Source organism: Streptomyces sp. NBC_01549 (genome assembly GCF_026339955.1).
Classification (GTDB): Bacteria; Actinomycetota; Actinomycetes; order Streptomycetales; family Streptomycetaceae; genus Streptomyces.
In genome coordinates this window covers 1,152,374-1,383,059 of sequence record NZ_JAPEPW010000001.1, presented here as the reverse complement: position 1 = coordinate 1,383,059, position 230,686 = coordinate 1,152,374, and the positions used below count along the sequence as shown (strand labels likewise).

At 69.2% G+C, this 230,686-nt stretch carries 185 protein-coding genes, 2 tRNA genes, 7 pseudogenes and 1 riboswitch (2 of these 195 cut by a window edge); of the genes and pseudogenes, 112 read left to right on the top strand and 82 right to left on the bottom strand.

Translation table 11 applies throughout. The annotated features are described in order from the left end of the window. The 3 genes from OG819_RS05815 to OG819_RS05805 all read right to left on the bottom strand — a co-directional run. Positions 1–385, bottom strand: the start of a protein-coding gene (locus OG819_RS05815; protein ID WP_266648339.1) for an ATP-binding protein. The gene continues 950 nt to the left of window position 1, outside the view; 385 of the gene's 1,335 nt are visible here — the first part of the coding sequence; the start codon lies at positions 383–385; the stop codon falls past the left edge of the window. Further along, on the bottom strand, positions 382–1,194 hold the full coding sequence (locus OG819_RS05810; RefSeq protein ID WP_266648337.1) for a hypothetical protein: 813 nt from the start codon (positions 1,192–1,194) through the stop codon (positions 382–384). Before OG819_RS05810 ends, OG819_RS05815 begins: the two co-directional genes overlap by 4 nt. 257 nt (positions 1,195–1,451) lie before the next feature. Next, positions 1,452–1,958: a dual specificity protein phosphatase family protein gene (locus OG819_RS05805; protein WP_266431509.1), complete on the bottom strand. Its 507-nt coding sequence runs from the start codon at positions 1,956–1,958 to the stop codon at positions 1,452–1,454. Positions 1,959–2,055: 97 nt separating this feature from the next. Here OG819_RS05805 and OG819_RS05800 point away from each other — a divergent pair, with 97 nt between their 5' ends. Next, positions 2,056–2,859: a nuclease-related domain-containing protein gene (locus OG819_RS05800; protein ID WP_266648336.1), complete on the top strand. Its 804-nt coding sequence runs from the start codon at positions 2,056–2,058 to the stop codon at positions 2,857–2,859. A 476-nt stretch (positions 2,860–3,335) separates the two neighbouring features. Here OG819_RS05800 and ligD read toward each other — a convergent pair whose 3' ends face one another. After that, entirely contained in the window at positions 3,336–4,217 is an 882-nt protein-coding gene (gene ligD / locus OG819_RS05795; RefSeq protein ID WP_266648334.1) for a non-homologous end-joining DNA ligase, read from the bottom strand. A gap of 165 nt (positions 4,218–4,382) precedes the next feature. Here ligD and OG819_RS05790 point away from each other — a divergent pair, with 165 nt between their 5' ends. After that, entirely contained in the window at positions 4,383–5,513 is a 1,131-nt protein-coding gene (locus OG819_RS05790; protein WP_266648332.1) for a Ku protein, read from the top strand. A 206-nt stretch (positions 5,514–5,719) separates the two neighbouring features. Here the strand turns inward: OG819_RS05790 and sbnA are convergent, their stop codons facing one another. From sbnA to OG819_RS05755, 7 genes are all read right to left on the bottom strand, one after another. Continuing rightward, positions 5,720–6,802 carry a 2,3-diaminopropionate biosynthesis protein SbnA gene (gene sbnA / locus OG819_RS05785; RefSeq protein ID WP_266648330.1) on the bottom strand — a complete coding sequence of 361 codons (1,083 nt, stop codon included), beginning with the start codon at positions 6,800–6,802 and terminating at the stop codon, positions 5,720–5,722. A 157-nt stretch (positions 6,803–6,959) separates the two neighbouring features. Beyond that, on the bottom strand, positions 6,960–8,030 hold the full coding sequence (sbnB, locus tag OG819_RS05780; RefSeq protein ID WP_266628566.1) for a 2,3-diaminopropionate biosynthesis protein SbnB: 1,071 nt from the start codon (positions 8,028–8,030) through the stop codon (positions 6,960–6,962). Further along, positions 8,027–9,031 carry a TauD/TfdA family dioxygenase gene (locus OG819_RS05775; protein ID WP_266628568.1) on the bottom strand — a complete coding sequence of 335 codons (1,005 nt, stop codon included), beginning with the start codon at positions 9,029–9,031 and terminating at the stop codon, positions 8,027–8,029. Before OG819_RS05775 ends, sbnB begins: the two co-directional genes overlap by 4 nt. A 104-nt stretch (positions 9,032–9,135) precedes the next feature. Beyond that, positions 9,136–12,384, bottom strand: a complete 3,249-nt coding sequence (locus OG819_RS05770; RefSeq protein WP_266648328.1) for an amino acid adenylation domain-containing protein — start codon at positions 12,382–12,384, stop codon at positions 9,136–9,138. Between the two features lie 17 nt (positions 12,385–12,401). Further along, entirely contained in the window at positions 12,402–15,062 is a 2,661-nt protein-coding gene (locus OG819_RS05765; protein WP_266648327.1) for a Pls/PosA family non-ribosomal peptide synthetase, read from the bottom strand. A 705-nt stretch (positions 15,063–15,767) separates the two neighbouring features. Beyond that, entirely contained in the window at positions 15,768–17,732 is a 1,965-nt protein-coding gene (locus OG819_RS05760; RefSeq protein ID WP_266648326.1) for a peptidoglycan recognition family protein, read from the bottom strand. Positions 17,733–18,118: 386 nt separating this feature from the next. Further along, entirely contained in the window at positions 18,119–19,744 is a 1,626-nt protein-coding gene (locus tag OG819_RS05755; RefSeq protein WP_266648325.1) for a M1 family metallopeptidase, read from the bottom strand. Between the two features lie 192 nt (positions 19,745–19,936). On the opposite strand from OG819_RS05755, the gene OG819_RS05750 reads away from it, so the two are divergent. From OG819_RS05750 to OG819_RS05740, 3 genes are all read left to right on the top strand, one after another. Beyond that, a complete protein-coding gene (locus OG819_RS05750; RefSeq protein WP_266628579.1) occupies positions 19,937–20,776 on the top strand; it encodes a patatin-like phospholipase family protein in 840 nt (279 codons plus the stop codon). A gap of 707 nt (positions 20,777–21,483) precedes the next feature. Further along, a complete protein-coding gene (locus OG819_RS05745) occupies positions 21,484–21,825 on the top strand; it encodes a hypothetical protein (protein ID WP_266628581.1) in 342 nt (113 codons plus the stop codon). A gap of 934 nt (positions 21,826–22,759) precedes the next feature. Further along, positions 22,760–23,557 carry a hypothetical protein gene (locus OG819_RS05740; protein ID WP_266628583.1) on the top strand — a complete coding sequence of 266 codons (798 nt, stop codon included), beginning with the start codon at positions 22,760–22,762 and terminating at the stop codon, positions 23,555–23,557. Positions 23,558–23,641: 84 nt separating this feature from the next. On the opposite strand, the gene OG819_RS05735 is transcribed toward OG819_RS05740, so the two are convergent. Beyond that, positions 23,642–24,475: a hypothetical protein gene (locus OG819_RS05735; RefSeq protein WP_266648324.1), complete on the bottom strand. Its 834-nt coding sequence runs from the start codon at positions 24,473–24,475 to the stop codon at positions 23,642–23,644. A 262-nt stretch (positions 24,476–24,737) separates the two neighbouring features. On the opposite strand from OG819_RS05735, the gene OG819_RS05730 reads away from it, so the two are divergent. Next, positions 24,738–24,995 (top strand): hypothetical protein, encoded by a 258-nt coding sequence (locus tag OG819_RS05730; protein ID WP_266628587.1) that lies wholly within the window; start codon positions 24,738–24,740, stop codon positions 24,993–24,995. Between the two features lie 27 nt (positions 24,996–25,022). Here the strand turns inward: OG819_RS05730 and OG819_RS05725 are convergent, their stop codons facing one another. Then, a complete protein-coding gene (locus OG819_RS05725; RefSeq protein ID WP_266648323.1) occupies positions 25,023–25,619 on the bottom strand; it encodes a CGNR zinc finger domain-containing protein in 597 nt (198 codons plus the stop codon). Between the two features lie 38 nt (positions 25,620–25,657). Between OG819_RS05725 and OG819_RS05720 the strand changes: the two genes are divergently transcribed. Further along, positions 25,658–26,860, top strand: a complete 1,203-nt coding sequence (locus OG819_RS05720) for an MFS transporter (protein ID WP_266648316.1) — start codon at positions 25,658–25,660, stop codon at positions 26,858–26,860. Between the two features lie 115 nt (positions 26,861–26,975). Here OG819_RS05720 and OG819_RS05715 read toward each other — a convergent pair whose 3' ends face one another. The 3 genes from OG819_RS05715 to OG819_RS05705 form a co-directional block, all read right to left on the bottom strand. Beyond that, positions 26,976–27,509, bottom strand: coding sequence for a hypothetical protein (locus OG819_RS05715; protein ID WP_266648315.1), 534 nt, complete (start codon positions 27,507–27,509; stop codon positions 26,976–26,978). An 88-nt stretch (positions 27,510–27,597) separates the two neighbouring features. Then, on the bottom strand, positions 27,598–28,602 hold the full coding sequence (locus OG819_RS05710; protein ID WP_266648314.1) for a DUF6215 domain-containing protein: 1,005 nt from the start codon (positions 28,600–28,602) through the stop codon (positions 27,598–27,600). A gap of 256 nt (positions 28,603–28,858) precedes the next feature. Continuing rightward, positions 28,859–28,942, bottom strand: a tRNA-OTHER gene (locus OG819_RS05705). A 137-nt stretch (positions 28,943–29,079) separates the two neighbouring features. On the opposite strand from OG819_RS05705, the gene OG819_RS05700 reads away from it, so the two are divergent. From OG819_RS05700 to OG819_RS05675, 6 genes and pseudogenes are all read left to right on the top strand, one after another. Beyond that, on the top strand, positions 29,080–29,745 hold the full coding sequence (locus tag OG819_RS05700) for a transposase (protein WP_266648313.1): 666 nt from the start codon (positions 29,080–29,082) through the stop codon (positions 29,743–29,745). A 568-nt stretch (positions 29,746–30,313) separates the two neighbouring features. Beyond that, on the top strand, positions 30,314–30,754 hold the full coding sequence (locus OG819_RS05695) for a reverse transcriptase N-terminal domain-containing protein (protein ID WP_323139325.1): 441 nt from the start codon (positions 30,314–30,316) through the stop codon (positions 30,752–30,754). 37 nt (positions 30,755–30,791) lie between these two features. Then, complete coding sequence (locus OG819_RS05690; RefSeq protein WP_266648312.1) at positions 30,792–31,040, top strand: DUF5372 family protein; 249 nt, start codon at positions 30,792–30,794, stop codon at positions 31,038–31,040. Between the two features lie 133 nt (positions 31,041–31,173). Then, positions 31,174–33,906, top strand: coding sequence for a recombinase family protein (locus OG819_RS05685; protein WP_266648310.1), 2,733 nt, complete (start codon positions 31,174–31,176; stop codon positions 33,904–33,906). A 7-nt stretch (positions 33,907–33,913) separates the two neighbouring features. Next, positions 33,914–35,302, top strand: coding sequence for a reverse transcriptase domain-containing protein (locus tag OG819_RS05680; RefSeq protein WP_266648309.1), 1,389 nt, complete (start codon positions 33,914–33,916; stop codon positions 35,300–35,302). A gap of 74 nt (positions 35,303–35,376) precedes the next feature. Further along, positions 35,377–36,156, top strand: a pseudogene (locus tag OG819_RS05675) (transposase); the annotation flags it as partial. A 228-nt stretch (positions 36,157–36,384) separates the two neighbouring features. On the opposite strand, the gene OG819_RS05670 reads toward OG819_RS05675, so the two are convergent. From OG819_RS05670 to OG819_RS05655, 4 genes are all read right to left on the bottom strand, one after another. Beyond that, on the bottom strand, positions 36,385–37,044 hold the full coding sequence (locus OG819_RS05670) for a hypothetical protein (protein ID WP_266648308.1): 660 nt from the start codon (positions 37,042–37,044) through the stop codon (positions 36,385–36,387). A gap of 14 nt (positions 37,045–37,058) precedes the next feature. Next, complete coding sequence (locus OG819_RS05665) at positions 37,059–37,478, bottom strand: hypothetical protein (RefSeq protein ID WP_266648307.1); 420 nt, start codon at positions 37,476–37,478, stop codon at positions 37,059–37,061. Between the two features lie 67 nt (positions 37,479–37,545). After that, positions 37,546–38,199 (bottom strand): hypothetical protein, encoded by a 654-nt coding sequence (locus tag OG819_RS05660; RefSeq protein WP_266648305.1) that lies wholly within the window; start codon positions 38,197–38,199, stop codon positions 37,546–37,548. 279 nt (positions 38,200–38,478) lie between these two features. Next, a tRNA-Arg gene (locus tag OG819_RS05655) sits at positions 38,479–38,550 on the bottom strand. 212 nt (positions 38,551–38,762) lie between these two features. Between OG819_RS05655 and OG819_RS05650 the strand changes: the two genes are divergently transcribed. From OG819_RS05650 to OG819_RS05525, 26 genes are all read left to right on the top strand, one after another. Continuing rightward, positions 38,763–39,284 carry a response regulator gene (locus OG819_RS05650; protein ID WP_266628630.1) on the top strand — a complete coding sequence of 174 codons (522 nt, stop codon included), beginning with the start codon at positions 38,763–38,765 and terminating at the stop codon, positions 39,282–39,284. A gap of 427 nt (positions 39,285–39,711) precedes the next feature. Further along, positions 39,712–40,827, top strand: a complete 1,116-nt coding sequence (nrtL, locus tag OG819_RS05645) for an ArgS-related anticodon-binding protein NrtL (RefSeq protein ID WP_266648304.1) — start codon at positions 39,712–39,714, stop codon at positions 40,825–40,827. A gap of 17 nt (positions 40,828–40,844) precedes the next feature. Further along, entirely contained in the window at positions 40,845–42,236 is a 1,392-nt protein-coding gene (lysA, locus tag OG819_RS05640; protein ID WP_266628634.1) for a diaminopimelate decarboxylase, read from the top strand. A gap of 293 nt (positions 42,237–42,529) precedes the next feature. After that, positions 42,530–43,828, top strand: a complete 1,299-nt coding sequence (locus OG819_RS05635; protein WP_266634671.1) for a homoserine dehydrogenase — start codon at positions 42,530–42,532, stop codon at positions 43,826–43,828. A 6-nt stretch (positions 43,829–43,834) separates the two neighbouring features. Then, positions 43,835–44,893: a threonine synthase gene (gene thrC, locus OG819_RS05630; RefSeq protein ID WP_217567841.1), complete on the top strand. Its 1,059-nt coding sequence runs from the start codon at positions 43,835–43,837 to the stop codon at positions 44,891–44,893. Positions 44,894–45,346: 453 nt separating this feature from the next. Then, on the top strand, positions 45,347–46,276 hold the full coding sequence (thrB, locus tag OG819_RS05625) for a homoserine kinase (protein ID WP_266628636.1): 930 nt from the start codon (positions 45,347–45,349) through the stop codon (positions 46,274–46,276). 388 nt (positions 46,277–46,664) lie between these two features. Next, positions 46,665–48,719 (top strand): transcription termination factor Rho, encoded by a 2,055-nt coding sequence (gene rho / locus OG819_RS05620; RefSeq protein ID WP_266648302.1) that lies wholly within the window; start codon positions 46,665–46,667, stop codon positions 48,717–48,719. Positions 48,720–48,862: 143 nt separating this feature from the next. Further along, positions 48,863–49,096 (top strand): hypothetical protein, encoded by a 234-nt coding sequence (locus OG819_RS05615; RefSeq protein WP_266648301.1) that lies wholly within the window; start codon positions 48,863–48,865, stop codon positions 49,094–49,096. Positions 49,097–49,307: 211 nt separating this feature from the next. Continuing rightward, positions 49,308–50,447, top strand: coding sequence for an LCP family protein (locus OG819_RS05610; protein ID WP_266648299.1), 1,140 nt, complete (start codon positions 49,308–49,310; stop codon positions 50,445–50,447). Between the two features lie 215 nt (positions 50,448–50,662). Further along, the gene (rpmE, locus tag OG819_RS05605) at positions 50,663–50,884 is read left to right on the top strand and encodes a 50S ribosomal protein L31 (RefSeq protein WP_033323852.1); all 222 of its coding nucleotides are present in this window, start codon (positions 50,663–50,665) and stop codon (positions 50,882–50,884) included. Positions 50,885–51,019: 135 nt separating this feature from the next. Then, positions 51,020–52,096, top strand: a complete 1,077-nt coding sequence (prfA, locus tag OG819_RS05600; RefSeq protein WP_266628644.1) for a peptide chain release factor 1 — start codon at positions 51,020–51,022, stop codon at positions 52,094–52,096. Positions 52,097–52,230: 134 nt separating this feature from the next. Continuing rightward, on the top strand, positions 52,231–53,076 hold the full coding sequence (prmC, locus tag OG819_RS05595; protein ID WP_266431418.1) for a peptide chain release factor N(5)-glutamine methyltransferase: 846 nt from the start codon (positions 52,231–52,233) through the stop codon (positions 53,074–53,076). Between the two features lie 53 nt (positions 53,077–53,129). After that, complete coding sequence (locus tag OG819_RS05590; RefSeq protein ID WP_266628647.1) at positions 53,130–53,777, top strand: L-threonylcarbamoyladenylate synthase; 648 nt, start codon at positions 53,130–53,132, stop codon at positions 53,775–53,777. Next, positions 53,774–54,439, top strand: a complete 666-nt coding sequence (locus OG819_RS05585) for a protein-tyrosine-phosphatase (RefSeq protein ID WP_266431415.1) — start codon at positions 53,774–53,776, stop codon at positions 54,437–54,439. Before OG819_RS05590 ends, OG819_RS05585 begins: the two co-directional genes overlap by 4 nt. 111 nt (positions 54,440–54,550) lie before the next feature. Beyond that, the gene (gene glyA / locus OG819_RS05580) at positions 54,551–55,792 is read left to right on the top strand and encodes a serine hydroxymethyltransferase (RefSeq protein WP_266628655.1); all 1,242 of its coding nucleotides are present in this window, start codon (positions 54,551–54,553) and stop codon (positions 55,790–55,792) included. A 126-nt stretch (positions 55,793–55,918) separates the two neighbouring features. Then, complete coding sequence (locus tag OG819_RS05575) at positions 55,919–57,301, top strand: MraY family glycosyltransferase (protein WP_266628657.1); 1,383 nt, start codon at positions 55,919–55,921, stop codon at positions 57,299–57,301. A gap of 284 nt (positions 57,302–57,585) precedes the next feature. Next, entirely contained in the window at positions 57,586–58,023 is a 438-nt protein-coding gene (locus OG819_RS05570; protein WP_266431409.1) for a hypothetical protein, read from the top strand. Between the two features lie 273 nt (positions 58,024–58,296). Further along, entirely contained in the window at positions 58,297–59,067 is a 771-nt protein-coding gene (gene atpB / locus OG819_RS05565) for a F0F1 ATP synthase subunit A (protein WP_266652581.1), read from the top strand. Positions 59,068–59,145: 78 nt separating this feature from the next. After that, positions 59,146–59,382: a F0F1 ATP synthase subunit C gene (locus OG819_RS05560; RefSeq protein WP_143628119.1), complete on the top strand. Its 237-nt coding sequence runs from the start codon at positions 59,146–59,148 to the stop codon at positions 59,380–59,382. Positions 59,383–59,421: 39 nt separating this feature from the next. Further along, on the top strand, positions 59,422–59,970 hold the full coding sequence (locus OG819_RS05555; protein WP_266431405.1) for a F0F1 ATP synthase subunit B: 549 nt from the start codon (positions 59,422–59,424) through the stop codon (positions 59,968–59,970). After that, positions 59,967–60,791, top strand: a complete 825-nt coding sequence (locus OG819_RS05550) for a F0F1 ATP synthase subunit delta (protein WP_266648297.1) — start codon at positions 59,967–59,969, stop codon at positions 60,789–60,791. The genes OG819_RS05555 and OG819_RS05550 overlap by 4 nt, the downstream gene beginning before the upstream one ends. Positions 60,792–60,915: 124 nt before the next feature. Further along, positions 60,916–62,505 (top strand): F0F1 ATP synthase subunit alpha, encoded by a 1,590-nt coding sequence (gene atpA / locus OG819_RS05545; protein WP_266628664.1) that lies wholly within the window; start codon positions 60,916–60,918, stop codon positions 62,503–62,505. Between the two features lie 21 nt (positions 62,506–62,526). Next, positions 62,527–63,441, top strand: a complete 915-nt coding sequence (locus OG819_RS05540; protein ID WP_266648295.1) for a F0F1 ATP synthase subunit gamma — start codon at positions 62,527–62,529, stop codon at positions 63,439–63,441. Then, complete coding sequence (atpD, locus tag OG819_RS05535) at positions 63,441–64,877, top strand: F0F1 ATP synthase subunit beta (protein ID WP_266431397.1); 1,437 nt, start codon at positions 63,441–63,443, stop codon at positions 64,875–64,877. The genes OG819_RS05540 and atpD overlap by 1 nt, the downstream gene beginning before the upstream one ends. A gap of 163 nt (positions 64,878–65,040) precedes the next feature. Beyond that, entirely contained in the window at positions 65,041–65,415 is a 375-nt protein-coding gene (locus OG819_RS05530) for a F0F1 ATP synthase subunit epsilon (RefSeq protein ID WP_266431395.1), read from the top strand. Between the two features lie 129 nt (positions 65,416–65,544). Next, positions 65,545–65,991 (top strand): DUF2550 domain-containing protein, encoded by a 447-nt coding sequence (locus OG819_RS05525; protein WP_054233219.1) that lies wholly within the window; start codon positions 65,545–65,547, stop codon positions 65,989–65,991. A 72-nt stretch (positions 65,992–66,063) separates the two neighbouring features. Here OG819_RS05525 and OG819_RS05520 read toward each other — a convergent pair whose 3' ends face one another. From OG819_RS05520 to OG819_RS05510, 3 genes and pseudogenes are all read right to left on the bottom strand, one after another. Further along, a complete protein-coding gene (locus tag OG819_RS05520; protein WP_266648293.1) occupies positions 66,064–67,902 on the bottom strand; it encodes a glycoside hydrolase family 18 chitinase in 1,839 nt (612 codons plus the stop codon). Between the two features lie 112 nt (positions 67,903–68,014). Then, positions 68,015–68,131, bottom strand: a pseudogene (locus OG819_RS05515) (LuxR C-terminal-related transcriptional regulator); the annotation flags it as partial. Positions 68,132–68,211: 80 nt separating this feature from the next. After that, positions 68,212–68,784, bottom strand: a complete 573-nt coding sequence (locus OG819_RS05510; RefSeq protein WP_266628671.1) for a cob(I)yrinic acid a,c-diamide adenosyltransferase — start codon at positions 68,782–68,784, stop codon at positions 68,212–68,214. A 190-nt stretch (positions 68,785–68,974) separates the two neighbouring features. Here OG819_RS05510 and OG819_RS05505 point away from each other — a divergent pair, with 190 nt between their 5' ends. The 4 genes from OG819_RS05505 to OG819_RS05490 all read left to right on the top strand — a co-directional run bounded on the left by OG819_RS05505 (position 68,975) and on the right by OG819_RS05490 (position 74,589). Further along, on the top strand, positions 68,975–70,249 hold the full coding sequence (locus tag OG819_RS05505) for a transposase (RefSeq protein ID WP_266648292.1): 1,275 nt from the start codon (positions 68,975–68,977) through the stop codon (positions 70,247–70,249). Positions 70,250–70,366: 117 nt separating this feature from the next. Next, positions 70,367–71,215 (top strand): 3-hydroxyacyl-CoA dehydrogenase family protein, encoded by an 849-nt coding sequence (locus OG819_RS05500; protein WP_054233213.1) that lies wholly within the window; start codon positions 70,367–70,369, stop codon positions 71,213–71,215. Positions 71,216–71,408: 193 nt separating this feature from the next. After that, positions 71,409–71,732, top strand: coding sequence for an STAS domain-containing protein (locus OG819_RS05495; protein ID WP_261707178.1), 324 nt, complete (start codon positions 71,409–71,411; stop codon positions 71,730–71,732). A gap of 268 nt (positions 71,733–72,000) precedes the next feature. Continuing rightward, positions 72,001–74,589, top strand: coding sequence for an ATP-binding protein (locus tag OG819_RS05490; RefSeq protein WP_266648290.1), 2,589 nt, complete (start codon positions 72,001–72,003; stop codon positions 74,587–74,589). Between the two features lie 96 nt (positions 74,590–74,685). Here OG819_RS05490 and nucS read toward each other — a convergent pair whose 3' ends face one another. Beyond that, entirely contained in the window at positions 74,686–75,357 is a 672-nt protein-coding gene (gene nucS, locus OG819_RS05485; RefSeq protein WP_266431380.1) for an endonuclease NucS, read from the bottom strand. Between the two features lie 244 nt (positions 75,358–75,601). On the opposite strand from nucS, the gene OG819_RS05480 reads away from it, so the two are divergent. Next, entirely contained in the window at positions 75,602–75,994 is a 393-nt protein-coding gene (locus tag OG819_RS05480) for an SCO5389 family protein (protein ID WP_101400700.1), read from the top strand. A 261-nt stretch (positions 75,995–76,255) separates the two neighbouring features. On the opposite strand, the gene OG819_RS05475 is transcribed toward OG819_RS05480, so the two are convergent. Continuing rightward, a complete protein-coding gene (locus OG819_RS05475) occupies positions 76,256–77,284 on the bottom strand; it encodes an LLM class flavin-dependent oxidoreductase (protein WP_266648288.1) in 1,029 nt (342 codons plus the stop codon). A gap of 220 nt (positions 77,285–77,504) precedes the next feature. On the opposite strand from OG819_RS05475, the gene OG819_RS05470 reads away from it, so the two are divergent. After that, positions 77,505–77,837: an ATP/GTP-binding protein gene (locus OG819_RS05470; protein ID WP_266431374.1), complete on the top strand. Its 333-nt coding sequence runs from the start codon at positions 77,505–77,507 to the stop codon at positions 77,835–77,837. A 22-nt stretch (positions 77,838–77,859) separates the two neighbouring features. Here OG819_RS05470 and OG819_RS05465 read toward each other — a convergent pair whose 3' ends face one another. The 3 genes from OG819_RS05465 to OG819_RS05455 all read right to left on the bottom strand — a co-directional run bounded on the left by OG819_RS05465 (position 77,860) and on the right by OG819_RS05455 (position 81,051). Beyond that, on the bottom strand, positions 77,860–78,705 hold the full coding sequence (locus OG819_RS05465; RefSeq protein WP_266628686.1) for an ABC transporter permease subunit: 846 nt from the start codon (positions 78,703–78,705) through the stop codon (positions 77,860–77,862). After that, entirely contained in the window at positions 78,702–79,937 is a 1,236-nt protein-coding gene (locus tag OG819_RS05460) for an ABC transporter ATP-binding protein (RefSeq protein ID WP_266628688.1), read from the bottom strand. The genes OG819_RS05465 and OG819_RS05460 overlap by 4 nt, the downstream gene beginning before the upstream one ends. A 214-nt stretch (positions 79,938–80,151) precedes the next feature. Continuing rightward, positions 80,152–81,051, bottom strand: coding sequence for a hypothetical protein (locus OG819_RS05455; RefSeq protein ID WP_266648287.1), 900 nt, complete (start codon positions 81,049–81,051; stop codon positions 80,152–80,154). Between the two features lie 783 nt (positions 81,052–81,834). Here OG819_RS05455 and OG819_RS05450 point away from each other — a divergent pair. Continuing rightward, positions 81,835–82,104, top strand: coding sequence for a hypothetical protein (locus OG819_RS05450; RefSeq protein ID WP_266648286.1), 270 nt, complete (start codon positions 81,835–81,837; stop codon positions 82,102–82,104). Between the two features lie 4 nt (positions 82,105–82,108). On the opposite strand, the gene OG819_RS05445 is transcribed toward OG819_RS05450, so the two are convergent. The 5 genes from OG819_RS05445 to mce form a co-directional block, all read right to left on the bottom strand. Further along, positions 82,109–82,879, bottom strand: a complete 771-nt coding sequence (locus OG819_RS05445; protein WP_266648285.1) for an ABC transporter permease — start codon at positions 82,877–82,879, stop codon at positions 82,109–82,111. Positions 82,880–82,881: 2 nt separating this feature from the next. After that, complete coding sequence (locus tag OG819_RS05440; RefSeq protein ID WP_266648283.1) at positions 82,882–83,832, bottom strand: ABC transporter ATP-binding protein; 951 nt, start codon at positions 83,830–83,832, stop codon at positions 82,882–82,884. 218 nt (positions 83,833–84,050) lie between these two features. After that, positions 84,051–84,986: a cellulose-binding protein gene (locus tag OG819_RS05435; RefSeq protein ID WP_266628696.1), complete on the bottom strand. Its 936-nt coding sequence runs from the start codon at positions 84,984–84,986 to the stop codon at positions 84,051–84,053. 183 nt (positions 84,987–85,169) lie between these two features. Then, positions 85,170–89,021, bottom strand: coding sequence for a polarized growth protein Scy (gene scy / locus OG819_RS05430; RefSeq protein ID WP_266648281.1), 3,852 nt, complete (start codon positions 89,019–89,021; stop codon positions 85,170–85,172). Between the two features lie 265 nt (positions 89,022–89,286). Next, a complete protein-coding gene (gene mce, locus OG819_RS05425; protein WP_266628700.1) occupies positions 89,287–89,727 on the bottom strand; it encodes a methylmalonyl-CoA epimerase in 441 nt (146 codons plus the stop codon). Between the two features lie 146 nt (positions 89,728–89,873). Between mce and OG819_RS05420 the strand changes: the two genes are divergently transcribed. From OG819_RS05420 to OG819_RS05410, 3 genes are all read left to right on the top strand, one after another. Then, the gene (locus OG819_RS05420) at positions 89,874–91,076 is read left to right on the top strand and encodes an acetyl-CoA C-acetyltransferase (protein ID WP_266431354.1); all 1,203 of its coding nucleotides are present in this window, start codon (positions 89,874–89,876) and stop codon (positions 91,074–91,076) included. Positions 91,077–91,141: 65 nt separating this feature from the next. Next, a complete protein-coding gene (gene meaB / locus OG819_RS05415; RefSeq protein WP_266431352.1) occupies positions 91,142–92,098 on the top strand; it encodes a methylmalonyl Co-A mutase-associated GTPase MeaB in 957 nt (318 codons plus the stop codon). Between the two features lie 713 nt (positions 92,099–92,811). After that, positions 92,812–93,696, top strand: coding sequence for an MFS transporter (locus OG819_RS05410; RefSeq protein ID WP_323138171.1), 885 nt, complete (start codon positions 92,812–92,814; stop codon positions 93,694–93,696). Here the strand turns inward: OG819_RS05410 and OG819_RS05405 are convergent. The 4 genes from OG819_RS05405 to OG819_RS05390 all read right to left on the bottom strand — a co-directional run bounded on the left by OG819_RS05405 (position 93,602) and on the right by OG819_RS05390 (position 96,261). After that, positions 93,602–94,078, bottom strand: a complete 477-nt coding sequence (locus OG819_RS05405; protein WP_266648280.1) for a MarR family transcriptional regulator — start codon at positions 94,076–94,078, stop codon at positions 93,602–93,604. The two genes, OG819_RS05410 and OG819_RS05405, sit on opposite strands and share 95 nt — an antisense overlap. A 92-nt stretch (positions 94,079–94,170) precedes the next feature. Beyond that, the gene (locus tag OG819_RS05400; RefSeq protein WP_266648279.1) at positions 94,171–94,980 is read right to left on the bottom strand and encodes an AIM24 family protein; all 810 of its coding nucleotides are present in this window, start codon (positions 94,978–94,980) and stop codon (positions 94,171–94,173) included. Further along, on the bottom strand, positions 94,977–95,627 hold the full coding sequence (locus OG819_RS05395) for an AIM24 family protein (RefSeq protein ID WP_266431341.1): 651 nt from the start codon (positions 95,625–95,627) through the stop codon (positions 94,977–94,979). The genes OG819_RS05400 and OG819_RS05395 overlap by 4 nt, the downstream gene beginning before the upstream one ends. 1 nt (position 95,628) lies before the next feature. After that, positions 95,629–96,261 carry an AIM24 family protein gene (locus OG819_RS05390; RefSeq protein WP_266652579.1) on the bottom strand — a complete coding sequence of 211 codons (633 nt, stop codon included), beginning with the start codon at positions 96,259–96,261 and terminating at the stop codon, positions 95,629–95,631. A 213-nt stretch (positions 96,262–96,474) separates the two neighbouring features. Here OG819_RS05390 and OG819_RS05385 point away from each other — a divergent pair, with 213 nt between their 5' ends. The 5 genes from OG819_RS05385 to OG819_RS05365 all read left to right on the top strand — a co-directional run bounded on the left by OG819_RS05385 (position 96,475) and on the right by OG819_RS05365 (position 99,321). Further along, positions 96,475–96,822, top strand: a complete 348-nt coding sequence (locus tag OG819_RS05385; RefSeq protein WP_266628706.1) for a DUF3817 domain-containing protein — start codon at positions 96,475–96,477, stop codon at positions 96,820–96,822. Next, the gene (locus tag OG819_RS05380; protein ID WP_014176340.1) at positions 96,819–97,112 is read left to right on the top strand and encodes an MTH1187 family thiamine-binding protein; all 294 of its coding nucleotides are present in this window, start codon (positions 96,819–96,821) and stop codon (positions 97,110–97,112) included. The genes OG819_RS05385 and OG819_RS05380 overlap by 4 nt, the downstream gene beginning before the upstream one ends. Positions 97,113–97,262: 150 nt before the next feature. Further along, on the top strand, positions 97,263–98,012 hold the full coding sequence (locus OG819_RS05375) for a hypothetical protein (RefSeq protein ID WP_266628708.1): 750 nt from the start codon (positions 97,263–97,265) through the stop codon (positions 98,010–98,012). 23 nt (positions 98,013–98,035) lie between these two features. Continuing rightward, a complete protein-coding gene (locus OG819_RS05370; protein WP_266634677.1) occupies positions 98,036–98,692 on the top strand; it encodes a DUF4166 domain-containing protein in 657 nt (218 codons plus the stop codon). Then, positions 98,689–99,321, top strand: coding sequence for a TetR/AcrR family transcriptional regulator (locus tag OG819_RS05365; protein WP_266648278.1), 633 nt, complete (start codon positions 98,689–98,691; stop codon positions 99,319–99,321). Before OG819_RS05370 ends, OG819_RS05365 begins: the two co-directional genes overlap by 4 nt. A gap of 20 nt (positions 99,322–99,341) precedes the next feature. On the opposite strand, the gene OG819_RS05360 is transcribed toward OG819_RS05365, so the two are convergent. Further along, a complete protein-coding gene (locus OG819_RS05360; RefSeq protein ID WP_266652577.1) occupies positions 99,342–100,328 on the bottom strand; it encodes a DUF5937 family protein in 987 nt (328 codons plus the stop codon). An 83-nt stretch (positions 100,329–100,411) separates the two neighbouring features. Here OG819_RS05360 and OG819_RS05355 point away from each other — a divergent pair, with 83 nt between their 5' ends. The 4 genes from OG819_RS05355 to OG819_RS05340 all read left to right on the top strand — a co-directional run bounded on the left by OG819_RS05355 (position 100,412) and on the right by OG819_RS05340 (position 104,468). Next, entirely contained in the window at positions 100,412–101,755 is a 1,344-nt protein-coding gene (locus tag OG819_RS05355; RefSeq protein WP_266648277.1) for an MFS transporter, read from the top strand. An 11-nt stretch (positions 101,756–101,766) separates the two neighbouring features. Then, complete coding sequence (locus OG819_RS05350; protein WP_095852549.1) at positions 101,767–102,276, top strand: MarR family winged helix-turn-helix transcriptional regulator; 510 nt, start codon at positions 101,767–101,769, stop codon at positions 102,274–102,276. Between the two features lie 78 nt (positions 102,277–102,354). Continuing rightward, positions 102,355–102,693, top strand: coding sequence for a DUF3817 domain-containing protein (locus tag OG819_RS05345; RefSeq protein WP_266431323.1), 339 nt, complete (start codon positions 102,355–102,357; stop codon positions 102,691–102,693). 74 nt (positions 102,694–102,767) lie between these two features. Next, positions 102,768–104,468, top strand: a complete 1,701-nt coding sequence (locus tag OG819_RS05340) for a methylmalonyl-CoA mutase (RefSeq protein ID WP_266628715.1) — start codon at positions 102,768–102,770, stop codon at positions 104,466–104,468. Between the two features lie 165 nt (positions 104,469–104,633). Here the strand turns inward: OG819_RS05340 and OG819_RS05335 are convergent, their stop codons facing one another. Continuing rightward, a complete protein-coding gene (locus OG819_RS05335) occupies positions 104,634–105,260 on the bottom strand; it encodes a TetR/AcrR family transcriptional regulator (RefSeq protein ID WP_266431319.1) in 627 nt (208 codons plus the stop codon). Positions 105,261–105,538: 278 nt separating this feature from the next. On the opposite strand from OG819_RS05335, the gene OG819_RS05330 reads away from it, so the two are divergent. The 5 genes from OG819_RS05330 to OG819_RS05310 all read left to right on the top strand — a co-directional run bounded on the left by OG819_RS05330 (position 105,539) and on the right by OG819_RS05310 (position 110,485). Further along, positions 105,539–106,516 carry a tetratricopeptide repeat protein gene (locus OG819_RS05330; protein WP_266628719.1) on the top strand — a complete coding sequence of 326 codons (978 nt, stop codon included), beginning with the start codon at positions 105,539–105,541 and terminating at the stop codon, positions 106,514–106,516. 659 nt (positions 106,517–107,175) lie between these two features. Then, complete coding sequence (locus OG819_RS05325) at positions 107,176–107,829, top strand: DUF6230 family protein (protein ID WP_266628726.1); 654 nt, start codon at positions 107,176–107,178, stop codon at positions 107,827–107,829. Positions 107,830–107,934: 105 nt separating this feature from the next. Beyond that, positions 107,935–108,480: a DUF6114 domain-containing protein gene (locus tag OG819_RS05320; protein WP_266652575.1), complete on the top strand. Its 546-nt coding sequence runs from the start codon at positions 107,935–107,937 to the stop codon at positions 108,478–108,480. After that, entirely contained in the window at positions 108,470–109,744 is a 1,275-nt protein-coding gene (locus tag OG819_RS05315; protein ID WP_266648274.1) for a hypothetical protein, read from the top strand. Before OG819_RS05320 ends, OG819_RS05315 begins: the two co-directional genes overlap by 11 nt. Positions 109,745–110,077: 333 nt before the next feature. Continuing rightward, the gene (locus OG819_RS05310) at positions 110,078–110,485 is read left to right on the top strand and encodes a hypothetical protein (RefSeq protein WP_266648272.1); all 408 of its coding nucleotides are present in this window, start codon (positions 110,078–110,080) and stop codon (positions 110,483–110,485) included. 72 nt (positions 110,486–110,557) lie between these two features. Here OG819_RS05310 and pyk read toward each other — a convergent pair whose 3' ends face one another. The 3 genes from pyk to pta form a co-directional block, all read right to left on the bottom strand. Continuing rightward, the gene (gene pyk, locus OG819_RS05305; protein ID WP_266628732.1) at positions 110,558–111,991 is read right to left on the bottom strand and encodes a pyruvate kinase; all 1,434 of its coding nucleotides are present in this window, start codon (positions 111,989–111,991) and stop codon (positions 110,558–110,560) included. Positions 111,992–112,113: 122 nt separating this feature from the next. Beyond that, a complete protein-coding gene (locus OG819_RS05300) occupies positions 112,114–113,331 on the bottom strand; it encodes an acetate kinase (RefSeq protein WP_323139383.1) in 1,218 nt (405 codons plus the stop codon). 35 nt (positions 113,332–113,366) lie between these two features. Further along, positions 113,367–115,445, bottom strand: a complete 2,079-nt coding sequence (pta, locus tag OG819_RS05295; protein WP_266648268.1) for a phosphate acetyltransferase — start codon at positions 115,443–115,445, stop codon at positions 113,367–113,369. A gap of 218 nt (positions 115,446–115,663) precedes the next feature. On the opposite strand from pta, the gene OG819_RS05290 reads away from it, so the two are divergent. Continuing rightward, entirely contained in the window at positions 115,664–116,689 is a 1,026-nt protein-coding gene (locus tag OG819_RS05290; RefSeq protein ID WP_266628738.1) for an ATP-dependent 6-phosphofructokinase, read from the top strand. Between the two features lie 26 nt (positions 116,690–116,715). Here OG819_RS05290 and OG819_RS05285 read toward each other — a convergent pair whose 3' ends face one another. Next, a complete protein-coding gene (locus OG819_RS05285) occupies positions 116,716–117,345 on the bottom strand; it encodes an XRE family transcriptional regulator (protein WP_323138248.1) in 630 nt (209 codons plus the stop codon). A 253-nt stretch (positions 117,346–117,598) separates the two neighbouring features. On the opposite strand from OG819_RS05285, the gene OG819_RS05280 reads away from it, so the two are divergent. Next, positions 117,599–118,069, top strand: a complete 471-nt coding sequence (locus OG819_RS05280) for an N-acetyltransferase (protein WP_266628740.1) — start codon at positions 117,599–117,601, stop codon at positions 118,067–118,069. Between the two features lie 159 nt (positions 118,070–118,228). On the opposite strand, the pseudogene OG819_RS05275 reads toward OG819_RS05280, so the two are convergent. From OG819_RS05275 to OG819_RS05255, 5 genes and pseudogenes are all read right to left on the bottom strand, one after another. Then, positions 118,229–119,067, bottom strand: a pseudogene (locus OG819_RS05275) (carbohydrate ABC transporter permease). A 1-nt stretch (position 119,068) separates the two neighbouring features. Then, positions 119,069–119,932, bottom strand: coding sequence for a carbohydrate ABC transporter permease (locus OG819_RS05270; RefSeq protein ID WP_266648266.1), 864 nt, complete (start codon positions 119,930–119,932; stop codon positions 119,069–119,071). Beyond that, positions 119,929–121,299: an extracellular solute-binding protein gene (locus OG819_RS05265; protein WP_266648264.1), complete on the bottom strand. Its 1,371-nt coding sequence runs from the start codon at positions 121,297–121,299 to the stop codon at positions 119,929–119,931. Before OG819_RS05265 ends, OG819_RS05270 begins: the two co-directional genes overlap by 4 nt. Before the next feature lie 200 nt (positions 121,300–121,499). Continuing rightward, entirely contained in the window at positions 121,500–122,180 is a 681-nt protein-coding gene (locus OG819_RS05260; RefSeq protein WP_075028964.1) for a response regulator, read from the bottom strand. Beyond that, positions 122,177–123,910, bottom strand: a complete 1,734-nt coding sequence (locus tag OG819_RS05255; protein WP_266648259.1) for a sensor histidine kinase — start codon at positions 123,908–123,910, stop codon at positions 122,177–122,179. The genes OG819_RS05260 and OG819_RS05255 overlap by 4 nt, the downstream gene beginning before the upstream one ends. Positions 123,911–124,110: 200 nt before the next feature. On the opposite strand from OG819_RS05255, the gene OG819_RS05250 reads away from it, so the two are divergent. Beyond that, positions 124,111–125,523, top strand: a complete 1,413-nt coding sequence (locus OG819_RS05250; RefSeq protein WP_266648257.1) for a cation:dicarboxylase symporter family transporter — start codon at positions 124,111–124,113, stop codon at positions 125,521–125,523. Positions 125,524–125,700: 177 nt separating this feature from the next. Here OG819_RS05250 and OG819_RS05245 read toward each other — a convergent pair whose 3' ends face one another. Then, a complete protein-coding gene (locus tag OG819_RS05245) occupies positions 125,701–126,318 on the bottom strand; it encodes a TetR/AcrR family transcriptional regulator (protein WP_266431280.1) in 618 nt (205 codons plus the stop codon). Positions 126,319–126,503: 185 nt separating this feature from the next. Between OG819_RS05245 and OG819_RS05240 the strand changes: the two genes are divergently transcribed. From OG819_RS05240 to OG819_RS05210, 7 genes are all read left to right on the top strand, one after another. Beyond that, on the top strand, positions 126,504–128,198 hold the full coding sequence (locus OG819_RS05240; protein WP_266648255.1) for an MFS transporter: 1,695 nt from the start codon (positions 126,504–126,506) through the stop codon (positions 128,196–128,198). Positions 128,199–128,316: 118 nt separating this feature from the next. Next, positions 128,317–129,087, top strand: coding sequence for a DUF2127 domain-containing protein (locus OG819_RS05235; protein WP_266648253.1), 771 nt, complete (start codon positions 128,317–128,319; stop codon positions 129,085–129,087). A gap of 119 nt (positions 129,088–129,206) precedes the next feature. Continuing rightward, entirely contained in the window at positions 129,207–130,445 is a 1,239-nt protein-coding gene (locus tag OG819_RS05230; protein WP_266648251.1) for a transposase, read from the top strand. 190 nt (positions 130,446–130,635) lie between these two features. After that, positions 130,636–131,985, top strand: coding sequence for an ISL3 family transposase (locus OG819_RS05225; RefSeq protein ID WP_266647383.1), 1,350 nt, complete (start codon positions 130,636–130,638; stop codon positions 131,983–131,985). Positions 131,986–132,286: 301 nt separating this feature from the next. Beyond that, positions 132,287–132,715, top strand: coding sequence for a MerR family transcriptional regulator (locus OG819_RS05220; RefSeq protein ID WP_266431267.1), 429 nt, complete (start codon positions 132,287–132,289; stop codon positions 132,713–132,715). 14 nt (positions 132,716–132,729) lie between these two features. Then, on the top strand, positions 132,730–133,044 hold the full coding sequence (locus tag OG819_RS05215) for a thioredoxin domain-containing protein (RefSeq protein WP_266648249.1): 315 nt from the start codon (positions 132,730–132,732) through the stop codon (positions 133,042–133,044). Between the two features lie 221 nt (positions 133,045–133,265). Next, positions 133,266–135,491, top strand: a complete 2,226-nt coding sequence (locus tag OG819_RS05210) for an AAA family ATPase (protein WP_266648247.1) — start codon at positions 133,266–133,268, stop codon at positions 135,489–135,491. A gap of 91 nt (positions 135,492–135,582) precedes the next feature. Here the strand turns inward: OG819_RS05210 and glgB are convergent, their stop codons facing one another. The 5 genes from glgB to OG819_RS05185 form a co-directional block, all read right to left on the bottom strand. Then, positions 135,583–138,045: a 1,4-alpha-glucan branching enzyme gene (gene glgB / locus OG819_RS05205; RefSeq protein ID WP_266648245.1), complete on the bottom strand. Its 2,463-nt coding sequence runs from the start codon at positions 138,043–138,045 to the stop codon at positions 135,583–135,585. 36 nt (positions 138,046–138,081) lie between these two features. Continuing rightward, a complete protein-coding gene (locus OG819_RS05200; protein ID WP_266648243.1) occupies positions 138,082–139,533 on the bottom strand; it encodes a maltokinase in 1,452 nt (483 codons plus the stop codon). A gap of 279 nt (positions 139,534–139,812) precedes the next feature. Beyond that, a complete protein-coding gene (gene treS / locus OG819_RS05195; protein ID WP_266648241.1) occupies positions 139,813–141,534 on the bottom strand; it encodes a maltose alpha-D-glucosyltransferase in 1,722 nt (573 codons plus the stop codon). Next, complete coding sequence (locus OG819_RS05190; protein ID WP_266648239.1) at positions 141,531–143,657, bottom strand: alpha-1,4-glucan--maltose-1-phosphate maltosyltransferase; 2,127 nt, start codon at positions 143,655–143,657, stop codon at positions 141,531–141,533. The genes treS and OG819_RS05190 overlap by 4 nt, the downstream gene beginning before the upstream one ends. Before the next feature lie 194 nt (positions 143,658–143,851). Further along, entirely contained in the window at positions 143,852–145,054 is a 1,203-nt protein-coding gene (locus tag OG819_RS05185; RefSeq protein ID WP_266648238.1) for a S8 family peptidase, read from the bottom strand. A 697-nt stretch (positions 145,055–145,751) separates the two neighbouring features. On the opposite strand from OG819_RS05185, the gene glgP reads away from it, so the two are divergent. Further along, a complete protein-coding gene (gene glgP, locus OG819_RS05180; protein WP_266628774.1) occupies positions 145,752–148,382 on the top strand; it encodes an alpha-glucan family phosphorylase in 2,631 nt (876 codons plus the stop codon). 28 nt (positions 148,383–148,410) lie between these two features. Here the strand turns inward: glgP and OG819_RS05175 are convergent, their stop codons facing one another. The 12 genes from OG819_RS05175 to OG819_RS05120 form a co-directional block, all read right to left on the bottom strand. Continuing rightward, positions 148,411–148,926 carry a DUF1990 family protein gene (locus OG819_RS05175; protein ID WP_266628776.1) on the bottom strand — a complete coding sequence of 172 codons (516 nt, stop codon included), beginning with the start codon at positions 148,924–148,926 and terminating at the stop codon, positions 148,411–148,413. Positions 148,927–149,013: 87 nt separating this feature from the next. Further along, on the bottom strand, positions 149,014–150,672 hold the full coding sequence (locus OG819_RS05170; RefSeq protein ID WP_266628778.1) for a M4 family metallopeptidase: 1,659 nt from the start codon (positions 150,670–150,672) through the stop codon (positions 149,014–149,016). A gap of 296 nt (positions 150,673–150,968) precedes the next feature. Next, on the bottom strand, positions 150,969–153,005 hold the full coding sequence (locus tag OG819_RS05165) for a M4 family metallopeptidase (RefSeq protein WP_266648237.1): 2,037 nt from the start codon (positions 153,003–153,005) through the stop codon (positions 150,969–150,971). A 331-nt stretch (positions 153,006–153,336) separates the two neighbouring features. Further along, complete coding sequence (locus OG819_RS05160; protein ID WP_266431240.1) at positions 153,337–154,206, bottom strand: carbohydrate ABC transporter permease; 870 nt, start codon at positions 154,204–154,206, stop codon at positions 153,337–153,339. After that, a complete protein-coding gene (locus OG819_RS05155) occupies positions 154,203–155,168 on the bottom strand; it encodes a carbohydrate ABC transporter permease (RefSeq protein ID WP_266648235.1) in 966 nt (321 codons plus the stop codon). The genes OG819_RS05160 and OG819_RS05155 overlap by 4 nt, the downstream gene beginning before the upstream one ends. Beyond that, entirely contained in the window at positions 155,162–156,502 is a 1,341-nt protein-coding gene (locus tag OG819_RS05150; RefSeq protein WP_266648234.1) for an ABC transporter substrate-binding protein, read from the bottom strand. Before OG819_RS05150 ends, OG819_RS05155 begins: the two co-directional genes overlap by 7 nt. After that, a complete protein-coding gene (locus OG819_RS05145) occupies positions 156,499–157,479 on the bottom strand; it encodes a GNAT family N-acetyltransferase (RefSeq protein ID WP_266648233.1) in 981 nt (326 codons plus the stop codon). The genes OG819_RS05150 and OG819_RS05145 overlap by 4 nt, the downstream gene beginning before the upstream one ends. Positions 157,480–157,566: 87 nt before the next feature. Further along, positions 157,567–158,739 (bottom strand): DUF1343 domain-containing protein, encoded by a 1,173-nt coding sequence (locus tag OG819_RS05140; RefSeq protein ID WP_266648231.1) that lies wholly within the window; start codon positions 158,737–158,739, stop codon positions 157,567–157,569. 264 nt (positions 158,740–159,003) lie between these two features. Next, positions 159,004–160,752 (bottom strand): ABC transporter ATP-binding protein, encoded by a 1,749-nt coding sequence (locus tag OG819_RS05135; protein WP_266628791.1) that lies wholly within the window; start codon positions 160,750–160,752, stop codon positions 159,004–159,006. Further along, the gene (locus tag OG819_RS05130; RefSeq protein ID WP_266648230.1) at positions 160,749–162,536 is read right to left on the bottom strand and encodes an ABC transporter ATP-binding protein; all 1,788 of its coding nucleotides are present in this window, start codon (positions 162,534–162,536) and stop codon (positions 160,749–160,751) included. The genes OG819_RS05135 and OG819_RS05130 overlap by 4 nt, the downstream gene beginning before the upstream one ends. Positions 162,537–162,589: 53 nt before the next feature. Continuing rightward, positions 162,590–164,509: an ABC transporter ATP-binding protein gene (locus OG819_RS05125; protein WP_266648228.1), complete on the bottom strand. Its 1,920-nt coding sequence runs from the start codon at positions 164,507–164,509 to the stop codon at positions 162,590–162,592. Next, positions 164,506–166,293 (bottom strand): ABC transporter ATP-binding protein, encoded by a 1,788-nt coding sequence (locus OG819_RS05120; RefSeq protein WP_323139324.1) that lies wholly within the window; start codon positions 166,291–166,293, stop codon positions 164,506–164,508. The genes OG819_RS05125 and OG819_RS05120 overlap by 4 nt, the downstream gene beginning before the upstream one ends. Before the next feature lie 180 nt (positions 166,294–166,473). Between OG819_RS05120 and OG819_RS05115 the strand changes: the two genes are divergently transcribed. The 5 genes from OG819_RS05115 to OG819_RS05095 all read left to right on the top strand — a co-directional run bounded on the left by OG819_RS05115 (position 166,474) and on the right by OG819_RS05095 (position 170,592). Further along, the gene (locus tag OG819_RS05115; RefSeq protein ID WP_266648224.1) at positions 166,474–167,385 is read left to right on the top strand and encodes an ABC transporter ATP-binding protein; all 912 of its coding nucleotides are present in this window, start codon (positions 166,474–166,476) and stop codon (positions 167,383–167,385) included. A gap of 23 nt (positions 167,386–167,408) precedes the next feature. Then, positions 167,409–168,143 carry an ABC transporter permease gene (locus OG819_RS05110; protein ID WP_266634687.1) on the top strand — a complete coding sequence of 245 codons (735 nt, stop codon included), beginning with the start codon at positions 167,409–167,411 and terminating at the stop codon, positions 168,141–168,143. 25 nt (positions 168,144–168,168) lie between these two features. Then, complete coding sequence (locus OG819_RS05105; protein WP_266628801.1) at positions 168,169–169,434, top strand: sensor histidine kinase; 1,266 nt, start codon at positions 168,169–168,171, stop codon at positions 169,432–169,434. Beyond that, complete coding sequence (locus tag OG819_RS05100) at positions 169,424–170,086, top strand: response regulator transcription factor (RefSeq protein ID WP_266648222.1); 663 nt, start codon at positions 169,424–169,426, stop codon at positions 170,084–170,086. The genes OG819_RS05105 and OG819_RS05100 overlap by 11 nt, the downstream gene beginning before the upstream one ends. A 308-nt stretch (positions 170,087–170,394) precedes the next feature. Beyond that, positions 170,395–170,592: a DUF397 domain-containing protein gene (locus OG819_RS05095; RefSeq protein ID WP_266648220.1), complete on the top strand. Its 198-nt coding sequence runs from the start codon at positions 170,395–170,397 to the stop codon at positions 170,590–170,592. Positions 170,593–171,134: 542 nt separating this feature from the next. Here OG819_RS05095 and OG819_RS05090 read toward each other — a convergent pair. From OG819_RS05090 to glgX, 3 genes and pseudogenes are all read right to left on the bottom strand, one after another. Continuing rightward, on the bottom strand, positions 171,135–171,683 hold the full coding sequence (locus OG819_RS05090) for a Uma2 family endonuclease (protein ID WP_266628809.1): 549 nt from the start codon (positions 171,681–171,683) through the stop codon (positions 171,135–171,137). A 76-nt stretch (positions 171,684–171,759) separates the two neighbouring features. Beyond that, positions 171,760–171,912: pseudogene (locus OG819_RS05085) on the bottom strand (transposase); the annotation flags it as partial. An 18-nt stretch (positions 171,913–171,930) separates the two neighbouring features. Then, positions 171,931–174,198 carry a glycogen debranching protein GlgX gene (gene glgX, locus OG819_RS05080; protein ID WP_266628811.1) on the bottom strand — a complete coding sequence of 756 codons (2,268 nt, stop codon included), beginning with the start codon at positions 174,196–174,198 and terminating at the stop codon, positions 171,931–171,933. Positions 174,199–174,349: 151 nt separating this feature from the next. On the opposite strand from glgX, the gene OG819_RS05075 reads away from it, so the two are divergent. The 7 genes from OG819_RS05075 to OG819_RS05045 all read left to right on the top strand — a co-directional run bounded on the left by OG819_RS05075 (position 174,350) and on the right by OG819_RS05045 (position 181,591). Beyond that, the gene (locus tag OG819_RS05075; protein WP_266628813.1) at positions 174,350–175,567 is read left to right on the top strand and encodes an Ig-like domain-containing protein; all 1,218 of its coding nucleotides are present in this window, start codon (positions 174,350–174,352) and stop codon (positions 175,565–175,567) included. 188 nt (positions 175,568–175,755) lie between these two features. Next, positions 175,756–177,009: an Ig-like domain-containing protein gene (locus tag OG819_RS05070; protein ID WP_266628815.1), complete on the top strand. Its 1,254-nt coding sequence runs from the start codon at positions 175,756–175,758 to the stop codon at positions 177,007–177,009. 91 nt (positions 177,010–177,100) lie between these two features. Next, positions 177,101–177,868 carry an enoyl-CoA hydratase/isomerase family protein gene (locus OG819_RS05065; protein WP_266628817.1) on the top strand — a complete coding sequence of 256 codons (768 nt, stop codon included), beginning with the start codon at positions 177,101–177,103 and terminating at the stop codon, positions 177,866–177,868. Between the two features lie 344 nt (positions 177,869–178,212). Further along, the gene (locus tag OG819_RS05060; RefSeq protein WP_266431206.1) at positions 178,213–178,716 is read left to right on the top strand and encodes an ATP-binding protein; all 504 of its coding nucleotides are present in this window, start codon (positions 178,213–178,215) and stop codon (positions 178,714–178,716) included. A 193-nt stretch (positions 178,717–178,909) separates the two neighbouring features. Beyond that, positions 178,910–179,701, top strand: coding sequence for a polysaccharide deacetylase family protein (locus tag OG819_RS05055; RefSeq protein ID WP_266648218.1), 792 nt, complete (start codon positions 178,910–178,912; stop codon positions 179,699–179,701). Next, the gene (locus OG819_RS05050; protein WP_266628821.1) at positions 179,701–180,891 is read left to right on the top strand and encodes a YncE family protein; all 1,191 of its coding nucleotides are present in this window, start codon (positions 179,701–179,703) and stop codon (positions 180,889–180,891) included. The genes OG819_RS05055 and OG819_RS05050 overlap by 1 nt, the downstream gene beginning before the upstream one ends. Before the next feature lie 91 nt (positions 180,892–180,982). Continuing rightward, a complete protein-coding gene (locus tag OG819_RS05045) occupies positions 180,983–181,591 on the top strand; it encodes an ADP-ribosyltransferase (protein WP_266648216.1) in 609 nt (202 codons plus the stop codon). A 3-nt stretch (positions 181,592–181,594) separates the two neighbouring features. On the opposite strand, the gene OG819_RS05040 is transcribed toward OG819_RS05045, so the two are convergent. Beyond that, the gene (locus OG819_RS05040) at positions 181,595–182,227 is read right to left on the bottom strand and encodes a GNAT family N-acetyltransferase (protein ID WP_266652573.1); all 633 of its coding nucleotides are present in this window, start codon (positions 182,225–182,227) and stop codon (positions 181,595–181,597) included. A gap of 49 nt (positions 182,228–182,276) precedes the next feature. On the opposite strand from OG819_RS05040, the gene OG819_RS05035 reads away from it, so the two are divergent. From OG819_RS05035 to OG819_RS05005, 7 genes and pseudogenes are all read left to right on the top strand, one after another. Further along, entirely contained in the window at positions 182,277–183,191 is a 915-nt protein-coding gene (locus tag OG819_RS05035) for a MerR family transcriptional regulator (RefSeq protein WP_266628827.1), read from the top strand. A 48-nt stretch (positions 183,192–183,239) separates the two neighbouring features. Further along, positions 183,240–183,452 (top strand): EF-hand domain-containing protein, encoded by a 213-nt coding sequence (locus OG819_RS05030; RefSeq protein WP_095852504.1) that lies wholly within the window; start codon positions 183,240–183,242, stop codon positions 183,450–183,452. A 221-nt stretch (positions 183,453–183,673) separates the two neighbouring features. Further along, positions 183,674–184,247, top strand: a pseudogene (locus OG819_RS05025) (transposase); the annotation flags it as partial. Positions 184,248–185,334: 1,087 nt separating this feature from the next. Further along, positions 185,335–188,958, top strand: coding sequence for an SGNH/GDSL hydrolase family protein (locus OG819_RS05020; protein ID WP_266648214.1), 3,624 nt, complete (start codon positions 185,335–185,337; stop codon positions 188,956–188,958). A 62-nt stretch (positions 188,959–189,020) separates the two neighbouring features. Next, entirely contained in the window at positions 189,021–189,542 is a 522-nt protein-coding gene (locus OG819_RS05015; RefSeq protein ID WP_266628832.1) for a hypothetical protein, read from the top strand. Positions 189,543–189,614: 72 nt separating this feature from the next. Further along, positions 189,615–190,082 (top strand): DUF6234 family protein, encoded by a 468-nt coding sequence (locus OG819_RS05010; RefSeq protein WP_266628834.1) that lies wholly within the window; start codon positions 189,615–189,617, stop codon positions 190,080–190,082. Between the two features lie 344 nt (positions 190,083–190,426). Continuing rightward, positions 190,427–190,641, top strand: a pseudogene (locus tag OG819_RS05005) (NAD(P)-binding domain-containing protein); the annotation flags it as partial. A 56-nt stretch (positions 190,642–190,697) separates the two neighbouring features. On the opposite strand, the gene OG819_RS05000 reads toward OG819_RS05005, so the two are convergent. Continuing rightward, positions 190,698–191,255 carry a glycoside hydrolase family 25 protein gene (locus OG819_RS05000; RefSeq protein WP_266628836.1) on the bottom strand — a complete coding sequence of 186 codons (558 nt, stop codon included), beginning with the start codon at positions 191,253–191,255 and terminating at the stop codon, positions 190,698–190,700. 140 nt (positions 191,256–191,395) lie between these two features. Between OG819_RS05000 and OG819_RS04995 the strand changes: the two genes are divergently transcribed. After that, positions 191,396–192,043: a hypothetical protein gene (locus OG819_RS04995; protein WP_266648212.1), complete on the top strand. Its 648-nt coding sequence runs from the start codon at positions 191,396–191,398 to the stop codon at positions 192,041–192,043. A 302-nt stretch (positions 192,044–192,345) separates the two neighbouring features. Here OG819_RS04995 and OG819_RS04990 read toward each other — a convergent pair whose 3' ends face one another. Further along, positions 192,346–192,825: a hypothetical protein gene (locus OG819_RS04990; RefSeq protein WP_266648210.1), complete on the bottom strand. Its 480-nt coding sequence runs from the start codon at positions 192,823–192,825 to the stop codon at positions 192,346–192,348. 70 nt (positions 192,826–192,895) lie between these two features. On the opposite strand from OG819_RS04990, the pseudogene OG819_RS04985 reads away from it, so the two are divergent. Then, positions 192,896–193,297: pseudogene (locus OG819_RS04985) on the top strand (nucleic acid/nucleotide deaminase domain-containing protein); the annotation flags it as partial. A gap of 102 nt (positions 193,298–193,399) precedes the next feature. Here the strand turns inward: OG819_RS04985 and OG819_RS04980 are convergent. The 3 genes from OG819_RS04980 to OG819_RS04970 all read right to left on the bottom strand — a co-directional run bounded on the left by OG819_RS04980 (position 193,400) and on the right by OG819_RS04970 (position 196,146). Continuing rightward, a complete protein-coding gene (locus tag OG819_RS04980; RefSeq protein ID WP_266648208.1) occupies positions 193,400–194,569 on the bottom strand; it encodes an IS630 family transposase in 1,170 nt (389 codons plus the stop codon). 114 nt (positions 194,570–194,683) lie between these two features. Then, positions 194,684–195,517 carry an SDR family NAD(P)-dependent oxidoreductase gene (locus OG819_RS04975; protein WP_266648207.1) on the bottom strand — a complete coding sequence of 278 codons (834 nt, stop codon included), beginning with the start codon at positions 195,515–195,517 and terminating at the stop codon, positions 194,684–194,686. Beyond that, positions 195,514–196,146 (bottom strand): TetR/AcrR family transcriptional regulator, encoded by a 633-nt coding sequence (locus OG819_RS04970; protein ID WP_266648206.1) that lies wholly within the window; start codon positions 196,144–196,146, stop codon positions 195,514–195,516. The genes OG819_RS04975 and OG819_RS04970 overlap by 4 nt, the downstream gene beginning before the upstream one ends. A gap of 54 nt (positions 196,147–196,200) precedes the next feature. Here OG819_RS04970 and OG819_RS04965 point away from each other — a divergent pair, with 54 nt between their 5' ends. The 5 genes from OG819_RS04965 to OG819_RS59070 all read left to right on the top strand — a co-directional run bounded on the left by OG819_RS04965 (position 196,201) and on the right by OG819_RS59070 (position 203,816). After that, the gene (locus OG819_RS04965; RefSeq protein WP_266648204.1) at positions 196,201–196,920 is read left to right on the top strand and encodes an SDR family oxidoreductase; all 720 of its coding nucleotides are present in this window, start codon (positions 196,201–196,203) and stop codon (positions 196,918–196,920) included. Positions 196,921–197,117: 197 nt separating this feature from the next. Next, a complete protein-coding gene (locus OG819_RS04960; RefSeq protein ID WP_266648203.1) occupies positions 197,118–200,999 on the top strand; it encodes a ricin-type beta-trefoil lectin domain protein in 3,882 nt (1,293 codons plus the stop codon). A 115-nt stretch (positions 201,000–201,114) separates the two neighbouring features. Further along, complete coding sequence (locus OG819_RS04955) at positions 201,115–202,377, top strand: IS4 family transposase (protein ID WP_266648201.1); 1,263 nt, start codon at positions 201,115–201,117, stop codon at positions 202,375–202,377. Positions 202,378–202,834: 457 nt separating this feature from the next. Further along, positions 202,835–203,308, top strand: a complete 474-nt coding sequence (locus tag OG819_RS04950; protein WP_266648200.1) for a hypothetical protein — start codon at positions 202,835–202,837, stop codon at positions 203,306–203,308. A gap of 193 nt (positions 203,309–203,501) precedes the next feature. Then, entirely contained in the window at positions 203,502–203,816 is a 315-nt protein-coding gene (locus OG819_RS59070; RefSeq protein WP_353963252.1) for an Imm1 family immunity protein, read from the top strand. 884 nt (positions 203,817–204,700) lie between these two features. Here the strand turns inward: OG819_RS59070 and OG819_RS04945 are convergent. Beyond that, the gene (locus OG819_RS04945; protein WP_266648199.1) at positions 204,701–205,531 is read right to left on the bottom strand and encodes a hypothetical protein; all 831 of its coding nucleotides are present in this window, start codon (positions 205,529–205,531) and stop codon (positions 204,701–204,703) included. Between the two features lie 322 nt (positions 205,532–205,853). On the opposite strand from OG819_RS04945, the gene OG819_RS04940 reads away from it, so the two are divergent. Further along, positions 205,854–205,979: a hypothetical protein gene (locus OG819_RS04940; RefSeq protein WP_266648197.1), complete on the top strand. Its 126-nt coding sequence runs from the start codon at positions 205,854–205,856 to the stop codon at positions 205,977–205,979. An 89-nt stretch (positions 205,980–206,068) separates the two neighbouring features. Continuing rightward, positions 206,069–211,882 (top strand): AAA domain-containing protein, encoded by a 5,814-nt coding sequence (locus OG819_RS04935; RefSeq protein ID WP_266648196.1) that lies wholly within the window; start codon positions 206,069–206,071, stop codon positions 211,880–211,882. 473 nt (positions 211,883–212,355) lie between these two features. Here the strand turns inward: OG819_RS04935 and OG819_RS04930 are convergent, their stop codons facing one another. Continuing rightward, positions 212,356–212,775: a PIN domain nuclease gene (locus OG819_RS04930; protein ID WP_266648194.1), complete on the bottom strand. Its 420-nt coding sequence runs from the start codon at positions 212,773–212,775 to the stop codon at positions 212,356–212,358. Next, positions 212,775–213,029, bottom strand: a complete 255-nt coding sequence (locus OG819_RS04925) for a type II toxin-antitoxin system VapB family antitoxin (RefSeq protein ID WP_266648192.1) — start codon at positions 213,027–213,029, stop codon at positions 212,775–212,777. The genes OG819_RS04930 and OG819_RS04925 overlap by 1 nt, the downstream gene beginning before the upstream one ends. A gap of 675 nt (positions 213,030–213,704) precedes the next feature. Here OG819_RS04925 and OG819_RS04920 point away from each other — a divergent pair. Next, a complete protein-coding gene (locus OG819_RS04920) occupies positions 213,705–215,003 on the top strand; it encodes an ISAs1 family transposase (RefSeq protein ID WP_266648190.1) in 1,299 nt (432 codons plus the stop codon). A gap of 141 nt (positions 215,004–215,144) precedes the next feature. Here the strand turns inward: OG819_RS04920 and OG819_RS04915 are convergent, their stop codons facing one another. The 4 genes from OG819_RS04915 to gcvT all read right to left on the bottom strand — a co-directional run bounded on the left by OG819_RS04915 (position 215,145) and on the right by gcvT (position 219,555). Continuing rightward, positions 215,145–216,512 (bottom strand): L-serine ammonia-lyase, encoded by a 1,368-nt coding sequence (locus OG819_RS04915; RefSeq protein ID WP_266648188.1) that lies wholly within the window; start codon positions 216,510–216,512, stop codon positions 215,145–215,147. 142 nt (positions 216,513–216,654) lie between these two features. Further along, a complete protein-coding gene (gene glyA / locus OG819_RS04910; RefSeq protein ID WP_266648187.1) occupies positions 216,655–217,917 on the bottom strand; it encodes a serine hydroxymethyltransferase in 1,263 nt (420 codons plus the stop codon). A 13-nt stretch (positions 217,918–217,930) separates the two neighbouring features. Next, on the bottom strand, positions 217,931–218,308 hold the full coding sequence (gcvH, locus tag OG819_RS04905; RefSeq protein WP_266431167.1) for a glycine cleavage system protein GcvH: 378 nt from the start codon (positions 218,306–218,308) through the stop codon (positions 217,931–217,933). A gap of 128 nt (positions 218,309–218,436) precedes the next feature. Further along, positions 218,437–219,555: a glycine cleavage system aminomethyltransferase GcvT gene (gene gcvT / locus OG819_RS04900; RefSeq protein ID WP_266628855.1), complete on the bottom strand. Its 1,119-nt coding sequence runs from the start codon at positions 219,553–219,555 to the stop codon at positions 218,437–218,439. Positions 219,556–219,701: 146 nt separating this feature from the next. Further along, a riboswitch (glycine riboswitch) is annotated at positions 219,702–219,802 on the bottom strand. 169 nt (positions 219,803–219,971) lie between these two features. Between gcvT and OG819_RS04895 the strand changes: the two genes are divergently transcribed. From OG819_RS04895 to OG819_RS04855, 9 genes are all read left to right on the top strand, one after another. Next, on the top strand, positions 219,972–220,649 hold the full coding sequence (locus tag OG819_RS04895; RefSeq protein ID WP_266634691.1) for an AAA family ATPase: 678 nt from the start codon (positions 219,972–219,974) through the stop codon (positions 220,647–220,649). A 153-nt stretch (positions 220,650–220,802) separates the two neighbouring features. Next, positions 220,803–221,588, top strand: coding sequence for an enhanced serine sensitivity protein SseB C-terminal domain-containing protein (locus OG819_RS04890; RefSeq protein WP_266648185.1), 786 nt, complete (start codon positions 220,803–220,805; stop codon positions 221,586–221,588). A gap of 224 nt (positions 221,589–221,812) precedes the next feature. Further along, positions 221,813–222,613 carry an enhanced serine sensitivity protein SseB C-terminal domain-containing protein gene (locus tag OG819_RS04885; protein ID WP_266628859.1) on the top strand — a complete coding sequence of 267 codons (801 nt, stop codon included), beginning with the start codon at positions 221,813–221,815 and terminating at the stop codon, positions 222,611–222,613. A 344-nt stretch (positions 222,614–222,957) separates the two neighbouring features. After that, positions 222,958–223,965, top strand: a complete 1,008-nt coding sequence (locus tag OG819_RS04880; protein WP_266628860.1) for an ABC transporter permease — start codon at positions 222,958–222,960, stop codon at positions 223,963–223,965. Between the two features lie 69 nt (positions 223,966–224,034). Beyond that, positions 224,035–225,831, top strand: coding sequence for an ABC transporter substrate-binding protein (locus tag OG819_RS04875; RefSeq protein ID WP_266648183.1), 1,797 nt, complete (start codon positions 224,035–224,037; stop codon positions 225,829–225,831). A gap of 111 nt (positions 225,832–225,942) precedes the next feature. Continuing rightward, the gene (locus tag OG819_RS04870) at positions 225,943–226,941 is read left to right on the top strand and encodes an ABC transporter permease (RefSeq protein ID WP_266628863.1); all 999 of its coding nucleotides are present in this window, start codon (positions 225,943–225,945) and stop codon (positions 226,939–226,941) included. After that, positions 226,938–228,032 carry an ABC transporter ATP-binding protein gene (locus OG819_RS04865; protein ID WP_266431152.1) on the top strand — a complete coding sequence of 365 codons (1,095 nt, stop codon included), beginning with the start codon at positions 226,938–226,940 and terminating at the stop codon, positions 228,030–228,032. Before OG819_RS04870 ends, OG819_RS04865 begins: the two co-directional genes overlap by 4 nt. A gap of 23 nt (positions 228,033–228,055) precedes the next feature. Then, complete coding sequence (locus OG819_RS04860; RefSeq protein WP_266648182.1) at positions 228,056–229,627, top strand: dipeptide ABC transporter ATP-binding protein; 1,572 nt, start codon at positions 228,056–228,058, stop codon at positions 229,625–229,627. A 226-nt stretch (positions 229,628–229,853) separates the two neighbouring features. Next, a protein-coding gene (locus OG819_RS04855; protein ID WP_266648181.1) for a M1 family metallopeptidase crosses the window boundary here: on the top strand, positions 229,854–230,686 show its 5' portion. 559 nt of this gene lie beyond the right edge of the window; the window shows 833 of its 1,392 coding nt (coding positions 1–833); its start codon is at positions 229,854–229,856; its stop codon lies beyond the right edge, outside the window.

Below are 230,686 nucleotides of genomic sequence, written 5' to 3'. Positions count from 1 at the left end.
GCACGGCGAGCGCCCGCCCGCCGCTCGCGGGTCCGGCCGCCCACATGGTGGGGTGCGGGTCGTTGTGCCCGACCATCGTGCCGCGGCGCCCGTCCGTCGCCAGCTCGCGCAGCGGCGCGGGCAGCCCCGGGAGATCCACCCCCGCGCCCGGCGGCAGCCGGTCGCCCGCCTGGTAGTCCGCGGTCACCTCCGCCAGCCGGTCGAGCGCCCGGCCGCGGGCCTCGCCGACGGTCTGGTTGGTCACCGAGACATGCACGAGGACGCCGAGCAGGGCGGCGAGGCCGCAGCACATCACCGTGATGAAGGCGGCGGCCTTCCAGGTGAGGGTGGCGGCCCAGCGGGGGAGGCGGCGGGGCAGCCGGAGGCGGCGCGGGCCCTGTCTCACGAGGCGCTCGCGGCGGGCGACAGCGAGGGGGATGCCGATGGAGACGTCGAGGCCGACGGAGAGGCCGAGGGCGAGACCGGCGGGGCGGGGGGTGCTGAGGGGACGGGCGAGGCGGTGCCGCGCCTGGTGGGGCCGGGTGTGCCCACGCGGAGGATCTCGTCGCGGGTCGCCAGCATCGCGTGCTGGTGCGGGTCCCAGGTCCACACCGTGCGGTACTCGTAGCCCGGCAGGGTCGAGGGCGAGCGGATGATCACGTCACGGCCCGCGACCTCGACGCTGATCGTGCTGTCCGTGGTGCCCATGATCTGGACCAGCTTGTGGTGCTCGAAGGTGTACACGCGCACCGCCAGCTGATTCTGCGGAAAGCGGATGCCGAGCACCAGGTCGTCCTTCCGGTCGCCGGTGAGATCGCCGTAGTACGCCTGGAGGATCGGGCACTTCCCGCCGAGCGTGTCCTTGCCGGTGCAGTACCTGAGCTGCTGGGCCGTCTCACGGTACGGGGCGTGGACGGCCGTGTACTCGTCCGGGTGGCGGCCCACCTCGGCGCGGAACACGGCGATCGGGTCCACCTTGTGGATGTCGTCGCCCGGCGCCGTGATGCCCGTGACCGTCTCGGTGTCCGCCTCGCCGTAGTCGAGGGCGGCCATCGACGCGGGCGGCAGCCCGGGCCAGAGCCGGGACGGGCCGACGGCGGTGGGCGTCGCTCCCGCGCCCCGCAGGGCACCGGAGTCGCCACAGCCCGCCACGGCCGCCGCCAGCACGGCGACGAGGGCGGCGAGCACGAGACTGCGGGGCCGGGTGGGGGTCACTGCTCTCCTGCGTCCGGGCCGGCCTCGAGCCGGGGCCAGGGGGACGGCTCGGTGCGCGAGGTCGGCGTGAAATCGACGAAACCGACGGCATACACCATATTCGTAGGGAAGTCCTTTTTGTTTGCTGGTGCGGCTGGTGCGGCTGGTGCGGCCGGTGAGGATGCGAGGGCGTGAGGCCGTGGGATGCCCGACGGTGGCGGAGGAGCTGGACATGCCGGAGGTGCGGAGGTGCCGGACGCGCGGGCGGAGGAGAAGGGCTACTCCGCCAGCTCCTCCAGGAGGCGGGCCGTGGGCAGACCGGCACGCAGGTACTCCACGAACAGCTCGTTGTGCAGGGCCCACGGCGAGCGGCGACTCCGTATCAGCCGGATCGCCTCGTCGGAGGTGTGCCCCGCGAGGACCAGCGCGTGCGCGACCACGAGCCCCGAACGGTTGTAACCGTGATAACAGCGCACCAGGACCCGCCGCCCGTCCTCCAGCGCGTCGTCAGCGGCCCGCGCGAGCCGGATCACCCCCGCGAGCTGCGTTCCGTCCAGGGGACCGTCCGGAATCGGCCACACATGGTGCTCGACACCCGGGTCGGGGCCGTGCCCCGGCAGCCGCAGCAGCGTCAGGACCAGGTCGAACTCATCCCTCACGACCGCGAATTCCGGCTCGCCGGTACGCCCCGCGAACGCGTGCCCGCCCATCCACAGGCCAGGCACGATCTCGCTCCACGGGCTGTCCGGAGCGGGTACCTCGGGTTGCTTTCTGCGAGTCCGCAACAGCGCCTCCCACAACTCCCCCAACTGCTCACAAAGGTAACCGGGTTCTTGCCCCTGGAGCACCCCGCCTGTTCCCATGGACGTGGGGTGATGGTGCATGAACGGACTGCGCGTCATACCGACATGGCGCCACGGGCAGGAGCGCCTGTACGTGTGCCTGACCGACGGGAGGAACGTCGCGTGGTACGACCGTGAGGCAGCCCGGGTCAATCTGCTCAGCGAGGAGCGGCGCAAGGACGTGCTCAACGCGCTCGGCCCCTTCCTGACCGGCCCGGTGACGGTGGGACCCCCACCGGTCCCGACCCCCGCGGAGCTGGCCCGCCTGACCCTTCACCCGGACGACGACCTCGCGCCGAACCGGCCCGGCGAGGCGTTGGTCATCGACCTCGACCGCGACCCGGGACCGGCGCGCCGCCTGCGGCCCGACCCGCGACGCCGTGCGCTCGCCGCCGAGCAGGCCGTCGGCGATGCCCTGGACCACCTCGAGGGCGCGGGCTGGCACACCCTCCACTCCATCCCGCTCCCCGGCGGCGACCGCATCGACCACCTCCTGATCGGTCCCGGCGGCATCTTCGCCCTGCGCGCCCTGAACGCCCGCAAGCAGCGGGTTCTCGTCGCCGACCCCATGGTCACCGTCGGTCGCCGTGAGCCGAGTCCGCTGCTGCGCCGTGTCCGTGCCGACGCCGACCGGGCCTCGTACGCGCTGACTGCCGAGGTCCACGCCGTCCTGGCCGTGGCCGGTCCCGCCGACGTCGACGTCCTCGCGCCCCTTCGCGAGGTCCGCGTCCTCAAGGACACCGACCTGTCCTCGTTGGCCCGACTGGGGGGTGTTCTGAAGCCGGCGGACGTGGAGGCGCTGCACGCGATGGCCCGCGACCGCCACACATGGCTCCACACGTGACGCCCCGGACCTCCGGCGGTGGGCCGCTTTTCCTTCGCCCCCGCCGCCCCTACCCGTCCCATCCCGAACCTGGGGGCTCCGCCCCCAGACCCCCTGGTGGCTTCGTCGGCCGCGGGCGGGCGGGGGCTGGTCGCGCAGTTCCCCGCGCCCCCTGCACCGGGGCTCCGCCCCGGATTCCCCACCCACTCGCTTCGTTTCGGCTGCGGGCCGGTGGGGGCTGGTCGCGCAGTTCCCCGCGCCCCTAAAAGCCTCCGCCTGGCCCGGGTTTTCAGTCCGTCCGGCGTGTGAGGACGAGGCTGGTGGCCGATGCCCCACCCACCCCGGCCGGCCCGCACCTCCAGCCCGTCCGGCGTTTGAGGACGAGGCCGTTCAGGCCGATGCGGGGGTCTGGGGGCGGCAGCCCCCAGTGGGGTCGAAGGGGCGGAGCCCCTGGGGATGGGACGGGTAGGGGCGGCGGGGGCGAGGCAGCGCCGGGGCTACGGGAGAGCGTGGGCGTGGGACGGGGAGAGGAGGGGCGAGAGCAGGTCGCCATGCCGGTGCAGCCGCGCAGCGATGTCGTCCGCGTGGAAGACGAGCCGGCACGGATCGGCACAGGCCGCGATCTCGGCCCAGGTGACGGGGGCGGACACGGTGGGCGCGAGCCGCGCACGCAGCGTGTACGGCGTGGCCGTCGTCTTCCGCGCGGCATTCTGACTGTGGTCCACGAACACCTTCCCGGGCCGCAGACTCTTGGTCATCCGGTGCGTGACGAGCGCCGGCAACGCCCGCTCCGCCTCGACGGCCAGCTCCTTCGCATACGCACTGACGTCCGAGGACGCCGTCCGCACCAGCGCCGCCAGCAGATGCAGCCCCTTGGACCCGGACGTCTTCGCGTACGCCTCGATCCCGTCCACCGCGAGCCGCTCCCGCAGCCACAACGCGACCTCGCAGCACTCGACGACCGTCGCCGGCGCCCCCGGGTCGAGGTCGAACACGAGCCGGTCGGCCAGACCGGGCGTGTCCACCTGCCACTGGGGCGTGTGGAACTCGGTGACAAGGTTCGCCGCCCACATCAGCGAGGGGAGGTCCTGGACCAGGACCATCCGTGCGGGGCCCTCCGTCCGGGGGACCTCGGCGGTCCGGACCCAGTCGGGGGTGCCGGGCGGCACGTTCTTGGTGAAGAAGACCTGTCCGTCCGGCCCGTCGGGGTAGCGGAGGAAGGAGACCGGCCGGTCATGGAGGTGCGCCAGCACGGGTTCCGCGACGGTCGCGTAGTAGTGCAGCACCTCACCCTTGGTGAAGCCGGTCGCCGGGTACAGCACCTTGTCCAGATGAGTGAGCGCGAGCCGCCGTCCCTCCACTTCCGTGATCGGCGTCATACGACGAGAGTCGCATGAAACCGTGATCAAAGGGCCGATATCGCACCACCGCTCGACCGCTCTCTTGCGGATGTGAGGTCGCGGACACCCGTCTAGCCTGGCTTTCAACGGCATCCCGCGAACCCGTGCCGACAAGAACCCGTGTCAGCAGGAACCACCAGGAAGGTGCCGCACGTGCGATCCATCTGGAACGGCGCCATCTCCTTCGGCCTGGTCAGCATCCCGATCAAGCTCGTGAACGCGACGGAGAGCCACTCGGTCTCCTTCCGCCAGATCCACCTCGACGACGGCGGCCGCATCCGGTACCGCAAGTTCTGCGAGGTGGAGGACCGCGAGGTCACCACCGGTGAGATCGGCAAGGCGTACGAGGACGCGGACGGCACGCTGATCCCCATCACGGACGAGGACCTGGCCTCGCTGCCGATCCCCACCGCGAGGACGATCGAGATCGTGGCGTTCGTGCCGGCCGAGCGGATCGACCCGCTCCAGATGGACACGGCGTACTACCTGGCCGCGAGCGGCGTTCCCGCCACCAAGCCGTACGTCCTGCTGCGTGAGGCCCTCAAGCGCAGCCAGAAGGTCGCCGTCGCGAAGTTCGCACTGCGCGGACGGGAGCGGCTCGGCATGCTGCGGGTGGTCGACGACGTGATCGCCATGCACGGCCTGCTGTGGCCGGACGAGATCCGGTCCACCCAGGAGGTCGCCCCGGACGCGAGCGTGACCGTCCGCGACAAGGAACTCGACCTGGCCGACGCCCTCATGGACACCCTCGGCGAGGTCGACCTCACCGAACTCCACGACGACTACCGCGAGGCCCTCGAGGAACTCATCGCCGCCAAGGCCTCCGGCGAAATCCCTGCCGCGCCCCCCGCCGCGGAGCGGCCCGGCGGCAAGGTGCTCGACCTGATGGCGGCCCTGGAGAAGAGCGTACGCGCGGCCAAGGAGTCCCGGGGCGAGGAGATCGGCGAGGCGACCGGCACGGAGCCCGGTGAGCCCGCCGAGGTCACCCCGTTGCCCTCCCGCAGGTCGGCCCGTACGGCGCCCAAGGAGGTCGGCGGGAAGAAGTCCACGTCGACCGCGAAGAAGACGGCGGCGAAGAAGACGGCCGCGAAGTCCACGGCGAAGTCCACGGCGAAGCCGACGGCGAAGTCGACGGACCACGCGGTCGGCAAGGCGGGGGCGGCCACCAAGTCCACGGCCAAGAAGACGGCGGCCAAGAAGACGTCCGCCAAGAAGGCCACGGCGAAGAAGACGGCCGCGAAGAAGGCCACCGCGCGGGGGCGCGCCTCGGCCTGACCGATCCCCTGGGACACCCGCGGCATCCGGGACCCGTCACCTCGTACGGAGTGCGAGAGCGCGGCTGAGGAGCCGCGCGATGGTGCCCGCCGAACCCGAACGAGTTGCCCAGCACAGGGCGAGCGGGGTCCGGCACACGCCGGACCCCGCTCGCCGACGCCGATCGGGCGCCGCACCGTGAGGCGAGCTGATCGGTAGGACGGACCCTACGTCTTACGGTCCTCGAGCTGGGCGTGCTGCTTGTTCTCGCGCTCCCCGTTCTGGAACTCGAGCTCCCTGTCCCACCGTGGCGGTGGCGCGGGGGAGGGCGCCCAGGAATCGGCCGCGATCCCCTCGGAACTGAGTACGTCGTCCCCGTATAGATCCCGCAGCCAGCTGGCCCGGTAGATGGTGTCGAGGTAGCGCTCGCCGAGGTCCGGACCGATGGCCACCGCGGTGAGGTCGCGTGCGTCGTGCCGGTCCAGCCAGTCCGTCGCGCCGCTGACCACCGTGCCGGTGGAGCCGCCGAACACGAATCCGCGCCGGGCCAGTCGGTGGCAGGTACGGACGGTGTCAGCCTCCTCGACTCGTATCACTTCGTCCACGTAGGACTCGTCGAGCAGCGGCGGGCGCATGCTCATCCCCAGGCCCGGAATCATCCGGCGGCCGGGCGGACCGCCGAAGGACACCGAGCCCACACTGTCCACCGCTACCACGCGTACCGGCCGGTGCCATTCCCGGAAGTAGCGCGCGCAGCCCATCAGGGTCCCGGTGGTGCCGGCCCCGACGAACAGCACGTCCAGCTGCGGGAACTGACGGGCGATCTCCGGCGCCGTCCTGCGGTAGTGCGCCTTCCAGTTGCTCGGATTGGTGTACTGGCTGAGCCACACGTACCGGCTGTCGGAGGCGCACAGCGCACGCACGTACTCGATCCGCGCGCCGAGATAGCCGCCGTTGGCCTCCTGCCCGGCGATCATGTGCACCTGGCTGCCCAGGGCCTCCATCATCATCCTGGTCGACAGGTTGCCGCGGGAGTCCGTCACGCACAGGAACCGGTAGCCCTTGCTCGCCGCGATCATGCTCAGGGCCACGCCGAGGTTTCCGGACGAGGACTCGACCAGGATCGACTCCGGGGTCAGGGCTCCGTCCCGCTCGGCGGCCTCCACCATCTCGACGGCGGCCTTCAACTTGATCGAGCCGGCGAAGTTGAAGCCTTCGCACTTCAGGAAGAGCGAGTGCCCGATGATCGACCGGAGGTCGACATAGAGATCGTCTTCGTTGAAGGCGTGGGGAACGGAAATGACGGGCACGACGGTCTCCTCTATCTGGAGCAGAGCACTTTCGGAATGTCCGTCCGACCGTGGGCGGGCCTTCTCGCTTCCGTGGGCGGGAGCCCGTGTCCATCCGGGTCGGACAGGGCTCTGCGTCAGGGGCCGCTGTCTTGCGCGGCCCGTGTTCGCGGCCGGCTCATCCGTACCGGCTCAGTTCGTGGAAGAAGTCGTCGACGACGTGCAGTTCTCCGCGGCGGGCCACTTCGTCGTAGACGTACTTGCCGACCGCGAGGTCGAGCACCCCGAGGCCGAAGGGCGAGAACACCACCGGCCGGTCCGCCGGCACGGTCACCCGCCCAGCCATCACGTCGTCCAACGTGCCGTGCACGAACTCCCGGTTGCCTGTGAGCTGCTCGGCCAGATGCGGCGAGGTGTCGGCCTTCAGGCAGTGCTCGATGTCGTCGACGATGTTGGTCGAGGCGAGCAGGATCTCCGGGGCGAGGTCGCGCAGCGACACATGCAGCACCACCGGGTTGTGGTCGAACCACGACACATCGCTGACATGGGGCTGCCCGGCGACGGTGGCGAAGACCAGCAGGTCGCTGTTACGGATCAGCTGCTCGGCGCTGTCGTGCACGGTGATCCGGCCGGTGGCGCCCGACTGTTCCAGGTAGCACCGGAAGCCCGCCGCGCTGTCGGCGGACAGGTCGTGCACGCCGATCTCGTCGAACGACCAGCCGCTGCCGACCAGGAACGTGTGGATGTACCGGGCGATCAGGCCCACCCCGAAGAAGCCGACCCGTGTCGGTCGCGACCGGTCGCGGCTGAGCCGGTTGGCGGCCGCGGCGGCCGACGCGGCCGTCCTGGTGGCGCTGATGATCGAGCTCTCCAGGCAGGCGAACGGGTAGCCGGTGTCGTGGTCGTTGAGGATCAGTACGGCCGAGGCCCTCGGGATACCGGCCTTCACGTTCTCCGGGAAGCTGGAGATCCACTTCAGACCGTCCACCCGCACCTCCCCGCCGATCGAGGCGGGCAGCGCGATGATCCGGGAGGAGGGGCGGTCGGGGAACCGCAGGAAGTACGACGGCGGGTTCACCGAGTCACCGGCACCGTGCACCCGGTAGGTCGCCTCGACCAACTCCACGATCTGCTTCTCGCGTCCGCGCAGCGCGCGCTGGACCTGGGCGCCGGGGATCACCGCGAACGGCGGCACGGTGACCGGCGCGGCGGGCGCGGACTCCGTTGCGGTGGAATGGATGGTGGTCATGGCGCGGTCACCTCGACGGTCGGAGAGCAGTCGGTCAGACGCACCGGGTCGGCCAGGGCGACGAGCACTTCGCGTGGTCCCTCGAAGGGCTCCCTGCTGTGCGCGGTGCGGATGTTGTCGACGAGCATCAGGTCCCCGGCCTGCCACGGCTCGCGCGCGGTGTGGGCCTCGTAGACGCTGTTGAGCGCCTCCACGACGTCCTCGCCGATCGGGTCGCCGTTGCCGAAACGGGTGTTGAACGGCAGTCCGTCGGCCCCGTAGACGTCCATCAGGTACTCACGCACCTCGGGGGCCATCGTCCACTCGTTGAGGAAGGCGACCTGGTTGAACCAGCAGCGCCGGCCGGTGACGGGGTGACGCACCACGGCGCTGCGGCGCTGCCGGGTGCGCAGCCCACCGTCGGGCTGCCACTCGAAGGTGATCGCGTTGGCGCGGCAGTAGCTCTCGACGGCACCACGGTCCTCGGTGCCGAACGCCTCGGCCACGGACGCCCCGATCTCGTCGTTGTAGCTGCGGGTGAGCAGCCAGCCCTCGCGCTCGAACCGCTCGGTCAACTCGGCGGGCAGCGCGTCGAGCACGGTCGGTGCGTCGGCGACCGCGGTCGCCCCGCCCTCGGTGGGCGCGCTGAGACAGGCGAACATCATCAGGCCGGGGAACTCGAGCGTGTAGCTCAGTTCGTGGTGCATGCACATGGGCTGGTTCGGCGGCCACTTCGTCGAGGAGTACACGCCGTCGGAGTAGGTCCGTCGGGGCGCGAAGACCTCCTTCTCGGTCATCAGACCGGTGGCGAGCTTCGAGAAGACGGCACCGGTCTCGGCCGCGTCGCGCAGCCCGAGGCCGCGGACCATGACGCAGCCGTGCTCGGCGACGACGGCGCGCAGCGCGTCGCGGTGCCCGGCTGCCCAGCTCGCCGCGCCACCGGTGGCCTCGGCCCGCAGGAGCGGAGGTCTGCCGGGCTGCAGTTCCACGTCGAGCAGCGACGCCGTGGAAGTGGACGACATCTCGGTTTCCTTTCCTTAGCCACTCAGTCGGTTGTCACTCAGTCACTTGTCGGTGAGCCACTTGTCCGTGGGTCACTCGTCGGTTGTCACTGGTCAGTTGTCACTCAGGAAGGAGCGAACAGTTCGGCGACGCGCAGAACGGCCTGTGCCGCTTCGGCCGGACGGGTGCGCGGGAAGTAGTGGCCGCCGTCGGCGAGCTCGTGCAGATCGACCTGTTCGGCCAGGAGCTGCCAGTCGTGGTGGCGGTGGTGGTGGTCCGCCGTGCTCGGGTCGTCGGCGGCGACGACCACGGTGACCGGCGCGGACAGCTTCGGTGTCGGCGGGCTGTCCAGGAGGTCGGCGAAGTAGCGGTGTGCCGAGACGCAGTCGTGCCGGTAGGCGGCACCCACGTGCTCGGCGTGCCGCGCGTCCAGCTCGCCGAGTTCGGTGTACCCGCCGTCCGCGCTCAGCTTCGCGGCGATCGCGGCGTCGCTCAGTTCGGTCAGCTCGGCGATGGTGGCGCGCCGCTCGGCGGCGTTGCCGAGCAGTTGCGCGCCGAGGAACACCCGCTGGACGTCCACCCCGCGCTCCTGCAGCCTTCTGGCCGTCTCCACGGCCGGCGCGGCGCCCGAGGAGTGGCCCCACAACAGGATCCTGGTCAGGCCACGCCGGACGATCTCGTCGACGACCTGTTCGACCACCCGTGTCATCGGAGCGAACGGCTCGTTCTCGGCGGCCATGTCGTGACCGGGCAGTTCGACGGCGTAGACGGCGGGCTCACCGTCCGGCAGGGCCCTGGCCAGCGGCTGGAAGTTCACCGCGTTGCCGCCGGCGTACGGGAAGCACACCAGGGCCCCGGCCTGCGCCCCGTCCGATCCCGACAGCCGGTGCAGCAGCCCCGGGCGTCGCTCGGACCCGCCGTCGACCAGCCCGGCGAGGTCGGCGAGGACCGGGTGACGCGTGACGTCCTTGAGGGACACCGCACGGTCCAGGGTGATCGCCAGCTTCACCGCCGACAGCGAGGTGCCGCCCCGGTCGAAGAAGTGGTCCAGCCGTCCGATCTGGTCCTGCGGGATGCCGAGCACCTTCGACCACGCGGCCGCCAGCCGGTGCTCGGTCGGTGTGTTCGGCGCCTGGTAGTCGTCCTGGACGACGCCGAGTTCTCCGGCGAGCGCCTGCAGCATCTTCCGGTCGATCTTGCTGTTGGCGGTCAGCGGCAGGCTTTCGCGCCAGTGGAAGGCCGACGGGACCATGTACTCGGGCAGCGACTCGCCGAGCCGGGCGGGCAGCACGTCGCCGTCGAGGGCCTGCGGGCCGGAGTAGAACGCCACCAGGTGCTTGCTCTGATCGGCCCGCTCGGCGACCACCACCGCGCCGTCGCGCACCCCCGGCACCCGCAACAGGGTGTTCTCGATCTCGCCGATCTCGATCCGGAAGCCACGGATCTTCACCTGGGTGTCCCGGCGGCCGAGGAACTCCAGCTTGCCTCCGGGCTGCCAGCGGCCGTAGTCGCCGCCCCGGTAGAGCCGGGCGCCGTAACGGTGCGGATCGGCCAGATAGGCCTGCCGGGTGCGCTCGGGGTCGTTGATGTATCCGCGGCCGACGCAGACGCCGGAGAAGACGATCAGACCGGGGGCGCCGAGCGGCACCGGTGTGAGGTGCTCGTCGACGACGTAGACGTGCACGTTGTTGACCGCGCGGCCGAGCAGGATGCGTTCCGGCGCCCGGTCCATGACCTCGTGGTTGGTGTCGTCCGAGGTCTCGGTCAGCCCGTAGGCGTTGACCAGCTTGATCCCGGGCTGGACGGCGAACCAGCGCTCCGTGAGCTCCTTCTTCAACGCCTCGCCGGTGACCGACACGCACCGCAGGTCCGGCAGTTCGCGGGGGTGCTGCCGCAGACAGGACACGACGACGTCCAGATAGGAAGGTACGAGCTGGAGGACGGCGACCCGGCCGTCGACGATCTTGTCGACGAACCGCTGTACGTCGAGGATCACCTCCTGCTCCACCAGCAGCGTCCGCCCGCCGACCAGAAGCCCGGACACCAGTTGCCACAGCGAGATGTCGAAGCACTGGGGCGCGGTCTGCGCGACCACCTGTCCCTCGCCGATCTCCAGGTCGTCGATCTTGGCGTACAGGTGGTTGAGCATGCCCGCGTGCTCGCACATCGCGCCCTTGGGCTCGCCCGTGGAGCCGGAAGTGAAGTAGATGTAGGCGAGTTGGTCCGGTGCGACGGGCAGGCCCAGATCGTCGTCGGCATGGTCCTCGGCGTAGGCCGCGTCGATGAAGATCTTCCGGATCCCGGGCAGGGAGTCGAGGGCCTGGTCGAGGGTGGTGGTGCTGCCGTGTTCGGTCAGCACGAGGGCGCACTCGGCGCGCGAGAGCGTGGTCGCGATGCGGCCGGCAGGGAAGTGCGGCTCGATGGGCAGATACACGCCCCCGGCCTTGAAGACCGCCAGGACCGCGGCCGGCCAGTCCAGGTCGCGCTCGGTCACCACCGCGACCACGCCCTCCTGGCGCAGCCCCCGTGCCAGCAGCGCGCGTGCCAGCCGGTTGGCCCGGGCGTTGAGCTCGCGGTAGGTCCACTGCCGCTCGCCGTGTACGGCCGCGACGGCGTCCGGGTGTTCCCGGACTCGCTGTTCGAACAGCTCGTGCATCCGGCGGTCCGGCAGTTCCCGGCGCGGTCCGGCGAGCCCTTCGAGCTGGAAGTGGAGTTCCTCGGGGGAGAGCAGACTCTGCCGCCCGTGCTCGGCATCCGGACCGGCGGCGATCAGCGCGAGTGCGGTGACGTGGTAACCGGCGATTCTGGCGGCGCAGTCCGCGTCGAGTACGTCGGTGCGGTACCGCAGCCGCAGCACGAGTCGGCTGCCCTGCCCGGAGAACCCGACCCACAACACGGTGTCCTCGGTCAGGTCGCCACCGACGCCGCCCGGATCGAACACGGCCTCGAACGGCGGGTCCGTCAGGCCGAGTTCACGCCTGAGGTCGTCAACCGGAAAGTCCCGGTGGGCCAGCAGCTCTGACTCGGCGCGACGGGCGTTCAGCAGCAACGTCCGCCACGTCGCGGTCTCGGTCGTCAGTCGGCAGGGCAACGGCCGGCCGCCGTCGGCGGGGACATAGCCGGACACGACCTCACGCTCACCGGACAGCGCGGCGAGCACCTTGGCGTGCGCGGCCAGCAGCACCGAGTCGAGCGGCACCCCCAGGTCCTGCGCCAGCCCGCGCAACGGTCCTACGACGTCCTCCGGGACCGTCGCCTCATGGTCGGCGACGCCCGTCACCGGATGGAGCGTCCATCGCGGCAGCGCGGTGCATCCACCGGCTACGAGCTGACCGCGCCAGAACTCCCGATCGGCTTCCACGTGCACTCCCATCGAATCTTCCCGTCCGCTCACGGTCGCTCCGGTTCCGTCGGCTGCTGGTCGGGGCGGCGCCGCAGTCGTCGTTGTTTGCTCGGCAGTTCGGCGGGCCGGCCGTCCTGTTCGGCAGGCTGGGCGTGCCGGCCGAGGCGGCCACGCTGTGCCTCGTATGCCAGTGCGGCAGGCTGATAGGGGGCATCGCGGGTCTCCACGGCGGGATTTCCGCCCCATCGAGCGCGCTCCGGGACTTCCTCGCCCTTCATGAGGAAGGAGTCGGAGGCGAGTTCGGCGCCGTCGCCCATCGTCACGCCGTAGTGGACGTGCGCGCCGACACCGAGGGTGCAGCCGTCGCCGAGCGTGCTGCGGTCGGACTTGAAGGTGCCGTCCTCCTGCGAGTGGCACTGGATCTTGCTGCCCGCGTTGAGCGTGCAGTGGTTCCCGATGGTGGTGAGCGTCCGCTCCGTCAAATAGCAGCCGTCATCGAAGACCCTGCTACCGATCCGGACACCCAGCATCCGCCAGATCACGTTCTTGAAAGGGGTGCCGTTGAAAACGTTGAGGTAGGTGTCAGGCACCTTCCAGAGGCGCTCGTGCCACCAGAAGTACGGCTCGTAGATGGAACACAACTGCGGTCGCAGCTCGCGGAATGCCGCGATACCGCGCTCCACCAGCGCGAAGTAGACGGGTGTGAAAGCAAGGCTGAATACCAGGAACGCGGCGATCAGCACATGCCCGTAGGAATCGTACACATCGACGTCCGCGAGAGCGACCACGGTGAGAACGAAGAAGTAGATCCACCGGAGAATCAGGAACAGACCCATCGAGCAGATGTTGTAGCGGTTCTTCGCGGCGAGACTGCGACGAAACTCTTCGCCGTTGCGGAGATGGTCGAACCGGGAGTCGCGCTCGACCGACCGGGGAATCTCGAAACACGGTGAGCCCAGCAGGCCCACTCCCTCGCGTACCTCGCCGTCGAGCGGAATCATCACCTTCGTCGCGAGGAGGCAGTTCTCGCCCGTCCTGGCCCCCGAGGGATAGGCGATGTTGTTCCCGATGAAGTTGCGTTTCCCGATCGAGGCCCGGGACACCCGAAAGGAGGTGCTCGAGTAGTCCGCGTTGACGATGGAGAGTCCGTCGGCGACCATCGTTCCGCTGCCGACGGAAACCAGATACGGGGTTTCGTGCTGCACTTCCGTGCCGAAGTTCGACCCGGTCTGCTCGACCTTGGACAAGTCGTATCCCAGGCCGCGCAGATAAGGGACGACGTAGGAGCTGTCACCGAACAGCCATTTGAAGAACTTCAGGTTGGTCATGCGCGCGATCGCCCGGTGCGTCGAGTAGTGAAAGCCGTACAGCGGATAGACCTTGTCCGGCTGGATGAACAGGTTCAGCAGGCGCGGAACGGTGCACAGCACGGCCAGGCCGAAGACGACGAATCCGAAGAACAGCACGAAGGACAGGACCAGCGCGTCGATGTAGAGACTCGACGAGGTGAATCCCCCTGAGCCCGGGCCCAGTCGGCTGTGCAACGCCGGAATCAGGTCGAGTAGCAGGTACGAGCCCCCGACGGTCAGTGGCACGTAGACGAAGAACACCTGAAGCACGGTGAGGAGGCCGAAGCCGGCCCGGCGCAGTGTGCCGCACTTGACCGGCTCGATCCTCAGGTAGTCGTGCTCCGTGGGCTGTGCCGGGGATCCGTGCCAGCGCAGGCCGGCCGGGATCGCCTGGCCGCTGTACAGCGTGGACGTGTGGCCGAGTTGAGCCCCGTCGCCCATCGACGAGTCGATGTCGAGCACGGTCTTCTCGCCGATGAGCACGTCCCGCCCAAGGGTGACCCGGCCGGTCTGGATACGGCCGGCGTGCGCCCGGTAGCAGGGGAAGAACGAGTCCTTGCGGACCACGGCGCCGGCGCCGATCGTGAGCAGGTCGGGGCAGGCCGGAACGTTGTGGGAGAGGATCGTGACCCCCTTGCCGATCCGGGCGCCCAGGGCGCGCAGGTACAGCACGTAGAGGGGGTTGCCGACGAAGAAGATCATCGGGTTGGCGTGGATCATCACCTTGACGATCCAGAAGCGCAGATACGTCAGTCCCCAGATCGGGAACTCGCGCGGTTTCCACCGCCCGATCAGGAGCCATTTGGCCAGGATCGGGAAGGTGCACAGGGCGACGAAGCCGATGGCGCCGAAGATGAGCGATCGCAGGTAGATGTGGATCGCGTCCGTCCCGGCGGAGACCCATGAATAGCCTCGGTCCGTGACGAGTCCAGCGAGGAAGGAATATCCCACGAAGAACAAGAACTGCAGTGTTCCGCAGAGGACGTACCGCGCCGTGCCTGCCTTGGTCACCACGGTGGCCGGCACCGGGACCGACGACTCGCCGGGAACGGGCTCGGCGTCCGCGAGCCCCGTCGCCAGACTTCGGATCGTCGGGTACCGGTAGATGTCCTTCATCGACGCGGAGGGAAGGTCTGCCCGCTTCCTGACCCGTGCGCAGAATTGAGCCATCACCAATGAGTTGGCGCCGAGGTCGTCGAAGAAGTGGCTCTCGACGGAGACTCGTTCGACGTTGATGACGTCGGCCAACACCTCGGCGAGGTCTCTCTCGATGCCGCTCTTCGGTCCGGTGTTCCCGTGCTTGTCGAGTTCGGATTCACCCGGACCAGGCATCAGGACTTCGACGGACTTCTCCTCCATACGAGCTCCTTGAGGACCTTTCGAATGCCGCCTGCCATGACGGTCGGCGCTCTGCACTCGCGCTTTTCGATGGCCGGAGCGAGTAATCCGGAAGTCATGAGATCGGATCTGTTGTCCGGTCACAAAACCGTTGACTCAGTCTTAGCCGCCCACCCGTGGGGCTGCCACTCGAACCGGATTGTGTCGGCATGGCACTGTCCTTCGACGGCGTCAGGGGGCTCCCGCTGCTGACGCCCCGACGTCGGCGGCACAGAGCGTTCGCCACCCCTTTTCGCACCTCGTCCACGACTCCGTCCGACGGCAGGACGATGCGTCGCGCACGGGATTCGCCTTACTGCGTACGGGTGGTGTGTACCTGGTCCGGAAGAGCGGGCCGCGACCACCGACGGGGTCGCGGACGCGGAGGACTGCGGGGCGGTGGAGGACTGCGGGGCGGTGGAGGACCGCGGGGGGGGGGGGGGGGGGTGGAGAGCCTTGGGGATGCGGAGAGCCACGGGGATGCGGAGCGCTGTGGGGACGCGTGGAGCGCGCTGTGGGGCGCGGAGGCGTTGCCGGAGGCTCGGGATCGTCCGTTCCGTGTCGACCGGGCCCCTCCCGATGGCGCGGGGGCGTCCACGCAGGAGATCGCCGCCGCATCCCCCACCGCCGCGAGCCGGAGGCGCCCACGCGGTCGCGTGGGCGCCTCCGGCTCGGACTGGGACCCCGTTACCGCTGGGCAGGGGGCGCCGCGTGTCCCGAGGGCGCCTTCTCCGTGCCGGGTACGCGGACCAGGTCCACGTCGCGCGCCCGGACGTAGGCGATCCGGTGGCCGAACTGGATCTCGTAGTACTCCTCCCGGCCCGTCACCACCAGGCTCGGTGTGTCGCTGAAGGTCGACCGGTCGATGTAGGAGCCGACGGGCCGGGACTGCGCCACGTACCTCTGGCCCGCGAGGAGGTTGTACGGGAGCGGGGAATCGGACTGCTGCTCCACTCCCTCCGGGTAGGCCTCCTCCTCCGGGAGGGCACGTCCGAACACCGGGATCTCGCTCAAGCCCTCCTTCGGAGTCACGAACCGGCCGCTCGCGCCGACGGCCGTCGGATGGTTCTTCGGGTTCTTGAACCACGCCTTGCGGCCCAGGTACCAGATCGCCGTCCAGTCGCGACTGCGTCCGGCGACCGCGTAGGTCTGGCCCGCGGAGACCCGTGACCCCAGGTCGTTGACGTCGTCCGTGGAGTCCTCGCCGTCGGGGCGCCGGCCCGGGTCCTGGATCAGTGCCGCGTGCTCGTTCGGCTCGGTGTACAGGCGGACGGCGCTGGAGCCGTGCGGCGCGCACTTCACACCGCTCTTGACGCACCCCTTGAACGTCGGCTTGTGGGTGGCGAAGTCCGGCAGCACGGTCACCAGGTCGCTGTCGGGCCCGGCCGTGGCACGCAGGGGCGCGCCGAGGAGGTCGAAGTAGTGCCGCCAGTCCCAGAAGGGGCCGGGGTCGTCGTGCATGTCGGGGATGCTCGAGGCGGTCGGCGACGCCACGTTGTCATGGCCGAAGATGTGCTGCCGGTCGAGCGGGATGTCGTACTTCTTCGCCAGGTAACGCACCAGTTTGGCCGAGGTCTGGTACATCTGCTCCGTGTACCAGGCGTCGGGCTGCCTGAGGAATCCCTCGTGCTCGATGCCGATCGAGCGGGCGTTCACGAACTGGTTCCCGGAGTGCCAGGCCACGTCCTTGGTCCTGATGTGCTGGGTGACATGGCCGTCCTTGGAGCGGATCGAGTAGTGCCAGGACGCCTCCGTCGGGTCCTGCACGGTCTGACGCATGGACGGCAGGTCCGCCTCCGTGTCGTGGATGACGATGTACTCGATCTTCTGGTCCCTGGGCCGGTCGGCCAGATCGTGGTTGCCGTAGTCGCCGTTGGCGTCGTACTCGACGTACGGCGCGGCGAGCCAGTCACAGGTCAACTCCGCGGGGCACTCGACCTCCTTGGGCCGCCGTGCGGTCTGGGGGTGGGGGGTGCGGGGGTGCACGCCCGGGCTGGCGGCGAGGGTGACCTGTTGTCCGGAATCGGTGGTGCGTTGCGCGCCCTTGCGGATCAGCGCGAACACGTTGTTCGCGTACTCCGCCGCCGACGCGGTGTCTCCCGTCCCCGGGAAGCGCGCCACCGCCTCCCACCAGTCCGCCGGGTTGGTGCTGAGCGGCTTGCCGAGCTGACGTTGTGTCTCCGCGAGGAGCGCCGCACCTCCGCGTACATTGGCCTTGGCGTCGGTCCGCAGTCGCGCCACCGGGGCTCCGATCAGGCCGGCGGCCCGGCGCAGGTCCGCGGGCTGCGCGGAGCGTCCGACCGAGGAGCTCGCCCCGGGCGAGGCCGAGGGCCCCGCCGCGGCCGCGGGCGGCTGGGTACCTCCGCGGTGCGCATCCGACGGAGCCGGTGTCTGGGACTTGTCCTTGGCCTTGGCCTGGCGGGTGTCCACCAGGTGCATCGGCCCGTAGCCGCCGAGGACGCTCGGGGTGCCCGGCCGGGCGTCCCATCTCGACTGCAGGTAGGACACGCCCAGGAGCACACTGCGCGGTACGTGGTACTCGTCCGCGGCGTCCGTGAAGACGTTCTGCAGCTGGCGGTCGGCCGCCGTCCCGCCGGTGCACGCCGCCGGGCCGGCCAGCAGCGGCATCAGGAGCGCCGCGGAGGCGGTCATGCGGACTGTACGGCGGTGCTCGCGTGGGGAGTTGGGGACACGGGGGGCGACACGTCTTCTCATCGCAAGGGTCTCCAATCATGCTCGTCGCAATCAGGACAAAGGAGTTGCCCTCTGCATCACCCCCCGTACGTTTCCGTGCTCGACACGCCCCGTCGCGCCAAGCGTCACTGGTGTGGCCCAGCCACCCGGCAGAGGCCACCCGGTCGGCGGCAGAACGTCGGCCACGGCGGCGAGTCGGCGCGAGCCCTTCGCACCGCAGTCCGTGCCGCACTCCGTACCGCAGTCCGTCTCGTCGTAGCGCAGCGCGAGCCCCCGTACCTCGCGGGGCGGTACGGGGGCTCGGTGTGAGGGTTCGGCGTCGGGGTTCGGTGTGCGGGTCCGGCTCAGTCCTGGACCGGGTCCACCTGCCAGTCGGGGTGCCCCGGCATGGGCGGGGTGCGGTCCCCGTACAACCACGGGGTCAGGAACGGCTTCAGGTCCTCGCCGGCGACCTCGGACGCGAGCGCGACGAAGTCTCCGGTGCCGGCCACCCGTCCCTGGAACTTCGTCACCCAGGACCGCTCGATCTTCTCGAAGGTCCCCTCGCCGACCTTCTCCCGAAGGGCGTAGAGCACCAGCGCCGAACCGTCGTAGCGCACCTTCTTGAACAGGACCGCCTCGGTGCCGGGTTCGGCGGGCGCTCCGTCGTCGTGACGCCACTGGTCGTGGTGCTCGTACGCCGCCCGCATCACGGACTCGAGGCTTTCGCCGCCGTGCGCGTCGGAGTAGAGACGATCGTAGAAACGGGCGTGCCCCTCGCTCAGCCACAGGTCGGACCACCGCCGGATGGCCACGCTGTCGCCGGTCCACTGATGGGTCAGCTCGTGCACGAGGTCGCGCTCGGCCTCGACCCGGTCACCCTGTAGGTCGCCCTTCGGCACGAGGGACAGTGACTGCGTCTCCAGCGCCACCGGCAGGTCGGTGTCTCCCACCAGTACGCCATAACGGGGAAAGGGGTACGGGCCGAGCCGCTGTTCCAGCCAGGTCAGGTGCTCGGGCGTGAGCGAGCGGTAGGCCGCGGTCTTGGTGACCAGGTCACTGGGGACCACGTCCCGGACGGGCAGCCCGTGCGGGCCGGTGCTCTCGACGAACGTGAACTTCCCGATCGCCATCTGCACCAGCTGCGCGGCGACCGGCTGCTCGGAGTCGTACGTCCACTGGACCCGTCCGTCGGGCTGCGGGACGCGCTCGACGAGCCGCCCGTTGGCCACCGCGCTGACGCCCGGTGGAGTGGTGATGAGGAAGGTGACCGGCGCCCGCAGACTCGGATGGTCGTTCGTCGGGAAGATCATCTTGGCCCCGTTGGGCTGTGGATAGAGCACGGTTCCGTCGGGCGTGGGCACCCAGCCGTAGTCTCCGATCGCGTCGCCGCGGTGCCGTCGCTGCGTCGGGTCGGCGGTGTAGGCGACCCGCACGGTGAAGGTGCCGCCCTGGGGAATCGGCTTCGCGGGAGTCACGACGAGCTCGTCACCGTCGCGTACGGCCCTCGCCGGCAGCTCGTCGACGGTGACCGGGCCCAGCGTGTTGCCCGCGAAGTCGAGGTCGAAACGGGACAGGGCCTGCGTGGCGCTCGCGCTGATGGTGGTGCTGGCGTCGAAGCGCGTCCTGGGCGCCCGCCAGTCGAAGGCGAGCGTGTAGCGGCGGACCGTGTACCCCCCGTTGCCGTCGAGCGGCAGGAGCGGGTCGCCGATGCCTGGGGCGCCGGGTGAGCCGGTGGAGGGGGTGGTCTTGGAGGGGGTGGTGGTGGCGAGGGTGCCTGGGTGGGCGGGGGAGGGGTGGTCTGCGTGGGGGAGGACGCCGACGAGGACGACGGCACCGCCGATCCCGATGACGCCGGTGAGAGCGAGGAGGAGGGGTGTGCGGCGGATGCGGAGACCACGGAGACCTGGGCCGCCACGGAGACCACGGAGACCGTGGCGGTCGCGCGGGCCACGGAACTGATTCGGCTGCCGGGGGTCGTGGATCTCCATGGCCGCACTATGTCAGCAGGATCAGCACATAACGGCCTATTTCAGCGCGCATGCCTGTCGATCGTCTCGCGGTCGGTCACCTCGCGCGGGTCAGCTCGGCAAGAACCGGGGATAGGTCCCCGGTTGGGCCGCTTGCATGCTAGCGTCAAGGCGGGAAGCGGGGAGTGGTCCCCGTTAGTGGGGAGGGCGGACGTGGCGGACACGGCGCTGGTGTTGGGCGGGGGTGGACTGACCGCGTACGCATGGCAGGTCGGCATGCTGGCGGGGCTGGCCGACGCAGGGGTGGACCTGGGCGGTGCGGACGTGCTCGCGGGCACGTCCGCCGGCTCACTGCTGGCCGTGGAACTGGCCGCAGGAGCAGCGCCGTCCGACCTGTACGAGGTACAGATCGCCCGGAAGCGAGCCATGATGGAGGTGGACTTCACCTTCGCCATGACGGTCAAGTACCTGTGGGCCGCGCTCGGTTCGCGCGATCCGGAGACCGTGGTCAAGCGACTGGGCCGGCTTGCCCTGAACGTGCGCGACGTGACGGAGTCCGAGGTCATCGATGCGATCCGCCCCCAACTGCCGCTCCAGGACTGGCCGGAGAGGCCCGTGCGGCTGTTCGCGGTGGATGCGCTCACCGGCGAGCCGACCGGCTTCAGCGCCGACAGCGGGATCGATCTGGTGACGGCGATGTCGGCCACGTGCGCGCTGCCGCCGCTGTTCCCGCCGATCACGATCGGGGCGGGGCGCTGGATGGACGGGGGCGTACGCTCCACGACCAACGCGGACTTGGCGAGCGACTGCCGACGGGTTGTCGTGCTGGCCCCGATCCCCAACGTGCCGGGGGCGACCCCGAGCGCCTCCGAGCAGGTGGCCTCCCTCGTCGCAGGCGGTACCCGGGCCGCCTTGCTGGTCCCGGACCGAGCGGCCCGCCGCGCGTTCGGCCGCAACCCCCTGGACGCGTCCCGCATTCCGGGCGCGGCCCGGGCGGGACTACGACAGGCGGCCGAGTACGCCGAACAGGTCCGAGCCGTCTGGCACGGCTGAGCGGCGTCTGGGTTCGAGATCCGAGAGGGCCCGCCGAGCATGGTGGCCGGCGGGCGGTCCGGTGTGTCGGCGGGCTGGCGGGCCGGCGGACTGGTGACCTGGAACGTAGTGGTTGTCCCAGGTCCACGCGGTTCTCCGATGGGCTCTCACCCGGTTGGGGCGCCCGGCGGGCGCTTCGAGGCTCCCGCGGCGGGTGGTCCCCGGCTGGGGGGGTGAGTGCGGCTCTCCTTGTGATGTCGCTGGCCGAGGCACGGCGAGAACATCGGCGAACCGCTCTCCTTCGAGTTGCCCCACTGGGCAGGGGACCGTCCCGCCGACGTCGTCCCCTGGCCGGACGAGGACGAAGAGCCGTACCCACTGCCCTTCCACCCCCTGGAGCTGGGCGAAGACGCGCCGCGCGCGCTCTGCGGCTTCGTCAGGAAACCATTGGCCCACCGCTGTGCGTCGCGGCGTAGTCACGCAGTTGGTCACTCACGTCGCCGGCGAAGGGGCGGAGTCCAGGTTTATTTCGGCCCAGACAACCTTGCCGTCGGATACCGAGCGGGCGCCCCATCTGCCCGACAGTTGGGAGACCAGGGAGAGGTCGCGGCTGTTCTCGTCGGTGGTGCGCGCGTGACGCAGACGCGGGTAACTGACGTCGCTGTCGAACACTTCGCAGGTCAGGACTCGGTGCTTGATCAGACGCAGACCGACCGGGCGATGTGACGATGGAGGGCTCGGTTCTGAACGGGATCGTGCGTGGGGCCGAGGACGTTCGCACGGTACTGGCCTATGCGCGCACTCTGTACGAGTACCAGGACTTCATCTACATCGGTGAGTATGGAGAGAACGGATTCGTCGAGGACTACACGTCGAAGGTGCGCGGTGAGCCGATCGCGAACATCGCCGTCGTCTACAGGAACTCGGAGGGGCAGACGCAACACCTTGTGGTGAACCACCGTCCGCTGCCGTCGGTCCTGCTTTTCTCTCGCCTGTTGGGCGAGCACTTTTCCGGGACACGGTACGCACAATATTTCGCTGCCCCGTCGGCCGATGCCGAGCGCGACTAAAGGAGAGATCTCATGTCGGCTGGGGACGTTCACTGTCTTTTTTTGGCTCCGCAGCGCCCGATGCGTTTCTGGGCGGGCGAGTAATCATCGCTTGAGGACAGATGCCGGGTCCTCGGGCAGGTGACCTGCGGCTTCGCCGGCCGAGCGAGCGGGCATGGATGCGCCCGCTCGCCACCGGTGTTGACTGCGGCTGACCCCTGTATCTGGCGCAGTTGCGGCACGCGACCTTCGGTCAACCGGTTACGTGAACGCGCTGGTGCTCAACCAACTCAAGCTTGTAGCGCGCGGCCATGAAACCGAGTTGAATTCCGATGACCGCCCGGAGCTCGCCGAGCGCAGCACCAAAGGTGGCACCCTCCTCTAGGTCGTGTACGTGCTGGCGTGCAGAGTGGTCATGGCCGACCGAGTTCAAGAATCTCCGGCAGGCGGCCCGCATCGCCTTGAGGTGCTCAGCGACCGCATCCCCAGTATCGGGACCCATCCAGAATCTGTGTCAGGGTCTCCCGGATCTGGCATACGGAAGCGACACAGTGATCGGGGTCCCCGACAGCGCGTGTGATCGCGCGGGGCATCGTCAGGACTCTTCGATCTTCCAAAGAGACGATGACCTTCTCAGCCACGACCCGTAGATGTGTTGGCAGGCCGATCGGCTTCCGGTCTCGGCTGAACGACGGTGAACGACGGTGAACGAGGATGAATGAGACGGAAATGGAGACGGGCGCGGCGGTCGTTGCCGGTACAGCCTCGTGCTGGGCCCGTATTCGGCTGTTTGGCCAACGAAAAGAGATGCCGTGCCGGGCGTCGCGAGCGTCAAAGGTCTTCGACCTGTGATCATGGAGCGCTCATTAAAAGTGATCGACGAGGAGCTCCAGGTCGCGGGGCCCGATGTGCCGCCGTCGTGGGACGCTCGCGGGAACGCGCTGTAGGTGATGTGGTGAACTGGTTGACCTCGCTGCCGGCGGTGGTGCTGGTTGTGGGCGGACTCTTACTTGCCTTACTGGTCGCGGCCGTGGCGCGGGTCGGCGTCCGGGTGCTCGTACCGCTCGCGGAACGGGATCGGGTGCCGCAGATCGCCACGCCCCTGATGCCGACACTCGGCGCTGCCTTCGCGATCTTTGCGGCACTCTCTCTGGCCAGCGAGTCCGGCTACCTGCGTGCGGCCGAGGGGTTGGTGAGCGACGAGGCGGCCGCGGCCTCCCGCCTGGCATGGGCGGCGACAAGTCCGCGAGTCCAGTCGGAGCCGATCCATACGGCACTGCTGGACTACCTGCAGACCACGCGTGCCAGGGAGTGGGAGGGTGCAGCAGCGGCGTCCGGTGACGACCCGGCCACCGCTCGCGCGATCGCACGGCTGGAGCGGAGTGTGCGCGCCGAGGCGGCCCGACCCGATGTGGGAACCCCGACAGGCACGGAGCTGGTGGCTTCCCTGGACGGTGTCACCAGTAGTCGTCGCGCCCGCGTCGCGGCCGCCTCACGCGACGTTCCCGCGCTCTACGTCGTCACGCTCGTGGTCAGCGGACTGGCCTTGATCGTGAACTCCGGCGCACTGGTCTTCCGTAGCAGTCTGCGAACGTCACTGCTGATCGTAGGGATTGCGAGTGTGGTCGGGCTGAGCCTGGCGTTGCTCTTCGCACTCAGCGCGCCCTGGAGCGGCCCGTTCATCGTCAGTGGGCATCCACTCGACGCCGTCATCGGGGACCTGAAGTCCGGCTTCTTCGGCGGCGGGCCGTAGGCCGCCCTCGCAGGACTACCGGTGGATTGTGGACGGTCGCTCAAGGCCGCCTGCGTTCAACGTCGTTGATGTCAGTTGGTGATGTCAGTTGGTGATGTCGGATTGGATGTGTCGATGGAGCGTATCGAGGCCGAGCACCTTCGCCGAGGACGCCATCGCGCGCCGCTGCCGGCGCAGGAGTCGGGCCATCACTGCGCACACCACGACCGGCACGCTCACGAGCACAGTCCACCACGGGATGCCGAGCCACACCGACGCGGCTCCCACGCCCACGCCGACGCAGATGTTGGTGAAGGCCAACCACCTGCCGTACGGCTCCCAGACGAAGGGCGCGTAGGTGGTCGGCCTGGCCAGGCGGACCGCGCCGAATAGCAGAGACTGGGCCGCGAGGAGTGCGACGAGGACGCCTAGGGCGGCGTTCCCCTGGTGCTCGTCGCGGGGTGCGTCGGAGGTGTTCTGGCGGACGCCGTCCTTGCTGAGGACGACGATGTCGCGGCGCCAGCCGGTCGCGGTGACCTCGTCGCCCCGATGCAGCTTGTCGAAGAGCGGCCCGGAGTCGCTGAACCGCACGACCCTCTGCCAGGAGTCGTCGCCCTTGTCCTCGAGGGTCGCCTCGTAGGCCGTGACCTTTCCTGTGAACGTGGACTCGGCCTTCGTGACGGTGAAGTGCCAGGTGGTGAGGCAGTCCTTCGCCGCCACCTCCTGCGCGGTCGCCTGCGCGGGGCACGGCTCGGCTGCCCGGTAGTGCTCGTAGCGCTCCTGTTGGCCCGGCACCCACACCGTGAACGCCAGGTAGCTCAAAACCGCCCCTGTCAAAGACAGCACGATCAGCGCCACACCCGTGAGCCGCGCCCGGCCCGGCGACTTCCGGTCGGGACCGTCCTTCTTGCCCGCCGTGGCCGACGCCCGCTCTGCCATCACTGACCTCTCCACGCGCTTTTCATGAGCGAAGCAGATCTAGCACCCTTTGCCTGCTGCGTAAACCCACCATGTACCCCAGCTCCCATCCTGTCTGCTCGGCTTCGCCTGGGGCGATGGCAGACGGGATGGGAACTCCCCGCGCATGCGCCACCCTGGCCGGTACTCGCCAACGACGCCCCGTCCGTCCTGGAGTCTGGGCGCCCCCATCGGAGACTTGGCCTGACCAGTGGCCACTCTTGCGGGCTGGTGCGAGTCAGTAGTGGAGTTGGTACACGCTGATACCTATAGCGACTACCTGGAGATGGCGGAGAGCGGCGTCTACGACGACCTGCAGCAGAAGCGGATCACTGCCTGGATGGACCTCAGGAACAAGGCCGCACACGGGAGTTACGCGGACTACGACAAGTCGCGGGTACGACTGTTCATCGACGGGGTTCGGGCGTTCATCCTGCAGTGGCAGCCGACCAACCATACGAAGGGATCGCCCGGTCCCGAAGGGGAACGTAGGGAAGGTTGATCGATGTTGCGTTGGATCCTGGGCGCCTTACTTGATTTCGCTCGACTGCTCGCCGGAGTGGGAGCGTCGATGGGCTGCGACTCGTTCGCGGGTGGCGCATCGGCGGGAGCAGTAGCGGCGTTCGGGACCGCTGCCCTGGGTGATGAAGGCGTTCTGGCAGGTGGGTGATGCGCAGATCCTGCCGGGCGGGCGTTGACGGTCCCAGACGAGGACGGTCAGGGCCATGCAGGACGAGGCGAGGAGCCACTCGTCCCAGGGGGCGTTGTCGTCGCGGTCGAGGTGGGGATGCCAGGGGGTGCTGCCGCCGTGCGAGGTCAGACGGAGGGGCCCGGTGTGTTCCCGCAGGAGGCGGTTGAGTGTGACTGCGGCGTCATCGGCGTGCTCGGCGGCGAAGACTTGCCGCAGCAGGGCGGCGGCTGCGCGCATCCCGGCAACGTCGCGGGTGGTGAGGTCGATGGGGTCTGTCTCACCGTATGCGCGGAGCACGTCGGCGACTTCGGCCGGGTCGGGGCAGTCGTCAGCGAGAGCGTTGATCAGGGCGGCGCTCCGCCGAGCCGTGGTCAGCACGGAGTGACGGGTGGACCAGTCGTCGCTGTTGGGGGACACACGTGGAATGTAACGCATCTTGCTGAGTTTTGAGTTACCTCCGTAACGTCTCGACGATGAAAAAGCGTTACTCACTCCGCCTCTATCTGGCCGGGGCAGTGGCAGCTCGTGCCGGGGACGAGATGTCGGGACCGGCGCTGATGCTGACAGGATTCGCCCTGGCCGGATCGACTACCGACGCGTCGTCCCTGCTCGCGGGTATCACGATCTCCGCCGCGGTAGGGGGGCCGGTGCTCGGGGCGCTCCTCGACAGAACAGGACGGCCGGGACGTCTGCTGGCTGTGGCCCTCGTCCTGTATGCGGCGGGGCTGGGGATGATTCTCCTGGGACTCGGCCGTATGCCGTTCGCTGTCACCATCCTGATCGCAGTGGTGACAGGGCTGCTGGGGCCTGCCCTGTCGGGCGGATGGACGGCCCAACTGCCCCGTGTGGTGCTGGGCGACCACCTGCCCCGGGCGAACACCCTCGATGCCATGACGTTCAGCGTGGCGAGTCTGGCCGGTCCGGCTCTCGCCGGTGGCGTAGCAGAGGCGCTGGGAGCCCCGACGGCCGTGGTGGTCTCCGCGGGGCTCATCGCCTTGGCACTGCCCGCCGCGTGGATGCTGCCCGCCCGTCCCGGTCGGGCGAGGGGCGCTCGGACAACCTCGGTGATCAGCGACCTCGCTGCCGGAATACGGGTCATCGTCGGAAGGCCGTCTCTGGCCCGAGCGACCCTCACCTCGGTCGTCTCCTGTATCGCTCAGGGCATGCTGACGGCGTGCATCCCACTCCTGGGCGAGCGCGTCCTGGGCGGAGCCGGCCGCGGCGCGGCGCTGCTCTCCTGCGCGGCGATCTCCGCCCTGGCGGCCAACGCCGTACTCACCCGGTTTCCGCGTTCAGTCGCCCCCGACACGATCATCTGGGCCAGCGCTCTCGTCCAGGCTGCCGCGTTGGCCTTGGCCACGTGGCGTCAGCCCGTCGTGCTCATCGTGGCCGTACTCATCGCGGGGATCGGTGAAGGACCCCAACTGGCCGCCTTGTTCGCCATCCGCCACCGGGAGGCCCCAGAACACCTCCGCGCCCAGATCTTCACCACCGGCGCCAGCTTGAAAATCACCGGATTCGCCCTGGGGGCAGTGGTTGTCGGACCGGTCGTGACCCGGTCCCTTCCAGGTGCTTTGGCACTCGCAGCGAGTGCGGCGGTCCTCGCAACACTGGCTTTCTTCGCGATCCCGTCAGCAGCCGTCAACTCGTCTGAGGACCGCGCGATGTCGAGTTGACCAGGACCGAACCTTGACTCCGGACAGCCAGCCCTAAACGATCACTCAACCTTCGGTGAGAAAACCCGGCGGTCACCAACCTTCGATGACAACGCTCAACCTTCACCGCGAGGGATCAGTACGCTCGTTCGCGGTACTGCCAACGTGCGCTGGTGCCCAGAACATCGCGCATGAGTGGGGCCAGGGCGGTGCGGTGGTGGCGGAGTCGTGGGTCGTCCAGGAGCGGCATGCAGGCCGAGACGGCGGCTTGACGAACACGTAGGTCGGGGTCGTTCGTGTGTGCGTGGGCCGCTTGGAACAGGAGTGGGCGAATCTCCTGGATGTGGACTGCTGGAGCGTAGTCGTGAGGCGGGAATCCGTGGTCGCGGCTTGTGGACTCCGCTGTGGCTGCGGCGCGGGGGTTTGGGAGAATCGCGGCTACGTACAGTGCTGCCGGAACCGTGGCGTCGTACAACGTGTTCTGGTGGTGCAGCACGTGGTCGAGGTAGCGCGGTGACCTCGCCCGCCCCTCCGGGGTGGCTTCGAGTGGCGCGGCCGGCATCCCGGATGCTTCACGGGCTGGGCCCAAGGCGTGTTCCAGCGAGTCCCAGTTGGTCTCGGTGAGGACGACGTCAGGATCAGGCGGAGACGACAGTTGATGGATGGCCATGCCATCTCAGTAATAAAGTTGCACAAGACTGATGCCGTCGCCGGCAGCGCGACTGGACCGATCTTTTCGCCGAGATGTTTTCGGCGTCTCATCGGACAGGTCGTTCGGGGATCCTCGGAAGAACCTTCTCGGCGATGTTGAGGAGAGCGCTGTCGTTCGGGAAGGCTCCGGACGTGCTCCACACGGTGATTTCGCAGTAGCCGCCTCGGTCATGACGGTCCAGGGCCACGACCAGCGTCCTGGCCAGGGGGCCTTGTTCGACCGGTCCGCCGGATCCACCACTCCCGAGATTGATCTCGAGCTTCATGGTGTGATCCGAGGAGAGGACCGCGGGCCGACCGAGAACCGTAAGCGTCTTGATGTCCTTCTCATCCCCGAACTTCATCAGCTTCACGTACTGGTCGGTCGTCAGCTCGTTGTAAGTGGCCGAGACATTCACGGTGTACGTGTCGAACGTGACCTCGGCCTCCGGTTGGGCGACCTTCCCATCAGTCAGAGGAGCGGTGTTGTTGGTGCTGGAAACAGTGGTCGCGGTCTCTCCAGGCGTTCCAAGGAGCTTGGCCAGGTCTGGCCGGTTGAGCGCCTTGCACAGCTCTTCACCGGTCACGGGCTGGGGCGTGTCCTTGTAGGCATTCGGAAGCTCCTCGTGTGCCCCGCCCGAACACGAGGCGGGCTGCGGGGTGTTGTCGTCGGACGGCATGAAGCGTGGGGCCACCCACAGCGCGGCCGCGAGTGTCCCGAACACGGCCACGGCCGCGACGGCCTGGCCCCATGCGTTGTGCTCCTTCTCCGGAGTGCCCGGGCTGGGACGCGGCCCGATTCCGGCCTGGGCCTGGGCCTGGGCGGCAACATCGACTGCCGCCCCGTCTGCGGAGGCTGTCGGACTTGGGTTCCGGCGCGCGCGCAGGGCCCGGATCACCGCGTAGACGCGTATGGCGGTGAACACGAGGAACACCACGCCGAGACCAGCCGCGACCCGATCGTGATCGCGGACGGCGAGATACATGATGCGTACGCCGAGAACAGACCCGACCGCGATGAGCAGGGGCTCGCGGACCCAGAACGGCAGGAGACGGAGGAGGAAACCGAGCATCCGGCGATCTCACCAGGACAAGATCACATTCGCCATGATGGAAGCCACAGTTCCGGGCACGTACAGGGCCCGCCGAAGCAAGAGACGCCACGCCGACGACCCCGAGATCGGCTATCGGGACGACAGCGGGTGCGAGGGCTGAGCCAAGGTCAGTGCGTAACAACGACAAAGAGCCGGACCCAGTAGGACTGGGTCCGGCTCTCAATGTCTGGCACTTTGGCTGGTCAGCGACTTGATCACGCTGGTCCGGCTTCTGTGCCCCCGGCAGGATTCGAACCTGCGCACACGGCTCCGGAGCCCAGGTGAGGCCGTGAGTCTTCCCGTGGTCTGACCTGCGGGGAAGCGGGACCCTTAGCCTCGCGCTTTCATGAAGCCTGGTGTCCGACGGGTGGTCAGACAAACGAAAAGTGCCTCTGACCAGCAAGGATAAGGATTGTCGAGGTCCTAGTTCCTGCCACCGTCGGAGGCACTTCCCAGGTGAAGAAGCGTATCGGGTCCTACCCGCGCGTCCGCGTCGAGGGCGGTGGCCGGGCGGTCGTCTCGCAGGCGGGAGGCGTCCTGTTGGTGGAGACGGCCCGTAAGACCGGGCTGGACCAGGCGATATCGGCGGCTCTGGCGCCGTGGTGCAAGGCGCGGGCGGTGCACGATCCGGGGAAGATCCTGCTGGATGTGGCCCTGGCGGTCGCGCTCGGCGGGGACTGTCTGGCCGATGTGGGCATGCTGCGATCCGAGCCGGCCGTGTTCGGTGCGGTGGCCTCCGATCCCACCGTCTCCCGCCTCATCGATGCCCTCGCCTCGGCCGGGCCGAAGGCCCTGGCGGCGATCCGCACCGCACGGGCCCATGTCCGCGAACACGTCTGGAAGCTGGCCGGACAAGCCGGACCGGACGCCGGCGGACAGGTGATCGTGGACATCGACGGGGTGCTCGTGCTGGCCCACTCCGAGAAGCAGGACGCCGCCGCGACCTGGAAGAAGACCTTCGGGCACCACCCGCTGATGGCCTTCGTCGACCACGGCCCAGGCGGCAGCGGGGAGCCGGTCGCCGCTCTGCTGCGGCCCGGCAACGCGGGCAGCGTGCGACACGAGGTCGCACAGTTTGAGTGGTTGCACCGATTGGAGGTTCGACTGATGTCGAAGGTGTAGACCCGGGCCAGTGTCCAAGGCCCGTCCCCGCTTCGACGTGCGTCACTGGCAACGGTGGGGTGCGGAGCTCGAAGGAGACGCCCAAGGGTTCCCGATCCGTCCGGGGGCCACAGGCAAGGGGAAGGCCGGACGGGTGAACGCGAGTGAACCCCTGATGATGCCTCGTCACGTTTGGGCTTCGCCAGACGGAAGTCTTCAGCGGAGTGCAGGGACTGGCCGCTGAGAAGCGGCGGGTGCCGGTCGGACAGCGAACCGCCGACCGGGAGGACACCACCGTCCCCGGGGTATAGGGGGCGCCCACCCCGGTCGTATCTCAACTGTGTGGAACGTGGAAACCCCGACGGGGTCCGCTCAGGCGACTGAGCGGTGAGCCGACTGCGAGGAAGGCCCAGCCCCCGGGCGGGAACAGGATGACCCAAGAAGCGAACGCCGGCAGCTGAAAGGCAGCGGGAAGACGGGGCAACGCATTCGGCCCTCCGCCGATCGCCCTGCATAACCGGCCGGATACGGGCACGTGCCCGAACTCGAAAGGGTGCCGACGTGGGTCAGGTGAGTCTGTGGAGACCAGATGCTCGAACACCCCGAACCGAGGGACAAGTTGGACGCCCCAGCCGAGGCTGCGGTGAACGGACCTGAGGACGAGATCACCGACTGGCTGGCCGTCGACTGGCAGCAGGTCGAAGACGACGTACGGCGACTTCGGCAACGCATCTTCACGGCATCGCAGGCAGGGGACCTGAAAAGGGTCCGCAATCTGCAGAAGCTGATGCTCCGATCCCGCGCCAACATGCTGCTCAGCGTGCGCCGGGTCACGGAGATCAACGCTGGCCGCACGACCGCCGGGATCGACGGGAAGGTGGTGCTGCTACCCCAGGGCAAGGCCGAACTGGCCGACTGGATGCAGCGATCCGCCGACACGTGGAGGGCCCGGCCGGTCAGGCGGGTGTATATCCCCAAGGCAGGAGGGAAGAAACAGCGCCCGCTCGGCATCCCGACGGACACGGCATAGCGCCGTAGCGTCCAGGCAGTCTTTGGGTTCTTTGACGGTGACCCACCCGTTCCACGCGCTGGCGGGCCAGCAGTTGGACATTCTGTTCGTCAAGCGGCGCAGTGGCGCGCTGGTCTTCGTCTGCGCGTACGGCGTAAGCCGGAGTGTGACGTTGCCGCAGGAGTGGACGGATCGCGGCGGGGAGCCGGGCGGGGACCGGCTCGCGGTCGAGGGGCTGAGTGCTCTTCGTGCGCTGGTGGATGCCCTGGTGAGCCGTGGTGCTGGCGCGAGCGGAGGCGGATCCTGATGCGACGAGAGTTGTGTCGCGCATCAGCCCCGGGGCGGGCGGAAGCGAGGGGCCGTGCCGTCATCACCGCAGTGCCGCGTGGAGATGGTGATGGTGCTGGCCAACATGGTCGAGTCCGCGTTGGGAGGCAGCCGTGATCGTGAACGGGACCTCGAAGATCACAGCGTCCCACCGCTTGAGGACAGCGGCGGTCTATCTGCGGCAGAGCACGTTGATCCAGGTCCGCGACAACACCGAGTCCACGTTGCGGCAGTACGCGCTGGGCGACGAGGCGGTCCGGCTGGGCTGGGACCGCGAGGATGTGCTGGTCATCGACGCGGACCTGGGCCTGTCGGGGAAGTTCGGGCAGGTCCGGGAGGGTTTTCGCGATCTGGTCGCCAAGGTCTGTCTGGGCGAGGTCGGAGCGATCTTCGGCCTGGAGGTCTCGCGTCTCGCGCGGTCCTCGGCCGACTTCGCCCGGCTGCTGGAACTCGCGCGGCTGACGGACGTACTGCTGATCGACGACGACGGGGTCTACGACCTGACCAACTTCAACGACCGACTCCTGCTCGGCCTCAAAGGATCGATGAGCGAGGCCGAGCTGCACATCCTGTCGAGCCGGCTGCAGGGCGCGAAGCGGGCCGCCGCCGAGCGCGGCGACCTGCGGTCCCCGCTGCCGGTGGGCTACGTCTACGACGACGAGGGCAACTGCGTGATCGACCCGGATATGGAGGTGCAGGCCGCGATCCGCGACGTCTTCGCCGCGTTCGCGGCCGGCGGCTCGGCCTACCAGGTCGTCGCAGCATTCGTCGACCGACGCTTCCCGCTCCGCGCCTACGGCGGCGCGTGGGCAGGCCAGTTACGGTGGGGCAAGCTCACCCACGCCCGGGCACTGGGGGTACTGAGCAACCCTTGTTACGCGGGCACGTATGTCTATGGCCGCAACACCACCCGGCGCCGGGTCCAGCCGGACGGCAGCGTGCGCACCAGCCTGACGCGGGTACCCCGCGAGCAGTGGCCGGTGGTCCTGCATGACCACCACGAGGGCTACTGGACCTGGGCGGACTACGTGGCGGCCGAGGCGAAGCTCAAGGCCAACTGCACCCGCGACGGCGCCAGGCCGGCGCGTGAGGGACTGGCCCTGTGTCAGGGGATCATGTTCTGCGGATCGTGCGGACGCCCGATGACCACCCGCTACCACTCGAGCGGCCGGGCTGCCTACGAATGCTCGCTGTCCCGGGCCGACCACGAGGCCACCGCGACCTGCCGCTCGATCCGCGCCGACATCGTGGACGACGCCGTGGTGGCGGCACTGCTGGAAACCCTCAGCCCTGAGCACATCGAGCTGGCCCTGGCCGCCGCCGACGAGGTCGCCGGCCGGCACACCCGCTCGCACCGCGCCGCCGAGCTGGCGGTGGAGCGAGCCCAGTACGACGCGGACCGCGCCGAGCGGACGTTCACCGCCGTCGATCCGGAGAACCGCATGGTCGCCCGCACCCTGGAAGCCCGCTGGGAAGCCAGACTCGCCGCACTCGACCAGGCCCAGGCGGCCCTGAACAGCGCCCGCGAAGCCAAGCCGGCCCTGCCGGACCGCTCCGCACTGCAGGCCCTGGCCGCTGACCTGCCCGGACTGTGGCACGCCCCCGACACCAGGGACCGCGACCGCAAACGCCTGCTGCGGACACTGATCTCGGATGTGACCCTGCTGCCCGAGACCGACCGGGCCCGCGCCCGGGTCGGGGTGCGCTGGCACACCGGCGCCACCGACGAACTCGCCCTGACCCGCCCCCGGCTCTCGGCCGACATCCGGCGGACCCCGGCGGCGGCGCGGGAGTTGATCGCGACCCTGCGTCCGGACCACAGCGACGAGCAGGTCGTCGCCGCGCTCGCCGCCGCCCAGCTGACCACCGGGACCGGGCGCCCCTATGACGTGGCGGCCGTCAAGTGGGTCAGCTACACCTACAAGATCCCGGCACCGGTCCCGTTCCGGGACGGGGAGATCTGCGTGAATCAGGCAGCCCAGATCCTGGGCATCACTGCGGACGCCGTCTACTACTGGCTCACCCACGGGCGCCTGGACGCCCGCAAGGATTCCGGCGGCCGCTGGTGTATCCCGTGGAATGACCAGGTCGAAGCCAACTGCCGCCGCCAGATCGACACCTCCGGCCACCTCACCCCCCGCCCCACGACACCGCCGCAGACCTTGCCCGGCGAGGTCAGCGTCCAGCAGGGCGCCGCCCACCTGGGCGTGGTCGAGCACGCCCTCTACTACTGGATCCGCTGCGGACGGCTGACCGCGCGCAAGGACGTCGGGGGCCGCTGGTGCATCCCTTGGGACGACCAGGTCGAAGCCGACTGCCGGGACTGGATCACCCACCCCGAGCAGTTCATGCCCACCGGGCGCCGCCCACTGCCCGCCGAGGCCGCCCGAGCCGACGAGATCAGCATTCCCGAAGCAGCAGCCCGCCTCGGAGTCCTCGACGCGGCCGTGCGCTACCAAGTACGTATCGGACGCCTGCCCGCACATCGCACTCCCAGCGGCCGCATCGCCATCCCCTGGAACGACCAGGTCGAGGCCGCGTTGCGGGCCGACCTGGACCGGCCCAAACACTCCGGCCCCACCGGCCCCGGCAGTCACCCACTGCCCGACACCACCACCGCACGCGGCGAACTGAGCGTCCAGCAGGTCGCCGACCGGCTCGGCGTCCGCGCCGGCGCGGTCTACTACTGGATCGCCCGCCACCGCCTGGACGCCCACCGCGCCGCCGACGGCCGCCTGAGCATCCCCTGGACCAGCGACAACGAGGCCGCCGGTCTCCAACTCGCCGCCCAGACCATGAAATCCGACCTCACAACCCGAACACCCACAGCAGGAGGGGCAGTATGAAGCCACCATGCCGGTGATCGTTGACCGCGCTCTCCAGGCACGGGCCCTCAACGCGCTGGAGCCCGAGTGGGAGGCACGGTTCGAGCCGAAGTCGTACGGCTTCAGGCCCGGCCGTGGCTGCCATGACGCCATCGAGGCAATCTTCAACGCGGTCGGGGGAAAGAACCCGCACCGCCGGTGGATTCTCGACGCGGACCTGGCAGCGGCGTTCGACCGCATCGACCACGACCATCTTCTCCGCCAGCTCGGCACGTTCCCCGCGCGGGAACAGATCAGGCAGTGGCTGAAGGCGGGCGTGGTCGAGCGTGAACAACTCACCCCGACCGAGGAGGGAACTCCACAAGGCGGGGTGATCAGCCCCACGCTACTGAATGTCGCCCTGCACGGGCTGGAACAAGCCGCCGGGGTCCGGTACTTCCCTGACGGGATGAGGCACGCGGGCAAGTCGGAGCCGGGCACCCCCGTGGTGATCCGCTATGCCGACGATCTCGTGGCCCTGTGCGTCAGCGAGGAACAGACCCGGCAGGTCAAGCAGCAGCTCGCGGTGTGGCTGAAGCCGAGGGGACTGGCCTTCAACGAGGACAAGACGCACGTCGTCCGCCTTGAAGAGGGCTTCGACTTCCTCGGGTTCAACGTACGCCGCTATCGCAACGGCAAGCTGCTGACCAAGCCCAGCAAGGCAGCGGTGCGGCGCATTCGCAGCAGGCTCGCCGCCGAGGTCAAGGCTCTACACGGGGCCAACGCCCAAGCGGTGATCAACAAGCTCAACCCCGTGATCCGGGGCTGGGCGGCCTACTACCGCACCGGAGTGTCCAAGGAGATCTTCTCCTCCTTGGACCACTACGTGTGGCGGCTCACCTACCGGTGGGGACTGCGGGCGCACCCGAACAAGTCGAAACGCTGGGTCGTGGCCCGGTACTTCGGCGCGTTCCACCCGACCAGGCGGGACCGCTGGGTGTTCGGCGACCGGGACACCGGCCGCTACCTGGTGAAGTTCTCCTGGACGAAGATTGTCCGGCATCGGCTGGTCAAAGGTAGGGCGTCTCCGGACGACCCGGCTCTGACCGGTTACTGGGCTGATCGGCGACGGCGGCGAAAGCCTCCGCTGGGGCCGTTCGTGCTGCGGCTGCTACACGCGCAGCACGGCCGCTGTCCCGGCTGCGGCACTCTGCTGCTGCACGCCGATCAAGAGCCGCAAAGTCCCACCGAGTGGGAGCAGTGGCTCACCGCCGTCCGCAAGGCGATCCGCCGCACGGCGCTCACCACCGAGGACGGCCACCCGCCGGACGACACCGCACGCTGCCTCATGCACGCCCACTGCGCGCGATGGCGCATCGCCGCCCACGCACCGGGACCAGCAGTTCTGCCTGCCCGCGAGCCCTTGGGGCTTGCTTGAGCCGTGTGCCTGGAAAGCGGGCACGCACGGTTCTGAGGGGGCCCCGGCGCAGTAATGCGCTGGGGCTACCCGACAACACCGCCACCGACCACATCACCACGGCCCAACTCGCCCTGGCCCAGCTGTCGAAGAAGTACCGGCGCGGGCGTCAGACACTGATCCGGACCGATTCCGGCGGCGGCACCCACGAGTTCGTGGCCTGGCTGGCCAGACGCGGCCGGTGGCTGTCGTACTCGGTCGGCATGACCATCACCGACGCCATCCACCACGCCGTCCTGAAGGTTCCCGCCTCGGCCTGGACGGCGGCCACCGAACCCGGCGGAGAGATCCGTGACGGCGCCTGGGTCGCCGAGCTCGATGGCGACGTCCTCAAGGGCTGGCCGGAGGGGATGCGGCTGATCGTCCGGAAAGAGCGCCCGCACCCCGGCGCCCAGTTGCGCTTCACTGACGCCGACGGACTGCGGCTGGCCTGCTTCGCCACCAACACCACCAGCGTCCCGATCGCGGCCCTCGAACTGCGCCACCGCCAGCGGGCGAGAGCCGAGGACCGCATCCGCGCCGCCCGCGCCACCGGCCTGCGCAACCTCCTCCTCCACGACACCGCGCAGAACCAGATCTGGCTGGAGATCGTCCAGCTCGCCCTGGACCTGCTCGCGTGGATGCCGATGCTCGCCCTGACCGGCAAGGCCCGGCTCTGGGAGCCCCGCCGCCTGCGGCTCCGCCTGTTCTCCGCCGCCGCCCAGCTCGTCACCACCGCCCGCCGCCGGCACTTGAAATTCGCGACGCACTGGCCCTGGAGCAACGTGATCACCGACGCGATCGAACGACTCCAGGCCCTCCCGAATCCCGGCTGACCAGCAGCAACGACCCACCGCTACGACCAGAACCCGCACACCGGAGCAGTGGAACCCGGCGCCCACCCGACGCGACAGCCGGGTCACCGGCCTGCCCGCACCCCACCCAACAAGCCGAAACGGCCCGCCAGACGAAACCGACGAGCCGTCACGAAAGATCGAGGCTAACGTACGAAGAAACCCCGCCAGGAATTACCTGGCGGGGTTCGACCTCGTCGATCTGCCGGATCACTCTTCGTTCAAGGCAGCTCGCAGGTAGGCGATCAGATCACCGGTCGGCACGTCGACCCAGCTGGCCCCGGGCACCCCTACGCGCATGACCTCATAGAGTTCCCCGTTCACCTCGTCCACCAGAATCTGACGGCTCCTTCCGTCCATCGCATCCACACACAGGCGCACGGCACCGTGCGTGATGGTCGGGAACATGTCCCGCAGTACCTCATCCGCACGGAGGCGGCGCAGGAGGTTCCATTGGCGCCGATTGAAGTCGGACGACAGGAGTTCGGTCCACTGCGAGGAGGTGGGCTCTCCACGTTCGAGCGCCCCGACGAATTCGTCGAGCTCCAAGAACCCGAATCTCTCCGCCAGCTCGTCGAACGGTATGCCTTCCCGCCATGCGGCGACCGCTTCCACAAGCAGTCCAAGGTCCCCCGTGGAGCCGATCTCCCAGTCGAACCCGGGAATGCCGACACTCAACCGGAAAAGACGTTCCTCGGTCGCAGGATCGACCGACAGGAAACCCCTCGCCGTTTGGATGCTGACGACGTCGACGGCCCACGGCGCCAGCCCGGTGTCGCATCCGCGCAGCTGTGCTGCCTCTCGCATGGCTGGTCCAAGGCCACCCGAAGCAGTCACGTCCGGGTACAGGTCTTTCCGGTTGGTGTCCATATTCGTCGGATTCCTTAGCAGTGATGGCAGTACTCGAATTTGCCCCCGTCTACGGGATCAAGCTTCCCCAACTTTGACAGATCCGGCATGTCTATCTTTCTGAGCTCCACGACGTCACCGGCGCCCGTCGGATAATAGAACCTCACCGAACTCCATGCGCGTTGACCATTGGCGACGGCTCTCGCGATCAAGGACATCTCGTAGTCTGTGGAATGGCCGGCTTCACCAGCCAGCAGGCCGCGCTTGGCAGCGTCCATGAAGTCTCCGAATCGTTCCAGTCCCGTCATGTTGACGTGCAAGTCCACGTTCGGGTCGGCGATGGCCTTCCTCGCCAGCGAAGCGAAATCCTGCGCGCGCGCGAGGGAGAAGGTGGTGAACTTGTTCTCGGGAAGCCGAGCCCACGCGTCGAGCGCCCCATCTCTCTGCCACCCCAAGGCGACCTTGCAGGCGCTCCAGCCCGGCAGACGGCCGGGCCGCGCGCACAGCAATCAGCCTGGGCCGTCAAGCTGAGCGAGTGGCCTGGGCTTGCTCCGAGGCGAGCAGACGTCTAAGGCTCCTTCGCTCGCTATTGAGCTCAGCAAGCATCCGAGACCTATTTTGCGCGAAGTCGGGCTGGACTTCGACGCCGAGGTCATGACGCAGAGCGACCCGCAGGAGGTACACGCCGTCGGACAATGGACCGCTGAACCAAGTTCCGGCACGGGTGTACGCCCCTATGAGATCGGGACTGGTCGGCAACTGCTTTACGACGGTGTACCCGACTCCGAGCGCCCGGTTGAGGGCCGAGGCGATCTCATGGACGTCTTTCGGTAGAGCCATCTGTGCCACCGAGTAGTTCTCCAACCAAGCGTCCTTGGCAGCGTCAAGGATTGCGGGTTCCGCGGCCTGACCGCGCTCGGCCGCTCGGACTGCGTCTCGGGCAGCGACGCGGTAGGTGCGAGCCGTGGTGTTCAATCGTGCATAGAGATCCCGTCGGGCCTGCTGCGCTCGGTCGTGGCGGTCTTCTGCCCGTTCACGATCGGCCCGCTGGTTCTGCTCGCGGGTGACGCGCTGGCTGAGCACTGCCCCACCGAGAGTTCCGCCCAGTGTCCCCACAACTCCGATGAGTGCGACGGCAAGCGTGGTCACGTCCACGAGATCCCCCAACTCGTCCATTCATCTGCCTGCGGACGGCCTAAGACGGCGTGACAGGCGCATCAAGGCTTGGGCTCCCCACCCGAGCACCGTCCGACATCGGGACGAAGATAGCGGGGAGGGCGGCTGCATGGCGTGTAGGTGACGCGCCACCTGCGGCGATGCCCCAAGATCCCGTCCACGCCTCGTCCACGGACCCCGACATACGGCCGCTTCGGGCGGCATCTGGCTGCACATACGCGAAGACCCCGGCCTCAGCGTTTCCGCTGGTGACGGGGTCTTTGGGCACCTTATGAAGGGTGCCCCCGGCAGGATTCGAACCTGCGCACACGGCTCCGGAGGCCGTTGCTCTATCCCCTGAGCTACGGGGGCGTGTCAGGCGCGGTGTTCGCGGCGACGGGTAGAACCCTACCAGCTCTTTCGTGGGGGACTGGCATGGGTTTATGCGGGGGCGGGGCGGTGTTGCGGGGAGGGGGAGGGGAGGCGTCCGGAGTGGGCGTCCTTGGGGTGGTCGGGACCCCCGCACGGGGGTGGAAGTGGGGAAAACCCGGACGGCGCGGTGGGCGCGGACCTACTCTCGAGTTGTGTCAGGCGCGTCCGGTCGGGTGCTTGTTGTGGACGACAACAAGGTCATCCGGCAGCTGATCAGGGTCAACCTCGAGCTGGAGGGCATCGAGGTCGTGACCGCGGCCGACGGTGCCGAATGCCTGGACGTCGTGCATCACGTGCAGCCCGATGTGGTGACCCTGGACGTGGTCATGCCTCGGCTCGACGGGTTGCGCACCGCCGCCCGGCTGCGTGCCGATCCCCGGACGCGGAATCTTCCCCTCGCCATCGTCAGTGCCTGTACGCAGCACGAGGTCGAGAGCGGGCTCGACGTCGGTGTCGACGCCTTTCTCGCCAAGCCCTTCGAGCCTGCCGAACTTGTGCGGCTGGTACGGGAGTTGATGGAGCGGCGGGGGAGTGGGGCCGGGGGTGGCGGGGGTCGCCGGGGAGGTGGTGAGGACGGCGTGCCGTTTGGAGAGGGCGGCGGCGGTGCCTTCGACAGGGATGCGTTTGGTCCCGAGGGGCTTGGGGCCGAGGAGGCTCAGCGCGCCGGTCATTGAGTGGGTGCCGCGCCACCGAGCGCTGAGCTGAGGGGTCGGCGGCGCCTGGCCCTGCGGTCAGCCGTCCGTCCGTGCCCCTACATGGTGTGCATCGTGTTGCTGGGAGTCGCGGACTCTCCACCTCCCAGGGGGAGGGGGGCGGTGGCAGTCGTGTGACTCCGCCGTGCCGCTTCGGCGACGTCGCCGCACATCGTCCCTGTCGTCGCACTTCGTTCGTGTCGCCGCGCTTCGGCCCTGTCGCCGCAGTTCGTCCGTGTCGTGTCGCCTTGCTCCGTCCGTGGCGTGGAAGAGCGTCTGGCGCGTCGGCCGGGTGATCGGGCCGTTGCCGTGCGTCAGTCAGTGGGGCCGCTCCCTCTGCCCGTCCACATCCCGGACCCTTATTAAACCGACTCGCTTACCCACCCCCCTCCTCCCCTACGCTTGTCCCGTGACCCCCGTCGAGCTCTCCCGTACCGTGCTGCGCGCGGTGCGCTGTGCCGTGGACGAGGGGGAGCTGAACGTGGTCGTGCCGGTACGGGCGGTGGTGACGTTGCCGGGGCCGGGTGGGTGTGGGGACTACGCCACGAACATCGCGTTGCAGTTGGCGCGGCCCGCCGGGCGGTCGGCACGGCAGGTCGCCGAGATCCTGCGACCCCACCTCACCCGCAGCGACGGTGTCGCCGACGTCGCGATCACCGGGCCGGGGTTTCTCAACTTTCGCCTGGGGGGTGGCGCGGGCGCCGCTCTCGTACGTGAGATCCAGCTCCAGGGTGATGTCTATGGACACGGCGACGTCCTCGCGGGGCAGATCGTCCCGCTCCTGATCCCGTACGACATCCGGGCCGAGGTCGTCGCCGACGCGCTCGTACGGATCGTGGCCGCCCAGGGTGGCCGCGCGGAGGTGCAGCACCTGCATGCCCCGCGCATCCAACCCCCTCGTATCCATCCCCCGCGCATTCATCCCCCGCACGTCGAGACCCCGCGTACCGAGCCCCCACACACCGAGCTCACGCACCCCGAGGCGCCCCACGCCCACCCCTCGCGCCCCAAGCCCACCCCCCTGCGCCCCACCCCCGCGCGCGAAGACCCCACCCCGCTCGGTCCCGACGCCGGCCGCTGGGCCCTGCTGTATCCCGCGTCCCACGACCGGCCGCGGATCAGCGCCGATCATCTGCTTCAGCGGGAGAGCAACCCTCTCTTCCGGGTCCGGTACGCGCACGCCCGCGCCCGGGCCCTCATCCGTAACGCCGCCGCGCTCGGCTGCACCGGCGACCCCGGTGACGTACCCGGTGACGTACCCGGCGTCGACGAGCTCGTCGGGGCCCTCGCCGGGTATCCGGCCGTGCTGACGCAGGCGGCCCTGCACCGCGCGCCCGACCGGCTCGCCCGGCACCTCGTCACCACCGCCGACGCCCTCCTCGCCTTCCAGCACACCGTGCTGCCGCTCGGCGACGAGAAACCCTCGGCCGCCCACCGTGCCCGGCTCGCGCTCGCCGAAGCCGCCGGGACGGTGCTGGCCGGCGGCCTGTCCCTGCTCGGCATCAGCGCCCCTGACTATCTGTGACTGTCTGTGAGAGAAAAATGAGCCGTTCCGCACACCCCGCCGGGCCCCGTCACGCCGATGTCCTCCCCGAGGGCCACTACAGCGCCCCGCCCGCCGACCTCAACGCCCTCGACCCCAAGGTGTGGGCGCACACGGTCAGCCGTACGGACGACGGCGTCGTCCGTGTGGGTGGGATCGAAGTCACCAGGCTCGCCGAGGAGTTCGGTACCCCTGCGTACTTCATCGACGAGGCCGACTTCCGCGAGCGCGCCCGCGCCTGGCGGACCGCCTTCGGGCACGACGCCGACGTCTTCTATGCCGGGAAGGCCTTCCTCTCGCGGGCGATCGTGCGGTGGCTGCATGAGGAGGGGCTCAACCTCGACGTGTGCTCCGGCGGTGAGCTCGCCACCGCCCTCTCCGCCGGGATGCCCGCCGATCGCATCGCCTTCCATGGAAACAACAAGTCCGCGGTAGAGATCACCGCCGCCATCGAGAGCGGGGTCGGGCGGATCGTGCTCGACTCCTTCCAGGAGATCGTTCGCGTTGCCCACATCGCGCAGTCCCTCGGCAAGCGGCAGCGGGTGCAGATCCGCGTGACCGTGGGCGTCGAGGCGCACACCCACGAGTTCATCGCCACCGCCCACGAGGACCAGAAGTTCGGGATCGCGCTGGCCGACGGAGAGGCCGCGGAGGCGGTGCGGCGGGCGCTCTCGCTCGACGGGCTCGAGCTCGTGGGGATTCACTCGCACATCGGGTCGCAGATCTTCGACATGGCCGGGTTCGAGGTGGCCGCGCGGCGGGTGGTGTCGCTGCTCGCCGCCGTTCGTGACGAGCACGGGGTGGAGCTGCCCGAGATCGACCTCGGTGGCGGTCTCGGTATCGCGTACACGAGTGACGACGATCCCCGTGAGCCGCACGAGATCGCGAAGGCGCTGGGCGAGATCGTCACGCGGGAGTGCGAGGCCGCGAAGCTGCGGACGCCTCGGATCTCGGTCGAGCCGGGGCGGGCCATCGTCGGGCCCACCGCCTTCACGCTCTACGAGGTCGGCACCATCAAGCCGCTCGACGGGCTGCGGACATACGTCTCCGTGGACGGGGGCATGTCCGACAACATCCGGACCGCCTTGTACGACGCCGAGTACAGCGTCGCCCTCGTCTCGCGCACCTCCGACGCCGAGCCCATGCTCGTCCGCGTCGTCGGCAAGCACTGTGAGAGTGGGGACATCGTGGTCAAGGACGCCTTCCTGCCCTCCGACCTGGCCCCCGGCGACCTCATCGCCGTACCCGCCACGGGTGCCTACTGCCGGTCCATGGCCAGCAACTACAACCACGCCCTGCGCCCGCCGGTCGTCGCCGTGCGCGACGGTGAGGCCCGGGTGATCGTCCGCCGGGAGACGGAGGAGGACCTCTTGCGTCTCGACGTCGGGTGACCGGCCGATCGGTGCGGGAATGACCGGCCGATGGGTGTCCGAATGGCCTGTCGATCGGTGCGGGAACGACCGGCCGGTAGATGTCCAAATGAACCGGCCGGTCGATGCGAGAACGCGAGAACGACCGGGCGATCGTTGTCGGAATGCGCAGTCGGCCCAGGTGGAAGATCTCCTGCCACCAACGGTCAGAAAAATGAAATAGATGTCTCACGATCCGGACCATGGATAGAAACTCCCGTCCGGTGAGTGAGACTGGTCCAACCGTAGACGGTATGAGGAAACGAGGTCGGATGATGCGTACGCGTCCGCTGAAGGTGGCGCTGCTGGGCTGTGGGGTTGTCGGCTCAGAGGTGGCGCGCATCATGACGACGCACGCCGACGACCTCGCGGCCAGGATCGGAGCCCCCGTCGAGCTGGCGGGCGTGGCCGTCCGCCGGCCGTCCAAGGTGCGCGAGGGCATCGACCCCGAGCTCGTCACCACCGACGCCACCGCCCTCGTCAAACGCGGGGACATCGACGTCGTCGTCGAGGTCATCGGCGGTATCGAGCCCGCCCGCTCCCTCATCACCACCGCCTTCGAGCACGGCGCCTCCGTCGTCTCCGCCAACAAGGCGCTCCTCGCCCAGGACGGTGCCGCCCTGCACGCGGCGGCGGAGGAGAACGGCAGGGACCTCTACTACGAGGCCGCCGTCGCCGGTGCCATCCCGCTGATCCGGCCGCTGCGCGAGTCCCTCGCCGGTGACAAGATCAACCGTGTGATGGGGATCGTCAACGGGACGACGAACTTCATCCTCGACAAGATGGACTCCACCGGAGCCGGCTATCAGGAGGCCCTCGACGAGGCCACCGCGCTCGGGTACGCCGAAGCCGACCCGACCGCCGACGTCGAGGGGTTCGACGCGGCCGCCAAGGCCGCCATCCTCGCCGGAATCTCCTTCCACACGCGGGTGCGCCTCGACGACGTCTACCGCGAGGGCATGACCGAGGTCACCGCCGCCGACTTCGCCTCGGCGAAGGAGATGGGCTGCACCATCAAGCTGCTCGCCATCTGTGAGCGGGCGGCGGACGGGGGATCGGTGACGGCGCGCGTGCATCCGGCGATGATTCCGCTGAGCCACCCCCTCGCCTCCGTGCGCGGCGCGTACAACGCGGTGTTCGTCGAGTCGGATGCCGCCGGGCAGCTCATGTTCTACGGGCCGGGCGCCGGCGGCGCCCCGACCGCGTCCGCCGTGCTCGGCGACCTCGTCGCCGTCTGTCGCAACAAGCTCGGCGGCGCGACCGGGCCCGGCGACTCCGCGTACACCCAGCTGCCCGTCTCGCCCATGGGCGAGGTCGTGACGCGCTACCACATCAGCCTCGACGTGGCCGACAAACCTGGTGTTCTCGCCCAGGTGGCCACCGTTTTCGCCGAGCACGGCGTATCGATCGATACGGTGCGTCAGCAAGGACGACAAGACGGAGGCGGCGAGGCATCTCTCGTCGTCGTCACCCACCGAGCGTCCGACGCGTCCCTGAACGGGACCGTGGAGGCGCTGCGCAGCCTCGACACCGTGCGGGGTGTCGCCAGCATCATGCGGGTTGAAGGAGAGTAACCAGCAATGACCCACCAGTGGCGCGGAATCATCGAGGAGTACCGGGACCGGCTTCCGGTGTCCGACAGCACGCCGGTCGTGACGCTCCGTGAGGGCGGTACGCCGCTCGTGCCCGCGCAGGTGCTCTCCGAGCGCACGGGCTGCGAGGTCCACCTGAAGGTGGAGGGCGCCAACCCGACCGGGTCCTTCAAGGACCGCGGTATGACCATGGCCATCACCCGGGCCAAGGAGGAGGGTGCGAAGGCGGTCATCTGCGCCTCCACCGGCAACACGTCCGCCTCCGCGGCCGCGTATGCCGTGCGCGCGGGCATGGTGTGTGCCGTGCTCGTCCCGCAGGGCAAGATCGCCATCGGCAAGATGGGCCAGGCCCTCGTGCACGGCGCGAAGATCCTCCAGGTCGACGGCAACTTCGACGACTGCCTGACGCTCGCGCGCTCGCTGTCGGACAACTACCCGGTGGCGCTGGTCAATTCGGTCAACCCGGTGCGCATCGAGGGACAGAAGACCGCCGCCTTCGAGATCGTGGACATGCTCGGCGACGCGCCCGACATCCACGTCCTGCCGGTGGGCAACGCGGGCAACATCACCGCGTACTGGAAGGGTTACACGGAGTACGCCGCCGACGGCATCGCCAAGCGGACCCCGCGCATGTGGGGCTTCCAGGCCTCCGGCTCCGCGCCCATCGTGCGCGGCGAGGTCGTCAAGGACCCGTCGACGATCGCCACCGCGATCCGCATCGGCAACCCGGCCTCGTGGAAGTTCGCGCTGGCCGCGCGGGACGAGTCCGGCGGTTTCATCGACGAAGTGACGGACCGTGAGATTCTGCGCGCCTACCGGCTGTTGGCCGCGCAGGAGGGCGTTTTCGTCGAGCCCGCGTCCGCCGCGTCCGTCGCCGGTCTGCTGAAGGCCGCCGAGCAGGGCAAGGTCGACCCCGGCCAGCGGATCGTCTGCACGGTCACTGGAAACGGGCTCAAGGACCCGGACTGGGCCGTTGCGGGTGCCCCGCAGCCGGTCACCGTTCCTGTGGACGCGGCCGCGGCGGCGGAGCGGCTCGGACTGGCGTAGGGCGGGAGGGCTCGGACCGGCGAACGACGGGGTGGGCAGGTGTGGCGTAAAGCCGCCTGGCGCACATCCGCCAGAAGCCGTCGGGGCTTGTCAGGGGCCCTCAGTGGCGGGCGGAATTCGCCAGAAGTTGGCGAAATCCGGCCGCCGCCCCGGCTATCCCTAGCGCAACCCGACAGGGGGTGCACGGGGGGCTTACGACACGCATCGTGCGCCTCCTGTGCGCCCTATGTCGCCACAGAACCTTCCTTCGATAGGCTGTACCGAACCCGCCCGCCGCATATGCCGCGGTGCCGCGCCGTCAGTGCAGTCAGGGCAGTCACTGAGGTCTCCGGGTCTTCCGTACGTATCGCAGTCCCTTTCGCAGTTCATCCGAAGTACGCAGTTCCTCTCGCAGCACCTCGAAGCACATCGGAAATCTCGTACATCACGCAGCTCAAGGAGAGTCATCGAGCGATGGCCGGTCCAGCGTTCCGCGCCGCCGCCGTCCGGGTGCGCGTCCCCGCCACCAGCGCCAACCTCGGGCCGGGCTTCGACGCCTTCGGCCTGTCACTGGGGCTGTACGACGACGTGGTCGTCCGGGTGGCCGACTCCGGGCTGCACATCGACATCGCAGGTGAGGGCAGCGAGACGCTGCCGCGTGACGAGAGTCACCTCCTCGTACGATCCCTGCGCACCGCCTTCGATCTGCTGGGCGGACAGCCGCGCGGCCTCGAGATCGTCTGCGCCAACCGCATCCCGCACGGGCGGGGCCTCGGCTCCTCCTCGGCCGCCATCTGCGCCGGAATCGTCGCCGCGCGTGCCGTGACCATAGGCGGCGACAGCAAACTCGACGACACCGCGCTTCTTGAGCTCGCCACCGAGATCGAGGGCCATCCCGACAATGTCGCGGCCTGTCTGCTCGGCGGTTTCACGCTCTCCTGGATGGAGGCCGGAGCCGCGCGGGCGATCAGGATGGACCCTGCGGATTCCATCGTTCCGGTGGTTTTCGTTCCCGGAAAGCCGGTTCTCACCGAGACCGCGCGCGGTCTGCTGCCGCGCACCGTTCCGCATGTCGACGCCGCCGCCAACGCGGGCCGGGCCGCACTGCTCGTCGAGGCCCTCAGCCGGCGCCCCGAGCTGCTGCTGCCCGCCACCGAGGACCGGCTGCACCAGGAGTACCGCGCCCCGGCCATGCCGGAGAGCGCGGCGCTGGTGGAGCGGCTGCGGGCCGACGGCATCCCCGCGGTGATCTCCGGCGCGGGCCCCACCGTCCTCGCGCTGGCCGATGAGGAATCCGCCGACAAGGTCGCTCATCTCGCGGGTCAGGGGTGGGCCGCCAATCGGCTGGACCTCGACGACGCGGGGGCGTGCGTCCTGCCGCTCGCCCCGGCGGGTGTCCATTAAAAGCGCGCGGTTGCCGGATTTGGAGAGGGGGAATGTTTGTTGGATCCGGTAGTGTTAACCTCAAGTCTGCACCCGACCCCACCATGGCGAGGTGCTTCGTGTCCCCGTCCGGGACAACCATTCTTCCGGGAGCCTCCCAAACTGCTTTGTGCCATGCATTGGGTGCTATGCGCTGAGCAGTGCTGAGCACGCTCCGGAACCGGCGTGACCGTGCCGATGACACCGCAATTCAGTGCCACGGCTCCGGAATCGTCATCACCAGATATGCCTTCCGCCTCTTTGGCGGACCACCGCCCCGGCACGGTCCACACAGCAAGGACCTAAGCCGGACAGCACAACCGGTCGCCGAGCCAGACAGGCCGACGTCCGCTCCAGGGAAGGACCCTTCGTGAGCGACACCACCGATCTGATGGGCGCACGTGTCGAGGAGACCGCTGCCGCGCCCGCCACGGACGCCTCTGCCGCGCCTGCCTCCGGTGCCGGCTCCCGGCGGCGCCGCGGTACCGGCCTCGATGGCATGGTGCTGGCCGAGCTGCAGCAGGTCGCGTCCGGCCTCGGTATCAGGGGCACCGCGCGGATGCGCAAGAGCCAGCTGATCGAGGTCATCAAGGAGGCGCAGTCGGGCGGGGGTGCCTCGGCCAAGGCCGCTGCCTCCTCCGCCGGGGACGCCACCGAGACCAAGCCGAAGCGCCGGGCCACCTCCAAGGCCCGTACGGGCGATGACGCCGCTCCGGCCGCCGAGAAGAAGGCCGCCGAGAAGCCCGCCGCCGAGAAGGCCGTGGCCCAGCAGCAGATCGAGATCCCCGGCCAGCCGGCCAGTGACGACGCTCCCGCGAGTGAGCGTCGCCGTCGTCGTGCCGTGGCCGAGGCCGGCAGCCCCGAGACGGTCGCCGCCGAGGCGAAGAGCGAGCCGAAGGCCGCCGCTGTCGAGGCCTCCGCCGAGACCAGGACCGACGCCGGTGAAGGTGTCGACGGTCGGCAGGGCCGCCGGGACCGTCGTGACCGCGGTGAGCGTGGCGACCGCGAGCGGGGCGGCCGTGACCGTGACCGCCGTGGCGGCAAGGGCGACGAGCAGCAGCAGGGCCAGGGCGGCGCCGGCCAGCAGCGCCAGGAGCGTCAGGACCGTCAGCAGCAGCAGGGCGGCGGCCGACAGGACCGCCAGGACCGTCAGCAGCGCGACAACGGCCCGCAGGACGACGACGACTTCGAGGGCGGACGCCGCGGCCGTCGCGGGCGTTACCGCGACCGTCGGGGCCGTCGCGGCCGCGACGAGTTCGCCGCCAACGAGCCGCAGCTCGCCGACGACGACGTCCTGATCCCCGTCGCGGGCATCCTGGACATCCTCGACAACTACGCGTTCATCCGTACGTCCGGCTACCTGCCGGGTCCGAACGACGTGTACGTCTCGCTCGCCCAGGTCCGCAAGAACGGTCTGCGCAAGGGTGACCACGTCACCGGCGCGGTCCGTCAGCCCAAGGACGGCGAGCGCCGCGAGAAGTTCAACGCGCTCGTGCGCCTGGACTCGACCAACGGCATGGCCCCCGACTCCGGGCGCGGGCGACCGGAGTTCAACAAGCTGACGCCCCTTTACCCGCAGGACCGGCTCCGTCTGGAGACCGACCCGGGTGTGCTGACGACCCGCATCATCGACCTCGTCGCACCGATCGGCAAGGGCCAGCGTGGTCTGATCGTGGCCCCGCCGAAGACCGGCAAGACCATGATCATGCAGGCGATCGCCAACGCGATCACGCACAACAACCCCGAGTGCCACCTGATGGTCGTCCTGGTCGACGAGCGTCCGGAAGAGGTCACCGACATGCAGCGGTCGGTCAAGGGCGAGGTCATCTCCTCGACCTTCGACCGCCCGGCCGAGGACCACACCACGGTCGCCGAGCTCGCCATCGAGCGTGCCAAGCGTCTGGTGGAGCTGGGCCACGACGTCGTCGTCCTGCTCGACTCGATCACGCGTCTGGGCCGTGCGTACAACCTCGCCGCCCCGGCCTCCGGCCGCATCCTGTCCGGTGGTGTCGACTCGACGGCCCTCTACCCGCCGAAGCGCTTCTTCGGTGCCGCGCGCAACATCGAGGACGGCGGTTCGCTGACCATCCTCGCCACCGCGCTCGTCGACACCGGGTCCCGCATGGACGAGGTGATCTTCGAGGAGTTCAAGGGCACCGGCAACGCGGAGCTCAAGCTCGACCGGAAGCTCGCCGACAAGCGCATCTTCCCGGCGGTGGACGTCGACGCGTCCGGTACGCGTAAGGAAGAGATCCTGCTCGGCAGCGACGAGCTCGCCATCACCTGGAAGCTGCGCCGCGTGCTGCACGCGCTCGACCAGCAGCAGGCGATCGAGCTGCTGCTCGACAAGATGAAGCAGACGAAGTCGAACGCCGAGTTCCTGCTGCAGATCCAGAAGACGACGCCGATGCCGGGCAACGACTGACGACATCCGCACCGCCGAGGGCCGCTCCCGTCACACGCGTGACGGGAGCGGCCCTCGGCGTTTCGCCTGGGCGGCGGCGAGCCGACGCGAGTGAAGACGCGCGGCCCGCTGGTTCGTGTCGTTCCCGTTCGAGAGGACGGACCGTGCGGGGCGCCAGAGGTCCTGGCCGAATCCCCGACCCGCGCCGGGACTTCCCGCACGGGCGCCAACTGGGCGCGGTCGACGGGTTCTTGCTGTCGGGTAGGACCTGCTCGGCGTGCGGCCCGGTGCGCGACGAGTCGCGAGAACGCGGCGTCGGCGACGGCAAGGCCGACGAGATCTTTGCCACAGTCGTCACGATCGGTGCCGATTTCGAGCGGTACGACATCTTCGGCTGAAATCGCAGGTGAGCGGGGTTTTTCCGAGCTCACTCGTCACACACTGTGCCCATAGTGCCACGCGGTGGGCACGCTGCCTTGTGCAACCCTTTCCCCAGTTTCGCCGTCTGACCGTGCGGAGTGAACATGGGGCAATACGTGTCACGCCGACGGAATGGGCTTGGCCCTGGAAGCAGGGGGTAACCGACCGCAACGAGGACAAGAGGAGCACATGCCTGCCGAGAGCATGCCGGAACCCGGCACACCGGGCGAGCCCGGCACGAGCGTCCCGCGTCGCCGCGCGAAGGGCAGCCGCCGCAAGCCGCGCGGCACGCGAAGCAAGGCCCTGCTCATCACGGCCTGGACCGCGGCGGGCATCGTGGTGCTGGGGGGCACCGGCGCCGGTTACCTGTACTTCAAGCTCAACGGCAACATCAAGACCGTCGACATCAACCAGGCCCTCGGTGCCGACCGGCCGCTGAAGGTCGACAACGGCTCCGAGAACATCCTGGTCCTGGGCTCCGACACCCGCTCCGGCAGCAATAAGAAGCTGGGTGGCGGCACCGACGACGGCAGCGCCCGCTCGGACACGGCGATGATCGTGCACATATACGAGGGCCACAAGAAGGCCGGCGTGGTCTCCATACCCCGCGACACCCTCGTTCCGCGCCCCTCCTGTACCGACGCCAAGGGCGTCACCCACGCCGCCGCGACCAGCGTGATGTTCAACTCCGCGTACTCCACCGGCGGGGCCGCCTGCGCGGTGAAGACCGTCGAATCCATGTCCGGTATCCGCATGGACCACTACATCGAGGTCGACTTCAGCGGCTTCCAGAAGCTCATCGACGACCTCGGCGGTGTTCGGGTGACCACCACCAAGAACATCAAGGACCCCGACAGCCATCTGAACCTGACCGCCGGCACGCACACCCTCGACGGACAGCAGGCGCTCGGCCTCGTCCGCACCCGGCACGGCGTCGGCGACGGCTCCGACCTCGGCCGCATCCAGCTCCAGCAGGCGTTCATCAAGGCCCTGGTCAACCAGGTCAAGCACATCGGCGTGCTGTCCAGCCCCACGAAGCTGTACGACCTCGCCGACACCGCGACCAAGACCGTCACCACCGACTCCGACCTCGGCACGGTCAAGAACCTCGCGTCCTTCGCCAACGGCCTCAAGGGCATCAGCTCGTCGAACATGAACATGGTGACGATGCCGGTCCAGTACGACAGCGCGGACGCCAACCGCGTCCTCGTCGACAAGGCCAAGGCGCAGCTGGTGTGGACCGCCCTGAAGAACGACCGGACGATCCCGAAGGCGGCGACGAAGGGCACGGCCACGGGCACCGCCAAGGGCGTCGTCAGCTCGGGTTGAAGCCGGTACGGAGCCGCGCCGAGGCCCGTACGAGCCCCGGCGCGAGCCCTCGTACGAGCCCTGTCCGAGCTCCGTACGCGGGCTCGGGAATAGATCATCCTTGCCCCCGGTTTTGGGGGATGGCGCCAGTGCTGGCAGACTGGTACGTCGGCTCCGGTTCACGCACCCGCATCCCGCGGCGGCGACCCGGCGCCCTCCCGAAACTAGGAGACACCTTGAAGCGCGACATCCACCCCGAGTACGTCGAGACGCAGGTCAGCTGCACCTGTGGCGCGTCGTTCACCACCCGTAGCACGATCTCCAGCGGTTCCATCCGCGCCGAGGTCTGCTCCGAGTGCCACCCGTTCTACACGGGCAAGCAGAAGATCCTCGACACCGGTGGCCGTGTGGCCCGCTTCGAGGCCCGCTTCGGCAAGGCTGCCGCTGCCAAGAAGTAGCGAGCCCACAGCGCCGGTCTTCGGTGTCCCCGGCACGGGGACGCCGGGACCGGCGCTTTGCGGTGCAGCCCCCATTCGTCTTACCTACGTCCCCGAGCCCATCATGGAGCTGGGGACAGTCCATTGGAGCCGGAGATGTTCGAGGCGGTCGAGGAACTCATCGGCGAGCACGCCGATCTGGAGAAGAAGCTCGCTGACCCGTCGGTCCACGCCGACCAGGCCAACGCGCGCAAGCTCAACAAGCGCTACGCCGAGCTGACCCCGATCGTCGCGACGTACCGCTCCTGGAAGCAGACCGGGGACGACATCGGCACGGCGAAGGAGCTCGCCGCCGACGACCCGGACTTCGCGGCCGAGGTCAAGGAGCTGGAGAAGCAGCGCGAGGAGCTCACCGAGAAGCTCCGGCTGCTGCTGGTCCCGCGCGACCCCAGCGACGACAAGGACGTCATCCTCGAGATCAAGGCGGGCGCGGGCGGCGACGAGTCGGCCCTGTTCGCCGGCGACCTGCTGCGCATGTACCTGCGCTACGCCGAGCGCGTCGGCTGGAAGACCGAGATCATCGACTCCACCGAGTCCGAGCTCGGCGGCTACAAGGACGTCCAGGTCGCCGTGAAGACCAAGGGCGGCCAGGGCGCCACCGAACCCGGTCAGGGTGTCTGGGCGCGCCTGAAGTACGAGGGCGGCGTGCACCGCGTGCAGCGGGTGCCCTCGACCGAGTCGCAGGGCCGTATTCACACCTCCGCGGCCGGTGTGCTGGTCACGCCCGAGGCCGAGGAGGTCGACGTCGAGATCCACGCGAACGATCTGCGCATCGACGTCTACCGTTCGTCGGGCCCCGGCGGCCAGTCCGTCAACACGACCGACTCCGCGGTGCGCATCACGCACATTCCGACCGGAGTCGTCGCGAGCTGCCAGAACGAGAAGAGTCAGCTGCAGAACAAGGAGCAGGCGATGCGTATCCTGCGCTCCAGGCTCCTCGCCGCGGCGCAGGAGGAAGCGGAGCGTGAGGCCGCGGACGCCCGCCGCAGCCAGGTCCGCACCGTCGACCGCTCCGAGAAGATCCGCACGTACAACTTCCCGGAGAACCGCATCTCGGACCACCGCGTCGGATTCAAGGCGTACAACTTGGACCAGGTGCTCGACGGTGACCTCGACGCGATGATCCAGGCCTGCGTCGACGCCGACTCGGCTGCGAAGCTCGCGGCCGCGTGAGGCCGAACGGCTGAACGTCTGAACGGCCGAACGGTCGAACGCGGCTGCGTAAGGCCGTACTTGTAAGTCCCGCTCGTCAAGGCAAGCCCCGCTCGTCAAGTCGTACGACAACAGCTCAGCCCCGGAGGACCAGCGTGAACCTGCTGCTCGCGGAAGTGGCCCAGGCCACCCAGCGGCTGGCCGACGCCGGCGTGCCCTCGCCGCGCAACGACGCGGAGGAGCTCGCGGCCTTCGTGCACGGCGTGAAGCGGGGCGAGCTGCACACCGTCAAGGACGCGGACTTCGACGCCCGCTACTGGGAGGTGACCGCGCGCCGCGAGGCCCGCGAGCCGCTCCAGCACATCACCGGACACGCCTACTTCCGTTATCTGGAACTCCAGGTGGGCCCCGGGGTGTTCGTCCCGCGCCCGGAGACGGAGTCGGTCGTCGGCTGGGCCATAGACGCCGTCCGCGCGATGGATGTCGTCGAGCCGCTGATCGTCGACCTGTGCACCGGCTCGGGCGCCATCGCGCTCGCGCTCGCGCAGGAGGTCCCGCGCTCCCGCGTACACGCCGTGGAGCTGTCCGAGGACGCCCTCCAGTGGACGCGCAAGAACGTCGAGGGGTCCAGGGTCGACCTGCGCCAGGGAGACGCCCTGGAGGCCTTCAGGGACCTCGACGGCCAGGTGGACCTGGTGATCTCCAACCCGCCGTACATCCCGCTCACGGAATGGGAGTACGTGGCGCCGGAGGCCCGGGACTACGATCCCGAACTCGCCCTGTTCTCCGGCGAGGACGGACTCGACCTCATCCGCGGCATCGAACGCACCGCGCACCGGCTGCTGCGCCCGGGCGGCGTCGTCGTGATCGAGCACGCCGACACCCAGGGCGGGCAGGTGCCGTGGATCTTCACCGAGGAGCGGGGCTGGGCCGACGCGGCCGACCACCCGGACCTCAACAACCGGCCGCGGTTCGCGACCGCCCGCAAGGCGATGCCGTGAGCGCGCGCATCGTGATCCCCAGCCAGCAGTACGTGTACGAGGAGGCTCCCTAAATGGCACGGCGATACGACACCAACGACGCGACCGACCGCATCACGGGTCTGCGTGAGGCCGCGTCCGCCGTCCGCCGTGGCGAGCTGGTGGTCCTCCCGACGGACACGGTGTACGGCATCGGCGCCGACGCGTTCAGCTCGGAAGCCGTCGCCGATCTCCTCGAGGCCAAGGGCCGGGGCCGCAACATGCCCACCCCTGTCCTCATCGGCTCCCCGAACACCTTGCACGGCCTCGTCACGGACTTCTCCGAGATGGCCTGGGAGCTCGTCGACGCGTTCTGGCCGGGTGCGCTCACCCTCGTCGCCAAGCACCAGCCGTCCCTGCAGTGGGACTTGGGGGACACCCGGGGCACGGTGGCCATCCGTATGCCGCTGCACCCGGTCGCCATCGAACTGCTGACAGAGGTCGGCCCGATGGCCGTCTCCTCCGCGAACCTCACGGGACACCCGGCTCCCGAGGACTGTGACGCCGCGCAGGAGATGCTCGGCGACTCCGTCTCCGTCTACCTGGACGGCGGCCCGACCCCCGGCAACGTTCCCTCCTCGATCGTCGACGTCACCGGCAAGGTGCCGGTCCTGCTGCGCGCGGGTGCCCTGTCGGCGGAGGAGCTCCGGAAGGTCGTACCCGACCTCGAGGTGGCGAATTGACAGCCCCTGACGCGGGGCGTGGCATAGGCACGGGGATCACGGGGGCCAACGGGTCCCCCAGGGGGTCCTTCCGCATCCTCCACGTCAGCACCGGCAACGTGTGCCGCTCGCCGATCACCGAGCGGCTGACCCGCCATGCCCTCGCGGACCGGCTGGGCGACCCCCTGTGGGGCGGCCTCATCGTCGAGAGCGCCGGCACCTGGGGCCACGAGGGCGCCCCCATGGAGGCCAACGCCGAGACGGTCCTCGCCGACTTCGGCGCGGACGCCTCCGGCTTCGTCGGCCGCGAGCTCCTCGACGACCACGTCATCAGAGCCGACCTGGTCCTCACCGCGACCCGCGACCACCGCGCCCAGGTCATCTCCATGGGCCACTCCGCGGGCCTGCGCACCTTCACCCTGAAGGAGTTCACCAGGCTGGTCCGCGCCATAGATCCCGCCACGCTGCCTCCCCTGGAGGACGGTGTGGTCGAGCGGGCCCGTGCGCTGGTCCGTGCGGCGGCCGCTCTACGCGGGTGGCTGCTGGCCCCCACGGCGGAGGCGGACGAGGTCTTCGATCCGTACGGCGCGCCGCTGCCGTTCTTCCGTTCGATCGGCGATGAGATCAACGAGGCGCTGGATCCGGTGGTGACGGCGTTGACGGGGGTGCGGGCGCGCGCGTAGGCCGGTGTGGGCGTTTTCTCGTGGGGGCCCGATAGGGCGTAACACCGGGCGTCCCACTGGTCCCGGTTCTACATTGGACATAGCGCACCCCGCCGAGGTCCGGAGTCCACCATGCCGGTCACACAAACGCTGGAAGCGGATGTTCTGCGTCGGCAGGACCCGGAGCTCGCCGAGATCCTGATGGGGGAGCTCGCGCGACAGTCGACGACGCTGCAGCTGATCGCGGCCGAGAACTTCACGTCGAGGGCCGTGCTGACCGCCCTCGGGTCGCCGCTGGCTAACAAGTACGCCGAGGGGTATCCCGGCGCCCGCCACCACGGCGGCTGCGAGATCGTCGACGTCGCCGAGCGCCTGGCCGTGGAGCGCGCCAAGGCCCTCTTCGGCGCCCAGCACGCCAACGTACAGTCCCACTCCGGATCTTCGGCCGTCCTCGCCGCGTACGCCGCCCTGCTGCGGCCCGGGGACACCGTCCTGGCCCTGGGGCTGCCGTTCGGCGGCCACCTCACGCACGGGTCGCCCGCGAATTTCTCCGGCCGCTGGTTCGACTTCGTCGGGTACCGGGTGGAGGCGGAGAGCGGGCTCATCGACTACGAGCAGGTGCGCGCGCTGGCCCGTACGCACCGGCCGAAGGCCATCGTGTGCGGCTCGATCTCCTACCCCCGGCACATCGACTACGCGCTCTTCCGGGCGATCGCCGACGAGGTCGGCGCCTATCTCATCGCCGACGCCGCCCACCCCATCGGCCTGGTCGCCGGGGGAGCGGCGCCCAGCCCGGTGCCGTACGCCGATGTGGTCTGCGCCACCACGCACAAGGTGCTGCGCGGCCCCCGCGGCGGCATGATCCTGTGCGGAAGCGAGCTGGCCGAGCGGGTCGACCGGGCCGTCTTCCCCTTCACCCAGGGCGGCGCCCAGATGCACACCATCGCCGCCAAGGCCGTCGCGTTCGGCGAGGCCGCGACGCCCGCCTTCGCGGTGTACGCCCACCAGGTGGTCGCTAACGCGAAGGTGCTGGCCGAGGGGCTGGCCGCGGAGGGACTCGCCCTCACCACCGGAGGGACCGACACCCACATGCTGACCGCGGACACCGCTCCGCTCGGTGTCGACGGCCGCAGCGCGCGAGGCCGTCTCGCCGCCGCCGGAATGGTCCTCGACACCTGCGCGCTGCCCCACGGCGACGACCGCGGCCTGCGCCTCGGTACGGCCGCGCTGACCACGCAGGGGATGGGCGAGGCGGAGATGACGCAGGTCGCGAAGTTGTTCGCGGCGGTGCTGCGGGACGAGACCGACAGCAGGCGGGCGCGTGAAGAAGTGCGGGATCTGGCCGGGAGATTTCCGCCCTATCCGGACGAGTGAGGGGTACGCGCACTCGTGTGCACAGCCACTCGTGCAACCATCGTCGCTACCCGGAAGTCCCCAACCATATGCGCGCATCGCTAGGGTGTGGGGCTGAGATGGCCAGCGAGACCTGTGGGGAAGCCCGTGCGTGAATATCTGCTGACGCTCTGCATCACGGCCGCGGTGACGTATCTGCTGACAGGGCCGGTACGGAAGTTCGCGATCGTGGCCGGAGCCATGCCGCAGATCCGGGCACGTGACGTGCACCGGGAACCCACGCCGCGGCTCGGCGGCATCGCGATGTTCTTCGGCTTGTGCGCGGGCCTGCTGGTCGCCGACCACCTGCGGAACCTCAACGCGGTGTTCTCGGACTCCAACGAGCCCCGCGCGCTGCTCTCCGGCGCCGCCCTGATCTGGCTGATCGGTGTCCTGGACGACAAGTTCGAGATCGACGCCCTGATCAAGCTGGGCGGTCAGATGATCGCCGCGGGCGTGATGGTCATGCAGGGTCTGACGATCCTGTGGCTGCCCATCCCGGGCGTCGGCCTGGTCGCGCTGACCCAGTGGCAGGGCACCCTGCTCACCGTGGCACTGGTCGTCATCACGATCAACGCGGTGAACTTCGTCGACGGCCTCGACGGCCTCGCCTCCGGCATGGTGTGCATCGCCTCCGCCGCGTCCTTCCTGTACGCGTACCGCATCTGGTACTCGTACGGCATCGAGGCCGCCGCCCCGGCGACGCTCTTCGCGGCGATCCTCATGGGCATGTGTCTGGGCTTCCTGCCGCACAACATGCACCCCGCGCGGATCTTCATGGGCGACTCCGGCTCGATGCTGATCGGCCTGGTGTTGGCCGCCGGCGCGATCTCCATCACCGGGCAGATCGACCCGGACGCGATGAACCTGTTCTCCGGTTCGGAGCGCAACACCGTGCACCAGATGGTGCCCGTGTACATCCCGCTGCTGCTGCCGCTGACGATCATCGCGGTCCCGGCCGCCGACCTGGTGCTCGCCATCGTGCGGCGCACCTGGCGCGGACAGTCGCCCTTCGCCGCCGACCGCGGCCACCTGCACCACCGTCTGCTGGAGGTCGGCCACTCGCACAGCCGGGCCGTCCTGATCATGTACTTCTGGTCGGCGCTGATCGCCTTCGGAACGCTCGCCTTCTCGGTGAACTCGGCGTCCATGTGGATCGTGCTCGGCATCGCGGCGCTCAGCGCGGTGGGTCTCGTACTGCTCCTGCTGCCGCGCTTCACGCCCCGTGCCCCGCGCTGGGCCGAGAACCTGGTGCCGCCGCGCTACCGCCGCCGTCGCAGGGGCGCCCTGGCGGCCGAGGCGGAGGCGGCCATGGCCTCCCTCGCGTACGAGGAGCCGGCCTCCCACGAGAAGGCGGCCCAGGAGCGGGAGGAAGGCGTCCGCGAACACCGTTCGCCGGTCGTCACAGGTGTCTCAGGAGTCAACGGGGCGACGGCAATTGGCCCCCGTGCGCGCTTCCTGGAAGGGCGCAAAGCCGAATCTTCACGCTGACGCAAAGTAAGAATTCTGCAAGAGCGATCATCGGCAAACCCCGTCAATACCAGACAAGTTGCCCCCGATATTGCACAGACGCGCAGGTTCACTCTCATGTGTGACAGCGAGCACACCATCTAGGTAAAGACCGCATCAAATAGTTTGTGATACGGTTCACGAGAACCCGGGATAGAGCCGAGGGACCGCAGTGAGACGGCCCCTTGGCGTGAGGTTCTCTCTCAGCCCGGGACTACGCTCGTCCATGACGACACCCTGCCCCCGAAGCAAGCGGAGTTGCCGCCATGCCGTCCAATGACGCCCGGAACCTACTGCACACCGCTGTCCCCACAGCGGCTGTCGGCGTGATCGCCGTCGCCGTCAGTGGCGTGGTCGCGGGTGGCAAAGGCGCGCTCGGCGCGGGCATCGGCACGCTGCTGGCCATCCTCTTCATGGGGATCGGCCTCTACGTCCTGCAGTGGACGGCGAAAACGCTTCCCCAGCTGTTCCAGGCCATGGGCCTGATGCTGTACGTGGCCCAGCTCCTGCTGCTCCTGATCTTCGTGGCTCTCTTCAAGAACACGTCACTGTTCAATCCCAAGGCGTTCGCGGTCGGCCTCGTCCTCGCGACCGTCGTGTGGATGGCGGCGCAGGCGCGGGCACACATGAAGGCCAAGATCTTCTATGTCGACCCCGAACCCGAGAAGAGCGAGAAGCCCGAGAAATCAGGGTCCTCGTCGTGAGGGGTAGGGGCGGGATAAAGCCATGTGGGAGATCCTGCTATCGTCCGGTGCCAACTGCGGCATCGCGGGCGCGGGCATCTGAGCTGACGCCTGCTCAATCGCGAGGCTTGATGCCCCACAGCCGCCCTCACATCCGTTACACCAGTCCAGTGCCGAACCGCGGCTGCGCGCCGCGCCGACACAACGAGGTTGCCGTACCTATGCGTCACGCCGAAGGAGCCCGTGGTGAGTGCTGACCAGACCCAGCTCGCCTTTGACTGGAGCTGTCGGATCATGTCCGACAACGGGTGTGGCTTTCCGGCTCCGGGCCTGCACTCGTTCCTCTTCAAGCCGATCGCCACGGTGGGAGGGGTCGAGTTCAACAAGGTGATGCTGCTCGCCCTGCTCACCTCGATCGTCGTCGTCGTCTTCTTCTGGGCGGCCTTCGGCAAGGCCAAGGTGATCCCGGGCAAGCTGCAGATGGTCGGCGAGGCCGGTTACGACTTCGTGCGCCGCGGCATCGTCTACGAGACGCTCGGCAAGCGCGAGGGCGAGAAATACGTCCCGATCATGGTCTCGCTGTTCTTCTTCATCTGGATCATGAACATCTGGTCCGTGATCCCGCTGGCGCAGTTCCCGGTGTCGTCGGTCTTCGCCTTCCCGGTGGTGCTCGCCGCGATCGTCTGGATCATGTGGGTCTCGGTCACGTTCAAGCGGCACGGCTTCGTCGGCTTCTTCAAGAACGTCACCGGCTACGACAAGTCGCTCGGCGCGGTGCTGCCGCTCGTCATGATCATCGAGTTCTTCTCGAACCTGATCGTCCGGCCCTTCACGCACGCGGTCCGACTTTTCGCCAACATGTTCGCCGGCCACCTGATGCTGGTCATGTTCACGGTCGCCTCCTGGTACCTGCTGAACAGCTACATGATCCCCGCGGCCGGCGTCTCGTTCGTGATGACCGTCATCATGATCCTCTTCGAGCTTTTCATTCAGGCCGTTCAGGCGTACGTCTTCGTGCTGCTGGCCTGCTCGTACCTTCAGGGCGCGCTCGCCGAGCACCACTGAGTCTCCGCCGCCCCGAAAGCCCCCAGAACGTCCGGTGGCCAACCCCCGCCGGTCCAAGAAAGAGAAGGAAGAATCAGCATGGCTGCCACTGAGACCCTCGCCGCTCTCTCCGGTTCGATCGGTTCCGTCGGCTACGGCCTCGCCGCCATCGGCCCCGGCGTCGGCGTCGGCATCATCTTCGGTAACGGCACCCAGGCCCTGGCCCGTCAGCCCGAAGCTGCCGGCCTGATCCGCGCCAACCAGATCCTCGGCTTCGCCTTCTGTGAGGCGCTCGCCCTCATCGGCATCGTCATGCCGTTCGTTTTCGGTCAGTAATTCACCCCTTACTGACACGAATCGACGAAAGGCACTGATGTGATCGCCAACCTGGTACAGCTGGCGGCCGAGGAGAAGCAGAACCCGCTCATCCCGGCCGGCCCCGAGCTGCTCGTCGGCGCCATCGCCTTCGCCATCGTGTTCTTCTTCTTCTGGAAGAAGCTCCTCCCGAACATCAACAAGGTTCTGGAAGAGCGCCGCGCGGCGATCGAAGGCGGTATCGAAGAGGCCGACGCCATGAAGGTCGAAGCCCAGAGCGTGCTGGAGCAGTACAAGGCCCAGCTCGCCGAGGCACGGCACGAGGCCGCGCGTCTGCGCCAGGAGGCGCAGGAGCAGGGTGCCCAGCTCATCGCCGACATGCGGGCGGAGGGTCAGCGGCAGCGCGAGGAGATCGTCGTCGCCGGTCACGCCCAGATCGAGGCCGACCGCAAGGCCGCCTCGCAGGCGCTGCGTCAGGACGTGGGCAAGCTCGCCACCGACCTGGCCGGCAAGCTCGTCGGTGAGTCCCTCGAGGACCACGCCCGGCAGAGCCGCGTCATCGACCGCTTCCTCGACGAGCTCGAGGAGAAGGCCGAGGCGACTCGATGACCGCACACGGAGCAAGCCGCGAGGCCCTCGCTGCAGCCCGTGAGCGTCTCGACGCGCTGACGGACTCGACGTCCGTGGACGCGGTCCAGCTCGCCGACGAGCTGGCGGCCGTCACCGCGCTGCTCAACCGCGAGGTGTCGCTGCGTCGGGTCCTGACCGACCCGGCGCAGCACGGCGAGGCCAAGGCCGAGCTGGCCCAGCGCCTGCTCGGCGGCCAGGTCAGCGGGCCGACCGCGGACCTGGTGGCCGGTCTGGTGCGCGCGCGCTGGTCGCAGTCGCGTGACCTGGTGGACACGCTGGAGGAGCTGGCGAGCATCGCCGACCTCACGGCCGCCCAGCGGGCGAACGCGCTCGACGACGTCGAGGACGAGCTGTTCCGGTTCGGCCGGATCGTCTCTTCGAACACCGAGCTGCGCGCCGCGCTGACCGACCGCACCGCCTCGAAGGCGGCCAAGAGCGAGCTGCTGCGCAGCCTGCTCGGCGGCCGGGCCAAGCCGACCACCGAACGCCTGGTGACGCGCCTTGTGACCGCGCCCCGGGGACGTAGCCTGGAATCGGGACTCGAGTCCCTGTCCAAGCTCGCCGCCGAGCGCCGCAGCCGCATGGTCGCCGTCGTCACCTCGGCGGTCCCGCTGAGCGACGGACAGAAGCGACGCCTCGGCGCCGCCCTGGCGAAGCTCTACGGCCACCCGATGCACCTCAATCTCGACGTGGACCCCGAGGTCATCGGCGGGATCCGGGTGCAGGTCGGCGACGAGGTCATCGACGGCGCCGTCGCGGACCGGCTCGAGGACGCGCGCCGCCGCATCGTCGGCCAGTAGCAACTCAATACGCGTAACCACGTAGTACTTACGGCCCTGGTTGGGCCGTGCAGAGGATTCCTGGGGGCTGACCCCAGACCCCCCAAGAAAACTTCGGGCCCAACAAGGAGAGCAGGGAACCCAGATGGCGGAGCTCACGATCCGGCCGGAGGAGATCCGGGACGCGCTGGAGAACTTTGTCCAGTCGTACAAGCCGGACGCGGCCTCGCGCGAGGAGGTCGGTACGGTCACCGTCGCCGGCGACGGTATCGCCAAGATCGAGGGCCTTCCCTCGGCGATGGCGAACGAGCTGCTGAAGTTCGAGGACGGAACCCTCGGTCTCGCGCTGAACCTGGAAGAGCGCGAGATCGGTGCGGTCGTCCTCGGAGAGTTCAGTGGTATCGAGGAGGGCCAGCCGGTGCAGCGCACCGGTGAGGTGCTGTCCGTCGCCGTGGGCGAGGGCTACCTCGGCCGCGTTGTCGACCCGCTCGGCAACCCGATCGACGGCCTCGGCGAGATCGAGACCACCGGCCGCCGCGCCCTCGAGCTGCAGGCCCCGGGCGTCATGGTCCGCAAGTCGGTGCACGAGCCGATGGAGACCGGCTACAAGGCCGTCGACGCGATGACCCCGATCGGCCGTGGCCAGCGTCAGCTGGTCATCGGCGACCGTCAGACCGGCAAGACCGCGCTGGCTGTCGACACGATCATCAACCAGCGCGACAACTGGCGCTCGGGCGACACCAAGAAGCAGGTCCGCTGCATCTACGTCGCCATCGGCCAGAAGGGTTCGACCATCGCTTCCGTGCGTGGCGCCCTCGAAGAGGCCGGCGCGCTGGAGTACACGACCATCGTCGCCGCCCCGGCGTCCGACCCGGCCGGCTTCAAGTACCTTGCGCCGTACACCGGTTCGGCCATCGGCCAGCACTGGATGTACGAGGGCAAGCACGTCCTCATCATCTTCGACGACCTCTCGAAGCAGGCCGACGCCTACCGCGCCGTGTCCCTGCTGCTGCGCCGTCCGCCGGGGCGCGAGGCCTACCCCGGTGACGTCTTCTACCTGCACTCCCGTCTGCTGGAGCGCTGCGCGAAGCTCTCCGACGACCTGGGCGCCGGTTCGATGACGGGTCTGCCGATCGTCGAGACCAAGGCGAACGACGTGTCGGCGTTCATCCCGACCAACGTCATCTCCATCACCGACGGCCAGTGCTTCCTGGAGTCCGACCTGTTCAACGCCGGCCAGCGTCCGGCCCTGAACGTCGGTATCTCGGTCTCCCGCGTCGGTGGCTCCGCCCAGCACAAGGCGATGAAGCAGGTTTCCGGCCGACTGCGCCTGGACCTCGCCCAGTACCGCGAGCTGGAGGCGTTCGCCGCCTTCGGTTCCGACCTGGACGCCGCGTCGAAGTCCCAGCTGGAGCGCGGTCAGCGACTGGTCGAGCTGCTCAAGCAGGCTCAGTACCAGCCGATGGCCACCGAGGACCAGGTCGTCTCCGTGTGGGCCGGTACCACCGGCAAGATGGACGACGTTCCGGTCGTCGACATCCGGCGCTTCGAGAAGGAGCTGCTGGAGTTCCTGCACCGCAAGCACCAGGGACTCATGACCTCCATCAAGGAGGGCGGCAAGATGTCGGACGACACCCTGCAGGCCATCGCCGAGGCGATCGCGGAGTTCAAGAAGCAGTTCGAGACCTCGGACGGCAAGCTGCTCGGCGAAGACGTTCCGGCCGCGGCCAAGTGACGTAAGGAAGGGACCTGACTCATGGGAGCCCAGCTCCGGGTCTACAAGCGTCGCATCCGATCCGTCACCGCGACCAAGAAGATCACCAAGGCGATGGAGATGATCGCCGCCTCGCGCGTCGTCAAGGCGCATCGCAAGGTGAGGGCCTCCGCGCCGTACGCGACCGAGCTCACCCGCGCGGTCACGGCGGTCGGCACCGGCTCGAACACCAAGCACCCGCTGACCACGGAGGCGGAGACGGCGACCCGTTCCGCGGTGCTGCTCCTCACGAGCGACCGCGGACTGGCCGGCGCCTTCAACTCCAACGCCATCAAGGCGGCGGAGCTGCTGACCGCCCGTCTCGAGGCGGAGGGCAAGGAGGTCGACACGTACATCGTCGGCCGCCGGGGTCTGGCTCACTACCACTTCCGCGAGCGCGCGGTCGTGCAGTCGTGGTCGGGCTTCACCGACGAGCCCACCTACGCGGACGCCAAGAAGGTCGCGGCGCCGCTGATCGAGGCCATCGAGAAGGAGACGGCGGCCGGCGGCGTGGATGAACTCCACATCGTCTACACCGAGTTCGTCTCGATGATGACGCAGACGGCGGTCGACGGCCGCCTGCTGCCACTGCGCCTCGAAGAGGTCGCGGAGGAGGCGCCCAAGGGCGAGATCCTTCCGCTGTACGAGTTCGAGCCGTCGGCGGAGGACGTCCTCGACGCCCTGCTGCCTCGGTACGTCGAGAGCCGTATCTACAACGCGCTGCTCCAGTCGGCTGCCTCCAAGCACGCCGCCACGCGCCGCGCGATGAAGTCGGCGACCGACAACGCGGGAGACCTGATCACCACGCTCTCCCGCCTTGCCAATGCGGCCCGCCAGGCCGAAATCACCCAGGAAATCAGCGAGATCGTCGGTGGCTCCGCAGCCCTTGCCGACGCGACCGCGGGGAGTGACAAGTAATGACGACGACTTCTGAGACGGCCGTTGCCACGGGCCGCGTCGCCCGGGTCATCGGCCCGGTCGTCGACGTGGAGTTCCCCGTCGACGCGATGCCGGACATCTACAACGCCCTTCACGTCGAGGTGGCCGACCCGGCCAACGCCGGCGAGAAGAAGGTCCTGACCCTGGAGGTCGCCCAGCACCTGGGTGACGGCCTGGTCCGCACGATCTCCATGCAGCCCACCGACGGTCTGGTCCGCCAGGCCGTGGTCACCGACACCGGCACGGGCATCACCGTTCCGGTCGGTGACTTCACCAAGGGTAAGGTGTTCAACACCCTCGGTGACGTGCTGAACTCCGACGAGAAGTACGAGGGCGAGCGCTGGTCCATCCACCGCAAGGCCCCGCGCTTCGACGAGCTCGAGTCGAAGACCGAGATGTTCGAGACCGGCGTCAAGGTCATCGACCTCCTCACCCCGTACGTCAAGGGTGGAAAGATCGGTCTGTTCGGTGGTGCCGGTGTCGGCAAGACGGTGCTCATCCAGGAGATGATCTACCGCGTCGCCAACAACCACGACGGTGTCTCCGTGTTCGCCGGCGTCGGTGAGCGCACCCGTGAGGGCAACGACCTCATCGAGGAGATGTCCGACTCGGGCGTCATCGACAAGACCGCGCTTGTCTTCGGTCAGATGGACGAGCCCCCGGGCACCCGTCTGCGCGTGGCCCTCGCGGGTCTGACGATGGCGGAGTACTTCCGTGACGTCCAGAACCAGGACGTGCTGTTCTTCATCGACAACATCTTCCGCTTCACGCAGGCCGGTTCCGAGGTCTCGACCCTGCTCGGCCGTATGCCCTCCGCGGTGGGCTACCAGCCGAACCTGGCCGACGAGATGGGTCTCCTCCAGGAGCGCATCACCTCGACCCGTGGTCACTCGATCACCTCGATGCAGGCGATCTACGTCCCCGCGGACGACCTGACCGACCCGGCCCCGGCCACCACGTTCGCCCACCTCGACGCGACGACGGTTCTGTCCCGTCCGATCTCCGAGAAGGGCATCTACCCGGCCGTGGACCCGCTGGACTCCACGTCCCGCATCCTGGACCCGCGCTACATCGCGGCGGATCACTACGCCGCCGCGATGCGGGTCAAGTCGGTCCTGCAGAAGTACAAGGACCTCCAGGACATCATCGCGATCCTCGGTATCGACGAGCTCGGCGAGGAGGACAAGCTCACTGTCCACCGCGCCCGTCGCGTGGAGCGCTTCCTGTCCCAGAACACCCACGTCGCCAAGCAGTTCACCGGCGTCGACGGGTCGGACGTCCCGCTGGACGAGTCGATCGCGGCCTTCAACGCGATCATCGACGGTGAGTACGACCACTTCCCGGAGCAGGCGTTCTTCCTGTGCGGTGGCATTGAGGACCTCAAGGCCAACGCCAAGGAGCTCGGCGTCTCCTGAACCTCGTGTATCTGAGGGACTCCGGTTCCTGAGGAACTCGTGTTCGTGAAGGAGGGGGACGGGACCGCACCTCGCGGGGCGCGTCCCGTCCCCCTCCGTACGCCCATTAGACTTTGACCCAACACCCGGCGGCCATGCCGGGTGGTGACCCGAGGAGCCCACCTTGGCTACTGAGCTGCACGTCGAGCTCGTCGCCGCGGACCGCAGTGTCTGGTCCGGCGAGGCCACCCTGGTCGTCGCGCGTACCGCGTCCGGCGACATCGGCGTCATGCCCGGTCACCAGCCGCTGCTCGGTGTGCTGGAGTCGGGCCCGGTGACCATCCGTACGAGTGATGGTGGAACGGTCGTCGCCGCGGTGCACGGCGGTTTCATCTCGTTCGCCGACAACAAGCTGTCCCTGCTGGCCGAGATCGCCGAGCTGTCGGACGAGATCGATGTCCAGCGTGTGGAGCGGGAGCTCGAGCGTGCCAAGGCGGAGGGCGATGCCTCCGCCGAGCGCCGTGCGGACGTCCGCCTGCGGGCGGTGTCGGCGCGCTGAGGCGGCGCGCCGTGTGATGCTTTGACTCAGCCGCGGCTGGGACCGGATCACTCCGGCCCCAGCCGCGGCTGAGGCAAATGCGGAGGTTTTTTCTTTTCCGTTACCTAGGAGACGAGGAGGTCGGTGTCGATGGTCCTCGCTCTGACTGTGTGCGGATTGGTAGTGGCGCTTGTGGTGGTGGGGCTGTTCGTCTTCGGCCTCCGCCGCCGGCTGATCCAGCGCTCCGGAGGCACGTTCGACTGCAGCCTGCGCTGGGACGTACCGGAGAAGAGCGACCCGAACGGAAAAGGCTGGGGCTACGGCGTCGCCCGCTACAACGGCGACCGCATCGAGTGGTACCGCGTCTTCTCGTACTCCCCGCGCCCGCGCCGCGTCCTGGAACGTTCGGCGATCGAGGTGGCCGGCCGCCGCACCCCGGACGGCGAGGAGGAACTCGCGCTGCTCTCCGACGCGATCATCCTGGCCTGCGTCCACCGGGGCACCCGTCTGGAACTGGCGATGAGCGAGGACGCGCTGACCGGTTTCCTCGCGTGGCTTGAGGCAGCTCCGCCCGGACAGCGAGTAAATGTGGCCTGAAAGGCCACATTTACTCGCTGGGTGGGGGTCCCCCCGGACGAAGTCTGGGGGAGCGTCAATGTGGCCTGAGGGCTATCCGAGCCCGCTGTTGATCGCGCTCACCAGTTCGCCGTTGCTGGTGTCTCCGCTGAACTCCCAGAAGAACGCGCCGCCCAGGCCCTGGCCCTTGGCCCACGCCATCTTCGTGCCGATGGTCGCCGGGGTGTCGTAGGACCACCAGTTGCTGCCGCAGTGCGCGTACGCCGTCCCGGCGATGGTGCCGGTGGCCGGGCAGGACGTCTTCAGCACCTTGTAGTCCTCGATGCCCTGCTCGTACGTGCCTGCCGCCGGACCCGTGGCCGTGCCGCCCGGCGCGTCCTGGGTGACGCCCGTCCAGCCGCGGCCGTAGAAGCCGATGCCGATCAGCAGCTTGCTCGCGGGCACGCCCTTCGCCTTGAACTTGGCGATCGCGTCGGCCGTGGTGAAGCCGGGCGTCGGGATGCCGCTGTACGAGGTGAGCGGGGAGTGCGGGGCGGTCGGGCCCTGCGCGTTGAACGCTCCGAAGAAGTCGTACGTCATCACGTTGTACCAGTCGACGTACTGCGAGGCGCCCGCGTAGTCGGCGGCGTCGATCTTGCCGCCGGAGGTGCCGTCGGCCGTGGTGGCCGCGGTGACCAGGTTGCCCGTGCCGAACTTGGCACGCAGGGCCTGCATCAGGTTCTTGTAGGCCGCGGCGCCGCTGGTGTCGCAGGACAGGCCACAGGCGTTCGGGTACTCCCAGTCGATGTCGATGCCGTCGAAGACGTCGGCCCAGCGCGGGTCCTCGACCAGGTCGTAGCAGGACTGCGCGAAGGCGGCCGGGTTGGCGGCGGCCTGGGCGAAGCCGCCGGACCAGGTCCAGCCGCCGAAGGACCAGAGGATCTTGATGTTCGGGTACTTGGCCTTCAGCTCGCGCAGCTGGTTGAAGTTGCCGCGCAGCGGCTGGTCCCAGGTGTCGGCGACGCCGCTGACGGACTGGTCGGCGGTGAAGGCCTTGTCGTAGTCCGCGTAGGAGTCGCCGATGGCGCACTGGCCGTTGGTGACGTTGCCGAAGGCGTAGTTGATGTGCGTGATCTTGGCCGCCGAGCCCGAGGTCACCAGGTTCTTGACGTTGTAGTTGCGGCCGTAGATGCCCCACTCGGTGAAGTAGCCGAGCTTGACCGCGTTGCCGGTCGGGGGCGGGGTCGTACCGCCGCCGGTGGTGTGTACGGCGACCGCGCCGCTCACCGGACCGGTCTGGTCGGCGGTGTCACGGGCCTGGACGGTGTACGAGTAGTCGGTGCCGGCGGTCAGGCCGGTGTCCGTGTACGAGGTCGTGGTCACGGTCGCGACCTTGGTGCCGCCGCGCAGGACGTCGTAGTTCTTGACGCCCTTGTCGTCGGTGGCCGCGCTCCAGGAGAGCTTCACCGAGGTGTCGGTGATCGCGGAGGCGGTGGGGGTGCCGGGCGTGCTCGGCGGGTTGTCGCCGGGGACGGTGGTGCCGCCGTCACAGCTTCCGCCGTTGAGAGTGCAGTTGGACGGGGATCCGGTGCCGGCGCCGTTGAAGCCGAAGGAGACGGAGGCGCCCGCGGCGAGGGTGCCGTTGTAGGACTTGTTCTTGGCGGTCCAGTGGGTGCCGGAGGACGTGACGTCCGCGTCCCAGGCCGAGGTGACGGACGTACCGGAGGGGAAGTCCCACGCGATTGTCCAGGAACTGATGCTGGTGGTACCGGTGTTGGTGACCGTCCACTTGCCTTCGAAGCCCGTACCCCAGTCCTGGGTCTTGGTGTACGTGGCGGTGGCGGAGGTGGCTGCCGAGGCGGGGCTCGCGAGCCCGACGAGGGCGGCGAGCGGAAGCAGCAGGGTGGTGAGTCCTGCCACGGTTCGCTGTCGGACTCTGGTTCTGAAGCGCATGATGCCTCTCCTCGGGGGTGTCGTGGGCATGGCTAAGCGCAGTGCGGCGAGAATAGAAAGGTCTGGACCATAGGTCAATAGGTCTGGACCAGTGTGACCGCGAGTCGAGTCGGATCCCCAACTCCTCTGCCAGTACTGCCGCTTGGACCCTGCTCCGCAGCTCCAGCTTCCCCAGCAGTCGGCTGACGTGGGTCTTCACCGTCGCCTCCGCCATGTCCAGCCGGCCCGCCGAAGAAGTCCTGGTGGCAAGGAGCGGGCCCGCCGACCTCACTGGGTCGGCGGGCCCGCTCGTGTCGTCGTCCGGGCGGGTCAGCGCTCGCCGCCCGGGACCCACAGCACATCCCCGGTCTCCTTGTTCGCCGTGCGGGCGAGGATGAAGAGCAGGTCGGAGAGCCGGTTCAGATAGGTGGCGGTCAGCGGGTTCATGACGTCCCCGTGTACCTCCAGTGCCGCCCACGTCGACCGCTCGGCGCGGCGGACGACCGTGCACGCCTGGTGCAGCAGCGCCGCGCCCGGGGTGCCGCCGGGCAGGATGAAGGAGCGCAGCTTCTCCAGCTCCTCGTTGAAGCGGTCGCAGTCCGCCTCCAGCTTGTCGATGTAGAACTGCTCGACGCGCAGCGGCGGGAACTTCGGCTCCTCGACCACCGGGGTCGACAGGTCCGCGCCGACATCGAAGAGGTCGTTCTGCACCCGGGTGAGGACCGCGACGATCTCCGCGTCGAGGCCGCCCAGGGCGATAGCCGTCCCGATCACCGCGTTCGCCTCGTTGGCATCCGCGTAGGCCGAGATCCGCGGATCGGTCTTGGCGACCCGGCTCATGTCCCCGAGAGCGGTGGTGCCCTGGTCGCCGGTCCTGGTGTAGATGCGCGTCAGATTGACCATGGGGCCAATTTAGACGGTCTCGCGAGGGGTGCCGACGTGTGACTGAGCACTGCTTCGGCGCCTCTGCACCGTTCCTCTCAGGCGTTCGATTCCGTGCGCATGTTCTCCCTTCGTACCCGTGTCCTTGCATCGGGAACGGCGTTAATCGGAGTGGAGTCCTGGCTGCGCTCGGAATGGAAGGTGGTGAACCATGCTGGTGGGCAGGAAGTACCGCCTCGCGTTCACGCCGGGGCAGGTCGAGATGGCGGAGGAGTTCGGCAATATCTGCCGGGCGGTATGGAATACCGGGCTCGAGCAGCGCCGCGAGTACCGACGCCGAGGTGCGTGGGTCGGCTATATGCAGCAGGCGCGTGAGGTGGCCGAGGCGAAGGTCGAGCACTCCTGGCTGAAGGCCGCGCCGTCCCACATTCTTCAGCAGACGCTCCGGGACTTGGATAAGGCGTGCCGCAGGCATGGCACATTCCGTGTGCGATGGAAGTCCAAGCAGCGATGGCAGCCCTCGTTCCGGTTCCCCGACCCCAGACACCTTTCGATCGAACGGCTGGGGCGCAAGCGGGCCCGGGTGCGCCTGCCGAAGTTCGGGTGGGTGACCTTTCGGTGGTCCCGCCCGCTCGGCGGCGCGGCGAAATCAGCCACCGTGACCCGCGACGGCAAGCACTGGTACGTCAGCTTTCTGGTGGAGGACGGCGTCAAGGCGCCCGCCGTGTCGCTGGAGCGCGGCCGGAGGGGTGTAGACCGGGGAGTTGTCACTCTGGCCGCCACCAGTGACGGCCAATTCCTTGACCGTAGCTTCGTCTCTCCTGGTGAGGCCGCACGGTACCGGCGGCTCCAGCAACAGCTTGCCCGCACTCGGAAGGGATCCGAGAGGCGAAGGGCATGCCGGGCGAAGATGAGGGTCATCATGCGCAGGGTTCGCGACCGGCGCCAGGACTTCCATGCGCAGAGCGCCCGTCAGATTGTGGACGGCAATGCCCTCGTGGTCCTCGAAGACCTCAACACCGCGGCCATGACCGCCACTGCCAGGGGATCCGTGGCGGAGCCCGGTGTCAGGATTCGACAGAAGTCCGGACTCAACCGTGCCATCCTGGACAAAGGCTGGCATTCCTTCGAATTGGCGGTTCGCAACCGCGCCCGACGTACCGGCGCCACGGTGCGCACGGTGAACCCCGCTCATACGTCAACGACGTGCCCTGTTTGTGGGCATGTGCATCCGGACAATCGCAAGAGCCAAGCGAGGTTCGTGTGCACCGCCTGCGGTCACAAGGAGCACGCTGACACAGTCGGCGCGAAGAACACACTGGCCCGCGGGCATGCGGGTCACAGGGCGTGGAGACCTCGGCGTCAGCCGGTCCGTGAAGCGCCAACCAGCGTGAAACCGCAAGGAATTAACGCACCGACCGCTGAGGTCGGAATCCCCCTGGCTTCGGGCGGGGGAGGATCGCCAAGTCCGTCAGCTGAGACGTGACGACCGTCTCACGGCGTGAGACCGTGACACGCATTACTTACTCCTCACACAGGCCCTCACGAGCGCTAGTGTCCGCCCGAGAGGCAGATATAAACAGCGCGTCAGGGGAGTCGCACAGTGGCAGGGAAGCTCGCCGTCATCGGAGCCGGGCTCATGGGGTCCGGTATCGCCCAGGTGTCCGCGCAGGCGGGCTGGGACGTCGTTCTGCGCGATGTCACCGACGAGGCGCTCACGCGCGGCATCGACGGCATCAAGGCCTCGTACGACAAGTTCGTGAGCAAGGGCAGGCTCGAGGCGCACGACGCCGATGCCGCGCTCGGCCGGATCACCGCGACCACCGATCTCGACGCCGCCGCGGACGCGGACATCGTCGTCGAGGCCGTCTTCGAGAAGCTCGAGGTCAAGCACGACATCTTCCGCGCGCTCGACAAGATCGTGCGGGACGACACCGTGCTCGCCTCGAACACCTCCGCCATCCCGATCACCAAGATCGCCGCGGCCACCGAGCGCCCGGAGCGGGTCGTCGGCGTGCACTTCTTCTCGCCCGTGCCGATGATGCAGCTGTGCGAACTGGTGCGCGGCTACAAGACGAGCGACGAAACCCTCGCCACCGCACGGGAGTTCGCCGAGTCCGTCGGCAAGACCTGCATCGTCGTCAACCGTGACGTGGCCGGCTTCGTGACGACCCGCCTCATCTCGGCGCTGGTCGTCGAGGCCACCAAGCTGTACGAGTCCGGCGTGGCCACCGCCGAGGACATCGACCTCGCCTGCAAACTGGGCTTCGGTCACGCCATGGGCCCGCTCGCCACGGCCGACCTCACGGGCGTCGACATCCTCCTGCACGCCACCGGCAACATCTACACCGAGACCCAGGACGAGAAGTTCGCCCCGCCGGAGCTGATGCGCCGGATGGTTGACGCCGGTGACATCGGGCGCAAGAGCGGGCAGGGCTTCTACAAGCACTGAATCACGCGAGTCATCAAGCATCACCCGTCACGGAAACCGCACGTGCCTCTGGGGTTTCACCCCATGAGGTGAATTCGGTATCGGTTCGCTCACAGACGGCAACCTCTGCGGCCTCAAGGCAGTCAGACGGTGCACACGCAAAACGCAGACTGACGCTGACGCAGACTACGAGACGCACTCTCGGGGAGCGCATATGTACATCAGGGGCGACCACGCCGAGCTGGTCGTCGGGGGCCGCCTCGACGTACGCAGCGCGGCGGACGCCCGTACGGTCCTGCACTCGGCCGTCGACGACGGAGCCGGCGACCTGGTGCTGGACCTGTCCGAGCTGGACTCCTGGGACGCCACCGGCCTCGGTGTCATCATGGGGGCCCACCGAAGGGCCGGGCGGTGCGGCCGACGGCTCGTGCTGCGCGGCGTACCACCACAGATGCAGCGTCTGCTGGTGGCCACCCGACTGCACCGGATCCTCGCGATCGAGGGCGGCATCGGAGTCGAGTCACTGCCCCGGGTGTGACCCGGCGCACGCGTCCTGAAACGGCGTACGAAAACGTACCTCGCGCACAATCCTCACGAGACTGTGACGTCTCGGGCGGCGCGGTACCCCGACCTGTCGGAGATACTGTGCGCAGGTTTAGGGTTCGGCTGCCCGCCACCCGAAACCCTACGAGCGGGCACCGGACCAGAAGCGACAGCGCGGTGTGCAGCAAGGCCGGGAGGGGCCTGGGTGTCACCGGACTCCCGGCGACAAGATCCGCACACGACGCTTTTGGGGGGCTTGGAACATGGACCCGAACAACCGGGGACCCGAAGAGTACGGCCATGACAACGACGGCCAGGCGCCTCGCTCGCGCCCGCCACGTGATGCGCTCACCGCCGACCTGGGCCAGCACACACCCGCACTCGCCCGTACCGTCCAACTCGTCTCGGGCGACTTCCTGCTCACCGTCAACCCTGTCGACGGCAGTGAGATAGAGGTCTGCCCGCCGGGAGAGCGGCCGCAGCGGCCCACGAAGTTCAGCGCGGCCGAGCGCGCCGAACTGGCTCGCGCCGCCCTGCCGCCCGTACCGCCGGGACCCGCCCGGCCCCGACTGCCGCTCCTGGAGCGCCAGGAGGAGCGCGAGCGGCTCGTCCGCCTGCTGGCGCGCGGGCGTTCCGTACGTCTCACCGGCCCCGCGGGCTCCGGCCGCACCAGCCTGCTCGACGCCGTCGCCGACGACTGCGCGGACCTCGCCCCCGACGGCGTCGTCCGCCTCTCCGGATACCGGCGCACGGCGACCGACCTGCTGTACGACCTGTTCGCCGCGGTTCACAACGCGCCCCTGTACCGCCCCGAACGGGACGAACTGCTCGAATTCGTCCACGGGATCGGCGCGGTCGTCGTCCTCGACGACGTGGAGATCGGTGGCACCGCGCTCGACGAACTCCTCGACGCCACACCCGAGTGCGCCTTCGTCATCGCCGCGACCCCCGACGTCCCCGCGCCGTCCACCGACTCCCTCCTCGAAGAGATCTTCCTCGGCGGACTCGACCGCAGCGGCGGCCTGGAGCTCCTGGAGCGGACCGTCGGACGCGTGCTGACCGAGGAGGAGGCGAACTGGGCGGGTGACCTCTGGTTCGAGTCCGAGGGCCTGCCGCTGCGCTTCATGCAGGCCGGCGCCCTGCTGCGGCAGCGCGACCAGCTGCAGGCCAAGGAGAGCGCCTTCGACGACTTCGGCGTCTTTCAGGACGCCCCGGTCGACCTGCCGGTCGACGCGCCCTTCGAGGCCGCCGACGGCCACGACGTACCGCTGCCCTCGCTCGCCGAGGGGGCCGCGCCCGCCGCACTGCTCGCCTCCCGGCTGAGCGGGTCGGCCCGTGCCACCCTGCGCTTCGCCATCGCGCTCGGCGGTGAGGTGCCGCACCAGACGCATCTGCCCGCCCTCGTGGACGACACCCACGCCGACGCCGCGCTCGCCGAACTGGCGGACTGCGCGCTGGTCTCCCCGGTCGGCTCCCGCTACCGGCTCGCCGCCGGTGTGCAGGCGCAGCTGGAGGCCGCCGGGTACGCCGACGGGGTGGAGGAGCAGGCCCGCACCGCGGCCCAGCACTACACCTGGTGGGCCGGACATCCCTCGGTCACCCCGGAGCGGGTCTGTGCCGAGGCCGACGCCGTGCTCGCCGCTCTCACCGTCCTGGTGCCGCTCACCACGCCCCCGGCCGACGAGCAGGACGAGAGCGTAGCCGTGCAGCTGGCCCGCACGGCCGCGCCCGCGTTCGCCGCGGGACTGAACTGGAACGCCTGGGAACGCGCGCTGCACTTCGGTGCCGAGGCCTCCCGGCTCACTGGTGAGGTCGGCGAACAGGCCTACTTCCACCACGAGTTGGGGATCCTCGCGCTCTGCGGCGGCGAGTTGGACCGGGCCCGTGCCGAGCTGGAGGCCTCCATCGGGCTGCGCGGCGCCCTCGTCGACAAGCGTGGCACCGTCGCGGGCCGTCGCGCCCTCGCACTGGTCGCCGACCGCTCCGGGGCCGTACTGCCCGGCGGGCGTACGGCGGCGGGCGAGGAGGTGCCCGACGCGCGGCACGAGGAGTCGGCGTCGCCGCCCGGTGGCGTACCTGCCGCGTTCGTACTGTCCGCCCCGGCCGGGGAGCCCTCGACGCTGGTCACCAACCGGGTCGAACCGGGCCCGGCGTCCAAGCGCGTGGGCGTCGGCAGCCGTCTGGTGACCGGCACCCGGCGCAACCTGGTGGCCGCGGGCGCGGGCGCGCTCCTCGTCGCCGTGCTGGGCACCGTGGTGACGCTCGGCGCGACCTCGAACAACAACACCGACAACCCGTCCGAGAAGGTCGGCGTCAACCCCTCGGCCAGTCAGGGCAGCCAGGACGGCAGCCTCGGCGCCGACAAGGCGAAGAAGGGCAGTGGGGACGACGGCGACGCGGCCGTGGTGACCGCGCCGACCGATCCGGGCCCCGACGGCACGTACGGGACCTCGGACGACCCGACGCCGCCGACGAGCACGAGCCGGCAGCCTTCGGACAGTCCGAGTGGGACGAAGGGGGGAGGCGGAGGCGGTACGTCGACGTCGCCGTCCAAGTCGCCCTCCAAGACCCCGTCGAAGACGCCGACCAAGACGCCCTCGCAGACTCCGTCCAAGACGCCGACCCAGACGCCGTCGGACACACCGACGCCCACTCCGACGCCCACTCCGACGCCCACTCCGACGCCCACTCCGACGCCCACCCCGACGACGACGCCGTCGACCACCGACACCGCCAGTGGCCCCGCCTCCAGCGTCCCCGCGAGCACCACTGCCAGCGCTCCGCAAAGCAGATCCGCGAGTGTTCCGGCGAGCGGTGGTGCCGACGGTTCGCCCGGTGGCTCGGTGATCTGAGTACCGCGACACGAGTGAGGGCCGGGTCCGACATCGGACCCGGCCCTCACTCGTGACCGGCGAACTACATGGCCGATTGAGTCAAAGTCGTTCGAATCAGAACAACCGCAGCTTGTCGTCCTCGATGCCGCGCAGCGCGTTGTAGTCCAGGACCGTGCAGCCGATGCCGCGGTCCGTGGCGAGGACGCGGGCCTGCGGCTTGATCTCCTGGGCGGCGAAGATGCCGCGGACCGGCGCGAGGTGCGGGTCGCGGTTGAGCAACTCCAGGTAGCGGGTGAGCTGCTCCACGCCGTCGATCTCGCCGCGTCGCTTGATCTCGATGGCGACGGTCTGGCCCTCGCCGTCGCGGCACAGGATGTCGACCGGGCCGATGGCCGTCATGTACTCGCGGCGGATGAGTGTGTAGCCCTCGCCGAGGGTTTCGATGCGGTCGGCGAGGAGCTCCTGGAGGTGCGCTTCCACGCCGTCCTTGATCAGACCGGGGTCCACTCCGAGTTCGTGCGAGGAGTCGTGGAGGACTTCCTCCATCGTGATGATGAGCTTCTCGCCCGCCTTGTTGATGACGGTCCAGACGCCCTCCTCGTCGCCGGAGCCCTCCTTCAGGGTGCAGGGCGGCGACATCCAGTTGAGGGGCTTGTAGGCCCGGTCGTCAGCGTGGATCGAGACGCTGCCGTCCGCCTTCACGAGGATGAGACGGGGGGCCGACGGGAGATGGGCGGTGAGCCGGCCCGCGTAGTCAACGGAGCAGCGGGCAATGACGAGACGCATGGTCCGCAACGCTACTCGACGGGCAGAGGTCCACGCGATTCGCCCTGGAAGACGCCTGTTCGGTCGTGGCTGATTGTGGGCCTAGTGAGAGTTCGCTATGTGGGCATTCTCCTGGTGCCGTCACCGTACGTTGCTTACCGTATAAACGGGAGGTCGCGATGCGTGTACTCAGAGTGTTGGACATCGCGAATGTCCCTTACCTGTCCGGCAACCCCCGAGGTCTGGGGGTGCGAGAGGAGAACCCATGTCGCTCGACGTCTCACCGGCCCTACTCGAGAAGGCCGAGCGAGGCGAGGTCGACGAAGCAGAATTCGTCGACTGCGTCCGGACCTCCCTGCCCTACGCATGGGAGATGATCAGCTCCCTGGTGGCTCAGCTGAAGGTGGACGGCGGCAACTTCGCCGACAACCAGACGCCTCCGCCGGACGAGCAGGCGCGTGGCCAGCTGCTGCGTGCGCTCGCGAGTGACGCGATACGCGGCGCGCTGCAGCGGCACTTCGGTGTGCGGCTGGCCTTCCAGAACTGCCATCGGGTGGCGGTGTTCCCACTGGACGCCTCAGTGGACGACACGCTGGCACGCTTCACCTCGGTGCGCAGTCAGCTGCTGAACCAGTCGCCGGAGTTCCGAGACTGCTGACGTGACGCCTTGATGCTGAATTGCTTGCCGCTCCGTACGCGGGAGGTGCATTTGTACGGGGCGGCAGGCTCCCCCAGGGTCGCCGGGTCCCCTGGCCGACGGCGGGACGCGGATCGTGAGTGGGTGTGTGCGTCGGGTCGGGGAGACCGAGTTGTCCGGGCCGCGGGGCGGGACAAGCCGGTTGTGGGGCCCTGGAGAGCGTCGGTGGGCCCAGGGCGCCCGCACCCTCTCCCGGGCCCACGTCGTCCGCGGTGAACCGTCTCAGCCGAGGTGGGGGAGTACCTCGGTGCCGAGCCGGTGGACGTTCTCCTCTGTGGCCGCCAGATCGCCGGAGCCCTCGACGAGGAGGGCGAAGCGGGAGATACCGGTGCGCTCCGAGGTGGCGGCGAGACGGTCGGCGCACAGGCGCGGCGTGCCCACCGGGTGCAGCCCGCAGAGAAGTTCCGTGTACGCCAGCGGGTCCCGCATCGCGCGGGCGCGGCCGTCGACCGTCACATGCGCCTCCAGCCCCTGCCTCAGCCAGCCCGGCATCGCCTTGAGGAGCGTCTCGACGGCGTCGGTGCGACGGTCCGCGATCTGACAGACGCCGGCCGAGACATGGGCCGCGCCGAGAATCTCGTCCGTCGAACGGCCCGCCACACGCGCCAACTGTCGCCACAGGGACACCATTTCGGCCTTCTCCTCGTCACCGACATGCATGCCGAGGAGCATCGGTAGTCCCCGCTCGGCGGCGAGCCGTACGCTCGCCGGTGAGGTGCAGGCGACGACGACCTCGGGGCCGGGGGAGCAGCTCAGCGCCTCCGACGGCCGGGGCACGACGGGCACTTCACGGAACCTGAACCGCTCGCCGCGCCCTTCCACGGACGGCTCGCGCAGCCAGCGCACCAGCAGATCCAGTGATTCCGGGAACCCCTTCTCGTACGCCTCGAGTCCCGAGCCGAAGACCTCCAGGTCCACCCAGGGTCCGCCCCGCCCCACGCCCAGCGTGAAACGGCCGCCGGACGTCACGTGCAGCAGCGCGGCCTGCTCGCCGAGGGAGACGGGGTGGACGGTGGGCAGTACGCTCACCGCCGTACCGACGCGGATGCGGCTGGTGCGGCCCAGCAGCAGGGCGGCGAGGGTGACCGCCGACGGGCACGTCCCGTACGGTACGAAGTGGTGCTCGGCCAGCCACACCGCGTCGAGCCCGGACTCCTCGGCGACCTCGGCCGTGCGCACCGCCCGGTGCAGGGCCTCCCCCTGGCCCTGGCCCGGGAACTGGGCCGCCAGTACAAAACTTCCAACGTGCATGGTGCTTTCCTGCTTCCTCGGCTCCGACGCGGAGCTCCCCCACCGGCATAACCGCCCGACACGTGCCGAGGACACGGCCTGTCGGAGGGATTTGCGGATTGTCTGCAGAATGAGTCGACGGGAGGGCGATCTGAGGGGGTTGGCGGAGTACGACTACCCCTGTGCGCGCCGCGTAGGCTGGAGAAGCCCCTGCTCCCTGTATAGCTCCGTGAGGTGTCCTGTGTCCCCGCGTCGCAACCGTCCCAAGGGTTCCGACTCCTCCGGCCGGAGCGCGGAGGACGACCGCTCCGGGAGGTACGGCGGCTGGCAGTCCACGGAGAGCTGGCAGGGCGAGGAGTGGAGCGTGCGTCATGTGGCGGGCGCCAGCGCCGAGGGCAAGACCTATCGCTGCCCGGGCTGCGACCAGATGATCCCCTCCGGCGTTCCGCACGTGGTGGCCTGGCCGGAGCACTCGGGCGTCGACGACCGCCGCCACTGGCACAAGGCCTGCTGGAACGCGAAGGACCGCCGCACCTCGAGGGTGCAGCGGCCCCGTAACGCGCCGAAGTTCTAGGCGACTTCAGGTGGGAGCGGCCTCACACGTCCCGGCGCTCCAGCAGTAGGTACGCGCCGGCGATCGCCGCCGCCGTCACTCCGGCGAGCAGGCCGAGCTGTGCGCCGCCGCCTCCGTTCTCGCTGTCCAGCTCGAAGACCTTGGCGAGGGCGTTGGGAGCGGCGTACTCCTGCATTTTCTCGCCGATCGTGCGCATGCTCTGGGACATCATCAGGAACGCGGGCATGATCGCGGGTACCAGCACGACGCCGAGCATCGTGGTGATCGCGCCCGCCGAGTGCCGCAGCATCGAGCCCACCGCGAGCGACAGGACGCCGAGCAGCGAGACGTACAGCGCGCCCTTGATGACCGTGCCGCCCCACGAGACGTTCGAGGAACCGCCGTGCATGGCCGAGGTCATGAGGCCGACCAGGCCTATGGAGAGCGCGGAGACTGTGAACGCCACCGCGAAGAAGATGATCAGCTTGGCGGTGAGCACCCGGTGGCGCTGCGGCGAGGCCGTGAACGTCGTCCGGATCATGCCCGTGCCGTACTCGGAGGAGACGACGAGGACGCCCAGCGTGATCAGGCAGATCTGGCCCAGGATCAGCCCGAAGAAGGCCGGGACCGTGTACGGCACGTCGCCGAAGTCGGAGTCCTGGGTCTGCGCGGCGACCAGGAAGCCGATGCCGACCACCAGGAGCACGAAGGTGCCGAGCGTCCACAGCGTGGAGCGCACCGACTTGATCTTCGTCCACTCGGAGGCGAGCGCGTGGCCGAGGTGGGTGCGGGTGACCGGGATCGGCGAGCTGTACGCCGTGCCGGGCGCCGCCTGCCAGACGGGGGCCCCGGCGGTCTGCTGCGGCATCGGGGGCGGGGGCGTGCTCATCGGGCGTCCTCGGGCTTGGTCAGGTCGGCGGCGGCGGGCGCGGCGGGCGCCGGGAGCGCGGCGGGCGGCTGCGCGGGGGTCTGCGGCGAGGGCTGGGCGTACGGGTTGACGTCCGCGGAACCCGGCGCACCCGGGGTGCCCGGAGCGCCGTAGGGACCCGCCTGTGGGGCGCCCTGCGGCATCGCGAACGGCTGCCCGCCCTGCTGGGGCGGCGGCGGTGCGTACCAGCCGGGCTGGCCCTGGCCCGCGACCGGCAGCTGCGGCGGCGGCATGGCACCCGGCGGCAGCTCCTGCTGGAGCCCGGCCTTCTGGTCGATGGTCGAGCGGTAGTCGACGGCGCCCTGCGTCATCCGCATGTACGCCTCCTCCAGCGAGGCCTGATGCGGAGAGAGCTCCCACAGGCGTACGTCGGCGGAGTGCGCGAGGTCGCTGATACGGGGCAGCGGCAGGCCCATCACGCGCAGCGCGCCGTCCTGCTCGGGCAGCACCTGGCCGCCCGCCTCGGTGAGCGCGGCGGTCAGCTTCTCGCGCTGCTGCGGCTCGGTCTCCGGGGTGCGGACCCGGGCGAAGTCGGCCGAGTTGTGCGAGATGAAGTCCTTGATGTTCTGGTCGGCGAGCAGCTGACCGCGGCCGATCACGATCAGGTGGTCGGCGGTCAGCGCCATCTCGCTCATCAGGTGCGAGGAGACGAAGACCGTGCGGCCCTCCGCCGCGAGCGCCTTCATCAGGTTGCGGACCCAGAGGATGCCCTCGGGGTCGAGGCCGTTGACCGGCTCGTCGAAGAGCAGCACCTGAGGGTCCCCGAGGAGCGCGGCCGCGATGCCGAGCCGCTGTCCCATGCCGAGCGAGAAGCCCTTGGAGCGCTTCTTGGCCACGTCCTGGAGCCCGACCACGCCGAGTACCTCGTCCACCCGGCGGGCCGGGATGCCCGACAGCTGGGCGAGGCAGAGCAGGTGGTTGCGGGCGTGCCGACCGCCGTGCACGGCCTTGGCGTCGAGGAGCGCGCCGACCTGGCGGGGCGCGTTGGGCAGCTTGCGGTAGGGGAAGCCGCCGATGGTGACCTGCCCCGAGGTGGGGTTGTCGAGGCCGAGGATCATCCGCATCGTTGTCGACTTGCCCGAGCCGTTGGGCCCGAGGAAGCCGGTGACGGCACCCGGCCGCACCTGGAAGGAAAGGTTGTACACGGCTGTCTTGGCGCCGTAGCGCTTCGTCAGGCCGACTGCCTCGATCATTCTCCGCACCCATCGAAAGGTTCAGGACGTCGGGGCGCACGCCCCCGTAAGGGTTAGGAGAATATCGGGGCGCTGACGGTTCCACTCAAGAGAAAGTAAAAATGTGCAGGTCACGCGAGGGGCGGGTGAGGTAAGGGTCTCACCTGGAGCCTTACCCGCGCCCCTAGCCTTTGTCAGGTACCCGTCGTGCCTGGTCAGGCCGGAAACGCACCCTTCACGCCCGACGGGGGAGCGAGCCGTCCAGCGGCGGCAGGTCGTCGTACAGCCGCAGCTCGGCCGTGTCGTCGACGTACGGCAGGAAGTCCGTCTGCGGCAGTACCCAGCCCTCCTCACCGAAGACGAGCGTGCCCCGCTCGCGCAGCGCGCGGTCGGCTCCGGCGCGCCGGACCCAGCTGGCAGGGTCGGGGCCGAGCAGCTCACGCAGCCGCGCGGAGCCGGCCAGCAGCGCGGCGAGCAGCTCCGCCTGGTCGCCGCCGCCCGGACGCGGCTGCTCGGTGGCCGGGTCGGCGAGCACCCCGTGCGCGCTGAAGTAGATGTACGCGCCGCCGAGCCGCTCCCCCGAGGGCATCGTCATCGCGAAGGCGTCGCCCGGGAGTATCGCCCGCCGGTAGTCGGGGAACTCGGTGTCGTCGACCGCCTTCAGCTGCGTCGAGTCCAGCCAGGTGACGACGAGCGTGGTCTCAGCGCGCGGGTCGACGTACGGCGTCCCCGCCACGTACCCCGCCGGACTGATGTGCCCCGAGCAGCCCACCCCGATGCCGCGCACCCGCACCGGCACCATCGGCACCGTCGCCGGGATACCGAGCCGGGTCAGCTTGTGGGCGACCTGGCCGGGGGAGGCGTTGGAGCCGACGGCGATCACCGGGTAGCGGTGCCCGGTGCCGACCTGGCCGAGGTCGGCGAGCGCCTCGTCGAGCCGCTGCTGCTCCTGGCGCTCCTCCACGTACCACTCGCCGAGCCGCAGCGGCCGTACGTCGAGCTGGAGCAGTTCGCCGCCGGTCAGCAGCGAGGGTTCGGTGGTGGGACGGCCGGGGTAGGTGAGCGGCTGCTTGGCGGGCACGTCGTCCAGTCCCAGCGCCTCGAGGGTTCTGCGGGGCGGGTTGTTCGGCTTCATGGGCGTAGCTACTTATCAGGCCTTCTCGTTTGGTGTGGCGGAACCGGAAGGCCGCGACACTTTCCGGTGAGTGTTTCCGCTGGGGTGGCGGAGCACAATTGTGGACGCGGTAGCGTGCGTGGTGTCGAGGGTTGGAGCATTTCCGGCCTCATTGAGAATCCGCCCCGTGCCCAGGAAAGCGACGCGGGGTCCCCGCCCCGCCTGGGTCCACACCGGGCGGAAAGTGTCCGGCGGGGCGGCTACCCCAGTTTCCGAACCGTCGCGGCCAGCGATGGTGCAGGCGGCAGGTACCGCACACGATGAGCACCCGTACCGTACCCAGCGGCGACGGCATGTGGCCCATTGGCAGGAGTCCATACCCTGCTCAGTGCAACGGGCCGCTTTCCAGGGGGATCCGAGCACACCGGGAACTCCCAGGAAACCTCAGCTCGTCTGCGACACTTCGGTCCTTCGTCGTCATGGTCTGTCTGTCGTACAGCCGTCCAGGCGGAGGCCCCGAGCTGCCGCTCTCTGCTATAGCGCGGCCATCCAGCAGTGATAGCCAAGCTGCTGGAGCAAAGCGGGGTTCTCGCACCCGCTCGGCGGTCGGGAGGATCATCGCCGGACGGACATAAGCGCCGTCAAACTCCCCGGAGCGATCCAGGGGAGAGTCTCCGGTCAATTCGACGGAGAGAGCTCCAAAAGCAGTGGCTGAAGGTCCTCGGCCGCGAGCCAGTCGAGCCCGCCCAGCGGGTTGGCCTGGCTCGCGGCCGGTTTTTTTGTGCCCCGGAGGGCCTGGCGCCGGTGGCCGCACTGCCGTTCCGGCGCATCCAGGGCAAGGACCTGTCCGGCTCGTACGGAGTCAAGCTCCTCGTGCGGCTGACGGCGCGGACCGTGGGCCTGGGCACCGAGGTCGCCGACGAGCGCTGGTTCGACCTGGAGGCGGGCGAGTTCGAACTCGGCCGCTTCGTGTCGCTCCAGCCCGACCTGGACAAGGACGTATGGCGCTGGGAGGGCTGGACGGACTTCGACGCCCTGGAACCCCACCCGAACGGCGAGAACCCCGGGCCCTGAGTGTTTAGGCGTCCCGCCTCTTCAGCACCAGATAACCCCCGAGGAGCGCCGCGACCACCCACAGCACCATGATCGCGAGGCCGCCCCAGGGTCCGTACGGGGTGTCGTCGCCGATCGGGGTCACCACTCGCATGATCTTGCTGCCGGCCTGGTCGGGCAGATAGCGGCCGATCTTCTTGGTCGCGGACACCGCGCCGAGGATGTTGGAGATCAGGAAGAAGAACGGCATCAGGATGCCGAGCGAGAGCATCGGGCTGCGCAGCATCGTCGCGACGCCCATCGAGAAGACCGCGATCAACGTCATGTAGAGGCCGCCGCCGAGCACCGCGCGCAGCACTCCGGGGTCGCCGATCGACGCGCTGTGCGTGCCGAGCGCCGCCTGCCCCAGGAAGAAGGCGATGAAGCTGGTGATCATGCCGACGGCGAGGGCGAGCCCCGCCGCCACCGCGACCTTGCTGAAGAGGAACGTGCCGCGCTGCGGGACCGCGGCCAGCGAGGTGCGGATCATGCCGGTGCTGTACTCGTTGCCGACCACGAGCACCCCGAACACGATCATCGCGAGCTGACCGAGGGTCATCCCCGCGAAGCTGATGAACGTCGGGTCGAAGGAGAGCCGGTCCCTGTCGCCCATCTTGTCGAACTCGTTCTTCGATAGCAGGGAGATCAGGATGCCGAGCGCGATGGTGACCACCGCGGCGAGGCTGAGCGTCCACACGGTGGACGCGACGGACCGGATCTTGGTCCACTCGGACTTGAGGACCTGGGTCGCCGCCATGCTCAGGTCTCCTTGTCCCAGCCGCCGCCCCACTGCTGGGACGGGGCCTCGGTGTGCGCGTGGTACTCCACCGACTCCGCGGTGAGCTGCATGAACGCCTCCTCCAGGGAGGCCTGCTGAGGGCTCAGCTCGTGCAGCACGAGCTGGTGCTGCGCGGCCAGCTCACCGATGTGCTCGGACTTCGGGCCGTCCACCTCCAGCGTCCCGCTGCCGGCCTCGACGACCGTGATCCCCGCCCCGTGCAGGACGTCGAGCAGCCGCTCGCGCTGGGGGGAGCGGATACGGACGTACGACCGCGAGTTCTGCGCGATGAAGTCGGCCATGGAGGTGTCGGCGAGGAGACGTCCCTGGCCGATGACGACGAGGTGGTCCGCGGTCAGCGCCATCTCGCTCATCAGATGACTCGACACGAAGACCGTACGGCCCTGGCCGGCCAGCGACTTCATCAGGTTGCGGATCCAGTGGATGCCTTCGGGGTCGAGGCCGTTGACCGGCTCGTCGAACATCAGGATCCGCGGGTCGCCGAGGAGCGCGGCCGCGATGCCGAGTCGTTGACCCATGCCGAGCGAGAAGCCCTTGGCCTTCTTCCTGGCCACCGAGGTGAGGCCCACGGTGTCCAGGACCTCGTCCACCCGTGCCCTGGGGATGCCGTTGCTCTGGGCGAGACAGAGGAGGTGGTTGAAGGCACTGCGGCCACCGTGCATGGCCTTGGCGTCCAGCAGGGCGCCGATGTACTTCAACGGGTCCTTGAGGTGGTCGTAGTGCTTCCCGTCGATGCGTACGTCGCCCGCGGTGGGGCGGTCGAGGCCGAGCATCATTCGCATCGTCGTGGACTTGCCCGCGCCGTTCGGACCGAGGAACCCCGTCACGATGCCGGGTCTGACGGTGAAGGTCAGATGGTTGACCGCCACCTTCTCGCCGTACCGCTTGGTCAGCCCCTCGAGCTCGATCATGCGGCCACGGTAGGACGGGGTCCGGGGCTGTGCCACTTGGGCGGGAGCGTGTTCGCCGCCTGTTCACCGGTCTCCGACCGCTGCGCCATCGTGGCTTGTCGCGCCCACGCGGCCCAGCCGCGAAATGTCACAGCCCCGCGCCCCTTTCGGGGCACGACAACGGCCCGCATCCCGAGGAGGGGTGCGGGCCGGAGCCGATACCAGGAACTGGACCGGAACTACCGGGTCTGCTGGGCCGGAACCCCGCGGGAGATCGGCTCGTCCTCGGCCGGCGTGCTCGTGGCGGCCACCGCGGCGCCCGTGAGCGTCGCGAGCATCTCGCGGACGTTCGTGAGCTGCGCGTTGATCGAGTCGCGACGGTTCGTCAGCGCCGCCAGCTCGCGCTCGGATTCCGAGCGGATGCGGTCGGCCTTGGCGTTCGCGTCGGCCACGATGTCCTCGGCCTGGCGCTGGGCCGTCTCCACCGTCTGGCGGGCGCGGCGCTCGGCGTCCGTGCGCAGCTTCTCCGCCTCCAGGCGCAGCTGCTCCGCGCGGTGCTCGATCTCCGCGAGGCGCTTCTCGGCCTTGGCCTGACGCGACGCCAGGTCACGCTCGGACTGCTCGCGGCGCTTGGCGAGGTTCGTCTCGAAGTCGGCGGCGGCCTGCGCGGCCTTGGCGCGGGTCTCCTCGAAGAGGGCGTCCGCCTCCTCGCGCTTGGACTGCGCGTCCTTCTGCGCCTCCTGGCGCAGCTGCGAGGCGTCGCTCTTGGCCTTCTCGACGATCCGGACGCCCTCGTCCTCCGCCTTGGACTTGCGGTCCGCGGCGAACGACTCCGCGTCGTTGCGGACCTGCTGGGCGGCCGATTCGGCGAGCTCACGGTGCTGCTCGGACGCGCGACGGGCCTCCTCGCGCAGATCCTTCGCCTCCTCCTCGGCGAGGCGGAGGATCTTCTCGACGCGCGCGCCGAGACCCGCGTACGACGGCTCCGCGTCGCTGACCTGGGCCTGGGCGTTCTGCGTCTCGAGGTGGAGCTCCTCGATGCGCTTCTCGAGAGCAGTGATACGGGCCAGAGCGCTGTCACGGTCGGAGACGAGCTTCGAAATGCGTTCGTCCACCTGAGCGCGGTCGTACCCACGCCGCACAAGCTCGAAGCCGTAGGGGGAAGTGTCGCTCATGGGGTTCCTGTCGAATGAGACCGGTGAGGTGATAAGGGGAATCCTAGGGGCCAAAGCGGTGTGTCATCGAGCGGATACGTGTTTGATCTGGAGAATGAGACTCCTTTTGGGTGGCTAACTGTCAGAGGGCTTGCCAGAACCTGTGGCAAAGATCCGCACAAAGCACGGAATGGGTGGTTCTGGCTATCCCTCTGATGACTTGCCACCCGAACGAGTTGCGCCGGCGGCAGCGCCCGCTTTGACCCCACCGTCCTTGCCCGCGGACGGGGCCTCAAAGGACTCCAACGCCTCCAGGACGTCCTGGACACGGGAGATCTCGGCGTTGATGTCCTCGCGCCGGCGGATCAGCACCTCGAGCTCGCGCTTGCCCTCCTCGACCGCGGCCCGCGCCTCGCGGATGGCCTCGGCCTTGATCTCCGTCGCCTCGGCGATGAGCGAGCTCTTCTTCTGCTCGGCCTCCTTGAGGAGCCCCTCGGCCTTCTTGACCGCGGCGATACGGACCTTGCTCGCCTCGGAATTGGCCTCCGAGACCAGGTCCTTCGCCTTCGCCTCGGCCTCGGCGAGCTGGTCCTCGGCGGCCCGCACCAGCGCGTCGCAGCGCTCGCCGGCCGTCTTCATCGTCTCGGCCGACTCACGCCGGGCCCGCTCGTGGAGTGCCTCGATCTCGGTGGTGATGCGGTCGCGCAGCTCCTCCGCCCGCTCCCTTATGGCGGTCGCGTCCCGGCGCGCGCCGATCAGCAGCTCGTCCGCGTCCGCACGGGAGCGCTCCACCAGGGTGTTGCCCTCGACGGTCGCCTCGGAGACCAGCCGCTCGGCCTCGTTGCGCGCCGCGCCCACCATCGTGTCGGCCTGGGACTCGGCGTCCGCCGTGGTCTTCTGCGCGCTCTGCTGCGCCTCGGCGAGCAGCTTGTCCGCCTCGGACGCCGTCTCCGAGATGAGGGTGTCGACCTGCTCGGCCGCCTCGGAGCGCCGCTTGTTGGCCTCCTGGCGCGCCGCGTCCAGCGTCCGGTCCGCCTCCTCGCGGGCGCCGGACGTGAGCCGCTCCGCCTCCGCTTCCGCCTCGGCCTTGAGGCGCTCGGACTCGCTGCGGATCCGCTCGGCGTGCTGCTGCGCGGAACCGACCGTCTCCGCGGCCTCGGCGCGCAGCCGCTCCGCGTCCCCGGTCGCATCCGAGATGCGCCGCTCGGCCTTGGCCACGGACTCCGCGCGTACGCGCTCGGCCTCGGCGTTCGTCTCGTTCGTCAGCCGCTCCGCCTCGGAGCGCGCCTCATTGATGAGCGTGTCCGCCTGCGTGGCCGCGTCCGAACGGATCCGGTTCGCGTCCTCCCGGGCCTCGGCGCGGCTGCGCGAAGCGTCCTGCTCGGCGTTGGCGATGGCGTCGGAGGCCTCGGCGCGCACCCGCTGGGCGTGCTCGGAGGCTTTCGAACGCAGCCGCTCGGACTCGGCGATCGCCTCCGAGACCGTGCGCTCCGCGAGGGACTTGGCGGCGTCCGTCTCCTCGGCCGCCTCGCGCCGGATACGGCTCGCGTCCTCGGCGGCCCGCTCCCGCTCCGCGTAGGCGTCGGCGCGGACCCGATCCGCCTCCTCCTGCGCCTCGGTCCTGGTGCGGTCCGCAGCGTGCTCGGCGGCGCTGCGCAGACCGGTGATCTCCTCCTGGGCCTGCTCGTGCAGCCCCGTCACGGAGTCGCGCACCTGCTGCGCGGTCTGTTCGGCGCTGGAGACCATCTCGGTCGCGCGCCGGTCGGCCTCCTCGACCAGCCGTACGGCCTCGGCCTGGGCCTCGTCGACACGGTTGCGCGCGGAGGCGAGGAGCTCCTCGCTCTGCTCGCGGGCCCGCTCGCGCTCCTGGTCGGCCTCCTGGCGCGCGGAACCGAGGAGTTCCTCGGCCTCGCGGCGGCGCCGGGCGGCCTCCTCCTGGGCGGCGGCCAGCGTCTCCGCGCCCTCGGTCGCCAGCCGCTCGGCCGCGGCCTGGGCCTCCGCCCGTACCCGGTCGGCGCTGTCCTGGGCCTCCGACTTCAGCCGCTCGGCCTCCGCCGCGGCCTCCGACCGCAGTCGTACGGCGATGTTCTCGCCCTCGGCGCGCGACGCGGAGGCGTCCGCGGCGGCCTCGTTGCGCAGCCGCTCCGCCTCCGCCTCGGCCTGCGCCTGCAGCGTACGGATCCGCTCGGCGGCCTCGGAACGCAGCCGGTCGCTCTCCTCGGCGGCCTCGCGGCGGATCCGCTCGGCGTCCGCCCGAGCGTCGCTCAGCGCCTGCTCCGCCGAGGTGAGCCGATGCTCGGCCTCGGTGTGCAGCCGGGTCAGCTCCTCGGAGGCCTCCGTGCGACGGGCCGCTATGGCGCGTTCGGTCTCCTCGCGCAGCGCCTCGGCGGCCCGCTCGGCCTCCGCCTTGATCGTCTCGGAGAGCTCGACGGCCTCTTCGCGGTTGCGCTCGGCCTCCTTGCGCGTGCGCTCCAGGGTCTCCTCGGCCTGGCGGCGCAGCGTCGTGGCACGCTCGATGGCCTCGGTGCGTACCCGCTCGCTGTCGCTGGTGGCCGTGTTCCGGAACTCGTCCGCGTCCGCCTTGGCCTTCGCGAGCAGCTCTTCGGCGGTCTTGGCCGCCTCCTCGATCTGCTGGACGGCCTCGCGCCGGGCCTCGGAGCGGATCCGCTCGCCCTCGGCGTTCGCGTCGGAGCGCAGCTGCTCGGCCTCGCCGCGCAGCCGGCGCGCCTCCTCCTGCAGCTCGACGGTCTTGGCGCGGTACTCCTTGGTGTCGTCCTTCGCCGTGCCCTTGAGCTGCTCGGCGATGTCGTGCGCCTCGGCACGCAGCCTGTCCGCCTCGGTCTCCGCCTCGGTGCGGATCCGCTCGGCCTCCTCGGCCGCGGCCTTCCTGGTCGCCTTGGCGTCCTCGGACGCCTTGTTGAGGACGTCCTCGGCCGTACGGGCCGCCTTGGAGAGCTGGGAGGCGGTCTCCTCGGCGGTGAGGCTGCGCGCGGTCTCCTCGGCCTCCGCGACGATCTTCTCGGCCTTGGCCTTGGCGTCCGCGACGGCCTGCTCGGCGTCGGACTTGGTGGTCTCGGCCTCCTTGGTGGCCTCGCTGACCAGCCGGGCGACCTGCTCCTTCGCCGTCCGCGTGCGCTGCTCGTTCGCCGACTCGGCGCTCGCCAGAGCCTTGGCCGCGGCCTCCTTCGCCTCGGCGACGACCTTGTCGGCCTCGCTCCGCGCCTCGCGCAGCGCCGACTCGGCCTCCGTCATGCGCTGCTCGGCGGCCCGGCTCAGCTCGGTGGCCTGGCGGCGGGCGCTGTCCGACTCGTTCGCGGTGGAGCTGCGCAGCTGCTCGGCGTGGTCGGTGGCCTCCTGGGCCTGCATCGACGCGGCGTTCAGCAGCCGCTCGGCGTCCGTGCGTGCCCGGCGCAGCAGCGCCTCGGCCTCCGAGCGGGCCGACTCGGCGTCGTTCGTGAGCCGCTGGCGGGCCTCGGCGGCGATCCGCTCGGCCTCCGCGCGGGCGGCACTCAGCGCCTGGTCCGCCTCCGTGCGCGACTCCTCCAGGAGCCGGCGGGCCTGCTGCTCGCTGCGGGCGCGCAGCTGCTCGGCCCACGCCACGTTCTCGTTGACGTGCGACTCGACGGTCTGACGGCGCTCGGCGAGCTCCTGGTCGAGCTGCTGGCGGCGCGCGACCGCCTCCTGGTGCAGCTCGGCCTGCAGCCGGGCGGCCTGCTCGGCGTGCTCCTGGAGGATGCGCTGCGTCTGCGCCCGGGCCTGGCTCATCTCGCGCTCGGCGTCGGCGCGCAGCTGATCGGCCTGGATCTGGGCATTACGGAGCAATTGCTCGGCCTGATAGCCGAGGTCGCCACCGCTCTCGTAGGCAGGCCGGGTCGCCAGACTGCGGCGCGCCTCGTGCAGCTTGGCGCGCAGCACCTCGACCTGATAGCCGAGGTCCTCGGCGTGCTGGACGGCCTTCTCCCGCTCGGTCTTCAGCCGTTCCATCTCGGCCTCGAACCGAGAGAGGTGGTCGACGTCAGCCGCCGGCTCTCGCTCCTGGCGTTCGTAGCCCCGCACTGCGCGGTCCCATCCGTCCCCTGGTCGCAAGTCTCTCCAAACGAACCCCGTCCATCCGCCGAACGGGGCCCCCGGGGAATGGTGTCAGATCAACAGCGGAGCACGGGCTGTCGCCCCGACGCTCGTCCCCCGAAACCTGGACCCCGGCCCTTGACCACACCGCCCCCAGGACGGCATGACCTCAGGGCCCGTCGCCGGACAGGCCCTGGGCCGCCCCGAAAAGGCAGCGGCCGCCCCCAACCCTACCGGCCCAGATATACGGAGGTCAGTGCTCAGGTGACTCAACAGCCGCCGAAGTGACCAGTTCTGTCAGGACACCGTGGCAATCCTTGGGGTGAAGGAACGTGATTCGGGAGCCCATGGAGCCGCGCCGGGGCTCGTCATAGAGGACTCGTACGCCTTTTTCCCTGATATCGGCGGCATCGGCATCGACGTCCGCCGTACCGAACGCGATGTGATGGACGCCTTCCCCGTTCTTCGCCAGCCACTTCCCGACGGCCGAGTCCTCGCGGGTCGGCTCCAGGAGCTGGAGGTAGGAGGCGCCGCCGTCGGACGTCTCATTGATCTTGAGCATGGCCTCGCGCACGCCCTGCTCCTCGTTGACCTCGGAGTGGTAGACCTCGAAGCCGTACGTCGCCCGGTAGAACTCGACAGTCGCGTCGAGGTCGAAGCAGGCGATACCGATGTGGTCGATTCGCGTCAGCATGGAGTCAGTGCAGCGCTCATACGGCGGTTACGCAACGTGCGCGCGATCACACTGACTGCCGGATGACGGGTGGCCTACCGCTCAGTACATTCAAGTAAACCCTCGTTCACTCCTCGGCTGTGCAGCCGGTAAGGGGATCGCACCTCATGTCTGGAACGAACAGCAGTACCTCGGTGATCGTCGCGGGCGCCCGAACGCCCATGGGACGGTTGCTGGGCTCGCTGAAGTCCTTCTCCGGGGCCGACCTCGGAGGCTTCGCGATCAAGGCCGCCCTCGACCGTGCGGGGATCGGCGGCGACCAGGTGCAGTACGTGATCATGGGCCAGGTGTTGCAGGCCGGGGCAGGGCAGATCCCGGCACGCCAGGCCGCGGTCAAGGCGGGCATCCCGATGAGTGTCCCGGCGCTCACGATCAACAAGGTGTGTCTGTCCGGCCTCGACGCCATCGCACTCGCGGACCAGCTGATCCGCGCGGGTGAATTCGACATCGTGGTCGCGGGCGGCCAGGAGTCCATGACGAACGCGCCCCACCTGCTCCCCAAGTCCCGCGAGGGCTACAAGTACGGCGCGATCGAGATGCTCGATGCCATGGCGTACGACGGTCTCACCGACGCCTTCGAGAACATCGCCATGGGCGAGTCGACGGAGAAGCACAACACGCGCCTGGGCATCGCCCGACCGGAGCAGGACGAGATCGCGGCCCTCTCGCACCAGCGCGCGGCCACCGCCCAGAAGAACGGCATCTTCGAGGCGGAGATCACGCCCGTGGAGATTCCGCAGCGCAAGGGCGAGCCCGTCGTCTTCAGCAAGGACGAGGGCATCCGCGCCGAGACCACGGCGGAGTCGCTGGCCAAGCTGCGCCCCGCCTTCACCCGGGACGGCACGATCACGGCGGGCACCTCGTCGCAGATCTCCGACGGCGCCGCGGCCGTGGTCGTGATGAGCAAGACCAAGGCGCAGGAGCTCGGTCTCCAGTGGATCGCCGAGATCGGCGCGCACGGGAACGTCGCGGGTCCGGACAACTCCCTCCAGTCCCAGCCCTCGAACGCGATCCTGCACGCCCTGAAGAAGGAGGGCCTCGACGTCTCCGACCTCGATCTGATCGAGATCAACGAGGCGTTCGCCGCGGTCGCCGTGCAGTCAATGAAGGACCTCGGCGTATCCACGGAAAAGGTGAACGTCAACGGTGGCGCCATCGCCCTCGGTCACCCGATCGGGATGTCCGGCGCCCGCCTCGTCCTGCACCTCGCCCTCGAGCTCAAGCGGCGCGGCGGCGGGGTCGGCGCGGCGGCACTGTGCGGTGGCGGTGGGCAGGGTGACGCGCTGATCGTGCGGGTACCCAAGGCCTGAAGCCGTTGTCCCTTTCCGTACGACCCCGGTGCGTACGGATCTGAACGGAGCTGAACGGAGCTGTGATGCAGGACGTCTCCTCGCTGGTGGCCCAGGCCAGGGAAGGCAGGCCGCGGGCCGTGGCCCGGCTGATCTCCCTGGTGGAGGGGGCGTCCCCGCAGTTGCGCGAGGTCATGGCGGCGCTGGCCCCGCTGACCGGCAACGCGTACGTCGTCGGGCTCACCGGCTCCCCGGGCGTCGGCAAGTCGACCTCGACCTCGGCCCTGGTGACGGCGTACCGGCGGCAGGGCAAGCGGGTCGGCGTCCTGGCCGTCGACCCGTCCTCGCCGTTCTCCGGAGGCGCGCTGCTCGGCGACCGCGTCCGCATGTCCGAGCACGCCTCCGACCCCGGCGTCTACATCCGCTCGATGGCCACCCGGGGCCACCTGGGCGGTCTCGCCTGGTCGGCCCCCCAGGCCATCCGCGTCCTGGACGCGGCGGGCTGTGACGTGATCCTGGTGGAGACGGTCGGCGTGGGCCAGTCGGAGGTGGAGATCGCCTCCCAGGCGGACACCTCGGTGGTCCTGCTGGCCCCCGGCATGGGCGACGGCATCCAGGCGGCGAAGGCCGGAATCCTGGAGATCGGCGACGTGTACGTGGTGAACAAGGCCGACCGGGACGGTGCCGACGCGACCGCGCGCGAGCTGAACCACATGCTCGGGCTGGGCGAATCCCGGGGGCCCGGCGACTGGCGGCCGCCGATCGTCAAGACGGTCGCGGCGCGGGGTGAGGGCATCGACGAGGTCGTCGAGGCCCTCGAGAAGCACCACGCCTGGATGGAGGAGCACGGCGTACTGGCCGAGCGGCGCCTCGCCCGGGCCTCCCAGGAGGTCGAGACGATCGCCGTCACGGCACTGCGGCAGCGCATCGGCGACCTTCATGGTGATCGCCGCCTCAGCGCGCTCGCGGAGCGGATCGTGGCGGGGGAGCTGGATCCTTACCGGGCGGCGGACTCGTTGGTCGAGGGCCTGACGGAGGCCTGAGACAGGGGTTTCCTCGCCCCCGCCGCCCCTACCCGACCCATCCCGAACCTGGGGGCTCGGCTCCGCTCTCGGACCCCCCGGGTGTGTTCTTCGGCTGCGGGTGGGTGGGGGCTGGTCGCGCAGTTCCCCGAGCCCCTCAAAGGCCTCCACTCCGGTCGGCAGCTTCAGCCCGTCCGGCGTTTGAGGACGAGGCCGTTCACGCGGCCCTCGCGACAGCGGCCTGGCGGCCCGGAACACCGGCACCCGCACTCTGCGCCCTCGCCGCGGGCGCCTGCACGCCGCCTCTCGGCCCCACGGTGCGCGCACCGTGGGGCGAGGTCATCGAGGACAAGCGGGTCCTGCAGCGGGCGTACAGCGTCTCTGGAACTCTTAAGGATCCTGGGTTATCGCGTGGCCCCGAGGGGTGGAAGCGGTAACGAGCGCGGAGGAGTCCGGGCCGATCCTTGGGTAGAGCCCGTGTGCGGCGTCACTGGCGGTGACGCGGTGCCAGCGTCTGGACTGTGCCCGGCTCTTTTGGGTCGGGCACACCCTGGGATCGCTGCCCCGCCGGACGCTGAACCGATCACCGCAGGTGAAGCACGATGCCAGTGGCGGGGACCGCGCGCATTTCAAGCACGCGGCGTGTATGTCGGGTAGAACGAGAGGCAGTCCATATTGTTACGCCCGAGCCGGAATCAGCCTTCCGTAGCTCCACCAAGGCAATCGCCGCACCGTTGGAGACCCTGGACGGGATCGCCGAGGAGATCCTCTTCGTCTCGGGTCCGCTGCTGGTGGGCGCGGTCGTCCGGTTCGCACCGCCGGCCGCCGCGCTCGCGCTCTGCGCCCTGCTGGTGTGGGCCGGAACGCTCGCCTTCGTCCTGTCGCCGGCCGTGGCGGGCGTACGTCCGGCTGTCACGAAGCCGACCGCGCGCCCGGGGCACCGCTTCCGCGGCGGGCCTGCGCTCCTGCAACCCGTCGTCGTCGCGGCGGGTGTCGGCCTGTCCGTGGGAGCCGTCGAACTTCTGGTCATGGCCTTCGCCGCACAGAGCCATCACGGGAACGACGTGGTGGCCTGGGTGCTCGCCGCACTGTCGCTGGGCAGCGCCCTGGGCGGCGTCCTGAACGGAGCCGTGGACTGGCGCACACCCGCACGGGTACGCCTGCCGCTGCTGGCCGGCGGCCTGGGCCTCGCCCTGCTGGGCGCGGGCCTCGCTCCCGGCCTCGGCACCCTGACCGTCGCGGTGGCCTGTGCCGGCTTCTTCGTCGCCCCGGCTCTCACCACGTCCTACCTGATCGCCGACGAGGCGGCCCCGCCCGGCCGCCGTACCCAGGCCGGTGCCTGGGTCAACACGGCGGTGAACGCCGGAAGCTCGGGCGGCACCGCGGGAGTGGGCCTTCTTGTGGGCCACCTGCCTCTGGGCCTGTGCTTCGCCCTGTCGGGGACGGTGGCGGTGGCGGCGGGACTCCTCTCCGTGCGCCAGGCGGGCCCGCGCCGCGGAAGGGCGCGGGGAACCCGGCGGAGCGTTACGGCTTACCCCGCTGCCCCCGCAGATGCTCCGCGATCGGCCGCAGCGACTTGTGCAGCTCCTCCAGGGCCTCCGGGGACAGCAGGTCCATGAAGTGCCTGCGTACGGACGCCACGTGGTGCGGGGCGACCTTCTTCATCGTCTCCATGCCATGCTCGGTGAGGACGGCGAACAGTCCTCGGCGGTCGGACTCGCAGTTCTCGCGCCGGACCAGGTCCGCGTTCGCCATGCGGGTGATCTGGTGCGAGAGCCGGCTCTTGGACTGGAGGGTGGCGGCCGCGAGGTCGCTCATCCGCAGCCGGAAGCCTTCCGACTCGGAGAGGTTCACCAGGATCTCGTAGTCGTTCATCGTCAGCCCGAACGGCTGCAGATCCCTTTCGAGCTGGTACGTCAACAGCCTGTTGACCTCCAGGTGGGTGCGCCAGGCGCACTGCTCCGCATCGGTCAGCCAGCGCGTGGCCGTCTCGGTCTCCATAAGTGAAGTCTACCTAAAATGTTGAAATGCGAACTAGTGAGGGTGGTGTGACTACGCGCACGCGTTCGACGTCACACTCCGCAGACTACCGCTCACAGACCGAAGCGACGCTGGAGGTCTCCGAGCTGTCCGGGAAGGCGCGGTGCGCCGGCTTGCTGACCGTACTGTCCCTGGTGGCCGGGTGCCCCGCCGCCGCCGGGCACGCCCGGCTCGTGCGGAACCGCCCCCGTGGCCTGCTCGGCCATGAGGACCTCCGTGGACTGCAGCAGCACCGTGCCGGCCCCTACGAACTCGAACTGATGCTCCTCTCCGGAGGCCCCGCCGAGGCCTGTCAGTGCACGTAGACCGCCCATGAGGCCTGTCATGTACCCGTGGTCGTAGTGATGGCACGGGGACGGGCAGTCGGCCCAGCCGACAAGCGCTTGCGGATCCACCCGGATGGGAGGCTCCATGAACACCACCGGACCGTTAGAGGCCGCCACGAACTTGCCGGTTCCGATCAGTGTCAGAAAGCCCGGCACGATCGACTGCTTGAGCGCGAGACTTGGCTGAAAAGCGAGCAGGTTGCCGGAGCGAATGGTCAGATTGCCCTCGTCCAAGTCGTACGAATTCACGTCGAAGGCCCGGTCGGCGAGGAGCATCTTGCCCGAGCCCTCCGCCACCACCCAGTCGCTCGCATGCAGAGGCGAATGGAAGGAGGTGCGCACGAGACGGTCCAGTCGGCCGTGCCCGATGCCGTTGAAGTCCATCGACCCGTAGTAGGCGATCATCTTGCCCTTCTGCAGGAACCACTGGCTCCCTTTGAGCTCCACGCAGAAGGTGTACTTGTTGACGTTGTCGTCGACCGGCAGGGTCATCGGGTCGTAGATCACCGGGCCGCCCGGGGTCCCGTACGCGCTCACAGCTTCTCCTCCGAGGCCTGGACGTACACCGCACCACTGCCGCTCAGCTCCAGCTGGAACGCCTCGCCCGAGCCGCGGCCCACCATGTCGCGCCAGCCGAGCGCCGTGGACAGCTTGTTGCGTACGTCACCGTGGTGCGCCACGTACGCCTGGGGGTCCACATGGATGGGGCGCTGGGGGGAGATGGGGACCTCGATCACGCCCCCGTGGGCCATCACGGCCACCGCGCCGTGCCCCTTGAGAGTGGTCGTGAAGAGCCCCTGGCCCGTCACCTGGCCGCGGACCATGCCCATGACCCCGCCCTGCGAGCCGAGGAACATCGTGCCCTGCTGGAGGGTGCCGTCGAAGGCCAGCAGCCGGTCCGCCTCGACGTACAGGGTGTCGCCCGAGAGGTTGATCACCTGGATGTGATGGCCCCCGTGCCCGAAGAAGACCGTGCCGCTGCCCTCGACGGTCATCAACGGGGTGGCCTCATTGGCGACCCGGCGGCCGATCATCGACATGACCCCGCCCTGGCCACCCTGGACGTTGGGCGTGAAGGAGACGTCGCCCTTGTAGGCGAGCATCGCGCCGCGCTGACTGAACAGGCGCTGGCCGGGCAGGACCGTCGCCTCGATCATCTTGGAGTTCACTTCGCGGAACGGCATGTCAAAGGTCCCCCGCGATCGTGTTGCGCTCACTGGGCTGCACGTAGACCAGTCCGTCGCCCTCGAAACGGATCTGGAAGGCCTCACCGCCGCCCTCGCCCATGAATGTGCGGAAGGTCACGCCGGCCTGGAAGGACTGCCGGACATTGCCCTGGTGCGCGATGTACGCCCCCTGGTCGACCGTCAGCGGGTACTGGGAGCTGACGCGCAGCACCACCGCCGGGCCGTCGGACGTGATCGCCGCCTGGCCGTGGCCCTCGACGGTGGTCGTGAACAGCCCGTTGCCCTGGGAGGCGCCCCTGAGGCCCGTGAAGGACGTGCCCGTCCTCAGACCCGCGTCAGTCGCGAGCAGGTTGCTCGACTCGACGTACAGCTTGTCCCCCTGGAGACTCGCCAGGTTGATCTCGGAGGCCCGGTCCGCGAACCAGCAGGTCCCGTGCCCCTTCACCTCCATCACCGTCATCTGCTCACCGGTGATGCGCCGGGTCACCATCCCGCGGATCCCCTCCCCACCGCCGCTCAGCTTCTTGAACGCCATCTGACCGTCGTACGCGACCATCGAGCCGTTCTTCGCCTTCACGGCGTCCCCGGTCATGTCGACGGCCAGCACCTTGCTGCCTTGAAGTCGGAACATCGCCACGTTGCGAAGGTAGCGGCAGGGCGGGGGCGCGGACAGGGCCCAGAGGTCGATATCACCCCTGAGCGGACCCTTAGGGGCCAAGCGGACACCTCGCCCCGCACCCCGGAGCGCGAGTACTCGGGCTCGGATGCCACAATGGTGGACGCTTGTGCTTGCGTTCACAAAGCGGCTCCCCGCCGAAAGCGAATCTCCCACCGAAGGTGACCCGTGGACATTAAGACCGCCACCGCCCTCCGCCGCCTCCGCCTGGTCTCGGCCCCCGAGGCCGTCTCCTTCCTGCTGCTGCTCCTCTGCTCGGTGCTGAAGCGGACCACGGACTTCAACGGGGTGCCCGTCATGGGCGCCATCCACGGGATCCTCTTCATCCTGTACGTGATCTTCTGGGCGGACGCCTGGAGCCGTGCCAAGTGGGCCAAGAAGACGGCGGCCCTCTACTTCGTCCTCTCCGTGCTGCCCACCGGCGGTTTCTTCGCCGAGCGCAAGCTCCGGCGCGAGACCGAGGACGCGGTCATCGCCTCCCGTGCACGCCGTGAGGGAGTCGTGGAGTCCTCATGATCGTCGCCTTCTCCGTGACACCTCTGGGTGTCGGCGAGGACGTGGGGGAGTACGTCGCCGACGCCGTCCGGGTCGTCCGTGAATCGGGGCTGCCGAACCGCACCGACGCCATGTTCACCTCCATCGAGGGGGAATGGGACGAGGTGATGGACGTGGTCAAGCGCGCCGTCGCCGCCGTCGAGGCACGGGCACCGCGCGTCTCCGTCGTCCTGAAGGCGGACATCCGGCCCGGTGTGACGGACGGTCTGACCTCCAAGGTGGAGACGGTGGAGCGGCACCTGTCCGCGTAGGCCTTCGGCGAGAAGACCCGAAACCCCCGGTCCTGTGGGCCGGGGTTTTTCGCGCCCGACCGTTTGAGCGATCGCTCAAACCCCGGTAATCTCAGGCGCGATCGATTGAGCGATCGCTCAAGAGTGGTTACTGATCTGGGGGTTCGGTAAATGGGGCTCTACGTAGAGACACATGTGCGAGGCGATCTCGACGACCTGTGGGCACGGACGCAGGACCCCGCGCAGCACCAGCGCTGGGACCTGAGGTTCACCTCCATCGACTACCTCCCGCGCACCGAGGGTGAGCCCCAGGGCTTCCGGTACGCCACCCGGCTGCTGCCCTTCCTGACCGTCGCCGGGACGGGCGCCTGCGCCGGGGAGAAGGAGCGCCCGGACGGCACCCGCACCTCCGCCCTGCGCTTCGCCTCCCCGCACCCGCTCTCCCTCCTCGCCGACGGCAGCGGCTACTGGCGCTACGTCCCCGACGCCGACGGCGTCCGCTTCCTCACCGGCTACGACTACCGCCCACGCTGGGGCCGCTTCGGAGCTGTGGCCGACCGGCTCGTCTTCCGTCCCCTCATCGGCTGGGCCACGGCCTGGTCCTTCGACCGGCTGCGGATCTGGCTGGAGCGGGGCATCACGCCGGAGAGAGCGCTGCGCCACTGGCTCGCCGAGTGCGCCGTGCGCGGCCTCGTCCTCCTGGCCGCCTGCTCGGGCACGGTGTACGGCGCGCTCGTGGACGCGGCGGGCCCGCTGGCGCCGCTCGCCCTCTACTCGACCCCCGTACTGGCCGTCCTCGCCGCCCTCCTGGCCCTCTTCACGCCCCCGCTGCCCGGCACCCCGGCCGCCCGCCGCTGCGTGCGCACCCCGATCGCGCAGGCCCGTGCCCCGCGCGTCCTCGCCACCCTGGAGCAGCGGTGACACCCTCCATCTTCCGCACCGCCATGGGCGCCGACTTCGACCGCCTCCACCCCGAGCTGCGGCGGCGCTTCTCCGTGGGCCTGGCCGGCGGGGAGGCCTGCACCGGCCACGGCGTCATGGAGCGCATCTGGCACGGGAGGGGCTTCGTGAAGCCGTTCCTGGCCCTCGGCGGCACCCGCAACATCCTCGTCCCGCGCGCCGGACGCAATGTCCCCTTCATGATCGAGAACGTGCCCTACGCCGACACCTTCGGCCGTGAGACGGTGAGCTTCGTGCGCACCTTCGACCTGCCCGGCCGCCCCCGCCGCTTCGACGCCCAGATGGTGCTGAGCCCCAAGGGTGACCGCGTCCTCGACTACCTCGGCACCCACCAGCACCTCGCCAGCGACCTGCACCTGAGCGCCGAGCCCGACGGTTCCCTGCTGATCCGCTCCGGCGAACACCGCTTCCGGGAGGGCCCGGTGGACGTGCGCGTCCCCGAACTCATCGGCGCCGACGCCGAGGTGCGCGAGTCCTACGACGACTCCACCGGCCGCTTCCGCATCCGGGTCCGGGTGGAAAACCGGCGCTTCGGCCCGCTCTTCGGCTACGAGGGCACCTTCCGGGCGACATACACCGACGTCCGTACCCGCGGGGTCCGGCCCGGGCTGCGGCCCGTCCGCGAGGAGGCGCGCGCATGAGCGAGGCGACCCGGACGAAACTGCTGGAGGGCGCCCTGAGAACGCTCACCGAGCAGGGGATCGCGAAGACCTCGGCCCGTACGATCGCGGCGACCGCCGGGGTCAACCAGGCCCTCGTCTTCTACCACTTCGGGTCCGTCGACGAGTTGCTGTCGGCCGCGGTCCGGTACGGGGCCGAGCAGCGGGTCGCGCACTACCGGGAACGGCTCGCCGAGGTCGGGTCACTGGCCGAACTCCTCGCGTTCGGGCGGGAGATGCACGAGGTGGAGCGGGCCGAGGGGCATGTCGCCGTCCTCGGGCAGCTCCTCGCGGGGGCGCAGACGGACGCACGTCTGGCGCCGGCGACCTCGGCGGGGCTGGACCTGTGGATCACGGAGATCGAGCGGGTCCTGGTCCGAGTCCTCGCACCGACCCCGCTCGGCGAGTTCGCCGATCCGGCCGGGCTGGCCCGTGCCGTCGTCGCGTCCTTCGTCGGTATCGAGCTGTACGAGGGGGTCGACCCCAAGGGCTCCCGGGCCGCTCTCGACGCCCTGGAGCAACTGGCCGCCCTGGTCACGGCCCTCGACACCCTCGGCCCGGTCGCGCAACGGGCCATCCGCCACCACCTGCGCCGCACCACGCGCGGCTGACCGGGGCGACGCGGGGCGGGCTATTGCTCCGGACCCGACGCCAACGCCATCCCCAGCGGGGTGCGTTCGTACAGCACCTGGTGGCCGTAGCGGCGTGAGGTGAGCAGGCCTCCGGCGCGCAGGACCGTGAGGTGGGCGGAGACGGACGACGGGGCGAGGCGGAGGCGGTGGGCGAGGGCTGTCGTGGTGGTGGGTTCGTCCAGGGCCGTGAGGACGGTGGCCCTGCCCCGTCCCAGGAGTCGTACGAGGGCGTCGGGGGTGTGGTCCGTCGGTTCGGCCCACAGACCGCCGATGCCCCGGGCGGGGTAGGCGAGCGTGGGCTGCCAGGGGGGATCGAAGGAACTGACCACCTCCGGCCAGATGAAGACGCTGGGCACCAGAATCAGGCCCTGGCCCGCGAGGTCCCGCTCGTGCCGGCCCTTCCACTCGATGGCCAGCGTGTGGGAGCGCCAGCCGAACCGACGGTCGATCTCCGGCAGCAGCCCGCCCAGACCGACCTCCGCGAGCCGCCGCGAGTGGAACGCGACGTCCGCCTCCAGCAGGGCGCGCAGCCGCGGCCAGTCCGGCTCGACGAGCGCGTGCCAGGCCGTCTCCATCAGGTCGGCCAGCTCCTGGATCATGCGCATCGGGTCCTTCAACAGCGACCGGCCGCGGGACGATTCGAGGGCACCTGGAGTGTCCGCGAGTGACCTCGCGGTCTCCTCGCGGGCCGCCTCGGGGTCGGCCGCGCGGACCGCCGCGATCTCCTCCTCGAAGGTGGCCGCAGGACCGATCGGAGGCGGGCAGAGCCAGTCGGGGCAGTAGCCGCGCTGTGGCATCAGCAGCCACAGCGGTGTGAGGTCGAGTCCGTCGGCCGCCGCGCGGATACGGCGCAGCCAGTGCGCGTGGTAGCCGTGCCGCGCGGGACGGTTGAGTGTGCGAACCGCCTCCTGCGTCTCCCACAGGGGCGACACCGCGAAACGGCAGTTGAGGAGGTCGTCCTCCCCGAAGTGCAGAAGGGAAGGCAGAGAAGACACCTCCTGAAGAACTGAAGATTCGGCTGGAGCCGAAACTCTACGTCCCGGCCCGAGGGGTGAGCACGCTGTTGCCCATGCCGGAAGCAGAGATGAAGGGCACGACGGCGCTGCCCGATCCACCGAACACCCCACCGAAAGTCCCGTCGAACGCGCCCGAAGCCACGGGCTACGGCCCCGTCTTCGCCGTACGGGAGTTCCGCGCCGTCTTCGCCGCCCACGCGTTCTCGCTGGTCGGGCTCATCGTCAGCGAGCTCGCCCTGTCCGTCCTGGTCTACGACCTGACGGGCTCACCGCTGATGAGCGCCCTGACGTTCGCGCTCGGCTTCCTCCCCTACCTCATCGGTGGAACCCTCCTCGCCGGCGCGGCGGACCGCTTCCCGGCCCGCCGGATTCTCGTCGTGTGCGACCTGGTGTGCGCGGGCTGCGTGGCCGTCATGGTGGTGCCGGGCGCGCCCATCGCCGTACTGCTGGCCATGCGCTGCGCCCTCGCCGTGGTCTCACCGCTCTTCCAGGGGGCGCGGACGGCGACGCTGACCGATGTTCTCGGCGAGGGCGATCTGTTCGTACTGGGCCGCTCCCTGCTGCGGATCGTCTCGCAGGGCGCGCTGCTCGCCGGGTTCGGGCTCGGCGGCGTGCTGCTCACCGTCGTGTCACCGCGGGGTGCGCTGTTCATCACGGTGTGCACCTTCCTGACCTCCGCCGCGGTGCTGCGGTTCGGCACCCGGCGACGGCCCGCGCGGGCCCGTCAGGGTGGTGCGCTGGTGAAGGACTCGCTCCGCGGTACCCGCCGCGTCCTCGCCGACCGGCGGGTACGGGCCCTGCTCCTGCTGTTCTGGGTGCCACCGATGTTCGCCGTCGCGCCGGAGGCGCTGGCCGCGCCCTACGCCGACGGGCTCGGCGTCGGATCGGCCGGGCTCGGCCTGCTGATGTGCGCCTTGCCGGTCGGCACGATCGCGGGGGAGCTGTACGCCGGATCGAGGCTGCGGCCCGCGACCCGCACCCGCCTCGCCCTCCCGCTCGTCTGCGTCACCCTGCTGCCGTACGTCGGCTACGTCCTGCGGCCGGACCTCGGCTGGTCGCTGGCCCTGCTGCTGCTCGCGGGCACCGGATCCGCGTACTCGCTGGGCCTGGACCAGTGGTTCGTGCGGGCCGTGCCCGAGGAGCTGCGAGGGCGCGCGATGACCCTGAACACCGCGGGGCTGATGACCGTCCAGGGGGTGGGGATGGCGCTGTCGGGGGTGGTGGCGGAGTTCGCCGGGGTGCGGGCGACGGTCGCGGGCGCGGGGGTGCTCGGCACCGTCTGCTGCGTCCTGCTGGCGGTGGAGGCACGGCGTACGGAAGGGGCCGCGACCCCCGCCGTTCAGGGGTTGGGGACCGAAAGGCGAGACGGGGCTGACCAGCATATGACCGGCGGGTAAGGTCTTATGCCGTGCCGAAGCCGCTCAGCCTTGCCTTCGATCCCATCGCCCGCGCCGACGAACTCTGGAAGCAGCGCTGGGGATCCGTGCCGTCCATGGCCGCGATCACCTCGATCATGCGCGCGCACCAGATCCTGCTCGCCGAGGTCGACGCGGTCGTCAAGCCGTACGGACTGACCTTCGCGCGCTACGAGGCACTGGTCCTGCTCACCTTCTCCAAGGCCGGCGAGCTCCCGATGTCCAAGATCGGCGAGCGCCTCATGGTGCATCCGACCTCCGTCACGAACACCGTGGACCGGCTGGTGAAGTCGGGGCTCGTCGACAAGCGGCCCAACCCCAACGACGGGCGCGGCACGCTCGCCTCCATCACCGAGAAGGGCCGCGAGGTCTGCGACGCGGCGACCCGCGACCTGATGGCGATGGACTTCGGGCTCGGGGCCTACGACTCCGAGGAGTGTGCGGAGATCTTCGCGATGCTGCGGCCCCTGCGCATCGCCGCGAGCGACTTCGACGAGGAGTAGGCGAGGAACAGAGGAACGAGGCGCGCCGGAGCGGGGGTGCTCGTAGATCGCGCAAATGGGGTCGTTACGCTCATGCCCATGAAGAAGAGCGTGCTGACCCGCTACCGCGTGATGGCCTACGTCACCGGTGTGCTGCTGGTCCTGCTGACCCTCGGTGTGATCGCCAAGTACGTGTTCCAGATGGACGGTGCCGTGGACTTCACCCGCGTCGTCGCCATCGCGCACGGCTGGCTGTACGTCGTCTACCTGGTCTTCGCCTTCGACCTGGGCGCCAAGGCGAAGTGGCCGGTGGGCAAGCAGCTGTGGGTGCTGCTCGCGGGGACCATTCCGACGGCCGCGTTCTTCGTGGAGCGCAAGGTCACCCAGGAGCTGGACTCGAAGGTCGCGGAGGACTCTCCCGCGGTCGTCAAGGCGTAACCCTTACCGCCACGGGAGTGGTCCGTGGCGGTTCGCCATCGACATTTACTAGGACGTCCTAGTAAATTCGAAGCATGGACGCAGACGCCATCGAAGAGGGCCGCCGACGCTGGCAGGCCCGGTACGACACCTCGCGCAAGCGTGAGGCCGACTTCACCACGCTCTCCGGTGATCCGGTGGAGCCGGTGTACGGGCCGCGGCCGGGGGACAGGTACGACGGCTTCGAGCGGATCGGCTGGCCCGGCGAGTACCCCTTCACCCGCGGGCTGTACCCGACCGGCTACCGAGGGCGTACGTGGACGATCCGCCAGTTCGCCGGGTTCGGGAACGCGGAGCAGACGAACGAGCGCTACAAGATGATCCTGGCCGCGGGCGGCGGCGGACTGTCGGTCGCCTTCGACATGCCGACGCTCATGGGGCGCGACTCCGACGACCCGCGCTCCCTCGGCGAGGTCGGGCACTGCGGGGTCGCGATCGACTCGGCGGCCGACATGGAGGTCCTGTTCAAGGACATCCCGCTGGGCGACGTCACGACGTCGATGACGATCAGCGGACCGGCCGTACCCGTCTTCTGCATGTACCTGGTCGCGGCGGAACGGCAGGGCATCGACCCGTCCGTCCTGAACGGCACCCTCCAGACCGACATCTTCAAGGAGTACATCGCCCAGAAGGAGTGGCTCTTCCAGCCCGAGCCGCACCTGCGCCTCATCGGCGACCTGATGGAGCACTGCGCCGCGAAGATCCCCGCCTACAAGCCGCTGTCCGTCTCCGGGTACCACATCCGGGAGGCCGGCTCCACGGCCGCGCAGGAGCTGGCGTACACGCTGGCGGACGGATTCGGCTACGTCGAGCTGGGGCTCTCGCGCGGCCTGGACGTGGACGTCTTCGCCCCCGGCCTCTCCTTCTTCTTCGACGCGCACCTCGACTTCTTCGAGGAGATCGCCAAGTTCCGGGCGGCGCGGCGGATCTGGGCGCGGTGGATGCGGGACGTGTACGGGGCGAAGTCGGAGAAGGCGCAGTGGCTGCGCTTCCACACCCAGACCGCGGGTGTCTCGCTGACGGCGCAGCAGCCGTACAACAACGTCGTGCGTACGGCGGTGGAGGCGCTCGCGGCCGTTCTGGGCGGCACGAACTCGCTCCACACCAACGCGCTGGACGAGACGCTCGCGCTCCCGTCCGAGCAGGCCGCCGAGATCGCCCTGCGGACGCAGCAGGTACTGATGGAGGAGACCGGCGTCGCCAACGTCGCCGACCCGCTGGGCGGTTCCTGGTTCGTCGAGCAGCTCACCGACCGGATCGAGGCCGACGCGGAGAAGATCTTCGAGCAGATCAAGGAGCGGGGCCTGCGGGCGCATCCCGACGGACAGCACCCCATCGGTCCCATCACCTCGGGCATCCTTCGGGGCATCGAGGACGGCTGGTTCACCGGGGAGATCGCCGAGTCGGCGTTCCAGTACCAGCGGGCGTTGGAGAAGGGCGACAAGCGGGTGGTGGGCGTGAACGTCCACCACGGGTCCGTGACCGGGGATCTGGAGATCCTGCGGGTCAGTCACGAGGTGGAGCGGGAGCAGGTACGGGAGCTGGGTGTGCGGCGGGGCGGGCGCGACGACGCGCGCGTACGGGCCTGTCTGGAGGCGATGCTCGCCGCCGCGCGGGACGGGTCGAACATGATCGCGCCCATGCTGGACGCGGTGCGGGCCGAGGCCACGCTCGGCGAGATCTGTGACGTGCTCCGGGACGAGTGGGGTGTGTACACGGAGCCAGCGGGCTTCTGACCCCCTGGGGCTCCGCCCCCGGCCCCCGTGTCGTCTTTTTCGACCGCGGGCCGGTGGGGGCTGGTCGCGCAGTTCCCCGCGCCCCTTGGGCCGGGGCTGCGCCCCGGATCCCCGTCCGGCCGGAGTGCCTTGTCCGCGGGCCGGTGGGGGCGAGGAACGGCCGGGTCAGGTGGGGGGTGTCGCGCCGGTCAGGCCCAGGAGGAGCAGCTGGGTGAACGCGCGCACCCACTCCTCGTCCGCCGGCTCCGCACTGACGAGAGTGCGGTGCACCACCGCCCCCGCGACCACGTCGAAGATGAGATCCGCGGTGCGCGCGGCGACCTCGGGGTCGGACTCCGGAGGGAGCTCGCCGCGGGCGGTGGCCCGGGCCCGGCCCTCCACGACGAGCCGCTTCTGGCGGTCGACGATGGACGTGCGGATGCGTTCGCGGAGCGGCTCGTCACGGGTCGACTCGGCGACCACCGCCATCAGGGCCGTCGCGGTCTCGGGACGGTTCAGGAGCGCCGCGAACTGGAGCACCACGCCCTCGATGTCGGCGGCGAGGCTTCCGCGGTCGGGGAGTTCCAGTTCGTCGAAGAGGACGGCCACCGCGTCGACCACGAGCTCGTTCTTGCCCGCCCAGCGTCGGTAGAGGGTCGTCTTGGCGACCCCGGCCCGGGTCGCCACGTCCCCCAACGTCAGCTTGGACCAGCCCAGTTCGACCAGCGCCGCCCGCGTCGCCTCCAGGATCGCGGCATCCGCGGCAGCGCTGCGCGGGCGCCCCGTACGGGGAGCGGTAGTGCGACTCTGCATGTCAGGACCCTATCCGCCGCTCCCGGCGAGCAAATCAGGCGGTTGTGTGAAGCCGTGAGGGAGATCACCGGGGGGTTGCGGACAGGGGAGCCCCGGGACAGTTACGCTACGGGTCGTAGCGAAAGCTCGTACATGGTGACTCGTGGACGGGCGACAATCACTGGCGTCGGGTGGGGACCCGGTGCTCGGCAGTACGGATCGAGTCGGGTCGCGTCGTAAAGCGGCCCGGCTTTCACAGCGCTTTTCACACGTGCGCGAGGAAGGGGGAGGATGTACTCATGCAGCCACGGAACATGTCCATGAGCGGAGTCGTCGACCTCGCCGCGGTGAAGGCGGCCCAGGAGGCCAAGGCGAAGGCGGAGCAGGCGCGCGCCGAAGCGGCCAGACAGGGCGGCGGAGGCGGGGCCGTGTCTCCCGCCAGTCTCGTCATCGATGTCGACGAGGCGGGATTCGAGCGCGATGTCCTGCAGCGGTCCACCGAGGTTCCGGTCGTCATCGACTTCTGGGCCGAGTGGTGCGAGCCCTGCAAGCAACTGAGCCCGGTGCTCGAACGGCTGGCCGTCGAGTACAACGGACGGTTCGTCCTTGCCAAGATCGACGTCGATGCCAACCAGATGTTGATGCAGCAGTTCGGGATCCAGGGGATCCCGGCCGTGTTCGCCGTCGTGGCGGGGCAGGCGCTGCCGCTTTTCCAGGGGGCGGCCCCGGAGGCGCAGATCCGCGGGACCCTCGACCAACTCGTCGAGGTCGCCGAGCAGCGCTTCGGCCTGACCGGCGTGACCGTCGACCCCGACGGCCGGCCCGACAGCGCCCCCGTGGCGCACGAGGTGCCGGCAGGGCCCTATGACGCGCTCCTGGAGGCCGCTGTACAGGCCCTGGACGCCGGTGACTTGGGCGGTGCCGTGCAGGCGTACAAGAACGTGCTGAGCGACGACCCGGGCAACACGGAGGCCAAGCTCGGCCTCGCCCAGGCCGAGTTGCTGCAGCGCGTGCAGGGTGCCGACCCGCTCCAGGTGCGCAAGGACGCCGCCGAGAAGCCCAAGGACGTACAGGCGCAGATCGCGGCCGCGGACCTCGACCTGGTGGGCGGGCACGTCGAGGACGCGTTCGGGCGGCTCATCGCCACGGTGCAGCGCACGGCGGGCGACGACCGCGATGCCGTACGGCTGCGGCTGTTGGAGCTCTTCGAGGTCGTGGGAGCCGACGATCCGCGGGTGATCGGGGCGCGCCGGGCGCTCGCCAGGGCGCTGTTCTGATCGGTTCCCGCACCGGGTTCCGACCGGTGCGCTGACCTGTTCCTAAACGCCGGGGTGTGTGATGCCCAGGTGAAAGATTTGCCGAGAGAGCGGCAGGTGGCCGCGCTTTACCAAATCTTGGTAAACGCGGCCGCTGTTACTGGGAGTAAGTCAGAGGCGTTGATCTGTCGGATTCTGTCCGTGGATCAACTGTTTTGGCGTCACCCTCGACACCACCCAGAGTTGTCGGCCGATACCGGCGGGTCGTTGTTCGGTTATCCGGCCGTTACTAGCCAGTAACGAACCCCCTTGTGCGGGCGGCGAGAATGCACCACGATCGGCGACGCTCGGTCCATTCCCCCCTACTCCGACAGCCAATCGGGTCAAGGGGTTTTCTGGGTCCCCACCGGGTAGGGGCGGCGGCAGTGGCGCCGGCCCTTGGGCAGGGGGGTCTTTGCCGTTCGGCGGAGCCTGTCCAGCAGGTTGTGCGTGATGTGTGTCAGGCGCGACCAGTGGTTGTCGCTCGGGGGTGATCGCCGGTGATTTCGGGCGCGGTTGGCGCTCGATGAGTACGGGCGCTCTCCTTTCCGAGGACGTAGCACTTCTCCCATCCCTGCCCGGCTGAGCCGCTGATACGGGGCAGTCAGGGCCAGGAGATGTACGTCCGAGAAGGAGGAAATATGGAGTCCCAGGTGCGTGGCGGGACCAGATGGAAGCGGTTCGCCGTCGTGATGGTGCCCAGCGTGGCCGCCACGGCAGCGATAGGTGTCGCCCTCGCGCAGGGCGCTCTCGCCGCGTCGTTCAGTGTGTCCGGCCAGTCGTTCAAGGTCTCGGCCGACCTGCTCGAAGGTCAGGGCTTCTCGCAGTACGGAGCCGTTGACGCGGGCAAGACCCTCACCGGCGGGTCCGCGATTCACCCGGTCGCGGTCTCGGCGTTCAAGTCCGCCAAGATCACGAACATGTGCCAGTCCGTGGTCACCCCGAACATCCCGTTCATCGGCTCCGCCAGCCTGATACTTCGGGCGGGTGGCGAGGGACACGACAAGGTCGAGGCCGAGAACCTCTACATCGACGTCGAGGACCTCTCGGCCGATGCGGTCTTCCACGGCATCGACATCGGTGTGGCCGCCGGTGACACGGGCGCCGACAAGGGCGGCAAGGGCCCGGGCATGAAGGGCGGCAAGGAGCAGGCCAACCCGAACGGCTTCGCCCAGCAGGCCGACTCGGCCGAGCTGACCGGCGTGAAGCAGACGGCGTGGGCGACCACCGCCGGCACCTTCAAGCTCAGCGGTCTCAAGATGTCCGTGTCCGCGGGCACGAAGGAGTGCTACTAAGCACCCCTTGAACGGGCGGGGGAGCCTGAGGCGCTCCCGCCCGTTCCACCCTTGCTGCAGTACGTGAACTTCTCACAGCAACGCCGTTCCAGGGAGCTGTTTTCCATGAGCGCCGAGTCGCCCGTTCAGGACGAGCACTATCTCCGAGTCTTTCGTCAGAACTTCCGGGTCTGGCGCGGCAACCGGCCGTTCTGGGCAGGACTCTTCGTCCTGCTCGGCGGTATTCCGATCATGTACTTCCCCTACGCGAACCTCCAGCTCGGCAACCTGACCCTGGCGATGTCGACCACCGCCGGTGCGGGTTCCTTGATCATCGGCGTGCTGCTCGTCGTGCTGGGTGTCAGCCTCTGGTTCCAGAAACATGTCCAGACCTTCGCCGGAGTCGCGGCGATCCTGCTGGCGCTGGTGTCTGTTCCCGTCTCGAACTTCGGTGGCTTCCTGATCGGCTTCCTGTTCTCCATGGTCGGTGGGGCCATGGCGGTCGCCTGGGCGCCGGGAAAGCCCGAGGCGGAGTCGGTCAAGACGGCGGCCGGGAACGGGGGCAACGCCCAGGGGATGGCAGCAGGGGGCACGGACGGGCTGGGCGAGCCGAACGATCTGTCAGGAACGAGCCCGGCGAACGGGTTGAACAGGAGGCACAGTGCCGGCTGACGAGGCGATCCACGGGACTGATGTGGACGAGTCCCGGGTGAGAACCGGGCCGCGCCACGCGGCCCCGAGGAAGCCGCTGTTCACCAGGTTCCACGTGCCCGCGGGCAAGGCCGTCGCCCTCGCGGCGATGCCGACCGCGGTCCTCATGGGGATGGGGTTCACGCCGACACTCGCGCAGGCCGACGACCACTCGTCCGCCAAGAGCCTGACGGCCGACGAGTACAAGAAGTGCGTCGAGGCCCTGGCCGACAAGGACACGTCGGCCAGCCCGACCTCCTCCGCGTCCGCCTACAAGCCGGAGTCGACCCCCTCGGCCAGTGCGTCGTCGTCGCCGGACAAGACCTCTTCGTCGGATTCAGGTTCCGACGACAAGGGCGGGTCCACGCCGACGCCGTCCGCGAGCAAGTCGGCGCAGAGCAGCGGTGGTGGCAGCACGGCGACGGCGACCCCGTCGGCGTCCGCGAGCAGCGGGGGCGACCTGCTGGGCACCATCGGCGACGCGATCACGGGCGTCTTGACCGGCGGCAGCGACTCCACCGCGAGTGCCACCGCCAGCCCCACGCCGTCGGCCTCCGCCTCGGCGAGCGCGACCAAGGACACCGGCGACAAGAGCACGTCCGGCACGGTCGCGGGCACGGTCAAGGACACCACCGACAAGGTCGCCGACACGGTCAAGGACACCGTGAAGGACACGACCTCCACCGCGACCAAGGCGGCCGAGGACACCACCAAGGCGGTCAAGGACGCGGCCGACGCGGCCACCTCGTCCCCGAGCTCCACCACGGACGCGTCGGACTGCCCGGTCGCCACGGACGATGAGGGCGGCCTCGACACCCCCGTGACCCTGCCCGACGACCCCTGGTACCTGAACGCGAGTTCGCTGCTGCTCAAGGGCGCTGACTACCAGGGCATCGTGAAGGTGAAGACCGCCAACGGCACGGTCAAGAAGGTCCTGAAGTACGTGATCTCGGACGGCACCGACATCGGCGATCTGCACCAGACGGTGAAGGACGAGCAGTCGGGCAAGACGTACCACGTGCAGGCGGGCAGCGGTACGACGTCCACGATCCGCGGCGGCAAGACGGTCATGTACACCGAGAGCATCTCGGGCAACCTGCTCGGCCTGATCCCGATCACGTTCAGCCCGGACAACCCGCCGCCGCTGAACATCCCGCTGATCTACTTCACCAAGGTGAAGGTCGTACAGGCCGGCCAGTTCGGCGGCACGCTGACGATACCCAGGCTGCACCAGTACATCGACTGAGCACCCCACAGGGCCCGTTCGGGAGCCGCACACAGGACTGTGGCCCGGTTCCTCCGCTCGCGCGGAGGGCCGGGCCACAGTCCTGAACGGACTCTTCGAACCTCCAGAGGACTCCTTTGAAAGTCGTTTACAACTTTCACATCTTCCTCATGGAGTGACTTTGCCGTGTGCATGACCAGCCGCGGCATGGGGGCGGCACCGGGGAAGCACGACCAGCGTGTGATGCGCGGGCGTGCGCGCGTGCGAGTCCCCGCTGACCTCATCAGCGAGGGACATCACTCCACGCCCAGGCCCGACTGGGCGCAGTGAGCCGAAGACAGGGAGAACACAGCGATGCCAGAGTTCGTGCGCGAGGGTCGGCTGTTCCGGGTGGTGAGCTTCGCCGCGTCACACCGTCAGCTCCTCCTGCGCAGCGACGCCACCCTGATCGACGGGACCGATACCCGGGTCGAGGTGTACTTCGGGCACGTGGAGCTGATGCTCCTCAAGCCCATCTACGAGAAGGGACTGCGCATCCGGCGGGCTTCCGAGACGGAGTTCGCGGAACTGCGGGAACGTCATGAACTGGCCGAAGGCGACGCCTCCTACACATGGATGATCGACCCGGCCGGCAGGAGTTTCGTCGTCTCGGGCGCTCCCTCCTGGCGTGAGGCGGCCCGCACGTTCGAGGATCCTTCCTTGTTCGACATCTCGCAGCCTTGGCCCCCGGACTTCCCGGTGGAGTCGGGCACCGTCGGCTGAGGACCCGACAGACGACTGAGGGCGCCCTCTGCCCGGCAGGAGGCGCCCTCAGTGGCGTACGGGGACCGCGGGTCAGGCGGTGCGGCTGCTCTCGCCCAGGTGGTGGATCCGGACCATGTTGGTGGTGCCGGGGACGCCGGGGGGCGAGCCGGCGGTCATCACGACGATGTCGCCGTCGTTGAAGCGCCGGAGCTTCTGGAGCTCGTGGTCGACGAGGTCGACCATCTCGTCGGTGCTGTTCACGAACGGCACGACGTGCGACTCGACGCCCCAGCTCAGCGCGAGCTGGTTGCGGGTGCCCTCGTCGGTGGTGAAGGCCAGGATCGGCTGGGCCGCGCGATAGCGGGAGAGCCGACGGGCGGTGTCACCCGACTTGGTGAAGGCGACCAGGCCCTTGCCGCCGAGGAAGTCGGCGATCTCGCAGGCGGCACGGGCGACCGAACCACCCTGCGTGCGCGGCTTCTTGCCCGGGACCAACGGCTGCAGCCCCTTGGAGAGGAGTTCCTCCTCCGCCGCCACGACGATCTTCGACATCGTCTTGACCGTCTCGATCGGGTACGCGCCCACGCTCGACTCGGCGGAGAGCATGACCGCGTCGGCGCCGTCGAGGATCGCGTTGGCCACGTCCGAAGCCTCGGCGCGGGTCGGGCGGGAGTTGGTGATCATCGACTCCATCATCTGGGTCGCGACGATCACCGGCTTGGCGTTGCGGCGGCACAGTTCCACGAGGCGCTTCTGCACCATCGGGACCTTCTCGAGCGGGTACTCGACGGCCAGGTCACCGCGGGCCACCATGACGGCGTCGAACGCCGCGACGACAGCCTCCATGTTCTCGACCGCCTGCGGCTTCTCCACCTTGGCGATGACGGGGACCCGGCGGCCCTCCTCGTCCATCACCTTGTGCACGTCGTTCACGTCGTTGGCGTCCCGCACGAAGGACAGGGCGACCATGTCGCAGCCCATCCGCAGGGCGAAGCGCAGGTCCTCGACGTCCTTCTCGGACAGCGCCGGCACGTTCACCGCCGTGCCGGGCAGGTTGATGCCCTTGTGGTCCGAGATCACACCGCCCTCGATGACGACCGTCTTGACCCGGGCACCGTCGACCTCGACGACCTTCAGCTCGACGTTGCCGTCGTTGATGAGGATCGGGTCGCCCTTGGAGACGTCACCGGGCAGGCCCTTGTAGGTCGTGCCGCAGATGTGCTTGTCGCCGGGGACGTCCTCGACGGTGATGGTGAACTCGTCACCGCGCACCAGCTCGACGGGTCCCTCGGCGAAGGTCTCCAGACGGATCTTCGGGCCCTGCAGGTCGGCGAGGACACCGACGGCCCTGCCGGTCTCGGCCGCGGCGGCCCGGACCCGGTCGTAGCGGCCCTGGTGCTCGGCCTGCGTGCCGTGGCTGAAGTTGAAGCGGGCCACGTTCATGCCGGCTTCGATCAGCGTGACGAGCTGCTCGTGGGAGTCGACCGCGGGGCCGAGAGTACAGACGATTTTCGAACGGCGCATAGGGCGATCCTATCGGTTTGTTTCGCTACGGAATATTCCGTCTGGCGGAAGATACAAAGGGGCGCGCTGCCGCTCAGGTGAGGTGGCACGGTGCCGCCCGTTCGAGGGGGGCGCGGTGCCGCTCAGATGAGGTCGTGGGACGCGCCCACGAGTGCGTAGGTCTGCGTGGCGATCTCCAGTTCCTCGTCGGTCGGCACCACGGCGACCGCGACCCGTGCGCCCTCGGGGGAGACGAGTCGGGGCCCGTCCCCTCGAGCCGCGTTCAGGTCGGCGTCGACCGCCAGGCCGAGTTCCTCCAGGCCGGCCACCGCGGCCTCGCGCACCGGGGCGGCGTTCTCGCCGACTCCGGCGGTGAAGGCGATCGCGTCCACCCGGCCCAGTACCGCGTAGTAGGCGCCGATGTACTTCTTCAGACGGTGGATGTAGATGTCGAAGGCGAGCCGCGCCTGCTCGTCACCCTCGTCGACACGGCGACGGATCTCCCGCATGTCGTTGTCGCCGCACAGGCCGATCAGGCCGCTCTTCTTGTTGAGCAAAGTGTCGATCTCGTCCGTGGACATCCCGCCAACACGCGTCAAATGGAAGATGACCGCGGGATCCACGTCGCCCGACCGCGTGCCCATGACCAGTCCCTCCAGCGGCGTGAGCCCCATGGAGGTGTCCACACAGAGGCCGCCCCGTACGGCGGCGGCGGAGGCGCCGTTGCCGAGGTGCAGCACGATGACGTTCACGTCCTGCGGCGCCTTGCCCAGGAGCTTCGCCGTCTCCCGGGACACAAACGCGTGCGAGGTGCCGTGGAACCCGTACCGCCGGATGCGGTGCACGTCGGCGGTCTTCACGTCGATCGCGTAGCGCGCCGCGGACTCCGGCATCGTCGTGTGGAAGGCGGTGTCGAAGACGGCGACCTGGGGGAGGTCGGGGCGCAGTGCCTGGGCGGTGCGGATGCCGGTCAGGTTCGCCGGGTTGTGCAGGGGGGCGACCGGGATCAGCCGCTCGATCTCGGTGAGCACGGTCTCGTCGACGACCGTGGGCTCGGTGAAGTGCTGTCCGCCGTGCACCACCCGGTGGCCGATCGCGGCCAGTTCGGGGGAGTCCAGGCCGAGGCCGTCCTTGGACAGCTCCTCGGCGACGGCCTTCAGGGCGGCGGCGTGGTCGGCGACGGGACCGATCGTCTCGCGGGTCTCGCCCGTGGTGAGCGCCGTGTGCTTCAGCCGGGAGGTGCCCTCGCCGATGCGCTCGACGAGGCCCATGGCGAGGCGGCTGCTGTCGCGCATGTCGAGCAGCTGGTACTTCACCGACGAGGAGCCGGAGTTGAGGACGAGGACGCGGGTGGCGGTCACTGCGGGGGTGCCTTCTGGGTAGCGGATGGTGGTGGTCATGCCCTGCTCGGAGTCTGGGCCTGGATCGCCGTGATCGCGACCGTGTTGACGATGTCCTGTACCAGCGCCCCGCGGGACAGGTCGTTGACGGGCTTGCGCAGGCCCTGCAGGACCGGCCCGACGGCGATCGCGCCGGCCGAGCGCTGTACGGCCTTGTAGGTGTTGTTGCCGGTGTTGAGGTCGGGGAAGATCAGCACGGAGGCCTGCCCGGCGACCTCGGAGTCCGGCAGCTTGGTCGCCGCGACGGTCGGCTCGACCGCGGCGTCGTACTGGATCGGCCCCTCGATCTTCAGGTCGTCGCGGCGCAGCCGCACCAGGCCGGTGGCCTCGCGCACCTTGTCGACATCGGCGCCCGACCCGGACGTGCCCGTCGAGTACGACAGCATCGCGATCCGGGGCTCGACGCCGAACTGTTCGGCGGTGGCGGCCGACTGGATGGCGATGTCGCAGAGCTGCTCGGCGTTCGGGTCGGGGTTCACGGCGCAGTCGCCGTACACCAGGACCTTGTCGGCCAGGCACATGAAGAAGACGGACGAGACGATCTTGGTGTCCGGCTTGGTCTTGATGATCTCGAAGGCGGGCCGGATGGTCGCGGCGGTGGAGTGCACGGAGCCGGAGACCATGCCGTCGGCGAGTCCCTCCTGCACCATCAGCGTCCCGAAGTAGTTCACGTCGGCGACGACGTCGTACGCCAGCTCGACGGTGACGCCCTTGTGGGCGCGCAGGACGGCGTACTTCTCGGCGAAGCGCTCGCGCAGCTCCGAGGTGGCCGGGTCGATCAACTGGCAGTCGCCCAGGTCGATGCCGAGGTCGGCGGCCTTCTTGCGGATCTGGTCGACCGGCCCGAGCAGCGTCAGGTCGCACACACCCCGGCGCAGCAGCACCTCCGCGGCGTGCAGGACTCGCGCCTCGGTGCCCTCGGGGAGCACGACGCGGCGCTTGTCGGAGCGGGCCTGTTCGAGGAGCTTGTGCTCGAACATCATCGGGGTGAGGCGGTCGCTGCTCGGCGCGGAGACGCGCCTGAGGAGGTCGTTGGTGTCGACGTGGCGTTCGAAGAGGCCGAGGGCGGTCTCCGCCTTGCGGGGGGTGGCGGCGTTCAACTTCCCCTCCAGGGAGAAGAGTTCGGCCGCGGTGGGGAAGGAGGTCCCGGCCACCGAGATCACCGGGGTGCCGGGGGCGAGGCGGGCGGCGAGGGTGAGGACCTCGTCGCTGGGCCGCTCGTTCAGGGTGAGCACCAGGCCGGCTATGGGCGGGGTGCCCGCGCTGTGCGCGGCGAGCGCGCCGACGACCAGGTCGGCGCGGTCGCCCGGGGTGACCACGAGACATCCCGGGGTCAGGGCGTTCAGGAAGTTGGGCAGCATCGCGCCGCCGAAGACGAAGTCGAGCGCGTCCCGGGCGAGGCCCGCTTCGTCGCCGAGGAGCACCGTGCCGCCGAGGGCCTGGGTGATCTGCGCGACGGTGGGCGCGGAGAGGGCGGGTTCGTCGGGCAGGACGTAGCAGGGGACGGGCAGACGGTGGTCGATCCGCTCGCTGATCGCGGCGCGGTCGGCCGGGGCCACCCGGTTCACGACCATGGCGAGGACGTCGCAGCCGAGACCGTCGTACGCCCGGTAGGCGTTGCGGGCCTCGGCGCGCACGGACTCGGCGGTCTGCCCGCGGCCGCCGACGACGGGGATCACGGAGGCGCCGAACTCGTTCGCGAGCCGGGCGTTCAGCGACAGCTCGTCCGGGAACTGGGTGTCGGCGAAGTCGGTGCCGAGGACGAGGACGACGTCGTAGTCGCGGGCGACGCGGTGGAACCGGTCGACGAGGGTGGAGACCAGCTCGTCCGCGCCCTGCTCGGCCTGGAGCGTGGACGCCTCGTGGTAGTCCATGCCGTACACGCTCGCCGGGTCCTGGGCCAGCCGGTAGCGGGCGCGCAGCAGCTCGAAGAGCCGGTCCGGGCCGTCGTGGACGAGCGGACGGAAGACGCCCACCCGGTCGACCTGGCGAGTCAGGAGTTCCATGACCCCCAGCTCGACGACCTGGCGGCCGTCGCCGCGGTCGATCCCGGTCACGTAGACACTGCGGGTCACGCGTGCTCTCCATCCGTTGCGGCGCTGGGTGGTTTCGGGGCTCGGAAAAATGGCCCACTGGGGTGAGCGGAACCCTCTTGACAATACCTCTGAGGGTAGCTAGGGCGCCCGCCAGGACAAACGTCCTGGTGGGGAGGAGGGAATCGTCGGCGCCCTTCGGCTCATGAAACAATCGGAACGGCTCACACGTACCAGCAGCGAGCAGGAGACACAGCACGATGCGTATCGGAGTTCTCACCGCAGGCGGCGACTGCCCGGGCCTGAACGCCGTGATCCGGTCGGTCGTGCACCGAGCGGTCACCAATTTCGGGGACGAGGTCATCGGCTTCGAGGACGGCTACGCGGGCCTGCTCGACGGCCGCTACCGCACCCTCGACCTCAACGCGGTCAGCGGCATCCTCGCCCTCGGCGGCACGATTCTCGGCTCCTCGCGACTGCAGCGCGACCGGCTCCGCGAGGCCTGCGAGAACGCGCAGGACATGGCCCGCGAGTTCGGCATCGACGTGCTGATCCCGATCGGCGGCGAGGGCACGCTGACGGCCGCCCGGATGCTGTCGGACGCGGGGCTGCCGGTGGTCGGCGTCCCGAAGACGATCGACAACGACATCTCGTCGACGGACCGGACCTTCGGTTTCGACACGGCGGTGGGCGTGGCCACGGAGGCCATGGACCGTCTGAAGACCACGGCCGAGTCCCACCAGCGCGTGATGGTCGTCGAGGTCATGGGCCGGCACGCGGGCTGGATCGCCCTGGAGTCAGGCATGGCGGCCGGCGCCCACGGCATCTGCCTGCCCGAGCGCCCCTTCGACCCGTCCGACGTGATGGCGATGGTCGAGGAGCGTTTCGCCCGCGGCAAGAAGTTCGCGGTCATCTGTGTCGCCGAGGGGGCCCACCCCGTCGAGGGCACCATGGACTACGGGCACGGAGCCATCGACCAGTTCGGCCACGAGCGCTTCCAGGGCATCGGCACGGCGCTGGCGTACGAGCTGGAGCGGCGCCTCGGCAAGGAGGCCAAGCCGGTCATTCTCGGCCATGTGCAGAGGGGCGGCACTCCGACCGCGTACGACCGGGTGCTCGCCACCCGCTTCGGCTGGCACGCGGTGGAGGCGGCGCACCGCGGTGACTTCGGGCGCATGACGGCGCTGCGGGGCACGGACGTGCTGATGGTGCCGCTGGCGGAGGCGGTCACGGAGCTGAAGACGGTACCGAAGGACCGTATGGACGAGGCGGAGTCGGTGTTCTAGGTCGTACGGACCCGGTGGGTACGGGCTCAGTACGTACTTCTCTGGAGCATGGCCCAGAACTGATCGACGATCCGGTCGAGGAAGTCGCGACCGGAGTCGTCGGCGTCGGCGGCGGTCGATCCGTCGCCCCAGCTGAGCGTGGCGACCATCTGCCCCTGGTACTCCGTGTGCATCTCCTGGAGGGCGTCCTCCAGGAGGCGCCGGTCCAGCGGGATCATCTTCCCGAGCGGACGGACGTACGCCTGCCAGCGCGTCGTCACCGCGCTGCGCAGCAGCTCGGCGAGCTTGTCGTCGCGTCCGGTGACGGTGACGAAGTCCCGCAACGACAGTTCGAGGGTGTCGGCGAGGACGACCGACTGGCGCTCGTTGCCGCGCCACTCGTCGGCCTCTTCCATCCGCTGGTAGGCGAGGAGTTCGAGGCCGACGGCCCGTGCGATGTCCTCCTGTGCCAGCCCGCGTGACACGCGGTGCTCGCGCAACGTTCGTGGCGCGCCGATGAGTTCAGCCGGTGAGCACCACAACACACTCGCGAGTGCCGTGAGTTCGGGTCCATTGGGGGTGGTCGTCCCTCTCTCCCAGGCGACGACGAGGTCGGGAGTGACGTACGGCAGCCCGTACGAGACTCTCATTCCGTAGGCGACGTGCTCGGGCCCCATGTCGAGGGCGGCCCGCAGTCTGCGGGCGGCCGGAGCGTTGAAGGGCGGGGTGGGCTGATGGGGCTGCGGTCGCTGCACGCGCACAAAATATGGGGCCGGGGCGATGGTGACTACGGTCTGTTCGGCCACAATTACGGATCGTACGAACATACGGTTCTGCCCTTGCCGCCCCTTCCCGTCGGACCCTCCCAGGGTTCCGGGGCGGGGCGCGACGCGTCGAAAATCGCTTGATCAGGTCACCTAGGGTGAAGATATGACGACCGCGCCACGCCTCGAGAAGATCACCCCCGGCAACTTCGACACCGCGATCGGGCTGAAGGTCCGCGCCGATCAGGAGCACTTGGTCGCGCCGGTCGTGAAGTCGCTGGCCGAGGCGTATGTGCATCCAGGCGTCGCCTGGCCCCGCCTCATCGTCGACGGTGACCGGACCGTCGGGTTCCTGATGGCCTTCTTCGACATCAGCTGGGACGGAAGCGAGGCGGGCACCGACCGCCGCTCCGGCCTGTGGCGTCTGAACATCGCGGCCGGGGAACAGGGCAGGGGATACGGCCGCTTCGCGGTCGAGTCGGTGGCCGCCGAGATCCGGCGCCGGGGTGGCACTCGTCTCACGGTCACCTGGCACCCCGGCGAGACCGGCCCGGAGGGCTTCTACCTCGGGCTGGGATTCAAGCTGACCGGAGAGACGAGCGGGGGGCAGACGGTGGGCGTGTTGGAGCTGGTCTAGGGCCTGTCCGGCGGATCAAGTCGCAGGGAGGCGACGGTGCCTCATCAGTACAGGTGGGCGTGCCAAGCCCCGCGTCCGCGGCATGATCCGCCGGACAGGCCCTAGGCGTTGGTGTGACGTCCGGGCCCGGCCCCCACCCGTTGACCGCCCGCCCGGCCCTCACCCCTTGACCGCCCCGCCCAGCGCGACCCCCCGCCCAGCCGCCTGGCCACCAGCACGTACAGCAGGATCACCGGCGTCGAGTAGATGACCGAGAACGCCGCCAGCTGCCCGTAGACCACCGTTCCCCGGTTTCCGAAGAAGTCGTTGATGCTCACGGACGCCGGCATCTGGTCCGGTGTCAGCAGCAGCATGAACGGGACGAAGAAGTTCCCCCACATCATCACGAACGAGAAGACCGTCACCACCGCCACCCCCGGCCCCATCAGGGGCAGCACGATCCGTAGCAGGGACTGGAGCGACGACGCCCCGTCCGTCCACGCCGCCTCCTCCAGTTCCTTCGGTACGCCGTCCATGAAGTTCTTCATCAGCCAGATGGCGAAGGGGAGTTGGGACGCGGCGAAGAAGAAGATCGTGCCCTGCGTGGTGTCGATGAGGTTCACGCGTACGAACAACGCGTACACCGGGACCATGATCGCCGTGATCGGCAGGCACGTCGCGAAGAGGATCGTCAGCAGGAAGGGGCGGTTCAGTCGCGAGCGGAACCGCGACAGCGGATACGCGGCCAGTGCCGCGCACACCACCGTGAGCAGTGTGCCGCCCCCGCACAGGATCAGGCTGTTGAGCAGCGGTGTGTAGGTGATGTCCGGTGTCAGGACCGCGTCGAAGTTGTCCAGCGTGAGGCCGTCCGGGACCTTCACATCGAGGCCCGCGTGCGGGTCGAGGGCCGACAGGACCACCCAGGCCAGGGGGAGGGCGAAGGCGGCGGCCACCACCAGCAGGCCCGCGTCGGCGGCGAGGCGGTGGGCGGTGCGGCGGGAGCCGAGCGTGCGTGGCATCTCAGACCTCCGTCCGCAGCAGCCGCATGTACACCAACGAGAACAGCGAGCCGACCACCAGCAGGAGCAGCGCCACCGCCGTGCCGTATCCGATCATGCTCTTCTGGAAGGCCTGCTCGTACATGAAGAGCGGGAGCGTCTGGCTCCTGTTTCCCGGGCCGCCCCTCGTCATCACCCAGATCAGCCCGAACACCGACAGCGTCTGCAGGGTGTTGAGCATCAGGTTCGTGCCGATCGAGCGGCGGATCATCGGCAGCGTGATGTGCCACATGCGGCGCCAGCCACCCGCTCCGTCCGCCTCCGCCGCCTCGGTGATCTCCTTCGGTATCTCGTTCAGGGCCGCCGAGTACACCAGCATGGAGAAGGCCGTCCCCCGCCAGACGTTCGCGAACGACACCGCCAGGATCGGCAGCGTGAACAGCCAGTTCTGGGTGGGGAGGTGGAGCTGTTCCAGGATCGCGTTCAGGGTGCCCTCCCGTCGGAAGAACGCGTACAGCAGGAACCCCGCCACCACCTCCGGCAGCACCCACGCCGTGATCACGATCCCGCCCACGACCGTCCGCACCGGCTTCGACGCCCGCTGCATCAGTGCGGCCAGCGCCAGGCCGAGTGTGTTCTGGCCGACGAGTGACGACAGGACCGTGAACACCAGCGTCAGCCAGACCGCGTTCAGGAACGCGTCGTCCTTGAACGCCGCCCGGAAGTTGTCGAAGCCGACGAACGACGAGTGGGCCTGGCCGGTGAGCTGGAGGTCGGTGAAGGCGATGTACGCGCAGTACGCGATCGGGCCCGCCAGGAACAGGAGCAGGAGGGCCACGGCGGGGGTGACGGGGAGGGCGCGGACCAGGGTGCGGCGCAGTCTCACTTCCTGATCACCTGGTTGTCGGTGACCGTCTTCAGCTCCTCGTCATAGCCGCCGGCCGCCTTGTCCACCGAGCTGTCACCCGTCGTCACGCCCTCCATCGCCTCCTGGATGGCCGTCGAGACCTTGGGATAGGCCGGGTAGGCGGGGCGGTAGTGCGTGCTGGCGACCAGGTCCGTGAAGAACTTGATGCCGGGCTGCGCCTTCACGTACCCGGGGTCGGAGGCCACGTCCTTGCGTACCGCGATGCCGGAGTTGGCGATGTACCACTTCTGCGCGTTCGCCTTGGTCTGCATCGTCTCGATGAACTTGAAGGCGAGGTCGGGGTTGGACGCCTTGGCGGGGATCGACCAGGTCCAGCCGCCGGACATGCTCACCTTGCCGGGGGCCTGGCCGGATTGCGTCGGCATGTACGCGAGGCCGAGTTTCTGCGACCACTCGGGCCACTCGTGTCCCGCGCCCTTCAGCCAGTCCTGCGGCAGCCAGCTGCCGTCCAGGTTGATGCCGAGCTTGCCCTCGGGCATCAGTTCGCCGCGGACGGTCGTGGGGAAGTTCGGGTCGAGGGCGTCCGAGACGTCGGGGCCCAGCTTCTCCTTGTAGACCGTGTGCACGAAGGTGAGCGCGTCCTTGAAGGCCTGGCTGCCCGCGATCCACTTCTTCGACGCCGTGTCGTACAGGGGGTCCGACGTTGCGTCCCCCGTCCCGTACAGCAGCATCTCGAAGCCCTGCATGGTGGCCGCCTCGCCCGCCGGCTTGCCCGTGTAGACGTTGAGCGGGGTGACGCCGGGGACCTTCGCCTTGATGGCGCGTGCGGCGGCCAGCACGTCGTCCCACGTCTTCGGCTGCCAGTCGGCGGGCAGGCCCGCCTTCTTGAAGATGCCCTTGTCGAACCAGAGGCCCCGGGTGTCCGTGCCGTCCGGGACGCCGTACGTCTTCCCGTCCTGCGCCTTCGCGGCCGACTTCGCCGTGTCGATGAACTGGTTCCAGTCCGGCCACTTGTCGAGGTAGGGGTCGAGGGGCTTCAAGTACCCGCTCGTGATGTCCGAGTTGATGAGGAAGGTGTCCTCGTAGACCAGGTCGGGGGCCGTCTTGGGGGATCGCAGCATCTGCTGGAGCTTGGTGTAGTACTCGGAGTCCGGGGCCTTGATCGGGACGAGTTCGACCTTCTTGCCGGGGTTGGCCTTCTCGAAATCCTTCTTCATCTCCCCCAAGTAGGTGTCCATGACGCGGATCGAGTTGTCCGTGGACTGCTTGAAGGAGATCTTCACGGTGTCCGGATCGCTTCCGGAGCCCGATCCGCAGGCGCTGAGCGCGGTCGCGGTGAGGAGAGTGGCGAGGAGAAGCGGGGCGGCGGTGGGGCGCACGGGCACGACCTCCTACTGGCCGACGTCATCGGTGGCCGAGTTGTCTGCCCGGTGAACGTAAGAGCGTGGACTAGTCCACGTCAATGACCTTGCAGCGGCTCATGACCTTGCGGCGGCTCACGGAGACGGGGCCGCGTGTGATGTTTCAGGGGGACATGAGTCGCACCGGGTCGCATGTCCTGCCGGACGGCCGGCGCCCCGCGCGATCAGCCCTTGACCCACCGGTACTGCAACTCCGGCCGCCCCACCTGCCCGTACTGCGGAGCGCGCGCCGCGCGTCCCGCCTCCACCAGGTGTTCCAGATAGCGCCGGGCGGTGATCCGGGAGATACCGACCGACTCCGCGACGCCGGCCGCCGTCAGGCCCTCGGCGCTGTCCCGCAGCGTCCGGGTGACCCGCTCCAGCGTCGGTGCGCTGAGGCCCTTGGGGAGGGCGGCCGGGCTCGGGGCGCGGAGGGTGGCCAGGGCACGGTCCACCTCGTCCTGGCCGCTCGCCTCGCCCACCGCCGCGTGGAACTCGGCGTACCGGACGAGGCGGTCGCGCAGGGTGGCGAAGGTGAAGGGTTTCAGGACGTACTGGACGACTCCGAGCGAGACCCCTTCCCGTACGACCGCGAGGTCCCGCGCGGACGTCACCGCTATCACGTCCGCGTGATAGCCGGCGGCGCGCAGGGAGCGGGCGAGCTGCAGTCCGTGCACGTCCGGCAGATGCAGGTCGAGCAGCAGCAGGTCCACCGGCGTACGGTCCAGCGCGCGGCGCGCCTCCGCGCCCGTGTGCGCCTTGCCGACCGCCGTGAAGCCCGGCACCCGGCCCACGTACATGACGTGCGCGTCGGCGGCGACCGGGTCGTCCTCGACGACGAGTACGCGGATGGGGTCGGCGGTCATACGTCGCCTCCAGGCAAGGCGTGCTGGGCGGACTCGGGCTCGGCTGCGGCCCCTTCGGTGGTGGCCCCTTCGGCGGTGGCCGGGGCCCGTCCTTCGGCGGCCCCGGGCGCGGGTTCGTCAGGGGCGCCCGAGGCCACCGTAGGCAACGGCAGCCGCACCTCGAACTCCGCCCCGCCCCCGTGCGCCTCCGCCACCGTCAGCGTGCCCTCGTGACGGCTCACGGCCTGCCGTACGAGGGCCAGCCCGAGCCCCCGGCCGCCGGGTCCCGCCGGTTTGGTGGACCAGCCGCGCTGGAAGACCGCCTCCGTGTGGGCGGGGTCGACGCCCGCGCCCGTGTCGGCGACCCGCAGGACCAGGCCGGAGTCGTCCGTGAAGGCCGTGACGGTCACCCGTGCCCCCACCGTCCCCTGCGCCGCGTCCATCGCGTTGTCGATCAGATTGCCCAGCACGGTCACCAGGTCACGGGCCGGCAGGCCGGTCTGCAGCAGCCCGTCGTCGATACCGCTCTCCTCCGACACCACCAGTTCCACGCCCCGCTCGTTCGCCTGGGCCGCCTTGCCCAGCAGCAGGGCGGCGAGGACCGGCTCGCTGACCGCCGAGATCACCTCGTCCGTGAGCGTCTGGGCCAGTTCGAGCTCGGCGGTGGCGAATTCGACGGCCTCCTCGGCGCGCCCCAGCTCGATCAGCGAGACCACCGTGTGCAGCCGGTTCGCGGCCTCGTGCGCCTGAGAGCGCAGCGCCTGGGTGAAGCCGCGCTCGGAGTTCAACTCACCCATCAGGGACTGGAGCTCGGTCACGTCGCGCAGGGTGACCACCGTGCCGCGCCGCTCGCCGCCGGACACCGGGGAGGTGTTCACGACCAGCACGCGCGACGCCGTCAGATGCACCTCGTCCACCCGCGGCTCCGCCGACAGCAGGGCGCCCGTGAGCGGTGCGGGCAGCCCGAGCTCGGCCACGGAATGTCCGACGACCTCGTCCGTCACCCCCAGCAGCTCCCGCCCGCCGTCGTTCATCAGCGCCACCCTGTACTGTCCGTCCAGCATCAGCAGCCCCTCGCGCACGGCGTGCAACGCGGCCTGGTGATAGTCGTGCATCCGGCTCAGCTCGGCCGCGTTCAGGCCGTGCGTGGAGCGGCGCAGCCGGGCGTTGATGACGTACGTGCCGATACCGCCGAGCACGAGAGCGCTGCCCGCGACGCCGACGAGGGCGGTCACCTGCTCCTGTACGCGCTGGGTGATCGCCTCGACCTTGATGCCCGCGCTGACGAGCCCGACGATGTGGCCGTTGTCCAGGACCGGGGTGACGGCACGGACCGACGCCCCGAGGCTGCCCGTGTACGTCTCCGTGAAGGACTTGCCGTGCAGGGCGGGCCCGATGTGCCCGAGGAAGTGCTTGCCGATCAGCGTCTCGTCCGGGTGGGTCCAGCGGATGCCCTGCGGGTTCATGATCGTCACGAAGTCCACGCCGGTGTCCCGCTGCACCTGGAGCGCGTACGGCTGGAGATCCTTGGTGGGGTTCGTGGTGCGGATGGCGTCGCGGACGGAGGGCGCGTCGGCTATCGAACGGGCCACGGCCATGGCCTGGCGGCCCGCCGCGTCCTCGGCCTGGCTGCGGTCGCTGACGTAGCTGAACAGTGCGTAACCGGCGACGAGCACCGCGATCAGCACGGCCTGCATGGCGAAGAGCTGGCCGGCCAGGCTGCGGGGTCGCGGGACGTGGGGGAAGCGCATGTCGTTCAGTCTGCCTCTCCTTATAAGCATGAACTAAATGAACGGAAGGGTGACCGCCCTCACACGGCGGGAGATAGTCACCGCATCCCCCGGAGTGAGCCGCACACCGGGATCCCCCGAGTGAGCCGCACCCCGGGACTGCCCGGAGAGAGCCGCGCACCGGGTTCCGCCGGACGTGAGCCGCACGCCGGATGATGCCGATGACGTCGTCAAGGAGGGCAGCCGTGGCCAGCACCCAAACGGCACCTGCCGCACCCGCCGCCAAGCGGGACCGCACCCACTATCTGTACATCGCGGTGATCATCGCGGTTGCGCTCGGCATCGCCGTCGGGTTCGCCGCGCCGGACTTCGCCAAGGAGCTCAAGCCGATCGGCACCGGCTTCGTGAGCCTCATCAAGATGATGATCTCCCCGATCATCTTCTGCACGATCGTGCTCGGCGTCGGCTCGGTACGCAAGGCCGCCAAGGTCGGCAAGGTCGGCGGTCTCGCGCTCGGCTACTTCATCTGTATGTCCTTCGTGGCGCTGGCCATCGGCCTGGTCGTCGGCAACATCATCCACCCCGGCAGCGGGATGCACCTGACCGAGGCCGTGAAGGGCGTCGGACACACGCAGGCCGAGGCCGCCGCCGAGGGCCCCGTCGATTTCATCCTCGGGATCATCCCGACCACCTTCGTCTCGGCCTTCACCGAGGGCCAGGTGCTCCAGACCCTGCTGATCGCCCTCCTCACGGGCTTCGCGCTGCAGGCCATGGGCCGTGCGGGCCAGCCGGTGCTGAAGGGTGTCGAGCACATCCAGAAGCTGGTCTTCCGCATCCTCGGCATGATCATGTGGGCCGCGCCCGTCGGCGCCTTCGGGGCCATGGCCGCCGTGATCGGCGAGACCGGTATGGACGCGCTGAAGGCGCTGGGCACGATCATGCTCGGCTTCTACATCACCTGTGCGCTCTTCATCTTTATCGTGCTCGGCACGCTGACGAAGCTCGTCGCCAAGGTCAGCCTCTTCCAGCTGCTGAAGTACCTCGGCCGGGAGTTCCTGCTGATCGTCTCCACCTCGTCGTCCGAGTCCGCGCTGCCGCGGCTCATCGCCAAGATGGAGCACCTGGGTGTCAGCCGCCCGGTCGTCGGCATCACCGTGCCGACCGGCTACTCCTTCAACCTCGACGGCACGATGATCTACCTGACCATGGCCTCGCTGTTCATCGCCGACGCGATGGACCAGCCGATGAGCATCGGTCAGCAGATCGGCCTGCTGCTCTTCATGATGGTCGCCTCGAAGGGCGCGGCGGGTGTCTCCGGCTCCGGTATCGCCGTCCTGGCCAGTGGTCTGCAGTCGCACAAGCCCGCGCTGGTCGACGGTGTCGGTCTGATCATCGGCATCGACCGGTTCATGAGCGAGGCGCGTGCGGTCACCAACTTCGCGGGCAACGCCGTCGCCACGCTGCTCATCGGTACGTGGACCGGTGAGGTCGACAAGGAGCGGGTGAACCGGGTGCTCGCCGGTGAGCTGCCGTTCGACGAGACGACTCTGCTGGACAACGCCGAGGACGACGGCACCGACGGCGTCGCGGACGTGCCGGAGCAGGGCGGCGAGAAGGAGCTGGCCAAGGCGTAAGAGCTCCGCTGAAGAGGGGCTGCGGGTCGTTCGGAGGCCGCGTGTGGATCGTGGCTGGTCGCGCAGTTCCTCGCGCCCCTTCGGGGCGCCCCAAGCCGCCGGGCGGCCAGGTTCTCCCCCCGTAGACCTGGCCGCCCGGTGTGGTGCCGCAGAAGTTCGAAGAGGAACCTCAACAGCTCAATCGCTCAGCTTGGTCACCAGTTCGGTGGCTCTGGAGGCGGGTACGCCCGCCGCGGTCAGCATGGTGATCGCGGCGGAGCGGCCCGCCTCTTGCGGTGCCAGCAGTCCGTCGTTCACCGCCTCCATGAGGGCGAACAGCATCTGCTCGTGCACGTACGCCAGTGCGGGCGCCGGCAGCGCGGACTCGAACACGCCCTCGTCGAGGCCGCGCCGCAGCAGCTCCGCGCAGGCCTCGCGCACCGGCGTGAGCCGCTCGCGGATGCCCTGCACCGTGACGCTGCGCTGGGCGAGGGCGACCAGCAGCCGGTAGCGGTCGGCGATCTCCCAGACGGCGAGCGTCGAGCGGATCAGCGATTCCGCGGGGTCCCGGCCGCTCTCCCGGCCCGCCGCGTGCGCCGCGGCCACCGCCTCCACCGCGCCGTCGGTCAAGGTGCTGATCAGTACCTCGCGGCTCGGGAAGTGCCCGTACACCGTGCGCCGTACGACGCCGGCGGCCCGTGCGATCTGATCCATGGACGCGTCGGGGTCGCGCAGCAGCTCGGCGAGCGCGACGTCGAGGATGCGGCGGCGGTTCGCATCCGCGCGGCTGGCACTACCCGTGGTCATGGCTGCCATTCTGCACGCCCCCGGGTCCGTGCGAGGCGCTCGCCCGTGCCCTCCATAACGGCTCCACCTCCTTCATTTGCACAGCATTGCGCATCGAAGTAGATTGCACATTGCTGTGCAGTTGCACGTCGGTGTGCAAGAGGGATGAACCGGTGTGCAAGAGGGATGAAGAGAGAGGGAGGGCGACCGTAGTCATGCGTCTCGTCATGAACGAACCGGTCGAGGGGATGGACCGGCCCTATGCCCGACGCTGGTGGGCGCTGCTGGTGCTCTGCCTGAGCCTGCTGATCATCGTGATGGCGAACACCGCCCTCACGGTCGCGGCCCCCGACATGACCCAGGACCTGGGCCTGTCCAGCGCGGATCTGCAGTGGGTCATAGACGGCTACACCGTCCCGTACGCGGCGCTGATGCTGCTGCTCGGCGCGATCGGCGACAAGTACAGCCGGCGCGGCGCGCTCATCCTGGGACTCGTCGTCTTCGGCGGGGGCGCGGTCGCGGGCTCACTCGTCGACAGCTCCACCGGGGTCATCGCGGCCCGTGCCGTCATGGGCGTCGGCGCCGCCCTGATCATGCCCGCGACGCTCTCCCTGCTCGCCGCGACCTTCCCGCGTGAGGAGCGGGCGAAGGCGATCACCCTGTGGACCGCCACCGCCGGACTCGCCATAGCGGCCGGGCCGCTGGTCGCCGGTGCGCTGCTGGAGGACCACGGCTGGTCGTCCACGTTCCTGATCAACGTGCCCGTCGCCGCGCTCGCGATCGTCGGCGCCCTCGTCCTCGTACCGCCGTCCAGGGCCGCGCACCACGACCGCATCGACCACGTCGGCGGTCTGCTGTCCGTGGTCTGGATCGGCTCGCTGGTCTACATGATCATCGAGGGGCCGCACTTCGGATGGGGCGTCAAGGCCGTGACTGCCGCGGTCGTCGCCGGTGCCGGCCTCGTGGCCTTCGTGGTGTGGGAGCTGCGCCACCCGCGCCCGGTCGTCGACGTACGCCGCTTCGCCCACCGTCGGTTCGCGGGCTCCAACCTCGCCGTCGCCCTCTTCTTCCTGGCCGTCTTCGGCGCCTTCTACTACCTCACCCAGCACCTCCAGTTCGTCCTCGGCTACGACGCGCTGGACACCGGAGTGCGGATGCTGCCGCTCGCCGGGGCCGTGTTCGTCGGCTCGGCCCTCACCGGCTACCTCACCCCGCGCATCGGCATGAAGATCACGGTGACCGCGGGCATGGTTGGCGGCACGGTGGCGCTCGCGCTGCTCACCCAGGTGGACGCGGCATCCTCGTACGGCGATCTCGTACTGCCCCTCGCCATCCTGGGCCTCGCGATCGGGCTTGCGCTCTCGCCCTGCACGGACGCCATCATGGGCGCGTTCCCCGAGGCCGAACTCGGTGTCGGCGGCGCGGTCAACGACACCTCGCTGGAGCTCGGCGGCTCACTCGGCATCGCGATCCTCGGTTCCGTGCTGGCGAGTTCGTACTCCGCGCACCTCTCGGACGCCACCGCGGGCAGCGAACTCCCGGCGGGCGCCCTGACCACGGCGCAGGACTCGGTCGGCGCGGGCTACGCGGTCGCCCAGGGCATCGGCGACAAGGCCCGGCAGCTCGGCGAACAGGCCGCGCGGGCGGGGCACGCGGGGAACGCCGAGAAGGCCGCGCAGCTGAAGGAGCAGTCCGGCCAACTCGCCCAGGGGGCACGGCGGATGGCGGAGGCCGTCGGCTCGTCCTTCTCGGACGCGGTGGCGCACACCAGTCTGATCGGCGCGGTGATCCTGGGCGTGGGCACCGTGCTGGTCACCGTCCTGCTGCCCCGGAGGAGCGGCGGGCACCCGCAGGAGGTCCCGGAGCGGGTCGCGGAGGAACCGGAGCTCACCGCGGCCGCGACGCGCTGAGCGCGCCTCGCCCGCCTCGGAACCGTGACCGTCGGGGTTCCGTCTCGTAGAACATGCACTACCGTGCCGTGCCGGACTGACCGGCACGGCACGGCATGTTCTGCGGAGGACACCGAGTATGAAGATCGACTGGGACCGGCGGACATGCGCGCGCAAAGGCCATGTGACGTACGCGCCCGACGAGCCGGAACTGCGTCGGCGGCTGCGCGCCGAGACGAGCCTCGGCGAGACCTGGCGCTGTCTGCGCTGCGGCGACTTCGTGCTGGGCGAACCGCACGGAACCGGTCCCGCGGAGCAGGCGCCGCTGGTACCGCGCGGCAAGGTGCTGCGGGACCTGTTCATCCTGCGCTTCCTGGCGATCGAACGGGCCGTGCGCGGGGTGTTCGTCGTGCTTGTGGCCGTAGCGGTATGGAAATTTAGCAACAGCCAGGACGCGGTGCGCCGGCTGTTCGACGAGAACCTCGACGTCTTCCGGCCGGTCTTCAAGCACTTCCACTACGACCTCGACCACTCGCCGGTCGTCGGCACCATCCAGAAGTCCTTCGGCTACAAGCACTCCACGCTGGTCCTGGTGGCCGCGCTGCTGCTGGCGTACGCGCTGATCGAACTCGTCGAGGCGGGCGGCCTCTGGTACGCCAAGCGCTGGGCGGAGTATCTGACGGTGGTCGCCACCGCCGCCTTCCTGCCCCTGGAGATCTACGAACTCACCGAGCACGTCAGCTACTTGAAGGTCGCCACCCTGGTCCTCAACATCCTCGCCGTCCTCTACATCGCCCTCGCCAAACGCCTCTTCGGACTGCGCGGCGGACGCAAGGCGTTCGAGGAGGAGCGGCACAGCGCGTCGCTGCTGGAGGTCGAGGAGTCCGCGGGTGTGATCGTGGTTTCGTGAGTCCTGCGGGGCGCTTCTGGGCCCATGGGATTCTCGGACCGGACTTTATAGTCACAGGAAGGCTGAAATTTCCTGTGTTCGAATGTGCGAGGCTGGAACGTCCGGCTAGCGTCATGCGTGTGAAGCTTGTGGTGCAGGTGAAGCTGCTGCCGACGCCCGTGCAAGCGGCGGCACTTGAGGCAACACTGCGCGCCTGCAACGAAGCAGCCACTTGGGCGGGCCAGGTTGCATTCGAGAAGGATGTGAAGAAGAACTTCACACTGCGCGAGCACGTTTACGGCGAGATCAGGGCGCGGTGGGGTCTGGGGGCGCAGGCAGCCCAGCACGTGATCAAGAAAACGTGCGACGCGTACGCTGTGCTGAAGGTGAATCTGGGTGCCGGAAACCTGGGCAGACCGGGGTCGAAGCGGTATCGCAAGGCCACGGAGAAACCAATTTTCTTCCGTCCGGAGGGCGCACAGCCCTACGACGACCGGATGTTGTCCTGGCTGATTCCCGATCGGCGGGTGTCTATCTGGACAGTTTGCGGACGGGTAAAGAACGTCGCTTTTGTTGCATCCCCGGAGCATCTGGCAGCTCTGGCCCTCTACCGCAAGGGCGAGTCCGACCTGCTGTACCGGGACGGCATGTGGTTTTTGAACGCCACCTGCGAGATCCCTGAAGCGCCGCTCAACACCGGTCCGGTGGACTTCCTCGGCATCGACCTGGGAATCGTGAACATCGCCACCACCAGTGACGGCGAGATCATGGCCGGACGCGAGCTGAACCGCATCCGCCTGCGCGAGCGCGACCTGCGCACCAAACTGCAGAAGAAGAACACCCCGTCCGCCAAACGGCGCCTGAAGAAACGACGGCGCAAGGAGGCCCGGCGGGCGCGGGACATCAACCACAAGATCGCGAAGCATGTGGTGGCTGAGGCAGAACGCACCGGTCGCGGGATCGCCCTGGAAGACCTGACAGGGATCCGTGAACGGGTACGGCTTCGCAAGCCCCAACGGGCCACCCACTCCAGCTGGTCCTTCCGTCAGCTCGGGCAGTTCATCGCGTACAAGGCCCGCAAGGCCGGGGTGCCGGTGGTGCATGTCGATCCGGCGTACACCTCGCGCACCTGCGCCGAGTGCGGGCACATCGACAAGGCGAACCGGGTCTCCCAGGCCTGGTTCGCATGCCGGAACTGCGGATTCGTTGATCACGCAGACCGGAATGGCTCCCGCAACATCCGCGCACGTGCGTGGGAGTTGTGGCGACGCGGGGCCCAGTCAACGGCCCCTGCCCCACCCCCGCGACAGCGAGGTGGGGTTGGACGCAGACGCACCATCACCGCCAGTGATGCCCGTTGTGCAAGCTCGGCAGACTGAATGACGGGCAGTTGACCAACAGCCAGGACATGCGGGTCTTCGAATTTAGTGGGGGTGCGGCGGTGACGGCCTGACGTTCAGTCACCGAGCGTGATGGGCCTGGGGTGTGGGTGGCCTGGACGCAAGGAGCCCGCGGGTCTTCGTGATCATGGTTGTTGTCTAGGCAACCGATCATGAAGAACCCACGGGCTTGAGCATCGACGATACCGGGACCAACGAGGCTGCGACGCGACTGCTTGGGCTGGAGGGGGTGAGTGTGACGCAGGTCAAGGACGACAAGGCAGGCGGATCGACGGTATACGTCGTGACGAACGAGGAGTCCGCGAGGGCCTGCCCCTCGTGCGGGGTTTTCTCCACCCGGCTGAAGGACTACCGCACCACCGCCCCCAGACACCTGTCCTGCGGCGGGCGCCCGGTGAGTATCCGGTGGCGCAAGGCACGCTGGCACTGCACCGAACTCGACTGCGACCGCCGCTCGTTCACCGAGTCCATAGGCCAGGTACCCGCGCGGATGCGTACGACCGGGGCGCTTCGGCGGGCGGCCGGGGCCGCGGTGTGTGACGGCGGGCGATCGGTGGTGCAGGCCGGCCGGGATCTGGGCCTGTCCTGGCCGATCGTGCAGCACTGCTTCGAGGACTACGCCGCGAAGGTCCTGCCCGAGGAGCCGCCGGTGACCGAGGCGATCGGGATCGACGAGACCCGGCGGGGTAAGCCGGTGTGGGAGCAGAACCCGGACACGGAGAAGTGGGAGCTGGTCGCGGACGCCTGGCACATCGGCTTCGTCGACGCGATCGGCGGGCGCGGCCTGTTCGGCCAGGTCGAGGGCCGCAACTCCGCCTCCGTCGCCGACTGGCTGACGGCCCGGCCCGCCGCCTGGCGCGAGCAGGTCCGCTACGTCGCCATCGACCTGTGCTCCACCTTCCGCGCCGCCGTCCACCGTGCCCTGCCGCACGCGGCGGTGGTCGTGGACTGCTTCCACATCGTGCAACTCGCCCAGCGCCACCTCGCCGACCTGCGCCGACGCCTCACCTGGAAACAGCACGGCCGCCGGGCCCGCAAGGGCGACAGCATCTACAGCGTCCGCAAGCTCCTGCGCCGCAACAAGGAAGACCTCACCGACGAACAACGCGAGCTCCTCAAGACCGAGTTGGAGTACATGGGGACCTACGGCCGACAGATCTATGCGGCCTGGCAGGGCAAGGAACTCCTGCGCGACCTCCTGGGCCTGACCGTCACCCGCAGGCACGTCACCCCCGACCACTCCGCGATCTCCACCGCCCGCCACCGCTTCTTCGCCCACGTCGCCGACCACGCTCACCTGCCCGAACTCGTCACCCTCGCCGAGACCATCGAGCAGTGGTGGGACGGCATCGAGACCTACCTGACCACCGGGATCACCAACGCCGCCTCGGAGGGCAACAACCGCCTCATCAAGCTCGAAGCGCGTAACGCCTTCGGCTTCCGCAACCGAGCGAACCAACGCCTCCGCTCACGCTGCGCAACCACCCGGCGAAGCCGACGGGAGGCACACCCCCACTAAATTCGAAGACCCGGACATGCTGCCCTGGTTCGGCGAGACGGTGGGCTCTGGGCACGTCGCCCACATCTCGGCTCAGGCGTATACAAGAATCTGCTGCAGGATTGGTGGGCGGCTATCGGCCTGTCTCGCAACTGACCTTTTTTCCCGGATCCGGCGCGAGGCCGCCGGATCCGGAGATTGCTGTGACGTCTCGACGTAGGGCCCTTTGGATGCAGTGACCTTGGCGCCGGTGGTCCTCCCACGGGGCAAGCGTTCTCACCAGCTTGCCTTGACGCTGGGGTCAACCCCTACTGTCGCACCCATGCGAATCGGCGAGCTGGCGGCGCGGGCCGGGACCACCACGCGGACTCTTCGGTACTACGAGTCACGGGGACTGTTGCCCGCGCGGCGGGGCGAGAACGGGTACCGGACGTACGACGAGCACGACCTGCGGCTGCTGCGGCAGATCAGGACGCTGCAGGACTTCGGGTTCGACCTGGAGGAGACCCGGCCCTTCGTGGAGTGTCTGCGGGCGGGGCACCCGGAGGGGGACTCCTGTCCGGCCTCGCTCGCGGTCTACCGGCGCAAGCTGGGCGAGCTCGACGCGCTGATCGACGAGTTGCGGGTCGTACGGGCCGAGGTCGGCGCGCAGCTGGCGCGGGCCGAGCGGGCGCGCGACGAGCTGGCGGCCGAGGCGGAGGTTCCGGGCGGCCCGGAACCCGTATGCGAACTGGGAGGGCGGACGCGGTGATCAAGGTGGCAGGCGTGGCTTCGGTGACGGACGCGGACTTCGAGGCGGAGGTGATCGGCGCCGAGCTCCCGGTGCTGGTGGAGTTCACGGCCGACTGGTGCCCGCCGTGCCGGCAGATGGGGCCGGTGCTCAGCGCCCTGGCGGCCGAGGAGGGCGAGCGGCTCAAGGTGGTCCAGCTGGACGTGGACACGAACCCGCTGACGACGAACGCCTACCGGGTGCTGTCGATGCCCACGTTCATGGTCTTTCGCGGCGGTGAGCCGGTGAAGTCGATGGTGGGCGCCCGGCCGAAGCGCCGGCTGCTGGAGGAGCTGTCCGAGGTGCTCTGACGTGGTCCGACGTGCTCGGACCACGTAGATATCCAGCGGAACTACAAGAAATCCCCCGGGCAATTGCGCTCGGGGGATTTCCTTGCGTATATTGAATGATTCGCGACTTCAGAAGAATTGGTCGCGGAGAAGTTCACTGAACGCAGTATATCCGGCCGGGAGCGGAATTGTCAAACAGGGGCTCAAACGCAGAGGGCACCACAGGATTTCCCGACGATGAATTGCTGCACGAGCAGGAATTCATCGACGGGTTGTACGCACGCGTGGACGTGCTGCGAGGCGACACCGAGGCCTCCGTCGGCGACGCGCTCGCGCAGGGCAGCACGCCCATGCAGGCCAGGCTCGAACGGGACGTGCTGGTCGCCGAGCGCTCGGGCCTGCTCGCCGCGCTGAACGCCGTGGACGGCTCGCTCTGCTTCGGCCGGATCGACCTCACCTCCGGCGTCAGCCATCACATCGGCCGCATCGGCATCCGCGCCGGCGACACCGATCACACCCCCATCCTCATCGACTGGCGGGCCCCGGTCGCCCGCCCCTTCTACCTCGCCACCGGCCACACGCCGATGGACCTGCGCCGCCGCCGGCACATCACCACCGACGGCCGCCGGGTGACCGACCTGCACGACGAGATCCTCGACCTCGGCGACCACGAGCGCACCGGCCACGAGGACCCGACCGGCGACGCCGTACTACTGGCCGCGCTGAACTCGGCGCGCACCGGCCGCATGAGCGACATCGTGCAGACCATCCAGGCCGAACAGGACCGGATCATTCGCGCCCCGCACAAGGGCGTGCTGGTCGTCGAGGGCGGCCCCGGCACCGGAAAGACGGCCGTGGCGCTGCACAGGGCCGCGTACCTGCTGTACGAGTACCGGGAACTGCTGGCGAAGCGCGCCGTCCTGATCGTCGGCCCCAACCCGGCCTTCCTCGGTTACATCGGCGAGGTACTGCCCTCGCTCGGCGAGACGGGCGTGCTGCTCACGACCGTCGGCGAACTGTTCCCCGGCGTCAGGGCGACCGCCACCGACACCCCGCGGGCCGCCGCCGTGAAGGGCCGCGCCGACATGGCCGAGGTGCTCGCCGCCGTGGTCCAGGACCGCCAGGCGCTGCCCGACCCGGTCATCGCGATCGAGCACGACCGGGACATCCTGATGCTCGACGCCGGGCTCGTCCAGGTCGCCCGCGACCGTACCCGCGAGGCGAAACTGCCGCACAACGTGGCCCGCGAGTACTTCGAGGGCCACATCCTCAACACGCTCACCGACATGCTGGCCGAGCGCATCGGCACCGACCTTTTCGACGGTTCGAACCTGCTCGACCCGAGCGACATCACCCAGATCCGTGACGACCTCGCCGAGAACCCCGAGGTCTGGTCGGCCATCGACCAGCTGTGGCCGCGGCTGACCCCGCAGCGCCTGGTCGCCGACTTCCTCGCGGACCCCGAGGGATATGTCCCGGACGAGGACGCCGCCGCGATCCGCCGCCCGGTCACCCTGTCCTGGACCACCGCCGACGTTCCCCTCCTCGACGAGGCCGCCGAACTGCTCGGCGAGGACGACCGCGTCGCCCGCGCCCTCGCCGACCAGGAACGCCGCGCCCAGGTGGCGTACGCGCAGGGCGTGCTGGACGTGTCCTACGCCTCCCGTACCTACGAGTTCGAGGACAAGGACGAGGAGGACTCCGAGATCCTGTCCGCGCACAACATCATCGACGCCGAGCGGATGGCCGAGCGGCACGAGGAGGACGACCACCGCAGCGCCGCCGAACGCGCGGCGGCCGACCGGACGTGGGCGTTCGGCCACATCATCGTCGACGAGGCACAGGAACTCTCGCCGATGGCCTGGCGCCTGCTGATGCGGCGCAGCCCGACCCGCTCGATGACCCTGGTCGGCGACCCCGCGCAGACCGCCGAGGCGGCCGGAGTGGGATCCTGGTCGGAGATCCTCACCCCCTACGTCGAGGACCGCTGGGAGCACAAGCGCCTCGCCGTCAACTACCGCACCCCGTCCGAGATCATGGACGTGGCGGCGGGCGTCCTGCGCGCGCGGCACCCGGACTTCGAGCCGCCGCGCTCGGTGCGTTCGACGGGCGTACGGCCCTGGGCCCGCGCCGCCGGGGACGACCTGCCCGGCACCGTCGCGAAGGCCGTCGCCGAACTGACCCCCGCCGAGGGGCGACTCGCGGTGATCGCACCCCGCGAACTGCACACCTCGCTCGCGGACCGGCTGGAGGACGTGACGGCGGGGGAGGAGCCCGACCTGACCCGGACGGTCGTCCTCCTCGACCCCCGCCAGGCCAAGGGGCTGGAATTCGACTCCGTCCTCGTGGTCGAACCGGCGCGGTACGGCACGAGCGACCTGTACGTGGCGCTGACGCGGGCGACGCAGGCGCTGGGGATCGTGTACACGGGGGAGCTGCCTCAGGCGCTGCGGGCGGCGACCGTCTGACCGCCGGGCGGGGCGAGGAGTCCATGGTCCTCGCCCCGCCCTCGCCGGCATCACCCGCGCGCGCCCGCTGACGCCATGGTCGCCGGAGGCGTCAGGCGGGGCGGAGCCAGATCGTGGCGAGTGGAGGCAGGGTCAGCCGCAGGCTGGTGGGGTGGGCGTGCGCGGGATGGGGCTCGGGTTTGACCGGGTGGGGGTTGTGGACGTCGCTGCCGCCGTAGCGGGCGGCGTCGGTGTTGAGGACTTCGTGCCAGGCGGGGACGGACTCGGGGATGCCGAGGCGGTAGTCGTGGCGGACGACGGGGGAGAAGTGGGAGACGGCGAGCAGGGGGGTGCCGTCGGCGTCGTGGCGGAGGAAGGCGAGGACGTTGTCGTCGGCGGCGTCGCCGGCGATCCAGGTGAAGCCGGCGGGGTCGGTGTCGCGTTGCCAGAGGGCGGGTTCGTGGCGGTAGACGGTGTTGAGGTCGCGGACGAGGTCGCGGACGCCGCGGTGGTCGGGTTCGGCGGGGTAGGCGGGATCCAGGAGCCACCAGTCGGGGCCGTGGGCTTCGGACCATTCGGCGCCCTGGGCGAATTCCTGGCCCATGAAGAGGAGTTGTTTGCCGGGGTGGGCCCACATGAAGCCGAGGTAGGCGCGGGTGGTGGCGCGTTGCTGCCACCAGTCGCCGGGCATCTTCGACACCAGTGACCGTTTGCCGTGGACGACCTCGTCGTGGGAGATGGGCAGGACGTAGTTCTCGCTGTAGGCGTACACCATCGAGAACGTCATCTCGTTGTGGTGGTACTTGCGATGGACCGGCTCGTGCTGCACATAGCTCAGCGAGTCGTGCATCCACCCCATGTTCCACTTCAGCCCGAACCCCAGCCCCCCGAAGCCCCCGGGTCCGGTGTGGTGGGTGGCCCGGGTGACGCCGTCCCAGGCCGTCGACTCCTCGGCGATCGTCATGACACCGGGGGCGCGGCGGTAGACGGTGGCGTTCATCTCCTGGAGGAAGGCGACGGCGTCGAGGTTCTCCCGGCCGCCGTGTTCGTTCGGGGTCCACTGCCCCGGCTCCCGCGAGTAGTCCAGGTAGAGCATCGAGGCGACCGCGTCGACGCGCAGTCCGTCGATGTGGAACTCCTCGCACCAGTACACGGCGTTGGCGACGAGGAAGTTGCGTACCTCGCGGCGCCCGAAGTCGAATTCGAGGGTGCCCCAGTCGGGGTGGGCGGCCCGCTGGGGGTCCGCGTGTTCGTACAGGGGGCGTCCGTCGAACTCGGCCAGCGCCCATTCGTCGCGCGGGAAGTGGGCCGGTACCCAGTCCATGAGGACGCCGATCCCGGCCCGGTGCAGGGCGTCGACGAGGTGTTTGAAGTCGTCGGGGGTGCCCAGCCGTGCGGTCGGGGCGTAGAAGCCGGTGACCTGGTAGCCCCAGGAGCCGCCGAAGGGATGCTCGGCGACCGGCATGAGCTCGACATGGGTGAAGCCCAGGTCGCAGACGTAGGCGGGCAGTTGCTCGGCCAGTTGGCGGTAGGTCAGGCCGGGACGCCATGAAGGCAGGTGGACCTCGTACACCGACAGCGGTGCCTCGTGCACCGGACGGGCCCCGCGCGCCGCCATCCACTCCTCGTCCCGCCACACATGGTGCGAGGCGTGCACGACCGACGACGTGCGCGGCGGAACCTCGGTGCGGCGGGCCATGGGGTCGGCCCGCAGGGTGCGGGAGCCGTCCGGGCGGGTGATCTCGAACTTGTAGAGCTCGCCCTCGCCGATCGCCGGCACGAACAGCTCCCACACCCCGGAGGAGCCGAGCGACCGCATCGGATACCCGGTGCCGTCCCAGAAGTTGAAGGTGCCGGCGAGGCGGACCCCGCGCGCGTTCGGCGCCCAGACCGTGAAACGGGTGCCGGTCACGCCCTGGTGCACCATCGGCTCCGCACCCAGGGCCCGCCACAGCTCCTCGTGGCGTCCCTCGCCGAGCAGATGGAGATCGAACTCCCCGAGCGCGGGCAGGAAGCGGTACGCGTCCTCGGTGTCCTGAACCGTCCCCTCGTACTCCACGTGCAGCCGGTACGCCTCCGGGACCGCGCGCAGCGGCACCAGCCCCGAGAAGAACCCGTCCCCGTCGTCGTGCAGGTCGGCCCGCAAGTCGCCGGTCACGACACTCACCCCGAGCGCGTACGGACGGAAGGCCCGGAAGGCCACACCGCCTGGCACCGGATGGACGCCGAGCACCCCGTGCGGATCGTGATGCGTGCCGGAGAGCAGCCGCTCGCGGTCGCCGGATTCCAGCCCGGCGAGGACGGGAGCGCCGTCGGCGACGGCGGGCTCGGCGACGTTGGGCTCGGCAGCCCGTGGTTCGGGAATCCTCGCCCCGGCCCCCTTCGCCGAGACCTTGGAATCCTTCGAGTCCTTGGAGTCCTTCGCGGTCTTGCTCCCGGCAGGCTTCTGAGCAGCGACCTTCTTGACCACAGCCTTCTTGACCACAGCCTTCTTGGCCGCGGTCTTCTTGGCGGCAGCCGATTTCTTGGCGCCGTTCTTCTTCGGACTGTCGTCGGACGGGGGGCGGGGCGTCACGGGCAGGGCCTCCTCGGCGGGGTGAGGTGGGGAAGGTCAGGGGGATGCGGCAAGCCTGCGTATCGCCGCCATCGGCACCGGCAGCCAGTCGGGCCGGTGCCGGGCCTCGTACAGGACTTCGTAGATCGCCTTGTCCGTCTCGTAGGCGCGCAGGAGTACGGGATCGGCGCGCGGGTCGCGGCCGGCAACCTCCGTGTAGCCGGTGCAGTACGCGGCCCGGCAGGTGTCGGCCCAGCCGGACGCCTGCGGGATCGGGGTCCCGCCCGACCGGGCGGGGCCGAGAGCCTGGGGGAGCGCGTGGGCCGCGTAGTCGAAGGAGCGGAGCATCCCCGCTATGTCCCGCAGGGGTGGCTGGGGCATGCGGCGCTCGGCGAGCGGTTTCGACGGCTCGCCCTCGAAGTCTATGAGCGACCACTCCCCGGAGGGCGCGCGCAGACATTGGCCGAGGTGCAGATCCCCGTGGATGCGCTGGGCGGTCCAGCTCCGCCCCTCGCCGGCCAGGTCGGCCAGCGCTTCGAAGGCAGTGCGCAGACCGGGGGCGTACGGCCGCAGCGCGGGCACCGCCTGGGCGGCCGCGGCCAGCCGCTCGGTCATGGCGGCGACGAGCAGTTCCAACTGCACATGCCCCAGCGTGACCGTGGGCAGCGCACGGGCGAGGGCCATGTGCACCTCGGCGGTGGCCCGGCCCAGCGCCCGCGCCTCCCCCGCGAAGCCCTCGCCGCTGGGATCGTCGTCCTTGGCCAGTCCACTCAGCGCCAGTTCCCAGCCGTCCACCGCGCCTTGGACAAAGGGCTGCAGCACTCCCAGGACGTACGTCTCCTCGCCCAGGTCGGCGGCCATCCACGCGGTCGGTGCCGGCACCCGCGGGCAGCCCTCCCGGGACAGCGCCAGCGGCAGTTCCAGATCGGGGTTCACCCCCGGGACTATGCGGCGCAGCAGTTTGAGGATGAACGTATCTCCGAAAACCAGGGACGAGTTGGACTGTTCCGCGGTGATCAGGCGCGGGATCAGATCACCCCGGATCTCCTGGTGCCGTTCCCGTTCGAAGCGCAGCTCGCCGATGCGGGCCCGGGTGCGCAGGGCCTCCAGGAGTACGTCGGCGGGGCGCGGGTCGTGCAGTGCTTCGTAGACCGTGTGTCCCGCCAGCGGCCCCTCCGTCACGTGTCCGATCAGCGCGGGCGCGAGGCGCGGCGGGAGTGCCTCGCGTACGCCGACGAACAGCTGGTAGCAGTCACCGGGCTGGGGAGTGGCTCCCTGGGCGGGAGTGAGTGGCTGGTGCGCCCGGACGAGCAGGTGGAGCAGGCCCAGCTGACTCGTCGAGGGCAGCAGTTCGTTGGCCGTCACCAGGGAGAACCCGGTGACCGGACGTCCCTTGCCCGCGAACCAGCGCTGCCGTGGCAGCCATTGCCGCAGCAGCGGATCGAGCGACGCGAGCAACTCGGGGCGTGCGACGGGGGCCGTGACAGAGTGGGTTGCGGCTTCCGACATGGCATGCGTCCCTTCCACGTCGTGTGGCGGAGGAGCGTCGGGTTTCGTGAAGGGTGCCCAGGGCGGGACGGTGAAAACCGTCCCGCCCTCAATTGTGGCCGCGAGCCACGACCGGCGAGTTGCGGAGCCGGAACCATTGGCGTGCACGCCACCTGAGTCGGTGGCGTCTCCTGTCCGATCACTCGAAGAGGTTTCACGCGACGAGCGCGTGCGGTTGATGACCGAGCCACCCGCCCGGCGGTCTCGGGTTCTGATGAACAGAACGTAGTAACGGTATCACTACTCACCGTGGTCGCGTCGCAACCGGAACCAGTAGAAGCCGTGGCCTGCGAGGGTGAGCAGGTAGGGGAGTTGGCCGATGGCCGGGAATCGCACCCCGCCGATGAGTTCGACCGGGTGGCGGCCGCTGAAGGCCCGCAGGTCCAGTTCGGTGGGCTGGGCGAAGCGGGAGAAGTTGTGCACGCAGAGGACGAGGTCGTCCCCTTCGTCCTCGGTCGAGGGGGCCTCGCGCAGGAACGCGATGACCGCCGGGTTCGAGGACTGCAGCTCGGTGTAGGAGCCGAGGCCGAAGGCCTTGTTCTGTTTGCGGATCTCGATCATGCGGCGGGTCCAGTGCAGCAGTGACGAGGGCGAGGACATCGAGGCCTCGACGTTGGTCACCTGGTAGCCGTAGACCGGGTCCATGATGGTGGGCAGGAAGAGCCGGCCGGGGTCGGAGGAGGAGAAGCCCGCGTTGCGGTCGGGTGTCCACTGCATCGGGGTGCGCACCGCGTCGCGGTCGCCGAGCCAGATGTTGTCGCCCATCCCGATCTCGTCGCCGTAGTAGAGGATCGGCGAGCCGGGCAGTGACAGCAGCAGGGCGGTGAACAACTCGATCTGGTTGCGGTCGTTGTCGAGGAGCGGCGCGAGCCGCCGCCTGATCCCGATGTTGGCGCGCATGCGCGGGTCCTTGGCGTACTCCGCGTACATGTAGTCGCGTTCCTCGTCGGTGACCATTTCGAGGGTCAGCTCGTCGTGGTTGCGCAGGAAGATGCCCCACTGGCAGCTGGACGGGATCGCCGGGGTCTTCGCCAGGATTTCCGACACCGGGTACCGGGATTCCCTGCGCACCGCCATGAAGATCCTCGGCATGACGGGGAAGTGGAACGCCATGTGGCACTCGTCGCCGCCCGAGGGGAAGTCGCCGAAGTAGTCGACGACGTCCTCGGGCCACTGGTTCGCCTCCGCCAGCAGCACCGTGTCCGGATAGTGCGTGTCGATCTCCTTGCGGACCCGCTTCAGGAACTCGTGCGTTGCCGGAAGGTTTTCGCAGTTCGTTCCCTCGACCTGGTACAGGTACGGCACCGCGTCCAGCCGGAACCCGTCGATGCCCAGGTCGAGCCAGAACCGCAGTGCGGAGACGATCTCCTCCTGGACGGCCGGGTTCTCGTAGTTGAGGTCGGGCTGGTGGGAGAAGAAGCGGTGCCAGAAGTACTGCTTGCGGACCGGGTCGAAGGTCCAGTTGGAGGCCTCGGTGTCGACGAAGATGATCCGGGCGTCCTCGTACTGTTTGTCGTCGTCGGCCCAGACGTAGTAGTCGCCGTAGGGCCCGTCGGGGTTGGTCCTCGACTCCTGGAACCACGGGTGCTGGTCGCTGGTGTGGTTCATGACGAAGTCGATGATGACGCGCATGCCGCGCTGGTGGGCGGCGTCGACGAATTCGACGAAGTCGGCGAGGTCACCGAACTCGGGCAGGACGGCGGTGTAGTCGGAGACGTCGTAGCCGCCGTCCCGCAGGGGGGATTTGAAGAACGGGGGCAGCCACAGGCAGTCGATGCCCAGCCATTGCAGGTAGTCGAGTTTCGCGGTGAGGCCCTTGAGGTCGCCGACTCCGTCGCCGTTGCTGTCCTGGAAGGAGCGGACCAGGACTTCGTAGAAGACGGCGCGTTTGAACCATTCGGGGTCGCGGTCCTTGGCCGGAGTGTCCTCGAAGGTGTCCGGGACGGGCTCGTTGACGATCATGTGGTGGGTGACCCTCCGATCTGCGGTGAGGACGGTCGCAGGACGGTGAGGATGTGCGCGGGGCTATGCCCTGGCTCAAGACGCACATAGTTGGCCCTGCCCCAGTTGTAGGTCTCGCCGGTGAGCTCGTCGCGCACCGGCACGGACTCGTGCCAGTCCAGGCCGAGTTGCGGCATGTCCAACGAGACCGTCGCCTCCTGGGTGTGGTGGGGGTCGAGGTTGACCACCACCACAACCGTGTTCGATCCGCTCCCGTCCGTGACCGACTTCGAGTAGGCGATCACCGCGTCCTTGTCCGTGTGGTGGAAGTGAAGGTCGCGCAACTGGCGCAAGGCCGGGCTGCGCCGCCGGATGGTGTTGAGCGCACCCAGCAACGGCGCGATGCTACGACCCTCCCGCTCCGCCGACTCCCAATCCCGCGGACGCAGTTGGTACTTCTCGGAGTTCAGGTACTCTTCGCTGCCCGCACGCAGCGGGGTGTTCTCACAGAGCTCGAATCCGCTGTAGACGCCCCAGGTCGGAGACAGTGTCGCGGCGAGCACCGCACGTAGCTCGAAGGCCGGCCGCCCGCCGTGCTGAAGGAACTCGTGCAGGATGTCAGGGGTGTTGACGAAGAAGTTGGGCCGCATGTGAGCGGCCGCCTCCCCCGACAGCTCACCGAGGTAATCGGTGAGCTCCTCCTTCGTGTTGCGCCAGGTGAAATAGGTGTACGACTGCTGGAAGCCGACGGCCCCCAGCGTGCGCATCATCGCGGGCCGGGTGAACGCCTCGGCCAGGAAGATCACGTCCGGGTCGGTGCGGTTGATGTCCGCGATGACCCGCTCCCAGAAGACCACCGGCTTGGTGTGCGGGTTGTCGACACGGAAGATCCGTACGCCGTGGCTCATCCAGTACCGCAGCACCCGCAGCGTCTCCTGGACCAGTCCCGGCATGTCCTGGTCGAAGGCGATCGGATAGATGTCCTGGTACTTCTTCGGCGGATTCTCCGCGTACGCGATCGACCCGTCCGCCCGGTGATGGAACCACTCGGGGTGCTTCTCCACCCAGGGATGGTCCGGAGAGCACTGCAGTGCGAAGTCGAGAGCGATCTCCAGCCCCTCCCGCTCCGCCCGCCTCACGAAGGCGTCGAAGTCGTCGATCGTGCCGAGGTCCGGATGAACGGCGTCGTGCCCGCCCTCCGGAGATCCGATCGCCCACGGCACACCGACGTCGTAGGCCCCCGCCGAGAGCGTGTTGTCGGGCCCCTTGCGATAGGTGGTCCCGATGGGATGGATCGGCGGCAGATACACGACGTCGAAGCCCATCCGCGCGATGGCGGGCAGCCGTTCGGCGGCGCTGCGGAAGGTGCCGTGCACCGGCGGATCGAGATATCCGCTCTCCGAACGTGGAAAGAACTCGTACCAGGAGCCGTACAGCGCCCGCTCGCGTTCCACCAGCAGGGGCAACGGCTGCGAGCGGCTGACCAGCTCACGCAGCGGATGGCGAGCGAGGACCCTGTCCACTTCGGGGGTACGGGCGGCGGCGAGCCGGGCCGCCGCGCCGCGGCCGACATCCCGCAGCGCGTCCGCCGCGGCGAGGACGACCTCCCTTCTGCCCTTGCTCTTCGGCACTCCGGCGGCCGCGCGTTCGTACAGCCGAGCGCCCTCCTCCAGAACCAGTTCCGTGTCGATGCCCGCCGGAATCTTGATCCCGGCGTGATGGCGCCAGGTGGAGACCGGATCGCTCCAGGCCTCCACGGTGTACGTCCAGTGGCCGGTACTCGCGGCACAGACGGTGGCGCCCCAGCGGTCGGTGCCGGGGGCGAGTTCGCGCATCGGGGTCCAGGGGCCGGTGCGGCCCTCCGGATCACGCAGGACGACGTTCGCGGCGACGGCGTCGTGGCCTTCACGGAAGACGGTGGCCGAGACCTCGAAGGCCTCACCGACGACCGCCTTGGCCGGGCGGCGGCCTTGGAGGACGAGGGGCCGAACGTCGAGGACGGGAATGCGTCCGACGCTCTCGCCGCCTTCGCCGGCCTGGTCGGAGGGTTGCTCCGGGGCGCGGGGGACGGCGTCGACCTTGCGTAGGGGGGGTGTGTCGGAGGTGGTCGTCGGGGGTGGCGACGTGTGGTGCGTGGCGGGCATGACCGCTCCTGTCCGCGTCAACGTGGGTGGGCGGATGACGGTGTGGGGAGGTGGGGCCTGCGGGGCGTACCGGGGGAGCCTTCCCACCCTATTCGGGTGAGCAATCCGGCAGGTTGCTAACTACTTACGCGTATGTCTACACACAGGACCGGCCTCGTTCGACGGGCGAGGCCGGTGCCTGCTGCGGCGGTTCGCTATGAACGGCCGACCTGTAGAAGCCTGTTCGGCGAACCGAACCCCGCGCCGCGAATCTTCCCGGAGACGGCCCGCCCGACCAACGCCTTGCTCACTTGGGCCGGGGTCGCCTTCGGGTGGTCGGCGAGATAGAGCGCCGCCGCGCCCGCGACATGCGGGCTCGCCATCGACGTGCCGGAGAAGGTCGCCTTCCCGGTGTCGCTCGCGTACGACGCCGAAGTGATCGCCACGCCGGGCGCGAACAGGTCGAGGCCCGCACCGAAGTTGGAGAAGCTCGCCCGGGCGTCGGCCTGGTCACTGGCCCCGACCGTCAGCGCCTCCTTGACCCGGGCGGGGGAGTACAGCCCGGCGGGCAGTCCGTCGTTGCCCGCCGCGACCGAGTACGTCACTCCGGAGGCGATGGAGTTGCGTACGGCGGCGTCCAACTGGGCGTTGGCGTAGCCGCCCAGGCTCAGATTGGCGACCGCCGGTTTGTGCGCGTGCCGGGTCACCCAGTCGATACCGGCGATGACCTGCGCGGTGGTGCCGGCCCCGGCGTTGTCGAGCACCCGCACGGACACGACCTTGGCCTTCTTCGCCACGCCGTAGGTCGTCCCGGCGATGGTCGCGGCGACATGGGTCCCGTGCCCGTTCCCGTCCCCGGCCGACTTGTCGTCGCCCACGAAGTCCCAGCCGTAACCGGCCCGCCCCCCGAAGTCCTTGTGCGTGATCCGAATCCCCGTGTCGATGACGTACGCCGTCACGCCCGCGCCCGTCGACTCCGGCCACGTGTAGCCCTTGTCGAGCGGCAGCGCGGGCTGGTCGAGCCGGTCCAGCCCCCAGGACGGCGGGTTCTTCTCGAAGTGGTCGAGCGTCACCCGGGTGTCCTGGACCACGGAGGCCACCCGGGAGTCCCCCGCGAGCCGCCGCGCCTGCTTCTCGCTCACCTCGACCGCGTAACCGTTGAGCGCGGTGCCGTACGTGTGGCTGATTCTCGCCCCGTACTTCTCGGCGATGCCCTTACCCGCCGATGACGGAGCCTTCGTACCCCCCTTGAGCGTCACGATGTAACTACCGCTGACGGAGCCGGGGTCACCGGCGCCGAGTATCCGCCCCTCCGGGGCGGCGTGCGCGGGCAGGGTGATGGCCGAAAGCACCGCGGCCGTCGTGACCGCGGTGAGGCATCCTGCCCAGCGCAGACGCCACGTTCTCGTCTGTGCCATGACGTGAGTTCCCCTCCTCAAGTCGGCGTACGCCGACCGAGGCCGACCGGTGCGCGATCGCGGCCGCGGGTACGCCACTTGGCAGCCTCTCGTGTGGTGTGAAGCACCACAAGGCCGCCCATGCGGGCGGAATCGGCCATACCCTCCGGGGGTTGGGCGGAATGGGTGCGTCGATTTCCGGCCGAGGGCTCCGCCGGTGGGACCGTTGGGGTGAGTTCGTCGGCTGCGGGCCGGTGGGGGCCGTTCGCGCAGTTCCCCGCGCGCCCAGGACGGGGCTGCGCCCCGTAATCCCCGCCCGGCCGATTCGTTTGCCTGCGGGCCGGTGGGGGCTGGTCGCGCAGTTCCCCGCGCCCCTGGGGCGGGGCTGCGCCCCGCATTTCCCTGTTCCACTCGGCCGTGGTCGGCTGCGTACGGAAGGGGGCGTGGGGGTGTGTCGCAAGGTCGTCGCTTACGTTCGGATCGAGCAGCGGCTCGCTTGCCCGGCCCACGTCTGATCCGGCGGCGACGGCCTCGACACGCCCCCACGCCCCCGACCCACCCACTCGCCCACCCATCCACCCACCGGCCCGCCACCCATGGCGCCGGAGTTCATCGATGCGCCGTGTTGTGGAAACACCCTCGCCGCTACCGTCGTGGGTGACGTACGTCCTGCCGCATACCCACCCTGCCGCATACGTCTTTCGTGAAGGTGGAACTCGTGAAGGCAATCCGCAGATTCACCGTTCGCCCCGTACTGCCCGACGCCCTTCACCCGCTCAGTGACCTCGCCCGCAACCTGCGCTGGTCCTGGCACGCCGAGACCCGCGACCTCTTCCAGTCCGTCGACCCCGAACGCTGGACCGCCGCCGACGGCGACCCCGTACGCCTGCTCGGCAACGTCCCTCCCCGGCGCCTCGCGGAACTCGCCGAGGACCGCCGCTTTCTGCGCCGCCTCGCCGCCGTCGCGGACGACCTGCGCGACTACGTGACGGGCGAGCGCTGGTATCAGACCCAGACCCGGATTCCCGATCTGCCCGCCGCCATCGCCTACTTCTCACCCGAGTTCGGCATCACCGCCGCCCTGCCCCAGTACTCCGGAGGCCTCGGAATCCTCGCCGGCGACCACCTCAAGGCCGCCAGCGACCTGGGCGTACCTCTCATCGGCGTAGGACTTCTCTACCGCCACGGCTACTTCCGCCAGTCCCTGTCCCGCGACGGCTGGCAACAGGAGCACTATCCCGTCCTCGACCCCAATGAACTGCCTCTCGTACCCCTGCGTGAATCCGACGGAACCCCGGCCCAGGTCACCCTCGCCCTCCCGGGCGGCCGCGCCCTGCGCGCCCGCATCTGGCTGGCCCAGGTCGGCCGCGTCCCGCTCCTCATGCTCGACTCCGACGTCGAGGAGAACGACCTCGGCGAACGCGGGGTGACCGACCGGCTGTACGGCGGCGGCAGCGAGCACCGGCTGCTGCAGGAGATGCTGCTGGGCATCGGCGGAGTGCGCGCCGTACGCACGTACTGCAGGCTCACCGGCCACGCCCAGCCCGAGGTGTTCCACACCAACGAGGGCCACGCGGGCTTCCTCGGCCTGGAGCGCATCGCGGAACTCGGCGAGGGGGACGACGGGCTGGACTTCGAGGCCGCCCTGGAATCCGTCCGCGCCGGTACCGTCTTCACCACCCACACCCCCGTCCCCGCGGGCATCGACCGCTTCGACCGCGAACTGGTCGCCCACCACTTCGGCCCGGACGCGGAACTCCCCCGCATCGACGTCGAGCGGATCCTCGGCCTCGGCATGGAGACCTACCCGGGTGGTGATCCGAACGTCTTCAACATGGCGGTGATGGGGCTCAGGCTCGGCCAGCGGGCCAACGGGGTGTCGCTGCTCCACGGGCAGGTCAGCCGCGAGATGTTCGCCGGCCTGTGGCCGGGTTTCGACCCCGACGAGGTACCGATCACCTCGGTCACCAACGGCGTGCACGCACCGACCTGGGTGGCACCGGAGGTCTTCCGTCTCGGCGCCCGCCAGATCGGCGCCCAGCGCACCGAGGACGCGATGACGGTCGGCGGCTCGGACCGCTGGGACGCGGTGGCGGACATCGCCGACCAGGAGATCTGGGACCTGCGCCGGGTGCTGCGCGAGCAGCTGGTGCTCGAGGTACGGGAACGCCTGCACGCCTCCTGGCGCCAACGCGGCGCCGGTACGGCCGAACTCGGCTGGATCGACGGGGTGCTGGACCCGGACGTCCTCACGATCGGATTCGCGCGCCGCGTCCCGTCCTACAAACGCCTGACCCTGATGCTGCGCGACCGCGACCGGCTGATGGACCTCCTCCTGCACGCCGAACGCCCGGTCCAGATCGTGGTCGCGGGCAAGGCGCACCCCGCCGACGACGGCGGCAAGCGACTCGTCCAGGAGCTGGTCCGGTTCGCGGACGACCCGCGCGTACGCCACCGCATCGTCTTCCTCCCGGACTACGGGATGGCGATGGCGCAGAAGCTCTACCCCGGCTGCGACATCTGGCTGAACAACCCGCTCCGTCCGCTGGAGGCCTGTGGCACGTCCGGTATGAAGGCGGCGCTCAACGGCTGTCTCAACCTCTCCGTCCTGGACGGCTGGTGGGACGAGTGGTTCCAGCCGGACTTCGGCTGGGCGATTCCGACGGCGGACGGTACGGCGACCGACGACGACCGCCGTGACGACCTGGAGGCGGCGGCCCTCTACGAGCTGCTCGAACAGCGTGTGGCGCCGCGCTTCTACGAGCGGGGCCAGGGCGGGCTGCCCGACCGCTGGATCGAGATGGTCCGCCAGACGCTGACCCAGCTCGGCCCGAAGGTCCTGGCGGGCCGGATGGTGCGCGAGTACGTGGAGCGCCTGTACGCCCCGGCGGCCCGCGCGCACCGTTCCCTCGCCCCGGACACGGCTCGCGAGCTGGCGGTCTGGAAGTCCCGCGTCCGGGCGGCCTGGCCCCGGGTCACGGTCGACCATCTGGAGGCCTCGGCCGCCACCACGACCGCCGAACTGGGCACGACCCTCTCCCTGCGGGTGCGCGTGGCGCTGGCCGACCTCGCCCCGGACGACGTCGAGGTCCAGGCGGTCTCGGGCCGCGTCGACTCGCAGGACCGGATCGCGGACGCGAGCTGCGTCCCGCTGAAACCGGTGGGCGGTCCGGACCCGGAAGGGCGGTGGGCGTACGAGGGTCCGCTCTCCCTCGACCGCACCGGCCCGTTCGGCTACACGGTCCGCATTCTCCCCACGCACCGGCTGCTCGCGTCCGGCGCCGAGCTGGGCCTGGTGACGGTGCCTTCGGAGGAGGTGGGGGAGGAGGCCGGGGTCCTCATGCGCTGAGGGCGCGGCCTACGGGTCCAGCCGCGGCCTACGGTTCGAACCCCGCGCACATCCGGCGCAGTACCGTCCCGCAGCGCCGCGCGTAGGCCTGCTGGAGTCCGCGGGTCGCCGGCCCGCCCGCACGGGTGTACCACTTGGCCGCACGGCTGAAGGCGGTCACGGTCAGCCAGACCGTGCCGTCGCCCGTGCGGTCGACCACGAAGGCCTCCTCGCCGCGCTCGGGGTGGCCGGGCAGGGTGCCGTAGGCCCAGCCGGCCCGGCGGTACTCCTCGACCGTCCAGACCACACGGCAGGGGGCCGTGAGGGGGCCGAGTCCGACGGTGACGTCGACTCCGGGGGCCGCCTTGTCGGCGGTGGCGGTGATGCCCACACCCATCGCGCGGTGCATCTCCCAGGTCATGACGGCCTCGGAGGCGGCGCGGAAGACGGCCTCGCCCTCGCCGACGCGGGTGCGCAGGTGCAGGGGGTGGAACCCCGGCGGGCAGCGGCCGTCGCGCGTCGCGCCCACGTCCTCGTAGGTGAAGGGGTTGTCCGGGGAGACCATGGGGACAGCGTAGGGCGGTACCCGGAGATGCCTTCTCTCCGGGTACCGCCCAAGGTGCCTAGGTGGGTCCCTGGGACCCCGGGGGCACTAGCTCACGTTGACCGCGGTCCAGGCCGCGGCCACCGTCGCGTACTCCGTGCTGGTGGAGCCGTACAGCGCGGAGGCCGCCGAGAGCGTGGCCGTGCGGGCGGCCTTGTAGTTGGTCGTCGACGTCATGTACGTCGTCAGCGCCTTGTACCAGATCTGCAGGGCCTTGGCGCGGCCGATGCCGGTGACCGTCGAGCCGTTGTACGTCGGGGAGTTGTAGGAGACCCCGTTGATCGTCTTCGCGCCGCTGCCCTCGGACAGCAGGTAGAAGAAGTGGTTGGCGACACCGGACGAGTAGTGCACGTCGAGGTTGCCGACCGAGGAGGACCAGTAGTTGGCGGAGCCGCCGTCCTTGCTGGGCTGGTCCATGTAGCGCAGCGGGGTGCCGTCGCCGTTGATGTTGATCTTCTCGCCGATGAGGTAGTCACCCACGTCGGAGGAGTTGCCCGCGTAGAACTCGACGCCGGTGCCGAAGATGTCGGAGGTCGCCTCGTTCAGGCCGCCGGACTCGCCCGAGTAGTTGAGACCGGCCGTGTTGGCGGTGACGCCGTGGCTCATCTCGTGGCCGGCCACGTCCAGCGAGGTCAGCGGGTGGGTGTTCCCGGAGCCGTCGCCGTACGTCATGCAGAAGCAGCTGTCGTCCCAGAACGCGTTGACGTACGCGTTGCCGTAGTGGACGCGGGAGTACGCGCCGACGCCGTTGTTCTTGATGCCGCTGCGGCCGAAGGTGTTCTTGTAGAAGTCCCACGTCTCCTGCGCGCCGTACGCGGCGTCGGCGGCCGCGGTCTGGTCGGTGGTGGACGAGGAGGCCGCGCCGGTGCCCCAGGTGTCGTCCGCGTCGGTGAACAGGGTGCCCGCGGAGGAGGAGGTGGTGTGCGACTTGTTGTACGTCTTGTGGCTGCCGCGGGTGCCGTCGGTCAGCTGGTACGTCGAGCCCGACAGGGTGGTGTTGAGCGTGACCGTGCCCGAGTAGAGGGTCTTGCCGGTGCCGGTCTCGATGCCCTGGTACTCGTAGAGCTTCTTGCCGGTGGCCGCGTCGGTGATGACGTGCAGCTCGTTGGGGGTGCCGTCGTCCTGGAGACCGCCGACGACCGTCTCGTAGGCGAGGGTGGGCTTGCCGGTGGCGGCCCAGATCACCTTGCGGGGGGCCCGGTCGGCCGTGGTCTTCTCCGAGCCGGCGGCCTTCGCGAGGGTGAGAGCCTGCTTCTCGGCCTTCGCGGTGGTGACCTGCGGCTTCAGCGAGGCGACCTTGATGGCCGTCTTCACGGCCTTGGTGACGCCCTCGGTCTTGCCGGCCTTGGACTCGTGGACGATCAGGTCGCCGCCGAGGACCGGAAGACCGTTGTACGTGCGCTCGTAGCGGGTGTGCACCGTGCCGTCCGCGTCCTTGAGGACGTCTCTGACGACGAGCTTCTCCTTGGCGCCGAGGCCTATCTGCTGGGCGGTCTCGGGCGCGGCCGCGTCGGCCTTCTGGATCAGGCTCGTGCGTGCGGCGTTGGAGAGCAGGACCGTGGCGCCGGGGAGCTTCGCCTTGGCGGCGGCCGACTCGGTCTGGGCGGAGGCACCGGTGGTCAGACCGGTGGTGAGCAGTGCTCCGGCAGCCACAGCGGTGGCGATGGCCAGAGTGGTGCGCTTGTGACGCGCGTAGAGGGGGGTCACGCAATCTCCTCTTGTGGGGGCGACCGGACGGCGTGGGGTGGCCGTACGGAAGGTGTGAAGTTGCGGTGCGGGTGAGCCGTGCGGTGGAAGAGTGACATCCAGGACGCGTACATGTCAGGAGGGCGATGAAACCTTGGCCGAAAAGCGTCCGCTGAATGAAGATCACTGTTCGTTGCGCGGATCTCGATCTTGGTCAAGCGGCAACAAAAGCGGGGTCATGGCACGGCAAAGAGGGCGCCGCCCCGGGGCCGGACCCCAGGGCGGCGCCCTCTCGGTGCCGTGTGTTCAAGCGCGGCCTACGGGAACGTCAGCTTCCAGCTGTTGATGTAGCCGGTGTCCTGCGCGGCCTTGTCCTGGACCCTCAACTTCCAGGTGCCGTTGGCGACTTCGGAGGACGCGTCGACCGTGTAGGTCTCCTGGACGTTGTCCGCCGAGTCGGAGGAACTGAAGGCCTTCAGGGGGTACACCGTGCCGTCCGGGGCCAGCAGGTCCACGACCAGGTCACCGCGCCAGGTGTGCACGATGTCCACGTCGACCAGAAGGTTCGACGGGGCGTTGCCGGTACGGCCGGTGACCGTGACCGAGGACGTGACCGCCGCTCCGTTGTCCGGAATCGATACGTCGCCGGTGTTCTCGAACGACGTACCGGTGCCACCGCCCGGACGCGAGCCGACCTTCACGGCCGCCCAGGCGTTCTGCACCGCCGTGTACTCGGCGCTCGTCGTGCCGTACAGCTCGCCCGCCGCCGCGAGCGTGCCGGTGCGGGCCGCCGCGTAGTTGGTGGTCGAGGTGAACTTCGTGGTGAGCGCCCGGTACCAGATCTGCAGGGCCTTGTCGCGGCCGATGCCGGTGACCGGAAGGCCGTCGGCGGTCGGCGAGTTGTAGCTGACGCCGTTGATGACCTTGGCGCCGCTGCCCTCGCTCAGCAGGTAGAAGAAGTGGTTGGCGACGCCGGACGAGTAGTGGACGTCGAGACCGCCCACGCTGGAGGACCAGTTGTCCGCCGAGCCGCCGTCCTTGCTGGGCTTGTCCATGTAGCGCAGCGGGGTGCCGTCGCCGTTGATGTCGATCTTCTCGCCGATGAGGTAGTCGCCGACATCGCTGGAGTTGCCCGCGTAGAACTCGACGCCGGTGCCGAAGATGTCGGAGGTCGCCTCGTTCAGACCGCCGGACTCACCGCTGTAGTTGAGACCCGCGGTGTTGGAGGTGACACCGTGGCTCATCTCGTGGCCCGCCACGTCGATGGCGGTCAGCGGGTCCGCGTTGCCGGCCCCGTCGCCGTACGTCATGCAGAAGCAGCTGTCGTCCCAGAACGCGTTGATGTACGCGTTGCCGTAGTGGACCCGGGAGTAGGCACCCACGCCGTTGTTCTTGATGCCGCTGCGGCCGAAGGTGTTCTTGTAGAAGTCCCATGTCTCGGCGGCGCCGTAGTGGGCGTCGGCGCCCGCGGTGGCGGCGTTCGACGTGGTGCCGTTGCCCCAGGTGTCGCTGGTCTGCGAGAACAGGGTGCCGGTGCCGGACGTACCGCGGTTGAGGTTGTACGTCTTGTGGCCGCCGCGCGCGCCGTCGGTGAGCGTGTAGTTGGAGCCCGACTGCGTGGTGGTCAGCGTCACCTGCCCGCTGTACTGGGTGTTGCCGATGCCGGTCTCGATGCCCTGGTACTCGTAGAGCTTCTTGCCGGTGGCCGCGTCGGTGATGACGTGCAGCTGGTTCGGCGTCCCGTCGTCCTGGAAGCCGCCGACGACCGTCTCGTATGCCAGGGTCGGCTTGCCGTCCGCCGCCCAGATCACCTTGCGGGGCGCCCGGTCGGCGTCGGTCTTCTTCGAACCGTCGGCCTTGGCGAGGGAGAGGGCCTGCTTCTCCGCCTTCGAGGCGGCGATGGCGGGCGTGAGCGAGGCGACCTTGAGGGAGGCCCGCGTCGCCTTGATGACGCGCTCGGTCCTGCCGGCCTTGGTGGTGTCGACCACCAGGTCGCCGCCGAGGACCGGGAGCCCCGCGTAGGTGCGCTCGTAGCGGGTGTGGACCGTGCCGTCCGCGTCCTTGATGACGTCGCGGGCGACGAGCTTCTCGTCGGCCCCGAGGCCGAGGTCCTTGGCGGTCGCCGCCTTGGCGGCGTCCGCGTCGCGTATCAGCTCGGCGCGCTGCGAAGGCGTGAGCTGGACGGCGAGAGAACCTCGGTTGATCTTGCCGAGGGAGGATTTCTGGGGGGCCGCGCTCGCGGCGCCCGACTGGACGGCCGCGGCCAGCAGTGCGGAGACGCCGACGAGGGCGACGGCCGCGACACGGCGCTGAGTGGTGTGGGAGGTGCGTCTGTGGGAGGAACTGCTGCTCAACACTGACTCCTTCTGCGTGGCCACGGCTCGCGCGGCCAGTGGGGATCCGGGCGGGGTGGGTACCCGTCCGGGCAGAACAGGGCGGAACGCGGAACCAGTTGCATGGGGGTCTACGGCAGCGACACAGCGGGTGGTGCTGTGAGGTTGCTGTGAAGTTGCCGTGGGCAAGAGTGGCAGCAGATCTCGCTTTCTGTCAGGACCGCGTCAGGAACTTGGCTGGAATTGGTTCGTTCTCCGGTTGGTCATGTTCGGTATACGAACCCGTCGACCGCCGCTTCGCCGGCCGCCCTGGAACCTCCGGGTTTGGCTTGTTCGTGAAGCCCCCGTGTCCTCACTTGAGGCCGCTGAGCATGACGCCGCGGATGTAGTACTTCTGCAGCAGCAGGAAGAGGATCAGGACCGGCAGGATGCTCAGGACGAGGCCGGCCATGACGATGGGCATCGAGCGGGTCGGGTCGACGTAGTCCTGCAGGAGCTGGATGCCGACGGGCAGGGTCATCACGTCCGGGTTGGCGGTCGAGACGAGCAGCGCCCAGATGTACTCGTTCCAGGCGTCGACGAAGGTCAGCAGCCCGAGCGTCACCACGACCGGCATGGTCTGCGGCACCACGATCCGCCACCACACGGCGAACTCACCGGCCCCGTCGATGCGCGCGGCCTCGAGGACCTCGTCCGGGATCGAGACCATGAACTGGCGCATCAGGAAGATCCCGAAGCTGTTGACGAGGAATGGCATCGCGAGCGCCGCGATGCTGACGGTCAGGCCCGCGCCGCCGCGCCCGAACAGGTCGTTGCCGCCCGCCAGCGGCCAGTGCACCAGGATCAGGAAGTGCGGGATGAGGAAGAGGAACGGGGGGAACATCATCGTCGACAGCACGAGACGGAAGATGAAGTCCCGGCCGGGGAAGCGGAGTTTGGCGAGCGCGTAGCCGGCGAGCGACGACGTGAGCAGTACCGAACCGGTGATCACGGCGGTGGCGATGACGCTGTTGCGGAAGAGCACCGGCAGATCGAGCTGGCCGACCGCCGCCCGGTAGTTCGACAGGTCGAACGCCTTCGGCAGGAACCGGTACGGCAGCGTGCCGTACTCACCGGGCCCCTTGAAGGACGTCATCACCATGTCGAGGAACGGCACCACCATGAGCACGGCGCCGGTCACGACCAGCAGATACGACAACCACGGGAAACGGCGGCGGATCATACGTCCTCCCCCTTGCGCCGGAAGAACCACAACTGCACCAGGGTGACCACCAGGACCACCACGAACAGCGCGAAGGCGGCGGCGCTCGCGGTGCCCCAGTCGCCGTAACCGAAGGCCTGCCGGTACATCTCCAGCGCGGCCACATTGGTCGCGTCACCCGGCCCGCCCCTGGTCATCACGATGATCAGGGCGAACGACTGCAGGCCGGTGAGGAACTGGGTGATGCACACGAACAGCAGGGACGGTCGCAGCAGCGGCACCGTGATCTTCCAGAAGACGGTGACGGGCCCGGCGCCGTCGAGCGCGGCGGCCTCGTAGTACGGCTCGGGAATGGACTTCAGCCCGGCGGTCAGGACGAGGATCGCCGAGCCGACCGAGGCCCAGGCCTGGACGACCACGACCGAGGGCAGCGCGGTGTCCGGGTCCTGGAGGAACGCCACCGAGCCGAGTCCGAGGCCATTGAGGACGCCGTTGACGAGGCCACCCGGCTCGTACATGTACTTCCACACGTTGCCGACGGCGACGACGGTCGTGACGATCGGCAGGAAGTACAGGGTGCGCCACAGCCCCTGGAACCGCAGCTTGTCGACGCAGGTGGCGACGAGCACGGAGCCGGCGAGCGCGAGGGCCACGGTGCCCAGGGCGAACAGCAGCGTGTTGGTGAGGATCGGCGCGAGGAACGTCGATCCGTCCGCGAAGAGGCCGACGAAGTTGTCCAGGCCGACTGGATCGATGTCGCCGAGGGCGAACCCCGCCCAGTGAGACATCGACAGCAGCAGCGCGAAGCCGAGCGGCAGGATCAGGAGGACCGAGAAGAACAGCAACGTCGGCGCCAGGAAGAGATAGGCGACGACGGCCTGCCGACGCCGGCGCCGGGTCGGGCCGCGGCCGTCGACGGCGGGCGCGGCGGACCGTGGGCCGCGCACCCGCTCGGTCGTGTCCGGCGCCAGGGTGTTCACCATGAGCGCGACACCTCCTGATCGATCTGACGACGGGTGGTGCGCAGTGCCTCGTCGACCGACCGCTGACCGGTCCACAGCGCCTCGATGTTCTTGCGCAGCAGCGACTTGGCCTGCTGCGCGCCCGGCACGTTCGGCTCCGGCACCGCGTACGCCAGCGCGTCCAGGAACGGGCGCAGGTTCGGATCGGTGCCCTCGCTCAGGAGAGTCCGCATGTCGTCGGCGCGGCCGGTCAGGGAGCCGACCGACACCTGCAGGGAGCTCATCCGGGTCGCCGTCGCGCCCGTCCCGGCGCTCTTCACGCGCACCTTCTCGGTGTTGAGCCAGCGCAGGAACTCCCAGGCCTCGCGCGGGTGCTCACTGGCCGCGTTGACCCCCAGCATGAAGCCGGTGCAGAGCGTGGCGCGCTTGTCGTCCGCCTCGGGGACGGGCAGCGGCGCGACGCCGACATCGCGGTAGTCCTCGCCCATCTGCTCCTTCAGGCTCCCGGTCCACCAACCGGCGCTGACCACCATGGCCACCTGCCCGGACTGGAACGCCTTGTAGACGTTGACGCCGGGGTCGCTCGCGCCTTGGGCGACGAGGCGGTGCTCCAGATCGAACACGGCCCGGCCGGCCGGCGAGTCGATGGCGGTGCTCCGGCCGTCCGCGGAGACGAACCTTCCGCCGGCGGCGTTGAGCAGGGCGAGCGTCTGGCCGACGGTGGTGGAGTCGTCGTACGTCGACAGCCCGAACCCCTGGACCAGCGTGTTGCCGTACCGGTCCCGCTCGGTGGTGCGGTACGCCGTGTCCTCCAGCTCCCGCCAGGTGCGCGGAGGGCCGTCGACGCCGGCCTCGCGCAGCAGCCGCTTGTTGTAGTAGAGGGCGTACGTCTGCACCTCGGTGGGGTAGCCGTAGACCCTGCCCCCCACCGACGAGGAGCCGACCGCGGCCTCGCCGTAGCCGCGGGTGATCTCCTCGGCGTGCTCGGAGGGGGCGGGCCGCAGGACACCGGCCTGGACGAGCTGGCCGTTCCACAGGCAGTACGGCTGGAGGATGTCGGCGCCCTGGCCCGCGGCCTGCCGGACCATGAACGTGGTCAGCAGGTCCGTGAACTCGACGGCCTTCGTCCGCACCTTGACCCGGTCGTGCGTGGCGTTCCACTCGTCGACCGGGCCCCGCAGGGCCTCCTTGAGCACCCCGCTCGCGTAGTGGGAGAGCAGGGTGAGGACGATCGGATCCCCGGGCCGCCCGGTGCCCCGGTGCGGCGCGGCGCATCCGGAGGCGAGCAGCGCCGAGGGGAGCGCGAGCACGGCGTGACGGCGGCTCAGGCCGCCGCCGCGGCGTGACGGCGTCATCCGGCGGCCTCCCGGCGCATCACGCGAAACACCCGGGTCGTGGTGAAACCGCTCCTGCGGTACAGGTGGCCCGCCGGGGACTGCTCGCCGGTCCACAGGAACCACGCGGAGTGCGCACGGCGCGCCCGCATCCGCTCCAGGACCAGGTGGAGCAGGACCTTGCCCAGTCCGGTGCCGCGCATCTCCTCCAGCACGCCGAACGGCCCGAACCGCTCGTCCACCGCATCGAACGTGCCGTGCATCGCCCAGCCGACCAGGCGGCCCGAAGGGTCCCGGGCGACGACGATGCGGTCGAGCGGTGTGCCCGCGGCCAGACACTGCCGGATCGTGCACGCCCAGTCCGGGCCGAAGTGGTTCCCGGCGAGCGCGAAGAGGTCCACCAGGTCGTCGTCGCACGGGGTGGCGAACCGGTAGCCCCGCGCCGTCAGTTCGTCCGAGCGGCACGCGACATCCTCCGGGATGCGATAGCCGACCAGGCCGCGGTCCATCGCCGCCGCCTCGTACAGCGTGCGAAAGCCCAGCGACTCGAGGAGCCCGGCCGCCTCCGGGTACGCCTCGGCGTCCAGGCCGGGCAGGACGTAGTTCGGGGTGTACGAGGAGAAGTCCACCCGGGTGCGGCCGTGGCCGTGCAGCCAGTCGAGGGCCTCGGTCAGCAGCCGGCGGCCGAGGCCGCGCCCGCGGGCGGCCGGGTCGACGAAGAAGAACGGGATCCAGCCCTGCCCCGGCTCCAAGTCGGTGCCGGCCATCGGCGTCAGACGGCGCACCGCGTAGGCGGCGCCGACGACACGGTCGCCGTCGACGGCGACCCGAAGCCCCTCCGGATCGAAGTTGGCGTCGAGCAGTACCAGGGAGCGGAAGCGGTCCGGGGTGATGGGGTCGGCCGGCGCACTGCGGCGCCACGCCTCCACCAACCGTGGGCCGTCGCCCGCGCGAAAGCCGCGAATCCCGGCCCGGGATGTCGTCGTGCGATCGGTCATCGACGGGGTCTTCCTTCCATACGCGGGTCGCCGTCCACGAGGGCGAGTCGGGCGACGCCGCCGGGCGGGGTGTCGGGACAGGAGGTCTCAGGCGTAGAGCAGTACGTCGTCGCCGGCCCACCGGCCGGGCGGCGCCGGCGGATCGCACAGCGGCAGCGGGTCGTCGCCCGCGTCGACGGCGCGCCGCAGCCGGTCGGACCCCCACAGCAGGTCGATGAAGTGACGGTGTCCGGTCCCCTCCGTGCCGCCGTCCTCGGTGCGCCAGGCGAAGGCGTCCGGGTACAGCCGCCGCAGCGTGGCGAGCATCGCGACGGCGGTACGTACGGGGGCGAACACCTCGCGGTCGGTGATGTGGAGCTGGACCCCGCGCAGCGGCCGTCCGGCGTGTTTGTGGAAGGTCGGTACGTAGCGCAGATCACGGAAGTGCACTCCGGGCAGGGCGAGTTCGGCGAGCGAGGGCGCGAATCGCGCGTCGATGTACGGGGCCCCGACGATCTCGAAGGGCTGCGTGGTGCCACGGCCCTCCGAGAGATTCGTCCCCTCGAACAGACAGGTGCCGGGGTAGACGGCGGCGGTGGCGGGCGTCGGAATGTTCGGCGAGGGCGCGACCCACGGCAGGCCGGTGGCCTCCGCGTCCATGGCGCGCCGCCAGCCGCCGGCCTCGATCACCGTCAAGTCGGCGGCCCGGCCCGCCATTTGGGGCACGGCCGAGGCGTTGAGACACCGGGCGAGTTCGCCGCAGGTGAGGCCGTGCCGGACGGGGATCGCGGCGCGCCCGACGAAGCTGGCCCACGCCGGGTCGAGCGGCGGGCCCTCGCTGACGAGTCCACCGAGGGGATTCGGCCGGTCGGCGACCACGAACCGTACGCCCGTACGGGCCGCCGAGACCATCAGGTCGAACATGGTCCACACGTAGGTGTAGAACCTGGCCCCGATGTCCTGCAGGTCGTACACCAGGGCGTCGACGCCGCTGTCGAGCAGCAGTTCGTCGAGGCGCGCGCCGCCGCACCGGTATGTGTCGTGGACCGGCAGACCGGTGGCGGGGTCCGTCCGAGCGGCCTCGCTCTCACCGGCCTGGCCGGTCCCGTGCAGCCCGTGCTCGGGACCGAACAGGGCGGCCAGCCGCACGCCGGCCTCGAGCAGCGCGGGCGCGGCCGGGCGCAGGTCGGGGAGGACGCCGGTGTGGTTGGTCACCAGCCCGAGCCGGCCGGGCCCGGCAAGTCCGGGCGACGCGTGCAGTCGTGCGATCCCGGTCGTCACCGTGACGCGGTCGTCCGTGCCCGCCCTTCGCCCTCGGGCGTCGGCGACATCTCGAAGCGATGGTCCGAAACGTACCGGCATGTCGAGATTTACTTGCATGTCCGGAAATCTTGCCATGGCACACCGGCGGTTCGTGTGATGGCAAGGCACCGGAATGCTCTCGTAGCTCCGCCACGGGAGCATTCCGGCAACGCGGCTGGGGTCCCCCCTCTGAGGGAGTGCGCGCCACGCCCCGCGAGCCCCGATCACCACTCCATACAGGACCTAGGGCCGTCGCTCACCGTGCCAGGAGTGCCACAGCGCCGCGTACGCCCCGTCCGCGGCCACCAGTTCGTCGTGTGTGCCCAGCTCGGTCAGCAGGCCCTCCTCCATCACGGCCACCCGATCCGCGTCGTGCGCGGTGTGCAGCCGGTGCGCGATGGCGATGACCGTGCGCCCCTCGAGCACGGCGGCGAGCGCACGCTCGGTGTGGCGCGCGGTCGTCGGATCGAGCAGGGCGGTCGCCTCGTCGAGGATGAGGGTGTGCGGGTCGGCCAGTACCACCCGGGCCAGCGCCAGCTGCTGGGCCCGCGACCCGTCCGTCCGGTGGGCGCCGGGGCCGAGCTCGGTGTCCAGGCCGTCCGGCAGCTCCCGGACCCAGTGATCGGCGCCGACGGAGGCCAGCGCCGCCCACAACGCCGCGTCACCGGCGTCAGGTTCGGCGATCAGCAGGTTGTCGCGGACGGTGCCCAGGAACACGTGGTGCTCCTGGGTGACGAGGACGACCTGTCGTCGCAGTTGCTCGGGATCGAGGTCGGCGATCGGTACGTGGCCCACCGTCACCGACCCGGACCGCGGCGCGTCGATGCCCGCGAGGAGCCGGCTCAGGGTGGTCTTCCCGGCGCCGGAGGGTCCGACGACGGCCAGCCGTTCCCCGGGCCGGACGGTCAGGTCGACTCCGCGCAGCACCTCGCCCCCACGGTCGTAGGAGTAGCGGACGCCCGTCACGTCGATCCGGTCGTCGACCGGGGTGGGCGAGCCGGACGGTACGGCCCGTGGCGCCCCGGCCAGCCCCTCCACGCGGGCGAACGAGGCTGCGCTGCTCTGCAGTTGCTCGACCTGCATCAGGATCTGGTCGAGCGGCTCCCCGAGCTGGCGCAGATACAGGGTCGCGGCGACCACCGCCCCCAGGCTCATCGACCCCCGCGCGTGCAGCGCACCGCCCACCAGCAGGGCGGTGACCACGGGAACGACGTACGACACCTCCACGGCCGGGAAGAACACACTGCGCAGGAACAGGGTCCGCATCCGCCGCAGGCGGGACGTCTCCAGCGTCCGACGGCTCGCGGCGATCCGGTCGCGCCGCAGTCCGAACGCCTCCACCGTACGGGCGCCTGCCGCGGTGGCCGCGAGGATCTCGGCGACGTCCGAGGTGGCGGTGCCCTCGGCGAGATACGCGGTGCGCGCACGGCGCAGATACCAGCGCAGGGCGAACCAGATGCCGACAAGGCCGAGCACCCCGCAGGCGCCGAGCAGCGGGGCGATGACGAAGACCGCGCCGAGGATGAACAGCGCCTGGGCGCAGGAGATGAGCAGCTCGGGCCCGGTGTCGCGCAGCGTGTTGCCCACCACGGTGACATCGGCGGTGCCGCGCGCGGTCAGATCGCCGGTGCCGGCCCGCTCCACGACCGAGGCGGGCAGACGCAGCGCCCGCTCCACGAACTGCTCCCGCACCCGGGCCAGCGTCCGCTCCCCGAAGCGGTGTCCCACGTACCGGGCCCACCGCGCCAGCAGCAGCTGCGCCAGCGAGCACACCAGGATGACGAACGCCAGCCGGTCCACGACGTGCACACCGTCCCCGGCCCGCACGTCGTCGATGATCCGCCCGAGCAGCCAGGGCCCGACCAGCCCGGCCGCGGCCGCCAGCGCGTTCAGGCCGAGCACGGCGGCGAAGGCCCGCCCGTCCGCCCGGATCAGCCGCAGCGACGCCCGGCGCACCTCGACGGGCTCGGCGACCGGCAGGTGTGCGCTCATCGCAGGGCCTCCTCTGCGTCGACGCCGTCGACGCCGTCGATCCCATCGCCGGCGTCAAGGGCTTCCAGGTCGTCCACGTCGTCCAGGGCGTCCGCGTCGCGGGCCACCAGCGCCCGGTATCCCGGCTCCCGGTCGAGGAGTTCGCGATGGCCCCCGCTCGCCGCGACCTTGCCGTCGACCAGGAAGTGCACGGTGTCCACCTGGTCCAGCATCAGCGGAGAGGTGCTGGTGACGACGGTCGTACGGCCCGAGCGCGCGGCGCGCAGCCGGGCCGCCACGGCCGCCTCGGTGTGCGCGTCGAGCGCCGAGGTGGGTTCGACGGCGAGCAGTACCTCGGGGTCGGCGAGCAGCGCCCGCACCAGGCGTACCCGCTGTCGCTGGCCCCCGGAGAGGCTGCGGCCCTGGGCGGCGACGTCCGAGTCGAGACCGTCGGGCAGACCGAGCACGATGTCGTCCGCCGCCGCCGTGCGCACCGCCCGGGCGATCGCCTCCTCGTCGTGCTCCCGGCGACCGGAGACCAGCTCGCGCAGGGTGCCCGCGAACAGGTCGGCCTCGTTGTCCGCGACCAGGATCCGTTCGCGCACCTGCGCCAGCGCGATCCCGTCGAGCCGTACGCCACCCCAGGTCACCGCCGATTCCGCGTACCGGCCGAGGCGGTCGACGACGGCCTCGGACTCCGCGGGAAGGGCTCCGACCAGCGCGGTGAGCCGCCCCGGCAGCACCCGCACCCCGGAGTCCGGATCGTGCAGCACCGCCGGGGAGGCGGGCGCGTCCCGGGCGTCGGGGTGGTCGGCGACGGGCTCCAGGGACAGGAACCGTACGACGCGCCGGGCTGCGACGACGGCCCGGCTGAGCTGGTAGCCGCCTTCGATGAGGAAGTACACCGGCGCCACGAGGACCGCGACATAGCCGTACACGGACACCAACTGGCCGATGGTGATCTCCCCCTGGGCCGCCAGCCGGGCCGCGAGCCAGGTCACGACGGCGAGGAAGAGCGTCGGCAGTCCCATGCCCAGCGCCTGGATCCAGCTGGTCGCCGCCCCGACCCGGTACCCCTGCGCCCGCAGCTCCTGCGAATCGCGTCGGAAGGTGTCCGCGAACAGCCCCTTGCCACCCAGGCCGTTGAGGACGCGCAGGCCGCCCGCGAGGTCGCCGATCCGTGCGGTCAGCACGCCCTGCCGCTCGCGGTACTCGGTCTCCGCGCCCTGCAGCCGAGACATCAGCGGGCCGACGAGCCCGGCGGTCAGCGGCACCCCGAGGAGGATCACCACCGAGAGCTGGAGCGAGACCGACATCAGCAGCACGGCGACCACGCCGTAGGTGACGATCGCGGCGACGCCGGGACCGACGACGGTCAGCGACTGGCTGATCGTCTGGACGTCGCCGACGCCGATCGTGACGACCTCCCCGGCGCCGACCTGGCGGGCCAGCGCGGCACCCAGTCGCGCCGACTGCTCCACCACGACCTTGACCGTACGGAAGTTGGCGTCCATCCGGACCTTGGTCATGGTGCGGTGCCGCATGATGCCCAGCCAGGCGTTGAACACCCCGATGCCGAACACGGCGGCCGTCCAGCCGAGCAGCGCGCCCTGGTCGCCCGGCTCCAGGCCGTCGTCGATCGCGCGGGAGAGCAGATACGGCGGCAGCGCCAGGAGCACCATCCACACGGTGGCGAGCAGCGCGCCTGCCGCGCTCCGCCCCGCCTGCCGGGTGACCAGCCACCACAGGTACCGCCACCCGCCCCGACAGTCGGGCGTCCCGGGGTCCTCGTACGCATCGATCATCCGACCCTCATGCCTTTCACTCGCCGTCCGCTGAACGAGTCACTCGCCGTCCGCTAGACGAGGCTTTCGCGCCACGCCTGGTGCAGGTCCGCGAATCTGCCGGTGGACGCGACGAGTTCGGCCGGGCTGCCGTCCTCGACGATCCGTCCGTGTTCCATCACCAGCACCCGGTCGGCGATCTCCACCGTGGACAGGCGGTGGGCGATGACCACCGCCGTCCGGCCGCGCAGGACCGTCGACATGGCGCGCTGCACCGCCCGTTCCCCCGGGATGTCGAGGGAGCTGGTCGCCTCGTCGAGGATGAGGACGGCCGGGTCGGCCAGCAACGCCCGTGCGAAGGCGACGAGTTGGCGCTGTCCGGCGGAGATACGGCCACCCCGCTTGCGTACGTCCGTGTCGTAGCCCTCGGGCAGCGCGTTGATGAAGTCGTGGGCGCCGATCGCCTTGGCGGCCCGCTCGATCTCCTCGCGGCTCGCGTCGGAGCGGCCGATGGCGATGTTCTCGGCGACCGTGCCGGAGAACAGGAAGGCCTCCTGGGTCACCATCACCACCCCGCGCCGCAGTTCGGGCACGGACAGCTCGCGCAGGTCGACGCCGTCGAGCAGGACCCTGCCGTCGGTGGGGTCGTAGAAGCGGGCCAGCAGCTTGGCGAGGGTCGACTTGCCCGCGCCCGTCGAGCCGACGACGGCCACCGTCTGTCCCGCGGGGAGTGTGAGCGAGAAGGTGGGCAGCACCTCGCCGCCCGTGCGGTACGCGAAGCGGACGTCCTCGAAGACGACCTCGCGGCCCGGCTGCGTGGAGGCGAGCGCGGGCAGCCGCCTCGGTTCGGCCGGCTCCGGCACGGACGGCGTCTGGGCCAGCAGACCCGCGATCTTCTCCAGCGAGGCCGCCGCGGACTGGTAGGCGTTGAGGAACATGCCCAGCCGATCGATCGGGTCGTACAGGCGCCGCAGATACAGCACCGAGGCGGCCAGCACACCCAGCGCCAGCGAACCACCGGCCACCCGGTACGCGCCCCACAGCACGATCGCCGCGACCGCCGTGTTGGCTACCAGCCGGGAGCCGACGACATAGCGGGCCATCTCCAGCAGGGCGTCGCCGTTGGTGCGCTCGTGGCGCTTGTTGAGCACCCGGAACTCCGCGTCGTTGGCCTCCTCGCGGCGGAACGCGCGCACCGGCCGGATCCCGTTCATCGTCTCCGCGAACTTCACGATGACGGCGGCGATCGCGGTCGAGCGGAGGCGGTAGATGCGGCCCGCGCGGCGCCGGTACTGGCGTACGAGGAGGTAGAGCGGCACGAAGGAGGCCACCGCGACCGCGCCCAGGCTTAGGTCCAGCCAGAGCAGCATCGCGGAGATGTAGACGAAGGACAGGATCACCGTGATGAGTTCCTGCAGGCCCTCGCTGAGCAGTTCGCGCAGGGACTCGACGTCCGTCGTGGAGCGGGAGATCAGCCGGCCCGAGGTGTAACGCTCGTGGAAGTCGATGCTGAGCGCCTGCGCATGGCGGAAGATCCGGCCGCGCAGGTCGAGCAGCACGTCCTGGTTGACTCTGGCGGACGCGGCGGTGAAGGCGTACTGGAGGCCGCCGGCGGCGAGCGCGCACACCAGATAGCCGACCCCCACCGCGATCAGCGGGCCGTGGTCGTGCGCGCGGAACGCCGGTACGGCGCGGTCGATGGCGTACGCGACGAGCAGCGGGCCCGCCTGGATGGCGGCCTGCTGGAGCAGGAGCAGCACCATCGTCACCACCACGCGGGCCTTGAGCGGGGTGAGGAGGGAGCGCAGCAGCGCGGCGGTGGCGCCCGGGGGAGTGGGCAGGGCGTCGCGGTCGAACGGGTCCTGGTACCGGTGGGACTCCCGCGCGTTCGGACGGTCGTTGCCGGGCACCCCGCCGTCGGGTTCCGTGCCCGCTTCCCTGCCCGGCCCCCGGTCCGGCTCCTTGTTCGGCGCGGTCGTCGTGGGCGCCGTCATCGGTCGGCCTCCTCGTCACCTGACATCAGATGGGCGTATTCGGCGTTGCTGCGGAGCAGTTCGTGGTGGGTGCCGACCGCGGTGATGCGGCCGCCGGAGAGCAGGGCCACGCGGTCGGCGAGCAGGACCGTGGACGGGCGGTGCGCCACGATCAGCGCCGTCGTCTCGGCCAGCACGCGGCGCAGCGCGGCCTCGACCGCGGCCTCCGTGTGGACGTCCAGTGCCGACAGGGGGTCGTCGAGGACGAGGAAGCCGGGGCGGCCGACGACGGCCCGCGCGAGGGCGAGGCGCTGGCGCTGACCGCCGGACAGGCTCAGGCCCTGCTCGCCGACCTGGGTCGCGGTCCCCTGCGGGAGCGCGTGCGCGAAGTCGGCCTGGGCGACGGCGAGGGCACGGTCCAGGTCCGCTTCTCCCGCGGTGTCGGGGGCGCCCATGAGCACGTTCTCCCCGACGGTCGCCGAGAAGAGGGTGGGCTCCTCGAAGGCCACGGCCACGCGCGCGCGAAGCTCCTCGCGGGGCATCGTGGTGATGTCCTCGCCGTCCAGCGTGATCCGCCCGGCCGTCACCTCGTGCAGCCGTGGGACGAGGGCGGTGAGGGTGGTCTTCCCGGTGCCGGTCGCGCCGACCAGTGCCATCGATTCACCCGGACGGATGTGCAGATCGATGTGTTCGAGGACGGGGGGCGTGTCCGCGGGCGCGTCGGGATAGCGGAACTGGACTCCGTGGAAGCGGAGTCCGCCCTCGCCCTTCCGGGCGGCGACCTCGGTCGTACCGGTGGCGACCGGTGACGTACCGGTGGACTCCGGCTTCTCGTCCATCACCTCGAAGTACCGCTCCGTCGCCGTCGCCGCCTCCTGGCTCATCGCCAGGAGGAAGCCGATGGACTCGACGGGCCAGCGCAGCGCGAGCGCCGTGGACAGGAACGCCACCAGCGTGCCGGCGGACAGGCGGCCGTCGGCGACCTGGATCGTGCCGAGGACGAGGGCGGCGCCGATGGCGAGCTCGGGGAGGGTGACGATGACGGTCAGGATGGCGGCGAGGAGGCGGGCCTTGGCCAGCTCCGTGCCGCGCAGGGTGCGGGACAGCTCGCGGAAGGCGTGGGCCTGGCTGCGGTGGCGCCCGAAGCCCTTGATGATGCGGATGCCGAGCACGCTCTCCTCGACGACCGTCGTCAGATCGCCCACCTGGTCCTGGGCCCGCCGCGCCACCAGCGAGTAGTGCCGCTCGAAGAGCCAGCACACGGCCATCAGGGGCACGGCGGGAGCGAGCAGCACCAGCCCGAGCGTCCACTGCTGGGCCAGCATGATGATGACGCCGACCAGGATCGTCACGGAGTTGACCAGCAGGAACGTCAGCGGGAAGGCGAGGAACTGGCGTACCAGCATCAGGTCCGTGGTGCCCCGGGAGAGCAGCTGTCCGGAGGCCCAGCGGTCGTGGAAGGCGACCGGGAGCCGTTGCAGATGCCGGTACAGATCCGCCCGCATGTCCGCCTCGACCGCCGACAGCGGACGCGCCACCAGCCACCGTCGCAGCCCGAACAGCACCGCCTCCGCGATGCCGAGCAGCAGCAGGTACAGCGAGCCGAGCCAGATGCCCGCCGGGTCGTGGTCGGCCACGGGACCGTCCACCATCCACTTCAGGACGAGCGGGAACACCAGCCCCGTGCAGGAGGCGAGGATCGCGACGAAGGCGGCGCCGAACAGCCGCGTGCGCACCGGCCGCACGTACGGCCACAGGCGCAGCAGGCTGCGTACCGTCGAGCGATCGGCTCGGTCACTGGTCACTGCATCTGGTGTGGACATCACTCGCGAGCCTACGGTTCGGCACTGACAGTGCCCACCGAGTTTTGGCCGGTCGTGCACAGGTTGCGCCCCGGTCGTACGACGGTATCAACCGATCGGTTGATGCCCCTTCGAGCGCGATGGCCGATGTTCCTGACCCCGCCACGCCGGGACCCTCGAAGCATGTCAGCCACACCTGTCATCGAAGTCAGCGCACTGCGCAAGTGCTACGGCGGCCGGCCCGTCGTCGACGGTGTCTCCTTCGCCGTCGAGGAGGGCGAGATCTTCGGGATCCTCGGTCCGAACGGCGCCGGCAAGACCACCACTGTCGAGTGCGTCGAGGGCCTGCGGATCCCCGACGCGGGCCGCGTCCGGGTCACCGGGCTCGACCCCGTCGCCGACCACGAACGGGTCGCCCGCGTCCTCGGCGCCCAGCTCCAGGAGAGCGAACTCCAGGCCAAACTCACCGTCCGCGAGGCGCTGGAGCTGTACGCGGCCTTCTATCCGAACCCCACCGACTGGAAGCCACTGGCCGAACGCCTCGGCCTGACCACCAAGCTCACCACCCGGTTCGCGAAGCTGTCCGGCGGCCAGAAGCAGCGCCTGTTCATCGCGCTCGCCCTCATCGGCAACCCCCGCGTCGTCGTCCTCGACGAACTGACCACGGGGCTCGACCCGCGCGCCCGCCGCGACACCTGGCAGCTCATCGAGGACGTACGGGCGAGCGGGGTCACCGTCCTGCTCGTCACGCACTTCATGGAGGAGGCGCAGCGCCTGTGCGACCGGATCGCCGTGATCGACCAGGGCCGGGTGGCCGCCCTGGACACGCCGTCAGGGCTGATCCGGCGTTCGGCGGGCTCCACCGTCATCAGCTTCACGCCGTCGGCGCCGCTGGACGAGGGTGACCTGAACGCCCTGCCCGCGCTCGCGTCGGTCGAGCACAGGGACGGCCGGATCACGCTCTCCGGCACCGACGAGACCGTCAACGCGGTCATCACGCTGCTCGCCCGGGGCCACATCACCGCCCACCAACTCCGCGTGTCCGATGCAACGTTGGACGACGCGTTCCTGGACCTGACGGAGGTCACCGCATGAACACCGCTGACGGAGGTCACCGCGTGAACACCGCCGTCCTGCGCACCGAGTTGCGCCTCTTCCGCCGCGAACCGGGCGCCCTCTTCTGGATCCTGATGTTCCCCACCCTGCTGCTGGTGATCCTGGGATCCATCCCGTCCTTCCGCCGGCACCACGCCGACCTGGGCGGCCTGCGTACGATCGACGTCTACGTCCCGGTGGCCGTGCTGCTCGGGATGATCGTCGGCGCACTGCAGTCGATGCCGCAGAACATCACCGGCTACCGTGAGCGCGGCATCCTGCGCCGTATGTCCACCACTCCGGTACGGCCGTCCGCCCTGCTGTCCGCGCAGATGCTGGTCTACGGCGGGGCGGCGCTCGTCTCGGCCCTGTGCGCGCTCGCGGTGGGCCGCCTCGCCTTCGACGTACGGCTGCCCGAGCAGGCCTTCGGCTATCTCGTCGCCCTGGTCCTCGCGATCCTGGCCGCGCTCGCGCTGGGCGCGGTGGTCTCGGCGCTGTCCCGCACGACGAAGATCGCGGGTGCGATCGGGTCGGCCGTGTTCTTCCCGATGATGTTCTGCGCGGGCGTGTGGCTGCCGGTGCAGTCCATGCCGGACACGCTTGCCCGGACCGTCGGCTACACCCCGTTCGGCGCCGCCGCGCAGGCCCTGAACCGGGCGGCGGCGGGGGACTGGCCGGGCTGGGCGCACCTGGGCGTGCTGGTGGCCTGGACCGTGCTGCTGACGGCCGGTGCCTCGCGCTGGTTCCGCTGGGAGTAGGCGGGGGACTGTGCAGACTGGGGAGATGACCACCAAGGACCGGCAGATCGAGCGGCGCTGGGAGCAGCTGCACACCTGGGGGCCGTACGGGCTGCTCGGCATCAGTGTCGTCCTCGCGGTCGCCGCCACCGGCCTGCACAACCGCTCCGTCAAGTGGTACCTCGGCTGGACCCTGGTCGGTGCCGCGGTCGTCCTCCAGCTGTGGTGGCACGGCACCCGGTCCCGACGTCCCGGCCGCGGCCGGATCCCGTCCCGGGCGGGGACGGTGTACTACGTCGTCCGCTGGGCCCTCGCCTTCGTTCTCAGCTGGCTCAACCCGTTCTTCGCGTTCTACGCCGCCTCCGGCTACATGGACGCCGACGAGCTGATCCCGGGCCGGTGGCAGCGGCTCGGACTGCTCGCGAGCGCGGTCACCGTGGCCGGTGCGCAGACCGGCGGCATGCCGTTCGGGAGCGGGGTCCAGTGGATCCTCTTCCCCCCGCTTCTGATCGCCAACTCCGGCCTGCAGATGGTGGTCGCCCATCTGCAGGAGCAGGAGACGCGGCGCTATTACGAGCGCGGCGAGACCATCACCGAACTCGAACGCACCAACGCCGCCCTGCAACAGGCCCTCGACGAGAACGCCGCCCTCCACGCCCAACTCCTCGTCCAGGCGCGGGAAGCCGGCGTCGCCGACGAACGCCGCCGTCTGGCGGCCGAGATCCACGACACCATCGCCCAAGGCCTGACCGGCATCATCGCGCAGCTCCAGGTCGTCGCGAACACCCCCGATCCGGGGGCCGCCCGAGTACACCTGGGCCGCGCCTCGGAGCTCGCCCGCCAGAGCCTCGGCGAGGCACGCCGTTCGGTGCACAACCTCGCTCCGATCGCCCTCGAACACGACGGCCTTCCCGAGGCTCTGAAGAAGACGGTCGCGGAGTGGGCCCGACGCACCGGCGTCCGCGCGGACTTCACCCTCACCGGCACGGCGGAACACCTCCACGAGGAGATCTCGGCGACGCTCCTGCGCATCGCCCAGGAAGCCCTGTCCAACGCGTCCCGGCACGCCCACGCCACCCGCCTCGGCATCACCCTCTCCTTCATGGGCGACGAGGTGACCCTGGACGTACGCGACGACGGCCGCGGCTTCGACCCCGCCGCCGTCCCCGAACGTACCGGCAGTCGCGGCTTCGGCCTCGACGGGATGCGGGCCCGCGCCGAACGGGTCGCGGGCTTCCTCACCCTGGAGTCCGAACCCGGCCACGGCACGGCGCTCTCGGCGCGCGTACCGTTGGTCCGCCATGACCGATGACTCGTTCGCCCCGGCCGACGACGCCGCGATCACCCTCCTCGTCGTCGACGACCACCCCGTCGTACGGGACGGTCTGCGCGGCATGTTCGAGTCCGCGCCCGGATTCACGGTCCTCGGCGAGGCCGCGAACGGCGTCGAGGCCGTCGCCCTCGCCACCTCCCTCGACCCGGACGTCGTCCTGATGGACCTCCGCATGCCCGGCGGCAACGGAGTCGAGGCCATCGCGGAACTCACCCGCCGCGGCGCCCGCGCCAAGGTGCTCGTCCTCACCACCTACGACACCGACTCCGACACCCTCCCCGCGATCGAGGCGGGCGCGACGGGCTATCTGCTGAAGGACGCCCCGCGGGAGGAGCTCTTCACCGCCGTCCGCGCGGCCGCGCAGGGCCGCACGGTCCTCTCCCCGGCGATCGCCTCCCGCCTGATCTCGGCGGTCCGCGCCCCCGCCTCGGCCCAGGACTCCCTCTCGGCCCGCGAACGCGAGGTCCTCGCCCTGGTCGCCAAGGGGACGCCGAACCGCGAGATCGCCCGCATCCTGTTCATCAGCGAGGCCACGGTCAAGACCCACCTCACCCACCTGTACGCCAAGCTGGGCGTCAACGACCGCGCGGCGGCCGTGGCGGTCGCGTACGACCGGGGCATCCTGGGCTGACGCCGCCGCATCCCGGCACTCCGATCGGCCTAACGACTGAACATCACACAAGGACACGGCCTTCCCGCACCCGGAGGGTGCGGGAAGGCCGGGGAAAGTACGGGAAGACCACGATCGTCGGCATCCGACGAGGACGGGACAGGCACCATCCGCATCTCTCAAAGCCGACGCAAACCGTAACCGACCAGGATGAAAGCAGTGGCAGATGCTGAGGATCCGCACCGATGACACGAAGTAGCAGCAACCAGCTTGCTCAAGCTAAACACCCAACAGTTGAAGACCCTGCTGGAACAGATGCGAGGAGCACTATGAGCACCACTGATGAGCTGAGCTGGTTCAAGAGCAGCTACAGCGGTAGCGAGGGCGACAACTGCGTCGAGGTCGCTATGAGCCCGCGGGCGGTCCACATCCGCGACTCAAAGGACGCTGAGATCAGCCCCTTCGCCGTCGCCCCTGCCGCCTGGTCGGCCTTTACGGTACACGCGGCGAACTCGTCGTTGGACTGACGGAGACCCGTACGGCAGTGGGGCGTGGGAAACCGGTGAGCCGGCTCCCAACGCCCCACAAGCGTCTGCCGCGCCACTCCTGCTCTTCCAGCGAGGCCTGTTCGGTGTCCTTCTTCCGTGCCGGTGCGGCCTTCCGTCCCCGCGCCTTCTTCACCGGACGTCAGGCCTCCAACTGCACCTCGCTGACGGGATGTTCGCGCAGCAGTCGCTGGAACTCCGCCTCCAGGTCCTCGAACGGTGCGTCCCCCCGCTCGTCGTCGTACTCACTGATGCCTTTCCCGGTAAGCGCCCGTCGCTCGCTGTGATCGCGATGCTGGCGCTGCGGCCCGTGTGGTCCCCAAGTCAGGTCAGGTGTCCGGCCACCGAGCGGGCGGCACGGGCGTCGGAACTGGCAGAGCAATCGAGTTGTCGACTTGCTACAGAGCTCGTCGAAGGCCGAGGTCGGAGCAGCAAAGGCGACGCCTGCAGCCGACCGTGAAGTGATGTCCGGGTGGGGACAGCTCGAAATCCGGCGCTACCACCGCTTCGCGGCGGGAAGACGGTCAGGTGTACGGGAGCAGCGTTGCCGTGTCCAGGTCGAAGTCGAACGGTTGGGGGATGTGGAGGGTTTCGCCGAAGTCGACGTCCTCGCGGCGGTGGTATTTCTTGCTGTCGGGGCGGCTGAAGAGCGTGACGGTCTTCAGCCTGGCGTCGACCACGAGGTACAGCGGGATTCCCATCAGGGGGTAGTCCCTGACTTTGCCCACCCAGTCGTTCTCGGGGTTCGAGGGCGAGACCAGCTCGACGGCGATGACTGCGACTTCGGCGGGGACCTGGTTGTCGGTGGTCTCCAGGGCTTCGGCCGGCAGGTAGGTCAGATCGGGATTGCGGCTCTTGCCCACGTCGGGCGAGACCAGGTCTGTGTTCTCGCTCGGCAGCAGGTCACCAGGGGTGTGCGCGTCAAACTGGCGCCGTACTACCAGGAGATTGCGCTGGTGGATGCCGGAGGGGCCGACCATCATGACAATGGTGTCGCCGGAGATCTCGGCCTTGAATCCGTCCGGCAGGCTCCTGCGGGCCTCTTCGAGGAGTGCGAAGTGCTGCGGGTCCATGCTGCTGCGCCTCCCAGGAAATTTCCCACCGGCCTTCAAGGATAAGGGGTCTTCGAATTTAAACGGGTCTTCGAATTTAGTGGGGGTGTGCCTCCCGCCGGCTCCGGCGAGTGGTCGCACAGCGTGAGCGTAGGCGCTGGTTTTTCCGGTTCCTGAAGCCGAAGGCGTTACGCGCTTCGAGCTTGCTGAGGCGGTTGTTGCCTTCGGAGACGGCGTTTGAGGGTCCGGACAGGTAGTAAACGCCCACTCAGCCCACGACCCGTAGCAACAACACCGCCCGAGCCGGCACCGTGACCGTCCCCCCGGCCCGATGCACCATCCCCGGCGCCTCCCCCTGCTCCTCCACCGACGTATCGACCACCACCTCGTAGCGAGAGGCCCACGGCGGGCCCGGCAGGACGTAACTCACCGGACGGTCCCCGGCGTGCAGGACCGCGAGGAAACTGTCGTCCACGACCGGCGCCCCTCTGGCATCGCGTCCCGGGATGTCCCGCCCGGAGAGGTACATCCCGAGCGTCGAGGCCGGCGCGTACCAGTCGCGTTCCGTCATCTCCGTCCCGCGAGGGGTGAACCACGCCAGGTCCCGCAGCCCGTCGACGGAATGGGCCCGGCCGGAGAAGAACGCGCGGCGCCGCAGCACGGGATGCCGGTGCCGCAGCGCTATCAGACGGGAGGTGAGGTCGAACAGGGCGCGCCAGCCCGGTTCGTCCAGCAGGCTCCAGTCGACCCAGCTGATCTCGTTGTCCTGGCAGTACGCGTTGTTGTTGCCGCGCTGCGTGCGCCCGAACTCGTCCCCCGCGACGAGCATCGGCACCCCGGTGGACAGCAGCAGCGTCGTCAGCAGGTTCCGCAACTGGCGTCGCCGCAGCCCTCGTACCCGCTCCTCGTCCGTCTCCCCCTCCGCCCCGCAGTTCCAGGCCCGGTTGTCGTCCGTGCCGTCCCGGTTGCCCTCCCCGTTGGCCTCGTTGTGCTTGCGCTCGTAGGAGACGAGGTCGCGCAGCGTGAAGCCGTCGTGGGCGGTCACGAAGTTCACCGAGGCGTAGGGGCGTCGCCCGCCCCACGCGTACAGGTCGCTCGACCCCGAGAGGCGGTACCCCAGATCCCGTACGTCCGGCAGCGCGCCCCGCCAGAAGTCCCGGACCGCGTTGCGATAGCGGTCGTTCCACTCCGTCCACAGGGGCGGGAAGGCGCCCACCTGGTAGCCGCCGGACCCCACGTCCCACGGTTCGGCGATCAGCTTCACCCGGCGCAGGACCGGGTCCTGGGCGATGACCGCGAGGAAGGGGGAGAGCATGTCGACGTCGTGCATGGAGCGGGCCAGCGCCGCCGCCAGGTCGAAGCGGAAGCCGTCCACCCCCATCTCCGTCACCCAGTACCGCAGCGAGTCCGTGATCAGGCGCAGGACGTGCGGCTGGACCACGTGCAGGGTGTTGCCGCAGCCCGTGTAGTCGGCGTACCGGCGGGCGTCCGACTGGAGCCGGTAGTAGCCCCGGTTGTCGATGCCGCGAAGGGAGAGCATCGGGCCCAGCTCGCCCGCTTCCGCGGTGTGGTTGTAGACCACGTCGAGGATCACCTCGATGCCGGCGGCGTGCAGCGCGCGCACCATGCGTTTGAACTCGCCGACCTGCTGCCCGGTCGTCCCGGAGGAGGCGTAGCCCGCGTGCGGGGCGAAGTAGCCGATCGAGTTGTAGCCCCAGTAGTTCTTCATCCCGCGCCGCAGGAGGTGGTCCTCGTGGGCGAACTGATGGACGGGCAGGAGTTCCACGGCCGTGACGCCGAGCCCGACCAGGTGCTCGATCGCCGCCGGGTGGGCCAACCCGGCGTAGGTGCCGCGCAGTTCCTCCGGGATCCCGGGGTGCAGCCGCGTGAAGCCGCGTACGTGCAGCTCGTAGATCACCGAATCCGCCCACGGGGTTTTCGGACGGTGGTCGTCCGACCAGTCGTCGTCATCGTGGACGACCACACCCTTGGGGACGTACGGCGCCGAGTCCCGGTCGTCGCGCACGGTGTCCGCGACCTGCTGCTGGGGCCAGTCGCGCACATGCCCGTACACCTCGGGCGGCAGGCTGAAGTCGCCGTCCACGGCACGGGCGTACGGGTCCAGGAGCAGTTTCGCCGGGTTCCAGCGGGCGCCGGTCCACGGATCCCAGCGGCCGTGCACGCGGTAGCCGTAGCGGCGGCCGGGCAGCACGCCGGGGACGAAGCCGTGCCAGATCTCGTGGGTCAGTTCGGTGAGCGGTACGCGTGTCTCGTGGACCTCACCGTCGCGCTCGTCGAAGAGGCAGAGGTCGACGGCCTCCGCCCCGCCCGCCCACAGGGCGAAGTTGGTGCCCGCCGCGCCGTCGGGGCCGACGCGGAAGCGCGCCCCGAGCGGGGTCGGGGCGCCCGGCCACACGGAGACGGCGGGCGACGGCGCCCGCTGGGCGCCGTTCAGTACGGGGGACGACTGCGCGGGCAGTTTCTCGCCCGTGGCACGGCCCTCTGGTACGGCCTCCTGCTCGGCTGCGCTCGACACCGTTCAGCCTCCTGCGGCTCGGTGGACGGCCCGTGGGCAAGCGCGCGGTGTCCCCGCCGCGGCTTCCCCTCGCGTCGTCCTCCCCACTGTTCTGCCCAGCGCTTGGCTCGCACTCACGTTTCCCCAGGGGTGCACACTCGTTGGGACGGCTGTGAAGCACGAACAGACACGCGCGCGGCACGCAGGGGCCGCGCTGGCCGCCGTACTGACCTGGGCCGGCCTGCTCGCCGGAGCCGCCGGCTGCACCTCGCACGGGATGGAGGAGGTGCTCGGCAAACCCCCCGCCGCCGAGGACGTCATCCGGATCTCTCCCGACGACAACAGCAAGGGCGTACATCCGCGGCAGGCGCTGCGGGTACGGGTGCCCGACGGGCGTCTTGAGTCCGTGCAGGTCGTCAAGGACCAGGACGCGCAGGAGTCCGCGGTGCCCGGGCACATCTCGTCCGACGGCCTGACCTGGGCGCCCGACGACCCGCGGCTCGCGCTGGCCGCCAAGTACACCGTGGATGTGCTGGCCATCGACGGGCACGGGCGGCGCTCCGCGCGGCACACGACGTTCACGACGTTCGTCCCCGAGGAGCGGTTCATCGGATACGTGACGCCGGAGAACCGCTCCACCGTCGGCACCGGCATGATCGTCTCCCTCGCGTTCAACCGGGAGATCGAGAACCGGTCCGCCGTCGAGCGCGCGATCCACATCGAGGCCAGCCCCGCGGTCGAGATCCGCCCGCACTGGTTCGGCAAGAGCCGCCTCGACTTCCGGCCCGAGCAGTACTGGAAACCGGGCACGAAGGTCACCGTCGGGCTGCGGCTGCGCGACGTCGAGGGGGCGAAGGGCGTCTACGGACTCCAGTACAAGACCTTCTCGTTCACCATCGGCCGCAGCCAGGTCTCCCTGGTCGACGCCGCCACGCACACCATGGAGGTACGCCGCGACGGCGACCTCCTCGACACGGTGCCGATCACCGCGGGCGCCCCCGGCAAGACGACGTACAACGGGAAGATGGTCGTCATGGAGATGCTGGAGGTGACCCGGATGAACAGCCGCACGGTCGGCTTCGGCGGCGAGTACGACATCCCGGACGTCCCGCACGCGATGCGCCTCACCGAATCCGGGACCTTCGTGCACGGCAACTACTGGGCCCCGGGCTCCTTCGGCAACAGCAACGTCAGCCACGGCTGCGTCGGTCTGCTGGACGTGAAGGGCGGCAGCTCCGACAGCCCCGCGGGCTGGTTCTTCGACCGCAGTCTCATCGGCGACGTCATCGAGGTCGTCAACAGCGCCGACAAGGAAGTCGCTCCTGACAACGGGCTCGGAGGCTGGAACATGGGCTGGAAGGAGTGGAAGGCGGGCAGCGCGGCGAAGTAGCCCGAAAGAGGCGCACGCACGCGTCGTAGGGCAGGGGACTCCAGCGCGCCCCCACACGGCCGAACTTGGGACTGAACGGTGACAATCCCGGGGAGCCATCTCTCCGAGCCGTGTGATTAATTAGCGCGATACGCGCGGCGACGCGCTGGGGTGCGGGCCTGATCAGGCCGTGCGAGGGGAGAACAGACTTGAACGGGCGACCGATATCGGGGGCGTCGGTTGGAACGCGGGAACGGGGGAGCCGGGGGAACAAGGGAATCCTGGCGCTGCTGCTCGGCGTGCTGCTGCTCGCCGTGTCCGCGTGCGGCGGGGGAGGGGACTCGGACTCCGGGAACGGCAAGGGCAAGAGCGCGGGCAGCTCCGCCAAGGCGGACACCAAGGTCTCGCAGGCCGTGGTGACCATCGCCCCGAAGGACGGCACGAACGGCGTGGCCACCAGCGGGGCCCTCAAGGTCAGCGCGGCCAAGGGCAAGCTGACCGAGGTCACGGTCAAGGACGGCAAGGGCAACGCGGTCGACGGCGCGATAACCGGCGAGGGCGCCACCTGGACGCCTTCGACCCACCTCGCCTCCGCCACCAAGTACAAGGTCCACGCGGTGGCCAAGGACGCCGACGGCCGTGAGGCCGCCGAGGAGTCCGCCTTCACCACCCTGACCCCGAAGAACACCTTCGTCGGCACGTTCACGCCCGAGGACGGTTCCAAGGTCGGCGTCGGCATGCCCTTCTCGATCCGCTTCACCCGGGGCATCACGCACCCGGACGCCGTGGAGAAGGCCGTCAAGATCAAGACCGAGCCGGCCGTCGACGTCCAGGGCCACTGGTTCGGCAACGACCGTCTCGACTTCCGTCCCGAGCAGTACTGGAAGGCCGGTACGAAGGTCAGCGTCACCCTGAACCTCGACGGTGTCGAGGGCCGGCCCGGGGTCTACGGCAAGCAGGCCAAGACCGTGTCCTTCACGATCGGCCGCAGCCAGGTCTCCACGGTCGACGCCAAGACCCACAAGATGGTCGTCAAGCGCGACGGCAAGGTCATCAAGACCATCCCGATCACCACGGGCAAGCCGGGCTACGACACCTGGAACGGCCAGATGGTCATCAGTGAGCAGCTCCGGGTGACCCGTATGAACGGTGAGACGGTCGGCTACGGCGGCGAGTACGACATCAAGGACGTGCCCGACGCCCAGCGCCTGACCGACTCCGGCACCTTCATCCACGGCAACTACTGGGGCGGCGACGCCTTCGGCAACTACAACGCCAGCCACGGCTGCGTGGGCCTGCGCGACGTGCGCGGCGGCGGTGACCGCAGTGCGCCCGCCGCCTGGTTCTTCGACCACTCCATCACCGGCGACGTGGTGATCGTGAAGCGCTCGAACGACAAGACGGTCGCCCCGGACAACGGCCTCAACGGCTGGAACATGTCCTGGTCGGACTGGACCGCCTGATCCCTTCGCCTCGACGGGCCCGCTGTGCCAGGTCACCTTTGTGACCGAGCACACCGGGCCCGTTGTCGTTAGTCCCCGTTAACCTGCCCTCATGACTGTGCATCTCGAAGTGGCCGAAGGCGTCGGCACCCTGCGTCTTGACCGCCCGCCCATGAACGCGCTGGACGTCGCCACGCAGAACCGGCTCAAGGAGCTCGCCGAGGAGGCCACCCGCCGCGAGGACGTGCGCGCCGTGGTGATCTACGGCGGCGAGAAGGTGTTCGCGGCGGGCGCGGACATCAAGGAGATGCAGGCCATGGACCACGCGGCGATGGTCGTGCGGTCCCGTGCCCTGCAGGACTCCTTCAGCGCCGTGGCCCGTATCCCCAAGCCGGTCGTCGCCGCCGTCACCGGCTACGCGCTTGGCGGCGGCTGCGAGTTGGCGCTCTGCGCGGACTTCCGTATCGCCGCGGACAACGCCAAGCTCGGCCAGCCGGAGATCCTGCTGGGCCTGATCCCCGGCGCCGGCGGCACCCAGCGCCTGTCCCGGCTGATCGGCCCCTCCAAGGCGAAGGACCTCATCTTCACGGGGCGGATGGTGAAGGCAGACGAGGCGCTGTCGCTCGGTCTGGTGGACCGGGTCGTCCCGGCCGACGAGGTGTACACCCAGGCACAGGCCTGGGCCGCGAAGCTGGCGCAGGGTCCCGCGCTCGCGCTGCGCGCCGCCAAGGAGTCGATCGACGCGGGTCTCGAGACGGATCTCGAGACGGGGCTGGCGATCGAACGCAACTGGTTCGCGGGGCTGTTCGCGACCGAGGACCGCGAGCGCGGCATGCGCAGCTTCGTCGAGGAGGGGCCGGGGAAGGCGAAGTTCCTCTGATCCGCGCTTGTCCGCCGGTTCTCCGCATTACTGCCGGAGCCCCCGTCGCGCGGTGAAAATCACTCCCCAAGTTCCTCTGATCCGTTTGCAGTTGACGCGGTGTCTTATCGGTTGTCCCCCGAAGGGCTGGTTTATGCCAGCCTTAAGGGAACCTTAAGGCTGCCTCGGTGCGGACGATCGGCGATTGCCGCCAAGTGGGGCATTCTGGCAGGTCAGATAGGACCTGTCGAGCTCTGAACTGCCCGGGGCATATGCCGATCGAATGGTGCGGAATGGTCGATTCCGGGGGGCGTATTCCTCCGGAACGGCCCCGAAGCCGGCTCTGGGCGGCCATGATGGGGGGCATGGCGGGGCTGGAGGGTATCGAACAGCCGCGGCGGCACGGGAGTGCGACCGCGGCGCGCTGGTCGCCTGCGGTCGAGGACGAGCGGGCGCTCAAGGCGCTCGAGTTGTTCGGCAATCCGACGGAGGCCGAAGTCCCGCTGCCGTCCCGCCCCGAGTCCGCCGCCACCGCGCGGCGGCTCACCCAGGTCATCGTCCTGCGCCACTGGGGGCTCTCCCCGAAGATGACCGAGGATGCCGTGTTACTGGTCTCCGAACTCGTCGGCAATGCCGTACGGCACACGGGGGCCCGCGTCTTCGGGCTCCGGATGCGCCGCCGCCGGGGCTGGATCCGCGTTGAGGTCCGTGACCCCTCCCGTGGTCTCCCCTGTCTGATGCCGGTTCAGGAAATGGACCTGAGCGGCCGCGGCCTCTTCCTCGTCGACAAACTCTCCGACCGCTGGGGAGTCGACCTCCTGCCCCGCGGCAAGACCACCTGGTTCGAGATGCGCGTCGCCGACCGCTGACCGCTCGCCCCTCCCTGGCCCACACGGCGACCCGTACACGCGCTAATCGGATCAATCGCCGGTTTTCGTACCATTACACTCTTAAATGGTGCGGGTGATCACGCCCGCTCACCCCCCTCAGCAGTCCCCCGACGCATGCCCCGACACATGCCCCGACGTCGGGGTCCCGCGTGCGGAGCCGGATCCGCGCCGGGTGCCGGATCGGCGTGCGGCGCTGCGGTCGGGTGTCGCGCTCGCCGCCGGGACACTCGCCGCCGGGTGTTCCGCGACCGGCGCCGCCGCACACCCGGTCGCCGCCTCCCGCACGTTCGTCTCCTCCTCGAACCCCTCCGCGAATCCCGCGGTCAAGCCCGCCGCCGCGCCCGCGCCCCGCCGCTTCCCCCAGCAGCCCGCCCAGATCACCCACGGCCCCCGCGACCGTCCCCGGGTCGCCCTCACCTTCCACGGCCAGGGCGACCCGGCCGTCGCCAGAGCGCTGCTCGGCGAGGCGGAGAAGGGCGGCGCCCGGGTCACCGTGCTCGCGGTGGGCAGTTGGCTCGACGAGCACCCGGACATCGCCCGCCGCATCCTCGACGGCGGCCACGACCTCGGCAACCACACCCTGCGCCACCTCGACATCAACGCGATGTCCGAGGCGGACGCGGAGGCCGAGATCCGGGGCTGCGCGGACCGGCTGCGACGGCTGACCGGGTCCATCGGCACCTGGTTCAGGCCCTCCCGCAGCCCGAGCGCCTCCTCCCTCGTGGCGGGGGTGGCCCGCCGTGTGGGCTACCCGCACGTCCTCTCCTACGACGTCGACTCGCTCGACTACACCTCGCCGGGCGCCCCCGCCGTCACCCGCCAGGTCATCGGCGGGGTCCGCGACGGATCCGTGGTGAGCATGCACTTCGGGTACGCGGACACGGTCGCCGCGCTCCCCGCCGTCCTGGAAGAACTCGGCCGCCGCGGTCTGCGCGCGGTCACCACCACGGAGCTGCTGAGCTGATGCACCGCAACCGGAACCTCACGAAGCGCGCCCTGCTCGCGGGCGCGGTACTCGCCGTGCTCGCCGTACTTCCGGGCTGCGACGGCGAGTCCAAGGACACCGCGCACGAGGCCGTCGGCACCCAGGCCGCCGTCAAACCGGCCCAGCCGAACCAGGTCGACGGCCTGCCCGGCATGCCGCCCGTGCTCGACCCGACGGACGTCTACACCGCCGACCGGCCGAACAAGTTCTCGCCGGTCGTCAAGGACTTCCCGTCCCGTGTGTACGTCCCCAACACCAACTCCAACACGGTCTCCGTGATCGACCCGAAGACGTACGAGGTCATCGAGACGATCCGGGTCGGCGCGCAGCCCCAGCACGTCGTCCCCTCCTGGGACATGAAGACGCTCTGGGTCAACAACGACCGGGGCAACACCCTCACCCCCATCGACCCGAGGACCGGCAAGGCGGGCAAGACCGTCGACGTGCACGACCCGTACAACCTGTACTTCACGCCCGACGGCAAGTACGCGATCGTCATGGCCTCCCTCGACCGCGAGCTGGTTTTCCGCGACGCGCACACCATGAAGCGCGTCAAGACCGAGCCGGTCACCTGCTACGGCGTCAACCACGCCGACTTCTCTCTCGACGGCCGCTACTTCATCGTCTCCTGCGAGTTCAGCGGCGAGCTGCTGAAGGTCGACACCGAGCGGATGAAGGTGGTCGCCCAGGAGAAGCTGCCCTTCCGCGGCGCCATGCCGCAGGACGTCAAGATGTCCCCCGACGGCAAGCGGTTCTACATCGCCGACATGGTGGCCAACGGGGTGTGGGTCCTCGACGGGGACAAGTTCACGAAGCCGTCCTTCCTCCCGACCGGCAAGGGCTGCCACGGTCTGTACGTCAGCCGCGACTCGCGCGAGATGTACATCTCCAACCGGGGCGAGGGCACCATCTCCGTCTTCGACTTCGCCCAGAACACGCTGACCAAGAAATGGCGCCTGCCGCACGGCGGCAGCCCCGACATGGGCGGCGTCTCGGCCGACGGCAAGGTCCTGTGGCTGTCGGGGCGCTACAACTCCGAGGTGTACGCCATCGACACCCGTACCGGCGTCCAGCTGGCGCGTATCCCGGTCGGCAGTGGCCCGCACGGCCTCGCGGTCTACCCGCAGCCGGGCCGCTACTCGCTCGGCCACACCGGCATCTTCCGCTGATCCACGCCCGGTTGACCCGCAGGGCGGTGACACGCCGCCGTACGGGTGACGATCCCCGGCCCGCCGCCGCAGAACCGAGATCGTGCTCCCCATGATCACAACTCGCCTGCGGCGCCGGGCCGCTGCCGTCGTCGCCTGCCTCTCGGCCGTCCTCGCGACCTCCGCCGCGACGCCCCCCGCGACCCCCGCCGCCCCGCTTGCCAAGGTCGCCGCGCCCGCCTGCCCCCAGTTCGACGACCCGGTCAAGGCCGCCGCCGACCGCCGTGTGCAGGTCGACCGCATCACCCCGGAGCCGGTCTGGCGCAAGACCTGCGGCACCCTCTACCGCAGCGACAGCCGGGGCCCCGCCGCCGTCTTCGAGCAGGGGTTCCACCCCAAGGACGTCATCGACGGGCAGTACGACATCGAGCAGTACGTCCTGGTCAACCAGCCCTCGCCGTACGTGTCGACGACGTACGACCACGACCTGTACAAGACCTGGTACAAGTCGGGCTTCAACTACTACGTCGACGCGCCCGGCGGCGTCGACGTCAACAAGACCATCGGTGACACCCACAAGTGGGCCGACCAGGTCGAGGTCGCCTTCCCCGGCGGTATCGCGCGCCAGTACATCATCGGCGTCTGCCCGGTCGACAAGAAGACCAAGACCGAGATCATGAGCGACTGCGAGAGCAACCCGTACTACGCGCCCTGGCACTGACGCCTACCTGGCGATGAGCAGCGCCTCCGAACCCACGGGACGGTAGCCGGCCGCCTGGAACGCCCGCATGCTGCGGGCGTTCCCCGGCGCCACCTGCGCCCACAGCGGCTCCGTGGCCAGCTGCCGGGCCGCCGTCACCAGGGCCCGGCCCAGCCCCCGGTGCCGTACCCCTTCGTCCACCTCGACCGAGACCTCCAGCCGCCCCGCGATCCCGCGCCCCAGCACCAGCACACCGCCCTCCGCCGTCCACGCGCGCATGTCGTCGCGCCGCCCTCGGGCGTACACGATCCGCGGATGGTCGCCGTCCGTGATCTCCTTCAGCGGGAGCGGCGGCTCACCGGGCAGGGGAGAGCCCACCAGCATCGCGTCGATCGTCTCGGCCGTACGCCCCGTGCGATCGAGGAAGGCCGCCAGGAACCGTGGGTTCATCGGCGCGGCGAGGGCGTCGCACGGTACGGCGGCCAGCGTGTCGTACACCCACCGCGGATCCTCGTCGGTGAAGACGACCGCGTGCGCGGTGAAGGCGAGCACGCCCGCGTCCCGGTCGGACACCTGCGGCACGACGGTCGTACGGCCGTCGGACGGAGGGAAGACACCCCGGGCCGCCGCGTCGAGAATGTCCCGAAGAGTCTCCACCACCGCGCTCCTTGAGTCTCCACCCACTGGAAGGCCCAGACTCGCAGACATGATCGACGACGGCACCGGACTTCTCACCATCGGCGAGCTGGCCCGGGCCACCGGACTGACCGTGCGCACCATCCGCTACTGGTCGGACGAGGGCGCCCTGCCGCCGGTGGCCCGCTCCGCGGGCGGCTACCGGCTGTACGACGCCGCGTCCGTGGCCCGCCTCGAACTGATCCACACCCTGCGCGAACTGGGCCTCGGTCTGGACGCCGTACGCAAGGTGCTGGCCGGCGAGACGACGGTCGCGGAGGTGGCCGCCGCCCATGTGACGGCGCTGGACGCGCAGATCAGGTCGCTGAAGGTGACCAGGGCGGTGCTGTCGTCCGTGGCGCGACGCGGTTCGACCGCGGAGGAGATGACGCTCATGAACAAGCTGGCGCGGCTGTCGGCCGCCGAACGGAAGCGGATCATGGAGGAGTTCGTGGAGGAGCTGTTCCACGGGCTCGACTCCGTGGATCCGGCCATCCAGGAGCGGATGCGCTCCACCGCGGTGGACTTGCCCGAGGAGCCGACCCCCGAGCAGGTGGACGCCTGGGTGGAGCTGGCGGAGATGGTCCAGGATCCGGAGTTCCGGGCGCAGATGCGCGAGGTGGTCGAGTTCAACGCGGCCGACCAGGACCACGCCGCGGCCGCCGGGCGGTCCTTGTGGTTCCCCATGCGCATGCTCCAGCTGGGGACCGAGGCCCGCGCCCGGGGAATCGCCCCCGAGTCGCCCGAGGCGGAGGCGATCCTGCGGGAGGTGCTGGGGGACGGCGACCCGGCCGCCGTACTCGCACGCATGGAGTCGGCGTCCAACGACCGGCTCGCTGGGTACCGGGAGTTGCTGGCCACGGTGAAGGGCGCGGGGACCCAGTCCGCGCACCGGGAGGAGTTCGGCTGGGTGGTCGCCGCACTGAGGGCCGGCGCGGACCGTTAATCTGACCTCCGTCAATACAGCTGTAATGCACTACGAAGGGGCGGATCGGTGGCGGACATCGAGGAAGCACGCAAGCAGTTCGAGCGGATCGATACGGACGGTGACGGTTTCATCACCGCGGCCGAGTTCAAGAGCGCCCTCGCCCAGGGCGGCGACTGGAACGTCACCGACTCGGTGGCGGAGGCCATCATCGCCACCCGCGACCTCAACGGGGACAAGGTCCTCTCGTTCGACGAGTTCTGGACCCACCTGAACAAGTGACCCGGACCCCGCACAGGTGACCCGGGCACAGGGGCGCCCGCCGACCATACGGCGGGCGCCCCTTCGTCCCACCACCGCTGCCACACCGCACTCGCAGGCCGGCCACCGAGCAGCCGCGTGAACGGCCCCGCGGGTCAATACACCTAGGAGGCCTGCTTGCGGTACTGGCCGGGTGTCACCCCGTACTTCCTCTTGAAGGCCTTGGCGAAGGCGAACTTCGTGCCCTGCAGTCCTACGACCGCATCGTCGGTCTCGCCCTGGACCAGATCGCCATCGACGGGTCGATCACCAAAGCACCCGGAGGCGGAGAAGCCGCCGGACGCTCACCGGTCGACCGCGGCAAACAAGGCCTCAAACGCTCGGGAATGACGGACGGTTACGGAATTCCGCTCCGGCCGCGTACTGGCCGGAGCGAACTGCCACGACTCGCCCCTGCTTGCCCCCGCCCTGGACCTGCTGGACGACCTCGGCCCGCTGCCCGACGGCATCACCGTGCACCGGGACGCCGGCTACGACTCGGGCAAGACCCGTACCACCCTCGGCCAACGCGGACTGCAAGGCCGGATCGCGCACAAGGGCGCAAAGACCCCGATCCAGGCCACCCAGCGCTGGCACGTAGAGCGCACGCACGCCTGGCAGAACGCCTTCCACCGGCTCGCGCGCTGCTACGAACGCCGGACCAGTGTCATCATCGCCTGCTTCGACTTCACCGATGCCATCATCACCATGCGTAGCCTCATCCGCCGCGCCTGGACTACCCACCGCCGGCACGTCCGCCCCACCCGGCGACCGTGACCCCACGCCTATCTGTGCAAGCTCTAACTGGCGCAACTGGTCGGAGCTTGGCTGGGGGGCCGCGTGAGGCCGCGAACCGGTGCTTTGTCGGCGTCCTGCGGATCCACCAGCAGCGGCTGTTTGACTCCGCTCTTTAGGGTCGTGGTCATCGAAGCAAAGTTGAGGGCGGCGACCCGGATTTCTCCGCGACCGATGGACGCGGCAGGCAGGCCCGGTGCTGTGACGAAGGGGAGCGCTCCGTCGAATGTAGTCACGCCGGTGTGCCAGTTCAGCGATGAGCCTTTGATCGACCTGGAGTTGTGTGCCCCGTGCCACATATGAGTCCGCTGTGAAAATTGTGAATGACACGCACTGTGGCGCACTGATACGTTCCGAGTGACCACAGAACCGAACATTGGTTCCTAGCGCACGTTTTCGACGGGGGGATGTTGCGCTATGTCTGCATGTCACTTTGCTGCCACACACGCGCAGCTGCACCTCAGACCAGCCCGGCCGGTGACCACCACACGACTACCCGGCCCGCGTGACCGTCACGCTCTCCCTCCTTCACTGACGGCGCCGTTCGTTCCATCGCAGTTGAAAAACGTAGAAGGAGACCCCACTTGAGACGCAACGCCATGCTGAGGCGTGCGCAATTACCGGTGACAGCAGCTCTCACCCTGGCTCTGTCCTCCGGTGTTGCCACGATGCAGGCATATGCTGCGGCCGGCCCGCAGGGGGAAGCCAAGGGCTGGTCGACACCGGCCGCACACGACCCGGGGAGACCGAGCCCGGCGACCAACCCACCGCCGTCCCGACGGACCGACGCTCAAACGTCCTTGGCAAGGACTACAAGAGGTCGTCCGACCAGGCCTTCACCACCTCCGGTGACGGAACCGGCTTCCACGTCCTCATCGCGGACGAGAAGCAGGGGTACGCCTGGAATACGGCGGCGACCCTGTCCGAGCCTGGCTTCGACACCGACACCTGGATCGGCAACGCCTGCCTGACCGAGTCCGGGAAGTACGCGGCCGTCGCCTACGCGCCCCGCACCTTCACCAACAAGCCCGAGCTGATGACGCGCGGAGCGTTCACCGCCGTCGTTGACATGACCGACGGTCATGTCACGAAGCTGCCGTTCCAGGCCACCCTGGGCTACTTCTCCCCGGGGTGCGGCCAGGGCGAGGGGGCGGTATTCACGGCACTGACCAACGACCGGTCAGCGAAGAACCAGACCCGGCTGATCACGGTCGACGCGAGGACCGGGAAGGTCGGCACCAAGCAGACGGTCACCGGGCAGGTGACCTCGGCTGTGCCTACCGACCAGGGCATCGTTGCCGCCGCCGACAACCACATCGTGAGCGTCAAGGGCGGCAGGACCCGCGACATCGCCACCACGAAGGCATGGCCCTTCCAGCTCAAGGTCGACGCCGACAACGGTGTCACGTTCATCGACCCGGATCCCCAGGCGTCGAAGGCACGCGGCGCCGTGGCGGCGCGGAACACCGCCACGGTCTCCCGCGTCAGCGCCGAACAAATCGAGAAGGCCGACGGCCGGAGCAGGCCCGCCAGGCTCGCGCAGGGCAAGCTCGACGAGTTCGACCTCACCGCCACGCCCTCGGGCAGGGTGTACGTGACCGGTAAGGCCGCCTCCACCTCGCGCGCTGCGGACGGCGAGCTGAACAACCCCGGCGGCATCGACAAGGACGCCCAGGTCTCCAGCCGGGGACAGGCCGTCGTCACCGCCCGCTGGGCGGACGGCAAGGACTCCCGGATCCGCCCGGAGGAGGCCCTGGAAGCCCGCACCGTCCGTACCACGGTGAAGGCCCTGGACACCCGCAAGACCGTCGTCCTGGACGCGCACCCCGGCTCCGAGCCCATCGGCGGGCAGCGCGAGGTCACACAGGGAACGCAGACGAGCCCGATCCTGCTCGCGCAGGGCGCGAAGACCCCGGTCAGGACACTAGCGGCGGTCAACGACCCGGTCGAAGCCGACCGCTACTGCTCGGTCCCGCGCAACGACCCCACGAAGCAGGCCTTCCAGCCCACCCCCCGCCAGGTCGAGTGGGCCGTCGACCAGGCCATCGTCGGCAAGCTCAATAAGGGCGCGACACGGCCGGCGAACTGGAAGAACACCGGCATGGCGGCCTACGCCCCGCAGACGATCTTCCCGCTGACGCCGCTCGCGGGCGGATCCAGCGAGGACTGGCACGTGCCCGCGCAGGTGATGCTCGGCATCACGGCGCAGGAGTCGAACATGTGGCAGGCCACCCGGCTGGCGGTGCCCGGCGTCACGGGCAACTCGCTGATCGGCAACTTCTACGGCGTCAAGTACGCCGCCGACGGCCAGCAGCAGGACCCCTGGGCGATCGACTTCGCCAAGGCTGACTGCGGCTACGGCATCACGCAGGTCACCGACGGCATGCGGATGCACGGCAAGGAGAAGGACGGCGAGCAGCCCAAGACCACGACGCAGCAGGAAGCCGCCGCGCTGGACTACGCCGCGAACATCGCGGCGGGTGTCAACATCCTCATCGGTAAGTGGAACGACACCCGCAAGGACGGCCTGACCATCAACGACGGCCATCCGAAGTACATCGAGAACTGGTTCTACGCGCTGTGGGCGTACAACGCGGGGTACTACCCCAAGTCGGCGCCGCAGAACGGCAAGTGGGGCGTGGGCTGGACGAACAACCCGGCCAACCCGCTGTGGAAGGAGAACCGGACCCCTTTCCTGGAGAGCGCCGACGGCAAGGACGACTACAGCCACGCCGCGCACCCGCAGGACTGGCCGTACGAGGAGAAGGTGATCGGCTGGGCCGCCCGTCCGATCTCCGCCATGTTCAAGCCGGGCGACATGCAGGCGGGCTATCGCGCCGCGTGGTGGAACTCCACCGACGCCCGCACCTCCGCCAAGCCGCCCATCTTCACCTTCTGCGGCTCGCAGAACGATTGCGTGCCCTCGAAAATCGGTGATGGCGCCTCCAACGACGACGGCAAGGGTCCGTGCGCTCTGCCCGGTGACCCCAACAGCAACAACCCGCTGTATCTGAAGTGCTGGTGGAACCAGCCGGTCAGCTGGAAGAACTGCACCACCGAGGCCCGGTGCGGCAACCCGGTCCACCGGTTCGACGACACCTATCCCGAGCAGCCCGACGAGAACTCCTACCCGCCGCGCTGCAACACCGGCCTGCCCTCCGGGTCCCTGATCGTGGACGACCTGCCCAACGGCACCGTTCCCGCCGGCACTTCGGGACGTACCTGCACGGTGAGTTCGCAGGGCTCCTTCCAATTCACCTTCGCCGGCGAGAACGGCACGTACTCGTCCAAGATGGATCTGCACCAGATCGGCGCGGGCAACAACAACCACTTCTGGATGGCGCGTACCCGCTGGCTGGCGACCGCCGACGGCAAGCGGCTGCAGGTCTCCGGCAAGTGGACGCTCAGCGGCAGCCAGCGCGGCTGGATGCGCGTCTTCGTGCATATGCCCGACCACGGCGCCCACACCCGGCAGGCCGCCTACCGGATCGGCGGCACCGACTCGCTCTCGCCCCTCCGGGTGCAACCGCAGCGGATTCGCCAGAACAAGTGGGTCGACCTGGGCGTGTTCAACTTCACCGGCACGCCGACGGTGACCCTCGACACCGACACCGACGACGGCACCGGCGACGAGGACATCGCCTGGGACTCGGTGGCCTTCCAGCCGCTGTCGGCCAAGCCGAAGGACTTCGTCGTCGCCATGGGCGACTCGTACTCCTCCGGTGAGGGCGCCTCCGAGGGCAACCGGGACTACTACCCTGAGACCAATTACCTGGACAAGCAGGACAACAAGACCCGCAACGCCTGCCACCGCTCCACCCAGGCGTGGTCGCGCCAAGCGACGATCCCAGGCCGGTCGGCGTCGATCGGAACCCTGGCCGACAGCTACGGCACCGACATGGACTACCACTTGATCGCCTGCTCCGGCGCCCGTACCTACAACATGGTGCACAACGGCATCGTGCAGTCCAACGGCGGCGAGAAGACGCAGATCGACAAGGGCTACCTGGACCAGAACACCACCCTGGTCACCCTCTCCATCGGCGGCAACGACGCCCGCTTCTCCGCCATCATCCAGAAATGCCTGCTCGCGGTGAACGGCGGCAACTGCAAGGACAAAACCTTCGAAGACGGCGACACCGACAAGCAACTGGCCGGTCGGGACCGCAAGTTCATCGGGCAGCCGCTGGAGCAGGCCGCGGCCGGCATCATCAACGAGATCGTACGGCCGGACATCACCAAGGTCCTGGCGGAGATCCACGAGAGGGCCCCGAAGGCGAAGATCGCGCTGATGGGGTACCCGCCGCTGATCGAGGACCGGGGCGCGTGCCTGAGCATCACGGTGCCCGGGGTCGGGCAGATCGGTCTGTCCGCGTCCTCCTCGGACTGGCTCAACAGCGTGGCCGACACACTCGCGGCCGCCATGCAGCAGTCGGTGGACGACGCCAAGGCCACGGGCATCCAGGCATGGTTCTCCAACCCCAAGCAGAACTTCGCGGGCAAGGCCGTCTGCGGCAACCCCGAATCCGTCCACGGCATCGTCAAGACGCTCGTGGATTCGGACCAGCCGAAGCTGGACTACCCAGTCCTCGAGAACTACGGCCTGTCGGCCCAGTCCTTCCACCCGAAGATCGCCGGCGCCCGCCTGTACGCCGACTCCCTGGAACGCACCTTCACCGGCATGGGCCTGTAGCCCTGCCGTCCCTCAGGGGCCCCGCTCCCCGCGGGCCCCATCTGACCCGAACGGAGACCATCATGAGGAAGCTTCTGTCCACCGCCGTCGCCGGTGGCGCCACCGCCCTCGCGCTCGTCGCCCTGGCCGCCGCGCCGGCCTCGGCGGGCACCACCGACTCCCAGTTCGACGTGATCTTCCCTGGCGCCAAGCCGCAGACCACGTACTACGTCCAGAACACCGCCACCCTCTCTGGCAGCATGACCGGGAAGTCGGTCATGAGCTGGCAGATCGTCGACGACCAGGTCATCGACAACTCCAAGCGGTTCACCAGCTTCAAGATCACCACGCGGATCGAGGAGCGCCTGACCAAGACCACCGAGGACCACGTCGTCACGTCGAAGACGTGCGACTTGACCAAGCTCGTCAACGACAACTACTCGTGGTTCCAGGTGGAGCCCGCGAACACCTGCGTCGCGCCGTCCACGGTCTACGACGGCGAGCTGTGGTGGTCGACGGACTCGACGATCGTCTACGACATCGAGGGCGACGACAAGGGCGCCATCACCCAGGAACTTGTCGGTTCGCCTCTGATCCACGGCTGACATCCGCACAACGCCGGGTCCTGAGTACCTGCACTCAGGACCCGGTCCTGCTTTCGAGAGAAACTTGTGCCCATGACCGATCCCGCGTCTCCAAGGCCCTCCGGCCTGCCGCAGTTCCGCGGTGGCGACGTGCCGCCCCCGCGAACCGGACGCCGGTGGCTGCCCCTGGCCGGGGACATCGCACTGGCCGCCGGGCTGCTCGTCCTCGACGGCATCGGGGCCGTCGCGGCCTTCCTGCTCGGCATCGACTACAGCGGCTGGAAGCCGTTCGATCCCGGCGCGGACAACTCCGACATCGCTCTCACCCCCAACTGGCTGTATGTGGGCATCGCCGGCGGTGTCATATTGCTGACCGCAGCACTGCTGTACCTGCTCCGCGCCGTCGTCAGCGCCTGCCTGCAGGTACTCGTCGGCATCGTCGTACTGATCATCGCCATAGGCGGCGCACAGATCGACGAAGACCGCGGCGCCCGGGCCGACACGTCCGTGTCCGGCCACCTTGGGTATTCAGCGGAATTGGGTGATCCGACGCCCCGATGAAGATCGCGTAGGCCGGGAACCCGGTGGCCCCGAGGAGATCTCGGGGCCACCGGGTCCCGCCGTTCGGAACCGAACCTACTGGCGGGTTACTTGCTCCCTGGCGTCCGAGCCAGGACTGCAGGGCCAACTTGCTACGCAACCAAGATCAATCTCGCCGATACTGGCTGTGCCATTGGTCCCCAAGGCCTGCTTCCGCGCCCTGGGCGACGCCGTCGTACCCGGTGGCACGCTGGTCGTCCACGGCCGGCTCGACCGGGCCCCCACGGAAATGCCCACCAACTGGCCGCTGACCGTCCACGGCTACGCCAACCCGCACGTCTCCCGGAACACCGAGGGGCGCCGCCGTGCCTCGCACTACATCAACTCGGGTCGCGCCGACGGCACCCTGCGGCGGCAACATCGGCGGCAACCTCACACGACGGCTCACCGCCCTCGGACACGACGTCTCCGTCGCGAACTCCCGCGGTCCGGGGCGCTCGGCGCGCTCGCCGAGGAGACCGGGGCGACCCCCGTCAAGGTCGAGGACGCGGCGCGCGGCGCCGAGGTCGTCGTCGTCACGGCTGGACGACACCCCCCGCCGTCCCCCTCGGCTTCCGGACGAGATCAGGCGGCCCGTCAGCCCCCTGCCGCCCACTCCCGCAGCGCGGCCTTGCTGCCGAAGTCCGCGACGTTTCTGTCCAGGGGCTCGTCGGTGTACTGGTGGAAACGCCACGACGCCTTGATGCGGGGCTTGCCCGCGGTCACGTAGTCGGCGATCCACAGGCCGTCCCCGGCGTACGAGGTGGTGTCGACGGTGAGCCAGTAGTTGCGGTTGGTATAGAGGAGAACCCGGTGGTTCGGCCGAAGCTCCTTCACCGTCCGGATGAAATGGTCCTTCTCGGCATTGCTCGCGTGCGTGCCGTCACCGGTGGCCTCCCAGTCGACGGCGAGCAGGTCCCCGGCCTTCTCAGGGGCCTTGCCGACGAAGTACTCAACCTGTGCGGTGATGTCGCCGGGCCACAGGAAGTGGTAGAACCCGACGACGCACCCGGCGTCCCGGGCCGTCTTCACCTGCGCGGCGAGTTTCGGGTTGACGTACGAACGGCCCTCCGTCGCCTTGACGAAGACGAACGAGAGGCCTTCGGTGGAGAAAGAGGACGACTGATAGGCGCTGACGTCGATGCCGCGCAGCATGGGCGACTCCTCCGTGCGTGGGGGGATGGACACGTACCGTCATGTCGGATACGTGCGGGGGCCGACTTCCCTTCAGATGCCCCCACTTCCCCCACCACAGCCTCGAACACCGGCCCGGACACGGAACCTCCGCATCCGCCGTGCGGGGAACCCGCGCCGCGTGTGGCACCGGGGATGTTCCGGGGCTACGCGCCGCCGCCGGCGACGTGCACACCGTCGGCATCGCGGGCGTCGACGGGGATCCAGCCGACCCGGCGCTCGGCGCCGAGCAGGACACGGGCCGCGGCGAGGATCTCCTCGTCGTCCTCGACCCCGGAGCCTTGGAGACACCCGCATTCGGTCACAAGGTGCTGGCCGGTCATGTCACCCCGCAGCGCAGGGCGCTCGACGCGTTGGGCCCGGCCTGCGGAGTGACCGGCAGCCCCTCGAGCCCGGCGAGGTGCTTGAGCTGCTGCTGCGGAGCCTGGGGCTCGCGGCGTCGGAGATCCCCGCGAACCACGAGGCCCGGGGCCGCTCGTACCGGATCCTGCCGGGCCGGCCGGCGCCTGCTCGTCCTGCTGGACAACGCGGCTTCGGCGGAGCAGGTCCGTCCGCTGCTCCCGGGCAGCCCGTCCTGCTGCGTCGTCGTCACCAGCCGCAACCGGCTCGGCGATCTCGTGGTCCGGGACGGGGCACACACCCTGCCGTTGGACCTCCTCCGGCCGGCCGAGGCCCACGCGCTGCTGAGCGAGGTACTCGGCGCGGAGCGGACCGGCTCTCCGCCGAACCGCTCGCGGCCGACGAACTGATCCGGCTGTGCGGCAGTCTTCCGCCGGCGCTGCGTGGGGCCGCCGCCAGGCCGGCGGACGATCCGGGCCTGCGCCTGGCCGATCTGGTCACCGAGATGTCCGAGGGCAACCGGCTGGAGGCGCTGCAGCCGGACGATGACGACAACTCCCCTTTGCGGACGGCCTTTTCCGCGTCGTACCGAGTGCTGACTCCTGCCGCGCGCAGGCTGTTTCGCCTGCTCGGCCCGTTCCCCTGTCCAAGATCCGGGGTCAGGGCCCGTGACCCCGTCGACGAAGCCTCGGGCGAGATCGAGGCTGAGTGGTCAGCGGTAGATGACGATGAAGGAGGTCAGGAGCAGCGTGGCCGCGGTGGACAGCCCCAGGATCCTGTAGGGCCGCCATGCCGTCAGTGCCACGGAGGCGGCCCATACCGCTCCCACCACGACGGCCGGCCACTTGCCGACTGTGCTCAGCGCGGCATTGAGCGGGAACGGTGCCAGCAGGAGCGTCGGCGGGATGACCGTCAGCCCGGGGCGGATGCCCAGGAGCCTGTACGCCACGATCAGCCCGACGAGTGCGATGGCGAACGAGGCGGCGAACGAGAGGACCGGCCACGGCGTCAGGCACACACTGGTCTCATCGGCGCACACGCGGGCGTCGTAGGCGTACGCCTCCTGCACAAGATGGATCGACAGGTAGGTGAGAGCGGCACCGGTTGCGGCAGCGCCCGGGATGCGTACGGCCAGAGCCCCACCGGATGGCGCCACAGGTTCGTCGTGCCGCTGTATCGAAGTAGCGTCCATGACAAAATTCTCTCTGGTCGTGACGGCCGGGGCCTGAGTACGCGTACTCAGGCCCCGGCAGGGCGCTGGACCGACCGGTGACTACGTGGTTGCCAACAGCAAGTTCAGCGGCCACTCCGAGACGGAGATCCTGGACCAGTTGAAGGAAAAGGGCGTCGACCCCAAGAAGATCACCGCTTTGTACACCGAACGGCAGGGGTTCGACTTCACGGTCCTGAGCGAATTCCGTGACCGGGTAGCCGAAGGCGCCCGCGCGGACCGGCTCTTGGCGCTGTTCGTGGACCGGCTTGCGGAGGCTGGGCTGGTCAGGCGGCGGGGACGGATCCGGACGGATTCCACCCATGTGCCGGCGGCGGTCCGCCGTCTGAACCGGGGCGAACTGGTCGCTGAGACGCTGCGTTGTGCTCTGGAGGATCTCGCGCTGCAGGGCGTTTCTGGGGACTTTCCGCCGCATAAGCAGGGAAGGCCCTGACAGCGCTGAAAGACACGAACGCGCTGGTCAGGGCCTGTTTCCCTAGCACTCGATGATGTTGACCGCCAGCCCGCCCCGGGCCGGAAGTCCTTCGGGGGTTGATCAAGCTGCCAGCGCGACGGAGAATTCTTCCTGTCGATCGGCGGGTGTGTGCCGGTCGAGTCTGGCCAGCAGATCGTCCAGGTCGGAGGTGGTGAACCTCCACTGGAACGGCTGTGCCGTGGCGTTGTAGCGGTCTTCGAATGCTCGGAGCCGGTCCCGGACCTGGGTCAGGTCGGTGAAGTCGTTGGGCGAGACGACCTTGCGTTGGACGATGGAGAAGAAGATCTCGATCTGGTTCGTCCAGGAGGCGTGGACGGGGGTGTGGACCATGACCGCGTTCGGGAACGCTGTGGCCAGGCGATCGATGGCTTTCTTCCCCCGGTGGGAGGAGCCGTTGTCGACGATCCAGAAGACGCGTCTGGCACTGGCGTAGGGCTCGGTGCTCATGATCTGGGTGGCCAGGTTCATGAAGGGCACGATGCCGGTCTTCGGCTCGCAGCGGCCGAAGACCTTCGCCTGATGGACGTCGTAGGCGGCCAGGTAGGCCAACGCGCCGCCGCGGTCGTATTCGTGGTTGACGCGCATCGCCCGGGCCTGCCCCGGCGCCAGGGTCGGGTGGCAGCGGCAGCGCGCCTGAATGGAGGTCTTCTCGTCGCTGGAGATGACGTACTCGTCCTCGCCAAGCGGTTCGCCGTCGAAGGTACGGGCGTACAAGTCCAGGACCCGCTGGGCCGTGGCGCGGAAGTTCGGGTCGCGGATGAAGATCCAGGACCGGTACTGCCAGGGCTTGAGCGCGTCCTGGTGCAGCCAGCGGCGCACCGTGGACGCCGAGACGGTATCGATGATGCCGCGCGCGGTCAGCTCGGCGGCCAGTTCCGGGCACGACCACCGCGGCAGCGGTGCCTCGGTCTCGGCGGGCAGCTGGCAGGCCAGCGCCATGGCCTCGGCGACCTGCACGGGGGTGAACCGTGCGGGGCGGCCGCTGCGCTTGCGGTCGGCCAGGGCCGGCAGCCCGCCGTGGGCGAAGCGGCCGCGCCAGGTCCGCACGGTGTCTATGTGCAGCCCGGTGTCGCGGGCGATGCGTGCGTTGGAGCACCCGCGGGCCGCATGCAGCACGACGGTGGCACGTTGCCGGGCCTGGTGCTCGGTCTTGTGACCGTAGGCCGCCTTCTTCAGTCGGTGCCGCTCGGAGGCGGTCAGGACGATCGGACGGGCGGCGGCAACGGGCATGCAGACAGGCCGATCACGAGAAGTGGATCACGACGGACCGTAGTCTGCGGCCCTTGGTCCTGCGAGCGTCGGGCAGGATGGCGGCCATGCCCACGGCCTCAACTTCAGCGGCACTCAACACAGGGGGCTCTCGGCTTTGGTGAGTTCCAGGCTTGCCTGCCACAGACGTAGTCGGTCCTCGCTGTCGTATGCCTGGGAATGAGCGCGTGCGTCGCGGGTGCGGTCATAGAAGCGTCCGGTGGTACCGGCGAGTACCGGATCGGTGACGAGCCGGTGGGTGGCGGTCACTCCTTGGTCCAGCGTGTCGATGCTGTGTCCGATCTCGGCGAGGACGATCTTGGTCGGCATGTAGGTGGCGGGGTGGAGGCTGTTGACCGTGACCTCGTCGGCGGGCAGGCGTGCGGCGAGTTCGAAGCCGGACGTGATCTGGGCGAGCTTGCTCTGACCGTAGGCCCGGGTGCCGTCGTAGTCGTGCTCCAGCATCAGATTCTCGAAGTCGAGCGGGTGCTGGCCGATGGAGGCGACGTTGACGATGCGGGCCGGCGCTGACGCGCGCAGCAGCGGCAGGAGTTCGAGGGTGAGCAGGAAGCCGGCGAGGTAGTTGACGGCGAAGCGCAGCTCGTGGCCGTCGGCGCTGGTGCGGCGGGTGCGGCCGTCCGGTTGCCCGCCGCCGATGCCGGCGTTGTTCACCAGGACGTCGAGTCGGTCCACCGATGCGCGAATCTCAGCGGCCATGCGGCGGACCTGGTCGAGGTCGGCGAGGTCCGTGGTCACGGTCCGGGGCCTGGATACGCCGCGGGCCGTGAACTGGTCTGCGATGCGGTCGAGTTTGGCCTGGTTGCGGCCGTGCAGGATCAGGTCGGCGCCGTCGGCTGCCAGGCGTTCGGCCAGGGCCAGGCCGAGGCCGTCGGTGGCGCCGGTGATGAGGATGGTGCGGGAAAGGGTCATTGCTGGTCTCCCAGGTCGTTCGCTGTGTTGGTCGGGGGTTGAGCGGCCTGCGTGAGGGTGGCCGTGAGGTCCTCGACGAGGTCGTCGCCCATGGGCTGGCGCGTGGCCAGGAGGCGGTACCACAAGGTGCCGAACACGATGTCCAGGACGGTGGACGCGGCAGGGCGGGGCGGCAGGTCGCCCCGTGTCCGGGCCCGATCGAGGACGACCTGGAGCGCGTCGCGCCGGCGCTGCAGAAAGGCGCTGCGGAAGAGTTGGCCGAACTCCTCGTTGATCTGGGCCTCCGCCATCAGGACGCGCAGGATGTCGCCGACGCGCTGCTGGCGGCCGAGCCGGAACGTGTCCTCCAGGAAGGCCCGTATGTCGTCGGTATAGGAGCCGTGGTCGACGTTCGTGATGTGCAGATCGGCTTTCACTGCGAGTGCTTCGAGGAGAACGTGGGCCCTGGAGGGCCACCAGCGGTAGATCGTCTGTTTGCCGCATCCGGCGCGGTTGGCGATCCCTTCGATCGTCAGGCCCGCGTAGCCGGCCTCGCCGACCAGTTCGAACGCCGCGACCAGGATCGCCATCCGGCTCTCCTCGCTGCGCTTGCGTCCCGGGCGTGACTCCGAAGGGTGTTGCTTGTCCATGACCATGGAGGCTAGCTTAATGCGAGACGCAGCGGTTCGAAATGAGGAGACATCATGCTCCAGCGCACTGCCCTCGTGGTCGGGGGAACGTCCGGTATCGGGCTCGCAACGGCCCGCCTGCTCCAGGCACGTGGTGCCACGGTGCACATCGCCGGCCGCAGCAAGGAGCGCCTTGACGACCTTGCCGTCACCGACGCCGGACTGGTCGGGCACCGGGCCGACGCCGGAAACCCTGACGAGATGACCGCCCTCGCCGAGGCGACCGGCAGCATCGACTGGCTGGTCCTGGCGGCCGGCGGAAGCGAAGGGCCGGGGCCGGTAGCCGATCTCGACCTGACGATGCTGCGACGCGCGTTCGAGGCCAAGTTCTGGCCGCACGTCACCACGATCCAGGCGGTCCTACCGCACCTCACACCGGACGGGTCGATCACCCTGCTCAGTGCCATCACCGCGCGGACCGGCATGCCGGGCACCGCCGGCATCGCCGCGCTCAACGGCGCCGTCGAGGCCCTGGTCAGGCCGCTGGCCGCGGAACTCGCTCCGAAACGGGTGAACGCTGTCTCTCCCGGGCTCGTCGACACGCCCTGGTGGAACGGCCTGCCGGAAGACGCCAAGCGCGAGTACTTCGCACAAACGGCCGCCACTCTGCCGGTCCGCCACATCGCCTCGGCACAGGAGATCGCCGAGGTGGTGGCCCTGGCCGCCACCAATACCAACCTCACCGGCACCATCATCGAGACCGACGGGGGCGCGCGTCTGGTCTCGCTCGGCTGACCCGCTCACCGCGCCGTCGGTGTTCTGCCCTGCCGCCTCACCTCGGCAGGGCAGAACACCGACGCTCAAAACCCAACACCGGGGCATACACAATCTTTAGGACAGTCCCGGGCGCCGACGAGGTCGACACCACGGCACCGGCCGGAGGCCGCTCCACCGCCTCCTTCACCAACGCCCTCGGCCAGACCACCAGCACGGTGGTGAAGAACACCGGCTCCACCGTCACCCTGCCCGCAGGCTCGGTGATCCCTTCGGGGACGTCGCTGACCTCCGACAGCGTGCGCCTGACGATGCAGTCGGACGGCAACCTCGTGCTGTCCGCCCTGGCGACCGGCGCGACCATCTGGTCGTCGGGCACCTCCGGCCACGCCGGCGCCTGGGCCAAGTTCGGCACCGACGGCAACCTGGTCGTCTACAGCACGGCCGCGGCCCAGCTGTGGACCACCGGCCTGACCGCGACCACCGGCGCCACCTTCCAGGTCCGCAACGACTCCACCACGGCCGTCGTCGCTTCCAACGGCACCACCATGTTGTGGAAGCAGGGCACGGCAGGCGCCGTCGCGGCCGCGGACGCCACCACCAAGTACACCTACACCCCCGCGGGCCAGGTCGACACGATCAAGGACAACGCGGGCAACGCCTGGTCGTACACCTACAACCTGCTCGGCCAGAAGCTGACCCAGACCGACCCGAACACCGGCAAGACCACCTTCGACAAGTACGACATCGCCGGCAACCTGCTCCAGATCACCGACGGCCGCGGCCAGGCACTGTCCTTCGCCTACGACTGGGACAACCGCGCCACGGCCGAGTACGCCGCCGCTTGGTCGTCCACTCCCGACCAGTCCAAGCTGCTGGTCTCCCACGTGTACGACACCCTGGAGAAGGGCTACGAGACCTCAGCCACCCGCTACGTCGGGGGCGTCTCCGGATCGGCGTACACCCAGGCCGTCACCGGTTACAACACGGCCTACCAGCCGTTGGGGACGACGCTGACGATCCCGTCCGGCGACGGCTTCGCCGCGGCCGGCCAGTCCAGCGCACCCACCAGTGGCAGCGTCACCTACACCTCCACATCCCGCTACACCCCCAACGTCGGGCTGCTGTCCACCACGCACTACCAGGCGGACGGCAACCTGCCGGCCGAGGACATCGACTACGGCTACACCCAGCAGGGCAACCTCGACGGCATCGGCGGCTTCATCAACTCCGCCAACACCCCCGCCTACCTCGACACCGCCGTCCATGACGCGTTCGGACGCGTGCTGCAGGCCAACTACGGTCCGGTGGGTAAGGAGTTGGCGACCTTCGCCCAGTACGACGCCACCACCGGGCGCGTCACCCAGTCCAGCAGCATGGTGCAGACCTCGGCCACGGCCCTGGACGTCACCAACCTGCGCTACAACGCGGCTGGCGAACTCACCGGCGTCGACGACCTGCAGAACAACACCGCGCACGACACCCAGTGCTTCACTTACGACTCCTTCCAGCGCCTGACCGCCGCCTGGACCGACACGGCCGGCATCACCGACCCGAACGCGGCCACGCCCGGTGCGGTCGGAGGCTGCACCACCGCACGGGTGCAGACCACCACCACCGCCCCCATCACCGCCAGCACAGTCGGCGGCCCCGCCCCGTACTGGCAGACCTACACCTACGACCAGCTCGGCGACCGCACCGGCAGGGTCAACCATGACACCACCGGCAACGCTCTCAACGACACCACCCAGAGCGTCACTTACCCCGGCGTGAACGGCACCGCGTCAGCGACCCTGCCCGACCAGGCGGGGACAACAACCCTCACCAACCCGATCGGTACGGCGGCCATCGCCTCCACCTACACCGACCCCGCCTACAACAACGTCAACGCCGGGAACACCATCAGCCGAAAGGTGACCGCCACCGGACCGCTGACCAGCGCCTTCACCATCTCCGGCGGCGGCAAGCGGTGCATCGACGACGCGGGTGGCTCCACCACTGCCGGCACCAAGGTGCAGATCAACACCTGCAACGGCGCCACCAGCGAGAAGTGGACCATCGGCACCGACGGCACGGTGAAGGTCCTCGGCATGTGCCTGGACACCACGGGCAACGCCACCACCAGCGGCACCCTCGTCGTGATCGACACCTGCAAGACCGACGCCACCCAGAAGTGGAAGGTCACCACCACCGGCACCCTGGTCAGCAACGCCAACACCGCGATGTGCCTGACCGACCCGGCCGCCTCCGCCACCACCGGCACCCAGCTGACCCTCGCCACCTGCGGCGGCAGCGGCCAGACCTGGACCAACGCCGCCACCGGCGCTATCCCAGCCGGCCAGAGCCAGACCTTCACCTACGACGCCGAGGGCCGTACTGCGTCCGTCGCGACGACCTCCGGCACCCATACCAACACCAGCAAGTACCTCTACGACGCCAAGGGCGGCCTGCTCGAGCAGACTGCCGCGGTCGACGGCGTCGACAAGACCCGCATCCTCTACCTCTTCGGCGGCGCCGAGCAGATCACGCTCAACGTCAGCGCCAAGACGTGGACCGGCCTGCGCAACGTCACCGGGCCCGATGGCACCACCGTCACCCGCTCCAACACCGGCACGGTCACCTACCAGGTCGCGAACGGCCAGGGCACCGCCCTCACCGCCGTAGACGCCACCACCCTTGCCGTCACCCGCCGCTCCTACGACCCCTGGGGCAACCTCCGCGGCACCAAACCCAGTTCCTGGGTAGCACCGGACGAGAACCACGGCTACCTCGGCCAGCCCGCCGACCCCGTGACCGGCCTCGACCTGATGGGCGCCCGCCACTACGACCCCGTCACCGGCCGCTTCCTCACCCCCGACCCCATCTTCGAAGCGGGCGACCCCAATCAGATGGGCGGCTACACCTACGCAGGCGACAACCCCAGCACCGGCAGCGACCCCACTGGTCTGGCGCAGACATGCGGCGCATACGGCAACGCTTGCTACCCGGGCGGCGGTAAGAAGAAGCACCACAGCGGCGGCGACACCAAGACCTCCAGTGGCTCCACCGCCTCGCCCGCACCCTCCACCACGCCGACGCCGCCCACGGGACCGACCCCCACCTCGACGCAGACCCCGACCCCGACACTCGGTGAAACCCCCTGCCAGCCCGAGGACTTCGGCACCGATCGGTGCGAGAGCTACGACGGCGGACAGTTGATCTACACGGCCATCGGGATGGTGGTTCTCCCGGCCGCCACGTGGTGCATCGGCACCGGTGTCCTGGACTGTGTCGCAGGAGTGTTCACCGGCGCCGCGGATGCCGACGCGGGCGGCAGCATGCTTCTCGGCGTCGGCGTCGGCGGCCGCGTCGTGGGCATGGGCGTGAGCGCGGGCACTGCGCGGGCCATCGAAGAGGGAACAGCAGACGCCGCGGCAGCCGGCGCCGAAGCAAGTGCCGCGAGCGAAGCCCTCGACGACGCGGCCGACCTGGTCGCCGCCAAGCGCGCCAATGCGCAAGAACATGCGGCAGAGGCCACCACCGAAGCGGTCAAACCGAGCAAACCGGAAGCGGGGAACGCGGGTACGAAGCCCACGGAGTCGTCAGCCCGCTGCAGTTTCTCCCCCTCTACGCCCGTCCTCATGGCCGGCGGCAAGACCAAGGCGATCGGCAAGATCAAGGTCGGAGACAAGGTCGAGTCGGCCGACCCCAAGACGGGCAAGCACCAGGGCGCCCGCACCGTTCAGCACATCTGGATCAACCACGACAAGGACCTGCTCGACGTCACCGTCCGCGACAAGGACGGACACACGGCGACCCTCCACGCCACCGCCAACCACCCGTTCTGGGACGACACCACCCACACCTGGAAACCGGCCGGCGAACTCCGCCGCGGTGACGCCCTCAACACCGCAACCGACGGTCACGCCCACGTCGTCACGACACGCACCACAACCGGTACGGCGAACCGCTGGAACCTCACCGTCCAGGAACTCCACACGTACTATGTGCTGGCGGGGACCGTTCCTGTCCTGGTTCACAATACCAATAGCGCTTGTGATGTCGGCGATGGCTATCTGTACCGCGGTCTCGCCAAGGGGCAATGCCACTTAGATAAGTAACTGGTGTCCAGTCGTCCACATTTCCACAGCGACACACCCGGGCTGCCTGTGGATGGTCAACTATCCAAGTACCGGTGCTTTGTTATTTCCAGAAGACCGGCTACCTTCCTCGCCTATGGGTGGGGTGCTGGATGACTCGGCGGCAGTTTCGGGCGTGCGTCTAACTGACCGGGTGGGTGTTGGTGTTCTGACGCGCCTGGTCGACCGTGACCTGGTCGATGAGGTTCTCGTCGAGACGGGCCGGGCGGAAAAGCGGTCACGTCTGCTGCCGGCGCGTGTTGTTGTCTATTACGTGATGGGCTTGTGTCTGTTCTTCGGCGAGTCGTACGAGGAGGTGATGCGGCTTCTCGTTAACGGTCTGCGTTTTCTGGGGACCTGGCGCAAAGACTGGACAGTTCCCACGACGGGTGCAATTTCCCAGGCGCGCCGGCGTCTGGGACCGGAGCCGTTGCGGGTGCTGTTTGAGCGGGTGGCACTGCCCTGTGCGCGGCGGGGCACCCAAGGGGCGTGGCTGGGGCGGTGGCGTCTGATGGCCATCGACGGTTTCGTGCTGGATGTTCCCGACACCTCTGCGAATGACGCGAGGTTCGGCCGGTCGGGAGGGACGAAGAATCCGGCGCCTTTTCCCCAGGTGAAGATCGTGGGGCTGGGCGAATGCGGGACCCATGCCGTGGTGGCAGCACGGCTGGGGCCCTGGCGCGTGGACGAAGGTGTTCTCGCCGGGGAACTCGTCGTCGACTTCGAACCAGGCATGCTGGTTACCGCTGACCGGGGATTTTATGCGTACCGTCTTTGGGAAGCTGCCGCCGCTACTGGCGCGGATCTGCTGTGGCGCATGCCTGACGGACCTCACCTGCCAGTGGTGCGGCCCCTGAAGGACGGGTCGTACGAGTCGTTCCTGCTCGACCCGAAGGTCCGTCGTCGGCGTGCGGTCCAGCGACACCGCGGAACGGCGAACATCGAGGAACCGTCCGGAATTCCGGTCCGGGTCATCGAATACGAAGTGACGAATCGTGAAGGCAAGGGAGAGATCTTCTGCCTGATCACCACCATCATGGACCCCGATGAGGCAAGTTCTGCTGAACTTGCGGCCGCTTATGCCGAACGCTGGGAATTCGAATCCAGCCTGGACGAGATCAAAACTCATCAGCGAGGCCGTGGCGGCGTACTGCGCTCGAAGACACCGGACATGATCGAGCAGGAGATCTGGGCACTCCTCCTCACTCACTACGCGGTCCGGCATCTAATGTGCGAGGCAGCCGACCAGGCCGACATCGACCCCGACAGACTGTCCTTCATGCGGTCACTGCGCATTATCCGACGTCAGGTCACGGACCAGGCGGGCTTTTCCCCCTCGCCACCTCATGAACGCCCTTGAGGCAGCACACGCAGAAATCGTCGAAAGACTCAACCCCTGCCGGAGGAACCGCAGTAGCCCACGCGCCGTCAAACGCATCCACGTCCACGCCTACAGGAAGAAGCTCCCAACCGAAACCACAACCCGCCACCCGGACCCGCCACACATCAAAATCCTGGCCGTTTCTTAAATAAGTGGCATTGCGCCAAGGGGCACCGTGGTTACGATGCCGCAGCTCAAGGCCGTGCGGTTCCCCGTGGTGGCCACTCCAACATCAGATCGCATGTGGGTGGAAATCAAACGGATTCCATCTTCACATCTTGGACGCATGATATTGAGAGGGCCACGGAAGGTGCCCAAGAGCTGAACGAAGAGTGAGTTGGGGAGGGTGTCATATTGCGGGTCAGGGAGGTGGATGTAGATCCTGCAATCGGGCCGTCGAGAAACATTCAGATTCACGGTACCGAGTACGATATGGATGAAGACGAGCACCTCATTGTCGGAGAGTTTCAAGCTCCGGAAGTCAGTTACGATTTCGGAGAGAGTTGGGAAAGCGTTGCAGGGGAATGAGATGCAAAACGTATCCAGAGATGAATTGCTAGCTGCGTTCGAGCTCGATACCGAAGCTGGCGTCGCTGCCAGGAATGCTCTGATCTCCGGAGCGCATTTCGATCTCTGGCTCGACCCGGTCCCAGCAGTGGAGATCCTGGGCATCTGTTCGGCGAGGAAGAGAAACCTGCAGAGGCGTGGCAAGCAGACGCTGGGGTTCACGGAGACCCTCGCGATTCTCCGCCAAATGGGCGAGCAGGGCCTCCTGGTCGCCTATGTGAACGATCGTGATCGAGGGGGATATTACTTTCAGCTCTTTCTTGACCCGGACTCGCTTAAAGTAATCGGATGCATCGGAGTCAATACTTTCTCCGGAGATGACCCCGCCACTGATCGGGTGTAATTGTTAAAAGCAGGCTCGTGATGGCGACTGATAACCGACTGGAGGCACGTTACCGTCGCGCCAGCATGCAGAACCCCGTTCTGCTTTCCACGTCGGGTGACGTGGATAGCGTCATCGACGCCCTGCTGACCGGGCCGGTGCTCCATGATGGGGTGCATATCCTGTCAAGGGATCGACCTCGAACACCGGTAGGATTCCGGAGCACGAGCTGTATGTCGGAGTCAGTAGGGAGCTCCAGGTGGGGGCATTGGCTTTCACGGCGCCTGAGGTCGGACGCGTTGCTTCAGTTGGTGCCCCCGACTCCCGCAGTGGCGTCGCGTATCATGTCGCCGGGCATTGGACTGAGTTTCCAGATAATTCGGAAATTCCAATCTCTCTCGTCAGGGAAGCGGTGAAGGAGTTCCTGCACTCCGGAGGAAGAGTTCCGAATTGCATCGAATGGAAACCTTTTGAAATTTCCGATGAAAATGTAGAGGATGATCCTTGGGGATCCTCCGCCGATCAGTAAATTCTGACGCGACGCTTTGAGCTCGTAACACGATCTTGGCGAGTGTGGTCACGTCATAGCGTTCGTCGGATTCATGCTTGCCTTGGGGGATCCATCAGAGCTTCGGATTGGCCCGGTATGGCTGCTCTCGCTGGCTGCCTGATCGTCTCTGGGTGATGCGGCGTGTGCTTCCGGTACGGTTCGCGGCACTGCACTCGTAATGCGTAGGTCTCGGGTTCGAATCCCGAAGGCGGCTCCATGGTGAACCCCAGGTTAGGCCTCTGACCTGGGGTTTCTTGTTTTCGTTGACCTTGGAATCTCGGCGAATCGGCACTGTCCGTCTGTGCATCGCAATGCGTAGGTCGCCGTTTCACATGCTGTTGTCGATAGGCTGCCGCAAGGCTGTGACCTGCTGTTTTGCTCGGCTGAACCACGGAGCCCGTCAGGTCTCGATATCTTCGTTGGACAGCCGGTGGACAGCTGTGCGTGATGGACAGTCAGGAGTTCTCTCGCCGAGTCCGGGTTCTGGCGCCGGTCGGGCGGTCCGGGTGCTGCGATCAGCGATCTCGGTCTTGTGTCGTTCCGACAGCCGTAAGCGGAATTGGCGGTCCCGCAATACACATGGGGGAACGGCCTCGGGGTGGCGCTCAGCGTCGGAGGGCGACGACCTCGCCCTCCGCGTTCATCGCGCGGAGCCGTCGTGCAGACTGGAGTAGGGAGACTTGCGCGAAGGTGAGCCGGACGTCGTCTGGTAGGGCGACTCGGGACAGCCCTCTGGCGGTCGTGGACGCCTTCGCGGGCACGGCGAGCTCATCGCGAAGCGGCTGAACCCTGGTGGCGTGCTCGCGTTCAGCCATGCAGAGCCCATCGGGGGCTACGAGGGCCCTCAGGCGATGTACGGCAACCTACTGAAGTCCCTCGACCTGATCCTTGGCCCACCACAGGAACGCGGCGGCGTGCTGCTGGTTGGCGAAGCCCTGGCCGACGAGGTCATTCAGGAGGTCGTTGCTCCAGAGGATGAGCCGGCCGAGGGTCCAGTTCACCGACTCGGGTGTCGGCAGCTCCAGTCCGTAGACCATTCGCGCGATCTCGCGCTTGCCGCCCGCCTCCGTCGTGTACTTGAGGATCGTCAGGAACCGGTCGGGGTACATCACGCAGAGAACCCTCGTGAGAAGGGCCTCCTTGAAACCGGTCATGGTGAACGGCTTGGTGCCGTCAAGCAGATGCTGGAGCCGGTCTTCGGGCGGCACGTCGTCAGGGCCGTACAGGAGGTACTCGATCGTCCTGCGGGTCGCCTCCCCGGCCGCGGCATCGCCCATGTCGTTCCACGCGGAGTTGAAGGTGGCTTGATTGCCGGGGCGGGCTCCGACCTCGGAGTTGGCGAAGTCCTTGAGGACTCTGGGATCGCATGCCCACAGCCCGTCGGGGGAGAAGATCCGCTGGTACTTCGACCAGTAGGCCGCCACGTCGGGGGCGAAGTCCGGTTTGACGGTGAGGTACTGCTCCTTCAGCCGAGCCACGCGCTCCAACTGCTCGGGATCGACGTCCTCGGGTTTCGGGAAACGGGCCTTGAGGTCGTCGAAGGTGCGGAGCGGGTTCCTCTGCGGGACGGTGGGCTCCTTGTGCTCCCATTCGTAGCCGCACCGGTGCTTCACGAGACGACGTCCGCCGTCGAGCGTGCGGATCACCTCGATGTTCTCGTCGTCGCTGCACAGTGGACACATGACCAACGCCATGGCTACCCCCGTTCCAACAGTGCTCGTGCCCACCCCGAGCCGATGCACTTGTCCACCCAAGGGTCGCATTCTTGCATTCGCCAAAGGTGGGCGGGATGTGGGGCCATCCAGCGAGACTGGGGTCGGGGACCTCCTGTCCGTCGGATCCGCCTGTCCCCGGCTACGGCTCGTCCTGGTCCTCGGCGCCCCATGGCGGCCTGGGCAGCGCGCCGCCCTTCCCTCGGACACGGATCCGAGCGGGGTGTCTCTCACTACGAGAACTGGAGCGCCGTGCGGGGCAAGGCTGGGCGTCCTGAGCAGCAGCTTCGTTGGTGCGCGGGAGGTGGCGCTGTTCCGCGTCGGCGAACTGGCGGACCAGGTTGTCTACTCGCGCCGCCCGGTCCGCGGGCATGAAGGCGCATTGCTCGAAGGCAACATCCGGACGATCACGCGCATCGCAGCTCAGTAGAGGGAAGTGCCCACCCTTTCAGACGTGCCACGCACATAGGATGCGCACACTCTTCATACTTTGGTTTCATCAGTTCAGCGAGGTGGCTCGTGCCCGCATCCGCCGTGACGCCCGACGATGTTGTCCGCCATGTCTTCCGTTACCTCGCGGAGGTGGGTGAGAGCCGCACCAAGCCGGTGCGGACGCACGACGACGCCAGGCATCAGGTGTGGTTCGCCGACCTGCCCGCGCAGTTCGGCTCCTTCCTCACTGACGCCGTCCCCGGCGACACGCTGTTGTGGCTGCGGGCCGACCGACCCGTACGGCACGAACCGCCGGCTCCGCCGCTGCCGCTCGCCCACTGGCTGGCCGACCGGGAGATCCACGACTCGGCACGGGAAACGCCCCCCGAGCCGCGGGCCGAGACGGACATACCGGCGGAAGAGATCTCCGCCGAGGGAAGCGCACGCACCCAGCACAGCACCGTGTCCCTGGCCGACTCGCCCAAGCGTGACACTGTGTACGACCAGTACCGTGCCTGGTCCCGTGAATGGGAAGGGTGGGCACGTCGCGACCGCGCAATGAAGCCCGTCATACGTGCCTACGACCGCCTCTACCGCCTGTGCGTGGACGCCTCCGAACTCGGCGAGACCTTCGAACTGGTCGTCGGATTCGGCTACCTCACATGGTCGGCGCAGGGCGAGCCGATCCGTCGCCATCTCGTCACTTGCCGGGCCGTCATCACCATCGACCCCGACACCGGAGCCATCACCGTCGGACCCGATCCCGAGCACGGCAGCCCGGTGCTGGAGGAGTCCATGCTCGACCCCGGGCAGAAGGCGCGGGCTGACACTCGTGCCCTTGTACGGCAGGAGCTGGAAGCCGCCGGCGACACCACGGATCCGCAGCTCGCCGACCACCTGCACCGCGCCCTCACCACCTGGATCATCGCGGCCCACGAAGCAGGACGCTACGACCGCGCACCGAATCGGCACCGAGCAGCGGGAGACCCCTTCGTACCGGTCGTCAGCTTCGCGCCGGTGCTGCTGCTCAGAGAGCGCACCCGGCGCAGCATGCTCGAAGCGCTGCGCGCCGTCGCCCTGTCCATCGAGCAAGGCGCCGAGCCCACCGCTCTGCTGCGGGCGATCGCCGGTGCGGGCGGTGACCGCCCGCTGGGGGAACCGGGCAGCGGTGACGCAGCAGGACCGCCGCCGGAGCTGTACTTCGCGCTGCCCTCCAACGACGAACAGCGCACCATCGCCGAGCGGCTGCGGGACCGGGATCTCGTCGTGGTCCAAGGACCGCCCGGCACCGGCAAGACGCACACCATCGCCAACCTGGTCACCGACCTTCTCGCGCACGGCAACCGCGTACTGATCACCAGCCATACGGCACGTGCCCTGAAGGTTCTGAAAGACAAACTGCCCGTCGGCATCCGCGAGCTGTGCGTGAGCCGTACCGACGACGGAGCCGGGCAACTGGAACTGGAGCAGTCCGTCAAGGCCATCCTCGACCGGCAGGGAGACTTCTCCTCACGGGCATACCGGCGACGCATCCAGGAGCACGAAGAGCGCCTCAGATCCGCCCGGTCCGCGCAGGCGCTCGCCCTGAAGGCGCTGCGTGCGCTGCGGGAGCAGGAGACATACCACCATCCGGTCGAGATCGGCGACTACGAGGGAACCCTGGCCCGGATCGCCCAGCGGCTCGCCGAGGAACACCCGCGGTTCGGCTGGATCGGCGCCGTCCCCGCTGACGCCCCGACGCTGAATGCCGAGGTGCTCACGCGCCTGCGCCGTGCGGCGCTCGCCTTCACCGACCGGCACCGTGCTCTCGCCGCATCGGTGAGTGCCGCGCTGCCCGAGCCCGGGCAGCTGCCCACGGTGCCCGCCTTCGCCGAGGCGGTCGAGACGGTCAAGGCGGCAGAGGCCGACCTCGCCGAGCTCCGGCAAGACGGCTCCGTCTCCCGCCTCGACGACGCCGTGTCCGCCCTCACCCCAGCACAGCAGGACCAACTGGCCACCGCGCTCGACCACTTCACTGCCGCAGCCAGGGCGGCCACCTCGATGCCGGCCGCCTGGGCCGCCGAGCTGCGCGACGAAATCCTCACCGGGCAGGACCTCGGCGCGCGCAGCCGCCACGAGCGCACCACCGCGGCCCTGACCATGATCGAGGAGGCGGAGCGTGCCCTCGGCGCCACCCTGGTCACTGGGCTGGAGGCGTACGACGTGCCGACGGCCCTCGGTCTCGCCAGCACCCTCCGGGACGGGCTCGCGTCCGGTGCGAAGCTGCGCGGAGCCCTGGGCATGAAGACCAAGCTGCGCAAGGCTGTCGGCGACTTCCCCGAGACCGTGCGCGTCGACGGCCGCGCCGTGGAGACAGCGACCGCCGCGTCCGCCGTGCTGCACCGCGTCAGGCTGGAGCGGCACCTCCAGGACATCGAACAGGAGTGGGGCGACGGCCACGACGCATGGCAGGCCACCGCCCGGCGCACCGCCCGGCTGCGCCAGGACATCGCCACCCTCACCACTCTGACCGCTCTCGCCGACATGCGCCACGCCGTGGTCGGCACAGCCGCAGCCGCACCAGGGCTGGTCGGCGTCGGCTGGGGCGACCCGGAGCGGGCCGCCACCGTGCGAAACCTCCTGAAGGCCAGAGCAGCGCGCAGGAACGCCGACCCTGCCCGCACTCTGATCGACGACGCCCTGCGTGTACTGCGCGCCGCGGCCCACCGCAGGGGGGCCTCGGCAGCCCTGGAACGAGCCCGCGCCGCGGTCGAGTCCCGTGACCCGGCGGCCTATAGCGCCGCGGTGAACGACGTGGACGACCTGCGGGAGGCATTCGCGCGCAAGAAGGCATGTGACGACGCCTACCGGCTGGCCGCGGCCGAACTCCCAGACCTCGCCGACAGAGTGGAGTCCACACCCGAGGACGACGAGTGGGACACCCGGCTCGCGGACTTCGAGGCCGCGTGGGCGTGGTCGGTCTGGTACGACCGTATGAAGGAGCTGACGGCCCCGGAGGCCGAGGCCCGGCAGATGCGGCTGCTCGCCGAGGCGGACGTCGAGATCCGCATCGGCCTGGAACGGCTGGCGGCCGACAAGGCCTGGTTCAGCTGTCTGTCCCGGCTCACGGACGACCAGGCCGTGGCCCTCACCTCGTACCAGCAGAACGTCCGCAAGCTGGGCAAGGGCACCGGCAAATACGCGGCCACCTACCGCAGACAGGCCCGGGAGAGCTTGCAGGCCAGCCAGGCGGCGGTGCCCGCCTGGATCATGCCGCTGCACCAGGTGACCGAAACCGTGCCGATGGACCAAGCCGGTCGCTTCGACGTCGTGATCGTCGACGAGGCCAGCCAGTCCGGCCCCGAGACGCTGCTGCTCGCCTGGCTGGGCGCGAAGGTGATCGTCGTCGGCGACGACCAGCAGGTCAGCCCCGCCCAGGTGGGCGTGGACCACGACGAGCAGTTCGCACTCCAGCGACGGCTCCTCGCCCAGTTGCCCGCCGCCCGCCGCAACCTGTTCACACCGACCGCCAGCCTCTTCGACATCGCGTCCGGTCTGGCCGGAGGCCGCGGCAGACTGATGCTCCAAGAACACTTCCGGTGCATGCCGGAGATCATCGGATTCTCCAACGAGCTCTGCTACGGCGGCCGGCTCCAGCCGCTGCGACAGTACGGCGCCGACCGGCTGCCGCCCCTGCGCCCGGTGCACATACCCGATGGCTACGTCGAAGGCAGCGGACAGAAGCAGATCAACCGGCCCGAGGCAGTGCGGCTGGTGGAGGAGGTCGCCCGGTGCATCGCCGACCCCGCCTACGCAGGGCGCACCATGGGGGTGATCACCCTGCTCGGCGCGGGGCAGAAGTACCTCATCGAAGACCTGCTGGCCGACCGGATCCCGCTGGACCAGAGACAGCGCCGACGCCTGCGCGTGGGCAACGCCGAGGAGTTCCAAGGCGACGAGCGCGACATCGTCTTCATCAGTACGGTCGTATCGCTCACCGGCCCCGACGGGCCGCGCCGCATCGGCCACTTCAGCAGTTCCCTGAACCGGCAGCACCTCAACGTGGCTGCATCCCGGGCCCGCGACCAGGTGTGGTTGTTCCACAGCTTCACCCTCACCGAACTCGGCGAGACCGATCTGCGGCGTGCCTATCTGGACTGGTTCTCCCGCCCGGCCGAGGAGCAGAACGGCCTCGGACTCGGCGAGGTCCGGCCGGACGTTCCGCACGAGGCCTTCGACAGCCTCTTCGAGCAGCGTGTCTACCTGGCTCTGCGGGCCCGGGGCCACCAGGTGCGGCCGCAGTATCCGGCCGGCCGCTACCGCATCGACCTCGTCGTCGAGGGCGGCACCAGACGCCTTGCCGTGGAGTGCGACGGCGACGCGTTCCACACCGAGGAGAACGCCGACGCGGACGCGGCACGCCAGCGCGAACTGGAGCGCGTGGGATGGACGTTCGTCCGCATCCGGGGCAGCCGCTTCTTCCTCGACCCGGAGCGGGCACTCGAACCGCTGTGGGCGGAACTCGACCGACTCGGCATCGAGTCGGCGGCGTACCCACTTGGCGGCGGGCTGCGGGCAGCGTCGCCCTTGAACCGAGCCCCTGAGGACAGCGTTGCGGGCCCGACCGGTGACCTTGTGGACCCGACCGGGGACGGCGGCACGGTCCCCGACGGCGGTACGGTTCCGACAAGCGACGGCAGTACAGTCCCCAGGCGCGACGGCGACACGGACCCGATCGGCCACAGCCCTACGGTCCCTACCGGCCACAGCGACGACGCCCCCATTGGCAGCGTGGAGCCCGACGTCATCGAGAGACTGATGCGCGGCGCATCCAATGCGGGCGTCATCAGTCAGCGGGCCTTCGCACTGGAGGCGGACCGACTCGGGCTGAGGACCGATGAACAGCGGCAAAGGCTCCGTGACGGGCTGGCCGCTGCTGGCATTCACGTAAAAGTGTCGCGCCGGGGAGGCGTGAACCTCCATCCCCCGCACGGCGCCGAGGAGGCGCAGCCCCAATTCGTGACCGTGGCACGGCTGCACCGCGACGAGGTCAATGCAGCCCAGCACGCGTTCAGCATGCGGGCGACCGTGCCCGAGGCCGCACGGTTCCTCGGGGGAGCGGGTGTGCCAGGCTTCCCGGGGGCCGACGCCGTGGACATCCTGCGCGAGGGGCATGCCGTCGTGCGGGTCGCCCACCCCGAGGTACACGCGATGATCCGCGCCGCGATCGCCCATGCCGACGTACCGGTGCTGGGAGACGACGGCCAGGTGGGGCTGGCGCGGCACCACGCGCCTGGCTCCTCCGGCGCTTCCGACGGCCGTACGACGGAACTGCTGCGTGCACGACCGACGGCTGACCGGGCCCCGGTGAAGAGTCTTCCGGCCGTGCCGCGGCAGCCGACCCACGGCGACGAACCCACCCCCGTGACGGGCTCCGCGGTGCCGGGCGGTGCCGGGTCCTCTCTCCGTCTCCCGATCGACCGGCTCAGCGTCTCTGCCCATCGACGGGTGCAGCGCGAGCTCCAGCGCGTGCAGGACGCGCTGGACCAGCCGCTTCCGGAGATCGTGGCCGTGGACTCGTCGTCCAGGAATGCCCAGCTGGCCGATCACGACAGGCGGCGCCAGGCCCTGCAGGAGCGGCGCAGTCACCTGCGTGCCCTGCTCGACCAAGTGGTCCCTGACTCCTCCCTGACGGGCGGGGCGATGGTCGTCCCTGGATGCCTCGTCGGAGTCGAGGACCCGGACGAGCCGGGCATCATGACGTACGAGATCGCGATGCTCGCGGGTGACGAGGCGGAGCGGTTGAGCCCTGACACCCCGCTGGGGAAGGCCCTGATGTGGCGAGAGGTCGGGGACGAGGTGAGCTGGCAAACGGAGCGGGGCACGCGCATGCGCGTCATCGTCCGGTACATCCAGGACTGAGAGACCGCAGCGGAGCGGGGCTGCGCAGCGGCTGCGGGGCGGTCCGTACCTGGTTGTGCCCAACAGCCCTGCGTCCCGCCAGGCCAGTTTGCTGGCGTGCGTGACCCGGGAGCGCTCCGCAGCCGTGGTGAGCCGGACGCGCTCTATCGCCACTCGCGGCCCAGTCCTCCAGCGCCATCAGGTAAAACCGGCGGATACGGAGCGTCAGGCCGGTGGCGACGGGCTTGGTCGCCGTCCCGAGCAGAGGTGGAATAGGCGGAGGGGGCGCTTGCGATCGGCGCCAGGAAGAAGATGGCGAGGGCCAGTTCGACGAGGCTTACCCCGGCGATCCAGCCCAGGACCCGCAGGGATCCACGCAGAGCCAGGCTGTACAGGGTGACCAGCGCGCTGGCGCAGGCCAGCTGCCGAACTCCCCAGCGACCATTCGATGAGGGACACCAGACAACTCATCGGAGGTGGGAAGGCCAGCATTCTCATCGGTCGGCGCTGCCGGGCGAGACGACCCATTCGGTGGGTTGGCCGGTGAGGGAGGCGATCATGTCGAAGTCGCCGTCGTAGTGGAGGACCGTCCGCCGGTGCAGTTCTGCCGTGGCGGCGATCAGTAGGTCGGGGAGGGACAGGGCGCGGTGGAAGCCCGCGTTGAGAGCGTGGCGCTGGACTTCCAGGGCGCGGGCGAAGGCGCGGTGGTCGGCGTGGAGGTAGTCGAAGGCGTGGAGCCAGGTGCTGATCCGTGTCGCCTCCGAGCTGTCCCGTGCGGAGTGGATCATCTCGTACTCGGTGGGCTGGCACACGGCGAGGAGGTAGCGCTCGTGCAGGGGCTTGAGTACGTCCTTGACGTTCGGCTTCGTCCAGCGGGCGAGGGCGGACTTGTCGATCAGGTAGCGGTCCTGCATCAGGCGGCCCGGCCTCCGTCCCGGTCGCCGTCGCGCTTGAGGGAGCCGTCCGCGTTGCGGGGCCCGGTGTTCTCGACGATCTCGCTGAAGTCGAGCTCGCCGGCCTCTATGGCGTCGAAGCCCTCTTGACGAAGGTGCCTCTTGACGGCGTCTTCCATGGCGAGGCGGACGGCTTTGGCCTTGGTCTTGGTGCCGAAGATGCGCATGGCCTCGGTGACCATGTCTTCGTCGAGGTCGATGACTGTTCTGGCCATGTGGATGCTTCCTCCGCCGCTAGTCCTGTCAGCGAAATGATACCTCTTGTTGTCAAAAATAGATGTCGTTTCGCTCGGAGATCTCGTCGCGGGTGGAGGCTGCGACGTTCGTGGTGAAGTGCTGCGCGGCTCCTTGTCTGAACTGGACAGCCGTGCCTTGCGTCAGGTTCCGCCCCTGTCGGGGGTCTCGCCAGAAGCGATGGGACGGCGAGAGGGGCCTGGTCAAGTGGTCCTGCCGGTGGACAGTCGGTGGACAGACGCCTGTGGACAGTGCATCACGGGGCGGCATGGGCCAGCCTGCTGCATGTGCCCTGATCAGGAGAAACGTCATTGGGCGGCATGACGCGTCAGCAGGCAACATGATCGCTCACGGTCTCGTAATGCGTAGGTCTCACTACCTCGCGTGCACCGACCGCACTCAACGCCCTAAGGCGGACTCAAGAGCGCCGGGCCGGTCCTGAAGTCGGCCCGTGCACCACCGCAAACAGCGACGCGCCCCGGGGGGCATCCCAGGGACTTTCCAGGGACTTTCACGTCTGTCCCAGGGCACGGCCCCGGCGTAGTTCTCCCTTGAGTTGTTCTGCCCCGGTTTGATGTGGCTGGTTGCAGGACGAGCGCGACTTCTGATGATCTTTCAGGTCTCTACGCCAAAAGATCGTCACAGGAGTCGCGCTCGTGCCCGCATCTTCGCCGATCCCCCCTGCCGTTGGCCAACTCGCGGACCTCGCCCGGGGGGAGGCCGAGCTCGCCACCGACCCGACGACAGTGGAGTCCGAACTGGTCAGCAGGTTGCGGCAGGTCCCGGACCTGCGCGCGAAACGTGGCCGACGCCACGCCCTGGTGGTGATCCTGACACTGACCGCGTGCGCGACGCTGGTGGTCGGCGGCGACTCGATCGCCGCGATCTGGCAGTGGGCGGCCCGTGCCCCGCAGACGAACCTGGCCAGTATCGGCGCTCGGTACAACCCGCTGACCGGCCGTTACCTCGTACCCAGCGAGCGCACCTTCCGGCGCGTGCTCACCCATCTGGACACCGACGCCCTGGACACGGCAACCTGCGGACACGTCGCGGACCTCGCCCGCGGCACCGTGCCGGCGCCGGAGATCCCCGCCACCCCGGGACCAGCGGAACGCGAACAGCGCCGCACCGCCCAGCGCGCAGCCGAGCACCCGGCGCCAGAGGGGCTGCTGCCCGCCGCGGCCCTGGACGGCAAGGCCCTGACCGGCGCCCGCACCGAGAGCGGGCGGGTCTTCCTGGTCGGCGCGATCGACCACGCCAACGGCGCGGTCCTGGGCCAGAGCCAGGTCCCCGACAAGCGCGGCGAGGGCGAGGCAGCCCGGGCCCTGCTCACCCGACTCGGCCTGGACGGAAGGGTGTTCACCCTGGACGCGCTGCACACCACGAAGAAGACCGCCCGCCTGATCACCGGCCCCCTCGGCAGCCACTACGTCCTGATCCTCAAGGGCAACCAGCCCCTCGCGCACGCCGCCGCCCAGATACTGCTGACCGGCACGGACACCGACTTCACCGAGACCACCGCGACCGAGACCGACCGCGGGCACGGCCGCACCGAACGCCGCACCCTGCGCACCGCACCCGCCGGCCACACCCTGTTCCCCGGCGCATCCCAGGTCTTCCGCCTCCGCCGCGACACCGGCAACCTCGACGGCGAATGGACCAGCAAAGAGATCGTCTTCGGCGTCACCAGCCTGCCGCCCGACGTCGCCGGCCCCGCCCACCTCAACCATTACGAGAGGTCCCACTGGACCGTGGAGAACAAGATCCACTGGGTGCGAGACGTCACCTTCCGGGAAGACAACTCCCAGGTCAGGACCGGTACAGCACCCCGAGCCCTGGCCAGCTTCCGCAACCTGGCGATCAGCACCATCCGCCTCGCCGGACGCGCCAACATCGCCCACGCCCGCCGCGACCTCCTCCGCCACAAGGACGCCTTCGCCGTCTACGGCATCTGATCAACCGGCACGGAACCGGACATCACACAACTACGCCGGGGCCGTGTGTCCCAGGGAGGTTCCAGGGACTTTCCGCCGCGTAAGCAGGGAAGGTCCTGACAGCGCTGAAAGATACGAACGCGCTGGTCAGGGCCTGTTTCCCTAGCACTCGATGATGTTCACCGCGAGCCCGCCCCGGGCCGTCTCCTTGTACTTGACGCTCATGTCCGCGCCCGTCTCCTTCATGGTCTTGATGACCTTGTCGAGGGAGACCTTGTGGGAGCCGTCACCGCGCATGGCCATGCGGGCCGCGGTGACCGCCTTGACCGCCGCCATGCCGTTGCGTTCGATGCAGGGGATCTGGACGAGGCCGCCGACAGGGTCGCAGGTGAGGCCGAGGTTGTGTTCCATGCCGATCTCGGCGGCGTTCTCGACCTGTTCGGGGCTGCCGCCGAGGACCTCGGCGAGGGCGCCCGCGGCCATCGAGCAGGCTGAGCCGACCTCTCCCTGGCAGCCGACCTCGGCGCCGGAGATGGAGGCGTTCTCCTTGAAGAGCATCCCGATGGCGCCGGCGGCGAGCAGGAAGCGCACGACGCCGTCCTCGTCCGCGCCCGGGATGAAGTTGATGTAGTAGTGGAGGACCGCGGGGATGATGCCCGCGGCGCCGTTGGTGGGGGCCGTGACCACGCGGCCGCCCGCCGCGTTCTCCTCGTTCACCGCCATCGCGTAGAGCGTGATCCACTCCATCGCGTGGGCCAACGGGTCGCCCTCCGCCCGGAGCTGGCGGGCCGATACGGCGGCGCGACGGCGGACCTTGAGGCCGCCCGGCAGTATGCCCTCGCGGGACATGCCCCGGGAGACACACGCCTGCATCACACGCCAGATGGCGAGGAGGCCCTCGCGGATCTCCTCCTCGGTGCGCCAGGCCCGTTCGTTCTCCAGCATCAGGGCGGAGATCGACAGGCCGGTCTCCTTCGTCAGCCGCAGCAGCTCGTCGCCCGTGCGGAACGGGTATTTGAGCACCGTGTCGTCGAGCTTGATGCGGTCCTCGCCCACCGCGTCCTCGTCGACCACGAAGCCGCCGCCGACCGAGTAGTACGTCTTCTCAAGGACGAGTGCGCCGGAGGCGTCGTACGCGAAGACCGTCATGCCGTTCGCGTGGTACGGCAGGGCCTTGCGGCGGTGCAGGACCAGGTCGTCGTCGAAGGAGAAGGGGATCTTGTGCGTGCCGAGGAGTGAGAGACGGCCCGACGACTTGATCTGCTCCACGCGGTCGTCGGCGCCCTCCACGTCCACCGTTCGCGGTGACGCGCCCTCCAGACCCAGCAGCACCGCCTTGGGGGTGCCGTGGCCGTGGCCGGTCGCGCCCAGGGAGCCGTACAGCTCTGCCCGGACGGAGGCCACCGAGTCCAGCAGCTCTTCGTTGCGCAGCCGGCGGGCGAACATGCGCGCCGCACGCATCGGGCCCACCGTGTGGGAGCTCGACGGGCCTATGCCGATCGAGAACAGGTCGAAGACCGAGATGGCCACGGGGACTCCTCACAACAGGGGTGGTGCATGGGGGCGGGCGCCGCGCACAGCTCCGGTTCCAGTGTGCGCGGCGTCCTGGTGAATCGTACGTTCCGTGCGAATTTCTGTACGAAAGTGAACTTTCGCAGGAACTGGTTCTGTACTACTTCAGGCCGGGGTACAGCGGGTGCTTGTCGGCCAGGGCGGACACGCGGGTCTTCAGGGACCGCGCGTCGTAGGAGGGCTTCAGCGCCTCGGCGATGATGTCCGCGACCTCGGTGAAGTCCTCGGCCCGGAAGCCGCGGGTGGCGAGGGCGGGCGTGCCGATGCGCAGGCCGGACGTGACCATCGGGGGGCGCGGGTCGTTCGGGACGGCGTTGCGGTTGACCGTGATGCCGACCTCGTGGAGACGGTCCTCGGCCTGCTGGCCGTCCAGCTCGGAGTTGCGCAGGTCGACCAGGACCAGGTGCACGTCCGTGCCGCCGGACAGGACGTCCACGCCCACGGCCTTGACGTCGTCCTGGACCAGGCGCTCGGCCAGGATCCGCGCGCCGTCCAGCGTGCGCTGCTGGCGCTCCTTGAAGTCGTCGGAGGCGGCGACCTTGAAGGAGACGGCCTTCGCGGCGATCACGTGCTCCAGCGGACCGCCCTGCTGGCCGGGGAAGACCGCGGAGTTGATCTTTTTGGCGAGCTCGGCGGTGGACAGGATCACGCCACCGCGCGGGCCGCCCAGCGTCTTGTGGGTGGTGGTCGTGACCACGTGGGCGTGCGGCACCGGGTTCGGGTGCAGGCCCGCGGCCACGAGGCCCGCGAAGTGCGCCATGTCGACCATGAGGTACGCGCCGACCTCGTCCGCGATCCGGCGGAACGCGGCGAAGTCCAGCTGGCGCGGGTAGGCCGACCAGCCCGCCACGATCAGCTGCGGCCTGGACTCCTTGGCGAGGCGCTCGACCTCGTCCATGTCGACCTGGCCGGTCTCGTCGTTCACGTGATAGGCGACCACGTTGTACAGCTTGCCGGAGAAGTTGATCTTCATGCCGTGGGTGAGGTGCCCGCCGTGCGCGAGGTTCAGACCCATGATCGTGTCGCCCGGCTTCAGCAGCGCGAACATCGCCGCCGCGTTGGCCTGGGCGCCGGAGTGGGGCTGCACGTTCGCGTGCTCGGCGCCGAAGAGCGCCTTGACGCGGTCGATGGCGATCTGCTCGACGACGTCGACGTGCTCGCAGCCGCCGTAGTAGCGACGGCCCGGGTAGCCCTCGGCGTACTTGTTGGTCAGGACCGAGCCCTGGGCCTCCATGACCGCGACCGGAGCGAAGTTCTCCGAGGCGATCATCTCCAGGGTGGACTGCTGGCGGTGCAGCTCGGCGTCGACGGCGGCGGCGACGTCCGGGTCCAGCTCGTGCAGGGGCGTGTTCAGAAGCGACATCAGTCAGAAGTCCTTAAGAGCCGGAGAACTCGGTGTACTCGTCCGCGGAGAGCAGGTCGGCCGGCTCCTCCGCGACGCGTACCTTGAACAGCCAGCCGCCCTCGAAGGGGGCGGAGTTCACCAGGGACGGGTCGTCCACCACGTCCTGGTTGGCCTCCACCACCTCGCCGGTGACCGGCGCGTACAGGTCGCTGACCGACTTGGTCGACTCCAGCTCGCCGCAGGTCTCGCCCGCGGTCACCGTGTCACCGACCTCCGGAAGCTGGGCATAGACGACATCGCCGAGCGCGTTGGCCGCGAACTCGGTGATGCCGACCGTCGAGACGCCGTCCTCGGCGACCGACAGCCACTCGTGCTCCTTGCTGTAGCGCAGCTGCTGGGGGTTGCTCATGGCCTGAATTCTCCTGTACGCGGGGGAGTGCGGATGAACGGGATGACCGAGTGGTCTTGGGATACGAGACGTGACACAGCGGCGTGCGTCACGTGGGCGCGCTGGACGGGGCCCTTTCGGCCCCGAAGCTACTTCTGGCGCTTGTAGAACGGCAGCGCCACGACCTCGTAGGGCTCATGGCTGCCCCGGATGTCCACGCCGACCCCGGCCGTGCCCGGAGCGGCGTGCGCGGCGTCGACGTACGCCATCGCGATCGGCTTGCCCAGCGTCGGGGAGGGGGCGCCGGAGGTGACCTCGCCGATCACCTTGCCGCCGGCGACGACCGGGTACCCGGCGCGCGGTACGCGACGGCCCTCGGCGACGAGCCCGACGAGTACCCGCGGGGGGTTCTCCTCGGCGCGGGAGGCGGCCTCCCGGAGCGCGGTACGCCCCACGAAGTCGCCCTCCTTCTCGAACTTCACGACCCGCCCGAGCCCCGCGTCGAAGGGGGTGAGCGCGGTGGTCAGCTCATGCCCGTACAGCGGCATGCCCGCCTCCAGGCGCAGCGTGTCGCGGCAGGAGAGACCGCAGGGGACGAGACCGACGGGCGCGCCCGCCTCCGTCAGCGCCTGCCACAGCTTCTCGGCGTCGGACGGGGCGACGAACAGTTCGAAGCCGTCCTCGCCCGTGTAGCCCGTGCGGGCGATCAGCGCCGGGACGCCAGCGACGGTGCCCGGCAGACCCGCGTAGTACTTCAGCCCGTCCAGGTCGGCGTCGGTCAGCGACTTGAGGATGCCAGGGGACTCGGGGCCCTGCACGGCGATCAGCGCGTACGCGTCCCGGTCGTCGCGCACGAGGGCGTCGAAACCGGCGGCGCGCTCGGTCAGCGCGTCCAGCACCACCTGGGCGTTGGAGGCGTTCGCGACGACCATGTACTCGTTTTCGGCCAGCCGGTAGACGATCAGGTCGTCCAGGATGCCGCCGTCCTCCTGGCAGATCATCGTGTAGCGGGCGCGGCCGACGCCGACGGAGGCGATGTTGCCGACCAGCGCGTGGTTCAGAAGGGCCGCGGCCTGCGCCCCGGTGACCGTGATCTCGCCCATGTGCGAGAGGTCGAAGAGACCGGCCCGGGTGCGCACGGCGAGGTGCTCGTCGCGTTCGGAGCCGTAGCGCAGGGGCATGTCCCAGCCCGCGAAGTCGGTCATCGTCGCGCCGAGCGAGCGATGCAGGGCATCGAGTGCGGTGAGACGGGGTGCGTTACTGCTCATCGGTGGGGCTCCCAAGGCATGACGGCGAGGTCGTTCCTCCCCATCTGTCATCGGAACCTGAGAGGTTCATCACGACCCCGCGAACGGAGGTCCTGACTTGCACCTTGGGTGGAGCCACCGGACAGTGGCCCGCTTTTCAGATGTGCCTCGCCCGCGCGGTAACGGGGCCTGAGAGATTCAAGGGAGGGACTTGCTCCTTCGGCGCCCGGGTACCCGAAGGTTCCCGGAACTCTCCCGCGCGGATTCAAGCGGCCGGTATGCAGTTGGCGGGCACATCATCGCACGCGCCGTCCCGATCACGGCAGTCCGCATCTGTAACCGGCCTGTGGCAGTCCGCGTACGGAAACGAGAGACACCGCGCATTACCTTCTCTTTACACTCGACGGGGATGGGACTCCACACCCAAGGGGAGGACGATCACGGTGAACAGGACCACGGCGTACGCCACGACCTCGGGCCTCGCGCTGCCCGAGCAGCCCGGCGCCCCGGCCGGGGCCCGGGAGGTCCGCGGAGCGCTTCCGGCGGCCGTCGTCCGCGACCTCAGGGAGCGCGCGGGACACTCTCCGCACGGTCTGTACTTCGGAGCGGCCGACGTCGTCGTGGTCACCGGGTTGCCCGGCAGCGGCAAGTCGACCCTGATACGCCGGGCCGTCGAAGGCCCGCGCGTCGACTCCCAGGACACCCGGGACCGCTGGGACGAGCGGACGGCCGGATGGCTGCCGTACGCCGTCTACCGCCCCCTCGTCCGCCTCGCGCACTACGCGGGCCTGCGCCGCGCGCTGCGCTCGGGCACCGGGGTCGTCGTGCACGACTGCGGTACACAGGCCTGGGTGCGGCGCTGGCTCGCCCGCGAGGCCCACCGCCGCGGCGGCACTCTCCACCTGCTGCTGCTCGACGTCACGCCCGGTACGGCGCTGGAGGGCCAGCGCGAGCGCGGTCGGGGCGTCTCCCGGTACGCGTTCGCCCGTCACCGGGGCGCGGTCGCGCGGCTGCTGCGCTCCGTCGAGCGGGGTGACCTGCCGGAGGGCTGCGGCTCGGCGGTGCTCCTCGACCGTGAGGCGGCGGACGTACTGCGGCGGATCGACTTCGGGTGACCGGCAGCGGCAGAGAGGGGTGGACAGTGGCCGGGAGCGACGGATGGTGGCCGAGAGCGGCCGAGAGCGACTGGGAAGTCGTACAGGCCCACTAATCTTTCCAGCCAGAACACCAGAACAGTGGTTCACCGCAGGCGGTAGACAGGTAGACAGATGGACTTCCCCGACTTTCCGGAATTTCCGGCCTCAGCGCACCCCCACCCGCACGGCGGATGGCCGGGCAATGAACTGGAGGAGGTGCTCTCCGCGTCTCTCGGAGTGCCCACCGCCGGTGGCCGCATCGTCGAGGTCCTCGGCCGCAGCTTCGTCTGGGTGCCGCTGCCCAACGGCGGCGGACCGGACGCGGCGGCCCTCGACCTGCCCACCCTGGAGATCGAGGGCCAGGTGTACGTGCCGGTCTTCAGCTCCGAGGAGCAGTTCCGCCAGGTCGTCGGCAGCCATCTGTCGTACACCATCGCGCCCGCCGTCGAGTTCGCCCGCGGGTTGCCCCCGCAGGTCGGCATCGCGATCAACCCGGACGGGGTGGTCGGCGTGCCGCTGCCGCCCCTCGCGGTCGCCGAGCTGTGCCGGGCCGGGCGCACCCCGCTGGACGGGCCCACGACCGGCGGCCGGGTGAGGCTCTTCGAGCCCGACTGGCAGGACGACCCGGTGGACTTCTTCGCCGCCGCCTCGGCCGAGTTCGCGGCGACGGGAGTCGTACTGACCGCCCGCCGCTGTCTTGCCAGCATCGAGGGCGATGACCCGGTCATGTTCGTCGGGGTCGAACTCTCCCTGTGGGAGGGGGACCTCCGGGCACTCCCCATGGACGCGCTCGCCCGCGCCCTCGCCCGGGTCGCGGTCAAGTGGCCGGTGAACCTGGTCCTGCTCGACGTCGCCCAGGACCCGGTGGCCGACTGGATGCGTGCCCAAGTGCGGCCCTTCTATCAGCAGGCTCAGTAGGAGCGCCCCCAAAGAGGCGCGGGGCTGTGACCGATTTGCGGCTCCGCCGCGTGGGCGCGAGCAACCACAACGGACCTGCCGCGACCCGAACGCGGCAAGCCCCGAGCTCCCAACCGCTACCCCAGCGGAGCGCATTCGCCGCTTAAGCTGGTTTCATGGCTCGGCCGGGGTTCGGCCGAGGTGTTGGTCGACGTCATGATTTCTTCGCGAAGGGGCGGTTGAGGGTGAGCGCGTCGGGCACGGCCGCGGCCGGTCAGGTCGAGCACATGCTGCGCCAGGTGACGCCCGGGCGTTACGACGCCTACGAGGCGCTCCTTCGCGCGCTCGCGACCCCGTCGTCCGGCCAGGTGTGGATGCTGCTCTGGCACGGCCAGGCCGGCTCCCCGGACGCCCAGTACGGGAACATGGAGGTGGACGGCTTCGGCTACGCGCCGTGCGTCACCTCCGCCCAGGAGCTCTCGGCCAGCGGTTGGAACCGGTCATACGAGGTCGTCGACGGACTCGACGTGGCCCGCACCCTTTACCCCGACCACTTCGGACTCTGGCTCAATCCGCACGCCCCGGGTGGCGGGGTCGGCGTCCCATGGCTCGATCTGCGCAGAATCGCGGCGGGTCTGGAGCGCCAGCCCGCCGGCCCGCTGCGCCTGTCCGAACCCGGCATCGAGATCCCGCAGTTCTACGCCCTGCTCACCCAGAACGCGCATCGCACCACCGCCGTGCGCTCGCTGCGCCGCGCCTGGGTGCAGCCGGCGCTCGGGGCGCCGTATCTGGCCATCGGGCTCGACGTCTACGACACCTCGCCGCCCGCCGTCGACTCGGTGCGGGCGATGATGCAGCAGTCCATCGGCGGGGTTCCGGACGGGCTGCCCGTGTCGACCGTCGCGATGTCCGACGAGTACGACCCGGTGGCGATGTGGCTGCGCGCCAACGCGCGGCCGTTCTATGACCGCGAGGCCCACGCGGCCCCGGCCCAGGCTCCGACGGCGGGTGGGTACGGCTATCCACCGGCACCCGGCGGATACTGATCCGCAGTCCGGCGAATCGTGAAGGACAAGCGAGGGTCCTTCACCGGGGCTCTGCATTTCTTCGCGCGTAGATCGCAAGGGATCGTCCGGTTAATGTCCGTATTCACCTACGGCGTCCCAACTGCCCCGTGTTCGACACCCGTTACCCGCCGTCCGGATAACGGAACCCTCCTGAAGGCATCACGTTTACGCATCCATTCGCCTTCAAGTCTGGCTACAGATCACCGAGGCGTTGAAGACTCCCGCTCCAGGGGGGTTAGCCCCTGTGTACGACGGACTGATCACGCCGCTACGAGCGGCACGTGTGGGCCGGCTACCGCCGGTTGAGAGGGGCCCCTGCCACGATGACGGCACCATTGCACGAGCCGACTGCCGAATCGGCCCCGAGCGCGGCCGAAGAAGCGGCGGTTGCTGCCGCCGGAGAGAAGGCCGTACAGGGGCGTTCCCTGGGCCGGATCGCCTGGGAGCGCCTGAAGAGGGACAAGCTCGCCCTGACCGGCGGCATCGTCGTGCTCGTCCTCATCGTGATCGCCCTGCTCGCGCCAGTGATCACCCACCTGCTCGGTCAGGACCCGGACACCTTCAACGAGAAGCTGATCGACCCTCTGTTCGGCACTCCCACGGGGTCATTGGGCGGCATCAGCGGTGACCACCTGCTGGGCGTCGAGCCCGTCAACGGCCGCGACATCCTCGCCCGCATCCTCTACGGTGCCCGCGTCTCGCTCCTGGTGGGCTTCCTCTCCGCCGTCGTCGCGGTCGTCCTCGGCACCGTGCTCGGCATCCTGGCGGGCTTCTTCGGAGGCTGGGTGGACTCGCTCATCAGCCGCGTGATGGACGGCCTGCTGGCCTTCCCGCAACTCCTGTTCACGATCGCCCTGGTCTCGGTGATGCCGAACAACATGCTGGGCCTGTCCGGCTCCAACGTGCGTGTGTTCGTGATGATCCTGGTCATCGGGTTCTTCGGCTGGCCCTACATCGGACGCGTGGTGCGCGGCCAGACGCTCTCGATGCGTGAGCGCGAGTACGTCGAGGCCGCCCGATCGCTGGGCGCCGGGCGCTTCTACATCCTGTTCAAGGAACTGCTGCCCAACCTGGTCGCACCGATCATCGTCTACACGACGATGATGATCCCCACGAACATCCTCACCGAGGCGGCACTCAGCTTCCTGGGTGTGGGCGTCAAGCCGCCCACCTCGTCCTGGGGACAGATGCTGTCGAGCGCGATCGACTACTACGAGTCCGACCCCATGTACATGGTGGTCCCTGGTGTGGCGATCTTCATCACCGTCCTTGCCTTCAACCTCTTCGGCGACGGCGTGCGGGACGCGCTGGACCCGAAGGCCTCCCGCTGAACCGCCCCACCCCAAGCGTCCCGTGGCACCAACACGGGGTCTCTCATCAAATCCGGAGGATCCGAGATCGTGACTACCCAACGCACCTCAGGGCGGCGTAAGCAGGCGCTTGCCGCCGCTGCTGCGGTCGCCGCACTGCTGACCACGGCGGCGTGCGGCGGCGGAGGCAGCGACGACAACAACGGTTCGAAGACCGGCGCCGCCGGCTTCGACGCCGCCAACAACAAGGTCGCCCAGGCCTCCCTGGTCAAGAAGGGCGGCACGCTGCGGTTCGGCGGTGCCCAGGACGCCGACTCGTGGGACACCACGCGTGGCTACTACGGCTTCATGTGGGACTTCGCGCGCTACTACAGCCGCCAGCTGGTCACGGGCAAGACCGAGCCGGGCAAGGCAGGCGCCGAGCTCACCCCGGACCTCGCCACCGGTCTCGCGAAGGTCACGGACGACGGCAAGACCTACACGTACACCCTGCGTGACGGCGTCACGTGGGAGGACGGCAAGGCGATCACGTCCAAGGACGTGAAGTACGGCATCGAGCGCGTGTGGGCGCAGGACGTGCTGTCCGGCGGTCCGACGTACCTCAAGGACTTCCTGGACCCCAAGGGCGAGTACAAGGGTCCCTACAAGGACACGTCCAAGGACAAGCTGGGCCTGAAGGCCATCACCACGCCGGACGACAAGACGATCGTCTTCCACCTCCCGAAGGCCAACTCGGACTTCCAGGAGGTGCTGGGTCTGGTCTCGGCCTCCCCGGTCCGCCAGGACATGGACACCAAGTCCAAGTACGGCCTGAAGCCGTTCTCCTCCGGCCCGTACAAGTTCGAGTCGTACAGCCCGGGCAAGAGCCTGACGCTGGTGCGCAACACGAACTGGAAGCAGTCCTCGGACCCGGTCCGCAAGGCGTACCCGGACAAGATCACCGTCCAGTTCTACTCGGACGCCAACCAGCTGGACCAGCGCCTGCTCAACGGTGACCTGGACCTGGACATCAACCAGACCGGCATGTCCCCGCAGGGCCGCACCACCGCCCTGAAGGAGCACAAGGCCAACCTGGACAACCCGATCTCGGGTTACATCCGGTACGCGGCCTTCCCGCAGAGCGTGAAGCCGTTCGACAACGTCGAGTGCCGCAAGGCCGTGATCCTCGGCGCGGACCACGTCTCGCTGCAGACCGCGCGCGGTGGCCCGATCGCCGGTGGTGACATCGGCACCAACATGCTCCCGCCGTCCGTCCCGGGCGCCGAGGGCCAGAAGTACGACCCGTACGCCATCTCCGGCGCCGACAAGAACGGCAACGTCGAGAAGGCCAAGGCGGCGCTGAAGGCGTGCGGCAAGCCGAACGGCTTCTCCACCACCATCGCGGTGCGCAACAACAAGCCGGTCGAGGTGGCCACGGCCCAGTCGCTCCAGGCGTCGCTGAAGAAGATCGGCATCAACGCGCAGATCGACCAGTTCGACGGTTCGCAGACCACCGGCATCATCGGCAGCCCTTCGAACGTGAAGAAGAAGGGCTACGGCATCATCATCATGGGCTGGGGTCCGGACTTCCCGACCGTCCAGGGCTTCGGTCTGCCGCTGTGGGACAGCAAGTACATCGCGCCGAGCGGTAACAACAACTTCTCCCTGATCAACGACAAGACCATCGACGGTCTGTTCGACCAGTACGTCACCACGCTGGACGACGCGGGCAAGACCAAGCTCTCGACCGAGATCAACCACAAGGTCATGGAGGGCGCGTACTACCTGCCCTTCACCTTCGAGAAGTTCATCAACTGGCGCGGCGACAACCTCGCGAACGTCTACACGACGGACAACTACAGCGGTACGTACGACTTCGTGAACCTCGGTCTGAAGTCCGCAAAGTAATCCCGGCACACCCGCCGTACGGCACGAAAGGCAGGTGAAGGCCGGCGCGGCGTGGCCGTGGGCCATCGGATGACCTCCGGTGGCCCGCGGCCCCGCGGCGGGCCGTAAGCTGTGCTCGCTTACCTCATCAGGCGGCTGTTCGCCGCCGCAGTGATGCTGGTGGTCATCGTCATGGTGGTCTTCGGCATCTTCTTCCTCGTCCCCAAGTGGGCGGGCGTGGACATCGCCTCGAGCTTCGTGGGCAAGCAGGCCGACCCGGCCGCTGTCGAGGCCGTACGGCAGAAGCTGGGTCTGAGCGACCCGATCTACTCCCAGGTCTGGGAGTTCTTCAAGGGCATCTTCGCCGGACGTACCTACTCGGGCGGTGGCGACGTCACGCACTGCGCCGCGCCCTGCTTCGGCTATTCCTTCCGCAGCGAGCAGGCCGTCTGGCCGGTGCTCACGGACCGCTTCCCGGTGACCCTGGGGCTCGCGCTCGGTGCCGCCGTGCTGTGGCTGGTCTTCGGTGTCGCGGCTGGTGTGCTCTCCGCGCTCAAGCGGGGCAGCATCTGGGACCGTGGCGCGATGGTCGTCGCCCTGGCGGGTGTCTCCCTCCCCATCTACTTCACCGGTCTGCTCAGCCTGGCGATCTTCGCCTTCGGCCTGAAATGGATCAACGCGCAGTACGTGCCCTTCGACCAGAGCATCAGCGGCTGGTTCGGCGGCATGATCCTGCCCTGGATCACCCTCGCGTTCCTCTACGCGGCGATGTATGCCCGGATCACCCGCGCCACCATGCTGGAGATCCTCGGCGAGGACTACATCCGCACGGCACGCGCCAAGGGGCTCAAGGAGCAGGTCGTCATCGGCAAGCACGCCATGCGCTCCACGATGACCCCCATCCTCACCATGCTGGGAATGGACCTCGGCGCCCTCATCGGCGGCGCCATCCTGACGGAGTCGACGTTCAACCTGCCCGGCCTCGGCCGCGCGGTGCTCGACGCCATCCGGAACCAGGACCTGCCCATCATCCTGGGCGTCACCCTGATCACTTCTCTCGCGGTGCTCCTCGCCAACCTCGTGGTGGACATCCTGTACGCCGTGATCGACCCCCGCGTGAGGCTGTCATGACCGAACTCAGCAAGACCGGAGCAGCCGTGGGCGAGCCCACCGCCACGCACACCCCGACCGCCTTCCTCGAAGTGCGCGACCTGAAGGTGCACTTCCCGACGGACGACGGTCTGGTCAAGTCCGTCGACGGGCTCAGCTTCCAGCTGGAGAAGGGCAAGACCCTCGGGATCGTGGGCGAGTCCGGCTCCGGCAAGTCGGTGACCTCGCTCGGCATCATGGGCCTGCACACGGCCGGCCAGTACGGCAAGCGCAAGGCGCAGATCTCCGGCGAGATCTGGCTGAACGGCACCGAACTGCTGTCCGCCGACCCGGACTACGTACGCAAGCTGCGTGGCCGTGAGATGGCGATGATCTTCCAGGACCCGCTGTCCGCGCTGCACCCGTACTACACGATCGGTCAGCAGATCGTGGAGGCGTACCGCATCCACAACAACGTGGACAAGAAGACGGCGAAGCGCCGCGCGGTCGAGATGCTCGACCGGGTGGGCATCCCGCAGCCGGACAAGCGCGTCGACAGCTACCCGCACGAGTTCTCCGGCGGTATGCGCCAGCGCGCGATGATCGCGATGTCGCTGGTCAACAACCCCGAACTGCTCATCGCGGACGAGCCGACGACCGCCCTGGACGTGACCGTCCAGGCGCAGATCCTCGACCTGATCCGGGACCTGCAGAAGGAGTTCGGCTCCGCCGTCATCATCATCACCCACGACCTGGGCGTCGTCGCCGAGCTCTCCGACGACATCCTGGTGATGTACGGCGGCCGCTGCATCGAGCGCGGCCCGGCCGAGAAGGTGTTCTACGAGCCCCGGCACCCCTACACCTGGGGGCTGCTCGGCTCGATGCCGCGCCTGGACCGTGAGCAGACCGAGCGCCTCATCCCCGTCAAGGGCTCCCCGCCCTCGCTGATCAACATCCCGTCCGGCTGCGCCTTCAACCCGCGCTGCCCGTACGCGGACGTTCCCAAGGACAACGTGACCCGCACGGTCCGCCCCGAGCTGACCGAGGTCGGCGGACGGCACTGGGCCGCCTGCCACATGACCCAGGAGCAGCGGGAACGCATCTGGACCGAAGAGATTGCGCCGAAGCTGTGAGCGAGAAAGCCAAGGACGCGGAAGTGACCATTCCCGCACAGGCACAGGACGAAGGCGGCGCCACCCTCACCAAGGACGCCGCCCCGGGTGACGTCCTGCTGAAGGTCACCGGGCTGCAGAAGCACTTCCCCATCCGCAAGGGCCTGCTGCAGCGTCAGGTCGGTGCGGTGCGGGCCGTCGACGGCCTCGACTTCGAGGTGCGCTCGGGGGAGACCCTGGGTGTCGTGGGCGAGTCCGGCTGTGGCAAGTCCACGATGGGCCGGCTGATCACACGGCTGCTCGAACCGACCGCGGGCAAGGTCGAGTTCGAGGGCAAGGACATCACGCACCTCGGTGTGAGCGGTATGCGCCCGCTGCGCCGTGACGTCCAGATGATCTTCCAGGACCCGTACTCGTCGCTGAACCCCCGGCACACGATCGGCACGATCGTCAGTGCCCCGTTCAAGCTGCAGGGCGTCAATCCCGAGGGCGGGATCAAGAAGGAGGTCCAGCGACTGCTGTCGGTCGTCGGCCTCAACCCCGAGCACTACAACCGCTATCCGCACGAGTTCTCCGGCGGCCAGCGCCAGCGCATCGGTATCGCCCGCGCGCTCGCGCTCAACCCGAAGCTGGTCGTGGCGGACGAGCCGGTCTCGGCGCTCGACGTGTCGATCCAGGCGCAGGTCGTCAACCTTCTCGACGACCTGCAGCAGGAGCTCGGCCTCACGTACGTGATCATCGCGCACGACCTGTCGGTGGTCCGGCACGTCTCGGACCGGATCGCGGTGATGTACCTCGGCAAGATCGTGGAGCTCGCCGACCGCGACTCGCTCTACAAGGCGCCGATGCACCCGTACACCAAGGCGCTGATGTCCGCGGTGCCGATCCCGGACCCCAAGCGCCGGAACGTGAAGAGCGACCGCATCCTGCTCACGGGCGACGTGCCCTCGCCGATCTCGCCGCCGAGCGGCTGCCGCTTCCACACGCGGTGCTGGAAGGCCACGGAGATCTGCAAGACGACCGAGCCGCCGCTCCTGGAGCTGAAGCCCGGCCAGCAGGTCGCCTGCCACCACCCGGAGAACTTCGAGGACCAGGCCCCGCAGGACACGGTGCTGCTGTCCGCCGCCAAGGAGGCCGCGGCGCTCGTGGCCGACGAGGTGCTGGCGGAGTCGGCGGAGACGTCGGCGGCGGTGGCCGCGGAACTGGAGGCCACGGAGGAGTCCGCCGAGGTCGCTGCGGAGGAAACCTCCGAGGCCGCTGCGGAGGAGTCCGCCGAGGTCGCTGCGGAGGAAACCTCCGAGGCCGCTGCGGAGGAGTCCGCCGAGGTCGCTGCGGAGGAAACCTCCGAGGCCGCTGCGGAGGAGTCCGCCGAGGTCGCTGCGGAGGAAACCTCCGAGGCCGCTGCGGAGGAGTCCGCCGAGGTCGCTGCGGAGGAAACCTCCGAGGCCGCTGCGGAGGAGTCCGCCGAGGTCGCTACGGAGGAAACCTCCGAGGCCGTCGCGGACGAGACCACCGAGGCCGCCGCCGCGGAGGTCTCCGAAACGGTCGCCGCCGAGGAGTCGGACGAGTCGGAGGAAGACTCGTCGGAGGAATCCGGACCCGGCAGCCAGAAGTGAACGTCCGCAGCTGAACAGGGCGGTGTGAGTTCACCGACGCCTATGCCCCGGTAACCGGAGAGATCGGTTACCGGGGCATTTGTTCTGAACGCTGATCGTCAGGAGTCAACTGGCGAGTAGGGCATGACGATTGGGCAAAGTCATGAACATGACCGAACGGAAGAGTGCAGAGTCTCGCGTGTCCAACTGATCGGGAACGATCGGAACACGTACGAAAGGGACGCTTATGTCATTCTCCCGTTCGGCACGTTTAGGGGCCCTCGCGACCGCGGCGGCCTCTTTCCTCGTCATCGCCGCCTCCTCCGCCCCGACCCCGGGCGCCGACGGCATCGGCGACTCCTACTTCCCCCAGCTCGGCAACGGCGGCTTCGACGCCCGCCACTACGCCCTGGACGTGGCGTACAACCCGGACACCGACCGCCTCGACGGCCGTACGACACTCACGGCCCGGGCCACCCAGTCCCTCTCCTCCTTCGACCTCGACCTCCAGAAACTGGAGGTCACCCGCGTCGAAGTGAACGGCAGACGCGCCGACTTCACGCGCGACGGGGACGAGATCCACATCACCCCGCACGGGGTGATCCGCAAGGGCAGGACCTTCACCGTCACCGTCACGTACGGCGGCGTCCCCGAAGCCCTCAGCGGTCCCATCGTCTTCGGCTCCGACTACGGATGGATGAAGACCACCGACGGCGTCTTCGTCGCCTGTGAGCCCAACGCCGCCTCCACCTGGTTCCCGTCCAGCGACCACCCCTCCGACAAGGCCACCTACGACATCCGGATCAAGGCGCCCAAGGGTCTGACGGGCGTCTCCAACGGGCGGCTGATATCGACGTACGACAAGGGCGGCAGCACGGTCACGCACTGGCGTGAGAACAGGCCGATGGCGACCTACCTCGCGACCGCGACCATCGGGAAGTTCGACGTCAAGACGGGGACGACACCGGCCGGGACGCCGATCTACGTGGCCATCGACCCGGTGCTCGCGGGCAGCAACAGCGTCGACGTGTACGCCGTGACGGCCGAGGCCACCGACTACTGGTCGCAGGTCTTTGGGCC

Coding starts and splice junctions, on each gene's coding strand:
- OG819_RS05800 (WP_266648336.1), top strand. CDS start 2,056: ATGAACGGACTGCGCGTCATACCGACATGGCGCCACGGGCAGGAGCGC.
- ligD (WP_266648334.1), bottom strand. CDS start 4,217: ATGACGCCGATCACGGAAGTGGAGGGACGGCGGCTCGCGCTCACTCAT.
- sbnB (WP_266628566.1), bottom strand. CDS start 8,030: ATGACCACCATCCATTCCACCGCAACGGAGTCCGCGCCCGCCGCGCCG.
- OG819_RS05775 (WP_266628568.1), bottom strand. CDS start 9,031: ATGTCGTCCACTTCCACGGCGTCGCTGCTCGACGTGGAACTGCAGCCC.
- OG819_RS05770 (WP_266648328.1), bottom strand. CDS start 12,384: ATGGGAGTGCACGTGGAAGCCGATCGGGAGTTCTGGCGCGGTCAGCTC.
- OG819_RS05765 (WP_266648327.1), bottom strand. CDS start 15,062: ATGGAGGAGAAGTCCGTCGAAGTCCTGATGCCTGGTCCGGGTGAATCC.
- OG819_RS05760 (WP_266648326.1), bottom strand. CDS start 17,732: ATGACCGCCTCCGCGGCGCTCCTGATGCCGCTGCTGGCCGGCCCGGCG.
- OG819_RS05755 (WP_266648325.1), bottom strand. CDS start 19,744: ATGGAGATCCACGACCCCCGGCAGCCGAATCAGTTCCGTGGCCCGCGC.
- OG819_RS05745 (WP_266628581.1), top strand. CDS start 21,484: ATGGAGGGCTCGGTTCTGAACGGGATCGTGCGTGGGGCCGAGGACGTT.
- OG819_RS05735 (WP_266648324.1), bottom strand. CDS start 24,475: ATGGCAGAGCGGGCGTCGGCCACGGCGGGCAAGAAGGACGGTCCCGAC.
- OG819_RS05725 (WP_266648323.1), bottom strand. CDS start 25,619: ATGCGTTACATTCCACGTGTGTCCCCCAACAGCGACGACTGGTCCACC.
- OG819_RS05720 (WP_266648316.1), top strand. CDS start 25,658: ATGAAAAAGCGTTACTCACTCCGCCTCTATCTGGCCGGGGCAGTGGCA.
- OG819_RS05715 (WP_266648315.1), bottom strand. CDS start 27,509: ATGGCCATCCATCAACTGTCGTCTCCGCCTGATCCTGACGTCGTCCTC.
- OG819_RS05710 (WP_266648314.1), bottom strand. CDS start 28,602: ATGCTCGGTTTCCTCCTCCGTCTCCTGCCGTTCTGGGTCCGCGAGCCC.
- OG819_RS05695 (WP_323139325.1), top strand. CDS start 30,314: ATGCTCGAACACCCCGAACCGAGGGACAAGTTGGACGCCCCAGCCGAG.
- OG819_RS05680 (WP_266648309.1), top strand. CDS start 33,914: ATGCCGGTGATCGTTGACCGCGCTCTCCAGGCACGGGCCCTCAACGCG.
- OG819_RS05670 (WP_266648308.1), bottom strand. CDS start 37,044: ATGGACACCAACCGGAAAGACCTGTACCCGGACGTGACTGCTTCGGGT.
- OG819_RS05660 (WP_266648305.1), bottom strand. CDS start 38,199: ATGGACGAGTTGGGGGATCTCGTGGACGTGACCACGCTTGCCGTCGCA.
- lysA (WP_266628634.1), top strand. CDS start 40,845: ATGAGCCGTTCCGCACACCCCGCCGGGCCCCGTCACGCCGATGTCCTC.
- OG819_RS05635 (WP_266634671.1), top strand. CDS start 42,530: ATGCGTACGCGTCCGCTGAAGGTGGCGCTGCTGGGCTGTGGGGTTGTC.
- thrC (WP_217567841.1), top strand. CDS start 43,835: ATGACCCACCAGTGGCGCGGAATCATCGAGGAGTACCGGGACCGGCTT.
- thrB (WP_266628636.1), top strand. CDS start 45,347: ATGGCCGGTCCAGCGTTCCGCGCCGCCGCCGTCCGGGTGCGCGTCCCC.
- OG819_RS05610 (WP_266648299.1), top strand. CDS start 49,308: ATGCCTGCCGAGAGCATGCCGGAACCCGGCACACCGGGCGAGCCCGGC.
- prfA (WP_266628644.1), top strand. CDS start 51,020: ATGTTCGAGGCGGTCGAGGAACTCATCGGCGAGCACGCCGATCTGGAG.
- OG819_RS05590 (WP_266628647.1), top strand. CDS start 53,130: ATGGCACGGCGATACGACACCAACGACGCGACCGACCGCATCACGGGT.
- glyA (WP_266628655.1), top strand. CDS start 54,551: ATGCCGGTCACACAAACGCTGGAAGCGGATGTTCTGCGTCGGCAGGAC.
- OG819_RS05570 (WP_266431409.1), top strand. CDS start 57,586: ATGCCGTCCAATGACGCCCGGAACCTACTGCACACCGCTGTCCCCACA.
- atpB (WP_266652581.1), top strand. CDS start 58,297: ATGTCCGACAACGGGTGTGGCTTTCCGGCTCCGGGCCTGCACTCGTTC.
- OG819_RS05560 (WP_143628119.1), top strand. CDS start 59,146: ATGGCTGCCACTGAGACCCTCGCCGCTCTCTCCGGTTCGATCGGTTCC.
- OG819_RS05550 (WP_266648297.1), top strand. CDS start 59,967: ATGACCGCACACGGAGCAAGCCGCGAGGCCCTCGCTGCAGCCCGTGAG.
- atpA (WP_266628664.1), top strand. CDS start 60,916: ATGGCGGAGCTCACGATCCGGCCGGAGGAGATCCGGGACGCGCTGGAG.
- OG819_RS05540 (WP_266648295.1), top strand. CDS start 62,527: ATGGGAGCCCAGCTCCGGGTCTACAAGCGTCGCATCCGATCCGTCACC.
- atpD (WP_266431397.1), top strand. CDS start 63,441: ATGACGACGACTTCTGAGACGGCCGTTGCCACGGGCCGCGTCGCCCGG.
- OG819_RS05525 (WP_054233219.1), top strand. CDS start 65,545: ATGGTCCTCGCTCTGACTGTGTGCGGATTGGTAGTGGCGCTTGTGGTG.
- OG819_RS05520 (WP_266648293.1), bottom strand. CDS start 67,902: ATGCGCTTCAGAACCAGAGTCCGACAGCGAACCGTGGCAGGACTCACC.
- OG819_RS05510 (WP_266628671.1), bottom strand. CDS start 68,784: ATGGTCAATCTGACGCGCATCTACACCAGGACCGGCGACCAGGGCACC.
- OG819_RS05505 (WP_266648292.1), top strand. CDS start 68,975: ATGCTGGTGGGCAGGAAGTACCGCCTCGCGTTCACGCCGGGGCAGGTC.
- OG819_RS05495 (WP_261707178.1), top strand. CDS start 71,409: ATGTACATCAGGGGCGACCACGCCGAGCTGGTCGTCGGGGGCCGCCTC.
- OG819_RS05490 (WP_266648290.1), top strand. CDS start 72,001: ATGGACCCGAACAACCGGGGACCCGAAGAGTACGGCCATGACAACGAC.
- nucS (WP_266431380.1), bottom strand. CDS start 75,357: ATGCGTCTCGTCATTGCCCGCTGCTCCGTTGACTACGCGGGCCGGCTC.
- OG819_RS05480 (WP_101400700.1), top strand. CDS start 75,602: ATGTCGCTCGACGTCTCACCGGCCCTACTCGAGAAGGCCGAGCGAGGC.
- OG819_RS05475 (WP_266648288.1), bottom strand. CDS start 77,284: ATGCACGTTGGAAGTTTTGTACTGGCGGCCCAGTTCCCGGGCCAGGGC.
- OG819_RS05465 (WP_266628686.1), bottom strand. CDS start 78,705: ATGAGCACGCCCCCGCCCCCGATGCCGCAGCAGACCGCCGGGGCCCCC.
- OG819_RS05460 (WP_266628688.1), bottom strand. CDS start 79,937: ATGATCGAGGCAGTCGGCCTGACGAAGCGCTACGGCGCCAAGACAGCC.
- OG819_RS05455 (WP_266648287.1), bottom strand. CDS start 81,051: ATGAAGCCGAACAACCCGCCCCGCAGAACCCTCGAGGCGCTGGGACTG.
- OG819_RS05445 (WP_266648285.1), bottom strand. CDS start 82,879: ATGGCGGCGACCCAGGTCCTCAAGTCCGAGTGGACCAAGATCCGGTCC.
- OG819_RS05440 (WP_266648283.1), bottom strand. CDS start 83,832: ATGATCGAGCTCGAGGGGCTGACCAAGCGGTACGGCGAGAAGGTGGCG.
- OG819_RS05435 (WP_266628696.1), bottom strand. CDS start 84,986: ATGAGCGACACTTCCCCCTACGGCTTCGAGCTTGTGCGGCGTGGGTAC.
- mce (WP_266628700.1), bottom strand. CDS start 89,727: ATGCTGACGCGAATCGACCACATCGGTATCGCCTGCTTCGACCTCGAC.
- OG819_RS05420 (WP_266431354.1), top strand. CDS start 89,874: ATGTCTGGAACGAACAGCAGTACCTCGGTGATCGTCGCGGGCGCCCGA.
- meaB (WP_266431352.1), top strand. CDS start 91,142: ATGCAGGACGTCTCCTCGCTGGTGGCCCAGGCCAGGGAAGGCAGGCCG.
- OG819_RS05405 (WP_266648280.1), bottom strand. CDS start 94,078: ATGGAGACCGAGACGGCCACGCGCTGGCTGACCGATGCGGAGCAGTGC.
- OG819_RS05395 (WP_266431341.1), bottom strand. CDS start 95,627: ATGCCGTTCCGCGAAGTGAACTCCAAGATGATCGAGGCGACGGTCCTG.
- OG819_RS05390 (WP_266652579.1), bottom strand. CDS start 96,261: ATGTTCCGACTTCAAGGCAGCAAGGTGCTGGCCGTCGACATGACCGGG.
- OG819_RS05380 (WP_014176340.1), top strand. CDS start 96,819: ATGATCGTCGCCTTCTCCGTGACACCTCTGGGTGTCGGCGAGGACGTG.
- OG819_RS05375 (WP_266628708.1), top strand. CDS start 97,263: ATGGGGCTCTACGTAGAGACACATGTGCGAGGCGATCTCGACGACCTG.
- OG819_RS05370 (WP_266634677.1), top strand. CDS start 98,036: ATGGGCGCCGACTTCGACCGCCTCCACCCCGAGCTGCGGCGGCGCTTC.
- OG819_RS05365 (WP_266648278.1), top strand. CDS start 98,689: ATGAGCGAGGCGACCCGGACGAAACTGCTGGAGGGCGCCCTGAGAACG.
- OG819_RS05355 (WP_266648277.1), top strand. CDS start 100,412: ATGCCGGAAGCAGAGATGAAGGGCACGACGGCGCTGCCCGATCCACCG.
- OG819_RS05345 (WP_266431323.1), top strand. CDS start 102,355: ATGAAGAAGAGCGTGCTGACCCGCTACCGCGTGATGGCCTACGTCACC.
- OG819_RS05340 (WP_266628715.1), top strand. CDS start 102,768: ATGGACGCAGACGCCATCGAAGAGGGCCGCCGACGCTGGCAGGCCCGG.
- OG819_RS05335 (WP_266431319.1), bottom strand. CDS start 105,260: ATGCAGAGTCGCACTACCGCTCCCCGTACGGGGCGCCCGCGCAGCGCT.
- OG819_RS05330 (WP_266628719.1), top strand. CDS start 105,539: ATGCAGCCACGGAACATGTCCATGAGCGGAGTCGTCGACCTCGCCGCG.
- OG819_RS05325 (WP_266628726.1), top strand. CDS start 107,176: ATGGAGTCCCAGGTGCGTGGCGGGACCAGATGGAAGCGGTTCGCCGTC.
- OG819_RS05320 (WP_266652575.1), top strand. CDS start 107,935: ATGAGCGCCGAGTCGCCCGTTCAGGACGAGCACTATCTCCGAGTCTTT.
- OG819_RS05310 (WP_266648272.1), top strand. CDS start 110,078: ATGCCAGAGTTCGTGCGCGAGGGTCGGCTGTTCCGGGTGGTGAGCTTC.
- pyk (WP_266628732.1), bottom strand. CDS start 111,991: ATGCGCCGTTCGAAAATCGTCTGTACTCTCGGCCCCGCGGTCGACTCC.
- OG819_RS05290 (WP_266628738.1), top strand. CDS start 115,664: ATGCGTATCGGAGTTCTCACCGCAGGCGGCGACTGCCCGGGCCTGAAC.
- OG819_RS05285 (WP_323138248.1), bottom strand. CDS start 117,345: ATGGGGCCCGAGCACGTCGCCTACGGAATGAGAGTCTCGTACGGGCTG.
- OG819_RS05280 (WP_266628740.1), top strand. CDS start 117,599: ATGACGACCGCGCCACGCCTCGAGAAGATCACCCCCGGCAACTTCGAC.
- OG819_RS05260 (WP_075028964.1), bottom strand. CDS start 122,180: ATGACCGCCGACCCCATCCGCGTACTCGTCGTCGAGGACGACCCGGTC.
- OG819_RS05255 (WP_266648259.1), bottom strand. CDS start 123,910: ATGCGCTTCCCCCACGTCCCGCGACCCCGCAGCCTGGCCGGCCAGCTC.
- OG819_RS05250 (WP_266648257.1), top strand. CDS start 124,111: ATGACGTCGTCAAGGAGGGCAGCCGTGGCCAGCACCCAAACGGCACCT.
- OG819_RS05245 (WP_266431280.1), bottom strand. CDS start 126,318: ATGGCAGCCATGACCACGGGTAGTGCCAGCCGCGCGGATGCGAACCGC.
- OG819_RS05240 (WP_266648255.1), top strand. CDS start 126,504: ATGCGTCTCGTCATGAACGAACCGGTCGAGGGGATGGACCGGCCCTAT.
- OG819_RS05235 (WP_266648253.1), top strand. CDS start 128,317: ATGAAGATCGACTGGGACCGGCGGACATGCGCGCGCAAAGGCCATGTG.
- OG819_RS05220 (WP_266431267.1), top strand. CDS start 132,287: ATGCGAATCGGCGAGCTGGCGGCGCGGGCCGGGACCACCACGCGGACT.
- OG819_RS05200 (WP_266648243.1), bottom strand. CDS start 139,533: ATGTCGGAAGCCGCAACCCACTCTGTCACGGCCCCCGTCGCACGCCCC.
- treS (WP_266648241.1), bottom strand. CDS start 141,534: ATGATCGTCAACGAGCCCGTCCCGGACACCTTCGAGGACACTCCGGCC.
- OG819_RS05190 (WP_266648239.1), bottom strand. CDS start 143,657: ATGCCCGCCACGCACCACACGTCGCCACCCCCGACGACCACCTCCGAC.
- OG819_RS05185 (WP_266648238.1), bottom strand. CDS start 145,054: ATGGCACAGACGAGAACGTGGCGTCTGCGCTGGGCAGGATGCCTCACC.
- OG819_RS05175 (WP_266628776.1), bottom strand. CDS start 148,926: ATGGTCTCCCCGGACAACCCCTTCACCTACGAGGACGTGGGCGCGACG.
- OG819_RS05160 (WP_266431240.1), bottom strand. CDS start 154,206: ATGATCCGCCGCCGTTTCCCGTGGTTGTCGTATCTGCTGGTCGTGACC.
- OG819_RS05155 (WP_266648235.1), bottom strand. CDS start 155,168: ATGGTGAACACCCTGGCGCCGGACACGACCGAGCGGGTGCGCGGCCCA.
- OG819_RS05150 (WP_266648234.1), bottom strand. CDS start 156,502: ATGACGCCGTCACGCCGCGGCGGCGGCCTGAGCCGCCGTCACGCCGTG.
- OG819_RS05145 (WP_266648233.1), bottom strand. CDS start 157,479: ATGACCGATCGCACGACGACATCCCGGGCCGGGATTCGCGGCTTTCGC.
- OG819_RS05135 (WP_266628791.1), bottom strand. CDS start 160,752: ATGAGCGCACACCTGCCGGTCGCCGAGCCCGTCGAGGTGCGCCGGGCG.
- OG819_RS05130 (WP_266648230.1), bottom strand. CDS start 162,536: ATGATCGATGCGTACGAGGACCCCGGGACGCCCGACTGTCGGGGCGGG.
- OG819_RS05125 (WP_266648228.1), bottom strand. CDS start 164,509: ATGACGGCGCCCACGACGACCGCGCCGAACAAGGAGCCGGACCGGGGG.
- OG819_RS05115 (WP_266648224.1), top strand. CDS start 166,474: ATGTCAGCCACACCTGTCATCGAAGTCAGCGCACTGCGCAAGTGCTAC.
- OG819_RS05105 (WP_266628801.1), top strand. CDS start 168,169: ATGACCACCAAGGACCGGCAGATCGAGCGGCGCTGGGAGCAGCTGCAC.
- OG819_RS05100 (WP_266648222.1), top strand. CDS start 169,424: ATGACCGATGACTCGTTCGCCCCGGCCGACGACGCCGCGATCACCCTC.
- OG819_RS05095 (WP_266648220.1), top strand. CDS start 170,395: ATGAGCACCACTGATGAGCTGAGCTGGTTCAAGAGCAGCTACAGCGGT.
- OG819_RS05090 (WP_266628809.1), bottom strand. CDS start 171,683: ATGGACCCGCAGCACTTCGCACTCCTCGAAGAGGCCCGCAGGAGCCTG.
- OG819_RS05065 (WP_266628817.1), top strand. CDS start 177,101: ATGACTGTGCATCTCGAAGTGGCCGAAGGCGTCGGCACCCTGCGTCTT.
- OG819_RS05060 (WP_266431206.1), top strand. CDS start 178,213: ATGGCGGGGCTGGAGGGTATCGAACAGCCGCGGCGGCACGGGAGTGCG.
- OG819_RS05050 (WP_266628821.1), top strand. CDS start 179,701: ATGCACCGCAACCGGAACCTCACGAAGCGCGCCCTGCTCGCGGGCGCG.
- OG819_RS05045 (WP_266648216.1), top strand. CDS start 180,983: ATGATCACAACTCGCCTGCGGCGCCGGGCCGCTGCCGTCGTCGCCTGC.
- OG819_RS05035 (WP_266628827.1), top strand. CDS start 182,277: ATGATCGACGACGGCACCGGACTTCTCACCATCGGCGAGCTGGCCCGG.
- OG819_RS05020 (WP_266648214.1), top strand. CDS start 185,335: ATGACCGACGGTCATGTCACGAAGCTGCCGTTCCAGGCCACCCTGGGC.
- OG819_RS05015 (WP_266628832.1), top strand. CDS start 189,021: ATGAGGAAGCTTCTGTCCACCGCCGTCGCCGGTGGCGCCACCGCCCTC.
- OG819_RS05010 (WP_266628834.1), top strand. CDS start 189,615: ATGACCGATCCCGCGTCTCCAAGGCCCTCCGGCCTGCCGCAGTTCCGC.
- OG819_RS05000 (WP_266628836.1), bottom strand. CDS start 191,255: ATGCTGCGCGGCATCGACGTCAGCGCCTATCAGTCGTCCTCTTTCTCC.
- OG819_RS04990 (WP_266648210.1), bottom strand. CDS start 192,825: ATGGACGCTACTTCGATACAGCGGCACGACGAACCTGTGGCGCCATCC.
- OG819_RS04980 (WP_266648208.1), bottom strand. CDS start 194,569: ATGCCCGTTGCCGCCGCCCGTCCGATCGTCCTGACCGCCTCCGAGCGG.
- OG819_RS04975 (WP_266648207.1), bottom strand. CDS start 195,517: ATGACCCTTTCCCGCACCATCCTCATCACCGGCGCCACCGACGGCCTC.
- OG819_RS04970 (WP_266648206.1), bottom strand. CDS start 196,146: ATGGACAAGCAACACCCTTCGGAGTCACGCCCGGGACGCAAGCGCAGC.
- OG819_RS04965 (WP_266648204.1), top strand. CDS start 196,201: ATGCTCCAGCGCACTGCCCTCGTGGTCGGGGGAACGTCCGGTATCGGG.
- OG819_RS04955 (WP_266648201.1), top strand. CDS start 201,115: ATGGGTGGGGTGCTGGATGACTCGGCGGCAGTTTCGGGCGTGCGTCTA.
- OG819_RS04950 (WP_266648200.1), top strand. CDS start 202,835: ATGAAGACGAGCACCTCATTGTCGGAGAGTTTCAAGCTCCGGAAGTCA.
- OG819_RS04945 (WP_266648199.1), bottom strand. CDS start 205,531: ATGGCGTTGGTCATGTGTCCACTGTGCAGCGACGACGAGAACATCGAG.
- OG819_RS04930 (WP_266648194.1), bottom strand. CDS start 212,775: ATGCAGGACCGCTACCTGATCGACAAGTCCGCCCTCGCCCGCTGGACG.
- OG819_RS04925 (WP_266648192.1), bottom strand. CDS start 213,029: ATGGCCAGAACAGTCATCGACCTCGACGAAGACATGGTCACCGAGGCC.
- glyA (WP_266648187.1), bottom strand. CDS start 217,917: ATGTCGCTTCTGAACACGCCCCTGCACGAGCTGGACCCGGACGTCGCC.
- gcvH (WP_266431167.1), bottom strand. CDS start 218,308: ATGAGCAACCCCCAGCAGCTGCGCTACAGCAAGGAGCACGAGTGGCTG.
- gcvT (WP_266628855.1), bottom strand. CDS start 219,555: ATGAGCAGTAACGCACCCCGTCTCACCGCACTCGATGCCCTGCATCGC.
- OG819_RS04890 (WP_266648185.1), top strand. CDS start 220,803: ATGGACTTCCCCGACTTTCCGGAATTTCCGGCCTCAGCGCACCCCCAC.
- OG819_RS04880 (WP_266628860.1), top strand. CDS start 222,958: ATGACGGCACCATTGCACGAGCCGACTGCCGAATCGGCCCCGAGCGCG.
- OG819_RS04865 (WP_266431152.1), top strand. CDS start 226,938: ATGACCGAACTCAGCAAGACCGGAGCAGCCGTGGGCGAGCCCACCGCC.